Annotated in this window: 225 protein-coding genes, 2 rRNA genes, 3 pseudogenes and 1 riboswitch (2 of these 231 only partly in view); of the genes and pseudogenes, 143 read left to right on the forward strand and 87 right to left on the reverse strand. The window is 37.2% G+C overall.

Features of this window, described 5'->3' with window-relative positions:
• The 11 genes from LGB01_04300 to LGB01_04350 form a co-directional block, all read left to right on the forward strand.
• Positions 1–27 carry the final stretch of a DUF507 family protein gene (locus LGB01_04300; GenBank protein ID MCB4753418.1) on the forward strand. The gene continues 525 nt to the left of window position 1, outside the view, so only the last 27 of its 552 coding nucleotides appear in the window; its start codon lies off the left edge, out of view; its stop codon occupies positions 25–27.
• Between the two features lie 114 nt (positions 28–141).
• Positions 142–1,263, forward strand: a complete 1,122-nt coding sequence (carA, locus tag LGB01_04305; protein ID MCB4753419.1) for a glutamine-hydrolyzing carbamoyl-phosphate synthase small subunit — start codon at positions 142–144, stop codon at positions 1,261–1,263.
• 94 nt (positions 1,264–1,357) lie between these two features.
• Positions 1,358–2,398, forward strand: a complete 1,041-nt coding sequence (locus LGB01_04310; GenBank protein ID MCB4753420.1) for a D-alanine--D-alanine ligase — start codon at positions 1,358–1,360, stop codon at positions 2,396–2,398.
• Between the two features lie 225 nt (positions 2,399–2,623).
• The gene (ccoN, locus tag LGB01_04315) at positions 2,624–4,090 is read left to right on the forward strand and encodes a cytochrome-c oxidase, cbb3-type subunit I (GenBank protein MCB4753421.1); all 1,467 of its coding nucleotides are present in this window, start codon (positions 2,624–2,626) and stop codon (positions 4,088–4,090) included.
• 11 nt (positions 4,091–4,101) lie between these two features.
• Positions 4,102–4,791 carry a cytochrome-c oxidase, cbb3-type subunit II gene (gene ccoO / locus LGB01_04320; GenBank protein ID MCB4753422.1) on the forward strand — a complete coding sequence of 230 codons (690 nt, stop codon included), beginning with the start codon at positions 4,102–4,104 and terminating at the stop codon, positions 4,789–4,791.
• Positions 4,792–4,796: 5 nt separating this feature from the next.
• Positions 4,797–5,006: a cytochrome c oxidase, cbb3-type, CcoQ subunit gene (locus tag LGB01_04325; protein MCB4753423.1), complete on the forward strand. Its 210-nt coding sequence runs from the start codon at positions 4,797–4,799 to the stop codon at positions 5,004–5,006.
• Positions 5,007–5,011: 5 nt separating this feature from the next.
• Positions 5,012–5,899, forward strand: coding sequence for a c-type cytochrome (locus LGB01_04330; GenBank protein ID MCB4753424.1), 888 nt, complete (start codon positions 5,012–5,014; stop codon positions 5,897–5,899).
• Between the two features lie 10 nt (positions 5,900–5,909).
• Entirely contained in the window at positions 5,910–6,140 is a 231-nt protein-coding gene (locus LGB01_04335; protein MCB4753425.1) for a DUF4006 family protein, read from the forward strand.
• Between the two features lie 123 nt (positions 6,141–6,263).
• Complete coding sequence (locus tag LGB01_04340) at positions 6,264–6,893, forward strand: hypothetical protein (GenBank protein MCB4753426.1); 630 nt, start codon at positions 6,264–6,266, stop codon at positions 6,891–6,893.
• A complete protein-coding gene (locus LGB01_04345; protein ID MCB4753427.1) occupies positions 6,877–7,428 on the forward strand; it encodes a FixH family protein in 552 nt (183 codons plus the stop codon). Before LGB01_04340 ends, LGB01_04345 begins: the two co-directional genes overlap by 17 nt.
• A 133-nt stretch (positions 7,429–7,561) precedes the next feature.
• The gene (locus tag LGB01_04350) at positions 7,562–7,957 is read left to right on the forward strand and encodes a hypothetical protein (GenBank protein MCB4753428.1); all 396 of its coding nucleotides are present in this window, start codon (positions 7,562–7,564) and stop codon (positions 7,955–7,957) included.
• A 69-nt stretch (positions 7,958–8,026) separates the two neighbouring features.
• On the opposite strand, the gene LGB01_04355 is transcribed toward LGB01_04350, so the two are convergent.
• On the reverse strand, positions 8,027–8,470 hold the full coding sequence (locus tag LGB01_04355; protein ID MCB4753429.1) for a heme-binding domain-containing protein: 444 nt from the start codon (positions 8,468–8,470) through the stop codon (positions 8,027–8,029).
• Positions 8,471–8,572: 102 nt separating this feature from the next.
• Between LGB01_04355 and LGB01_04360 the strand changes: the two genes are divergently transcribed.
• The 7 genes from LGB01_04360 to LGB01_04390 all read left to right on the forward strand — a co-directional run bounded on the left by LGB01_04360 (position 8,573) and on the right by LGB01_04390 (position 17,459).
• Complete coding sequence (locus tag LGB01_04360; GenBank protein MCB4753430.1) at positions 8,573–10,594, forward strand: PD-(D/E)XK nuclease family protein; 2,022 nt, start codon at positions 8,573–8,575, stop codon at positions 10,592–10,594.
• A gap of 354 nt (positions 10,595–10,948) precedes the next feature.
• Positions 10,949–11,161 carry a hypothetical protein gene (locus LGB01_04365; protein ID MCB4753431.1) on the forward strand — a complete coding sequence of 71 codons (213 nt, stop codon included), beginning with the start codon at positions 10,949–10,951 and terminating at the stop codon, positions 11,159–11,161.
• Positions 11,162–12,911: 1,750 nt separating this feature from the next.
• Positions 12,912–13,148 (forward strand): hypothetical protein, encoded by a 237-nt coding sequence (locus tag LGB01_04370; protein MCB4753432.1) that lies wholly within the window; start codon positions 12,912–12,914, stop codon positions 13,146–13,148.
• Between the two features lie 719 nt (positions 13,149–13,867).
• Positions 13,868–15,616 (forward strand): RecB-like helicase, encoded by a 1,749-nt coding sequence (locus LGB01_04375; GenBank protein MCB4753433.1) that lies wholly within the window; start codon positions 13,868–13,870, stop codon positions 15,614–15,616.
• A 214-nt stretch (positions 15,617–15,830) separates the two neighbouring features.
• Positions 15,831–16,259, forward strand: coding sequence for a 50S ribosomal protein L13 (gene rplM, locus LGB01_04380; protein ID MCB4753434.1), 429 nt, complete (start codon positions 15,831–15,833; stop codon positions 16,257–16,259).
• Entirely contained in the window at positions 16,259–16,648 is a 390-nt protein-coding gene (rpsI, locus tag LGB01_04385) for a 30S ribosomal protein S9 (protein ID MCB4753435.1), read from the forward strand. The genes rplM and rpsI overlap by 1 nt, the downstream gene beginning before the upstream one ends.
• A gap of 166 nt (positions 16,649–16,814) precedes the next feature.
• The gene (locus tag LGB01_04390; protein ID MCB4753436.1) at positions 16,815–17,459 is read left to right on the forward strand and encodes an Hsp20/alpha crystallin family protein; all 645 of its coding nucleotides are present in this window, start codon (positions 16,815–16,817) and stop codon (positions 17,457–17,459) included.
• An 85-nt stretch (positions 17,460–17,544) separates the two neighbouring features.
• Here LGB01_04390 and LGB01_04395 read toward each other — a convergent pair whose 3' ends face one another.
• Positions 17,545–18,612, reverse strand: coding sequence for a YeiH family protein (locus tag LGB01_04395; GenBank protein MCB4753437.1), 1,068 nt, complete (start codon positions 18,610–18,612; stop codon positions 17,545–17,547).
• A 139-nt stretch (positions 18,613–18,751) separates the two neighbouring features.
• Here LGB01_04395 and LGB01_04400 point away from each other — a divergent pair, with 139 nt between their 5' ends.
• Positions 18,752–19,669, forward strand: a complete 918-nt coding sequence (locus LGB01_04400) for a LysR family transcriptional regulator (protein ID MCB4753438.1) — start codon at positions 18,752–18,754, stop codon at positions 19,667–19,669.
• Here the strand turns inward: LGB01_04400 and mobA are convergent.
• The 7 genes from mobA to gspG form a co-directional block, all read right to left on the reverse strand.
• On the reverse strand, positions 19,656–20,225 hold the full coding sequence (mobA, locus tag LGB01_04405; GenBank protein MCB4753439.1) for a molybdenum cofactor guanylyltransferase MobA: 570 nt from the start codon (positions 20,223–20,225) through the stop codon (positions 19,656–19,658). The genes LGB01_04400 and mobA overlap by 14 nt on opposite strands.
• Positions 20,222–21,340, reverse strand: coding sequence for an MFS transporter (locus tag LGB01_04410; GenBank protein ID MCB4753440.1), 1,119 nt, complete (start codon positions 21,338–21,340; stop codon positions 20,222–20,224). Before LGB01_04410 ends, mobA begins: the two co-directional genes overlap by 4 nt.
• Positions 21,337–21,825: an RDD family protein gene (locus tag LGB01_04415; GenBank protein ID MCB4753441.1), complete on the reverse strand. Its 489-nt coding sequence runs from the start codon at positions 21,823–21,825 to the stop codon at positions 21,337–21,339. The genes LGB01_04410 and LGB01_04415 overlap by 4 nt, the downstream gene beginning before the upstream one ends.
• Positions 21,825–23,039, reverse strand: a complete 1,215-nt coding sequence (locus LGB01_04420) for a type II secretion system F family protein (protein MCB4753442.1) — start codon at positions 23,037–23,039, stop codon at positions 21,825–21,827. Before LGB01_04420 ends, LGB01_04415 begins: the two co-directional genes overlap by 1 nt.
• 138 nt (positions 23,040–23,177) lie before the next feature.
• Positions 23,178–23,594, reverse strand: a complete 417-nt coding sequence (locus tag LGB01_04425) for a prepilin-type N-terminal cleavage/methylation domain-containing protein (GenBank protein ID MCB4753443.1) — start codon at positions 23,592–23,594, stop codon at positions 23,178–23,180.
• On the reverse strand, positions 23,591–24,139 hold the full coding sequence (locus LGB01_04430) for a prepilin-type N-terminal cleavage/methylation domain-containing protein (GenBank protein MCB4753444.1): 549 nt from the start codon (positions 24,137–24,139) through the stop codon (positions 23,591–23,593). Before LGB01_04430 ends, LGB01_04425 begins: the two co-directional genes overlap by 4 nt.
• A 6-nt stretch (positions 24,140–24,145) precedes the next feature.
• On the reverse strand, positions 24,146–24,592 hold the full coding sequence (gene gspG, locus LGB01_04435; protein MCB4753445.1) for a type II secretion system major pseudopilin GspG: 447 nt from the start codon (positions 24,590–24,592) through the stop codon (positions 24,146–24,148).
• Positions 24,593–24,665: 73 nt separating this feature from the next.
• Between gspG and LGB01_04440 the strand changes: the two genes are divergently transcribed.
• The 8 genes from LGB01_04440 to LGB01_04475 are packed head-to-tail and all read left to right on the forward strand — an operon-like array spanning position 24,666 to position 32,332.
• Positions 24,666–25,595: a hypothetical protein gene (locus LGB01_04440; protein ID MCB4753446.1), complete on the forward strand. Its 930-nt coding sequence runs from the start codon at positions 24,666–24,668 to the stop codon at positions 25,593–25,595.
• Positions 25,582–26,499 (forward strand): hypothetical protein, encoded by a 918-nt coding sequence (locus LGB01_04445; GenBank protein ID MCB4753447.1) that lies wholly within the window; start codon positions 25,582–25,584, stop codon positions 26,497–26,499. Before LGB01_04440 ends, LGB01_04445 begins: the two co-directional genes overlap by 14 nt.
• Complete coding sequence (locus tag LGB01_04450) at positions 26,499–26,897, forward strand: hypothetical protein (protein MCB4753448.1); 399 nt, start codon at positions 26,499–26,501, stop codon at positions 26,895–26,897. Before LGB01_04445 ends, LGB01_04450 begins: the two co-directional genes overlap by 1 nt.
• Entirely contained in the window at positions 26,885–27,400 is a 516-nt protein-coding gene (locus LGB01_04455; GenBank protein ID MCB4753449.1) for a hypothetical protein, read from the forward strand. Before LGB01_04450 ends, LGB01_04455 begins: the two co-directional genes overlap by 13 nt.
• Positions 27,384–28,217: a PDZ domain-containing protein gene (locus LGB01_04460; protein MCB4753450.1), complete on the forward strand. Its 834-nt coding sequence runs from the start codon at positions 27,384–27,386 to the stop codon at positions 28,215–28,217. Before LGB01_04455 ends, LGB01_04460 begins: the two co-directional genes overlap by 17 nt.
• On the forward strand, positions 28,204–30,237 hold the full coding sequence (gspD, locus tag LGB01_04465; GenBank protein ID MCB4753451.1) for a type II secretion system secretin GspD: 2,034 nt from the start codon (positions 28,204–28,206) through the stop codon (positions 30,235–30,237). Before LGB01_04460 ends, gspD begins: the two co-directional genes overlap by 14 nt.
• 2 nt (positions 30,238–30,239) lie before the next feature.
• Positions 30,240–31,751 (forward strand): GspE/PulE family protein, encoded by a 1,512-nt coding sequence (locus LGB01_04470; GenBank protein MCB4753452.1) that lies wholly within the window; start codon positions 30,240–30,242, stop codon positions 31,749–31,751.
• Complete coding sequence (locus LGB01_04475) at positions 31,751–32,332, forward strand: prepilin-type N-terminal cleavage/methylation domain-containing protein (GenBank protein MCB4753453.1); 582 nt, start codon at positions 31,751–31,753, stop codon at positions 32,330–32,332. Before LGB01_04470 ends, LGB01_04475 begins: the two co-directional genes overlap by 1 nt.
• 42 nt (positions 32,333–32,374) lie before the next feature.
• On the opposite strand, the gene pyrE is transcribed toward LGB01_04475, so the two are convergent.
• The 8 genes from pyrE to LGB01_04515 all read right to left on the reverse strand — a co-directional run bounded on the left by pyrE (position 32,375) and on the right by LGB01_04515 (position 37,803).
• Positions 32,375–32,980 (reverse strand): orotate phosphoribosyltransferase, encoded by a 606-nt coding sequence (pyrE, locus tag LGB01_04480; GenBank protein MCB4753454.1) that lies wholly within the window; start codon positions 32,978–32,980, stop codon positions 32,375–32,377.
• Position 32,981: 1 nt separating this feature from the next.
• Positions 32,982–33,539: a ribosome recycling factor gene (gene frr, locus LGB01_04485; protein ID MCB4753455.1), complete on the reverse strand. Its 558-nt coding sequence runs from the start codon at positions 33,537–33,539 to the stop codon at positions 32,982–32,984.
• Between the two features lie 134 nt (positions 33,540–33,673).
• Positions 33,674–34,018, reverse strand: a complete 345-nt coding sequence (gene secG, locus LGB01_04490; GenBank protein MCB4753456.1) for a preprotein translocase subunit SecG — start codon at positions 34,016–34,018, stop codon at positions 33,674–33,676.
• 109 nt (positions 34,019–34,127) lie between these two features.
• Complete coding sequence (locus LGB01_04495; GenBank protein MCB4753457.1) at positions 34,128–34,817, reverse strand: Bax inhibitor-1/YccA family protein; 690 nt, start codon at positions 34,815–34,817, stop codon at positions 34,128–34,130.
• 75 nt (positions 34,818–34,892) lie between these two features.
• A complete protein-coding gene (locus LGB01_04500) occupies positions 34,893–35,087 on the reverse strand; it encodes a hypothetical protein (protein ID MCB4753458.1) in 195 nt (64 codons plus the stop codon).
• A gap of 111 nt (positions 35,088–35,198) precedes the next feature.
• On the reverse strand, positions 35,199–36,020 hold the full coding sequence (locus tag LGB01_04505; protein MCB4753459.1) for a peptide deformylase: 822 nt from the start codon (positions 36,018–36,020) through the stop codon (positions 35,199–35,201).
• A 117-nt stretch (positions 36,021–36,137) separates the two neighbouring features.
• Positions 36,138–36,311, reverse strand: coding sequence for a hypothetical protein (locus LGB01_04510; GenBank protein MCB4753460.1), 174 nt, complete (start codon positions 36,309–36,311; stop codon positions 36,138–36,140).
• A gap of 22 nt (positions 36,312–36,333) precedes the next feature.
• Positions 36,334–37,803, reverse strand: coding sequence for an FAD-dependent oxidoreductase (locus tag LGB01_04515; GenBank protein MCB4753461.1), 1,470 nt, complete (start codon positions 37,801–37,803; stop codon positions 36,334–36,336).
• Between the two features lie 293 nt (positions 37,804–38,096).
• On the opposite strand from LGB01_04515, the gene LGB01_04520 reads away from it, so the two are divergent.
• From LGB01_04520 to LGB01_04530, 3 genes are read left to right on the forward strand one after another with little or no spacing between them, the layout of a single operon-like run.
• Positions 38,097–40,250 carry an ABC transporter substrate-binding protein gene (locus tag LGB01_04520; GenBank protein MCB4753462.1) on the forward strand — a complete coding sequence of 718 codons (2,154 nt, stop codon included), beginning with the start codon at positions 38,097–38,099 and terminating at the stop codon, positions 40,248–40,250.
• Positions 40,251–41,225: an ABC transporter permease gene (locus LGB01_04525; GenBank protein ID MCB4753463.1), complete on the forward strand. Its 975-nt coding sequence runs from the start codon at positions 40,251–40,253 to the stop codon at positions 41,223–41,225. It abuts the gene before it with no gap.
• The gene (locus LGB01_04530) at positions 41,222–42,577 is read left to right on the forward strand and encodes an ABC transporter permease (GenBank protein MCB4753464.1); all 1,356 of its coding nucleotides are present in this window, start codon (positions 41,222–41,224) and stop codon (positions 42,575–42,577) included. The genes LGB01_04525 and LGB01_04530 overlap by 4 nt, the downstream gene beginning before the upstream one ends.
• A gap of 4 nt (positions 42,578–42,581) precedes the next feature.
• Here LGB01_04530 and LGB01_04535 read toward each other — a convergent pair whose 3' ends face one another.
• The 4 genes from LGB01_04535 to LGB01_04550 all read right to left on the reverse strand — a co-directional run bounded on the left by LGB01_04535 (position 42,582) and on the right by LGB01_04550 (position 46,059).
• Positions 42,582–43,127 carry a hypothetical protein gene (locus LGB01_04535; GenBank protein ID MCB4753465.1) on the reverse strand — a complete coding sequence of 182 codons (546 nt, stop codon included), beginning with the start codon at positions 43,125–43,127 and terminating at the stop codon, positions 42,582–42,584.
• Between the two features lie 110 nt (positions 43,128–43,237).
• A complete protein-coding gene (locus LGB01_04540; GenBank protein MCB4753466.1) occupies positions 43,238–43,729 on the reverse strand; it encodes a hypothetical protein in 492 nt (163 codons plus the stop codon).
• A gap of 156 nt (positions 43,730–43,885) precedes the next feature.
• Complete coding sequence (locus LGB01_04545) at positions 43,886–44,434, reverse strand: hypothetical protein (GenBank protein MCB4753467.1); 549 nt, start codon at positions 44,432–44,434, stop codon at positions 43,886–43,888.
• Positions 44,435–44,448: 14 nt separating this feature from the next.
• Positions 44,449–46,059 carry a hypothetical protein gene (locus tag LGB01_04550; GenBank protein ID MCB4753468.1) on the reverse strand — a complete coding sequence of 537 codons (1,611 nt, stop codon included), beginning with the start codon at positions 46,057–46,059 and terminating at the stop codon, positions 44,449–44,451.
• A gap of 163 nt (positions 46,060–46,222) precedes the next feature.
• On the opposite strand from LGB01_04550, the gene LGB01_04555 reads away from it, so the two are divergent.
• The 9 genes from LGB01_04555 to LGB01_04595 all read left to right on the forward strand — a co-directional run bounded on the left by LGB01_04555 (position 46,223) and on the right by LGB01_04595 (position 53,602).
• Entirely contained in the window at positions 46,223–47,842 is a 1,620-nt protein-coding gene (locus tag LGB01_04555; protein MCB4753469.1) for an ABC transporter ATP-binding protein, read from the forward strand.
• On the forward strand, positions 47,826–48,458 hold the full coding sequence (locus tag LGB01_04560) for an HAD family hydrolase (GenBank protein MCB4753470.1): 633 nt from the start codon (positions 47,826–47,828) through the stop codon (positions 48,456–48,458). Before LGB01_04555 ends, LGB01_04560 begins: the two co-directional genes overlap by 17 nt.
• Before the next feature lie 118 nt (positions 48,459–48,576).
• On the forward strand, positions 48,577–49,140 hold the full coding sequence (locus tag LGB01_04565; GenBank protein ID MCB4753471.1) for a pyruvate flavodoxin oxidoreductase subunit gamma: 564 nt from the start codon (positions 48,577–48,579) through the stop codon (positions 49,138–49,140).
• Positions 49,141–49,151: 11 nt separating this feature from the next.
• A complete protein-coding gene (locus LGB01_04570; protein MCB4753472.1) occupies positions 49,152–49,610 on the forward strand; it encodes a 4Fe-4S dicluster domain-containing protein in 459 nt (152 codons plus the stop codon).
• 9 nt (positions 49,611–49,619) lie between these two features.
• Positions 49,620–50,852 (forward strand): 2-oxoacid:ferredoxin oxidoreductase subunit alpha, encoded by a 1,233-nt coding sequence (locus tag LGB01_04575; GenBank protein MCB4753473.1) that lies wholly within the window; start codon positions 49,620–49,622, stop codon positions 50,850–50,852.
• Positions 50,853–50,854: 2 nt separating this feature from the next.
• The gene (locus tag LGB01_04580) at positions 50,855–51,805 is read left to right on the forward strand and encodes a thiamine pyrophosphate-dependent enzyme (GenBank protein MCB4753474.1); all 951 of its coding nucleotides are present in this window, start codon (positions 50,855–50,857) and stop codon (positions 51,803–51,805) included.
• 155 nt (positions 51,806–51,960) lie between these two features.
• Positions 51,961–52,491 carry an S-ribosylhomocysteine lyase gene (gene luxS / locus LGB01_04585; GenBank protein ID MCB4753475.1) on the forward strand — a complete coding sequence of 177 codons (531 nt, stop codon included), beginning with the start codon at positions 51,961–51,963 and terminating at the stop codon, positions 52,489–52,491.
• Positions 52,485–52,790, forward strand: a complete 306-nt coding sequence (locus LGB01_04590) for a hypothetical protein (protein ID MCB4753476.1) — start codon at positions 52,485–52,487, stop codon at positions 52,788–52,790. Before luxS ends, LGB01_04590 begins: the two co-directional genes overlap by 7 nt.
• A gap of 26 nt (positions 52,791–52,816) precedes the next feature.
• Complete coding sequence (locus LGB01_04595) at positions 52,817–53,602, forward strand: hypothetical protein (protein MCB4753477.1); 786 nt, start codon at positions 52,817–52,819, stop codon at positions 53,600–53,602.
• Here the strand turns inward: LGB01_04595 and ribE are convergent.
• Positions 53,596–54,210 (reverse strand): riboflavin synthase, encoded by a 615-nt coding sequence (gene ribE, locus LGB01_04600; protein ID MCB4753478.1) that lies wholly within the window; start codon positions 54,208–54,210, stop codon positions 53,596–53,598. The genes LGB01_04595 and ribE overlap by 7 nt on opposite strands.
• Before the next feature lie 101 nt (positions 54,211–54,311).
• Between ribE and mnmG the strand changes: the two genes are divergently transcribed.
• From mnmG to LGB01_04625, 5 genes are all read left to right on the forward strand, one after another.
• Positions 54,312–56,180: a tRNA uridine-5-carboxymethylaminomethyl(34) synthesis enzyme MnmG gene (gene mnmG / locus LGB01_04605; protein MCB4753479.1), complete on the forward strand. Its 1,869-nt coding sequence runs from the start codon at positions 54,312–54,314 to the stop codon at positions 56,178–56,180.
• 57 nt (positions 56,181–56,237) lie between these two features.
• Positions 56,238–57,086, forward strand: coding sequence for a hypothetical protein (locus tag LGB01_04610; GenBank protein ID MCB4753480.1), 849 nt, complete (start codon positions 56,238–56,240; stop codon positions 57,084–57,086).
• 155 nt (positions 57,087–57,241) lie between these two features.
• A complete protein-coding gene (gene petA / locus LGB01_04615) occupies positions 57,242–57,787 on the forward strand; it encodes a ubiquinol-cytochrome c reductase iron-sulfur subunit (protein MCB4753481.1) in 546 nt (181 codons plus the stop codon).
• Between the two features lie 10 nt (positions 57,788–57,797).
• Positions 57,798–59,018: a cytochrome bc complex cytochrome b subunit gene (locus LGB01_04620; GenBank protein ID MCB4753482.1), complete on the forward strand. Its 1,221-nt coding sequence runs from the start codon at positions 57,798–57,800 to the stop codon at positions 59,016–59,018.
• A gap of 12 nt (positions 59,019–59,030) precedes the next feature.
• Positions 59,031–59,933 carry a c-type cytochrome gene (locus LGB01_04625; GenBank protein MCB4753483.1) on the forward strand — a complete coding sequence of 301 codons (903 nt, stop codon included), beginning with the start codon at positions 59,031–59,033 and terminating at the stop codon, positions 59,931–59,933.
• A gap of 279 nt (positions 59,934–60,212) precedes the next feature.
• Here the strand turns inward: LGB01_04625 and rpoD are convergent, their stop codons facing one another.
• On the reverse strand, positions 60,213–62,054 hold the full coding sequence (rpoD, locus tag LGB01_04630) for an RNA polymerase sigma factor RpoD (GenBank protein ID MCB4753484.1): 1,842 nt from the start codon (positions 62,052–62,054) through the stop codon (positions 60,213–60,215).
• 170 nt (positions 62,055–62,224) lie between these two features.
• Between rpoD and LGB01_04635 the strand changes: the two genes are divergently transcribed.
• The 7 genes from LGB01_04635 to LGB01_04665 all read left to right on the forward strand — a co-directional run bounded on the left by LGB01_04635 (position 62,225) and on the right by LGB01_04665 (position 68,709).
• Entirely contained in the window at positions 62,225–62,722 is a 498-nt protein-coding gene (locus LGB01_04635; protein MCB4753485.1) for a 3-isopropylmalate dehydratase small subunit, read from the forward strand.
• A complete protein-coding gene (gene leuB / locus LGB01_04640) occupies positions 62,719–63,786 on the forward strand; it encodes a 3-isopropylmalate dehydrogenase (GenBank protein ID MCB4753486.1) in 1,068 nt (355 codons plus the stop codon). Before LGB01_04635 ends, leuB begins: the two co-directional genes overlap by 4 nt.
• A gap of 63 nt (positions 63,787–63,849) precedes the next feature.
• Positions 63,850–64,686, forward strand: coding sequence for a formyltetrahydrofolate deformylase (gene purU / locus LGB01_04645; GenBank protein ID MCB4753487.1), 837 nt, complete (start codon positions 63,850–63,852; stop codon positions 64,684–64,686).
• An 84-nt stretch (positions 64,687–64,770) separates the two neighbouring features.
• Positions 64,771–65,265 carry a tRNA (cytidine(34)-2'-O)-methyltransferase gene (locus LGB01_04650; GenBank protein MCB4753488.1) on the forward strand — a complete coding sequence of 165 codons (495 nt, stop codon included), beginning with the start codon at positions 64,771–64,773 and terminating at the stop codon, positions 65,263–65,265.
• On the forward strand, positions 65,265–65,414 hold the full coding sequence (locus LGB01_04655) for a hypothetical protein (protein MCB4753489.1): 150 nt from the start codon (positions 65,265–65,267) through the stop codon (positions 65,412–65,414). Before LGB01_04650 ends, LGB01_04655 begins: the two co-directional genes overlap by 1 nt.
• A 61-nt stretch (positions 65,415–65,475) precedes the next feature.
• Entirely contained in the window at positions 65,476–67,524 is a 2,049-nt protein-coding gene (gene glyS / locus LGB01_04660) for a glycine--tRNA ligase subunit beta (protein MCB4753490.1), read from the forward strand.
• Between the two features lie 51 nt (positions 67,525–67,575).
• A complete protein-coding gene (locus LGB01_04665; GenBank protein MCB4753491.1) occupies positions 67,576–68,709 on the forward strand; it encodes an FAD-binding oxidoreductase in 1,134 nt (377 codons plus the stop codon).
• 15 nt (positions 68,710–68,724) lie between these two features.
• Here the strand turns inward: LGB01_04665 and LGB01_04670 are convergent, their stop codons facing one another.
• Positions 68,725–69,462, reverse strand: coding sequence for an arginyltransferase (locus LGB01_04670; protein MCB4753492.1), 738 nt, complete (start codon positions 69,460–69,462; stop codon positions 68,725–68,727).
• 85 nt (positions 69,463–69,547) lie between these two features.
• On the opposite strand from LGB01_04670, the gene LGB01_04675 reads away from it, so the two are divergent.
• Both LGB01_04675 and ppa read left to right on the forward strand, forming a co-directional pair.
• Positions 69,548–70,291, forward strand: coding sequence for a competence/damage-inducible protein A (locus tag LGB01_04675; protein MCB4753493.1), 744 nt, complete (start codon positions 69,548–69,550; stop codon positions 70,289–70,291).
• A 159-nt stretch (positions 70,292–70,450) separates the two neighbouring features.
• Positions 70,451–70,969: an inorganic diphosphatase gene (gene ppa, locus LGB01_04680; GenBank protein ID MCB4753494.1), complete on the forward strand. Its 519-nt coding sequence runs from the start codon at positions 70,451–70,453 to the stop codon at positions 70,967–70,969.
• 22 nt (positions 70,970–70,991) lie between these two features.
• Here ppa and LGB01_04685 read toward each other — a convergent pair whose 3' ends face one another.
• The 14 genes from LGB01_04685 to fabD form a co-directional block, all read right to left on the reverse strand.
• Positions 70,992–72,167: an N-acetylmuramoyl-L-alanine amidase gene (locus LGB01_04685; protein ID MCB4753495.1), complete on the reverse strand. Its 1,176-nt coding sequence runs from the start codon at positions 72,165–72,167 to the stop codon at positions 70,992–70,994.
• A 1-nt stretch (position 72,168) separates the two neighbouring features.
• Entirely contained in the window at positions 72,169–73,278 is a 1,110-nt protein-coding gene (locus LGB01_04690; protein ID MCB4753496.1) for a nitronate monooxygenase, read from the reverse strand.
• On the reverse strand, positions 73,275–74,480 hold the full coding sequence (tyrS, locus tag LGB01_04695) for a tyrosine--tRNA ligase (GenBank protein ID MCB4753497.1): 1,206 nt from the start codon (positions 74,478–74,480) through the stop codon (positions 73,275–73,277). The genes LGB01_04690 and tyrS overlap by 4 nt, the downstream gene beginning before the upstream one ends.
• 19 nt (positions 74,481–74,499) lie before the next feature.
• Complete coding sequence (locus LGB01_04700; protein ID MCB4753498.1) at positions 74,500–76,653, reverse strand: RelA/SpoT family protein; 2,154 nt, start codon at positions 76,651–76,653, stop codon at positions 74,500–74,502.
• Between the two features lie 6 nt (positions 76,654–76,659).
• Positions 76,660–76,866 (reverse strand): DNA-directed RNA polymerase subunit omega, encoded by a 207-nt coding sequence (locus LGB01_04705; GenBank protein ID MCB4753499.1) that lies wholly within the window; start codon positions 76,864–76,866, stop codon positions 76,660–76,662.
• Positions 76,867–76,915: 49 nt separating this feature from the next.
• Complete coding sequence (gene pyrH, locus LGB01_04710) at positions 76,916–77,623, reverse strand: UMP kinase (protein MCB4753500.1); 708 nt, start codon at positions 77,621–77,623, stop codon at positions 76,916–76,918.
• 55 nt (positions 77,624–77,678) lie between these two features.
• Positions 77,679–78,956, reverse strand: a complete 1,278-nt coding sequence (locus LGB01_04715) for a peptidoglycan DD-metalloendopeptidase family protein (protein ID MCB4753501.1) — start codon at positions 78,954–78,956, stop codon at positions 77,679–77,681.
• An 89-nt stretch (positions 78,957–79,045) separates the two neighbouring features.
• A complete protein-coding gene (locus LGB01_04720) occupies positions 79,046–79,861 on the reverse strand; it encodes a cell division protein FtsX (GenBank protein ID MCB4753502.1) in 816 nt (271 codons plus the stop codon).
• On the reverse strand, positions 79,848–80,522 hold the full coding sequence (locus LGB01_04725; protein MCB4753503.1) for an ABC transporter ATP-binding protein: 675 nt from the start codon (positions 80,520–80,522) through the stop codon (positions 79,848–79,850). Before LGB01_04725 ends, LGB01_04720 begins: the two co-directional genes overlap by 14 nt.
• Entirely contained in the window at positions 80,506–81,687 is a 1,182-nt protein-coding gene (gene trmB, locus LGB01_04730; protein ID MCB4753504.1) for a tRNA (guanosine(46)-N7)-methyltransferase TrmB, read from the reverse strand. The genes LGB01_04725 and trmB overlap by 17 nt, the downstream gene beginning before the upstream one ends.
• A 33-nt stretch (positions 81,688–81,720) precedes the next feature.
• Positions 81,721–82,674: an RluA family pseudouridine synthase gene (locus tag LGB01_04735; GenBank protein ID MCB4753505.1), complete on the reverse strand. Its 954-nt coding sequence runs from the start codon at positions 82,672–82,674 to the stop codon at positions 81,721–81,723.
• Complete coding sequence (locus LGB01_04740) at positions 82,671–83,498, reverse strand: tRNA 2-thiocytidine biosynthesis TtcA family protein (protein ID MCB4753506.1); 828 nt, start codon at positions 83,496–83,498, stop codon at positions 82,671–82,673. The genes LGB01_04735 and LGB01_04740 overlap by 4 nt, the downstream gene beginning before the upstream one ends.
• Before the next feature lie 65 nt (positions 83,499–83,563).
• On the reverse strand, positions 83,564–84,268 hold the full coding sequence (locus tag LGB01_04745; GenBank protein ID MCB4753507.1) for a 5'-methylthioadenosine/adenosylhomocysteine nucleosidase: 705 nt from the start codon (positions 84,266–84,268) through the stop codon (positions 83,564–83,566).
• Between the two features lies 1 nt (position 84,269).
• Positions 84,270–85,211, reverse strand: coding sequence for an ACP S-malonyltransferase (gene fabD / locus LGB01_04750; protein ID MCB4753508.1), 942 nt, complete (start codon positions 85,209–85,211; stop codon positions 84,270–84,272).
• A 283-nt stretch (positions 85,212–85,494) separates the two neighbouring features.
• Between fabD and LGB01_04755 the strand changes: the two genes are divergently transcribed.
• The 4 genes from LGB01_04755 (at position 85,495) to trpC (ending at position 88,697) form a co-directional block, all read left to right on the forward strand.
• Positions 85,495–86,202 carry a methyltransferase gene (locus LGB01_04755; GenBank protein MCB4753509.1) on the forward strand — a complete coding sequence of 236 codons (708 nt, stop codon included), beginning with the start codon at positions 85,495–85,497 and terminating at the stop codon, positions 86,200–86,202.
• Between the two features lie 9 nt (positions 86,203–86,211).
• The gene (locus tag LGB01_04760; protein ID MCB4753510.1) at positions 86,212–86,592 is read left to right on the forward strand and encodes a YkgJ family cysteine cluster protein; all 381 of its coding nucleotides are present in this window, start codon (positions 86,212–86,214) and stop codon (positions 86,590–86,592) included.
• Positions 86,589–87,830 carry a hypothetical protein gene (locus tag LGB01_04765; GenBank protein MCB4753511.1) on the forward strand — a complete coding sequence of 414 codons (1,242 nt, stop codon included), beginning with the start codon at positions 86,589–86,591 and terminating at the stop codon, positions 87,828–87,830. The genes LGB01_04760 and LGB01_04765 overlap by 4 nt, the downstream gene beginning before the upstream one ends.
• A gap of 66 nt (positions 87,831–87,896) precedes the next feature.
• The gene (trpC, locus tag LGB01_04770) at positions 87,897–88,697 is read left to right on the forward strand and encodes an indole-3-glycerol phosphate synthase TrpC (protein MCB4753512.1); all 801 of its coding nucleotides are present in this window, start codon (positions 87,897–87,899) and stop codon (positions 88,695–88,697) included.
• Positions 88,698–88,728: 31 nt separating this feature from the next.
• Here trpC and LGB01_04775 read toward each other — a convergent pair whose 3' ends face one another.
• Complete coding sequence (locus tag LGB01_04775) at positions 88,729–89,172, reverse strand: GatB/YqeY domain-containing protein (protein ID MCB4753513.1); 444 nt, start codon at positions 89,170–89,172, stop codon at positions 88,729–88,731.
• Between the two features lie 46 nt (positions 89,173–89,218).
• Between LGB01_04775 and LGB01_04780 the strand changes: the two genes are divergently transcribed.
• Genes LGB01_04780 through LGB01_04795 form a run of 4 tightly spaced genes read left to right on the forward strand, consistent with a single transcriptional unit; the run spans position 89,219 to position 91,230 of the window.
• Positions 89,219–89,500: a phosphomannomutase gene (locus tag LGB01_04780; protein ID MCB4753514.1), complete on the forward strand. Its 282-nt coding sequence runs from the start codon at positions 89,219–89,221 to the stop codon at positions 89,498–89,500.
• Complete coding sequence (locus LGB01_04785) at positions 89,497–90,300, forward strand: hypothetical protein (GenBank protein ID MCB4753515.1); 804 nt, start codon at positions 89,497–89,499, stop codon at positions 90,298–90,300. Before LGB01_04780 ends, LGB01_04785 begins: the two co-directional genes overlap by 4 nt.
• A 58-nt stretch (positions 90,301–90,358) precedes the next feature.
• On the forward strand, positions 90,359–91,003 hold the full coding sequence (locus LGB01_04790; protein ID MCB4753516.1) for a hypothetical protein: 645 nt from the start codon (positions 90,359–90,361) through the stop codon (positions 91,001–91,003).
• Entirely contained in the window at positions 91,000–91,230 is a 231-nt protein-coding gene (locus LGB01_04795) for a hypothetical protein (GenBank protein MCB4753517.1), read from the forward strand. Before LGB01_04790 ends, LGB01_04795 begins: the two co-directional genes overlap by 4 nt.
• Positions 91,231–91,249: 19 nt before the next feature.
• On the opposite strand, the gene pdxA is transcribed toward LGB01_04795, so the two are convergent.
• Entirely contained in the window at positions 91,250–92,206 is a 957-nt protein-coding gene (gene pdxA / locus LGB01_04800) for a 4-hydroxythreonine-4-phosphate dehydrogenase (GenBank protein ID MCB4753518.1), read from the reverse strand.
• Between the two features lie 3 nt (positions 92,207–92,209).
• A complete protein-coding gene (locus tag LGB01_04805) occupies positions 92,210–92,992 on the reverse strand; it encodes a pyridoxine 5'-phosphate synthase (GenBank protein ID MCB4753519.1) in 783 nt (260 codons plus the stop codon).
• A 248-nt stretch (positions 92,993–93,240) separates the two neighbouring features.
• Here LGB01_04805 and rpmH point away from each other — a divergent pair, with 248 nt between their 5' ends.
• The 6 genes from rpmH to LGB01_04835 all read left to right on the forward strand — a co-directional run bounded on the left by rpmH (position 93,241) and on the right by LGB01_04835 (position 98,335).
• Complete coding sequence (rpmH, locus tag LGB01_04810) at positions 93,241–93,375, forward strand: 50S ribosomal protein L34 (GenBank protein MCB4753520.1); 135 nt, start codon at positions 93,241–93,243, stop codon at positions 93,373–93,375.
• Positions 93,332–93,715 (forward strand): ribonuclease P protein component, encoded by a 384-nt coding sequence (gene rnpA / locus LGB01_04815; protein MCB4753521.1) that lies wholly within the window; start codon positions 93,332–93,334, stop codon positions 93,713–93,715. The genes rpmH and rnpA overlap by 44 nt, the downstream gene beginning before the upstream one ends.
• Positions 93,716–93,794: 79 nt before the next feature.
• Positions 93,795–95,420, forward strand: coding sequence for a membrane protein insertase YidC (yidC, locus tag LGB01_04820; protein ID MCB4753522.1), 1,626 nt, complete (start codon positions 93,795–93,797; stop codon positions 95,418–95,420).
• Complete coding sequence (locus LGB01_04825) at positions 95,417–96,202, forward strand: Jag N-terminal domain-containing protein (protein MCB4753523.1); 786 nt, start codon at positions 95,417–95,419, stop codon at positions 96,200–96,202. The genes yidC and LGB01_04825 overlap by 4 nt, the downstream gene beginning before the upstream one ends.
• Positions 96,195–97,535, forward strand: a complete 1,341-nt coding sequence (gene mnmE, locus LGB01_04830) for a tRNA uridine-5-carboxymethylaminomethyl(34) synthesis GTPase MnmE (GenBank protein MCB4753524.1) — start codon at positions 96,195–96,197, stop codon at positions 97,533–97,535. The genes LGB01_04825 and mnmE overlap by 8 nt, the downstream gene beginning before the upstream one ends.
• A gap of 143 nt (positions 97,536–97,678) precedes the next feature.
• Positions 97,679–98,335: a carboxypeptidase regulatory-like domain-containing protein gene (locus LGB01_04835; protein ID MCB4753525.1), complete on the forward strand. Its 657-nt coding sequence runs from the start codon at positions 97,679–97,681 to the stop codon at positions 98,333–98,335.
• A gap of 121 nt (positions 98,336–98,456) precedes the next feature.
• On the opposite strand, the gene LGB01_04840 is transcribed toward LGB01_04835, so the two are convergent.
• Positions 98,457–99,134 carry a dUTP diphosphatase gene (locus LGB01_04840; GenBank protein MCB4753526.1) on the reverse strand — a complete coding sequence of 226 codons (678 nt, stop codon included), beginning with the start codon at positions 99,132–99,134 and terminating at the stop codon, positions 98,457–98,459.
• A 104-nt stretch (positions 99,135–99,238) separates the two neighbouring features.
• Here LGB01_04840 and purL point away from each other — a divergent pair, with 104 nt between their 5' ends.
• Positions 99,239–101,464: a phosphoribosylformylglycinamidine synthase subunit PurL gene (gene purL, locus LGB01_04845; protein MCB4753527.1), complete on the forward strand. Its 2,226-nt coding sequence runs from the start codon at positions 99,239–99,241 to the stop codon at positions 101,462–101,464.
• An 89-nt stretch (positions 101,465–101,553) separates the two neighbouring features.
• On the forward strand, positions 101,554–103,086 hold the full coding sequence (gene purH / locus LGB01_04850) for a bifunctional phosphoribosylaminoimidazolecarboxamide formyltransferase/IMP cyclohydrolase (protein MCB4753528.1): 1,533 nt from the start codon (positions 101,554–101,556) through the stop codon (positions 103,084–103,086).
• 20 nt (positions 103,087–103,106) lie between these two features.
• Here purH and LGB01_04855 read toward each other — a convergent pair whose 3' ends face one another.
• Positions 103,107–103,889: an RNA methyltransferase gene (locus LGB01_04855; protein MCB4753529.1), complete on the reverse strand. Its 783-nt coding sequence runs from the start codon at positions 103,887–103,889 to the stop codon at positions 103,107–103,109.
• 144 nt (positions 103,890–104,033) lie between these two features.
• Here LGB01_04855 and LGB01_04860 point away from each other — a divergent pair, with 144 nt between their 5' ends.
• The 3 genes from LGB01_04860 to LGB01_04870 all read left to right on the forward strand — a co-directional run bounded on the left by LGB01_04860 (position 104,034) and on the right by LGB01_04870 (position 105,622).
• A complete protein-coding gene (locus LGB01_04860; protein ID MCB4753530.1) occupies positions 104,034–104,867 on the forward strand; it encodes a DnaJ domain-containing protein in 834 nt (277 codons plus the stop codon).
• Between the two features lie 15 nt (positions 104,868–104,882).
• The gene (locus LGB01_04865) at positions 104,883–105,254 is read left to right on the forward strand and encodes a helix-turn-helix transcriptional regulator (protein ID MCB4753531.1); all 372 of its coding nucleotides are present in this window, start codon (positions 104,883–104,885) and stop codon (positions 105,252–105,254) included.
• A gap of 83 nt (positions 105,255–105,337) precedes the next feature.
• The gene (locus LGB01_04870; protein ID MCB4753532.1) at positions 105,338–105,622 is read left to right on the forward strand and encodes a TetR/AcrR family transcriptional regulator; all 285 of its coding nucleotides are present in this window, start codon (positions 105,338–105,340) and stop codon (positions 105,620–105,622) included.
• A 53-nt stretch (positions 105,623–105,675) separates the two neighbouring features.
• Here LGB01_04870 and LGB01_04875 read toward each other — a convergent pair whose 3' ends face one another.
• Positions 105,676–106,065, reverse strand: a complete 390-nt coding sequence (locus LGB01_04875; protein ID MCB4753533.1) for a hypothetical protein — start codon at positions 106,063–106,065, stop codon at positions 105,676–105,678.
• 224 nt (positions 106,066–106,289) lie between these two features.
• Here LGB01_04875 and LGB01_04880 point away from each other — a divergent pair, with 224 nt between their 5' ends.
• Genes LGB01_04880 through LGB01_04895 form a run of 4 tightly spaced genes read left to right on the forward strand, consistent with a single transcriptional unit; the run spans position 106,290 to position 108,642 of the window.
• Complete coding sequence (locus LGB01_04880; GenBank protein ID MCB4753534.1) at positions 106,290–106,634, forward strand: hypothetical protein; 345 nt, start codon at positions 106,290–106,292, stop codon at positions 106,632–106,634.
• A 7-nt stretch (positions 106,635–106,641) separates the two neighbouring features.
• Positions 106,642–107,325, forward strand: coding sequence for a type III pantothenate kinase (locus LGB01_04885; protein MCB4753535.1), 684 nt, complete (start codon positions 106,642–106,644; stop codon positions 107,323–107,325).
• 2 nt (positions 107,326–107,327) lie between these two features.
• Positions 107,328–107,948 carry an ATP phosphoribosyltransferase gene (gene hisG / locus LGB01_04890; protein MCB4753536.1) on the forward strand — a complete coding sequence of 207 codons (621 nt, stop codon included), beginning with the start codon at positions 107,328–107,330 and terminating at the stop codon, positions 107,946–107,948.
• Complete coding sequence (locus LGB01_04895) at positions 107,941–108,642, forward strand: class I SAM-dependent methyltransferase (GenBank protein ID MCB4753537.1); 702 nt, start codon at positions 107,941–107,943, stop codon at positions 108,640–108,642. The genes hisG and LGB01_04895 overlap by 8 nt, the downstream gene beginning before the upstream one ends.
• Positions 108,643–108,657: 15 nt before the next feature.
• On the opposite strand, the gene LGB01_04900 is transcribed toward LGB01_04895, so the two are convergent.
• The 9 genes from LGB01_04900 to htpX form a co-directional block, all read right to left on the reverse strand.
• Positions 108,658–109,140: a hypothetical protein gene (locus LGB01_04900; protein MCB4753538.1), complete on the reverse strand. Its 483-nt coding sequence runs from the start codon at positions 109,138–109,140 to the stop codon at positions 108,658–108,660.
• A complete protein-coding gene (locus LGB01_04905; protein MCB4753539.1) occupies positions 109,137–110,966 on the reverse strand; it encodes a S8 family serine peptidase in 1,830 nt (609 codons plus the stop codon). The genes LGB01_04900 and LGB01_04905 overlap by 4 nt, the downstream gene beginning before the upstream one ends.
• A 184-nt stretch (positions 110,967–111,150) precedes the next feature.
• Entirely contained in the window at positions 111,151–111,414 is a 264-nt protein-coding gene (gene rpsR, locus LGB01_04910) for a 30S ribosomal protein S18 (GenBank protein MCB4753540.1), read from the reverse strand.
• 11 nt (positions 111,415–111,425) lie between these two features.
• A complete protein-coding gene (gene ssb / locus LGB01_04915; GenBank protein MCB4753541.1) occupies positions 111,426–111,899 on the reverse strand; it encodes a single-stranded DNA-binding protein in 474 nt (157 codons plus the stop codon).
• A gap of 25 nt (positions 111,900–111,924) precedes the next feature.
• Positions 111,925–112,302, reverse strand: a complete 378-nt coding sequence (gene rpsF / locus LGB01_04920) for a 30S ribosomal protein S6 (protein MCB4753542.1) — start codon at positions 112,300–112,302, stop codon at positions 111,925–111,927.
• A gap of 125 nt (positions 112,303–112,427) precedes the next feature.
• Positions 112,428–113,405, reverse strand: a complete 978-nt coding sequence (locus tag LGB01_04925) for a DNA polymerase III subunit delta (protein ID MCB4753543.1) — start codon at positions 113,403–113,405, stop codon at positions 112,428–112,430.
• Between the two features lie 150 nt (positions 113,406–113,555).
• Positions 113,556–113,732 carry a hypothetical protein gene (locus LGB01_04930; GenBank protein MCB4753544.1) on the reverse strand — a complete coding sequence of 59 codons (177 nt, stop codon included), beginning with the start codon at positions 113,730–113,732 and terminating at the stop codon, positions 113,556–113,558.
• A gap of 3,172 nt (positions 113,733–116,904) precedes the next feature.
• On the reverse strand, positions 116,905–117,225 hold the full coding sequence (locus LGB01_04935) for a hypothetical protein (GenBank protein MCB4753545.1): 321 nt from the start codon (positions 117,223–117,225) through the stop codon (positions 116,905–116,907).
• Between the two features lie 97 nt (positions 117,226–117,322).
• The gene (gene htpX, locus LGB01_04940; protein ID MCB4753546.1) at positions 117,323–118,159 is read right to left on the reverse strand and encodes a zinc metalloprotease HtpX; all 837 of its coding nucleotides are present in this window, start codon (positions 118,157–118,159) and stop codon (positions 117,323–117,325) included.
• Between the two features lie 156 nt (positions 118,160–118,315).
• On the opposite strand from htpX, the gene LGB01_04945 reads away from it, so the two are divergent.
• The 4 genes from LGB01_04945 (at position 118,316) to LGB01_04960 (ending at position 123,061) form a co-directional block, all read left to right on the forward strand.
• Complete coding sequence (locus LGB01_04945) at positions 118,316–119,662, forward strand: FAD-dependent oxidoreductase (GenBank protein MCB4753547.1); 1,347 nt, start codon at positions 118,316–118,318, stop codon at positions 119,660–119,662.
• Positions 119,663–119,824: 162 nt separating this feature from the next.
• The gene (ilvC, locus tag LGB01_04950; protein MCB4753548.1) at positions 119,825–120,850 is read left to right on the forward strand and encodes a ketol-acid reductoisomerase; all 1,026 of its coding nucleotides are present in this window, start codon (positions 119,825–119,827) and stop codon (positions 120,848–120,850) included.
• A 27-nt stretch (positions 120,851–120,877) separates the two neighbouring features.
• On the forward strand, positions 120,878–122,203 hold the full coding sequence (locus LGB01_04955) for a DASS family sodium-coupled anion symporter (GenBank protein MCB4753549.1): 1,326 nt from the start codon (positions 120,878–120,880) through the stop codon (positions 122,201–122,203).
• A gap of 81 nt (positions 122,204–122,284) precedes the next feature.
• On the forward strand, positions 122,285–123,061 hold the full coding sequence (locus LGB01_04960) for a DNA-protecting protein DprA (GenBank protein ID MCB4753550.1): 777 nt from the start codon (positions 122,285–122,287) through the stop codon (positions 123,059–123,061).
• Positions 123,062–123,063: 2 nt separating this feature from the next.
• On the opposite strand, the gene LGB01_04965 is transcribed toward LGB01_04960, so the two are convergent.
• Positions 123,064–123,621, reverse strand: a complete 558-nt coding sequence (locus tag LGB01_04965; protein ID MCB4753551.1) for a TlpA family protein disulfide reductase — start codon at positions 123,619–123,621, stop codon at positions 123,064–123,066.
• A gap of 311 nt (positions 123,622–123,932) precedes the next feature.
• Here LGB01_04965 and LGB01_04970 point away from each other — a divergent pair, with 311 nt between their 5' ends.
• The 4 genes from LGB01_04970 (at position 123,933) to LGB01_04985 (ending at position 129,949) form a co-directional block, all read left to right on the forward strand.
• A complete protein-coding gene (locus LGB01_04970) occupies positions 123,933–125,021 on the forward strand; it encodes a glycosyl hydrolase (protein ID MCB4753552.1) in 1,089 nt (362 codons plus the stop codon).
• 118 nt (positions 125,022–125,139) lie between these two features.
• On the forward strand, positions 125,140–127,569 hold the full coding sequence (locus LGB01_04975) for an MMPL family transporter (protein ID MCB4753553.1): 2,430 nt from the start codon (positions 125,140–125,142) through the stop codon (positions 127,567–127,569).
• An 88-nt stretch (positions 127,570–127,657) separates the two neighbouring features.
• Entirely contained in the window at positions 127,658–128,458 is an 801-nt protein-coding gene (locus LGB01_04980) for an outer membrane lipoprotein-sorting protein (protein MCB4753554.1), read from the forward strand.
• Positions 128,459–128,473: 15 nt separating this feature from the next.
• A complete protein-coding gene (locus tag LGB01_04985) occupies positions 128,474–129,949 on the forward strand; it encodes a DUF1302 domain-containing protein (protein ID MCB4753555.1) in 1,476 nt (491 codons plus the stop codon).
• On the opposite strand, the gene ruvX is transcribed toward LGB01_04985, so the two are convergent.
• From ruvX to LGB01_05025, 8 genes are all read right to left on the reverse strand, one after another.
• Positions 129,946–130,332: a Holliday junction resolvase RuvX gene (ruvX, locus tag LGB01_04990; protein ID MCB4753556.1), complete on the reverse strand. Its 387-nt coding sequence runs from the start codon at positions 130,330–130,332 to the stop codon at positions 129,946–129,948. The genes LGB01_04985 and ruvX overlap by 4 nt on opposite strands.
• 3,219 nt (positions 130,333–133,551) lie before the next feature.
• A complete protein-coding gene (locus LGB01_04995; protein MCB4753557.1) occupies positions 133,552–133,698 on the reverse strand; it encodes a hypothetical protein in 147 nt (48 codons plus the stop codon).
• Between the two features lie 21 nt (positions 133,699–133,719).
• Positions 133,720–134,844 (reverse strand): NAD-dependent DNA ligase LigA, encoded by a 1,125-nt coding sequence (gene ligA, locus LGB01_05000; protein MCB4753558.1) that lies wholly within the window; start codon positions 134,842–134,844, stop codon positions 133,720–133,722.
• Between the two features lie 36 nt (positions 134,845–134,880).
• A complete protein-coding gene (gene folP, locus LGB01_05005; protein ID MCB4753559.1) occupies positions 134,881–136,020 on the reverse strand; it encodes a dihydropteroate synthase in 1,140 nt (379 codons plus the stop codon).
• Between the two features lie 114 nt (positions 136,021–136,134).
• Positions 136,135–136,761 carry a DNA polymerase III subunit delta' gene (locus tag LGB01_05010; protein ID MCB4753560.1) on the reverse strand — a complete coding sequence of 209 codons (627 nt, stop codon included), beginning with the start codon at positions 136,759–136,761 and terminating at the stop codon, positions 136,135–136,137.
• A gap of 8 nt (positions 136,762–136,769) precedes the next feature.
• A complete protein-coding gene (locus tag LGB01_05015; protein MCB4753561.1) occupies positions 136,770–137,309 on the reverse strand; it encodes a HobA family DNA replication regulator in 540 nt (179 codons plus the stop codon).
• Between the two features lie 7 nt (positions 137,310–137,316).
• Complete coding sequence (locus LGB01_05020; GenBank protein ID MCB4753562.1) at positions 137,317–138,522, reverse strand: aspartate kinase; 1,206 nt, start codon at positions 138,520–138,522, stop codon at positions 137,317–137,319.
• Entirely contained in the window at positions 138,516–139,001 is a 486-nt protein-coding gene (locus tag LGB01_05025; protein ID MCB4753563.1) for an RNA pyrophosphohydrolase, read from the reverse strand. Before LGB01_05025 ends, LGB01_05020 begins: the two co-directional genes overlap by 7 nt.
• Positions 139,002–139,124: 123 nt before the next feature.
• Between LGB01_05025 and hemW the strand changes: the two genes are divergently transcribed.
• From hemW to LGB01_05065, 8 genes are all read left to right on the forward strand, one after another.
• A complete protein-coding gene (hemW, locus tag LGB01_05030; protein ID MCB4753564.1) occupies positions 139,125–140,195 on the forward strand; it encodes a radical SAM family heme chaperone HemW in 1,071 nt (356 codons plus the stop codon).
• A 40-nt stretch (positions 140,196–140,235) separates the two neighbouring features.
• Positions 140,236–140,712 (forward strand): Sec-independent protein translocase protein TatB, encoded by a 477-nt coding sequence (gene tatB / locus LGB01_05035; GenBank protein MCB4753565.1) that lies wholly within the window; start codon positions 140,236–140,238, stop codon positions 140,710–140,712.
• Entirely contained in the window at positions 140,712–141,713 is a 1,002-nt protein-coding gene (gene tatC / locus LGB01_05040; GenBank protein MCB4753566.1) for a twin-arginine translocase subunit TatC, read from the forward strand. Before tatB ends, tatC begins: the two co-directional genes overlap by 1 nt.
• Entirely contained in the window at positions 141,713–142,732 is a 1,020-nt protein-coding gene (gene queA, locus LGB01_05045) for a tRNA preQ1(34) S-adenosylmethionine ribosyltransferase-isomerase QueA (GenBank protein ID MCB4753567.1), read from the forward strand. Before tatC ends, queA begins: the two co-directional genes overlap by 1 nt.
• 161 nt (positions 142,733–142,893) lie before the next feature.
• Positions 142,894–143,625: a TlyA family RNA methyltransferase gene (locus LGB01_05050; protein MCB4753568.1), complete on the forward strand. Its 732-nt coding sequence runs from the start codon at positions 142,894–142,896 to the stop codon at positions 143,623–143,625.
• Entirely contained in the window at positions 143,622–144,431 is an 810-nt protein-coding gene (locus LGB01_05055; protein MCB4753569.1) for a bifunctional riboflavin kinase/FAD synthetase, read from the forward strand. Before LGB01_05050 ends, LGB01_05055 begins: the two co-directional genes overlap by 4 nt.
• Entirely contained in the window at positions 144,428–145,135 is a 708-nt protein-coding gene (gene cmoA / locus LGB01_05060) for a carboxy-S-adenosyl-L-methionine synthase CmoA (GenBank protein MCB4753570.1), read from the forward strand. The genes LGB01_05055 and cmoA overlap by 4 nt, the downstream gene beginning before the upstream one ends.
• 260 nt (positions 145,136–145,395) lie before the next feature.
• Complete coding sequence (locus LGB01_05065) at positions 145,396–146,757, forward strand: 3-deoxy-7-phosphoheptulonate synthase class II (GenBank protein MCB4753571.1); 1,362 nt, start codon at positions 145,396–145,398, stop codon at positions 146,755–146,757.
• 77 nt (positions 146,758–146,834) lie between these two features.
• Here the strand turns inward: LGB01_05065 and LGB01_05070 are convergent, their stop codons facing one another.
• From LGB01_05070 to LGB01_05080, 3 genes are all read right to left on the reverse strand, one after another.
• Positions 146,835–148,031, reverse strand: coding sequence for an ArsS family sensor histidine kinase (locus LGB01_05070; protein ID MCB4753572.1), 1,197 nt, complete (start codon positions 148,029–148,031; stop codon positions 146,835–146,837).
• Complete coding sequence (locus LGB01_05075) at positions 148,024–148,680, reverse strand: response regulator transcription factor (GenBank protein MCB4753573.1); 657 nt, start codon at positions 148,678–148,680, stop codon at positions 148,024–148,026. Before LGB01_05075 ends, LGB01_05070 begins: the two co-directional genes overlap by 8 nt.
• Positions 148,681–148,756: 76 nt before the next feature.
• Positions 148,757–149,605 (reverse strand): metallophosphoesterase, encoded by an 849-nt coding sequence (locus LGB01_05080; protein ID MCB4753574.1) that lies wholly within the window; start codon positions 149,603–149,605, stop codon positions 148,757–148,759.
• 184 nt (positions 149,606–149,789) lie between these two features.
• Here LGB01_05080 and LGB01_05085 point away from each other — a divergent pair, with 184 nt between their 5' ends.
• The 14 genes from LGB01_05085 (at position 149,790) to LGB01_05150 (ending at position 162,755) form a co-directional block, all read left to right on the forward strand.
• A complete protein-coding gene (locus LGB01_05085; GenBank protein ID MCB4753575.1) occupies positions 149,790–150,920 on the forward strand; it encodes a hypothetical protein in 1,131 nt (376 codons plus the stop codon).
• Between the two features lie 5 nt (positions 150,921–150,925).
• The gene (locus LGB01_05090) at positions 150,926–151,576 is read left to right on the forward strand and encodes a response regulator transcription factor (protein MCB4753576.1); all 651 of its coding nucleotides are present in this window, start codon (positions 150,926–150,928) and stop codon (positions 151,574–151,576) included.
• Positions 151,566–152,723 carry a HAMP domain-containing histidine kinase gene (locus LGB01_05095; protein ID MCB4753577.1) on the forward strand — a complete coding sequence of 386 codons (1,158 nt, stop codon included), beginning with the start codon at positions 151,566–151,568 and terminating at the stop codon, positions 152,721–152,723. The genes LGB01_05090 and LGB01_05095 overlap by 11 nt, the downstream gene beginning before the upstream one ends.
• 86 nt (positions 152,724–152,809) lie before the next feature.
• The gene (gene soxX, locus LGB01_05100; protein MCB4753578.1) at positions 152,810–153,430 is read left to right on the forward strand and encodes a sulfur oxidation c-type cytochrome SoxX; all 621 of its coding nucleotides are present in this window, start codon (positions 152,810–152,812) and stop codon (positions 153,428–153,430) included.
• A 28-nt stretch (positions 153,431–153,458) separates the two neighbouring features.
• Positions 153,459–153,935 (forward strand): thiosulfate oxidation carrier protein SoxY, encoded by a 477-nt coding sequence (gene soxY, locus LGB01_05105; GenBank protein MCB4753579.1) that lies wholly within the window; start codon positions 153,459–153,461, stop codon positions 153,933–153,935.
• A gap of 51 nt (positions 153,936–153,986) precedes the next feature.
• Complete coding sequence (gene soxZ, locus LGB01_05110; protein MCB4753580.1) at positions 153,987–154,328, forward strand: thiosulfate oxidation carrier complex protein SoxZ; 342 nt, start codon at positions 153,987–153,989, stop codon at positions 154,326–154,328.
• Between the two features lie 2 nt (positions 154,329–154,330).
• The gene (gene soxA / locus LGB01_05115; GenBank protein ID MCB4753581.1) at positions 154,331–155,092 is read left to right on the forward strand and encodes a sulfur oxidation c-type cytochrome SoxA; all 762 of its coding nucleotides are present in this window, start codon (positions 154,331–154,333) and stop codon (positions 155,090–155,092) included.
• Between the two features lie 5 nt (positions 155,093–155,097).
• Positions 155,098–156,876, forward strand: a complete 1,779-nt coding sequence (soxB, locus tag LGB01_05120; protein MCB4753582.1) for a thiosulfohydrolase SoxB — start codon at positions 155,098–155,100, stop codon at positions 156,874–156,876.
• A gap of 127 nt (positions 156,877–157,003) precedes the next feature.
• Positions 157,004–158,734, forward strand: coding sequence for a hypothetical protein (locus LGB01_05125; protein ID MCB4753583.1), 1,731 nt, complete (start codon positions 157,004–157,006; stop codon positions 158,732–158,734).
• Positions 158,735–158,749: 15 nt separating this feature from the next.
• The gene (locus tag LGB01_05130) at positions 158,750–159,685 is read left to right on the forward strand and encodes an MBL fold metallo-hydrolase (protein ID MCB4753584.1); all 936 of its coding nucleotides are present in this window, start codon (positions 158,750–158,752) and stop codon (positions 159,683–159,685) included.
• Positions 159,682–160,485, forward strand: a complete 804-nt coding sequence (locus LGB01_05135; protein ID MCB4753585.1) for a DUF255 domain-containing protein — start codon at positions 159,682–159,684, stop codon at positions 160,483–160,485. Before LGB01_05130 ends, LGB01_05135 begins: the two co-directional genes overlap by 4 nt.
• Positions 160,472–161,275, forward strand: coding sequence for a thioredoxin family protein (locus tag LGB01_05140; GenBank protein ID MCB4753586.1), 804 nt, complete (start codon positions 160,472–160,474; stop codon positions 161,273–161,275). The genes LGB01_05135 and LGB01_05140 overlap by 14 nt, the downstream gene beginning before the upstream one ends.
• A 55-nt stretch (positions 161,276–161,330) precedes the next feature.
• The gene (locus LGB01_05145; protein MCB4753587.1) at positions 161,331–161,738 is read left to right on the forward strand and encodes a DsrE family protein; all 408 of its coding nucleotides are present in this window, start codon (positions 161,331–161,333) and stop codon (positions 161,736–161,738) included.
• 90 nt (positions 161,739–161,828) lie between these two features.
• Positions 161,829–162,755 (forward strand): DUF302 domain-containing protein, encoded by a 927-nt coding sequence (locus tag LGB01_05150; protein MCB4753588.1) that lies wholly within the window; start codon positions 161,829–161,831, stop codon positions 162,753–162,755.
• 11 nt (positions 162,756–162,766) lie between these two features.
• On the opposite strand, the gene LGB01_05155 is transcribed toward LGB01_05150, so the two are convergent.
• From LGB01_05155 to gatC, 12 genes and pseudogenes are all read right to left on the reverse strand, one after another.
• A complete protein-coding gene (locus tag LGB01_05155) occupies positions 162,767–163,561 on the reverse strand; it encodes a shikimate dehydrogenase (protein MCB4753589.1) in 795 nt (264 codons plus the stop codon).
• Positions 163,562–163,564: 3 nt separating this feature from the next.
• On the reverse strand, positions 163,565–164,971 hold the full coding sequence (locus LGB01_05160; protein ID MCB4753590.1) for an anthranilate synthase component I family protein: 1,407 nt from the start codon (positions 164,969–164,971) through the stop codon (positions 163,565–163,567).
• 6 nt (positions 164,972–164,977) lie between these two features.
• Entirely contained in the window at positions 164,978–165,676 is a 699-nt protein-coding gene (locus tag LGB01_05165; GenBank protein MCB4753591.1) for an SPOR domain-containing protein, read from the reverse strand.
• A 124-nt stretch (positions 165,677–165,800) separates the two neighbouring features.
• Positions 165,801–166,010 (reverse strand): hypothetical protein, encoded by a 210-nt coding sequence (locus tag LGB01_05170; GenBank protein ID MCB4753592.1) that lies wholly within the window; start codon positions 166,008–166,010, stop codon positions 165,801–165,803.
• A gap of 96 nt (positions 166,011–166,106) precedes the next feature.
• Positions 166,107–166,289 (reverse strand): annotated as a pseudogene (locus tag LGB01_05175) (DUF1882 domain-containing protein).
• A gap of 23 nt (positions 166,290–166,312) precedes the next feature.
• Complete coding sequence (locus LGB01_05180; protein ID MCB4753593.1) at positions 166,313–167,563, reverse strand: serine hydroxymethyltransferase; 1,251 nt, start codon at positions 167,561–167,563, stop codon at positions 166,313–166,315.
• 42 nt (positions 167,564–167,605) lie between these two features.
• Positions 167,606–169,249 carry a lysine--tRNA ligase gene (gene lysS / locus LGB01_05185; GenBank protein ID MCB4753594.1) on the reverse strand — a complete coding sequence of 548 codons (1,644 nt, stop codon included), beginning with the start codon at positions 169,247–169,249 and terminating at the stop codon, positions 167,606–167,608.
• A 97-nt stretch (positions 169,250–169,346) separates the two neighbouring features.
• Positions 169,347–169,796, reverse strand: coding sequence for a transcriptional repressor (locus LGB01_05190; protein MCB4753595.1), 450 nt, complete (start codon positions 169,794–169,796; stop codon positions 169,347–169,349).
• Between the two features lie 29 nt (positions 169,797–169,825).
• Positions 169,826–170,383, reverse strand: coding sequence for a CvpA family protein (locus LGB01_05195; protein MCB4753596.1), 558 nt, complete (start codon positions 170,381–170,383; stop codon positions 169,826–169,828).
• 53 nt (positions 170,384–170,436) lie between these two features.
• Complete coding sequence (locus tag LGB01_05200; GenBank protein ID MCB4753597.1) at positions 170,437–171,501, reverse strand: type IV pilus twitching motility protein PilT; 1,065 nt, start codon at positions 171,499–171,501, stop codon at positions 170,437–170,439.
• Positions 171,502–171,503: 2 nt separating this feature from the next.
• Positions 171,504–171,857: an arsenate reductase family protein gene (locus LGB01_05205; protein ID MCB4753598.1), complete on the reverse strand. Its 354-nt coding sequence runs from the start codon at positions 171,855–171,857 to the stop codon at positions 171,504–171,506.
• 9 nt (positions 171,858–171,866) lie between these two features.
• Positions 171,867–172,157: an Asp-tRNA(Asn)/Glu-tRNA(Gln) amidotransferase subunit GatC gene (gene gatC / locus LGB01_05210; protein ID MCB4753599.1), complete on the reverse strand. Its 291-nt coding sequence runs from the start codon at positions 172,155–172,157 to the stop codon at positions 171,867–171,869.
• A gap of 118 nt (positions 172,158–172,275) precedes the next feature.
• Here gatC and LGB01_05215 point away from each other — a divergent pair, with 118 nt between their 5' ends.
• From LGB01_05215 to LGB01_05265, 11 genes are all read left to right on the forward strand, one after another.
• On the forward strand, positions 172,276–172,644 hold the full coding sequence (locus LGB01_05215; protein MCB4753600.1) for a ferredoxin-thioredoxin reductase: 369 nt from the start codon (positions 172,276–172,278) through the stop codon (positions 172,642–172,644).
• A gap of 90 nt (positions 172,645–172,734) precedes the next feature.
• Positions 172,735–173,079, forward strand: a complete 345-nt coding sequence (locus LGB01_05220) for a rhodanese-like domain-containing protein (protein MCB4753601.1) — start codon at positions 172,735–172,737, stop codon at positions 173,077–173,079.
• A gap of 86 nt (positions 173,080–173,165) precedes the next feature.
• The gene (gene dapE / locus LGB01_05225; GenBank protein MCB4753602.1) at positions 173,166–174,281 is read left to right on the forward strand and encodes a succinyl-diaminopimelate desuccinylase; all 1,116 of its coding nucleotides are present in this window, start codon (positions 173,166–173,168) and stop codon (positions 174,279–174,281) included.
• Positions 174,282–174,328: 47 nt separating this feature from the next.
• Positions 174,329–175,375, forward strand: coding sequence for a HAMP domain-containing histidine kinase (locus LGB01_05230; protein MCB4753603.1), 1,047 nt, complete (start codon positions 174,329–174,331; stop codon positions 175,373–175,375).
• A 281-nt stretch (positions 175,376–175,656) separates the two neighbouring features.
• Entirely contained in the window at positions 175,657–176,412 is a 756-nt protein-coding gene (locus LGB01_05235; protein MCB4753604.1) for a 4Fe-4S dicluster domain-containing protein, read from the forward strand.
• Positions 176,412–177,356: a polysulfide reductase NrfD gene (gene nrfD, locus LGB01_05240; protein ID MCB4753605.1), complete on the forward strand. Its 945-nt coding sequence runs from the start codon at positions 176,412–176,414 to the stop codon at positions 177,354–177,356. Before LGB01_05235 ends, nrfD begins: the two co-directional genes overlap by 1 nt.
• Before the next feature lie 12 nt (positions 177,357–177,368).
• A complete protein-coding gene (locus tag LGB01_05245) occupies positions 177,369–180,722 on the forward strand; it encodes a molybdopterin-dependent oxidoreductase (protein MCB4753606.1) in 3,354 nt (1,117 codons plus the stop codon).
• Positions 180,723–180,869: 147 nt separating this feature from the next.
• On the forward strand, positions 180,870–181,526 hold the full coding sequence (locus LGB01_05250) for a molecular chaperone TorD family protein (protein MCB4753607.1): 657 nt from the start codon (positions 180,870–180,872) through the stop codon (positions 181,524–181,526).
• On the forward strand, positions 181,526–182,650 hold the full coding sequence (locus LGB01_05255; GenBank protein ID MCB4753608.1) for a 4Fe-4S binding protein: 1,125 nt from the start codon (positions 181,526–181,528) through the stop codon (positions 182,648–182,650). The genes LGB01_05250 and LGB01_05255 overlap by 1 nt, the downstream gene beginning before the upstream one ends.
• A gap of 35 nt (positions 182,651–182,685) precedes the next feature.
• Positions 182,686–183,156, forward strand: a complete 471-nt coding sequence (locus tag LGB01_05260; protein ID MCB4753609.1) for a hypothetical protein — start codon at positions 182,686–182,688, stop codon at positions 183,154–183,156.
• 1 nt (position 183,157) lies between these two features.
• Positions 183,158–183,646, forward strand: a complete 489-nt coding sequence (locus LGB01_05265; GenBank protein ID MCB4753610.1) for a hypothetical protein — start codon at positions 183,158–183,160, stop codon at positions 183,644–183,646.
• 79 nt (positions 183,647–183,725) lie between these two features.
• Here the strand turns inward: LGB01_05265 and LGB01_05270 are convergent, their stop codons facing one another.
• The 4 genes from LGB01_05270 to LGB01_05285 are packed head-to-tail and all read right to left on the reverse strand — an operon-like array spanning position 183,726 to position 187,437.
• On the reverse strand, positions 183,726–184,217 hold the full coding sequence (locus LGB01_05270; GenBank protein MCB4753611.1) for a phosphatidylglycerophosphatase A: 492 nt from the start codon (positions 184,215–184,217) through the stop codon (positions 183,726–183,728).
• A gap of 7 nt (positions 184,218–184,224) precedes the next feature.
• On the reverse strand, positions 184,225–185,439 hold the full coding sequence (locus tag LGB01_05275; GenBank protein MCB4753612.1) for a sulfate adenylyltransferase: 1,215 nt from the start codon (positions 185,437–185,439) through the stop codon (positions 184,225–184,227).
• Positions 185,417–186,298, reverse strand: coding sequence for a response regulator (locus LGB01_05280; protein MCB4753613.1), 882 nt, complete (start codon positions 186,296–186,298; stop codon positions 185,417–185,419). The genes LGB01_05275 and LGB01_05280 overlap by 23 nt, the downstream gene beginning before the upstream one ends.
• A complete protein-coding gene (locus LGB01_05285) occupies positions 186,295–187,437 on the reverse strand; it encodes a bifunctional 2-C-methyl-D-erythritol 4-phosphate cytidylyltransferase/2-C-methyl-D-erythritol 2,4-cyclodiphosphate synthase (GenBank protein ID MCB4753614.1) in 1,143 nt (380 codons plus the stop codon). The genes LGB01_05280 and LGB01_05285 overlap by 4 nt, the downstream gene beginning before the upstream one ends.
• Before the next feature lie 197 nt (positions 187,438–187,634).
• On the opposite strand from LGB01_05285, the gene LGB01_05290 reads away from it, so the two are divergent.
• Together LGB01_05290 and LGB01_05295 are read left to right on the forward strand one after the other, a co-directional pair.
• A complete protein-coding gene (locus LGB01_05290) occupies positions 187,635–188,816 on the forward strand; it encodes an Mrp/NBP35 family ATP-binding protein (protein ID MCB4753615.1) in 1,182 nt (393 codons plus the stop codon).
• 165 nt (positions 188,817–188,981) lie between these two features.
• A complete protein-coding gene (locus LGB01_05295) occupies positions 188,982–189,239 on the forward strand; it encodes a hypothetical protein (GenBank protein MCB4753616.1) in 258 nt (85 codons plus the stop codon).
• 60 nt (positions 189,240–189,299) lie between these two features.
• On the opposite strand, the gene metE is transcribed toward LGB01_05295, so the two are convergent.
• The gene (metE, locus tag LGB01_05300; GenBank protein MCB4753617.1) at positions 189,300–191,573 is read right to left on the reverse strand and encodes a 5-methyltetrahydropteroyltriglutamate--homocysteine S-methyltransferase; all 2,274 of its coding nucleotides are present in this window, start codon (positions 191,571–191,573) and stop codon (positions 189,300–189,302) included.
• A 515-nt stretch (positions 191,574–192,088) separates the two neighbouring features.
• Positions 192,089–192,194: riboswitch (TPP riboswitch) on the forward strand.
• Positions 192,195–192,307: 113 nt separating this feature from the next.
• On the opposite strand from metE, the gene thiC reads away from it, so the two are divergent.
• From thiC to thiD, 6 genes are read left to right on the forward strand one after another with little or no spacing between them, the layout of a single operon-like run.
• Positions 192,308–194,215, forward strand: coding sequence for a phosphomethylpyrimidine synthase ThiC (thiC, locus tag LGB01_05305; protein MCB4753618.1), 1,908 nt, complete (start codon positions 192,308–192,310; stop codon positions 194,213–194,215).
• Entirely contained in the window at positions 194,212–195,309 is a 1,098-nt protein-coding gene (locus LGB01_05310) for an FAD-dependent oxidoreductase (GenBank protein ID MCB4753619.1), read from the forward strand. The genes thiC and LGB01_05310 overlap by 4 nt, the downstream gene beginning before the upstream one ends.
• A 17-nt stretch (positions 195,310–195,326) precedes the next feature.
• On the forward strand, positions 195,327–195,527 hold the full coding sequence (thiS, locus tag LGB01_05315; GenBank protein ID MCB4753620.1) for a sulfur carrier protein ThiS: 201 nt from the start codon (positions 195,327–195,329) through the stop codon (positions 195,525–195,527).
• 40 nt (positions 195,528–195,567) lie between these two features.
• Positions 195,568–196,380, forward strand: coding sequence for a thiazole synthase (locus LGB01_05320; GenBank protein MCB4753621.1), 813 nt, complete (start codon positions 195,568–195,570; stop codon positions 196,378–196,380).
• Between the two features lie 38 nt (positions 196,381–196,418).
• Positions 196,419–197,057 carry a thiamine phosphate synthase gene (locus LGB01_05325; protein ID MCB4753622.1) on the forward strand — a complete coding sequence of 213 codons (639 nt, stop codon included), beginning with the start codon at positions 196,419–196,421 and terminating at the stop codon, positions 197,055–197,057.
• A complete protein-coding gene (thiD, locus tag LGB01_05330) occupies positions 197,047–197,856 on the forward strand; it encodes a bifunctional hydroxymethylpyrimidine kinase/phosphomethylpyrimidine kinase (protein ID MCB4753623.1) in 810 nt (269 codons plus the stop codon). The genes LGB01_05325 and thiD overlap by 11 nt, the downstream gene beginning before the upstream one ends.
• An 18-nt stretch (positions 197,857–197,874) precedes the next feature.
• Here thiD and glmS read toward each other — a convergent pair whose 3' ends face one another.
• On the reverse strand, positions 197,875–199,683 hold the full coding sequence (gene glmS / locus LGB01_05335) for a glutamine--fructose-6-phosphate transaminase (isomerizing) (GenBank protein ID MCB4753624.1): 1,809 nt from the start codon (positions 199,681–199,683) through the stop codon (positions 197,875–197,877).
• On the reverse strand, positions 199,684–202,161 hold the full coding sequence (locus LGB01_05340) for an HD domain-containing protein (GenBank protein MCB4753625.1): 2,478 nt from the start codon (positions 202,159–202,161) through the stop codon (positions 199,684–199,686).
• 60 nt (positions 202,162–202,221) lie between these two features.
• On the opposite strand from LGB01_05340, the gene mqnE reads away from it, so the two are divergent.
• The 8 genes and pseudogenes from mqnE to argH all read left to right on the forward strand — a co-directional run bounded on the left by mqnE (position 202,222) and on the right by argH (position 214,241).
• Positions 202,222–203,283: an aminofutalosine synthase MqnE gene (gene mqnE, locus LGB01_05345; protein MCB4753626.1), complete on the forward strand. Its 1,062-nt coding sequence runs from the start codon at positions 202,222–202,224 to the stop codon at positions 203,281–203,283.
• Between the two features lie 53 nt (positions 203,284–203,336).
• On the forward strand, positions 203,337–203,906 hold the full coding sequence (locus tag LGB01_05350) for an aminodeoxychorismate/anthranilate synthase component II (GenBank protein MCB4753627.1): 570 nt from the start codon (positions 203,337–203,339) through the stop codon (positions 203,904–203,906).
• A gap of 17 nt (positions 203,907–203,923) precedes the next feature.
• On the forward strand, positions 203,924–205,009 hold the full coding sequence (locus LGB01_05355) for a hypothetical protein (protein ID MCB4753628.1): 1,086 nt from the start codon (positions 203,924–203,926) through the stop codon (positions 205,007–205,009).
• 123 nt (positions 205,010–205,132) lie between these two features.
• A complete protein-coding gene (locus LGB01_05360) occupies positions 205,133–206,443 on the forward strand; it encodes an ATPase (protein ID MCB4753629.1) in 1,311 nt (436 codons plus the stop codon).
• Positions 206,444–206,453: 10 nt separating this feature from the next.
• A complete protein-coding gene (locus LGB01_05365; GenBank protein MCB4753630.1) occupies positions 206,454–208,277 on the forward strand; it encodes an ATP citrate synthase in 1,824 nt (607 codons plus the stop codon).
• Positions 208,278–208,712: 435 nt separating this feature from the next.
• Positions 208,713–210,215: ribosomal RNA gene (locus LGB01_05370) — 16S ribosomal RNA — on the forward strand.
• A 524-nt stretch (positions 210,216–210,739) separates the two neighbouring features.
• A 23S ribosomal RNA gene (locus LGB01_05375) occupies positions 210,740–213,297 on the forward strand.
• Together the 16S and 23S rRNA genes form the textbook arrangement of a ribosomal RNA operon.
• A gap of 116 nt (positions 213,298–213,413) precedes the next feature.
• Positions 213,414–214,241 (forward strand): annotated as a pseudogene (argH, locus tag LGB01_05380) (argininosuccinate lyase).
• Positions 214,242–214,296: 55 nt separating this feature from the next.
• Here argH and LGB01_05385 read toward each other — a convergent pair.
• Positions 214,297–214,434 (reverse strand): annotated as a pseudogene (locus LGB01_05385) (argininosuccinate lyase).
• A gap of 350 nt (positions 214,435–214,784) precedes the next feature.
• On the opposite strand from LGB01_05385, the gene LGB01_05390 reads away from it, so the two are divergent.
• Complete coding sequence (locus LGB01_05390; GenBank protein ID MCB4753631.1) at positions 214,785–215,231, forward strand: transposase; 447 nt, start codon at positions 214,785–214,787, stop codon at positions 215,229–215,231.
• Between the two features lie 368 nt (positions 215,232–215,599).
• On the forward strand, positions 215,600–217,438 hold the full coding sequence (locus LGB01_05395) for an ATP-binding cassette domain-containing protein (GenBank protein ID MCB4753632.1): 1,839 nt from the start codon (positions 215,600–215,602) through the stop codon (positions 217,436–217,438).
• Positions 217,439–217,626: 188 nt separating this feature from the next.
• On the opposite strand, the gene LGB01_05400 is transcribed toward LGB01_05395, so the two are convergent.
• Positions 217,627–217,980 carry a histidine triad nucleotide-binding protein gene (locus tag LGB01_05400; GenBank protein MCB4753633.1) on the reverse strand — a complete coding sequence of 118 codons (354 nt, stop codon included), beginning with the start codon at positions 217,978–217,980 and terminating at the stop codon, positions 217,627–217,629.
• 122 nt (positions 217,981–218,102) lie between these two features.
• Between LGB01_05400 and pheS the strand changes: the two genes are divergently transcribed.
• The 8 genes from pheS (at position 218,103) to LGB01_05440 (ending at position 230,179) form a co-directional block, all read left to right on the forward strand.
• Positions 218,103–219,095, forward strand: coding sequence for a phenylalanine--tRNA ligase subunit alpha (gene pheS, locus LGB01_05405; protein MCB4753634.1), 993 nt, complete (start codon positions 218,103–218,105; stop codon positions 219,093–219,095).
• A complete protein-coding gene (pheT, locus tag LGB01_05410) occupies positions 219,092–221,428 on the forward strand; it encodes a phenylalanine--tRNA ligase subunit beta (GenBank protein MCB4753635.1) in 2,337 nt (778 codons plus the stop codon). The genes pheS and pheT overlap by 4 nt, the downstream gene beginning before the upstream one ends.
• Positions 221,429–222,289, forward strand: coding sequence for a 4-hydroxy-3-methylbut-2-enyl diphosphate reductase (locus tag LGB01_05415; GenBank protein MCB4753636.1), 861 nt, complete (start codon positions 221,429–221,431; stop codon positions 222,287–222,289). It begins immediately after the preceding gene.
• The gene (gene aroA / locus LGB01_05420; GenBank protein MCB4753637.1) at positions 222,282–223,565 is read left to right on the forward strand and encodes a 3-phosphoshikimate 1-carboxyvinyltransferase; all 1,284 of its coding nucleotides are present in this window, start codon (positions 222,282–222,284) and stop codon (positions 223,563–223,565) included. Before LGB01_05415 ends, aroA begins: the two co-directional genes overlap by 8 nt.
• Before the next feature lie 134 nt (positions 223,566–223,699).
• Positions 223,700–228,118: a glutamate synthase large subunit gene (gltB, locus tag LGB01_05425; protein ID MCB4753638.1), complete on the forward strand. Its 4,419-nt coding sequence runs from the start codon at positions 223,700–223,702 to the stop codon at positions 228,116–228,118.
• Positions 228,119–228,157: 39 nt separating this feature from the next.
• Positions 228,158–228,904 carry an inositol monophosphatase gene (locus LGB01_05430; GenBank protein MCB4753639.1) on the forward strand — a complete coding sequence of 249 codons (747 nt, stop codon included), beginning with the start codon at positions 228,158–228,160 and terminating at the stop codon, positions 228,902–228,904.
• Positions 228,905–228,906: 2 nt separating this feature from the next.
• Positions 228,907–229,755 carry an acetyl-CoA carboxylase, carboxyltransferase subunit beta gene (gene accD / locus LGB01_05435; GenBank protein MCB4753640.1) on the forward strand — a complete coding sequence of 283 codons (849 nt, stop codon included), beginning with the start codon at positions 228,907–228,909 and terminating at the stop codon, positions 229,753–229,755.
• A 25-nt stretch (positions 229,756–229,780) separates the two neighbouring features.
• Complete coding sequence (locus tag LGB01_05440; GenBank protein MCB4753641.1) at positions 229,781–230,179, forward strand: rhodanese-like domain-containing protein; 399 nt, start codon at positions 229,781–229,783, stop codon at positions 230,177–230,179.
• Between the two features lie 12 nt (positions 230,180–230,191).
• Here the strand turns inward: LGB01_05440 and LGB01_05445 are convergent, their stop codons facing one another.
• Positions 230,192–230,686: the 3' portion of a DUF4395 domain-containing protein gene (locus tag LGB01_05445; GenBank protein ID MCB4753642.1), read on the reverse strand. Its footprint extends 231 nt past the window's final position; 495 of the gene's 726 nt are visible here — the last part of the coding sequence; its start codon lies off the right edge, out of view — the gene reads right to left on this strand; its stop codon occupies positions 230,192–230,194.

Consider the following 230,686-nt stretch of genomic DNA (forward strand, 5'->3'; position numbering starts at 1 on the left):
GAGCTTACAAAGAGAGGAATGTTGTAGCAATAAAGTTATGATGTTAATTAAGCCAATAGGGGGTGTAATGAGTTGTGGTATGCTTTTTAATGAAAAGCATTGTATGTGTAGAGTGAATGTATCCACTATGAAGGAATATCTATGAATAAAGTGAGCTTATATTTTGAAAATGGTCTTTTTATGGAGGCAAAGGGTTTTGGGGCAGAGGGAACAGCAGTTGGTGAGATTGTATTTAACACCTCTTTAACTGGATATCAAGAGATTGTGACTGACCCTAGCTATGCGGGACAGTTTATTACCTTTACAATGCCTGAAATTGGTAATGTTGGATGTAATATGCAGGATATGGAGAGCAAGGGAGCACACTGTAAAGGAATTATTGTGCGTTCCTATCAGTCACGCCCCTCCAACTTCCGTTCCGAGGAGACACTTGCAACACTACTTAAGAGAGAGAATGTATTGGGCATTACCGATATAGACACACGTTTTTTAACCAAGGTTCTTCGTAGTGAAGGGGCAATGATGATGGTTGCCTCTACCGAAGTACACGATGAGGCAATACTTAAGAAGATTCTTGAGACCTCACCACGTATTGAGGAGATTAACTACATTGAGCAGGTGAGCACCAAAGAGCCGTATATACATATGGAAGCACGTTACAATATAGGAACTTTTGAGTACGGTAAACCAGAGACAAGTAAAAAAATTATTGCACTCGATTTTGGTATTAAGCGAAATATACTCAATGAACTGACCCATGCAGGCATGGAAGTATTAGTTGTTCCTAATGATATATCGGTTCAAGAGATTATTGAAAAGTTTGAAGCAAAAGAGATAGATGGTGTATTTCTCTCCAATGGACCAGGTGATCCTCTAATCCTTAAAGCAGAGCAAGAGAAGATTAAGCAGCTTATTGTAGCCAAAATACCAATGTTTGGTATTTGTCTTGGACATCAACTACTCTCTATCTCTCATGGCTACAATACATATAAGCTCAAATTTGGACACCATGGTGGAAACCATCCAGTTAAGAATCAAGTAAGTGGTATGGTTGAGATTACAGCACAAAATCATAACTATAATGTACCTGATAACATCACTGAAGTAGCAGAGGTAACTCACATCAACCTTTTTGATAATACAATTGAGGGACTAAGGTACAAAAAGGTACCAGCTATGTCTGTGCAGCACCACCCCGAAGCAAGCCCTGGTCCCCATGAGAGTGCCTACATTTTCTCTGAATTTAGAAAGATGCTAGATTGACCTACAGGAAGATTTATTTGCCAAATACTTAAGGTAGATTATTTAACTTTATATAGAAAATACCCATATTCAGGGATTGAAAAAAGGAAACCTTATGAACATAGCCATTTTATTCGGTGGATCTAGTTTTGAACATGAGATTAGTATTGTCTCTGCCATTACAATGAAAAAGGTACTTAAAAAGAGTAAGATTACCTACATCTTTATTGACTCCAATCGAGAGTTTTGGTTAGTGGATACAGAAAAGCTTAATGCTAAACTCTTCTCTTCAGGTGAGTATAAAAAAGGCAAACAACTCACACTAAAAAAGAGTGGTTTTTTTACTGAAGGCATATTTGGCAATAAGAAAGTATCTTTTGATGTGGTACTTAATCTCATACACGGGCGTGATGGAGAAGATGGTAAGATTGCTTCATTAATGACCTTTTTTGATATACCGTTCGTCTCTCCAGGGCTTGAAGCTTCCTTGCTCTCTTACAATAAGCTCTACACCAAGTTCCTTGCAGAGAGCTTGGGGGTTAAAACAGTTACTTACGAACATATCTCTAAGCATGATGTACGTAAGGTTAGCATGAAATACCCTGTGATTGTCAAACCGGTACGTCTTGGATCAAGTATTGGTGTAAGCATTGTTAAAAATGAGACAGAACTTGATTATGCGCTTGATGTTGCTTTTGAATTTGATACAGATGTCATTATTGAACCATTTATAGAAGGGGTTAAAGAATATAATCAAGCAGGCTGTCTGACTAATGATTGGGAGCTTTCTATTGTTGAAGAACCACACAAAGAAGAGTTTCTTGATTTTGAAAAGAAATATATGGACTTTTCTCGTGATTCACAGGTTTTAGAAGCCAATATTCCTGATGACCTAAAAGAGAGGATTCGCAATATATTTAAAAAAGTCTATGATCCACTTTTTAGAGGAAGTATTATTCGTTGTGATTTTTTTGTTGTTGATAATGAAGTATTACTTAATGAGATAAACCCAATCCCAGGATCGATGGCAAACTATCTATTTGAAGATTTTGAAGGGATGCTAGAACGTCTGCTAAGGTATCTTCCCAAAGAGCAGAAGGTTAAAATAGATTACCAGTATATCCACTCCATACAGCAAGCAAAAGGGAAGGCATAAAAGGTTTGGTTTTTTATGTAAAATAGGAGTATTTTACTCCTATTAAAATTCCTTCAAATGCCTATAAAACAATACATTGACACATTTCTGTCTCTTTTGTTAAAACTTATTTAACAAATTGCTTTTTTCCCTTTCATTTTAAGCTTTACATAGGAAAAGTTAACTTATAATTAATGTTGAATGTTGTTATAAGATACAGCATAAAATTTTTACAAGGGGGTATGTATGCAGTCAAACGCAGCATTAGAATACGATTATTCCATAGCAAAATTGTTTACATTTACAACAATTTTGTTTGGATTCTTAGGTATGGTGATTGGTACGCTTATTGCGTCACAACTAGCCTTTCCAGAATTGAACTACTTACTTGGTGAGTATGGAACATTCTCAAGGCTAAGACCACTTCACACAAATATTGTGATTTATGGGTTTACTTTGAGTGGTGTTTGGGCAACCTTTTACTACTCTGCACAGAGAGTCCTTAAGGTATCTATGGCAGAGTCAAAGTTTGTGATGTTTATTGGAAAATTTCACTTCTATCTCTATTTTGTAGGTGCACTTATTGCCGTGATCACACTTCTTATGGGTATTACACAAGCAAAAGAGTACGCACAGTTTGAGTGGCCAATTGATATCGTTATTGTATTGATTTGGGTACTTTGGGGTGTTGCAATGTTTGGTCTTATCGGAATCAGAAGAGAGAAAGCACTTTATATCTCTATGTGGTATTACATCGCATGTTTCCTTGGTATTGCTATGCTTTACCTTTTTAATAATATGGCTGTACCTACATACTTCGCTTCTGGTGGTGTTGGTAGCATTATGCACTCTGTTTCTATGTACTCAGGTACAAATGATGCACTTGTACAGTGGTGGTTTGGTCACAATGCAGTCGCATTTGGTTTCACTGTGCCTATCGTTGCAATGATCTACTACTTCCTTCCAAAAGAGTCTGGGCAGGCAGTTTATTCCTATAAACTCTCTCTTCTCTCTTTCTGGGGTCTTATGTTTGTTTACCTCTGGGCTGGTTCGCACCATCTTCTATGGTCAACTGTTCCAGACTGGATGCAGACAATGGGTTCTATTTTCTCTGTTGTTCTCATTCTTCCGTCATGGGGTTCAGCAATTAACATGCTTCTTACGATGAAAGGTGAGTGGAACCAGCTGACTGAGAACCCGCTGATTAAATTCATGGTTCTTGCATCTACGTTCTATATGCTTTCTACACTAGAGGGTCCAATTCAGGCAATCAAATCTGTTAATGCTATTGCGCACTTTACAGATTGGATTCCTGGACATGTTCATGATGGTGTACTTGGTTGGGTTGTATTTATGATTATGGCAGCACTCTTCCATATGGCACCAAGAATGTTCAAAAGAGAGATATACTCTAGGAAGTTAATGGAAGCACAGTTCTGGCTTCAAACTACAGCAGTTGTTCTCTACTTTACCTCTATGTGGATTGCAGGTATCACACAGGGTATGATGTGGAGAGCGGTGGATGAATATGGTAACTTAATGTATTCATTCATTGATACTGTTACAGTGCTTCATCCATACTATGCGATAAGAGCCCTTTCAGGTGTAATGTACCTAATTGGATTCGTTATGTTCGCTTACAATATGATTAAGACTATGACTTCTTCTAGAGAGCTCTCTGAAGAACCACAGTTCAGATCACCTATGGCATAAGGAGGTAGGTTATGTTTCATTGGTTAGAGAAAAATCCATTCTTCTTTGCAGTAGGAGTATTTTTAACTATCGCGTTCGCAGGTATCATTGAGATTCTGCCTAACTTTGCGGAAGCATCGCGTCCGGTAGCAGGTCTTAGACCATATACTGTACTTGAACTTGCGGGAAAAGAAATTTACAAAAAAGACAACTGTATTGCATGCCATTCGCAGCTGATTCGTCCATTTAAAGCGGAAACAGACAGATATGGTCAATATTCTCTCTCTGGAGAGTACGCATACGACAGACCTTTCCAATGGGGGTCTAAAAGAACAGGTCCGGACCTTCACCGTGTAGGCAACTACAGAACCACCGACTGGCACGAGAACCACATGTGGGAGCCAACATCTGTTGTACCAGGTTCCATTATGCCTGCTTATAAGCATATGTTTACAAACAAAGCGGACATAGAGACAGCCTATGCTGAAGCAGTTACGGTTAAAAATGTCTTCAATACACCATATGGTGATGATATTCAACCAGGTCAAAAAGCATTTGAAGCCTATAAGTCGAAAGTACTTAATGAGGCAAAGAAGATTGCAGCTGATATGAAGAACAAGGATGTTAAAGATGCGGTTTCCAAAGGAAAGATTCCTGAAATTGTAGCACTTATTGCATATTTGAATAGTCTGGGAGAAAGCCGTTACGCGGCAGCTAAATAAGTGATATGGGACTTAGAGAATTACAAGGCTATGCCAGTTTCTTTATGACCATATTCTTGGTGGTGATGTTGTATGGGTACATTGTTTACTTGTACAGGAGTGAAAAAAAAGGGAAGAAGGATTACGAGAAGCTAGGGAAGATCGCTCTTGATGACGAGATCGATTCTACTCCTATCAATACAAGTGATCCTCTACCTGAAGAACAAAAGGAGTAGAATAAATGAATGCATTAATAGCAAAAGCATTGGCATTTGCAGCGGTACTGATTATTGTAACGATCGTAGTCGTCAAGCAGATGAACATTGACCTAAGTGACCCGATCAACCTGCTTACAATGATCGGTGCGATCGCGATCGCAGTACTGTCAGCAGGTGTCTCGGCAAAATATATTGCCCAGATGAAGACAGATAAAGCTGAAGGTGAACTTGCTGAAGAAAATTGGGATGGTATTGGTGAATACAAGAATGAACTGCCTGCAGGTTGGGCTTACTCATTTCTTGGCACACTGATTTGGGCACTTTGGTATTGGCAGTGGGGGTATCCTGTCAATGCCTATAGTCAGATTGGTGAGTGGAATAAAGAGGTGAAGACTTACAATAAGAAGTTTGAAGAGGTTCATAAAAATCCAGATAAAGCCACACTTAAAGAGATGGGTGAGTCTATCTTTCTTGTAAAGTGTGCGCCATGTCATGGAACTACAGGTGATGGTCTTTCAGGTAAAGCACAAGATTTTGGTGCAAGAATGAGTAAAGAACAGATTCTTCATGTGATTAATAATGGACAGAATCAACTTGGTTATCCAATGGGTGCAATGCCTGCAGGTATGGCAACTGGAAAAGATGCGGAAGAGATTGCAACATATATTGCTGGTGGCATGAAAGGTAGCCAGCCTGCATCATTTGCGGCATGTGCCTCTTGTCACGGTGCAGATGGTAAAGGAAATAATGGTATGGCACCAAACCTTGCTGGATATGATCTGACATTGGTGCAGCATGTACTTGAACATGGTAAAAAAGGAATGCTTGGTAAAATGCCATCATTTAAGACAACCACTACGCCAGTTCAAGAGAAAGCATTGGCTGAATTTCTTCAGTCTTTGAATAATTAAGGAGTAGATGATGGCAGAAAATACTAACAGATCCGTTTTTGGACTCAATGGCGTAACAGGTATGCTTATCGCAACTGTTCTGTTGCTTTCCATTCTGGTATTCCTTACAGTATGGGGACTTGGTGTTCAGCAAAAGTCTGCAAAGAATGCTTATAATCCAGCACCTATTACAGGTAGTCTAGATAACGTAAAAATGATTAGCAAAGACAATGCACAGTTTGCATTTAAAAATGTAAAATAAATCATAAAGGATTGAACTATGATTACAATTATGGATAAAATACTTGGTTGGATGATGGCTGTTACAGCAATCTATACCGCATGGGCAGTTTTAACACCAAACCATCTTTTTATAGGATAAACAATGATAAAAGTAAAAGCAGGGCTTGCCTTGCTTACTTTACTACTTCCACTTCTTCTGAACGCTACCACACTTTTAAAGAATGACATTTTAAATGATACAGCTGCAAAATATATAGAGCAGATGGGCAAAGAACTTGTCGAGAAGACAGGTATTCATGGGTATGTAATAGCAACAAATGAGCATTTCCCAGAAAGATTCAATTTGGTAGCTTATAGTAAGAGATATGAAGAGAAAGTAAGCAAACCGTATGTGATATTTATTTTTGCACCATTTGCACTAATTACAAAACAGTCACAACAAAGAGGACGGGTGGCAGTGATTTCCTCCTCGACAGCAATTGCATCAATGTATGACAAGGGCGAAATTATGGATGCAACTATTGATATAGTTGCATCAATCGATAAAAACAAAATTGAAGACAAGTATGCCATTGGTGTTGTTCAGGGATTTTCTGAACTCGCAGATGAGATAGCACACACCAAAGGTATTGAGTTGAAAAATACCATCAAAGAGACCCGTCAGGGTATTTGGGTGATTCAGGCAATCGTATTTTTTGGAGCATCAATCATATTTTGGTTGTTCATTTTCAGACCACTATACAGAAGGATAAAATATGGCAAAGAAAACTAAAGATATCTCTTATTGGCCTCATATGATTCTTGGATTTCTGATTGTTGGAATTACTTTAAGTTATTGGACAGTTAAATCTGCCTCCTCTATACCTGTGCAGGAGCCTAATGAGTATATGATGGAGTACCAACAAGCAGATATACATATCAATGACATCCTAAGATGTAAAGCCAATTTTGACAGACAGTTCACGATTGAAATTATAGATGCTCCTAAGACTATTCTTGAATTAGAAAATGCCAAGCGTGCGAAAGAAGAAGAGGTTATTGTACTTAAAAATGGTATAAATCATTTCTCCTATCGCGTGAGCACCAAGTCGGGCACACCATTGACAGATGCCAATATCACTTTTTTATTGACACGTCCCCATACAAACAGAGATAATGTCATGATTGAGAATGTATCGAATTCAAACGGTGTCTACGCAGTTGATGGTGTTAGCGTGAACAAGACAGGACGTTATATTTTGCAACTAAAGGCCATAGTTAACAAGGATACCATAGGGTATCTGGAGATACCAGCCTACTTGAAGTAAGAGATTAAAAAATAAATTTCTCTATAGTAATATAGTTTCATATTATTTATCATTTTTGAATTATTTTATATTTTTATTTTATTTATATTTTATTTATACTATAATTATATATCTTAACATAAAGGATATATTGATGAAAAAGTTATTACTGTTATCGTTGCTTATGATGGGGATTGCTTCAGCAAGTGTAGGAGAGCATACCAAGCGTATGAATACAATGAAAAAACTTGAAAATGGTATGGAAACAATCTTAAAAGGATTGATGTACAATAACAAAAAGATTCTTCTTAAGGGTGTTGATATTGTCAAGGAAAATACAAAGGATATTAAATCCTTCAATATAAAAAACGAAGAAGGAAAGGGCTTTAAGCGTAAAAAATATGCTGAAACTGAGGCAAAAGCAATTGCTGTTGAAGCAGAAAGAATTTTTAAAGCCTTTAAGAAAGCAAATCGTAATCGTATGCTTGATAGTTTTAGAAAGTTGCAAAATCGATGTATGAGTTGCCATGCTTTAATACGTGAATGGTAATTAAAGAATTCCCCGAAGAGTTTCGCAGTTTAGAGAAACCCCTAATGATTGATATAGGGGTTGTCAGAATCAGTGATTCTCTTTGAGTATATGATCTTTTGCCCATATTTTTATAGCATCACGTTGAGATTTAGTCAACCTTGCATCTTCATGTATGATTAGATACATTGGTATCGGCATACGAAAATTGATTGTCTTAACAATTCCCTTATAAACTTTCTGTTTTTTATTTTCATCATACCTATTCCACTCTTGAAAATTAACCGCTTTTCGTCCCTCTTTAACATGGCTCTTTACTTCAAGTGAGATAGGAGAGATATACCCATACCACGGCATCTTTGTCTTATAGGAGTGGCAATTGTAACAGGAGGTTTTGAGCATATGCATAATCTCTTTGGGTGCCCTAATCTCATCTTTAGGATCAATCTCCTTGGGAGGCTCTGGAATGTCTATCTGTATCGTTTGAAGTAGCAAATGTACCTCCAGCCCATAAAAGAAGTATTTTTTCCACATCGTAACCTTTTTAGGTGCATTATAGCCTTAGTAAATAAATTACTGGCTACTTGAAAGGCTAGGGCAATACACAATGTATGGTTTCTGTGGTATACTTTTTGCATGAATATACTACAGGTTTACCCCACATCAAGAGCCTTGCGCACTGTTATGCAGCAACAGGGAAACCAAGAAGGTTTTCTTCCAACACTCATGTGCATGGATGAGTTTGAGAATCGTACTGTACTTTTAGATGATGCCACAATGGTTGACCCATTGCAGCGAACCATACTACTTAAAAAATCAACAGAATTTGAATCATTTAAGAAGCTTAAGATTGACCGTGATTTAGTACGTTTTTTTACCAAAAGTGACGCACTGTTTAAGTTTTTTGAAGAGCTCTCTTTTGAGCAAGTTACACTGGAAGTACTTGCTAAGGCAGATCCTTATGCGGAGTTTGGTGATCACCTGCGGGTACTGGGTGAATTGAAGTTGCGTTATGAAGAGATACTTGCTTCAAAAGGGATGATAGACAGAATGTTTATTCCTAAGAATTATAGACTAAATGAAGGATTCTTGAAGAGCTATGATTGTATTGAGATCTACCTTGAGGGGTATTTGAGTCATTTTGAACTGACACTTTTACAGCAAGTAGCAAACCATACCCAAGTTGTTCTCTCCTACTATACCAGTCGGTTTACTAAGAAGATGCAGGAGCGTTTTGAGAGCTGTGGTATTGTGCTTAAAGAAGATTGTCATATCACATTTGACCTTGGTGCTAAAAATATACTAAAGAGTACACCTATCAAAGAAGAGATAAATACTTTAGTATATTGTGTAGAGGAACGTGATGAACAGGTGGCACTGGCATTGATGAAGATAGAGGAGATGGTAGGTGAGGGTGTTGACCCCTCTGAAATTGTCTTGGTACTTCCTGATGAGTCTTTCAAGGAGCACTTTATGCTCTTTGATCATCTCAATAACCTTAATTTTGCCATGGGGTATGACTATTGCCATGGGCGTATTGTACGTTCTCTTGAGGCACTTTACAATTACTGGGAAAAGCATGACAAAAAGAGTCAAAAGCTCTTGGAGCGTTATGGTTTGGGAATAGAGAAGATTGATGCTATTGCTTGGGTTGAACATATTGGTGTACAGGCTTTTTTTACTTTTTTAAAACTACTCGGATTAGAAGAGAAGCAAAAGAATGAAGATGTAGAATTAGTAAAGTATCACTTTGAAACACTTTTTAATCAAGAGACGTTTACTTACAAGGTGTGGCTATATCTCTGGCTTCAAGCACTCTCTAAGGTGACTCTTGATGATGTGCGAGGAGGAAAGGTAACTGTAATGGGTGCACTAGAGACCCGAGGAGTCTCCTTTAGGGGTGTCGTGATTGTTGACTTTAATGATGGTGTGATACCAGCAACGCCTAGAAAAGATATGTTTCTTAGCTCAACCGTACGTGCCTTTTCTGGTCTACCAACACGTCAGGACAGAGAGGCACTACAAAAGCAGATATATAACCGCCTACTGCAGCAAGCGGAGCGTTCAGTCATCATCTATGCAACATCAGAAAATAGGTTGCCTTCAAAGTTTCTCTATGAATTGGGTTTATCTGAAGTAGTACAAACAAAAGCACCGGTGCATCTGCTCTACAGTCCGTCTTCACAGCTCGTATCAAAAGTAGATCCAATAGTTAAAAACTTCGATGCCACAACACAGACATGGTCTGCTTCACGGCTAAAAACCTTTTTGGAGTGTAAACGTAAATACTACTACCGCTACCTTGCCAACATAAAACCCAAAGAGGATGAAGAGTTAAATGAGGGTGCTTTTTTGCACAGACTCCTAGAAGAGCTTTATCAAGAGCATGATTATTATGTTTCAGAAGTAGAGATGACACAGGTACTGCATGCCAAAATGGAACAGTTGCTACCTAATACAGATAGTAAAAGCTGTTATCAAAAAGCACTTTGGCGTGAGAGGCTCAAAGGGTTTGTGCAGCATGAAATCGCACATTTTAGTGCTAACTGGCGTGTAATTTCCCGTGAAATGGAAGTACACGGCAAGATAGGTGGGCTGAAGTTTAAGGGTCGCATCGATCGCATTGACCAAAATACTACCGATACGATTGGTACTTGACTACAGTGGAAACATAAAGAGGCACAAAGACCAAGAATCTAGGACATTAAATGACCTACAAGTGGTATCTATTATCCCAGCTATTACAAGACCAAGTACCAAAATATAAGACTTGCCTTTGTCAAGCCCTCTTGAGGGTGGGAGAGTAGAAGAAATCAGCCCTAGAGAAGAATGAACATCCTTGAGGTCATCATAGGTTGAAACAAACTAAGAACTTTGTAGCAGAGAAGTGTGAGGACTTACAGGAAATTGTAAGTGGTGTGAGTTTACCTTTGTTGTGTGGGGAGGGAGTATTTAGAATTTTTTAAAGTTTATTTTCATATAATAAATAAATATATATGAAAAAGGATAAATATGAATACTATATCCATCTCAGGATACAGCGAAACCTACCATAAACTTGATAGTTTTGATGTTGTAGAAGTAGTAGATAAAACGCCATCAAGTAAAGGGATGTTTTTAGATAAAAAATATCATGACTGTAGAAGAACTTTCAAGCCAAAGGGAGATAAAAAAATAAGGCTATTGAAGAGTTTCGTAAAATTAGTCAAAATATACCTGTTTTGAAAGATAAAACAATAGACTTTACCAAATTGGATGAGGATATGAATAGTGATATATTTTGAGATACAATGTACTGATTTATTATTCAATTAATCAAGATGAAAATAAGCAAAATTATCTGCAGGAGAGCTTATAGAAAAGGCTATTGGGGCTAAAGAGGTTTATATATCTCAATTGGTATTTAGTGAATATATTGTCCTCACTAGCAAGAGTTAAAATGATTGACCAGAGCCAACTCCCGTATTGACTTTTAAAAGAGTGTATGAGTGATATTCAATATAAAATGTCTGTAGTGATGGGTATGCATTCTGTAGAGATAAACTTTACAAAAATATAAATGATGGCATATCTAAAGAATTGTGAAGAGCATTGTGAAAAACTGGTGACTTTTGATAGTGACTTTAAAATTTCAGAAATACAGAACTGAGATAAATCATAATCATCTAGGAGAATAATATGTCAACACTAAAGGCATTAAAAAGAGTGGTAGGTGATGGTGGATATCTGCTGAATGATGATAACAATGGCAAGACAGTGATGCTCTCTGGTGCTTAGGGTTCAGGAAAACATTTTGCAGAATGAGTTGTTAAAGAAAACGAAAATCTAAAATCATTGTAAATAAAAGAAGAGAGAAATAAATATTCTCCTAAAGAACTTAAAGAAGGTTTATTTCTTTATTGAAGAAAAAGAAAAATCTTGTGTATATGTTGTAGCCTATATGGTAAAGACGTATAGAAGATATTAAAGTAGGTATTTACAAAGCATATTCTCAAATACCAACAAAGGAAATAAAGATAAAAATATTGATACTGCAGTAACATGGTTTAGGATATGGTTCTAAAATTGTATCAGTATCTGTTTTTTAGTGTAAATAGATACAACACAAGCTACCGATAAAGCTAAAGATTATATAGATAATGAAAAATTAAATAAAGCACAAGAAGCTATACGTGATGGTGGCGTAATATGTTTGATGATTTTGAGAGAATCTAAAAATGATTATTATTAATGGTCTTTTCTGATATACTAGCCCCTCTCAAATATCAAGTAATCAATCTTTAACACAGTGCAAAATAGTTTGGGTGATGAAACGAGTCAATGTTTTATTTATTTACAGTGAAGTTCTTTAATTCTATTTATGAGAGTAATGAAAAGTATAAAAATTAGATGCATATAGAGCTGAAATCTTAAAGCCATAGAAGAGACAGAAGAGTTAAATGCTCATGTTATATTCAGGTTTTGGATAATTGTTTGGAGTGGATTGGGAAGGGTATGATAAAATACAATAAGATCTTTGAGTGTTTATAAGTGTGAATTTTATATAATGATTTAATTCTTACTAAACCAATAAGAATAAAAGTGGTTATTCTCAATTTGAAAATATAGTGTATTCAGAAGTGTTATCAGATAATCGCCTTTTTGTACATTTACAACAAGAAAAATATCACAGAAAATAATATTAAATTTGAAGATATGACAGGGTCCCGAATGGAGTGGTAAGAATATAATCAAAAAACTTCTTTAATTGAAAATTTTGAAATGTATCAGAAAATAAAACAGGACATGAATTTTTTCAGAAACAGAACAAGTAGCTATTCGAAGTTGGATTAACAAAAATAAACGAAAGTTAGATGCAATTTGGAAATACGGGATACAACTATATTGCATGGATACTATAGATGACAGCACTTCTTATAATAAGCAAGCTAATTTGTAAAATCAGGAATAACTAAAAAATCACAAAAGAGTCATCATGACCTTCCAGCCACCTAGCCCTCTCTCTATTAAATGCAATTCAGGTGAACCTTTGCACTCTCTGTACGTTACATTAGCCTACTTTTTTATGGGAATCACCGGCCAGCATACTGCGACCACCTTTACCAACAAAGCGGTACAGGATGCGACAGCGTGTGGTGGATTCAACAGGGAACTGGGGGATAATGAAGCATTTTTGGGTGCGATGTTGGAGCAGACGGGACTTACTCCGTGAGGCTTTTGCTAAACAGCCAGAGAGTGTTGGCTCGGTTTTGTCATAGCTCTTACATGTGACGCTTGACAGTTTTTCAAGAGTATCTTGCGTTCTGCATCTTTGGAGATGGGCTTAGGCCTGACTTTGTGATGAAGGCAGGGCACAGATGAACTAAGAGATACTTTTTAGATGAGTGCAAACCAGGGTTTACTCTCTAACCTTGTGAAGTTAGTTGGACACTTAGAGACAAACGTTTTGGAAAGATCTTTGATCCTGATGCAGGACTGTAGAGTGGATCCTCTCTTACCTGAGGTCAAGAAGAGTACTCTTTGGCGAAGTCGGAAGAGAACTGTGAAGTACGTGTAGGAAGCTTATCAGGGCGCGAAAATGTAGGGGCAACACCAAGGGCACTGAAACAGTTTGAGACAAAGAGTATTAAAGAACTTCTCTAAGATTATTTGAAAATGATTCTTTAGTGGAACACTCGTGGTATAAAAGGTAGCCAACGATGAGATAGAAGGACTCTATGCCCTACCTCAAAATAGAACTAGCCAAATAGGCGAGACTAAAGAGGCAATAGTCTTGCAAAAATCTCTTTGGTATTTATGGCTACTATCAATAATGCCAATATCACAGCTGCCAAGAGTTCACAGGGTACTTTAAGCTTTGATGACCTGACATACTTTACCTATGAGCTACTGCGAGTAGCATCAGCCGTGAGTTTTTGTATTTTAAGATAGATGCGAAGTTCAAACATATATTTGCTAGATGAGTTTCAGGACACCTCTGCCTTACAATTTCTGCTACTTAAGCCACTTATAGATGAGATATTCGCTGGTTTTGGGCAGAGTGAGTTCAAGTCATTTTTTTATGTGGGAGATACCAAGCAATCGCTGTACCGTTTTCGTGGTGGGGCAGAAGAGCTGTTCGACAAGGTAGCACAAAGGTATGGTGTAAAGATAGAGCAGATGGATACCAACTACCGTAGCTCTAAAGCAGTCGTAGAACAGGTGAACCACTGGTTTAAAGATACCATGAAAGACTATGTCCCTCAAAAAAATAGAGAGGATGCAAGTGAGGGCTATGTAGAGGTATTGGAGTCTGAAGAGCTCATAGATGAGGCAGTGAAGCAGGCTAAGAGACTACTGGAACTTGGGATCAATGTAGACGATATTGCCTTTTTAGTAAGCACCAATAAAGATGGACAGACTTTACAAGAGGCATGTCAGCATGAGGAGATAAAGACACTGCTAAAAACCTCCAGCTCACTCAAAAATATGCCAAAAATCGCAGCACTTGTAGCTATGACAGAGTACCTCTTCTTTGGAGAGAAGATAGATGCTCAGGCGATGTTGTTCAGAGTAGGCAAAAAGCTAGAAGATATAGATACCTCTTGGTTCTCTGCGTTTATGTCTCCTTTGCAGGTGATAGACAGGCTGGTACGTGAGTTTGGGTATTTTGATGATGATTTGAATATCTTGAAGCTTTTGGAGTTTGCCTCAAGTTTCTCTGATATCCCTAGCTTTGTAGAGGAGTTTAGGGGCTCTAGTATCGCAGTAGCATCCAATACTGTACATGGTGCGAAGATTATGACCATTCATGGCTCAAAAGGGCTGGAGTTTAAGCATGTAATCTTGTTAGATAAACTCACACGAAAGAATGCTGACAAATCGACACTGCTCTATGATTATGATGAGAATCTCTACATAGACAAGATACTTTACCGTATCAAAGGTAGAGAGAATTTTGATGATGATTATACACAAATCATAGAAGAGCGTAAGGCATCATCAGCCAAAGACAGCATGAATGTACTCTATGTGGCACTCACCAGAGCAGTAGAGGGGATGATAATCATACGCAAGCCTAAAGATTCTATTTTTGATGAGATTGGGATTGTCCCCATGAAGGTAGGAGAGTGCAAGACACAAGGCACAAAGGGTAAGACCCAGGTAGAAAAAAAGAGAGCACCAGTGGTATTGAGCTATTATGGCAAGCAAGAGGTACCTGAGGTGTCAGAAGAGGATGAAGAGAGAGATATGACAGCCATTCTTTTTGGAACAGCACTGCATTACGGGCTAGAGATGTTGGGTAATTTTGAGAAGAGATATGTTAGCACTGCAATGACCTCTGTGCGTAACCGTTATGGGAAACTTCTTGGTAAGGAGGCGTTGGTGCAGATAGAGCATCGCATCATGCTTCTAGTAGAAGATATCTTTTTTAGAAACTTACTTGAGGGTGCAACCTTTAGAAAAGAGCAACCACTTCTCTTTGAAGCAAAAATGAAACAGATAGACCTACTATTGGAGTATGATGATCATAATTTGGTCATAGATTACAAGAGCTCCCGCAAGTATCACTTAGAGCATCAAAATCAGGTGAGATACTACTGCAAAGCGGTAGAGAAGATTACAGAGAAACATACAGAGGGGATGATTGTCTATCTATTGGAAGATCAAGTTGATTTAATTAACTTAAGTATCACTTAGAGCATCAAAATCAGGTGAGATACTACTGCAAAGCGGTAGAGAAGATTACAGAGAAACATACAGAGGGGATGATTGTCTATCTATTGGAAGATCAAGTTGATTTAATTAACTTAAACTAAACTGAATTTAAAATTATTTTAAGTATAACTGGATACAATCCGTCCACAAAAGTATTTGCCTAGGTAGATACGTATTTAAAATAAGGAAAATCATCATGAAAATGACAAAAGTCGTAAAGCCTCATGAAGTACAGAGAGACTGGGTTCTCATAGATGCTGAAGGGAAAACATTTGGTCGTATTTTGACTGAAGTTGCTTCTATTCTTAGAGGAAAACATAAGCCATCATTTACACCAAATGTTGACTGTGGTGACTACGTAGTAATTATTAATGCACAAAAAGCAAAATTTACTGGTATGAAAGTAGATGAGAAGGAGTACTTTACGCACTCCGGATATTTTGGCTCTACTAAGAGTAAAAAGCTTGGTGATATGCTTGAAAACCATACTGAAAAACTCTACAAGTTAGCGGTTAGAGGTATGCTTCCAAAGACAAAACTTGGTAAGCAGATGCTTAAGAAACTTAAAGTGTATGCTGGAAGTGAGCATCCACACACAGCACAGATTAAAAAAGGGGCTAAATAATGGCAACTATCTACGCAACAGGTAAAAGAAAATCAGCAATTGCAAAAGTATGGATTACTCCGGGTAAAGGTGAGATGCTTATTAATGGCAAGACACTTGACCAGTGGCTTGGTGGACATGAAACACTTAAAATGAAAGTAAGACTACCACTTGAGGCAACTAAGCAGCTTGACTCCATGAGTATCAGGGCAACAACACTTGGTGGTGGGTATGCTGCACAAGCAGATGCAGTGAAGCATGGCATCTCTAAAGCATTGATTGCCTATGAGCCTTCTTTTAGAGCTATTCTTAAGCCTATGGGTCTTCTGACCCGTGACTCAAGAGTTGTTGAGCGTAAAAAACCAGGTAAGAAAAAAGCAAGAAGATCTCCACAGTTCTCCAAAAGATAATCGGTACTTTTCGACTCTCTTTTATTTCGAAGCCATTTGGCTTTGGAACCCCCTCTATTGTGATAAAATTTAATATTTAGACTCAACTTAGTTATATAATGATTTAATTTCCGTTAAACCTCCTTTTTTATAATCCTTAGCAGAAAAATGTATAAAAGGAGTAACGATGTTAAATAAAAAACTCTCACTATTTGTACTTTCAGCGGCAACAGCGGCATCGATGCAAGCACAGAGTCTATTGAGTGGTTCACTCAATGACTCATTTTTCCAAGATCCTTTTGGTGATGATATGTTCAAAGAGATAGCCCAGATACAACAACAGGTGGATAAAATGTTTAGCCACATGCAGCAACGGATTGACCCATATGCCAGTAGCATGGCAAACCCATCCATGGGCATGTATCAACTCTCTGCACAGAATCATTTTGTAGATAAGGGTGATCACTACGAGATGGTGACCAATATCCCAAAGAGTAAAGAAAATTATATTGATATCCGTACACAAAATGGGATGATGACTATCAGTGCAAAGATTGTGCATGAGGAGAAACAACAGGCTAATGGCATAGCAAGAACCTCCAAATCCATTCAGTCCTTCCAGCAGAATATTCCACTTGCTTCTGATGCAGACGAAGGAAAGATTGAAAGCAAATTTAGCAATGGAAGACTTGTTATTATTGTTCCTAAAAAGCAGGATACAAAAGCAATTACACCAACACCTTTGAGAAAATTGGCAACGACAGCCACACCAAAAAAAGCAGTTGAGACAGGGAAAACTCTTTCTCCCCAGAAAGCAGAGCAGAAAAAATAGGAGAAAACACTGTCAAATACCAATGGGGCTTTAAAGAAAAATAGCCAATAGCTACCTAACTTAAACCCTATGTTTTCTCCTGAGCTTAGAGTATCTCTACAATCACCTTGGTTACGGCAAAGCCACCAACAACAAGCCATACAAACATACCAAGTGCAGTGTAGAGAGGAGCCAGCCCTAGTCCTTTAAACTTTGAGAAGATGGTTCCCATACCCAAAGCAGTCATTGCCATTGTGAGCAGAAAAGTATCAATTGTATTGATAAGACCAACAAGATCTCTAGGCAAGAGATGTAATGAGTTAAATCCAGCAACCATAATGAAGTAGACAGCAAACCATGGAATTACCAGTTTTGTCTTACCGCCATGATTCCCCCCCGATCTTTTGGCATTCCATGCAAGGTAGAGCCCAAGGATAATTAACATGGGTGCAATCATAATCACGCGAGTCATTTTGACAATGACAGCAGCATCGGCCATCTCTTTTGGTGAACCCAGAACAGAAGCAGGAACAGCAACAACTTGTGCCACCTCATGAATGGTGCCGCCTGTATAGATGCCAAACTCTCTTGCTGTCATATGTAAAAAGCCAGTTGCGTGTTCAATAATCCCGCTATAGAGTAGAGGGTAGAGGAACATAGAAATAGTACCAAACAGTACAACCATGGAGACGGCAATAGCTGTTTTATGCTCTTCGGCTTTGAGTACTGGTTCGGTGGCTAAAACGGCAGCAGCACCACAGACAGCAGCACCAGATGCAGTTAGAATAGAAGTGTCTTTCTCCATACCGAATACCTTATAGCCCAACCATGAACCAAATATAAGGGTTGAAGTAAGCATGATAAGTGAGACAAGAAAGCCATCCATGCCTACAGCAATAATCTCTTGAAACGTTAAGCGGAATCCGTAAAATACGATAGCAAAACGAAGTATTTTTTTACCAGAGAATGTAATACCCATCTGCCATCCTGTGGGGGTATGATGGTGTAGGGTATTGGCATAGAGAATACCCATGACAATACCGATAACCAAAGGAGAAAGCCCCAATGATTTAATTGAACCAAGCCCTGCAATCCAAGTTGCAATAGCAGCAAAAATAGCAACAAAAAAGATACCACTTATGGTACCTTTACGGTTTTGGGATGAAAAAGGCATATATTTTCCTTCATAAGTTAAAGTGATTTCAAAAAAATTGATCAGTTTTTTGAAATTCTACCATATTTCTGATATAATTGTAAAATAAATCAAATTATAAATTATAATAAATTTTTTAGAAATTAAAGTGAGTCTAATTATGAAACTAACGCTAAGACAGATGGAAATATTTCTTAATGTGGTTGCTTCAGGGCACTTAACCAATGTTGCCAGAGAGATGAAGCTTAGCCAGTCGGCCATCTCTATGTCCATTAAAGAGTTAGAGAATATTTTAGGGAGACCAGTATTTGATCGTATTAATAAAAAGTTGGTACTCAATGAAGTAGGGCGTGCATTCCATAAAGAGATAGACCCAATTTTTAAAAAACTCTCCGATATTGAATATGAGTTCCAAAACTCAGAGAATAAGGGGGTGATTCGTGTTGGAGCCAGTACAACCATTGTTGATTACCTGATCCCCCCTATTATCTGTAGTTATATGAGCTCTTATCCTGATGTAAAAATTACACTTAAAGAAGGAAATACCAAGGAGATCACTGAGATGATCAGAAATGGAGAGATTGATATTGGTTTTGTCGAAGGTTTTGTTTCAGGTTCTGATATTATCAAAGAGAAGATTGGTATAGATGAGCTAATTGTAGTTGCTTCTCAAAAGGATTTTTGTAAACCATGCTACATCGATGAATTGGCACAAAGTCGATGGGTACTCCGTGAGGAAGGCTCAGGAACACGTGAAGTTTTTCTTGATTACATTAAAGAGAAGGTAGATAATCTTAATATCTTTTTTGAACTAGGGCATACTGAATCGATTAAAAGTATTTTAATGAACCGTGAGTGTTTAACATGTATTTCAAAAATATCAGTAGAGAGTGAACTGAACGAAGAGAAGCTCTACCATGTCCCAGTTAAAAACTTCAAGTGTAAGCGTGATTTCTTGATGATCTACCATAAGGACAAATATCACAGTACACTTTTTGAGAAGTTCCTCTATTTTTCAAAGACATTGATGATGCAGATGCTAGAGAAAAATTCATTACTTCAGATTAAGAAGAAATAAGCTTTTTTGCTGCTTTGTATTCGAAAGGATGATTAAGGTTTAAAAACAGTTTTTCATCCTCAAAATCTACATATTTTGTATTGATCTCCTCTAGAAAACGTGTTAGTCTATGTTTTCTTTGCGTAAGTGCCTCTTGAGCCAAGGGTAGCATGCTGCGCACATAAAGTCCACATAAGGGTTGGATTTTGTTATTGGTTCGAGCGATTATTGCATCCTCTTTCTGCCTTGTAGTAATAATATTTTGTATGACTGTATTGTCAACAAAAGGGGTGTCGACTGAAAGAATAAAAATTGCTTCCTCATCTAGCACTTCAAATGCAGAGACAAGGGCAGTAAGCGGGGAGTATACCTTATAGCGATCCATAATCAAGGGTGCATCAAACCCAAATTTATCTGTTTTGGTAGAGAGATAGACTGAATTAAAAAATACATTGAGTCTATGATATTGATAGGCTGCTAAACTTTCGTATGCTCCAAATGGTAGCAATGCTTTATCTTTGCCCATACGAGAACTTTTGCCTCCAGCAAAAATAACAGCAGGGATGATGTGTTTCATGTAAGTACTGCTCTCTTGCGTCTTTGATGTATCAAAAGTATCATAAATGCCATAAAAGTAATCCCAGATTCAACAAGAAAAAGGTACTTGCCATATACTTGTCCAGAGAGCACGGCACCCACTGATCCGCCCAGCCCGAAAGCGATACCTAGGAAGAATTGTTGTGCTAGTTTTTTTTGGCTGTAAAGTGAAAAAACATAGGTAATTGCTACAGTATGGTAAAGTGCAAAACTGACCGCATGTAATGATTGTGAGGCAAAAGTGAGCATGATAGAACCAGGAAAAAGGTAGAGCATAAGCCAGCGTCCTACTGTTATGAGTGTGGCAAATTGTAAAATGTTTAGTAGATTGCGTTGCAACAATGGTCCTTGAAAGTAGAGCATAATAATTTCGCAGATTACTCCAAAGCTCCACATCCAGCTAGTCATCTCCAAAGAGATACCGTGAGAGGTTTCGTAAATGGTAAAAAAGTTATAAAATCCGCCAAAGCCTACCTGCATCAAAAAGATTGAAATCCAAAAAGCCCAATATTTAGAAAGAGAGAAGTAAGCATCCTCTGCTGTAGAGGTATATGTTGTTTTGTCATATTTAATTAGAAGTATACCAAAGAGCATACTTAAAAAAGCCATAGCTGAAAGATAATAGAGTGTCTCAAAAGGAGTTTCAAGTACCTTTCCTAGCCAGAGTGCAATACCCATAAACCCCAAAGAACCCCAAAGTCGAACCTTTCCATAATGGCTTTTTGAGAGAATGGCTAATGCAATGGTTTCGACATAGGGTAAAGAGATTCCCATTGCGCCACCAAAGATAAGACTGGCACCAAGGTAGAGCCAGAAGGTATTAATTGTGATCCAAAAGAGTAGAGTGGCAAGAAAACTAATAAGTAGTGCACCACGGTAGACCTTTGAGGTAAGTGTAATAAAGTATTTAAAAATAAATGGTAACAAAAAGCGCATAAAGGGTGCAGCAGCATAGATGATACCAACCTCTGCTTCGCTATAGCCCAAATCGATAAGGACTTTTGGCATAAAGACAATATAGACACCCACCATTGCAAAGTAAAAGAGATAAAAAGCACTTAGAAACAGTGCAAGCGGGGTTAGTAATGGCTTCATGATTTTTTGATGACAGCTGTATTGCTTAGAAGATCATGCAAGTTCTTTTTATCTTTCCTGAAGAACATTAGTATCCATCCAAAAAGTATTGCCATGGAGAGAATGGCAGTAAGATTTCTAAAAAGGGCTATAAAAAAAGAAGGATATTTTCTCGTACTCTCATCAATTACTTCAATATCGTAAGCACGATAACCTGGAGTCTGTCCACTTTTGTACATAAAGATAGTTTGTATAATGACCAGTGGAATCAAAATATAGAGCCAGCCTACTGCCTTATGTGCCCCAAACTCTTCTCGTCCTCCCATAACCAAATAAAAAACTATATACATAATGGGCATAAGTAGCATAAAACTATCAGTAAGGAATGCCTTGAGCTTCTCTCTAGATGTAGCATAATTTTGGTTGTGATGACATGGAGGCACTTGCGTTTGTTTTGTATTTTGTGCCCCTCCATGTTTAATGTCTCTGAAGCGTTGTTTTGCCATTACTGCAACCCTTGTGTCATGGTAAAGATTGGAAGTAGCATTGCAGAGACAATGATGCCGACAATTGCACCAATAAAGAGCATCATAAAAGGCTCAAGCATACTAAGCAGAATCTTAAGTCGCTCTTCATTCTCTTCAGCATAAAGCTTAGAGAGATTTTCTAGTATTTCTTCTACTTCACTTGACTCTTCTCCTAATGCTAATGACTGCATGAAGTTACGCTTGAGCTTAATTCCTTTGCTTAGTTGCAATGCATTGGAAAGTTTGTTTCCCTCCATCACTTTTTCTGAAGCCATTCCAAATAAATCTTTGAGTCGATAGTTTCCAAATGAGGCAATTGCAAGACTAACAGCCTGTGCATAAGCCACACCGCTACTTAGAAGCAGGGAGAGAATATAAGAGAATCGTCCCAATTCATGATTTTGGATAAGGGAACCCATCATTGGTACTTTGAATAACCATCCATCAATAAGTCTATGAAAATAGTCCAATTTAGCATATGCCATCTTGAAGAGTGTTATAAGAAGAATAATCCCAACAAGCAGATGCACCCAGTAGGCAGTTAGAAAATCACTAAGATTTAATATAAACTGTGTGATAGGGGGTAGTTCTCGATTGGTATCTTCAAAAATTCCAGTGATTTGAGGTACAACAAAGACAATAAGAAAAGAGGTCATTGCGATAGCAATAGTAAAGATGACAGTAGGATACACCATGGCACCTTTGACCTGCTTTCGTACCTTATCTTGTGCAGAAAAAAAGTCCCCCATTTGTATGAGAACTTCAGCCATTTTTCCGCTTTGCCCTGCAATATTAAGACTCTGTATATAAAACTCTGGCAGTGTATATATCTTCTGTGCATTGAGTGCATGATAGAGAGATTTTCCTTCATCAATCATGGTTTTTAAAGAGTTAAGGAAGGAGACATACCGTTTTTCTCCCTCATGTTGGTTTTCCAATAGTCTTATGGCAGTGAGAATCATCATCCCTGAACCAAGATAGGAAGAGAGTTCTTTAGAAAAAGAGGCAAGTAGACTTCCTGGCATTTGCTTGATACCAAAATTCTCTAAAGAGAACTCTTGCACAGGCTTCAACGATTCATATAGAATACCAAGAGAACGTAATTTTTGTTTGGCATCTTCTATGGAGGTTGCTGAGACTGTACCTTTTGTACGTTTACCTATTTTGTCAAAACCTTTATATTTGTATAGCATCTCTGCACCATCCTTTTTTTGAGTAACAAATTATAACTTTTTAGCTTTTAGTGTTCACTAAAGATTGCCAACCCCATAACAAATTCTATTGTATTAGAGAAACATTCAAGTGCTATCAAATAGTAATAAGAGATTCCCCTAAAAATGCATGTTGAACCTAAAAAAGTAAGAGGAGTAATTTCCTTTGAGCTTAATCTCTTCTGCTGCGGCAGACAAGTTCTGTGTCTCTTCTTCTTCTTTTGAAAGCAGGTTAATTGGTTCTGGAATATAGATATTTCGCTCAAGCTTTTTGAGAATATCTCTACTTTGAAAATGACGTGGTTTTAAGGATTTTGGTAACAGATCATAAGCACTTTTTTTACTTTTATGATAGCGAAATATATTTTTTGAGAGAAATAGTGAATCTTCAAGCGTATGCTTATTGTGCTGCGATACATAAATAATTTGCTCTCTACTTTGAGAGTGAAGTTTCAAAACGTAAACAATTGCTCCTGAGAGTATCATGACAGAGATAAGTATTTCAACGAGTGTAAATGCTGAACGAAGTGTTTTCAATAAAAATCCCCCCGTCTGCTAAGATCATGAGCATGGGCAAGCCAAAGTGATTTTGCTTGCTGTAGTGATGTAACCTCTGTGGGTTCACCAAAATAGGCAGGAAGAAAGTAGATACCTTTTTTTGTATGTACAATAAGTTGCGACGTGCTTCCATTGCGGTAAATATTAAACTTAAAGCATATCTTTTTATCTTGGTAGCGCCCATAATCCATCTTTTGTAGATTATTATTGTTGTTCAGTGTATATACCTTTGCATCTGCAAGGTTTACCTTCCCATTGTAGGGTTTAAATGGAGTAGAGATATCTTCTCTAAAGTAGCATGAATGACAGTTGTTAATACAAATCAAGGTACCTTTTCTGGCAAATAATGGATTTTGGGTAAGTATTTTTTTTAGTGTAAGAGGAGTGAGTATCTCTGAAATCTTTTCTCTTTTTTCCATACCCCCAAAGCCGAGAAAATAGATAAGAGAGATGATGAAGATAACGATTAGAAGCTCCATCAAGGAGAAGCCTTTTCTTCCTTTTTTAGTCACAAGAAAGGACATATCAGATTACTTGTTACACTGAGAAAAGAGAATATCTTTGTTGTTTTCTTCCCCCCCCTCTTTTCTGTCTGCTGCAAAGGAGATGAGTTCGACATCATCTCCTTTGTTGATGTAGACAAATGGGCTTCTCCATGAATCTTTTGGTAGTTTTTTTAGGTAGGGTTTGACACGATAGTTAGGGTATTTTTCTGGGTCAGGATTACTCAGTAGTGCCTCAAATCCTTCTTCTGTATCAGGGTAGACCCCATTATCAAGTTTAAACATATCTAAACGTTTCTTGAGATCATTCATTTTTAGGCAAACTGTATCTCTTTTTGCCTGATCTGCTGAGTCCATAAGACCAGGGGCAACAACAGCAATTAGTCCACCAAGAATAACAATAACAATAAGAAGTTCAATCAGCGAGAAACCATTTCTAAGTGTATCATCCTGTGCAGTAAAATTTCTATTCATAACAATCCTTTGGGTTTACTTTGGTATAATATTTGCCATATTTTAACGACTTTATATTAACAGAGCTTTGAGAATGGATAAATCTTTTATTGTTGCTACTACCCTTCATGTAAGAAGAAGAGCATTTGCACTATTTCTTACATTGTCTATTTTGGCAGTTATTATTGCATTGACTGGGGTACTTGTGGGCTATCTTGATACAGCACGAAAAGATGCCTCTTCAACCAAAGCTCTCATACAAGCTAATCTCTATTTTGCTAACATTAAAAAGACATTTTCCCGCCTTAAAAAGCGAGAAATCCTCTATAATACACTTTATCTTGGTCCAATACCACTTCAGTCTGAAGATGGACGTTTCTCACTTCTATTTTCTTGCCATCCTATGGATAATGGAATCAATATTAATTGGTTAGGGATGGAAAGCAAATCATTAATGCAAAAACAGTATAATGCGGCGCAACAAGTTCTTGAGGTACTAGCTTTGGAGTATGAACTTTCAAATCCTGAAAGACTAGAAGAGATGATTGATGAATCGGTACATCCAAAGGAGACTTTTTCATATCAGACACAAAGCAGGATGGAACAAAAAAATGGTATCGTATCGTATCAACAGTTTGAAGCAATTTTGAATCGCTATCAGTTTGAAACAGATGATCCCAATGTAGGAAAAGTGCCATGGAAGAAATATTTTGTATTTCATCCTACTTCGAAAGCTCCTGAAGAGAATAGAATAGCAGGAGACTATCTTTCTGCAAAACTACTCTCAATACTTTTCAATATTGACAGCGCAATACTCTCGGAGGATTGGGTTAAAACTGAAGGAGCTTTTAGAATACTGCTGGGACGATATGGTATTACTTACGATAAAATACTTTTTGCGGATACGTTCATAGACCGCTCTTTTTGTAAAGTAAGCTATACGTACCAGAAAGAGAACTATGTATTTTCATTTGTTGACATTCAAGGAGAGGTGAAAGATTTTGTATTTTATGGGAAACAATAAGAGTTTGGTATTGGCACATTACCATATGGAGGAGATATCCCCTGAGGATATGGTAGATATAATGCTAACACCTCAGTTCTATACTATAAAAAAAGAGACATTACCTTTCCGTTTTACTTATCAGGCAAAAAAAGTTGCTCCATCACTTTTTGATGGATTGCTCAAGGAGAATGGGGAGTATGACTATTTTGTCTACAAGGAAGAGGATTTATGGGTTTTTATTGCATATGATACTAAGGAGATTATGGATTTTCTTGCCTCAAAAGGGATTACCTCAGAGAAGATTGGAAAACTTTTTTTTACTCAGCAAGCAGTAGAGTATCTCTCTTTACCAGTACCCCTTGATGAAAAAAAAGCATTGAGTGTTATTGATCAGGTTGTTGTTGTTGTGCCACTTCAGGTTCTTTCCGAAACAAGATTTGTTACCTTTGGAGAACGTTTTAGACCACAAAGAGGGGTTTTGATAGAGACTGGTGATGCTTCATCATTGACACATAAGCAGACGGCAGCATTAGCAACCATTTTATTTCTTTTTGGAATTATATGGCTGATTGAAGGACAGCGTTATGGAGGAAAAGATATCCATTTACAGACAAAACTTGACACACTTCGTCGTAAATATCCAGCACTTCAGAATGCCTATGCGAGAGAAAGTATTATCACAAGATACCGTACAATTGATAAACAGGAGAGAAAAAAACGTCAGATTGTAAGTAAAGTGACTGGTCTAACCTTTAGAGGAGTTATATTGACCCATTTTGAGATCAATAGTAAAACTTTTAAGGCAACTTTTAAGGTTAAAGATAAAAAGGTTATCAAAAAACTAGAAACACGTATTTCACGTGCTGGATTTATAAAAAGAAAAAGTACTGGTAGCAAGATTAGTATTGGGGGAAATATATAATGTGGAAACGTTACCAGAATGAACTTATTGTATCTGTAGCATTTGTTTTTGCCCTGAGTATGTTCATCTATAAACTTTCTCATCATGCAATAAAGGCAGAAGCAAGTCAAAAGGTAGCAAAAGAGTTTATATCACTTCAAGAGACAGTTAGTTTGAAGAAGATATGGGTAGATAAGCGTATTGATAATAGGCTTAAACGTATTCAAGGAATGCTACCTCGCAATAAAGTATTGTGGTCACAAAAAGGAAAGCGATTGACAGCAACCTTTAATACCCTGACTGGAAAAGAAGTTAATCGTGTGATGACAAAACTCTTAAATATTGCTGTTCAACTTGAATCACTTAATATTACAAAGAATGGAGAATACTACAAAATGGAGATACGGTGCAAATGGTAAAACGGTTTTTTGTAGGTCTATTATTTGTATGGGGAGTGTTGCTCCTTTTTATGCCAAAAGAGGAGATGTACTTCAGGCTTGAGCAAGAACTTGCGAAAGAGGGTATTGAGATTAATGAAGCATCCACTGAAGAGAGTATATTTCATTTTAATTTACATGATGTCTCTATATATACTAAGGGAATAAAGGTTGCGCACATTGATGAAGTAGAGTTTTTGACTCTTTTGGCATATACCCGTATAACAGTGCATGGACTTGATGTAGATGAAGGGCTTAAATCAATGTTACCTGAACGTATTGAAAATTTATTTTTAACATACTCTATGATAGCTCCTTTAACAGTTTATATTGAATCTAAAGGTAGTTTCGGAATAGCCAAAGGAGTATTGTCACTTAAGGAAAGAGTACTTCATATGGATTTTGAGAAGACTAAACATATGGGAGCAATACAGCGTTATTTGAAGCAAGGCAAGAAAGGATGGTACTATGAAACCACTTTTTAGTTCTTTTTTGATCAAGAAACTTCTTATAATACTTTTTTCTTTGTTGCTGGCTAAATTGCTGTGGTTTGTAATAGGACTTTCTTTTTTCTCTACCCAAGGAGTAGACCATGCAGTACAGAAGCAAATAAAACCACTCTATTATAGGGTCAGATTAACCTCTGATAGCCTTCCTAAGTTTCGACCAAAATTACCAAAAAAATCGATAGGAAGTATCCGTGATATTGTGTTACTGGGGATATACCATGCATCTGACACAACAGTGGTAACTGTTAAATATAGAGGAAAAAGTAAGGTTTTAGGTAGAGGAGAAGCGGTGAATGGATTTGTACTTGATCGTGCAGCTAATACCTACGCCATTTTTACCAAAGGGAGCAAAGAGTACAAGGTAACCCTATTTCATGCAAAAGAATCAGTAGCCAATAGTCGTAGTATATTTGTACATAAGGCATACAAAAAGCAGGCAGAACCTCTTGGAGAGATTACTGATGTAAAAGATGATATGAAAATTATTGACCGTTCCTTACTAGAGCACTATACGCAGAATATGGATGATATTTTTAAGAATATTGGCATTATGGAGATAAGGAAGCATGACGGCACAATAAAGGGCTTTCGTGTTACTTTTGTTAAGAAAGGTACTCCTTTTGCAAAGTTGGGGCTTAAGCGACATGATGTGCTTAAGTCAATCAATGGTAGATCACTTGATAGCTATAAGGCGGCCTTTGATGCTTATAAAGATGCTAAAAATGCCACAGACCTGACATTAACAATACAAAGAGGAAATATAGAGATGGAGTTAGAATATGAAATTAATTAAGAGTTTACTGGTAGTTATGCTGATTGTGACCACAGTATGGTCATCAGAGGAAGATACAGTTGATCTCAATCTTCGAAATATGAGTGTTAGAGACTTTATCGAAATGGTTTCTAAGGTTACCCACAAGAATATCTTGATTGATACGAAGCTTAAGGGAAAAATTAATTTTATCTCCCAAAAGCCAATCAAAAAGTCATCACTAATCCCTTTTGCAAACTCTATTCTTGGCAACATAGGGTTGACACTCATAGATCAGGGTGATTTCTATAAGGTTGTTAAGGGTTCCATAGCAGCGGGTGAAGGACTTGACGTGAGTAGTTCTATTAAGGGGGATACTATGAAAACAGTGATATTTCCCCTAAAGAACTCCAATGCTGCTGTGATACGTGCTAAAATCAAACCATTATTGAATAGGAATGATAAAGTGATCTCTTTTAAGGAAAATAATGTACTTGCTATTACTGCTACACCACGTACACTCAAGTCGCTTTCCAAATTTATCAATGTTCTTGAGAGGCGTGGTGTAAAACATTCGAGAGTAATTCATCTTGAGCATTCTAGTGTCAAGGATCTTTTCTCAAATGCACAGAATATGGCAAAAAGACTTTTTCCTCAAACTATTGAAAGTGAAAAGGTAGATATTTTTAAGGATGCTGCAACAAATTCTATTATTCTTGTGGGAAAAGAGGAGAATATCCAGCGAATGATTGGCTATATTGATCAACTTGATATTGAGGGAGAAGATCAGACTCAGAAGATGTATGTCATTCGTCTAGAGAATTCTAATGTTGAAGAGATGGAAAAAATACTTTCAAAGTTGATTATGCAGATGAACAATATAAGAATTAAGCAAACCAAGAGAGGAGCCAAGATACCGAGTAAGGCAATGGTAGTCTCTGATGTGGAGCGTAATGCACTTATTGTGCTTGCAACAGGAGAGCAGATTAAAAATATTCGCGAGACAGTACGTAAGATTGATATTCCCAAGACACAAGTTTATGTGAAGGCACGTATTGTGGAGATTGATAAAAATCTTGCTGAACAGGTAGGAGCGAAGTACAATATTAATGGGGGTTCTATTACATCAAATGGTCTCTACACATTGACAGGAAATATGGGAGCAGCTTCAGCGCTACAAATATCACCTGCACTATTGGCATTCTTAAATACAAACAGCAAATCAGCCTATACAGATTCAAACGGTAATGTCGTTGAAGAGAGTAATCCTACTTTTAAGTTTAGTGATACCAATGAAGTTTTTGCCCTTGGTGCACAACTTGATTTTCTTCGTAAAAATGGGGCAGCACATATTTTAAGTGAACCCTCTATTCTTTGTACCAATAACAAAGAGGCTGAGATCTATGTAGGGCAGACCCGTTCCATTTTGACACAGGCACGACAATCAACACAAGGAAGTTCTCCAGTAGTTAACAGCTATAATCGAGAAGATATTGGTTTAACCCTCAAGGTTAAGCCAAGACTTTCGAGTAATGATAAGGTTACACTTGAAGTGGAGACCACTATTGAAGATGTTCTTGATACGGAATCACCTAATACTGACCGTCCTACTACTACTAAACGTAATGTTAAGACTACTGCTATTGTTAATAATGGGGAGATGATTATCCTTGGTGGACTTATTAAGAATACTGGAGGAAGGGGTACGGCAAGATTACCAATTCTTGGCGACATTCCTGTGCTAGGAGAAATATTTAATCATACTTCAGATGTTACCCGTGTGACTAATGTGGTAATCTATCTTACACCTTATATTGTTAGGCGAAGTGATGAGCTTAAGGAGCTTAAGCGTCATCTTGATAAACTCGATCAAATCCAAGCAGAGTATAGTAAATTGGTAGGCAAGGCATTAGAAAAAAGAGCAGAAGAAGGATTGGCAGGTGATATAAAGATAGATGTACCTTTGCCACCATCTGCAGCAAGTCGACGTATTAGATATAAGCCACAAGCAGTATCTCATAAAAACTCTTCTACATCTAATAAAGTATTGGAGGCATTTTAGCCATGTTGTTTACACGACTGCAAGATGTCAACCTTGAGCCACTTTTTGAAGATGAAATTAATCACAAGGTTGCACTCAGGTATTTTTTACTTTTTTCAGAAATAGAGGGTGAAAAGAGTGCAGTTATCAGGGAAGAAAATATAAGTGATGCACTAAATCATCTAGCAAGGCTAGAGATAGATTATCCTGTAGTTATGGTTGACGCAGAGAGTTTTGAACGTTTAAACAATAAGTTTCTTGAGATACAGACTGGGTCAGACTTCGAAGAGATGTCTACAGCAACAGAGGAGCTTATCGAGGTTGAGACGGATCTGTTAGAGTTTATTCGAAATTCACAAGATCTTCTTTCCAATGAAGAGTCTGCTCCCATTATTAAGCTAGTGAACTCACTATTTTTTCAGGCAATTAAAAAAGGAGCGAGTGATATTCATATTGAGAGTGGGGAGTATAAGGGTGAGGTACGTCTACGTATTGACGGTGCTCTAACAAAACATCTTGATCTTGATAAAATGATTATTGGACTCGTCATCAATCGTATCAAGGTTATTTCAAACTTAGATATTTCAGAAAAGCGCATTCCGCAAGATGGACGTACACAGATCACTATTTCAGGAAAAACACTTGATGTGAGGGTTTCTGTTCTTCCTACCTATCATGGTGAACGGGTAGTTATGCGTATTTTGGCACAAAGTGACCATATTCCTACATTAGAATCTTTAGGGTTTCATAAAGATATTACTCAAAGCCTACATCGCTTACTAGCCCACTCCCATGGAATGATATTGGTTACTGGACCTACAGGGTCTGGTAAATCGACTACACTTCATGCATGTTTGCAACATATTGCCACACCAGATAAGAATATTATTACAGTTGAAGACCCAGTAGAGTACAATGCCGAAAATATCTCTCAAATACAAGTTAATGATAAGGCAGGACTTACGTTTTCATCTGGGTTACGTTCTATCCTTAGACAAGATCCAGATATTATTATGGTTGGGGAGATACGAGACTCAGAGACTGCTGATATTGCCTTGCGCTCAGCACTAACGGGGCACCTTCTTCTCTCTACACTACATACCAATGACTCAACTTCATCCTTGAGTCGCTTGATGGATATGGGTATTGAAAATTTTCTTATCTCTTCAACACTACTTGGTGTACTAGCACAGCGCTTGGCACGAAAACTTTGTGTAGAGTGTAAGCGAAAGACACAGTTACCAGCAGTAGTTTTAAAAGAGGTAGACCTGCCAAAGGATGCAACTTACTTTGAAGCAGTAGGTTGTAAAGTGTGTGATTTTACTGGATATAAAGGACGCCAGGCAATTGGAGAAATTTTTATTATTGATGATGAGGTGAAGACTATGATGAAAGATGGCTTCAATGATCATCAGGTACGAGAAGAAATGAAGAAAAAAGGAATGATTACAATAGCCAACAAACTTAAGCAGATGGTACTTTTTGGTGAAACAAGTTATGAAGAGGCAATTCGTGTTGGATTAATGGATAACTAATGAACAGACGTGAAGGTTTCACACTGATAGAGGTGCTTATCTCTATTGCTCTAATGGGACTCATTCTCCCTGCACTCTATAAAACAGTCGATCTACTCCAAGACTCCAATACACAGATTTATAATTATTTAAATACAGAAAAAAAAGAGACAGTATCCATGCAAACTTTTTTTCTTGATATTGCTAGTTCAGATGGTAATTTGACTCTTGTGAATGGTGAGTACGATAGGCTCTGTATGGAAAAAACAAAGAATTCTCTCTATGGTCTTTCTGAGGTTAAAGTTTGTTGGATCGTTTTAAAGCATAAGCATACACTTGTGCGAGCAGAAGGTACAATATTTCATCTACCAATCAAAGATGATGAGCGAGTTGAAGTTGATGAAATTATGCAGTCTGTGACACTTTTTGATGTAAACTGGGCAGAAGACAAGGTACTTGTGGTTTTGCAGCAAAAAAGACAGAAGCCAATAGTATTTATGGTTCGCGGAATAACAAAACCTAAAATACATAAAAAAAAGGCTTTAAAAAAGAAAAAAAGAGTAAAAAACCCTAGTGGTGGCTCCCGTATTCTTCCTGAATAATCAGTTACTCTTTAAAAGAGTGTAGGTTATCCTAAGAAAAATCTAACTACTACTTCCTGGTTTAATTGCAACACTTCCCTCTTTACACATAGGACATATTTTTGGGCTATACATTTCAAAGGTAAAGTCTTCAAGTGAGAAAAGTGGTACATCTTTAGGAAGTTTGCATTCTGGTTTTGGCTTATTTGTTCCTCCAATGCGTCTACAAAAGCCACGATTTGCAAGAGATGCGAACGCAACCACTTTCCCCCCAAGTGCCTCAACTGTTTGTGCTGCTTTTAGAGCAGAACCACCTGTTGTAATAATATCTTCACAAATGATAATTTTTTCGCCATGGCTTATTGTAAATCCTCTACGAAGTTCCATGTTTCCATCTCTCTTTTCAACAAAAATAGAGCGCACATCAAGGGAGCGAGCAAGCTCATAACCTGCTAATACACCACCAAGTGCCGGAGCACAGACAGTATCCACTGCCACTTTTGAATCATGGATCATTTTGGCAAGTACATCTGTTAGTTCAGCTACTTTTTTTGGATACTCTAACACTTTAGCACTTTGTAGATAGCGTGAAGAGTGGTTACCACTTGCAAGAAGAAAATGTCCTTCTAAAAGTGCATCTGTGTCTTTGTAAATCTGTTCTATATTCACCTTAAACCTTTAGAATATCTACTTCTTTTGTTTTGAATAGTTCATCAATTTTTCCAATATATTCATCGGTAACCTTCTGTATTTTTTCTTGTGCATTTTTGGATTCATCTTCACTAATCTCTTTCTCTTTTTCAAATTTTTTAATTTTATTGTTGGCATCTTTTCGGATATTTCTGATAGCTACTTTAGCATCTTCAGTCATTATTTTAGCTTGTTTAACAATCTCCTGTCTCTGTTCACTTGTCATCGGTGGGAAGAAAAGCTTAATAAAGTCACCATCGTTATTTGGATTGACACCAATATTTGCTTCTTGAATTGCTTTTTCAATATCGCCAAGAAGCTGTTTTTCCCACGGTGTAATACTAATTGTTGTTGCATCCATAGCAATAACACTTCCAATCTGATTGAGCGGAGTAGGGGTGCCATAATAGTCCACTTTGATATTATCAACAATGCTAGTTGTAACCTTTCCTGTACGTAGAGATACAAAGTTTCGCTTCAATGCCTCAATACTTTTATTCATGTGTTCTGTGATGTGTTCATAAATCTCTTCTATCATAAGTCCTCTCCTAGGGTGATAAGTTTGAGTGAATTTTACCCTTTTTTAGCTTTTTGTGTACTTCGAGAAACAGAAGAGAAAAGGGAGGAGGTGAAGCATAATTATATAAAAATTTAAAAGCTTCTTTAACGGTTTTATTTGGTAGCTGCTGGTACAACAGGAGCAGATGGGGCGTCTGGTGCCTTAGGGGAAAGTGCAGGGGGTACAATTTGGTTGTTTTTAGGAATAATTTTATCTGCTACTGAGCTTTGACTCTCTTTGGTATAAGAGTAGCCAAGTGAAAGTGTATTAACAATGAATGCCAATGCAAGTATAAATGTTGTTTTGGCAAGAAAACCCATGGGACCCTTTGCACCAAAAACAGACTCATTGCTTCCACTGTATGCACCAAGACCAATACTTGAACTTTTTTGAAGTAGTACAGAAATAGTAATAGCAATAGCCAGTATTATTTGAATAATTAGTAATGTTGATGTCATGATTTCCTCTTTAGGTGCTACTGTAATAGAAGCAATAATTTGGGCGATTATATCTAAAGATTATTAAAAGAGTGATAAAGCCCTGCATATAGGGCTTTAGTGGAGGGATTTAGTCGTCACTTCCAAAGATTCCAAGTAACTGAAGCATCGCAGTAAACATATTCAGAAAATCAATATAGAGTGATACGGCTGCGTCAACCGGAGAGTCATAGGCTCCATTTGCGATATTCTGTGTATCATAGATGGTAAATAGACTAAAAAGAAGTAGTATTCCCGCAGTGATGATGATGTGCATTAGAGGGCTTTGAAGCAGAAAGTAGTTTACCAATGAAGCAATGATGACTACAATCATTGTAATAAAAAGTGGTTTCCCCCAGCTAGAGTAATCACTTTTAGAGTTGATTGCAAAGAGGCTCAGTGCTCCAAAAAGTACAGAGGTCATCAAGAATGCATTTCCAATAACACTACCCATTCCAGCACCAATAAAAGATGCCAAAAGTGGTACAAGTGAAACACCAGTAAGAAATGTAAAAATGAAAAGCATTGCAAGATTAAGCCCAGGTTTCCCTTTGGTCAAGCTAAGCCCAAAAAAGAGTACAAGCAATTCTGCTCCAAAGATGAGCCATTTGTATTGCATGATTTCCATCACATACGGCATAGTTACATAAGCGCCTGCTGCTGCAGCAATCATACTAGCAGCCAATAGTTGATATGTCTTTTTTATAAAGTCAACCGAAGCAATTTCTTGTGTATAGCCTGCCTGTTGAGCAGAGGCATAGTCTCTATCATATAAAGCCATTAATAATCCTTTTAATATGGGTTTTTCTATACTATTGGAAGTATAATCGAGTGAGATTAATCTAAGGTTAATTCATTACTTAAACTCAGATGGCGCCTCTTTTTGACGTCTCTTTTGCAGTACAATATATTCAGCACGCGCTTTTTCAGCTTCAAGCTTATTTTCCCTAATAACAGTTTTTGCTATGATGCTTTGTTCAGATTGAGAGACAGGGGTATCAACGCAACCATTTAAAAATAAGAGAAAAATAAAAAAAGATATTCGCTTCATTGTATCTTGTCTCCAAGTTTGTATAAAATTGCATCAAATAAAACAGTAGAATTATATCGTATGGTTCTATCTATATAACTAATATAAGGTATTAGGTCAGGTGTTGTTTGGTTAATTAGGATTGACCAAAAAGTATGCCCCTACAGCAAATACTAAGGCTATTACTCCACGTTTTATGATGACACCAATATTGTTTCCTATCTGACAGGAAGAGCATTGTTTGTACTGTTTTGCTTCATACTGAGCGTAGAAGAAAAACCCAATCATAAGTAGGATTATGGCTGGAAAGGTAATCTTGTCAAAAATGTAGATATTTTCTATGGTACTTTGATTCAAATTAAAAATTGGGGTTAGTAGCGAAAGACCCATAAAGAAGAGTAGTTTATCTGCAAAGCTAACAAAGTAATCTTTTTTGGAGAATGTAGGACAAACCTCATTGGTCTTGGGTGTAGATTCTTTATTTTCAATTGTATCAAGAATATGTTGTCGTTGATCTGTATCTATACGGTCTAGCATGGTGCCACCTAGGGAGAAGTCCATCATTTGTTGAAACATAGTGGCAAAGTGCCTGTCGCTATCTACATTCATGTAGCAGGTCTTTCCATTTCGATCTTCATAAATAATTTTCATCTTTTCATAGCGTGGGACAATGGCTGTGATATTAGGGTAGTAGCTACTTTGCTCCTCTGCTTCAAAAAGTTTCTCTTTGGAAAGAATACTTGGGTTGGCAAACTCAATATACTCCCCCTCTTTTTTAACAATGAACATATTAAATGGGTGAGAGACCTGTATGGCGCTTAGTGCATCAAGTCCATAATGCTCCATAGTCTCTTTCATATCATTAAAGAGCCTACCGACACTTTCATCGAAGCCACGTACATCACCACAAGCAAGAATGCGGTTATCAGGATAGACAATTACTTCTTTTATCATTGGGTTTATCCTTTGTTGGGGTAAATGGTCAACCTTTTCCAAAGTATTTTAAGCTAAAAATTTTAGAAAGGGCTGATAGTAAAAAGAGGGTGTGGGCAAACGTGCCCACAAGAAAAGTTAGTGGCTTTTTTGAACCACAAGAATCATCTTCACATTGATGATAATAAATCGGATACCCTGCCAAATAAGGCATGTTCTCATAAATTTAACAAATGGTGTTGGCACCATCGCTCCAAAGCTTGCCTCGTAAGGCTTGATATTTTCTTTAATTGAATGGTCTACGCTACCCATGGTAATTCTCCTTTTTCTTTTTTTATTCAGGGATCAAAGTCCAGCCTGGCTTAAGTTTTGCTTTATAGATGAACATGTGGTGGAGGATATGTTTAATCCAGTGCCCTGCAAGTCCAATCTCACCAAATGTATAATCAAGATCACGTCCAATGCCTGGATACTTCTCAAAGTCTGGCACAATAGGGTAAACAGTCAATGCTGCAGCGGTACCGTTAGTTAAGCCCTTACCTGCAGAAGCAACACATGCTGCACCCATTTCTCCCATAGAAGCTTCATGTAGATGTGCACCAGAACCATTTTTAATAAGGTCACAGATAGAGTGTGCGACTGCTTTACCGATGATACCTGAAGGCATACCCGTTCTTGGTGGTGTTGGGTTAATTGGTGTACCATTTGGTGAGCTCATTGGCTTAGAGATGAGGTGTGGTGGTGCAAACGCAATACCACAAGCAAAGATATTACTATACTCAGGGTTCTGATAGGTTTTTGGCCAATCGCTTGCTTTCCACTCTTCGTATGGTTTTGGCGTATAGTCTGCATCAACCTTAAGGAATCCATTTGGTGCGAAAATTTTATCTGTCATATCTTCGTCATCTTTATTATATGCTTTGAGTCCAACACCGGCAAACGGAGGAATAAGCATTGCAAAGTCAAAGGTTTCTTCACCGGTTGTTCCATCAAGTAATTCATACTCAATCTTACCTTTCTTAACCTTACTGACATGTGCACCAATCATCCACTTGACACCACGCTCAACAAAGAGAGACTCTGCAAAAAGCTTGGAGCTTGCTGCGTACATACCACGTTTGATGTGTAGTCCACCGATTCCAAAGTCACCAAGAAAGGATTCGTTAGATATCCATTGAATTTCAAGATTATCTCTAACACCCGCTCTTCTTGCTTCATGTTCGATATTAAAGATGTACTCGAATGCTGCACCCTGACAAGTACACATACCATGACCTGTACCTATGAGTACTTTTTGTTTCTCTGTTTTTGCCTTATTGAAAATTTTCTGTAGTTCAAGGTTTGCGTGAAGTGCATGGTCTGCAGTACATACAGAAACCGTATGATTCCCAATACCACCTTTGCCATCACCTAGTCCTGGTGTTGCATCAAAGTTTAGTTTTGGACCAGTTGCATTGATAAGATAATCATAAGTAACTTCCTCGGTTTGTCCTTCTTTACCTTGACCTGTGTATTCAATAGTGATATAAGGTGTATTACTATCTGTTTTTCCTTCAGGATGAATAGAGACTGCTTTTGCCTGTCTATAATCAATACCCGCTTTTTTATATACTGGTGCAAGAGGGAATGTAACATCCTCTTTATTCATCTGGCCGACCCCTACCCAAATATTAGATGGGATCCAGTTCCACTGTGAGTTTGGTGTAACGACTACTACTTCATGTTCATTACCCAGCCATTTTTTTGCAAATGTTGCGGCAGTGTGTCCAGAGACACCACCACCCATTACTACTAATCGTGCCATAGCCTTCCTTTTTGTTGAAATTTTTACAAGTTCATTTTAGAGTAACCTTTTTTAAAAACAAATTAAATTCTATTTTTTTTTCTTTAATTATTCTTTTTTGTTATAAAAACCCCATTTAAAAAGAAACTCTCAAGTATTTATGTTCAAATAATTTGATGAAATAGAGTAATTTTCTATAGAATATCCTTTGAGCTACTCAATAGATAAGTTATGGTAAAATCAATTTAAATTAATATCTTAATAGTATTAAAGGCAGGGTTTAATTGTTGTTCTATTTTTCTCGAAGCATACTTTTGTTTCTGCTGATGACACTATTGCTTCATGCATCAATTTGGAATATGCCTTATGCCAAAGAAGAGGTTAAAAACAATACACTTTTTACTCTCTTTACCTCACCACCAAAACACTTTGACCCAGTACGTTCCTATAGTGCCAATGAATGGATATTTTTGGGGCAAATCTATGAGCCACCACTGCAGTATAATTACTTAAAACGTCCTTACACACTAGAGCCTTTGACATTAACATCTCTGCCAGAAGTACTGTATTTAGATAAAAATATGTCTGTAGTTAATACGCAAGAGAAGAGGGTAGCCTATACTCGCTATCGCTTTTCTCTTAGAGATGACATAAGGTACTATCCGCATGCAGCTTTTGTGAAAGACCATAAGGGAAGACTACTTTATGGTAGGCTAAATGAAGTACAGCTTTCAAGTGTTAAATCAGTCAAAGACTTCCCAAAGCAAAAGAGTCGATTACTATTGGCAGAAGATTATGTGTATGCCATTAAACGTATGGCAGTCAGGCAGTATCATTCTCCTATTCTTGATACAATGGCACAGTATATTGTTGGGTTGAAACAGTTTTCTCAAAAGATCACAAAAATTGCTAAGCAGATGTATCAAGCAAAGAAGAGACTTGATCTTCGAAACTATGATGTCGAAGGTATCAGGGTGATAGATGGACACACTTTTGAAATTACTATTAAGGGAAAATACCCACAGTTTCTCTACTGGATGAGCATGAACTTTTTTGCCCCTATTCCTTGGGAGGTTGACCTCTTCTATCAGCAGGATGGTTTGAGGAAAAAAAATATCTCCTTAGATACTGCGCCGGTAGGAACAGGAGCATATTGCTTGGTAGAGAATAATCCCAATCAGAAGATAGTGCTTGGAAAAAACCCACTCTTTCATAAGGAATACTATCCATCATTGACTCCTGAAGAGATTAATTCGTCAGGAGTTTCTGTATCATTTTTGGATGATGCAGGAAAACTGTTACCCTTTATTGATAAAGCAGTCTATACACTAGAGAAAGAGAGTATTCCCTTATGGAATAAGTTTTTGCAGGGCTACTATGATGCTTCAAGTATTAGTTCTGAAGTATTTGATCAGGCAGTACAGATAGGTTCTTCTGGCAATATGGGGTTAAGCAAGGAGATGAAAGCCAAGGGTATACAGATGCAAGGAACGGTACAGCCCTCTGTTTTCTATATGGCATTTAACATGGTTGATTCTGTAGTAGGCGGATACAGTGAAGCAGCAAAGAAACTACGCCAAGCGATCAGTATTGCCCAAGATCAAGAGGAGTATATCTCTATCTTTATGAATGAGCGTGGTGTTCCAGCACAAGGCCCTATTCCTCCAGGAATATTTGGATATGAAAAAGATATAAAGGGAACCAATTTTGTAGTGTATGATTGGGTAGATGGTAAACGAGTAAGAAAAAGTATTACAATAGCCAAAAAGCTACTTGCTGAAGCAGGCTATCCTAATGGTATTAGCACAGAAACAGGTAAGCGCCTCAAGCTCTATTATGATACGACTGCAATAGGTCCAGATGATAGAGCACTTATGGATTGGCGACGAAAGCAGTTTGAAAAATTGGGGATTGAACTGGTGATACGTGCAACGGATTATAATCGTTTTCAGGAGAAGGTACGTGAAGGTAGGGTGCAGATATTTAGTTGGGGCTGGAATGCAGACTATCCGGACCCTGAGAATTTTCTCTTTTTGCTTTATGGTCCCAATGCAACTGTCGATACAGGTGGCGTAGGAATCAATAGTGCAAACTACAAAAACCCATCTTTTGACCACCTTTTTGATGAGATAAAGACTATGGAAAACACCACAAAACGCTTAGAAAAGATAGAACAGATGTTACAGATTGTACGAGAAGATGCACCATGGGTTTGGGGTTTCTATCCCAAGTCACTTACACTGATGCATGAATGGTATAAGAATGTCTTTCCTCATGCCATGGCAAACAATACACTCAAATATAAGCGTATTGACCCTAAGAATCGGGTAGAAAAACAACAGCAGTGGAATCAGCCAATTACAGCACCACTCTACGGGTTTATTGTAATATTGCTACTTTTTTTTATTGGACTTTATAGGGCTTATCGAAAACAGCAGCATATAGTAATCAAAAAGGAGAAGATGTAAATGTTTGCATATATCATACGGCGTATCTTCTATGCCATCCCCATTCTTATTGGAGTAAACCTTATTACTTTTATACTCTTTTTTATGGTCAATACTCCTGATGATATGGCTCGTACACAGTTGAATGCCAAGCAGGTAACTCCACAGATGATAAAATCGTGGAAAGAGGAGCGAGGATATGATAAGCCACTCTTTTATAATAGAAAACTAGAAGGAGTAGAGAGGTTTACTGACACACTCTTCTTCCATGAGTCGTTGAAGCTTTTTACTTTTGATTTTGGACGATCTGATGCTAATCGTGATATTGGTGAAGATATTAAGATGCGTATGGGTCCTTCGCTATACATTGCTGTTCCAACATTTCTGATTGCGCTCATTACCAATATCTCACTTGCACTATTGCTTGTTTTATTTCGTGGATCGGTATTTGATGCATCTATGATGGTAATTGCGGTGATGATTATGTCGGTTTCTGGACTTTTCTATATTATTGCTGGTCAGGTACTCTTTTCTAAAATCTGGCATTGGGTACCCATTTCGGGTTACGAAGATGATTGGGGCGGCATAAAATTTATTATTCTGCCAGTCATGATTGGTATTTTTGCTGGATTGGGAGCAGGAGTGCGCTGGTATCGTTCAATTTTTCTTGAACAGATAAATCAGGACTATGTGCGTACCGCTAGGGCTAAGGGGCTTTCTGAGTTGCACGTACTTTTTGGACATGTATTGCGAAATGGAATGCTTCCCATTTTGACAGGTGTGGTAGTGATAATTCCTTCTTTATTTATGGGTAGTCTCATTATGGAGTCTTTCTTTGGCATACCAGGTCTTGGTTCTTACACTATTGACGCAATCAATGCACAGGATTTTTCCATTGTAAAAGCAATGGTCTTTTTGGGCTCAGTACTTTATATTACAGGGCTCATTTTGACCGATATCTCTTACACACTTTTTGACCCAAGGGTGAAACTATGAGACTTGCTTTATTGTGGACTGATATGTTGGTGTGGCTACTTGTTGTTATGGTTGGTGTATGGGGATGGAAGCTTTCACGTTTGGTAGAGGTAAGGCAAAAATGGTATGCTATTTTCCATTCCAAGATTGCTATGGCATCAGCAATCACACTTATTTTCTATATATTTTTTACACTGCTTGATTCTGTGCACTTTAAAGTGACAAAGGTGGAGCAACATAAGGGGATATATACAGGAGAGATTATTTCACTTCTTGATATAGCGATGATACATCAAAAATCTTACAGTGAGCGTACATACTCTGCACCCTTTGCAACCACAGAGTATGCCAAATCAATTATTGTAGGAAAGGATGGAGTAAGCAGACAGGAGAATTTACCACTTAGATATGTTTCCATGGAAGATCCATGGAAAAAGACTATTCCTGTATTGGAGATGGGTGTATTGTTTTCTATAATAGTCATATTATTGCATCTTCTTTGGACAAAAGAGGGTAGTCTCAAAGAGCATATCAGGGTTGTATGGCAGGGAGAGACAGTATTGCCATGGCGAACTGGGTATGGTATTTTTTCACTTTTTGTTATTGTCTTAACGTGGCTCTATATCATGAGTTTCTCCTACCATGTTCTAGGTACAGACAAGGTAGGTGGTGATGTGCTGTACGCTTCATTGAAAAGTATACGTACAGGGGTTCTTATTGGCATCTTGACTACACTGGTAATGCTACCACTTGCTATTTTTCTTGGAGTAAGTGCTGGGTACTTTAGGGGATGGGTAGATGACCTTATTCAGTACCTTTATACTACACTTAGTTCCATTCCTGGGGTATTGCTTATTGCTGCTGGGGTATTGATGATGCAGGTGATGATGGAAAATCATACCGACTGGTTTGCCTCGACCGTAGAGCGTTCTGACTTACGACTACTCTTTCTTATTTTTATTCTTGGTATGACTAGCTGGACAGGACTCTGTCGTCTTTTGCGTGCAGAGACACTGCGCATCTCGCAAATGGACTATGTTACTGCTGCTAAAGCTTTTGGGGTAAGTAGATGGTATATTATGGTGCGGCATATTGTGCCTAACCTTATGCATATTGTTCTTATATCAGTAGTATTGGATTTTTCAGGCTTAGTACTTTCTGAGGCGGTACTCTCTTATGTGGGGATTGGGGTTGATCCGACAATGTACAGTTGGGGAAATATGATTAACCAAGCAAGGTTAGAGATGGCAAGAGAACCGATGGTTTGGTGGTCGCTCTTCTCCTCTTTTATATTTATGTTCATCTTGGTGCTTGCAGCCAATCTATTATCGGATAGAGTACAACATGTACTTGACCCAAGAAATAGATTATAAGATTTTAGCGATCAATGATTGTTTCATCTGCATCAGAACCAGAGATGGGATTATCACGATAATCTCTTTCAGACGATATTTTGTCTGATGGACCATTCCCTATGATGATTGGTATGGCAAAGTTTTTAATATCTGGGCTAGGTCGATTGGTTTGTACTTCAATATAGAGTCGAATATAGTACAAAGCATCCTTGTTGCTTGAAGCATCAACAGTAATAGGGAAATGTAACCCATAGGTATCATTTTGTTTTAATGTAAATTGCTTCCTCCGTTCAAATGTTTTTGGAGGAGATAAAGCTTCATCAAACGAGATATTAACTACTATATTTTCTTCTTCTACAGTATTGTCGACAAAGAACTGTATATCAATATCACCTTGCGCACCTGGTTCCATAGAGACTGGTATTGTGTAGCGAATACCAATAGACGCACTCATAGGACTTGAGGTGTCAACAATGGTCTTTGAGACAGTATTAGAACCTCCACATGCAATTAAAAAGAGTACAATTAAAAAGAGTGTTATACGTACAATATATTTGATTAAGAACAATATGGACCCCCTTAAAATTTACTTCATAAATTAAATATACTAAACATCATACTTTATTATATCTTAATCTCTAGTTTTTTAATGGTAGAGAATAAATTATAAGATCTTTTTTAGGGATTAGCAGTCTCCTCTTCAACTTCATTGGAAATACAGACATGCTTACCATTTTTACTAATAACTTTACACCATCCTGTATCTCCTGTATCATATCTTCCTACGCCAAATGGCACAACAAAACTATAAAAAAATCCAGAAGAATTTTTAATATCAAGACGTATATAATATAGACCGTCCGTATCAGATGTGGCAGTAAAATGTAATTGATGGGTACCATTTTGTTTTAGCGTAAACTGCTGTTTGGTGAGACTAAGTTGAAGTGTTCCTGTAGTAGATAGGTCTTCATCAATCTGAAGTTCAACCGTCATGTTTTCTTCTGTATTTTTTTCTATATAAAAATTGGGAAAAATTTGAATATCAATATTGCCATACATACCTGGTTTTGTAGAAGCTGGTACTGTATAGTTAATATAGATAGGCGTATTCATTTTTGTATTGGTGCTCATGGCAATCATGCCATTTCTATTATTCGAGGAATTATCCATATTTCCACATGCAGATGAAAATAGTATAAACAACAAGAATAGTGTGCGTATGATATATGTGGTTGAAAGTAACATAAAGTAATCCTTTATTATAAATTGTTAAGTTACTATACTGTGTTCAATTTTCTTGACATTGACTAGTAACCTTTTTAAAAATCAAAATGTAGTACCCGCTTGGTCGATAATCTTCTCTTCGGCATTAGAGCTTGAGATGGGATTATCACGATAGTCTCTTTCAAGCGGTGCTTTATTTGATGGACCATCTCCTGAAATGATTGGTACGGCAAAGGACATAAAACCTTGATTTTTAATTTTAGCAAGAAGGTGAATATGATGTAAAGCATTTCTGTCACTCGAAGGATCAACAATAATATTAAAATGTAGCTTATAAACACGATTTGGATTCAATGTAAAATATTGTTTAGGTTGAAATGTTCCTGAAATAAATAGACCTTCATCAAGTGAGATATCAACTACCATATTCCCATCTGTAATCTCGGTAAAAAGTTGAATATCAACATCGACTCGCATACCTGGTTCTATGGGATTTGATAGTGCATAGGTGATATCAATAGGTGTACCAGTTTTATGGTAGGTGCCTATGGTGGTACCTGTTATTGTTTTGGGTGTATATATTTTTTCTAGAAATGCCACAAGCATGAAAGTGCCTACAATCATCCCTAATGCAATTAGTTTTTGTTTCATAATTTCTCCATTTTTTATCGTATAGTAATATTATATGTTCCGCTTGAAGGATTGTAATAGTGTCCTAGGTCTATAAGATAACTACCTCGTTTAAAAAAGTGTTCAATACGTACTTGACTTGAAGAGCTTGTTTTTCCGACTATATATTTGAGCGAAGGTGTTATTTGGTAAAGGGTAATACCTAGACTATCACGATTTGAACCGTTGACCGTAATAGTATAATTACCATTTGTATTAATTTTGAATCGTATATAGCGACGGTTACCAAGTTTATTAGGGGTGCCATAACTTATACTAGTAGATACCCCCCTTGCACTTTGGTTATGCGATGATCCAGTAGTTTTGGTATAAGGATAACTGTTTTTATGATTGGTACGCTTGGCACCATCAAGACCACCAAAAATATCAGTAATGCGTGCAATACTTTCATGTCTAACAATAGTATCAATGGCAGTTGCATCATCAGGTCTGGCTTTCTTGAGCAAGGTAATAAAAGAGAAGATACTAGTGAATGCGCCAACATTTTTTTCTGCCCCTGTCATCACTTGATGAATTGGACCAAACCCTAAAGAAAGTGTATCAAACGATTCGTCGGTGCCACTGTCATATAAGTCATAAAGAATACCTTGTATTGAACTTTCGTTGAACCATCCAGGGTTTCTTATTGAGCTACGATCAATATTTACACTAAAGCCTCTTGATTGTTGTGATCCTGATGTATCATAGTAAACTGGGTCATTTAGAGCCATAGCAGAAAAGGCATTGCCCCATCCTTCACCAAAAGCAAGACGAATATCTAACATCTGTCCAAAACCATGACTACCCCCAATACTATCAGAACGAGAGAATTGATCTTCATAATAGTGTCCCCACTCATGGGCAATGACATGATCATCGTATTCATCTGTATCGTGATCGGCATCTCCAAGAATATATAGTTGACCACCATAATAAGAAGAAGTACCAATCTGACCAAGACTAATGGATCCCGAAGCTGCAACATTATTTACAGACCAATTTACTTTCAAAAAAGGGAATGATATTGTTGGGTCGGCAGAAAGTACAAGTTGCATACAAGTATAAATAGTATCAAGCATAGCAAAAGGTGCTGCAGCTCTTTTTGAACTGTAGCTGTCTCCATCCCACCCTGAAGGGATATTTAGATTTCTTATTTGAGATGATGTTCCAATATGAGCCAATGAACCATCTGAGACATAAAGTGCATCACCTCTGGTGTTATCCACAACCTGAACATGCCAATTTTGTTGGTAATTTTTGTATAGTTTTGCCAATACACGCACCTTAATATCAGTATTTTCAGGCACTGTCGCACTATATCTTCCATTATTATCAGTTATGGTTGTTGCAACAGGTCGACCTTCTTTATTAAGGAGCTGTACAACAGTACCACGCACTGGTTTTCGGGATATATTGTCATAATCAAGCCCTCTGGCTGACCCTGGTACAAAATCATAGGTAACTGTACCACTGATTTCTACTACAGGACCTTTATTATCTTGGTTTTGAGGAGTCTTGGTTTCATTAATCCCTTCTCCACATGCAGATAAAAAGAATATAAGTAATGAGAAAACTATATATATGTTATATTTTACGTTAAATGGCATATAAATATCCTTGTTATTACAATTAAATATAAAAACTATACTAGCTTTATCATAAAAATTTAATTAAAAAAGTGTAATATGATTATTCAATTATAAAATATAAATAGATAGCACGGGATATAGATTTATCAAAAAACTATTGATAATATATTATAATTTGGTTATGAAAACAGTAATTTTAGAGATACAAGATTTGTCTCTTGGTACCAAAAATAGAAGTATAGTCTCCCATGTTTCTTTACAGGCTAGACAAGGAGAGGTTTTTGCACTTATTGGAGAAAGTGGTAGTGGAAAATCACTTACCTCTTTGGCAATCATGCGGCTACTGCCACAAGCAATAAAAGTTTTAGGTGGAGATGTGTTACTTGGAGGTAAATCACTTTTTGCATTGCCCGAATATGCGATGCAAAAAATACGTGGAAAACATATTGCAATGATTTTTCAAGAACCAATGTCAGCACTCAATCCAGTGATAACCATTGGAGAGCAGGTGGCGGAAGTACTCAAATTACATTTAAGGCTCAGTAGCAAGGAGGCAAAAGAGCGGGTAATCTCACTTTTTGAAGAGGTAGCATTGCCTGACGCTACAAAACGATATGACTGGTATCCTCATCAGCTTTCTGGTGGACAGAAACAGCGGGTAATGATTGCTATGGCACTAGCATGTGAGCCAGAGTTGCTTATTGCCGATGAACCAACCACTGCACTTGATGTGACTACACAAGCACAAATACTTTCTCTTTTGAACAAGATTAAAAAAGAGCGTCAACTTTCTATGATTTTTATTACCCACGATATGGCAGTGGTTGCACAAGTAGCAGATAGGATTGCAGTAATGCATGGTGGAGAGATTGTTGAAGAGGCAGACCGTGAGCACTTTTTTTCCTCCCCAGTGCACCCTTATACAAAAAAGCTACTACAAGATACAATAGGAGAAAAAGAAAGCAGGGAGTATGGAGTAGGAGAGAGGCTGCTTAAAATCAATAATCTTAAGGTCTATTTTCCTATTAAAAAAGGATTTTTTCAGCGTACAACTAGGTATATTAAGGCGGTAGATAGAGTGACACTTGCTATTTCTAAAGGTAAAACTCTTGCACTTGTGGGAGAGTCTGGTAGTGGAAAGAGTACTTTGGGACAGGCAATTCTTTCTCTGGTACCAATTACTGCAGGCTGTATCCATTACAAGGGTATAGATTTAACTATGCTTTCAGATAGAAAGAAGCAACATTACAGACAGAAGATACAGGTAATTTTTCAAGATCCTTTTTCTGCGCTTAACCCACGTATGAACATTGCGGAGATACTTAGAGAAGGTATGGAAAGTTTACAAGTTGGTCCTAAAAAGAGAGAAACACAAGATATCTACATGAAGCAACTTTTAAAATCGGTAGAGATGGATCCCGAGATGATCTATCGTTATCCACATGAATTTTCTGGTGGACAACGACAACGTATTGGTATTGCGAGAGCATTGGCAGTTGAGCCCGAACTAATTATTTGTGATGAGCCAACCTCTGCACTTGATGTTTCGATACGATTAGAGATACTTTCATTACTAAGAAAGCTTCAGGCTGAAAGGGGAGTATCGTATCTGTTTATTACTCATGATCTCTCTATTGTCTCCTCTATTGCCGATGAAGTAGCGGTGATGAAGGAGGGGAAGATTGTTGAACAAGGAACAGTAGATCAGGTGATGCAGAAGCCAAAACATGCTTATACACAGACCTTACTTTCGTCAGTACCGACATTGATACAAAAGAGAAGATATGACCATACTATTTGATTTAGATGGTACATTAATTGATTCAACCGAAGCAATATTGGAGAGTTTTGAGGTGGCACTAAGTGCATTTGGTGAAGTGTTACCTGATGAAGCATCTATTAAGGCGGAGATAGGGCATCCTCTTGATATAATGTTTCGAACATTGGGTGTCTCAGAAGAAAAGGTATGGGAGCATGTATCTGTTTATAAAGAACACTATCAAATGGTTGCCAATACAAAAACAGTGTTGTTGCCTAGTGCACATGAAGCAATTGTGTTGGCAAAATTGCATGCAACACTTGGCATTGTGACAACAAAGACAGCAGCATATTCTAAAGAGATGCTAGAGCATATGGGAATCATGCAATACTTTGATTTACTTATTGGTAGAGAGGATGTAACTCACCCCAAACCCCATCCTGAACCAATTTTAAAAGCTATATCAAAGTTAAATGCTGATAAAAAGAGGTGTTGGATGATTGGTGATACATCCATGGATATTCTTGCAGCAGAGGCAGCACAGATACAGAGTATTGCAGTTACATGTGGATATGTTTCGTATAGAGAGTTATCACAATATACATCAAATCTTTCACCAAATGCACTTGAAGCTGTGAAGATTATCATCGTATCATAATATGAAGTTAAAAAAAATGTAATTTCAAGCACAATTTAAGAGTGTCATCATTACAATGGGATACATTTAGTATTTTGGGTATATATTCAAACTACTTAACCACGATAGAGGAGAAATCATGATAGAGATCAGATGGCACAGCCGTGCAGGTCAAGGTGCTGTTACCGGTGCAAAGAGTTTGGGTGATATTGTTGCTACTACAGGCAAAGAGGTTCAGGCTTTTGCACTTTACGGTTCAGCAAAAAGAGGAGCAGCACTGAGAGCATATAATAGGATTGATGATAGCCCTATTATTACACACGAGAAGTTTATGTACCCAGACTATGTTTTGATTATAGATCCAGCACTGGCAATGACAGATGATATTACTATGAATGATAAAGAGACGACAAAATACATTATTACGACACACATGAGTAAAGAAGATGTCATAAAAGAGATTCCTGCACTTCAGGGCAAGGAGGCGAGAGTATTTGTTGTAGATTGTATTCAGATTTCTCTTGATACAATTGGAAGATCTATTCCAAATGCCCCAATGCTTGGTGCATTTGTTAAGATTTCTGGAATGTTTGAATTGGACTATTTTCTTGAGAATATGAAGAGGGTTCTTTCAAAATTTCCACAGAAGATTATTGATGGAAATATGCAAGCAATCACTAGAGCGTATAACGAAGTTAAGTAGGAGAAGCAATAATGCAAGATTTAAATTTATGTGCAACAGAAAAAAGAGGTCTTCACAAGCTGGAAGCTGGTAAAAACTTAATAGGATGGGATGAGGTAGTACAGGGAAGCGTTCTTACTTCGTTTGAGGGAGATGCTTCTAGCGTTGCCCATCTAAAACAAGAAGAGAGAGACTATTCACACTTTAACTCTTACACAGCGACAGTTGCTTCGTGGAGAGTGAAAAAGCCAGTATTTAATATTGATGTTTGTATTGATTGTCAGAACTGTTGGGTTTGGTGTCCAGACTCTTCAATTATCTCTAGAGATAAGCAGATGCTTGGAATTGATTATGACCACTGCAAAGGATGCGAAGTATGCGTAGAGGTATGTCCAACTAACCCAAAATCGCTTTTAATGTTTAGTGAGCAAGAAGACCTTGAGAACGCGCTATCTCAGTGGCCAGAAAAAAAGAAAAAAGAAAAGAAATAAGGGACTGTTATGGCAGAAAAATTTGATTTACAAGAGAGAGAAGTTTGGGATGGGAACTATGCTGCTTCTCAAGCAATGAGACAAGCAAAGGTTGACGTAATGGCTGCCTATCCCATTACACCATCTACACCGATTGTTGAAAACTATGGAGCCTATGTAGCTAATGGTTATATTGATGGCGAATTTGTTATGGTAGAGTCTGAGCATGCGGCAATGTCTGCATGTGTTGGTGCGTCTGCAGCAGGCGGTCGTGTGGCAACTGCAACCTCTTCACAAGGATTTGCATTGATGGTAGAGGTATTGTATCAAGCATCAGGCATGAGATTACCTATTGTACTGAATGTTGTTAACCGAGCATTGGCCTCTCCGCTAAATGTACGAGGTGATCATGCTGATATGTATTTGGGATTGGATGCAGGGTGGATACAGTTTGGTGCCTTTAATGCTCAAGAGGCCTATGACCTCGCACTTTGTGCATTCAAGATTGGAGAGAATCACGATGTAAGACTTCCTGTTATGGTACATCAAGATGGGTTTATTACTTCTCATACAGCACAAAATGTTTATCCACTTACAGACAAAGTTGCTTACAGTTTTGTAGGTGATATTGATCCAGTAGATGATATGTTGGATTTTTCCAGACCAGTTACATATGGTGCACAGACAGAAGAAGATTGGCACTTTGAACACAAGGCAAAACAACATAAAGCAATTATAGACTCCGTTCCTGTTATTGAAGAGGTATTTTCTGAATTTGAAAAAATAAGTGGTAGAAAATATAAACGTGTAGAGAGTTACATGATGGAAGATGCTGAGGTAGCAATTGTAGCACTTGGTACGACAGTAGAAACTTCTCGAGTGGCTGCAATGAAAATGAGAGAGCAAGGGATAAAGGCAGGTGTTGTTGCACCAAGGGTCTTTAGACCATTTCCATTTAATCTCATTAGGGAGGCACTTGAAAATGTAAAATCAGTTGCAGTACTGGACCGCTCAAGTCCAGGTGGTGCGATGGGCGCACTCTTTAACGAAATATCTGCAGCACTTTATACAACACCAAAAAGACCACTTGTAACTAACTATATTTATGGTCTTGGTGGACGTGACTTTGCTGTTCAGGATGCGATTGACATCTATCACGATCAGAAAGCAAATGCCGATGTGGGTCATATTACAACAGATATTCAGCAGTTCTCGGGTCTTAGGGGTCCGAAGCTTGGATTTTTTCAGACTAAAAGGAGTTAATGATGGCAATTACATCAGTTAAAAACCTAAAAGAATTTTCAACAGCAAATGATCGTTTTGAGGGAGCACATACACTCTGCCCTGGGTGTGCACACTCCATGATTGTAAGAGAGCTTATGAATTGTACCGATGATAATTTAGTTGTAACAGCCAATACAGGATGCCTTGAAGTTTCAACTGCGGTCTATCCGTTTACTTCATGGGATACTTCATGGATACATATTGGATTTGAAAATGCTGCATCTGCTGCTAGTGGTGCAGAAGCAATGTATAAAGCACGTAAGAAAAGAGGTACCCTTAAAGATGATAAGCCAGTTAAGTTTGTATCTTTTGGTGGCGATGGTTCAACCTATGATATTGGTTTTCAGTGGATGTCTGGTGCATTTGAAAGAGGACATGACTTCACCTATATCTGTCTTGACAACGAGAACTATGCAAATACTGGAGGACAACGATCTTCTGCAACACCGATTGGTGCAACTACTTCTACTGCACAAGCAGGTTCACACTCTTATGGTAAGAAAGAAAAGAAGAAAGATATTGTAGCAATCATGGCAGCACATGGTGCACCATATGTTGCACAGCTTGCTCCAAATAAGTGGAAGTCTATGGCAAAAGGGTTTCAGAAAGCACTTGAAACTGAAGGACCATGTTTTATTAATACAGTTTCCCCATGTTGTACTGAGTGGCGTTTTGATCCAAAAGATACTATCAATATCACTGATTTAGCAACAGATTCTTTAATGTTCCCAATCTATGAGATTGTTGATGGTCATGAATTAAATATTCTCTATAGACCAAAAAATATTCTCAAAGTTGAGGATTACCTTGCAGCTCAGGGGCGCTACAAACATCTCTTTAAGCCTGAGTATAGACATGTTATTGATGAGATTCAGAAAAATATTGATGAGTATTGGGAGATGCTACAGCGAAGAGAAGAGGCACGCATATAAAAGTTAGTTTCAAATAACCTCTCTTTGCATCGATCGACTTTGTACTATTTTTGGTCATATACCAATAGGTTACTCTTGTATTTATGTCGATCGAATCAATCTTCATTCTCCATTTTTCTATCATTCATTTAAAAAATTATCAAAAAGGAAATATTATGCCATTATTAGACAGTTTTACTGTTAATCACGTTAAGATGATTGCACCGGCAGTAAGAGTTGCAAAAATAATGTATTCTCCTAGTGGGGATCTTGTAACCGTATATGATTTACGATTTTGTGTACCCAACCAAGAACAATTATCTGCTAAAGGAATTCATACGTTAGAACATCTTTTTGCAGGATTCATGAGAGATCACCTAAATGATGAAATAACAGAAATTATTGATCTTTCTCCTATGGGATGCCGAACGGGATTTTATATGTCAGTACTAGGAAAACCAAAAGCAAAAAAAGTTGCAAAGGCATGGAAAAGAGCAATGAAAGATGTATTGAGCGTAAAGAGAGAGTCGGATATACCTGAACTTAATCTTTACCAATGTGGTAGCTATAAAATGCACTCTCTTGATGAGGCAAAACATATTGCAAATAATGTACTGCAAAAGAAAATAGGAAAGATAAGTAATAAGAAAATTATATTAAGTCAAGCAGAGCTGAAAAAAATTTCTAAAGAGGGAAATATATGCTGATTTGGGTACCAGTATCGAGTGATAATGGCTTAAATTCAAAGATTACACCACAAATAAAAGTAAGAAAATGGGCACTTATTGATTTTGATGCTGGAGAGATACGCTCAATACACTTTTATAATAGGAGAGAAGAAGCCAATGAGGTATGGATTGATTTTGTCATTCTTGTTAATAAGTATGAAAACTATCTCGATTTTATGGATGAAGGGATGATGGTACTTGTGGTTCGTAAAGAGGAGACACTTGAAGATATCATCAATGCGTTCAAGTTCAAAGAGCTTGATGAAATAGGGTTGTAGTGTGGGTGCTTTTCTTCATTAAAATAATGATATATAATGAAACTTTACGCAAAGAGAAAGAGACTATTATCACAAAAGACGGTAGTATAACGCTCTATTCTAAAGAATTTAATGAATCCTACCATTCTCCTAAAGATGGAGCACTTCATGAGAGCCTCCAAAAGCATGTTTTGCCTGCTTTTGATTTTCACCAAGATACAGTTGCTACCCAACTAACTATTCTTGATATATGTTACGGACTTGGTTACAACACACTTGCAACCCTTTATTATGTCAAAAAGAATAACCTTGATATCAAATTGCACATCATCTCTCCAGAGTTTGATGCAGCACTAGTACATTCACTTAAAGATTTTGATTACCCAAGTGAGTTTGATGACTTCAGGTCTATTATCGAAGCCATCAGTGAAAATTTTTATTATGAAGATGAGCAGTTCAAGATTGAAGTTTTGATTGGTGATGCACGTCAAATTGTCCCCTCTCTTCATGAAGATGATATTCAATTTAATATTATATACCAAGATGCATTTTCCCCTAAGGTAAACCCTCTACTTTGGACTTATGAATGGTTTGCTGATATTAAGAGACTCTGCGGGAATGCTATTGTGCTGACAACCTATTCAACAGCAACAGTAACCCGTATGGGATTACATGAGAATAATTTTGTACTTCACTATTTTGAAGCACCTCATACTCGCCGATCACTTATTGCTTCTTTACAACGGATTGAAAGCCTAGAGTGGATTGATATGATGTTGAAGATTGAGCGAAATCCAAATGGAAGGAGCCTAAGAGATGATGAAATTCAGTAACTCATCTGTATGGCATCAATCTCTTTCCATTCCGTTTGTTCTTTATTTTTGTGTGTCAGTATATGGTTAATATATCGTGCAAATAGGTCAGTTTCAATATTGACATTTGTACCTATTTTATAGGTTTTTATTAGAGTTTTTTCTAATGTATGAGGTATGATAGTTAATCTAAAACTATCGGTATAGACATCATTGATCGTTAAAGAGATACCATCAATGGTGATAGACCCTTTGGGGACAATATAGACAATATATTTTGGGTTAACTTTGATAATGAAATCTGTACCATTTTCTCTTTTTGTGATGTACTTTACTGTACCAATAGCATCAATATGTCCTTGCACAATATGCCCTTCAAATCGGTTGTTTATCTGCATGGCAGGTTCAATATGTACTTTTCCACTGAACTTTTCAGAAGGTACAATATTGCGTGTTTCATCTGCTACTTCCAAATCAAACCCATCAAAGTTAACCTTGATTACTGTTAGACAAACCCCGTTGATAGCAATGGAGTCACCAAGTTTTGCTTTGTGTTTTGACTGTATGGTGAGGATGTTGTTTTGATAGTGCTTGACAGTAGCAATTTCGCGGATAAGTCCAGTGAACATAATGCCTCAATTTATTTGGATATAATTCACTTAATTATAGCAGAAAAGCGTTGAGTAGAGCTTGTTTCACGACCCATCGCTTTTTTAAAACGGAATTAAAAATGAAATATGATGTTATTGTTATTGGTGGTGGACATGCAGGTATAGAGGCAGCACTTGCTTCTGCACGTATGGGCACAAAGACACTAATGATTACTATACTAGTAGAGCAAATAGGAGCAAGTTCATGCAATCCTGCTATTGGTGGACTTGCTAAAGGGCATTTAGTGCGTGAGATCGATGCATTAGGTGGAGAAATGGGTCTTTGTACTGATAAGACAGGCATACAGTTTCGTACACTCAATGCTTCTAAAGGACCAGCAGTTCGTGGAACTCGTGCACAGATTGATATGGATAATTATCGCGAGTATATGCGTACGGTTGTGCTCAATACAGATAATCTTGACATAAAGCAAGAGATTGCCGATGGTTTAATTATTGAAGGAGGAACGATAAAAGGGGTTACTACGCAACTTGGAAACCGCTATTTTTCTTCTAAGGTTATTATTACAGCAGGTACTTTTCTTAATGGTTTGATTCATATTGGAGAAAAGCAACAGAAAGCTGGAAGACAAGGAGAGTTTTCTTCAGTTGAATTGGCGGAGTACTTGCGAGATCTGGGACTTAATATTGGCCGTCTTAAAACGGGTACTTGTGCACGTATTGATGCAAAGAGCATAGATATTTCAGTCATGGAGGTACAGCCAGGGGACACACCTGCTCCACCATTTTCTTTTAGAACAGATAGGAAAACATTTAACCCTAAACAGCTACCATGCTATGTAACCTATACCAATGAAAAGACTCATGAAATTATTGAGAGTAATTTTTATAGAGCACCCATGTTCAGTGGACAGATAGAAGGAGTGGGGCCACGCTACTGTCCAAGCATAGAAGATAAGATTAATCGTTTTAGAGACAGACCACGCCATCAAATATTTGTTGAGCCACAAACAATGGACGAAACAGAGTATTATATTAATGGTATGAGCACCTCTTTGCCCACCGACGTACAGCTAGAGATGGTACGTTCTGTTAAGGGAATGGAGAATGCTAAGATTGTCCGTTATGGTTATGCAATTGAGTATGATTATATTGATCCGCTGGAACTAAGGCATACGCTAGAGGTTAAAAAAATAGATGGACTCTATGCTGCTGGACAGATAAATGGCACAACGGGCTATGAAGAGGCTGCTGCTCAGGGGTTTATTGCTGGGGTAAATGCTGCCCTCTCTGTTAAAGGCGAAGAGCCATTTGTTTTGAGACATGATGAGGCCTATATTGGTGTTTTAATTAATGATTTGGTTACCAAGGGAACCAAAGAGCCTTACCGTATGTTTACCAGCCGCGCAGAGTATAGACTATTGTTGCGTGAAGACAATGCCGATAGACGACTGCTACCACATGCTAAACGTTTGGGGCTTCTTGATACGGCATATTTAACGAAAGTTGAGGTAAGAGATATAGCAATTAACGAGGCAATGCAATTTCTTGAAGAGAATTATGCTACTCCAACCAAGGAATTTCTTACTAAACTTGACCAGATTGGTGCACAAAAGATTAATGACAAGACACTTTGGGTCGATGTCATTGCACGTGGGGATTTTGATAGAGAAAAATTGGTCACTCTTTTACCAGAGTTTGATAAATATGATAATGAAGTAATGGAGCAAATCCTCATTGAGGCAAAGTATTACCGTTACATCGAGAAACAGGCTCAACAGATTGCACAGATGAAAGATATGCTCAAGATCAAGATTCCAAAAGAGTTTGATTTTACTAAAGTACAAGGGTTAAGCAATGAGGTTGTCGAGAAGCTTCAGCGGGTGACACCAAATACACTTTTTGCAGCATCTCAGATAAGTGGGGTAACACCAGCAGCACTAGAGATTATCCATATCTATATTAAAATGGCACAGAAAGGAAAATAATACCTTTCCCATTATCTATCCTGCGAATAAAAGAAATATATAATATAAGGAAAAAAGATGTTGTACTACTATGCAAATACTGGACATAAGGTAGGACTGGAAAGAGTTAGACGTTGTATGGCAGTAATGAAAAAATTTTCAAAGCAAGATATTGAAATGCAGATACTTGTCAATGATTTTCGTGCAGGTGTAGCGATGAAAGAAGAGCAAGGACTTAAAGAATATGTCACAATTGAAACCATACAGGATATTGATGCAATTGCCACAATGGGGGATAGTATTATTATTGACTCTAATGAAGATGATCACGGTAGATTGGTAAAATATATGAGTGATTTTAAACAGGTATGGCGTTTTGCACATGACTATAAAGATAGGAGTGTACATGGTGAAACACTTTTGTGTTCAGAATGTGGAGAGAATGCTGCTATTGTTGATGAATACTATTTTAAGCATCACCCTAAAAAGGAGAGGGTACTCCTTTTTTTAAGAGACCATGATCATCAAAAAATCCTATTGAGTCACGATACCTTTTTTCAGTCTCTTAATATGGAGTTATTGTTGGGACACTATTTTTTTGTCAAATATGAGGATGAATTAGCAAAACGATTTTCAGTACTACATGAACCTGAGACATATATGGAGTTGATTTCTCAAAGCAGTACGCTGGTAACTGCTTCGTCTCAAGCTGCACTTGAAGCAAGAGTAGCTGGTGCAAAGGTAGTCTTTTTAAAGCTAAAGGAAGAGATACCGCTCTATCCGGTAGAATTATTATATAGGTATGGTGTGGAGATTGTGACAGAATTAAATACTAACACACTTCAGACAGCTTTAAAGAATGCAACATCAGAAAGATTGACTAAACTTACACCTTTTGATGAATCAGAATTACTGAAATATTTCTAATATCTTAAGATAAGGATAATCAAGATTATACTTATCTTCGTTTACCTAGGATAATATTCGCCTAGAATGTCTTAATTTCTAATATAAATAATATTTTCTTAATATTTTTTTCCTATAATAAATAGTTTAAATTACTAATAAGAAAGGAAATTGTTATGGCTAACAACAATAAAGATCGTAGAGACTTTATGGGGATGGCATTAGGTGGCTTTACGGCACTTGGTGGTGTTGGTGCGCTATATGCCATGAAATGTACATGGGATGTGCTACCAAGTGTTAAGACAGCAGGATTTACGACATTAAATATGAAAGACTATAAAGAGAATGAGTTGGTAGTAGAAAAATGGAGAGGAAAACCTATTTTTGTACTCAAGCAGTCTCCAGAGATGGTTGAAAAATTAAAAAAAGAGAAGCCAGACGACCTAAAAAGACTCATTAAGGTGGGCAATGGATACTATACTGTATGTATAGGACTCTGTACACATCTTGGTTGTATTCCTGGTTTTCGTCCTGAAACAAGTGACTTTCTTTGTGCATGTCATGGAGGACAGTACGATGTTACAGCCCAGGTGACCAAAGCACCACCACCCAGAGGACTAGATGTTCCTCCTTTTAAAATAGAAGGTGAGAAGTTGGTGCTTGGCGAAGAGGGACCAGAATACAAAAAGATGCTTGAAGATGGCATCACGATTCAGGCATAAGGAGAAATAAATGGCACATTTTGATGAAAATGTAAGACCATTCAGTAATGAATGGCTCAATGAAAGACTCGCGATTGATAAACTTAAGTGTGTACTCTCTACAGAATATTGGATTCCAAAGAATATCAATTTTCTTTGGGCAATGGGTATGGTATTGGCTGCAACATTTGCTCTTTTACTGATTTCTGGAATTTTTTTGCTGATGTATTATCAGCCAACTACAGAGTTGGCATTTGATTCAGTCAACTATACAATTATGTCTGAAGTGCAGTATGGATGGCTCTGGAGGCATATTCATGGTGTAGGTGCATCGGTTGTTTTTCTGATTATCTATATTCATATGTTTACTGGTATCTACTATGGCTCCTACAAAAGAGGAAGAGAGATTATTTGGCTTTCAGGAATGCTTCTTTTTGTACTTTTCTCCGCAGAAGCCTTTTCAGGTTATATGCTTCCATGGGGACAGATGAGTTACTGGGCAGGTATGGTTATTACTAACCTCTTCTCTGGTGGATCATTGCATGCAAATGCTTTGGTAGAATGGATTAGAGGAGACTATGTTCCTGGACAAGCATTCTTGAGTAGGTTTTTTATGTTACATGTGTTATTGGTGCCATTGGCAATTATAGGTGTGATTGTATTGCATTTTGGTGCACTGAGAATCCCTCATGTAAATAATCAAGATGGTGAAATATTTGATTTCGATGAGTCGGCTGAGCTTTACAAGGCAGGTAAAATCAAAGAGTCCAAAGTTATTCCATTCAAACCAGTATTTTTAAGTAAAGATATTTTTGTAATAGGTGTCTATTTTATACTCTTCTTCTATTTGGTATTTTATCATTTTGAGTTTGCAATGGATCCAGTTAACTTTGATCCAGCAGATTCACTAAAGACACCGACACACATTTACCCTGAGTGGTATTTCCTGTGGAGCTATGAAGTGCTTAGACCATTTTCAACAGATACAGGCCTTGTTGCATTTGGATTTGCGCAGGTGATTTTCTTTCTTCTTCCATTCCTTGATAGAAGTCCCAATGTGGCACCTGCAAGTAGACGGGGACTTTTTAAGTACTGGTTTTGGGCACTTTTAATTGATATGATTATGTTGACCTTTATGGGAAAATTGCCTCCAGAAGGCATATGGAGCACAATTGGTTTTGTTGCGGCATCAATTTTCATTGCCTTATGGGTTGCATTTCCTATCATTACGGCAACAGAAAAGAAATTATAAGGAGTAAAAGTCATGAAAGAATTAAAAATACTAGGAGTTGTAATTGTCTTTACTCTTACCCTTTATTGGGGTGTGGAACCATTTGCGCACTCTCAAATGCATAAGCATGTAGAGGGGAATGGATTTACATATAGTGACTTCAAGCCAGTACCAAAAGGTAACGTACAAAAAGGCGAAACACTTGCTGCTTCTTGTGCAGGGTGTCATTCAATCAAAGTGAAGAATATACCTGCACCAATGGATCCAGTGATGTCTGCACAGGCATATGGTGTCAATCCTCCTGACTTGAGTCTTGCAGGAAAAGTGTTAGATGAGAAATTCTTTACACATTTTCTTCTTAATCCTGAAAAAGTAACAAAAGATAGACACTTTACAATGCCTCCAAGTGCTGATAATATTCAGGATGCGGCTGATATTGTAGCCTATTTTAAGTCTATTGCGCCCAAAGAGTCAACACCTAAAGAGGTATATGAGTTTGCTTGTGGAAGATGTCATGCTAACCGTTATGGTAAGTGGACACAGATTGGTGATGTTCCCAAGACTAAGTCTAATATTAAAACAGGTGTAGACCTTGCCGCACTTGACTTTGAAAAGAAATTAGGTGAGTATCAGAATAAACTGGCTGATCATATGGGTAAATTGCCACCAGATCTCTCTATTATCATTAGAGCAAGAAGTAAGCATTTCCTTGAGACATTTATTGAAGATCCTCAATTACAGCTTCCAGGTACGATAATGCCAAAACTCGGACTCAAAAAAGAGGCAGTTGAAGAGGTGTTTGCATACCTTGAAGAGACAGGTGACCCAAGTAAGCCCAAAAGAGAAGCATTAGGATCTTGGGTACTACTTTTCTTCTTTGCCTTTACTGTGTTAGCATATTTATGGAAAAAATCTATGTGGAGAGATTGTCACTAATTCTTTTGTGATATCTTTTCCACCTTTAGATAATGTGAGTATAGAGAGGATTGGCTTAACTAACCCAAGCAAGTCTCTCTTGCTCTGGATACTTAAATCTCTACAGTAAACTACTGCAAAGTTTATATTCTTCGGTTCTACAAAGATTGATATATGCCATTTTTTTCAATAGATTTTTTATAAAGAAGAAAGTTTTTTTAGGGAAGTTTAGGCAGAAAGTGTTTTTAACACCCAGCTTTCCATAGTAGAAAGTGGTTATTGTGAGGGTAGGGAGAAAACTTATTCTTCAATATAATTTTTCAGTTTTCGTCCTACTTTTGGGTGTTTTAGTTTTTTGATTGCGGAGCTTTCAATCTGTCGAACACGTTCACGTGTAACATTGAGTTCTTTACCAATTTCTTCAAGTGTTCTATCACTTTCATCTTCAAGTAAACCAAAACGCATACGAACGACTGCCTTTTCTCTTTCATTGAGTTGGTCAAGTATCTCGTCAATTTGATTATTAAGGTCATCTTTGAGAATAGCATCGGTTGGGCTGAGCGTATTCTTGTCTTCAATAAAATCACCAAATCTTCCATCATCTTCATCACCTACAGGAGTTTCAAGCGAGACAGGTTCTTTGGTAATCTTGATAACGTTCTTAACCTTATCTATGGAGAGTCCCACCTCTTTAGCAATGGTGTCAAGGTCTGGTTCTCTCCCAGTCTCTTGAAGATATTTACGGATGATTTTATTGATACGGTTAATCGTTTCAATCATATGAATTGGGATACGGATGGTACGTGCTTGGTCAGCAATAGCTCTCGAAATTGCCTGACGTATCCACCATGTGGCATAGGTGGAAAACTTATATCCTTTTTCATACTCAAACTTATCAACCGCTTTCATGAGTCCAATGTTTCCTTCTTGAATGAGGTCAAGGAATGGTAAACCACGGTTGGTATAACGTTTAGCAATGGATACAACAAGTCTCAAGTTTGACTTCGCCATACGGGTCTTAGCTTTTTCAGACTTTGCTTTACCAATATGAATTTGATTGAGAATCTCTTGTAGTTTTTCTTCACTTAAGTCAAAGCCACCCTTGCTTGCTTCACGGGTTTCAAAAAGTTTTTTAATTTCAACATAGGTAGAAACCATGGTGGTCTCTGGTACAGCATCGATAATATCATCTTTTTCCATATGGATAATATTATCAAGAATCTTTTGGTGGTTAGCTTTGAGTATATCATTAAAAAGTGGAAGTTTATACTCTAAACGCTTAAGTTCTCTGTCGAAGCTGTCATCACTCTTGAGTGCTGTTTCCATTGCCTTGACCAACTCGTTGATAAGCTTTGAAGTTGGCCCAAGGTCAAGTAGAGCAGTTTTAAGCTGCCCCTTTTTGAAGGCAATCTTGAGACGCTCATGAATAATTTTGACTGAATCAGTCTCATTTACTAAAAGCTTGTCAAGTCCTTCACGCGCTTTCATCCATCCCTTTTTAGATTTTTCTAAGTGTTTAAAGCTCTCTACAACTTGTTCAATACGTTTATCATCCTTGGGAGTTTCAATTGTATCCTCTTCAGTTTCTGTTTTATCATTGTCTTCACTTTTATCGTCCTCAAAGCTTTTAAAAAGCTCTTTGACGCGCCTTTCTCGGTTAAGTAATGGTTTTTTATAATTGTGAATATAGTCAATAAGATAAGGTACTGAACAGATTGCATCGATAATAATCTCTTCTCCCTCTTCAATTTGCTTGGAGAGCTCTACCTCCTCCTCTTTAGTTAGTAATGGGATTTTCCCCATCTCACGTAAATACATACGTACTGGAGAATCTGAACGACTCCATTCAAGTAACTCTTTTTCTTTATTTAAATCAAATTCATCTTCAATTCCACTATCTAGGGCACGTTTCCGTGCATTTTCTCGGCGCTTAGCCTCTTTTTCTGTGAGATACTTGGCATACTCTGAGGCAGAAATAATCTCTATTTTGGCATCTTCTGCAAGTTTAGCAATTTTTTTTGCTTGTATAGCAGTGGGAGCCTTATTAAACTCTTTAGCAATATTCTCAAAGGTAATTACATCACCTTTCTTTTTAGATTTGAATAACACTTCTATACTTTTCATACTATCTTTAGCAGCCATTAAAATCCTTTTATTATGATGCACGGGGAGAGGTTCTATTTTAAGTTTTATTGAAGGTGGATTATACCGAAATTTTCTTCATTCTGCATATCAAAATTTGTTAATTTCCATTTTTTTGGCTATAATCGCGAATATTTTTAACCGGCTGATTTCAGAATAAAGGATATAGTTTGCAAGGAAAAGTTTGGAAATTTGGCAATAATATTGATACCGATCTAATTATTGCTGCACGTTATCTCAATACATCAGAGCCAAGTGAACTGGCAAAACATGTTATGGAAGATGCAGATCCAAAGTTTGTCTCTAATATGAATGAAGGTGATATTATTGTTGCTGGCGAGAACTTTGGTTGTGGTTCAAGTCGTGAGCATGCCCCTATTGCACTTAAGGCAGCTGGAATTAATGCAATTATTGCACCAACTTTTGCACGTATCTTTTATAGAAATGCATTCAATATGGGGCTACCAATCTTTGAACTTAAAGAGGCTGATGAGATCAATGAAGGCGACACGGTACGTATTGAGATGAATGTAGGCGAGATTATTAATATTACACAAGCAAAGATTTATAAATTTACACCCATTCCAGCATTTATGCAAGAGCTTGTTGATGCAGGTGGTTTGATTCATTTTGCTAAACAAGAGATTGCCAAAGGAGTAATAATATGAAGAGTTATAGAATAGGTGTTATCAAAGGAGATGGTATTGGTCCTGAGATTATTGATGAAGCATTGAAGGTACTTGATGCAGTATCAGTTTCACAGGCTTTTAATCTCAAGTATGAAGAGATGCTACTTGGTGGTGCTGCTATTGATGAGACTGGTATACCGCTTCCCGAAGAAACTATCCAAGGAGTTAAGAAGTGTGATGCTGTACTTTTTGGAGCAATTGGTGGTTCCAAGTGGGACAATCTCGAGCGGCATCTAAGACCTGAAACAGGGCTATTGGGACTTCGTAAAGAGATGGGGACTTTTGCTAATCTTAGACCAGCAATAGTTTATGATGAACTAATCAATGCTTCTAGCCTTAAGCCAGGTGTGATTCGGGGTGTAGATATTATGGTTGTTCGCGAACTGACAGGCGGTATCTACTTTGGTCAGCCCAGAGAACTATATGAAGATAAAGCTTTTAATACAATGGTTTATACCAAGGAAGAGGTTAGACGTATTGCTATGATTGCCTTTGATATCGCAATGAAGCGCAAAAAACGTATTTGTTCTGTAGATAAAGCCAATGTTCTCGAGGTCAGTCAATTCTGGAGAGAGACAGTTGAAGAGGTTGCCAAGGACTATCCAGAAGTAGAGCTGAGCCATATGTATGTTGACAATGCTTCGATGCAACTTATTCGTGATCCCAAACAGTTTGATGTGATTTTAACTGGTAATATTTTTGGCGATATTCTCTCGGATGCTGCTTCGATGCTTTCTGGCTCTATTGGGCTGTTGCCAAGTGCAAGTATAGGAAAAGGTATAGGGCTTTTTGAGCCTATTCATGGTTCTGCACCAGATATTGCAGGGCAAGGTATTGCTAATCCGCTAGCAACTATCTCAAGTGCAAGTATGCTGCTTCGCTATGCACTTGATGAGCAAGAAGCAGCGGACTGTATCGATGAGGCAATTAAAAAAACACTAGCAGAAGGATATAGAACTGGAGATATTGGTGACTATGATGCCAAAGAGATTGTTACCTGCTCAGAGATGGGAGATATCGTTGCCAACTATGCATCGAAATAGAGACTAGCTCTATCAATATATTGATAGAAAGCAGTATAAGAGTTTTGAAAAGAAAGAGGAAGAATGGAAACCAGAGTACGTGTACTCATTGACTGTCATGATGCCAAAGGGTTGGTTTATAAGATATCCAAGGTTTTTTATGACCGTAATTTAAATATTGATTCTAACCGTGAATTTGTTGACCAAGAAAAAAAGAAATTTTTCATGCGTACTGTGGTAAGTGGAATATTTGAGATAGATGAACTCGATGCGGCACTGCGTAAAGTTTCTCCTCATGATGCCCATATACGTGTTATTGCACCTTATGATAAGAAGATTGTATTATTGGCAACTAAGGAGTCCCATGCGCTTGGAGATATCCTTATTCGGCATGCAGCAGGAGAACTAGGAGCGACGATTGAGTGCGTTATTGCTAATCATGAAACCCTGCGTGATCTTGTAGAACGTTTCTGTATTCCTTTTTATCATATTTCTACTGAGGGGCTTGAACGTGAAGCACATGAAGCCAAAGTGATGGAAAAAATAGATGAACATAATTTTGACTACATTGTTCTTGCAAAATATATGCGTATATTGACCCCATCATTTGTTTCTGCCTATCCTGAGCGCATTATTAATATCCACCACTCTTTCCTTCCAGCATTTATTGGTGCAAATCCCTATAAGCAGGCATATGAGAGAGGGGTAAAGATTATTGGTGCGACAGCACATTTTGTTACCAATGATCTTGATGAGGGTCCAATCATTGCACAAGATGTCATCCCTGTTAACCATCGTTTTGGCTGGCATGACATGCAACGTGCAGGGCGTGATGTAGAAAAAATAGTATTGTCACGTGCACTCAATCTTGTATTGCATGATCGTATCTTTATTAATGGTAATAAAACAATCATTTTTTAGTGAGATATGAAAAAATGAGAAATCAAAGAGAAGCTACATACTATTTTATAGAGTTTGTTTATTATTCTTTAGTTGGAAGTATCAATGTTTAATGTAGTATTGGTTAAACCACAGATTCCTCAAAATACTGGCACGATTGGTCGCATTTGCGTTAATCTTGGTGCAACACTACATTTGATTGAGCCACTTGGTTTCGATATAGATGATAAGGCTGTCAAGAGAGCTGGTTTAGACTACTGGAAAGAACTTGATTTAATTGTATGGGAGAGTTTTGATATGTTTCTTAAATCTCATCCTATTGGAAAGAATAGCTATATGGCAACAACCAAGACAGACAACCTCTACTTTTCTACCCCATTTCAAAAAGGAGATTTCATTCTTTTTGGTTCAGAGACTAAAGGAATTGATGAACACATACTTTTGAAGCATCCTCAACAATGCATCACTATTCCTATGGGTTCTAAGGGTCGAAGTCTAAACCTTGGCGTAAGCGTAGGTGTAGTACTTTACGATGCAGTGCGCCAGAACTATAAGGGGTTTGAGAAAATCACTATTCCCAATACCCTAAAGGAGACTTGATGTCATTTGGAGACTATGTCTATATTGTTGTGGCACTACTCTTTTCTTACATGACCCTCACAATTGTACGAAATAATTTTTTATCTAAATTTGACAAAGAGGGAAACCGTAAAGACCTTGAAGAGAATAGGGTGAACAAAGAGAGCTAACCCCCTATTTACCAACATTTCGATAAAATAATCCCCATTATCTCCCAAGAGGATTATCAAAATGACACAACCATTATTGATTGAGGTTGGGGTAGAGGAACTGCCTGCGATCCCATTGCTTAAGATTGTCAAGAATATCGAAGTTTCATGGAAAAAAATACTCGATGAGTATAAGCTTAGTAGCGACTTTAGCTTTGTTTATACTCCAAGAAGATTAGTACTTCAACACAAAGCTATACCCAAAAAACAAAAAGATAGCACTATTGAACTTATGGGACCCCCCATTACTACAGCATTTAGAGATGGAGAGCCAACGCAAGCAGCATTAGGATTTGCAAGAAAATGTGGAGTAGACCTTTCTGTGTTAGGGTATAAAAAAAAAGGAGAAACTGAAGTACTCTATTTCAAAAAAGAGGAAAGAGGTGTAATAACTGAGAATCTGTTGGGCGAAATGGTAACTAAGTGGATTGCTTCAATGTCATTTGGAAAGATGATGCGCTGGGGAGAGAGAAGTGATGAATTTATTCGTCCTATACGTTGGCTTCAGGTACGTCTAGGGGAAACTTCTGTACCTGTAGAACTTTTTGGCATACAGAGTGATACTAAGACATATGTGCACCGCATGATCAACTGTAATGCAGTAGAAATACCAACGATAGATATGTATGGGAGTGTACTTGAAGAAGGTGCAGTAATACTTGAGCCGGAAGTCCGTAAAAAGTTGATACTTGAGCAATTTGGTGTGCTTGAGGAGAAGTATAATATTGTTATTGAAAGAGACAATGCATTACTTGCTGAAATAGTTGCTATTACTGAAAACCCAAAGGCACTTATAGGAAATTTTGATGTTATGTTTCTCGAGCTTCCTCCTGAAGTAATCATCACTTCTATGAAGGAGCATCAGCGTTATTTCCCAGTTTTTGAGAATGGTAATATTTCTAATAAATTTGTCGTGGTTTCCAATGCTTGCACCGATGATTACAGTAAAGTGATTTCGGGAAACGAAAGAGTACTAAGACCACGTCTGGCCGATGGACTCTTTTTCTATCATAATGATCTCAAAAAAGGACTTTCCGTAGAGGGGCTTGAGAAGGTACAGTTTATTGATGGACTAGGAATGCTTACAGACAAAATTAAACGTGAGAAGCATATTGCACTTAGGCTATTGGCACTCTATACGGATAGACTAGAAGCACTTACAGGCAAAGGTGCTATTGAGTTGGAAAAACTTATGGTCAGAGCAGTTGAACTTGCTAAAGCTGATTTGATGAGTGAAATGGTTTATGAGTTTACTGAACTTCAAGGGCTTATGGGTTACTACTATGCCAAAGCCCTTGGTGAAGACCCATTAATCTATAATGCTATCAAAGAACAATATATGCCAGTAGGTGAAGGTGCAGAACTTCCAAGCTCTCTTTTCTCTGCCATTGTGGCGATGAGTATTAAACTTGATACACTACTAGGACTTTTTAGTGTAGGCAAGATTCCTACTGGCTCTAAAGACCCTTTTGCTCTCCGTCGTGCAGTTAATGGGATTATACGTATTGTAATCAATAATGATATCTCCTTTCATATTGACGATATGATTGAGTTACTCAAAGGAGAGTATGCTGAATTTGATACTAAATTGCTCAAAGCTTTTATGATAGAGCGTATCAATAAGTTCCTTGATGTCAATCCTTCCGTTATTGCCGCAGTATTGGCAAGTGGTGAGTGTGATATTAATGAGATTGCCAAGAAGGTTGTTGTGCTCAATGAGATTGTAACAGATGATGCATTTAAAGAGCAATTTAGTACCTTTAAACGTATAGCAAATATCTCCAAAGATGTGAATCTAGAGAGCAACCTTATTGTTGACCCCTCTCTCTTTAAAGAAGATGCGGAGATACGTTTGTATAATGCCTACAATAGAGTGATTGATAGCAACTATTTAGACTACAAAACAAGCCTTGAAGCACTCTTTGGACTCAAAGAAGAGCTTGAGAGCTACTTTAGCAACGTACTTGTTAATACAGAAGAGGAAGAGCTTAAGCAGAATAGATTATATATGATTGCTTTAATTTATAAGTCATTTAGGGATATTGCAGATATTAAGGAGATTGCGGTTTAGTTGTACAAAAAGGGGAGTGTATGCTAAGCTTGAATACACAGCTTAAAAATAATGTCTAAACTATACGATACTATTATTATTGGTGCAGGCATTACAGGGTGTTGTGCAGCATATGCTTTGCAACAAAAAGGACAAAAAGTATTACTAGTAGACCGTAGCAGTATGGCAGCAACAGGTGGTAGTGGAGCAGCAGGAGCATTTGTCTCTCCTAAAATTGGTAAAGGTGGGTCACTACAACAGTTGACCAATGAATCTTTTATCTATGCCAAAGAGTTCTATCAAAAGTATTTTCCAAACTACTTTCATCAAAGTGGTGTGATACGTATCCCTAAAGATGCAGAAGATGCTAAAAAGTTCAAAACCTATGAATATTACAATAATACTAGCTATCGATGGGTAAATTCTTCTAAACTTCATATGCTAGGCATAAAAGAGAAGCATGATGCTTTTTTGTTCGAAGATGCAGGTGTATGTGATGCTCCTGAGCTTTGTAATGCCATTCTTCAGAAAGTACCCTTTAAACAGTTTAAAGTAGAGTATCTTACACACGATAAAATACGATGGCACCTTTTTGATACCAAACATCAAGTACTCAGCGCTACATATATTGTACTCTCCACTGGCTATGAAAATACTCTTTTAGATATGCGTTATATGGATGTACGTGGTACGTGGGGAAGTCGGGGTGATTACTTTTCTAAATTATCACTTAATGTGAGTATGCACAAAAAGATCTCCATTTCTGCCAATATTAATGGAATTATTAAATTGGGGGCAACACATGTTAAAGTTAAAGAACCTTGCATGGTATGTGATGGCAAGCCATTGTATATACTAGAAGAGCAAGCCATGCAAATAGTTGATATATCTGATTTTGTACTTAAGGAGACCTTTTGCGGTATGCGTGCGGGAAGTAGGGATTATTTTCCACTGGTTGGTAAAGTGATTGATGTGCCTCATATGCTTAAACACTATCCTAATATTACTTATGGTGCCAAGCCTCTACTGAAATATTTTAAAAATCTATTTATTCTTAATGGAGTGGGAGGTCGTGGTTTTGTTTTTGCCCCATTGATGGCAAAATGGCTTTCTGAGTTAATTATAGAAGATAAAGAGATAGATAAACGGGTTAATCCAGATAGATTATTTTTAAAATGGGCAAGAAAACTTAAGGGTACTCTCTAGAAATATTTTAAAAATCTATTTCCATAGTTCCCACTCTGGTATTTCTGAAATATGAGGAAAACCATCAAGTATCTCTTGTGGTTGAAATTTGGACTTATAGGAAAAGGCTTTGCAGCCATCTACCCAGTAACCAAGATAGATATAAGGTAGTTCAAGAATTTGTGCCAGTTTGATTTGGTAGAGTAAGGAATAGGTACCAAGCGATAAATGCCCATAGTCAGGGTTATAGTAGAAGTAGATGGCACTAATACCATCATCAAGAATATCGATAAGATCAACACCAATTAGCTTTTCATCAACGATATAAAGTATCTCTTTGCCAAAATCATGTGCGCCATCTACAAAGTTCTCATGGTATTCGCGATGTGAGATATTACGGTGGCTCCAGCCATCTTTTTGATGTTTGTAAGCATGGTATTTGTTGTAGAGGTCAAGGTGCGCTTGTGTTAAAGTTGGTTTTTGAATGATGATTTGTGTCTCTTTATTTTTTCGAATTACTTTGCGCTGTGATTTACTAAATATATAATTAGGTACATCAATTCGGATACTTTTACATGCATCACAACCATTACAGATAGGATGAAAGAAGTATTTTCCAAAACGTCTCCATCCTCTGGCAATGATAGCAGTAGTAAAAGTTTTGGAGGCGTTTTGAATATATTTATAATACATACGTACCAATTGGTTTGGAAGATAGGCACACTCATAGTCAAGCATAGAGAAATCTGTTGATGGTGGGTTGAGTAAGTCCATATGTCGTTCTTCATTCATAATGGCGATTATACTCAAACTATTGTAAAATTTATAGACTTTTTCTTTAAAAAAGGAGAGAAACAATATGACATTTTTTATCCTCATTATTGGTAGTGAGATACTCAACAGACGACGCGCTGATGCACACTTCAATTTTGTGACCAAAACACTTGAATCCAAAGGCCATACTCTCTCTGGTTCCTTTGTTATTGCAGATAATCCAGCATTGATTGTTAATACCATCAAATTCATTGCTTCACATGCCAACCCTATACTCTTTAGTTTTGGTGGCATTGGCTCTACACCCGATGATTATACCAGACGATGTGTTGCTATTGCACTACGAAATGGAAAGATGAGAGTACACAAAGAGGCAAGACGGATTATTAAAGAGACACTAGGAGAGCGTGCCTATCCATATTCCATTAAAATGGCAGAGCTTCCGCAGGGTGCAAAGCTACTTGGCAATCCAGTTAATAATATGCCAGCATTTTATCTTGATGACCGGTACTTCTTTATGCCAGGATTTCCTGAGATGAGCCATCCAATGGTTAACTACATTTTAGAGAATATTTTGCCAGAAGATACACCCACTTATCGCTACACCCTTACTGCACAGTGTAGAGAGAATGAATTTATTGAATTAATGAAGAAGACGCCAGAGGAAGTTGAAGTTTCTTCTCTTCCAAAACTACATGACGGTAAAGGGTGGCAGGTAAGTCTCTCGGTTGCCTCCAAAGACGATATGCTTACTGCAAAAGTCTTCAGCGACTATGTTAATCTTCTTGAAAATAAAAAAATACCTTTTGTTCTCGAAGATGAAGCCTAATGTGTCATACTGTTGTATTGATAAAAACCCTGCCTATCTTTTTTCCCTTTATTTTATGGATCCAAAGTAAAATTTGATGAACTATTTATGGTTTTTATGCTACTATCTCCACACTAAAAATTTTTGAAGATTAATAATCTTCGTCCAAGGAGATACCCTATGGATATTGCTAAAATTGGATCAGGAGAATGTCCAAATGCAGTTAAAGCTATTATAGAAGTGCCGCTTAATTCAAATATCAAATACGAAATAGATAAAGACTCAGGTGCCGTCGAGGTGGATCGGGTGCTTTATTCTGCTATGCACTATCCTGCAAACTATGGATTTGTTGCCAACACACTTTCGGATGATGGTGACCCAGCAGATGTATTGATTCTGTGCGATTATTCACTTCAGGCGGGTAGCTATATTAAATGTAGATTAGTTGGTGTTCTTATGACAGAAGATGAATCAGGTGGAGATGAGAAATTACTTGCTGTTCCAACAGAGAAGATTGATCCAACCTATGCAAAAATACAGGATCTTAACGATGTACCTGAGCATACACTTAACCGTATCAAGAACTTCTTTGAAACTTACAAGATTCTTGAGCCCAATAAGTGGGTGAAGGTTAGTGGATTTAAAGACAAAGCTGCTGCAACTGAAATCTTAGAAAAAGCAATCAAGAATTATAAATAATAGTTTGTTACCAATTATTTTTTTAGAGTTCTATCTCTCGTTTACGATTATTGAGATACCGCTGTATTCCTTCAGAAATTCCTTTGGCAATGAGTTCCTGATATTCAGATGTAAAAAGTCTTGCACGTTCTCTTGGATGAGAGAGGTATCCTACTTCTACAAGAATAGAAGGGCGGCTGGCACCTACTAGTACCCAAAAAGGTGCATGTCTCACACCGCCATCATTGATACCTTTATAGTGTGCCCTAAGATTGGCGAGTATGCGTTGCTGTACATCGATGGCAAGCTTATTACTCTCAATAATTTTTGGACCATTGAGTACCGAATCTATAATTACTCTTTTGCTCAAAGAGGTGCCTGCACCCTTGAGTACTGCTCTGTTTTCACGTGCAGCAATACGTTGAGACTTGGCATCTCTGGTTTTTTGTAAATAAAATGTCTCTATACCGTGTATCTTGTTTCGTTTATTTCTAGGTACAGAGTTGGCATGAATGGAAACAAAAATACGTGCATTCTTTTTATCTGCAATATGTGTACGTTGTCTTAGCTTAAGAAATTTATCTATTCTTCTTGTCATATAAACTCTATAGCCATGCTTCTTAAGCTGTCTCTCTACACGTCTAGCAATTTGAAGTACAAGATCTTTTTCGCGTTTTCCACCACTTACAGCTCCTACATCATGTCCACCATGTCCTGCATCTATGACAATGAGCTCTTTTTTTCCCTTAGTATAAATATATTTGGGTGTATGAATCGTATAGGTCTTTGAAATGGAAGTTCTTTTTTTCTTTTTTTCTTTTTTTCTTTTATGTGTTTTATGTTTCACCCTGAAGGAAGGAAGTGGGATATGGTAGACATTGTATGCAAAAAATGAACGGTATGGCTTGCAGTTATACTTTTTTCCTGTTTCTAATGTGATTCGTACTGTATTTTTCTTATATTGGGAAATACGTATAGAGTAACAGTGTGGACTAATTAGGTTTTTTCCAATATGACTATGTTTAAGTCTTGCATTGGGGATATCAAAGACTTCTCGATATGGATGTTTGAGTGTAAAGTGTCGTATCTTTCCCTTATCATAAGAGCCATTAAAATGGAGCTGAAGCTCCCTTTTTTTTAGCTCTGCTTTTTCCAATATGGCTATAGATGCAAAAGCCCATACTGTACCAAGAAACAAAAAAAATAAGAGGCGTTTCACGCTATTGTTCTTCTCCATTCATTAGTTTTTCCATTAGCGCTTTGACAGTAATAATCTCTTTAAGACGATAGCCATTAGCACCAGTGAAAAAGAGTCCTGTTTCTGCAATACCATCATAGGCATCAGAGAGACGATCAGCAATACAATACCCTACAATTTTTGCTTCTTCTCCACGGTTACAGGGTGAGACACAGTTAGAGATACAGGCAACTTTAGGTGCTGTCCCTTTTTCAATACGGTGATGTAGCTCTGTTTTAACACCTCTTGCAGGATATCCAACAGGAGATTTAAAGAGTTTAATATCCTCTTCCTTTGCATTGATAATAATCTGTTTCATTGTATCAGATGCATCGCACTCTACGGTTCCAATGAAACGAGTACCAAGCTGTACTCCACTTGCACCGAGTTCCATCATGCGTATAATATCATTATGATCCCAAATACCACCCGCTGCAATAATGGGCATATTGCCCCAATTTTTTGCCTCCTCCACTACAGGAGGAAGAATCACCTCAAGTTGGTTCTCAGGCAAAAAGCACTCCTCATACTTAAATCCTTGATGTCCACCACTAAGTGGACCTTCTACAATCACAGCATCAGGAAGTTTGTTGTGGGTTTTTTTCCAACGACGACAGAGAATACGCAATGCCTTTGCAGTGGAAACAATGGGTACCAATGCTACATCAGGGTAGTCTTTGGCTGCATCAGGCATCGTTAACGGTAATCCTGCACCAGTGATAATAATGTTTGCACCTGCCTCACAAGCATCCTTTACCACTCTATCATATTCGCTTTGTACATAGAGTATATTAGCTGCAAGAGGCTTATCGTTACAAATTTTCCGTGCATTTTCAAAGATCTTTTTGAGTGCTTTGAAAGCATAGAAGTTAATTGGATTGAGTGGACGATACTCTTTGCCCACCATCTCTTTGTCATCAAGGTAGCTTCTATTCTTGTATATACCTGTACCTACGGCAGAAATGACTCCCAAGCCACCTTCTTTAGAAACGGTACCCGCAAGTTGATCCCAACTGATACCAACCCCCATACCTCCCTGTATAATTGGGTTTTCAATTATATATTTTCCTATTTTAAATGGCTTGAATGTCATAACCCCACCTTTATTTTTATGAATTTACGTTTTCCTACCTGTAAGATATACTCCCCTTTAGAGAGTTTCATCTGCTGATCATGTATTTTCTGCTGATCAATGCGCACTGCACCCTGTTGGATATCGCGACGTGCCTGAGAGGTTGAAGGTTCAATGCCTGCATCAACCATTGCTTTGCATATCCAAATATCTGCTTCTACAGTTACCTCAGGTATATTATCGGGGAGCTTATTGGCTTTAAATATCTGTTCGAACGCTACTTTAGCAGTCTGTGCTACTTCTTTATTGTAAAACCTTTCTACTAGCTCCAATGCAAGATTTTCTTTAACTGTTTTAGGATGTAGCATATTTGTAGAAACATCTTCTTTTATCTGTATAATTTCCTTGAGAGGTTTTTCACTAAGTAGCTCATAGTAGCGCCACATTAATTCGTCAGAAATAGAGAGTATCTTAGCATAAATATCATTGGGTGTCTCAGTAATGCCAATATAATTGTTTAAAGACTTACTCATTTTCTGTACTCCATCAAGTCCTTCAAGAATTGGCATCATTAAGACTGCTTGCTCTTTACCTACATTATAAGTACGTTGTAGATGTCTGCCCATGAGTAGATTGAATTTTTGATCAGTTCCACCTATTTCAATATCAGACTTAAGTTCTACTGAGTCATACCCTTGAAGTAGAGGATAGATAAATTCAGAGATAGAGATACTCTGTCCTGACTTGTATCGTTTTTCAAAATCATCACGCTCAAGCATGCGTGCAACATTAAATGTTGTAGTCAATGTCACCATACCTGAAGCACCAAGTGCTTCAAGCCATTTTGAATTAAAAACAATATCAGTCTTACTTTTATCAACAATATTGAATACCTGATTAGTATAGGTTTTAGCATTTTTAAGGATAGTCTCCCTATCAAGCACATTGCGTGTCATACTTTTGCCTGTTGGGTCGCCAATAGTTGCAGTAAAGTCACCAATAAGAAGTTGTATGTGTCCACCATGGTTTTGAAAAATACGTAATTTTTGAAGTAGTACAGTATGCCCTAGATGCAAATCAGTACCTGTAGGATCAAACCCTGCTTTCACGGTATAGGTTTCTCCTGTTTCATAAAATCTCTTTATTAGTACTTCAATGCGTTCCATGTCGATAATCTCGGCAGTTCCTCTGCATATCTCTTCTAGCGCTTGTTTGACTAGCATGCTTTTTTATCCTTTATTTCTATTTATTATAGGCATCATCTAGGCTAATCATCTCAATTAGTTTAAACCTTTGTGCAATTTTTTCTTCAAGCACAACCTTACGAGACTCTGAACTTTCAACTTCTATTTGACAATATTCAGCACTCTCAGAACTTTTAATACCAAGTTCAATGCTAATGACATTCATATTTAATACTGAAAGTTTTGCTAGCAAGTCAGCCAATACACCTTTTTGATTTTGTAAGCTAATAATAAGCCTATAGCGGGAAAGTTTGGTACCTCTCCAGCTCACAAAGAGCATTGGTTTTCCTTCTAATATTTTTGTATAGGCTTTTTTGCACAATTTGTGGTGTATAATAGCCTTACTGTCCTTATAAAATGCAATGATTTGATCACCTACTTTGGGGTGACAGCAGTAATCGAATGTTACGCTATCCAATGGTTTGTTGATAAAGAATTGGAAATACTCTATCTTTTTGACCTGAGGTTTTTTGTAACCCTTTTTTAAAAGTTCCCAAAAACGAACCTCCTTGGTACCCATATAGGCAGCAAGTTTATGAATAATTTTTTTGGAATAATCTAACTGAGTTGGTAACCTATAGATAGTCTCTGACATCCCCATATCTTCTATGCGTCTCTTGATACGTTCTGTAGTTTGGTTAAAAAATGTAGCAAGAATATTATAGGAAGAGAAGGTGTTTATCTCTTTAATACGAGCACGACAATGACTGCGTATACCCTCTTTAGCTTTGGATGTTTTGACTGTATCCTGCCATGAACAGTGCAGGTGTGGTTTTTCGTCTTTAATAATTTTGACAATATCCCCATTCTTGAGTACAGTAAGCAATGAGGATTTTTGTTTATTGATAAAGGCAGTGACTGCATGGGTTCCTACTTCAGAATGGATTGCATAGGCAAAATCAAGGACTATAGAGCCTTTAGGTAGTGTATAGTAGTCTCCTTTGGGAGAGAAGACAGTAATATCTTCTGAGAAAAGATCACCTTTTGCTAGCTCATAAAACTCCTCGATAGATTCATTTTGATAAGAGAGACTCTCAAGCCACTGGAGGTTGACGCTACTGTTACCCTCTTTATATTTCCAGTGTGCGGCAACTCCATACTCGGCTAGTTGATGCATTTGGTGTGTGCGTATTTGTGTTTCAATAATTCCCTCTTCATTAAAAAGTGTTGTATGAATGGTTTTGTACCCATTCTCTTTAGGAATAGCAATATAATCTTTAAAGCGAGAGATAAGTGGCCGGAAGTTTAGATGCATTAATCCTAGCACAGTATAGCACTCTAGAGGATTTTTAAGAATGATACGTATAGCAAGTAGATCAAGTATCTCCTCTATGCCCACTCCTTTGCGGTGCATCTTCAAATAGATGGAGTAGTAATGTTTTACACGTCCAATAATGTTGAAGTGTTTATCTTCAAATCCATGTTGTTCCATCAGCTTGCGTACTTTCTGTATAAAAGCATTCAGTTTAAACTGAAGATTTTGAGCATTTTTTTTAATATAGTTATCTATTTTAGTATAATCTTCGGGGTAAATGTGATAGAAGCTAAGGTCTTCAAGATAATTTTTTAATCGGGAGATACCTAGTTTATGTGCAATGGGCGCATAAACAACCAATGTCTCTTCAGCAATACGTTTACGTTTGTGTGGGAGTAGTGCATCAAGAGTCAACATGTTATGCATACGGTCACAGAGTTTAATGATTAGTACACGAATATCTTTAATGGAGGCAACGAGCATTTTGCGGAAGGTTAGTGCAGACGAGGCAAGTCTATTGTCTGAATCCAAAGAGACCATCTTTTCATCTTGAATCTCAACTATTTTGGTTAGTCCCTCAACTATATGGGTTACATCTTCTCCAAATTCATGGGAGAGATCTTTGAGATCAAAATCAGTATCTTCAATTACATCATGTAGTAGTGCTGCTTGTACCATGGTTTCATCATTGGAGATGGAGGCAGTAATGGCGGCAACAAGAATAGGATGTACAATATAAGGTTCTCCACTCTTGCGTTTTTGCCCATCATGAGCGGTCATGGCAAGATCAAGTGCCTTTTGTACTTGTGAGGAGTGCTTGGGGAGTTGTTCCCACAGAAGGGCTGTCGCTTTTTCTATCGTATGTATACCTTTGACTCTAAAAAGGAATGTATCCAAAAGGAATTATCCTTTGAGGTCTACAATAAGCTTGCCTTCCGCAATTTCCTGTAGGGCAATATCTGTATGTTTTGTTATCTTTTGATCTATATCGACAAAAGGTTCTGCACCATTAGCAATCTCTTTGGCTCTTTTTCCTACCGCGTTTGCCAAAAGGTACTTATCGAAATTTACCCGCTCAAGTGCTTTTGCTGTTAGTTGTTCTGTTCTCAATCTTAATTCCTTTATTTTTTGATCGCGTATTGCATATTAGGGGTATTTGTTATTTTACAATCGAGCAAAGACTCATATCTCCGCTGATAATTCTCATTAGATTACCCTTTTCAAACATATTACAAACTACAATTGGTAAACTATTCTCTTTTGCCAAAGCGATAGAGGTATCATCCATGACTTTAATATGATCATTTAAGGCTTTGTCATATGTTAATTCTGAAAGTTTCACTGCATCATAAAATTTCTTAGGATCTTTGTCATAAACACCGTCCACCTTTGTAGCCTTGATAAGTAGATCTGCTTCAATTTCAGAGGCCCTAAGTGTTGCTGCTGTATCAGTTGTAAAATAGGGATTTCCTGTACCTCCAGCAAAAATCACTACACGCTCTTTTTCAAGGTGCCTACGTGCACGGCGAACAATGAAGGATTCACCAATTTCTTGCATGTTAATCGCAGACTGAAGACGTGCCTGAAGCCCTGCGTGCTCTAGTGCCTCTTGGATGGCAACACCATTAATAACAGTTGCAAGCATCCCCATATAATCACCAGAAGTCCGTTTAATAATTCCATCTGCTGCTGCGGTTACACCACGTATAATATTTCCACCTCCAACAACAATACCTACTTCGATACCATTTTCGACAAGTTCTTTGATTTCACCTGCGATATAATTAAGGATTTTTGTATCAATCCCGTAGCCTTCTTTGCCGGCTAATGCTTCACCAGAAAACTTTATTAATACACGTTTTGTCACAAATGCACCTCTTTTAAGATTTTGCGATTATATCGAAAAAGTAGTTAGGAAGGGTTTAAACACGAATTAATTTAAGTGGATTAATATGCTTCGAATTCTTTGTTGCTTGAAACAGCAATTTATGTTTAACTTTACCAATTACATACCCTTTTTTAATTTTTTTACCAACACGAATAGTGGGCGCAATTTTAGAGAGCCCTGCGTAGACAGTATGTATTTTTCCTCTATGTCTAACAACCACAACTTTTCCTAGCATACTCGATTCTCCAGCAAAAACAATTTTTCCATTCAGTACATTTTTGACTTTTCCAGGAGAAGAAGGTGCCTTTAGAGTAATTGATTCATTAAATATCTTTATTTTATAGATAGGGTCAATATAGGTACCAAATTTCTTAATCAATTTTGCTCCTGTAATAGGAGAGATTGTCTTTTTGCCATGATAATGATATATGATCTCTTTTTTGTAAGAAGAGTTGATGTTGCGTACTTTTTGGCTCTCTTGAATAATATTCATTTTTGCTGTTGCTGCCGCCTCGGCCATTAGTTTTACTCTTTTACGATCTATTTTTGTTTTAGCGTGCTTAAGTGCTTCTTGGAATTTACGCTCTTTTTCTACAATCTTCATTTTTGCTAGTCGAAGCTTACGTTTACGCTCTTTTTCTTTACGTAGCACCTCTTTGCGTATTGCTGCCCGCCTACGAGCCTCTTGAACCTCTTGTTTACGGAGAATATTAAGTTTGGCAAGTGTTGTTCGAAGTGCATTCTGCTTATCTGCAATCTTCTGTAGTCTAGCAGTATATTTTTCCTCATCCAGTATAAGTTTTTTATGTAATTTCTCTTTCTTCTTCTTTTTTGTTGTATAAGATTCTCGTTTTTTTATAATTTTTTCTAACTGGTTTTTTATATGGTTTCTATGAGATTTTGCATTATCTTTTTTATATTTCAATTTATCAAGCTCTTTTTTAAGTTGTGCAAGTATCTGTGTATTGCGTCTTTTATAGATCTGATAAATCTCTTGATGTATAATTGAACTACGTGTTAATTCATATGCTTTTTCCATAGCAAAATTAACTGAAAACTGTTCAGAGAGAAGTTTGGTAAACTGTTTTTGTTTGTGTTCAAACTCTTTGTTTATTCTCTCTAGTTTGCTTTGAGACCCCCGAAGAGTTTTTCTTAAATGTGTATATGCCTTCTCTATTTTGTATTGATCTTTTTCAAGCTCAACAATCTTTTTATCAAGATAGACAATTTCTTCCTCTGCTGCCTTGATATCCTTGGCAATCTTGTCTAATTTTCGTGTAGTTTTCTGCTGCTGTCTTTGTATCAGACTCAAACTTTTTTTATTTGTCGATATTTTTTTTATGGTTGAGTTTGCACTATAAGTAAGTGATAGAGATATAAAGAGGTGGAGAATCAGTAGTCTCACTCTTGTGCTCCCCGTGAACTCGTAACTACAGAATAGACTGCCATAACCACAAGGAGTAGTGCTATACCAAGCAAAATTATCATATCTGCTACCTGAAAAAGTTCGTTTTGTTTATGAACAATCAGATTAATCCCACTCTGTGTTGCCCAAATAAATTTTACATAAAAGAAGATTCCAGAGACAAAAAATGTAGCAATGAATGCATCAGAAATTGCTACTTTAAATAATATACCTGAACGCAATATTAGTGGCGCACCAAAAATTTCCATTATTTCCATACGTTCTCTGTGAGTATATTTCCACACCTCTATCTGCTTGACAATAAGAAAAAGACTGACCATCCCCATAAAACCAATAAACACCTTTAAAAGAAATTTAATAAAAGAAAATAATCTATAAGCAGAGCTATAGCTACTTCCAAAGGTCTCAACACGTTTAATGTTAGGGTCTTTTTCTAGACCATATTGAATCTGTTTGATTTGTAATGTACCAAGATAGCTGTCAAGTCCCACATTATAAAAGTAGGGTAATGCAGCAAGAATTTCTTTTTTGTTTTCCTTGCTTACCCCTTGAATTACCTCAGAGATAATTTGTTCACGTTCAATTGCTTTAATATTGGCAATATGCTTGTTGAGTACTTTGAGTTTTTGAAGTGTTACTGGTTTTTTAGTAACAACTAGCATAGTATAGCCCTCTTTTAGTGTTTTTTCATAGCTATCTGTTGTTCGATCAAAAACTAAATAAAATTCAACTCCAAGCAGTATTGCCATGAGTGGCAATATAAACATTAGATGATTTTTAACAAACTTCATAGATACCCTTATTTTCAATGATAAAATGACGATATGGTAGTGAAAAAATAGTTGGTATCTTGTGTGTAACAACTAGTACTGTGGTTTCAAGTTGCTGACAAGCATTCTCCATAAGATCCCAAATGACATTAGAAGAGTAATCATCAAGATTTCCTGTAGGCTCATCTGCTAAAATGACTACAGGATTTTTGGCTAAAGCCCGTGCAACTCCTACACGTTGCTGTTCTCCACCGCTAAGTTCCAATGGATACTTTTCGGCATATTCATTTAATTTAACATGCTTTAGTAGTCTTTTTGCTTGTGCATTTTGTACATCAGCAGGATAGCCAGAAATCATTAGCGGCAGTATGACATTCTTGGCAACAGTCCACTCATTGATTAACTTGTAATCTTGGAAAATAATTCCCATATGTGTACGAAGTTCCTGTAATTTGTATGGTTTGACGTTGAGAAGATTTACACCACCGACAGCAAGGTTTCCTCCTTTGGGTTTAAGTTCTCCATAAAGTGCTTTAAGTAGTGTTGATTTTCCAGAACCACTTGGTCCAGTAATAAAAATAAAGTCCCCTTTATGTATGTTAAAGCTGGCATTCTTAATAATTTCCTTACGTCCACCATCATACGCTAACGTAAGTTTCTTTGCGCTAATTACATTTGACATTGCTGAGCAACTCCATTAGTTTGAGGTGGGCTTTATGATTGGTATGACTCTTTACTGGAGAAGAAGCAACATAACGGCATTCCTCTTTAGTTAGAAGGATATATTTGTGTTCCGGTCTATTAAAGCTACCGAAAGAACACTTCACTAGAAGCATCTTATCATTGCCCTTATAGACCCGTTCAATATGTACAAAATAATCCTCTTTTACCAATGTCTTTTTGGGAAGCCCCTCCCCTAAATATTTTCCATATTTTACAATATTAAAATTAAAGTCAGGTAATGCTTGTTGTGCTTGAGACTCTTCATTGCATACCACATAGATATCATAGATATCTTTTTCCATTTTCAGCCATCGTGCCTCATATTTGCTGGTCACCTCCAATACTTTGTTTTTGTGTACCTCTATATGGGTCTTGGGTATAGCAAAGAAAACTTCCAGTGCGTACCAAAAGTAGTTTTTGCTGTCTGTTCTTAACTCAAGCCTACCCTCTTTTTTTAGTACACGCATCGATTCAGAAAGAAAGTTTAAACTGATAATGCGACGATGGGGCTTTTTATCCCATGGTACAGGGAAGTGAATAAAGATTTGTTCTAGTAAGTTGGAGGGTAGCATTTCTAAAAAAAGTCGTGCATCATAATTGACTATCCAGATATTTTTCAAATCTTGTAGTTCAATCTGTTTAAGTACCTGCTGAGCAGAAGGAGTGTGTATTTCCAATCCAATAAAGAGTGTATTTGGGTGCTTTTTTGCCTGATAGAGCAGATGCCTTCCAGATCCAAACCCTATCTCTACAGAGACCTTTTTAAAAGAGAAACTAGCTGTATAGAAGTCTTCAATGGATTTTTCATACTTTGAAGCATAGTACGTATCTTTGTGTTGGGAAATATTGGAAGAAATTACTTCCAGTTTAAGCTCGTTTACAACATATTTGAGTGCCTTTTTAAGCAAGTTAACCTTGAGAGGACGGGTAATCTTATCATATTTGATAAGTACGCTGTCATCATAGTGCTTTACTTGAAGCAAGAACTCTTTATTTTCAAGCACTATACCCCACAGTTCATCGCCTTGATTGATAGCCGTAACCCTAAATTTTAATAATGTACTCTGTGAGATTTTTGTCTCAATCAGTGAAGTATCAAATGGTTTGACTTTAATATGTGGCATGGATTCCCTTCCGTAGAACTTTGCATGCCTTAGTTATTCAAATTCCTTTTTCAGCATTTTTGGTTCAAGTTTTTTATGAACTGATACACGATCAAGATATTTCAATAAATAGTTATTCATATCATGAAAAAGTGGAGCAATAAACTCCATAATCTTCCCAGTTACAGGATGGGTTAGATAGAGTAGATAGGCATGTAAGTAAACTCTTGGGATTTTATCTCTTTTGCTCTTAAATCCATATAAATGATCGCCTAAAATATGTCGTCCTAATGTATTGAGATGTACTCGTATTTGATGAGTGCGTCCAGTAAAGAGTTTTGCAACAATGAGCTCAGTGCCATACTCAGTTTCAAGCAGTTTTACAAAAGCAGTTTTTGCTTCCTTCCCATTGGGGACAACATCCATTTTAAGCCTATTTTTTGGATTACGTCCAATAGGTTTATTTACCACTGTATCCTCTTTGAGTGGATGATCAATAAGTGCAAGATAATACCTTCCCATACTTTTATTCTGTAATTGTGCAGAAAGTTTTTCATGTACCTTATTATTCTTGGCAATTACCAATGCCCCAGTGGTCTCTTTGTCAATACGGTGTACAATGCCGTGTCGCTCCTCTCCACTGATAGTTGAGAGTGATATCCCACGTTGCACCAACCAGTCAACCAATGTTGCTTCTTTAACCGAAGGTGCAGGGTGTACCACCAGTCCACTTGGCTTGTTGATAATCATGAGATATTTATCTTCATAGAGTACCTCTATATTAAAATTTACTTTGATTGGTTCACGTTTTTGAGCCTCTTTAAACTTGTAGGTAATCTTATCGCCTTCTTTGACCTTGAAGCTTGGCTTTGTTATCACTTTATTATTAACCAATACAAGCCTCTCTTTGATGAGCTTTTCAGTCTGATTGCGACTGACATTAAGGTGCAGGGCTAACACCTTATCAATACGACCAAATATATTGACCAAAAATTGTTCATTTCTCATTGCTTGCCGTATACTCCAATATCATTCCTATTCCATCTATCAGGGGCAAGAAATGTATCATCATGAATATGTTTAAAAGAAGCCTTAATCATCTTAAAAAGTTCTTTATTCTCTTTCTCCATCCCTTGAAGCCATAACTTAGTAGAAGCCCGTGCATGAGGCATTTTAACATCCTTAAGCATAGCAGGACATGCCTCATCTCCAATAACCTCTAGTTTGTTTTCTTTAGCAAAAGCATGTAGTTGTTTCTCACGTACCTGAATAAGTGGACGTATAAGATGAAAGCCTTTGTCAGTCTTATAGATAGGTGCCATGGAGCGCATGGTACCATTATAGAACATGTTCATAAAAAAACTTTCAACTGCATCATCAAAGTGGTGTCCCAGTGCTACTTTGGTAAATTTTCCCTCTTGTGCAAAGGTGTAAAGTGCACCACGTCGCATACGAGAAAAATAAGAGCAGAATGAAGAGTTTTTACGTATAGCCTCTTGTGAAATATCAAAAATACGTGTCTCATAAACAGTGTGTTTAATGCCATATTCCTTACAGTGTTCATTCAAATAATCATAACGTTCACTGGGCATCCCATATTTGATTGTGCATGCCTCAAATTCAAAGTTGAAAGGTGCGTGTTTCTGAATATGCTTAAGTGCATGAATCAGTGCCAGTGAATCTTTGCCACCGCTCAGTCCTACAAGTACTTTATCATTCTCTTTAATGAGACGGAAGTCAGCATTGGTTTTGCCAATAATTTTAAGGAGTTTTCGACTTATAGGGATAGATTTCATTCCATCCTTATAGTATTTTTTTAAATTGTTACCCATACTACCCCCTATTTATTGACCAAGTGTACCCAATCTACATCTATGCTATATTTTATGGTTATAGTCTACTGATTATATTGGTCGGTAATTTCTTTCATCATAGATAGAATAAAATCTGCACTAATCTTTGCTGAGTTTTCAAGAAAGGTATCAAAGTCAAAACCCGCATCCATGTCGGCACTATCAGAAATAGCACGTAGAATAAAAAAAGGTACATTGAGTGCGTTGCAGACTACGGCAACACTTGCTCCTTCCATTTCTAATGCATCTGCACTAAAGGTTTTTCCTATCCATACTTTTTGCTCAGGATTGGCTATAAACTGATCACCAGTAGCGATGATACCCTCTTTGAGTGCAATACCTTTGCGTGAGGCCACTCTTTTGGCTATTTGCCGTAGGTAATTATCTGGAGTAATATATATTTCTCCTTCAGGAACATACCCATGTGGATGCCCAAATGCTGTAATGTCTAGGTCATGCTGACATAAACCATTCGCAATGACAAGATCACCAATCTTTAAATGGTTTGAGATTGCCCCAGCTACACCAGAAAAGAGAAGCTGTTTGCATTTAAACCTCTCAATAAGAACTGTTACAGTCAATGATGCAAAGATCTTTCCTATTTTTGAGTAGGCAACCACCACTTCTTGACCATTGTAAAGACCTTCATAATATTTATTTTTTGCATAAATTGTTATGGTAACATTGTTAAGTTTTTCAATGATCGGTTTAATCTCTTCGGGCATAGCACCCATAATACCTATTTTCATTCTATTTTAATTTTGTTATCTCTTCGATAGTGTTTGCCAATGATTGCATATCAGAAACCACAAAGTGTGGTTTCTGAGTTGTTTTTCTATTGAGACCTTTGAGTACACCACCATGTCCAAATTCAACATAACAGTCAATTTGATTGTCAAATTTAGTAATAGACTGCTTGTAGAGTACAGGGGAGACAAGTTGTTTAGGCAGTAGCTTAAGTGCTTCAGCTTTTGTATTGTATGTTTCAGCAGTTACATTGGAGACTACAGGCGCTATAAACTCATCTTTAAGTACTTCTTTGAGTTTTTCAACCAAAGGAGTCGTTGCACTTTCAAGTAGTGGACAGTGGCTTGCGATAGACATATTTAGTAGCATAGCACGTCTTGCTTTTGCTTTTTTAAGGATTGGCTCAAGCTTCTGAAGGTCAGGTTTTGCACCAGCAATAACAATCTGTCCTTGTGCATTATAGTTAACCGGCCATACTTTCATACCAAGTTCTCTTTGTTCGGTACAAATTTTCTCTACCGTTTCATCATCTAAGCCTAAAGAGACAAGCATTCCTACATCCTGTCCTTCGCATGCTTGTGTCATTAGTTTGCCACGAAGATTAACCAATTTGATAGCATCAATGGTATTAAGCGCACCTACGGCCATTAGTGCAGAAAACTCTCCCAAAGAGTGCCCAAGCGTAAATAGTGGTCTAATAGACATCTCATTCTCGAATAGTTTATGGGCAATAGCAGAGACTAATAAAATAGCTGGTTGTGTAAATTCTGTCTTTTCAAGATTGCTATTCTCTGTAAAAAGTAGTGTTTCAAAATCAATTCCTGTATGTTCACTTGCATCAGCAATCATCTGTTTGGCAATATTGGAATTATGAGAGAAATCCTCTCCCATACCAACAGTCTGAGAACCCTGTCCAGGAAAGAGGAATGCACATTTGACTGACATAGTAATCCTTTTGTTAGAAAAATTATAGATGTGATATTTTACCATTTAAACCCAAAATCTATATAACTTTTACAGCAATACCAAGGAGATACTTTAAAGTTTAGATATTTTTTGATTTTCTATAAATTACCAAAAAGGTTTAAGGGAGGAAGATAATCAAACCTATGCTACACTACTCTTTAAAAGACATGAATTTTCCTATATTTGTATGCTTGACAAAAATTTTAATGCTTTGATAAGATGGAAATCATGTAGTTTTTTCGATTATTTTTTTGGAGCATATGTGTTTTTGTATCAACCTATATCTGGTTACTGCTACAACAGTGATTCAATTTTTCTTTATGATTTTATTACACAGTTTAAACCCAAAGGAAAACTACTCGATATTGGATGTGGGGTAGGAATCATCTCTTTGTTGTTGACACGTGATTTTGAGACTCAAACATATATTATTGATAAACAGAAGAGAATGCTTGATTATGCAGTACACAACTTTCTAATAAATGGATTGAAGGTAACACCTTATTTTGATGACTTTACTCAATTTCAGACAAAAGATCGGTTTGATTTCATTGTTTCCAATCCGCCCTTTTATGATCCCATGGTGACGCAGAGCAAAGATACGTATATAAATATTGCACGCTACACACATCATCTTCCCATAGGGAAATTGATAAAACAGGTCAAAACTTTTTTGAAGCCAAGGGGATGGTTTGTCTTCTGTTATGATGCCAAACAGATAGATCTACTAATGCAGTATTTAAGAGAGTATGGCATTAATCCTGAAAAGATACGTTTTGTCCATTCCAAAATTGACAGAGAATCAAAATTAGTGATGATCGCAGCACGCAATAACTCCAAGTCAATGACGCAAGTACTACCTCCATTGGTGATATTTGATGAACAAAGTAATTATTTATTTGAGGCAATACAGGCATTTGGGAAAGCAAGAACGCATAGCATCAAAGGAGATTTTGGGAATGAAGAATGAGGATATTTTATGAAAAATCAGTTAATAGAAAAAGAGAGCTATAGTTTTAAGTTTAATCCTTCTTCTTGTGAAGCATGTGGAGGGTGTTGTTGCACAGGAGAGAGTGGTTACATTTGGGTAAAGTATGATGAAATTGTTAATATGGCAACATTTATTAATCTTTCAATGGAAGAATTTGTTACAATGTATTTAAAGAAAGTAAAACATCGCTATTCATTGGTTGAGAAGCAACTGGCACCTGATAATTTTGCCTGTATTTTTTTTGATGATATAAAACAACATTGTACTATCTATCCAGTACGACCTTCGCAATGTCGTACCTTTCCTTTTTGGGAACAGTTTAAACATAATGAAGATGAGGTAAGAAAAGAGTGTCCTGGTATCGTATGATTTTAGTAGTATTGGTTACCTTTGTATTGACTAGCAACAGTATTGTAGCAAAGGAGCCACCAGTAATCAATGAAGATGAAATGATTGTTCGTGGATTATTCTGTATAGAATATAGGGCTTATGAAGATAGCTGGAGGATATTTAAAAACCTCTATGATACGACTGGTGAAGGGGAGTATCTTTTTCAAGAGATAATTTCTTCTTTGCTTGGTAAAATACATATTACCGAGAGTATTGAGCGTCTAGAACTCTTTGACAGGAAGCACCCTAATATGCTAAGAGTTAAGCGACTTCTTGTTTCGCTTTATTTAACAAATCAGCAAATTAACAAAGCAAAAAATGAAGCATCTTTTTTAATTGCACACTCCAATGAAGCTTCAGACATGGATCTTGTTTCTAGGTCCTATCTTTATGCGGGGGAGCCCAAGAAGGCAGTTGCGTTATTGCAGCATGCCTACGAAAAGTCCAATAACAAAGATATACTTTTACGCCTAGTATCCGTTATGGATGCATACACAAATCAACGTAAACGTGCTATTCAATTGCTAGAGACATATCAACGAACAAATACTGCTCCTAGTCGAGATATCTATTTTAAGCTTTTGACGCTATATGTTAAAGAGAATGATACAAATGGTATTTTAAATGTTTATCTATCGTTCTATAAAAATGATAAAAATGATAAGCATTTTGAGAATATTGTTAATGCATATATTGTTCAAAAAGATATTGACGGGGCTATTATTTTTTTAGAAAAAAATCATGCTAGATTAAAAATGCTCTACCAACTCTATGTTTATAAGAGATTTTTTTCCAAAGCATTGAAACTGGCACATAAGTTTTACAAAGAGAATCATAATCCACGTTGGTTGGCAGAAATTGCCATTTTAACCTACGAACAGGTAAAGGATAAAAATGATCAAAAAATAATTGGAAATATAGTTAAGATATTTGATAAGGCAATGATGCAAGGGGTGAATGATAGTGTCTATCTTAATTACTATGGCTATATGCTTATTAACAACAATATAAATATAGAAAAAGGGATACGTATTCTTAGAGATGCCTTGAGTCAGCAACCAGACAACACCTACTATCTTGACTCTCTTGCTTGGGGTTATTACAAGGAGGGTAAGTGCAAAAAAGCATATGATTTGATGAGAAAAGTGGTAAAACGAGAGGGACTAAAAGAGCCTGAAATAGCTCAACACTGGGATGCCATACAGAAATGTAAATAGCGTTCAGCGTTCAATATTGAGCCTTCGGGTATAATTCGATAAAATTTTTAAATATAAAGAAGTATCATGGCACAGATATTAGATGAGATCATTAAGAAGACTAAAGAGGATCTTGAAAAGAGAAAAGTAGACTATCCGGTAGAATGGTTAGGGAGATCTTTGGCATTCAATCCTTTTGTTCCAAAAGATGTTCAAAAAGCATTACGTTCCACACCAGAAAATCCTTACCGTATTATTGCTGAAGTGAAAAAAGCAAGTCCAAGTAAGGGAATAATTTGTAAAAATTTTGATCCCATTGCTATTGCACAGGCATATGAAAAAGGTGGTGCCGACTCCCTTTCTATTTTAACTGAACCTCACTTCTTTCAGGGAGATAAAGAGTATCTTGGTATGGTGCGTCGCTATGTAAGTATTCCATTGTTGCGTAAAGACTTTATTGTTGACAAGTATCAAATTGTTGAGGCATTGGCATTTGGGGCAGATTATATTTTACTCATTGCCAAAGCACTTTCTCGTAAAGAACTCAAAGAACTTTATGATTATGCTTTGCATCTTGGATTAGAGGTTTTGGTAGAGATACATGATAAGACAGATCTTGTTAAAGCAATGTTTGCTGGAGCAACGATTGTCGGCATTAATCACCGAAACTTAGAGACTTTTGAGATGGATATGCATCTAACGGAAAAGCTCATACCACTTATTCCTAACAATAAAATTATTGTCGCAGAATCGGGTATTGATGATCATGAAACAGTTGTAGAGATTGCTAAGATGGGGGCAGATTCTTTTCTTGTCGGCGAGTACTTCATGAGACAGGATGATATTACTGCAGCAATTAGAGAAGTGAAATATGGAGATAATAGATAAAGACAAGAATGACCTAGGGGGTTTCTATCGTTTATGAGAGTAAGCTCTTTGCAATCTGATTGATTCTTCTGCCATCTGCACGACTACCAACTTTTATTTTTGCTATACTCATTACTTTTCCCATATCTTTTATTCCCAAAGCATCTATCTCACCAATAATTTCCTTAAGGATACTACTAAGTTCTTCATCACTTAAAGGTTCAGGTAGATAGTTTTTTACAATGGAAAGTTCGGTCTCTTCTTTGATGACAAGGTCATTGCGTCCTGCATTAGAAAACTGTGTCTTTGCATCTTCGCGCTGTTTAGCATACCTCATGAGTACTGCTTCAATATCAGTATCATTTAGCTCTTTTTGTTCGTCAATTTCTATTTGCTTGATAGCAGCTTGAAGGTTTCGAAGAGTATCTCTCTTTTGTGTCTCCTTGGCACGCATGGCTTCCTTGACGTCATTTTTGATACGCTCTTTTAGTGTCATTATCCTATCCTCTTATAGTTTAATGGAATTATACTATAATTAATGTATGATAGTTATCATACAAGATAAACAATTTGACACAAAAGATATTACACGGCTATACCCAGCAGCAGTGATTAAGACGGGCCATAAAAATGAGACTACACAGGCAAGCTTGGAGTGGCTCGATATGGAGTCTAAGGGAAAAGTTGAAGTGGTTGGCTATGGTATTTTTGTTCATCTGGGTGAAAAAAAGATGGAGAGTTTTATCTTTGAGACACGAGAAGAGATGGATACAGAGGTTGGGTGCATTGCAGCCCAAGTGCAGAAGCAGAAAGGAAGAGAATGAAATGGACAATAGGTGTAGTACTGGGGATATTTTTGCTGGAAAGTACGGGATTCGCTAAAAGCCCAAAATATGACGTTTCACGCTACAAGTATATAGGAGTATTTAGTAAAGTTAAAGCTTCTCAGCAAATGGTTGCAACTATGGAGCTGAGGCAGATACGCAAACAGATCAAACAGGCGTGGCAGAAGGGTAATGATATTAAAGAGCTCAAATATGGAAATGGTCATTGGGTTGGTGTGTTTGAAAAAGGAGATGCAAGAAGCCATCAGACCTATTTAGTCGCTTCACGCTGGAGTGCCATAGATCACATTGTAGAAGATTACTGGAAACAGGGCTATTTCATTACTAACATAGAGCATGGTCTTGCTGAGTGGGTAGTAGTATTCGAAAAGAATACAGGGTTTCTTAATCAGGCATATGAAAGAAGAGCCAAGCGTGATGCGTTCATCGAAGTGGTGAATCAACGATGGAAGCAGGGGTATGATTTGATAGACTTTGAGTATGGAGAGGGGCATTATACTGGTATTTTTACCGAAAGAAAAACAAAAGAGTCACAGGCATTGGTAGTACGTTCCACTTGGTTTAATTCCTCAAAAGCAATTACTGAATATTGGCATAAAGGTTACCGTATTAAGAATATTGAGTACACCCTTGGTAGATGGATGATTCTTTTTGGTAGAAACAGTAAAGATAGCAAGCAGGGATTTGAAACAGCACATGATATTGAAACATTTAAAACTATTTTTGAAAAGCGCCAGAAAGAGGGATATGTATTGATTGACCTTGCCGAAGGGTGGTAAATTTCTTTAGCTTTAAGGTGTATTATCCTATTATTTCTCATAAACTTTTGGAGGTTGTATGACAACATTTCAACTTTTTCTACTTATTGTTGCAGGTGGTATTTTCTACCTCTTTTTTAAACAGCTTTTTTTAGGGAATTACCCAAAAAGAGGTGTTGATTTTGAAGCAAAAATACCTGATGAGCACATAGGTAGTATCAATCGTCCAGATAAGATATTTTCCGAATCTTCTTTACCAATATCACGTATAGAACAGTTGATAGAAATGACAGATGAAGCAATTACAAAAGGTGATTTACTTGAAGCACGTAAGGCGGTGCAGAGTGCATTAGTAATTGATAAAAATAATATTGAAGTATTACGAAGAGAAGGATATCTTCTTCTTGAAGATGGAGAGTACAAAGAGGCTAAAAATATTTATAAGAAGATTCTATCTCTTGATTCCAATGATGACATTGCTCATAATTCGCTTGCTAATATATTGCACAAGCTTGGAGAAAATGATTTAGCACAGAGTCATCACCATAAGGCAATTGAACTTGATTCTAAATATGCACCACACTATTTCAATTATGCGAACACACTGTATGATATGAACTTAAAAAAAGATGCATTGGCGAACTACAAAAAAGCCTATGAGCTTGATTGTAGTATTAAGGAGGCAAAGAAAATGATAGAAGAAATAGAGGAGAAAAGTCTATGAGCCATAGTGCCTGTTTTGTCACCCAAATTGCTACAAAAGATATTTTGTTACGTGTTACTAATGTTTGTGGCGAGTGCTATGACGATCTCAATGAAGGTGATATTATCCATTACGATATGCAAAATTACCGTTTTTTATGTGATTGTTGCCAACAGAAGCTCTGTTCTAAAATGAATGAAGAGTGTGAGATTATTTATGATGAAGCAGATCCAACACTTTTCTGTTAAAGAGAGATGCGAATATCCATTATCTGTTATCTACTATATATCTGATTGCATTTAAGTAACTTAATCTATTTAATTCTATGCCTTTCTTATAGGCGATATCAAATGCTGTTCCATGGTCGACTGATGTTCGTAGTATTGGTAAGTTTAAACTTACATTGATTCCTTCGTCAAAATAGAGAGCCTTAAGTGGTGCAAGCCCTTGATCGTGATATATCGCTACATAGTGAGTATAGTGCTTACGTACATTTGGGGTAAAAGCAACATCTGGTACCATGGGTTTAGTAAAAAGTAAAGAGTGATGAGTAGAGAGTGAAGGATTAGATCTTTTGATAATGAATGTGGCATTGTCAATAGCTTTTGATATAATTTTTTCTTCATTTCCTAGTACACCATTGTCACCTGCATGAGGATTAAGTCCAAGTACAGCAATAGTTGATTTGGGTTTGGCAGTTTTATAAAAATTAACCAAGAAGCATGTTAGCTTTTTTTCCTCAATGCTACCTGCTACTTCTCCAAGTGGGATATGTTCAGTAAAGAGTCCTACATACATTTTTGGACATCCTAACATCATGATTGCTTCAGTGTTGAAAAAGTGACGCAGGGCATCGGTATGCCCTTTGTATTTTATGCCTGAAAGCTCCCATGACTTTTTGTGGATTGGAAGAGTGGTAAGGGCACCAATTTCATCATTTTTTGCCATTTTGACAGCTTTAACAAATGAGGCATAGGCGTAAGTACCACTCTCTTTTGTAATTTTTCCTGGTTTAATCTCAAAGTGGGGAGCAACATCTTCAATAGTTTGAAAATTATTTGGTATAGAGAGATTTAATTTATCTGCTGCTTGTTTAAGCATGCTTTGATCAATACAGTAAATCGGTGTAACTATTTTTTTCACATACTGGTGGTTCTCAAGGGCGAGTTGGATACCAATACCGTTAAGGTCACCAATAGATATGGCAACTTTTTTCTTTTTCATTTTTTACCTAATCATTTTTGCTTTCATATCTAAAATTGCTTTTTCTAGCCCAGTAAAGATTGAACGAGCAATAATACTCTGCCCTATATTGAGTTCTTCAATGGTATTTATTTTTGCAATAGCATCAACATTTTGGTAGTTAAGTCCATGTCCTGCTGCGACCCTGAGCCCTAATTTGATTGCATCACGACTAAGCGATCTGAGGTTATGCAGTTCATCTTCGTACATCTGCTTGAGTACTTTGCGTGGTAGATTGAGTTTGGAGATAGTATGGTGGGTCTTGGAGAGGTTTCCATAGAGCATAGCATCAATATTGGCATACTTTCCAGTGTGGAACTCTACCCACTCTACATTTAAATCAATTGAAGCTTTGACTGCTTCGAGAGTAGGGTCGATAAAAAGAGAGACCTCTATCTCCTTCTCTTGAAGGTATTGGATTGCTTCTTTGAGTCTATTTTGATCTTCTGTGACTATTAGCCCACCTTCTGTTGTAACCTCTTCACGTTTTTCTGGTACAAGAGTAACGCGATGAGGACGCATCTTGCAAGCAATATTGATCATACTTGGCTCAATAGCACATTCGAGATTGACTGGTAGTGCCGAGAGACGAATAATATGTGTGACATCAGTATCTTGAATATGTCGTCTATCTTCACGCAGATGAATGGTGATCTGATCGGCTCCAGCACGTTTGCATATACTGAGTGCATCAAGTGGATCAGGATCTGCGATGCGTCTTGCCTCTCTTAATATGGCAATATGGTCAATATTAACGCCCAGTAGCATATATTAAACTCCTCATGCGACATGATTAAATTCAATTATAGCAAAAGCTATGTATGGTTTTCCCAAGGAAATCCTATTTAATTATGAATACCTATATGAAAGGAAGTAAATACTATATAATATTAATTTTTCAAGTAGAGGTTTTTTATGATCTTTTTAACACATATTAAGTCTCCTTTAGATATAATCGCGTCCACAATTATAGTAATAATATAGTAAAAAAATAATAGACAAAAGGTCCTTTTAAAATGAAAAGAACATATCAACCACATAATACACCAAGAAAAAGAACACATGGTTTTAGAGTAAGAATGAAAACAAAAAATGGAAGAAAAGTAATTGCTGCAAGAAGAGCAAAAGGAAGAAAAAGATTGGCAGCATAATATTATCGCTAAAATTAAACATTTTATTCGGATTAAGACCAGTAAAGAGTTTGATGGAGTTTATGGTCACTCCACAAAGGTTTGGCACACCCCTTACTTTGTACTTTTCTATCAACGGTTAAATAGTTTTAAGGTGGGTTTTGTTGCCAGCAAGAAAATGGGAAATGCGGTACACAGAAATAGGGCAAAACGTTTACTTAGGGCGCATTTTATTGAAAATATTGATTGCCTTAAAAGTGGTTCTTATGTGCTTGTTGCTAAATCGGCACTTTTGAATGAATCATACTTGGTAATCCGTAAAGCCTATTTGCATACGCTTAAAAAATGTACTGCGCTGTAATACATCCCGATTAAAACAGAATTTAACACAGTTAAGACTATACTGTGAGCATCACAATTAATTGACTAAAGGTACAATTTTGGAACAACAAGATTTAAATAAACGATTACTTTTGGCCCTCGCTCTCTCCTTCCTTGTATTTACAGGCTACAGTTATCTCTTTGTGCCACAAAAATCACTATCTTCTTCCAAGCAGACACAGGTGGTATCAAAAGTGGTACCATCACCGGTACTTTCTTCTACAAAAAAAGTACCTAGTACTGTACAATCTACCTCAGATAAAACAATTAAGAATATACCTGTGATTACATCAAATATATTGTTAACAATTGTTTCCAATACATTCAAAATGGATATTGATAAGCTTGGACGTATTGTACAGTTTGAGCTTTTGGAGAAAAAATATCAAAATACAGAGGGACATAACCTTCAAATATTAGGTAAAGATAAGGCAAAACCACTTGAAATCCGTTTTACTGACACAGCATTAAATGAAGAAGCATTTAAAACACCCTATATCCCATCTGTAGATGGTGTACAGGATGCTAGAAATAAAGCAGTGACAGTGACATTGACACAGACACTTTCCAAGGTTACTGTGACCAAAAAACTAACAGTACAACCTAGCGGTGCCTATAGATTAGAGGTTAAGCTGAGCAATCCAGTATCTTATTTTGTTACACCAGGACACAGACCTATGGCAGATACATCTATGTATATGCTCGTGCGTGGTGCGTTGGTCAAGACGCCCGATGGTGTTGTTAAGACTATAGAGGATGGTGATGCCAAGGGAGATGAAGTATTTAGAAATGCTCTCATTGCTTCGGCATTTGATCGCTATGTGACAACAATGTTTTATAGCTTTGAGAAGAAGATGAATGTTTCTATTTTAAAAGAGGGAGAGGGAGAACCATTAATTTTTATAGCAGGAAAACCAGAATTGATATTGGGTGGATATATTGGTCCCAAAGAGTATAAAACCCTTGAAGCAATTAATCCTGAGTTGACAGACGCAATTGAGTTTGGATGGTTTACTTTCCTTTCAAAACCGTTTTTTAAAGTACTCTTGTGGATTCATAACCATATTGGTAACTGGGGATGGGCAATCATTCTTTTTACATTGCTGGTTAAACTGATACTTTTTCCTCTTTCTTATAAAGGGATGATGTCAATGCAGAAGCTTAAAGATTTGGCACCAAAGATGAAAGAGATTAGAGAGAAGTATAAAGATGATTCAGCAAAACTTAATATGAAGATGATGGAGATGTACAAGAAGCATGGCGCTAATCCAATGGGTGGATGTCTACCAATGTTATTACAAATTCCAGTCTTTTTTGCCCTCTATCGTGTACTTCTTAATGCCAATGAACTTCAAGGTGCTGTATGGATTCCAGCATGGATAGAAAATCTTGCTACAGCTGATCCTTATTATATTCTTCCTATTTTAATGGGTTTTTCAATGTGGTTTCAGCAAAAGATTACACCAAATAACTTTACAGATCCACTACAGGAGAAGATTTTCCAATTCTTTCCTGTATTAATGGCGTTAATGTTTATCATCATGCCTTTTCCTTCAGGGTTAGTGCTCTATTGGGTGGTTAATAATATCTTTACTATCGGACAACAGTATGTGATTAATAATGCATATCAGAAGCAGAAAGTATCTGTGGTTGTAGCAGACAAGAAAAGAGGAGAACTCAAATGACAAAGGTTGAAGCATCAACCCTTGAGGAGGCATATAGGCTTGTGGCCACAAAGCTCTCCTGTTCTGTGACAGAACTTCAATATGAGGTGATACAGTATCCCTCTAAAGGTCTCTTTGGGCTTTTCAAAAAGCAAGCAATTGTTGTTGCTACAAGAAAGAAGATATTAGATGATACAAATATTACTTCAGTAGCAACAGAGAAACTTTCTAGTAGAAGCACCAACAGGAAAAAGAGTGCTCAGGAAGATATAATACCTATAGTAAAAAGTAATACTATTGTGGAAAATTTTTTTAATACAGATAATGCTGCTACTGATGTTGGGTTGGCACAGAGTATTGAAAAGAGCCTAAAGTATCTTATGAAGATATCTTGCTTTGATATAGATGTGGTGGAAGTAGATGTGGTGGATAGTACAGCACTCATTTTTATTGATGGTGAGGATGCAGCACTGCTTATAGGCAAAGAAGGGTATCGTTATAATGCACTATCCTATATGCTCTCTAATTGGCTTCATACAAAATATCAGTTTTATGTTAAGTTAGAGATTGCAGAATTTTTAACCTCTCAACAGGAAATGATTCGTAATTATATTCAACCAGTCATTGAGAATGTGCGGAAGTATGGCAAAGGAAAGACTCGTTTTTTCGATGGTATTTTAGTACAGATTGCACTTGAACAACTACGTGAAGCATTTCCAGACAAATATGTGGCAATTAAAATTGGCAAATCAGGAAAACGTTTTGTTGTTGTCAATGAGTTCCACACAAAGTCTTATGACTGATACTATTGCAGCTATTGCAACAGCCAATGGCATCTCCTCTATCTCTATCATACGTCTCAGTGGTGAGTATGCACTTGAAATTGCACAAAAGATTTCATCTTGTAAGAAGATTGTTCCAAGAAATGCACATTTGACTTCACTTTATAATCAGCACAATAAGTTGATTGACCAAGCTATTTTAATCTATTTTGTTGCACCTCATAGTTTTACTGGAGAAGATATTGTTGAGTTTCAGTGTCATGGCGGCATGATTGTTGCACAAGAGATACTTGATACAGCTTGTTCTTTTGGTGCGCGACTTGCTAGACCTGGAGAATTTTCTAAACGAGCATTTCTTAACGGCAAGATAGACCTTACTGAAGCAGAAGCAATCTCTAAACTGATTGAAGCCAAGAGCGTTAATGCTGCAAAGATATTGGTAAAGCAGATGAAGGGAGAGCTAAAGCAATTTGTAGAAGAGAGCAGAGAAGCATTGTTTCGCCTACTTGCTTACTCTGAAGTGATGATTGATTATGCTGAAGAGGATATTCCTGATGATACTACACTTAGTATTGCTTCTCAACTTGAAAATCTTATTGATAAAATAGAATATGTTGTTGACACTAGCCATCGAAGAAGAGGGCTTATCGAGGGTTTTAAGGTAGCAATTATTGGTAAGCCTAATGTAGGAAAGAGTTCTTTGCTTAATGCACTACTCTCTTATGAGCGTGCCATTGTTAGTGATATTGCAGGAACAACACGTGATACCATTGAGGAGCAAATACGCATTGGATCACATATTGTTCGCTTTGTTGATACAGCGGGAATACGTGAATCAAAGGATACTATTGAAAAAATTGGTATTGAGCGTTCAATGAATTCAGTTGAAGATGCTGACATTATCATTGCACTTTTTGATGGTTCAAGGTCTTTTGATATAGAAGATGAAAAAATTCTTTCTATCGTAGCAAATAGGAAAGAGAAGCACGCTATAATAGCAATTAACAAGTCTGATCTTAAACAGAAACTTCAAAAGGATATATTTAAAGATTTTGTCCCAATTGAGATAAGCACAAAGAGAGGTTTTAAAAAGCTTACAGAAGCATTAGAGCACTTTTTTGATTCCGTTGGAGAAGATGAGGAGTTGATGCTTATCTCTGCACGACAGATAGAGGCAGTAAAGAGAGCCAAAGATGCTATTCTTAAAGCGAAACAGCCATTAATAATGGGTGAATTAGAGTTTTTCTCTTATTATCTTCAAGAAGCCGTTAGAGCGATCTCATCAATTTCAAAACCCTATGATAATGAAGAAATACTAGATAAAATGTTTGGAGAATTCTGTCTTGGGAAGTAGAATTTTTAAAGGTAATACTCGCAGACAACAAAGAGGAAAAATTTTGTATAGAGGTTTTTTCAGTATTATGAAAAGATACCTAAAAGGAACTTGATTAAAGCTACTATTGTATAATATGATACAATTTAGGAAGGATATAAGCAATGAAAGCAATCTATAGGCTATTGATGATTTCTCTTGTTTTGTTTTGGTTCATGGCTGGGTGTACGCAACAAAAGACGCCACAGCTTTCGGGAGATCAGAATAGGTATGGACAGGACAGGTGGGGCAATAGCAGTAAAGAGGATGAGGAGAATATTGATATCTCTGATATTGACCAGATTCTAATTGAAAGTGGTACAGCAATAAATGATGAGACAGAAAAGGTTGCCCGTATTTCATTTCCTATGGATGAGTATAGCCTTCTAGAACACATAGGAAAAGGAACGATTCGTGGAAAAATCTATATAATAAATGGCTATGGTAAAAAGATTTACGGAAGAACGACGCGTCTTTATCTTAACCCAAAAACAAGCTACTCTGACCAGTGGTACAATGAGAGCTATATTGATGGACGTAAAATGGAGAAAGCTGATGATAGACTTTTTAATTATCTGCGTTTTACTTCTTCTGATATCAATGGAAATTTTGCCTTCTATGGTGTTCCATCAGGAAGTTACTATCTAATTGGTATAGTTAAATGCAGTAGGGAGTGTGGGTATAAAAACCTAAAAAATATTCGTATTACGACAGAAGTTAGTGTATGGGATGAACAGATTGTAGAGAAGGATCTTGCAGGAAGATTACTCTTTGATAATTGATAGTTATGTTATCGAAATATTTAGAATATCATTTTGTACACATTTGATATATAATCGTTAAAGCAAAGTCAAGATTTTCTATCTATGATTTTCGATCCTCATAAATTGTATTCTGTAGAAGTTATACCGGATATGTCTCTTCCAACTTTTCATACAATGCTTCTGGTGTAATTTCTGGTTCATTGTCTAAAATACGTTGCATGGTTACGTTGTCCTCTTCATTGTTCCATATTTTGATATAACTTCCCTCTTTGTATCCATGATCCTGTCTGAACTGATTAAGAATATTTTTACCAATATAGAGTTTATAGAGATTGTCAAGATTAAGTCCTGACTGTATGGAAATATTAAAGAATTGCATAATAAGTTTCTCTATCGATTCGCCACAAAAGAGAGCATGTATCAGCAATTCAATAGCTTCAATTTGTACATAGTAGTCTTTTTTTATGGGTATATATTTTACTTTAAAGTCTTCAAAATTTTGCAGGTTTGTAATATCTTTTGCCAGTGTTTCAATATTGCCTAGCCCGCCGACTTTGTAATCAGTTAATGCTTGCGACATAATAAAGTGCCAGATATCCACCACTTCAATTTTAATATTTTCATAGTCGGGTTTAGCATCAATATTCTTCCAGTGCTTCCATGGATAACTTTCTATTAATTCGGCACATTCGAGATAACTACACCGTTTCCAGTTAATTGGTTTACCATTCTTTGTGACACCACTCTCCCACCCCTTGCCATTTGTAGCATCGTTTAGTTGTTGTTGAAGCTTTAGCATTTGGAGAATTTTATTCATTCGTCCACCTTGTATAATTGTTTATGAAATCATACCAAAAAGCCCCTCTTTAGCACCTTTTGACTATAATTGCCCCTTATTTATCCTTGTAAAGGACACCCTTCATGTCACAACCAGTTGAAAATTTAGATAAAGTATTAAAAAACCACAAGCTTTCCAAGGAGGAGTATGAAGATATTCTACGTATTCTTGATGGTCGCCATCCTAATATTGTTGAAATTGGTATATTCTCTGCAATGTGGTCGGAGCACTGTTCATATAAGTCGAGTAAAAAATATCTCAATGGTTTTCCTACTAAAGCACCGTGGGTTATTCAGGGACCTGGCGAAAATGCTGGAGTTATTGATATTGGTGATGGAATGGCAGCAGTTTTTAAGATGGAGAGCCACAATCACCCCTCATTTATTGAGCCTTTTCAGGGGGCAGCAACAGGTGTAGGTGGTATCTTGCGTGATATTTTTACCATGGGTGCACGTCCGGTAGCCAACCTTAATGCATTGCGCTTTGGTAGTGTCAGGGGTGATGATGAAGCAGCCAAGTATCAAAGACATCTTGTACGTGGTGTTGTCGATGGTATTGGAAGCTATGGAAACTGTATGGGAGTACCTACGATAGGTGGAGAAGTAAGTTTTGATGAAAGCTATAATGGCAATATTCTTGTAAATGCTTTTTCTATAGGATTGGTAAGAACTGATGAGATATTCCTTGGTGTGGCATCAGGTATAGATAATCCTGTTATGTATGTTGGTTCTAAAACAGGTCGTGATGGATTAGGTGGAGCCGTAATGAGCTCCGATTCTTTTACTGAGGAATCTAAGGTATTACGTCCAACAGTACAGGTGGGTGACCCGTTTACTGAGAAGTTGCTGCTTGAAGCATGCTTGGAGCTTTTTAAAACTGATGCGATTGTGGGTATCCAAGATATGGGTGCAGCAGGATTAACCTCAAGCTCTTTTGAAATGGCAGGAAAAACAGGAGCAGGACTTAGACTTAACCTTGATAAAGTGCCTGCACGTGAAGAGGGTATGACTCCATACGATTTTATGCTGTCTGAGTCCCAAGAACGTATGCTTATCTGTGCCAAAAAGGGTAGAGAGCAAGAGATTATTGATATTTTTGAGAAGTGGGGTCTTGATGTAGCTGTTATTGGAAGGGTAACTGATACGGCACGCATGGAGTTATTTTGGTATGAAGAAAAGGTATGTGATATGCCGATTGCTCCTGTGAGTGAAGAAGCACCTATGCTTGATCGTCCTGTAGCACGACCTGCCTATTTGGATGAAGTCAATATGAAAAATATAGATGATTTTTCACCAGTAGCTGACCAAGAGGCGTACGAAAAACTGTTATCCTCTCTTGAGGTAGTAGATAAGGCATGGGTTTATAATCAGTATGATTCTATGGTGCAGACCAATACAACCAAGCATCCTGGAAGCCTTGATGCTTCAAGTATCCGTGTTAAAGAGAATGGAAAAGCATTGGCAATGAGTTCTGATTGTAACCCACGCTATTGCTATATTGACCCCAAAGGTGGTGCAGCATTGGCAGTAATAGAATCTGGACGTAACGTTGCGATGAGTGGAGCAAAACCGCTCTCTATTACCGATTGTTTGAACTATGGAAATCCTGAAAATCCTACAGTGATGTGGCAGTTTGCACAAGGATGCGAAGGAATTAAAGAGGCATGTGAAAAACTGAATACACCAGTTGTTTCTGGTAATGTCTCTCTTTATAATGAAACTAATGGTATCTCTGTCTTTCCAACACCCACTATTGTAATGGTAGGGCTCAACGATGACCAAAATAAAGTATTACCATCATATTTCCAAAAAACCAATTCATATATTGTGCTTGTAGGTGAGACTAAAAGTGAATTTGGTGGATCACTTTACATTAAAGAGCTTTATGGCGAAACAGTAGGAAAATTACCCTCTTTTGACTATGCAACTGAATTGAAACTATGGGATCTTGTGATTGAGGCAAACAAGGCAAACTTGCTTATCTCTGCTAAAGATATTAATGTCGGTGGAGTTGCTATAGCACTCTCTAAAATGGCTGCGATAGGAAACATTGGTATTTGTGTTAATATGGAAGTGACAGATAGTCGTGATATTTTTAGTGAATCCCAAAGTCGTGCACTTCTTGAGGTAGCGAGTACCAAAGAGCTTGATATGCTTATGGAAATGATACAAAAACTTGGACTCAAAGCAGAGGTAATCGGTACAGTCGGTGGTAATCTTGTGTGTATCAATCATGTAGAGCTTCCACTTGAGAAGGTAAAAAATATCTATTTCAATACATTTTCTCAAACAATTGAACAGGATTTATAAGCAGGAGAGAATACAAATGATTTTAATGGATTTTAATTACTTTTTTAAGTTTGAAGTAGCAAGTTCAATGATTAATTTTGGAGAATAAAATGAGAGCATTATTGAGTGTAAGTGACAAGTCTGGCATTGTTGAGTTTGCAAAAGGTTTAGAAAAACTTGGTTGGGAAATTATCTCTACAGGTGGCACCTATAGTAAATTGGATGAATCAGGGATAAGAGTTATTGAGATTGATGAAATCACTAAATTTCCTGAGTGCTTTGAGGGAAGAGTGAAAACACTTAATCCATATGTACATGGCGGTATTCTCTATAAGCGTGAAGATGAAATGCATGTGAAGCAGGCGCAAGATTTGGATATAGATGGTATTGATCTTGTTTGCGTTAACCTCTATCCTTTTAAAGCAACTATTGATCGAACCAATGACTTTGATGAAATTATTGAAAATATTGATATTGGCGGACCAACTATGGTGCGTTCGGCAGCAAAGAATTTTAATGATGTGCTTATTGTCACCGATATAAGTGACTACGATATGGTACTTAAGGTCCTCAAGAGCAAAGAAGACACTTTGGAGTTCAGACGTAGTCTTATGATTAAGGCTTTTGAGCATACTGCAGCCTATGATAGTATGATTGCTAACTATATGAATAGGCGTTTCAATGAAGGCTTTGGGGAGTACCAGTTTATCACAGGAAAGAAGGTTTTTCAGACTCGCTATGGAGAGAATCCACATCAAGATGGTGCACTTTATGAGTTTGAAAGTCATTTTACTGATTGCTTTAAGCAGGTCAAGGGTGAGGCAAGCTTTAACAATATTAATGATGTTAATGGCGCGCTCAAGATTGCTAGTAGGTTTGGTAATGAGAATGCTGTTTGTATTGTTAAACATGGAAACCCTTGTGGTTTTGCTATTAAAAATACATTACTTGAAAGTTATACCGAAGCACTTAAATGTGATCCCGTTTCTGCTTTTGGTGGCGTTGTTGCGGTAAACGGTGTCATTGATGGTGAACTTGCCAAGAAGATGAACGAGATATTTCTTGAGGTAGTTATGGCAGCAGATTTTACCCCTGAAGCATTGGAAGTATTTGAAAAAAAGAAGCGTCTCAAGCTCTTTTCACAAGGTGGTAAAAAACTGGTGATGAGCAAAGATAAATATGATTTTAAGCATGTTGATGGAGGTTTCGTCTTCCAAAATTCTGATTGTATTTGTGATAATGAAGTACACAATGCTAAGCGCAAGTCTAAGAAGCAGGCAACAGTACAAGAGATGAAAGATCTTGAGATTGCATGGAAGGTTGCAGGGCTGACCAAATCAAATTGTGTAGTCTATGTCAAAGACTCTACCATGATTGCAGTAGGTATGGGAATGACTTCCCGTGTTGATGCAACGCAATGTGCACTTAAAAAAGCCAAAGAGATGGGACTTGATGTCTCTGGTGCAGTAATGGCAAGTGAAGCCTTTTTCCCATTCCGAGACTCTATTGATACAGCAGCCAAAGCAGGCATAAGTGCCATCATCGAACCAGGTGGATCCATCCGCGATGATGAAGTTATCGAAGCAGCAAATGAATATGGTATTTCACTCTATTTTACAACTGTCAGACACTTTCTGCACTAAAAAATAGAATATATAAAATATTATCTAGCTATCCTTTTCATTTGATACATCATAATAGAAGCAGCAATAGCGACATTGAAGCTCTTGATTCCTTCTTCCATTTCTATGGTTACTACTTCATTGCATAACTTTAAAATATCATCATTGATTCCAAGTTGTTCATGCCCCATCAAAAGTACCCATTTTTTAGGTACTTTAACCTCCATGAGTGGTGTTGAGTCCTTAGTTACTTCAGCAGCAAAAATATGATAACCTTTTGCTTTAAGTATTGCGAGTGTCTCTTTGATATTATCGTAACGGTGATAGTGTAGTTTTCCAATGTGACCCATGCTGACACGTACGGCACGGCGACTATAGGGATGTGGTCCCTGCTGTGGAACCAGATAGCTTTTGACTCCTAATGCAGCCGCACTTCTGGCGATAGCACCAATATTATCGGCATTACTGATTTCAGTGAGCATAATAATATGTTCACTGAGTACTTCAAGCGGCGTCTCTTTAGGGCGAAGAGCATGCATCATGACGTTGTGATGAAGGCGGTGTCCGACAACCTGTTCAAGTATGGACTTTTTAGCAATATAAATAATAGGAATATTATAGTTTGTAAAAAAATGAGTATATTTTTCAAGATATTCTGGTGTGGTGAAGATACTCTTGGCTTTAATTCCTGCGGCTAACAGCAACTTGATCACATTGGGACTGTCAGCAATGAAGGAGCCATCTGTTCCAAATGCATTTTCTCTAAGTTTGCGATAGACTTGTATATTTGAATGGTCTATAGTATTGACAGATACTTTTTTCATAGGTATATTGTACTGTAAATTTTATAGGAGAAAAAGTACAAAAAAGCATTAAGGTTGATTGACATCGACTAAAGATTTTTGATATAATGTTTCTAAAATTAAATCAAGATTAAGTATAATTGAGATCAGGCAAGAGGATGGGATATGTCAAAAAGTTTATATGAAACATTAGGGGTTAGCGAAAATGCAAGCGCTGATGAGATTAAAAAATCCTATAGAAAACTTGCGAGAAAATACCATCCAGATATCAATAAAGACCCAGAAGCACAAGAGAAATTTAAAGAGATTAATGCTGCTTACGAAGTATTAAGTGATTCCGAGAAGAAGGCACAGTATGATCAGTTTGGTGATCAGATGTTTGGTGGTCAGAACTTCCATGACTTTGCAAGAGGTCAGGGAACTGGTGTAGATCTTGATGAAATTCTACGTCAAATGTTTGGTGGTGGTGGAGGAGGATTTGGAGGATTTGGAGGATTTCAAACCCCAGATTTAGATATACATACTCGTATTACTGTACCGTTTATGGTCTCTATTAATGGAGGTAAGCACCATATCAATATTAATAATCAAAGTTTTGATATTAAAATTCCTGCAGGAATTAAGCATGGTGAGACACTGAGAGTACGTGGAAAGGGAAAAGAGCACAATGGTCACCGTGGTGACTTGCTCATTAAAATAGAGATAGTAAACTCATCTGAGTATGAAAGAAAAGGTAATGATCTCCATAAGACTTTTGATGTACCACTCAAAGAGGCATTGTTTGGTGGAAAGGTAGAGGTGGAGACACCAAGCAAAGAAGTATCGTTAAAGGTACCTAAAAATACCAAAAATGGTCAGAAGTTCAGACTAAAGAGTCAAGGAGTATTAGATAGGAAAACGGCACTTAGGGGAGACCTTTATCTTGTAGCCAACATTATTCTTCCAGATGTAGATTTATTTGACCCTGAGCTAAAAAAGATGTGTGAAGAAAAACTCTAAAAAAGGAGCAGGCAGATGCATGGTTATGATGAACCGGTATATCTTATTTCGGTAGTAGCATCAATGTTGGATATTCATCCACAAACACTGAGGCAGTATGAGCGTGAAGGATTAGTCGAACCATCACGTACAGAGGGACGCATGCGTCTTTATTCACAGTGCGATATTGATCGCATGAAGCTTATTTTGCGTCTGACACGACAAATGGGGGTCAATCTTGCTGGTGTGGATATCGTGTTGCAACTTAAGGAGCAGATAGATCAAATGCAACAAGAGATTGATATGCTTCGAGATGAATTAAGCAAGGTCAATCGTAATGGATCGGTACACTCTAGCAAGGCACTAGTAACCAAGAACAGTTATGACATTATTATTTTTGAAGAGTAATTTTGTCTTCAAGCTAGAAGTATGCTAGAATAATTTTTTATGAAATATTATTTTATAATTTTGATATATTGAAGAGGATTTTCTTGAAAGCCATAGATAAAAAAGCACTTAAGCGTGAGTCGATTATTCAAATTGCATTGCAACTCTTCTCTCTAAACGGTTTTCATAAAACTACCATCCCTGATATTGCACAAAAGCTTAATATGAGTGTAGGAAATCTCTATAATTACTTTTCCTCTAAAAATATTCTTGCGCAGGAGATTATTAAGTATACTTCTGAAGTACTCGGTGAAAAGATACGCGAGATCAATATGCTTGACGTAAGTGCCAAAGAGAAGATATACCCCAAAACCATCATCTTTTTGTAATACATTTCCTATGCCAAGTATATTTATCAATATTTTTTCCAATACCTAATTTACTACATACGACAGTTGTTACCCTTTGATCTCCATCTGACAATAATCCCTTTTTTATTTACTTCAAGAAAAAGTTTGCAAGTTGTTTTATAACTGATGCCAGTACCGTATCCTATACCGATATTGTTATGATGACCCCATGAATTGTAGCCAAATATGGGAGTAAGTGTTGGTGAAGCATAAATCTGTGTTTTCTTATAGACATAAACTTTATTTCCATTTGCTAGCTTGTATGTGTTGTCAGGGTAGCCTACTTGGTCGGTGAATGTATGAATCTTCTGTCCAACCCAGCTGTTATAGGTTTTTGCAAAGTTTTCATAGCTTGTAGCAGCACAACCACCTAGAAGTAAAAGCGTAATAGTAATGGTGCCTATTTGCAGTATTTTTAGCATAGTATTCTCTCCATTCGGTTTAGAAATGTAATCTAATTATATAATTGTTATTGTGAATCTATTATAAAATAGATTGTATATATAGATTTTATCTACTACTGATCAATAAATTTATATACAGGAGTATTAAGAAGATCAAAATAAAGTATACTTAATATTTGGATGGAAGAGTAAAATGTATGATATAATGGACTTAGAATGTATAAAAGAAGACAGAAGGGTATATGAAAAATATTGTAGAGTATTTGCAACAAAAGAATATTATTTTTAAGTCACTTAAACCCATTTTTCCAAAAGAACTTGGCACACGTAAAAAGATTGAAATCTATTTGGGGATCAATCTCAAAGGGTATTATGGACTGGTAATGTGTTTATCAAAAAAAAGTCGCGTATTACGCAAAGAGACTGAAGAGATTATAGTGTTACATCAAAAAATCCAAAATTATATTGATGCAATGATTCCATATTGCTATATCTTGATAGATGCACCACTTTGCTCCAAAGCTAAAACGATGCTTAATGAGCATGGGTGGAAAGTATTTCATCGAGAAATAGGTAGCAGAGAATAAGCCAACAATGAATATGCAGATATATTTGGCAGATATTGGAAATACCCATTTTCATATCTATGATGGGAGCAAGGTAGTGCATTTAAATCATCATGATGCTATAAAGCAATACCAAAATAAGCCATTAAGGTATATCTCTGTCAATAGTCATATTGAAGAGCAAATTAGTTGTATAAAAGGATGGGAAAATGTTTCATCCTTGATACAATTACCTGGAGAATACGCAACAATGGGTGTAGACAGAAAAGCATTATGTTTAAGCCATAATGATGGTTTATTTGTTGATGCTGGATCTGCCATCACTATCGATGTAGTAGAACAGGGCTTTTACAAAGGAGGCTGTATCTTTCCCGGCATTAAGGCAATATTGCAGTGCTATGGTAATATATCGCCTATGCTGGATGTCTCTTTTGAAGAGAAACTAGACTTGACCCGTCTACCACTTACAACCAAAGAGCAGATAAACTATGGTATAATTGCACCCATTAAAATACTCATAGAGAAGTACCAACAGAATAAACAAATTTATATTATTGGTGGAGATAGAAAGCTACTCTCCCACTTTATTAAAGATGCAGTATACGATGAAGCACTTGTTTTTAAGGGCATAATGTATGCTCTATTAGGTACAAGGGTGAAGAATAGTGGTGTCTCTCTCATGGATAAATGTTTTATTAAACCAAAGGCATAAATATGTTAACAGTAGCACTTCCAAAAGGAAGGATTGCAGAGCAGACACTAGAGATTTTTGGAGAGATTTTTGGTGGTGATTTTAAGTTTAAGGGTCGTGAACTCATTATGGAAAAAGAAGGGTTTCGTTTTCTTAATGTACGAAATCAGGATGTGCCGACCTATGTAGAGCATGGTTCTGCAGATATTGGTATAGTAGGATTTGATGTTATTACAGAAAAGAAACTTGATATTATTCAACTGCTCGATATGCAACTTGGAAAGTGTAAAGTTGCTATTGGTATTAAAAATGAAGATGAGCTTGATTGGAGTCGTCCCAATATCAAGGTAGCAACCAAGATGGTTAATATCACTAAGAATTATTTTGCCCAAAAAGCAGTTGGGGTTGAAGTGGTTAAGCTTTATGGTTCTATTGAACTGGCACCACTTGTTGGACTTGCTGATGCCATTGTGGATATTGTTGAAACAGGCAATACGATGCGTGAGAATGGTCTAAGGGTTGCAGAAAATATCATGGATTCCTCTGCACATCTCATTGCAAATAAAAATAGCTTCTATGCCAAAAAAAGAGAAATACTCTCTCTTTATGAAAAAATTAAAAATATTATAAAGAATCGTGGCTAATACAATAGATTCACTTGATCTCTATGCTAAAGTAGAGGATCTTTTGGAAAATAGTGAAGCCATAGAGAAGCTTTATGGTTACTACTACGATATACTCTCCCAACTTTCTTTTAGTTCGTTACTTGATATTGGTTGTGGTAGTGGTACTTATCTTGCCAAACTACAAAAAAAGTTCTCTCATGTCAAAGCCAAAGGCATAGATCTTAGCCCAGTCATGGTTGAGCGTGCAAAAGCTAAAGGGGTTGATGCAGAAGCAACTGATCTTTGTATGGTTGAGGGAAAATATGATGTCATTACGGCAGTTTTTGATATGATAAACTATCTTCCTGCCGAAGCACTTGAGAGTTTTTTCTTCTATGTTGGAGAGCATTTGAATAAGGGTGGATTTTTTATTTTTGATATCAATACGCTATATGGATTTGAAAATGTTGCCGTAGGTGCTTTGATTACAGAGGATAAAGAGCGATTTCTTGCCATAGACAGTAATTTTGAAGCAGGAGAGTATAGGGCAGATTTTACACTTTTTGAACAAAAGGGTAACTGTTTTGTTAAAGAAAAAAATCAAATTAAACAATATTTTCATTCAAAAGACTCTTTAGGAGCATATAGTAATATGAAACTAATTTCTGTACATCAAATTACACTCTATATTGATGAACCTGATAAACTACTATTGGTTTTTCAAAAGGTATAAAAACCAGCACATACCCTAAAGTGGTTTCATATTGAAGCTAATATTTGGAGAGATACGTTCTATTTTGTCACTCTCCTCTTTAAGAATAGCATTGATAGCTTGAAGCGTATCTCCTCTTATAATTTTAAATAGAAAATCTCCACTTGTCATTTTTCTAATTAATTTTAGGTGATAATTTTGCTCTAATTCTTTAATGTTAGCTTCCTTACCCTTATTAAATTTGATCATAATATGACTTTTCGAATTAAATTTTGTTCCATCAGAAAAAAGATATTCTGTGGGTTTTTCTATTGATGTAGATTGGGTATGCTGCAACAAGTCTACTTTTTTTGCAGGATAAACCATTTTTTCTGCAATAATACCATTACGTATGGTGCTTATTTTAATACCTCTTGATTTGACAATATCTGCATTATCTATAAGTAAGACCTTCTTTTTATTGGCATAAAGTATATTACCAAAAATAGCCACTATTGTAATTAGTATGATTATTTTCATTGTCTCTCCCTATGGTGTCCAAATGCACCAAATTTGACATGTTGTAGTGAACCCTCATCTCCATTGAAAATGTCAGCAATTCTAAGTGTCCATGTGCCAGCTGTTGATTCTCCCATAAATGCTACTGACCCATATCTAAATCCACGCTTAAGTGAGTAATTGCGAGCACTATTTTTCCCTAGCATTAATCGTGTAGTAGTTCCTGCAGGTGAAGTAAGATAGATTTCTAAGTCACTACCATAAGAGTGATCAGAAGTGATGGTAACATCCATCCATTCAATGATTAGCTCTTTTGTTACATCAAAGCTGTAACTAATACCGCTAAGATTATTATCTGGAATAGAAATATTAGAATCAATATTAAAGTTTTCTTCTATTGTATCGCTTTGTGGTAGGGGAGTATATTTCTTTTCACAATCAGCAACCATGCCCTCACCATTAATTAGACCAAAACCATAATCAACACTGTGATGTAGTCCAGCACTGTTGGTAACCCAGCTTGGATTATCTGGATCTACCTTAATGGCATGTTTGGCAATGAGATATTTTACATCTCTCCAGTTGAGTTTGGGGCAGGCTTCAAGCACTAAAGCCAATACTCCTGCAACAGTTGGTGTAGCTGCACTGGTTCCATTCATACCGTATGTATAGTTGAGCTCGTCATCATTTTCCCATGTCGGCATGGTGCATTGATTGTCTGACTGTCTCACTAGCAGACATCCTCCATCTCTATTAATGGCAATATTATCTGGTTTAGCAGATCCACCTGTATGATAGGTTGTCGCAATAGCAGCAAGTTGCAAGATGTTTCCAGCTCCACCATAGCCCGATACAAGGATACAACTTCCTGGAGAAGAGTAAGATGCATAGGTATTATCACTCTTAAGAGATGCAACTGTAATAACATATCGATTGGAAGATTCATAGACAAGACAGGCATCATGCTTGTTTTTTCGACCATTCCCCGCAGCCTTAAGAAAGAGTTTTCCTCTTGCAATCCCATCAATCTTTCTTAAATACTTTGCTCCATACTCCATAAGATCTTCAAAATATGTATTTGGAGAAGCTACGCTAGGTGTTCCCCAGCTGTTACTGACTAAGATAATTTTTCCATCTGGGTCACCTCTTGTCCAAGCTTCCTCAAGTTCTGTTGTAGTTTGATTGCTATCTATCCAGTTACTACCTGCCAATTTGACAAATGGAGCAATTCCACGAACACCCTTTCCATTAAAGGCTCTTGCTGCAATAATGCCTGCACACATAGTACCATGATAAGAACCATTTTGCCTTTCTTCGGGTGAACCTATAGAACGATAATGCTGTTTTGCATTTCGTGAGAGGTCTAAGTCCAGATTGTCTTTAAGGTCCTCGTGGGTATAGTCTATGCCTGTATCAATAAGCTGTACAACTCCTGCATGAAGACCCATATAACGATGATAAAGATTAAGAAGATGTAAATCATTCCCTTCTACTGTTGTTGAGCTTGGTGCTGATCCACTCTTTACGCCAGTACTCCGAATATACCATTGTTTATCAAAGAATGTATCTCCATAATCTCCACTTGTCTGTAAGCCATCAATGGTACCGTCATCATCTTCATCTGGATTGTGTGGATCCATTCCAAGAATAAGTTCAATATTATCTGGAATATAGTCATTATCACTATCGCCTCTACGTAAAAAATTAATAATAGTGCTATTGCCTTCAGGGGATTTTTGTATATTTGATGTAGTAGCAGAGACACTGGTATCACTTTTTGATCGACAACCAGTTATCAATATTAAAGTTATTGATAACCCTATAATTATAATGAGGTACTTTTTCATTTTTGACTCTATTCTATTTGTTTGATTTGTTACAGTTTGTATTAGAGATTATAGAGTAATATAGTTATAGCTTGACTTAAAATGTATCAACCAGTACTTATGTAGAGTGTATTGCATGGGGATTCATATAATCTCTTCTAAATATTTATCTAGAAGAGATTATGGTTTGTTTTTTTAGAAAATACTATTTAATAATCTCAAATGGGCTCTCTATGACATTTTTTCTATCAACAATATAAGGAATGAGTGCAGTTTGTCTCGCTCTTTTAATTGCCACTGTAACCATCTCTTGGTGATGTTTGCAGTTGCCAGTTAATCTTCTTGGCATAATTTTGAATCTCTCACTTAGGCTAAACTTGAGTGTGTTGAGATCTTTATAGTCAATAAAATCAACTTTCTGTTCACAGTATTTGCAATATCTTTTTTTAAATTTTCTTCTTTCTGCCATGAATATTTCTCCTAAAATGGTATTTCGTCTTCGTTAATATCTATTTCTGGAATACTAGATGTTGATTCTTGTTGTGGTGTTGCCTGTGGTGTTGGTTGAGTAGGTGCATCATATGTCTGCTGTTGAGCAGGAGAATCATAGCCGCCTTGTTCATTATCATTTTTACTACCTAGCATTGTCATGTTCTCAACGGTTACTGAGTGTTTTGAACGTTTGCTACCATCTTGTGCTGTCCACTGATCAAGTTTTAGTCTACCATCCACTAGAATCTTGCTACCCTTACGTAAATATTGGTTTGCTATTTCAGCAGTTCTTCCAAAGAAAGTAATATCTACAAATAAAACCTCTTCTTTTTGCTCGCCTGTTTGAGATTTGAATTTTCTTGTAGTTGCTATAGCAGTACTGCCAATAGCGGCACCACCTTGGGTGTATCTCACTTCAATGTCTCTAGTAAGGTTTCCTGCTAAAATAATTTTGTTATACATAGGGTTGCTCCTGTAAAGTCGCCTACTAAGCTTCTATAGCTTCTTTGTTTTTACTCTTCTCTTTTTTCTTATCATTGGTAGCGGCAATAAGTTTATCAAATTGTACAATCTCTTTGCCCTTGACATATTTTACTGTCAAAAACTTAATGACCTCTTCATTAATTTTGAGGTTTCTTTCGATTTCTGCAATTGCTTCACCTGGTGCTTTGTAGTAAAGTACTGTGTAATACCCTCTGTTGTTTTTCTCTATAGGGTAGGCAAGTTTTCTCATACCCATGTCGTTGGTAGCAAGAAGTTCTGCATCTACTTTTGCAAGAACATCCTTGATTTTAGTAATCTGTGTCGCTATTTCTTCTTCTGTTAGTGTTGGTTTGACAACAAACAGTGTTTCATAACAAGTCATGTGTTTCCTTTTGGTTTAGTAGCCCGTCTTGAAATGCGAAAAAGTCCGTCCAAAAAAAACGAGCAGGAATTTTTGGAAACAATATATTAGCAGAAATTATCTTGTTTTTTACTGAAAGAAGAGAGTTACAGGTATTGCTGTATCTTAATGAGCATACTGTAAAGCAATACTTCCCTTTGTGCGATAGGTGCTTGCTTCATGACTATTTCGCTTTCAAGTAAGTGTTCATAGATTTTCAGTAGAGAAATAGATTTAACACGTAAGGCAAGCTGTTGTTTTTGGTCACGAACAAATTGGGGTGGTAGAAAACCAAATATTTCCTTAAAATCAGGTTGTCCATGTATTTTGATATAGGCATTAATGAGGAAAATCTCATTGATAAAATACTGTGCTACGCGTAGTATAGAGAATTCATCTTCACCTAATTCAAGTAACTTGGAGATTGTAGTCGTAATAGGTTTTTTGTTAAATATCTCCATAAGAAGTGTTTCAACAGCAAGTGGAGCAGTTGAGTAGACAAGCCGATCAATGTCTTTACTGGTAATGCGAGTGTTAAGTATGGCAAGCTTATCTAGTTCATTTATGCAGAGTGTAAGGTTATTGTTGAGCAGAAGCATAAGGTGTTGTAGGGCATAGTGGTCGATATCAAGCCCTATCTTTGTTGCTTTTTGCTGAAGTATGGGAATACTGTCACGGATATTGGGCTCAAAAAAGCGTACCCATACACCACCTTTTTTGTCAGTAAAGCTACTTTGGAGTGTTTTGGCATTGCTTGCTGTACCACTATAGCTATAGATGAAGTAGTTATCACTATTTTTATTGGCTAGCTCTATAAGAATGTCGAGTTCTTTTTTGGGTATCTTTTTTTCATGCTTTATCACCACAAGATTGGTTCCGCCAAACAAAGAGGTCTGAGATAAAAAGTTCTTGGTCTGTTCAAAGTTCCATTCATCATGGTAAAGTGACAACATAGATTCTTTAGCATTAAGATTATCTATATATAGCTTTATGTAATGGTCAATTAAATAATCATTTTCACCATAAAGTAGTACAGCTTTGGGTAGGGCTTGTTTGAGGCGTTGGTCAAATTCTCTTTGGTACATAGCTTAAGTTCATGAAACATTCAAAATATGCAAGCTCTGGTGCACATCCCTGCTTTTGTCAGTAAGCCAAACCAGGTCAGGCCAAGTGAAAGCTCACACCACCACAGTACCGCCTCAGCTCACACCAAAAGGTCTGTTTCAGTTTCATCTTTAAATGTTATACTTCAATGATACCGTTCTACCACCACCAATTGCAGACGCATAAGAGAGTGCAAGCTCTTTGTCGTACCACTTCTGATTTGCCTCTACTGCAATCAAATCAGAATACTGCCACCCTGGTGAATTCAGAACGCACCAGCGTCCAGGGTGCTTTGGTGCTACCATCATAACATTAATATCTGCTCTGATTTACGTGTCCAGGTGATATTAAAACCTGTGACCAAAGGCAATTATTGCACCCTTTTTGAGGTTTCACAATCTCTTCAGTATAAATACGCCCATCTTCATCTGGCAAAAGAATCACATAACATCTGCTTTGGCAGTTAAGCTTCAGTAACAGTAAATACTGTGCTTTATTTCAGGGCTTTTTCCATGAACTTCCCTTTCACCAATAACAACATTCACATCTGAATCTCTAAGATTTTCCTGTACGTGCATGTCCTGAGAACCAAACCAATCATCGCAACAGTCTTCTGATCGATAATGTTCAAGGTCACACCCTTGTCATAATACATTTAATGTAGATCTATTATCCTTAATTTAATAAAGTTCGTGATTACATCCAAATAATACGACATCTTGTTCCTTTAGTCTAGTACCTTCCTATATTTCAGTACTAAAGTTGGATATTCATAGCTCAAACAGAGATACCCATCAACTATACTGCAACTCTCATTTAGACTGTCTTCTTTAAGCTACTGGTCTCATATCTCATTTTATATTTTTCTTCATCAAATTAACTCCCAAGTGTTTACATACTACTCGTGAGTCCTTCAGCAATAGGCCAAAGAGGTAGTCGCTCCTACTGGTTTAATACACCATCCTCTTTCATTTTTGCTCAGTCTAAAAGTAGCTCTTTTATTTTATCTATAATTTAGTCGCATACTCCACACCCTTCTGCAAATGTTATATATCACCTATACAAGAGAAGGATGATTGCATCTTTATAAAAACAGTTTTTTCCATCATTAGAATCTCTTCTCAGAAAATTCTCCTTAATATATACCATGTATTGTTTTGTCTTTAAAAGATTTTAATATAGACTTTACTACTGCTCTTACCTAAATGCAAAAGCAGACACAACAAACTTTTACATGCAAACTATATAAACTTAGCTTGGCAATGTAAATGCATTAGGTCCAAAGCGGGTATTCCACTTTGGTAGTACGCCAATCATAATTCGTATTGAATTATATAAGGTAGCTTAGACTTAATTATACACTTTAACTAAAAGTTTTCTTGGTAAAAGAGACCCTCCTATGGTAAGATATAATTCTTCCATGTTCCATAGCTTGTGCAAAGCAAAGAGGAAAGCACCTGCATTTACTACAACCACCCTTTGCTTAAAATTACTATTTTTAGTATATATCCTTAAAAGTACCATCATTATTTTTTATGTTGATGTGGTTACTCTTCATTATAATGTAACTGAACATTTTTATCTGTATCTAAGGCATGTTGGGCAAAACTCACTTAATTTCTTGTAATCTACCGTTAGATTTGACCTCAGCACCTATAGCCATAATGGGCTTCATGCTCTTCAAGTACTAGGTTCATGCATAGCCAAAAATGCTTCATCCCATAATTCGGGCCAGGGGTAAAGAGGCAGAAACTTCATATCGTTTTAATTTCATTCTTTTCACTTCATTATTAAAACCATTTTATTCTAACAAACCAGCTCTACGCCATTACAATGATGAATATAATTAGAATGAGTGAGGCATCTCTTCACTTTACAGCTTTATCAAACGTATAGTTTGTCTCAATATTCTACATGCAGTGTCTGGAGTTTGCTTTAGATTAGAGTTTAGCTAGTTAGTTCATCATACTTTCAAATAAAATAATATTTTTTATGTCTGTATATCTAGCAAGTAAAAGTAAATGAAGAACCAGCTACTCCTCTACCCACAATAATTGCTGTGTCGGTGAAGTTTATTTATATTCATTAATACAGTTTTTGAGTAATATTTTATTTAAAAAACTTTAATATACTCTTACATAAATAAACACTATTGCTGGAAGAAAATTCCATACATTTACCTTCACTCTACTCTTTTTCTATGATTAAGCAATATTATATTTGCATAAATTAGGAAATTATGGAACAACTCAAAACCTACATGCTGATGACTGGATTGACTCTGCTCTTCATCTGACAGGGACACTGCTGGACAAAGTGGAATGGTTATTGCATTTTAATAGCAGCAGGCATGAATTTATGCTACTACCATAAAGCGATCAAGCAGTACTTAGTCACCATAATGCCATCCTTGTCGACCGTGCATGTTATGGTTTATATGGGATTGTTGAACGGTTAACACAGCGTGCAGGATTGCTAATGCCAACACTTTATATCATTCCAGAACAAACCAAATGCTTAAGTTACAGGTCGTGACTATGAGACAAAGTTGCAGTAGCTGTAATAGAAGCGACTGTTGCAGCTACTACCGAAGAGGAGGTCTGAGGGGTCATTGCTCATGAACCAATACATTGGGCATTATGATACGTCATTGCATGGTTATCATACTATTGCTGAAAGCCGTTGCTGTTAGCACAGTTTATATGTTTTATGGCGGGACCGCGGGACAGACCCAACTTATTGTAAATGATTGTACGATGGTTGTTATGCCTTTGTAGCAACCATTATTCAAAATGACTGTTAGTCGTAACCGTGGAATATATGGCAGACGAGTTACACGCATATCAGGACACCCCATCGTATTTCAAAGTGCACCATTAAACTCACAATTATGCACATGAAATGACTATACCTGGAAGCTGACCCACAGACAGCACATATGTTTACTGTTAATCCTTTACTGGCAAGTGACTTATCCATGAGAGAACTCTTTAGTACTCACCTAGCATAGAATCAAGAGTACAACGACTGGGAAGAACTGGAACATCTATAAGCTTTATAATGCTTTTATGATGTATGCTATCAACACAAAAATACATTTTACAATACATACCAGCACCTCTACGTATGGAGTCAGTTAGTTTCATGCAATGGAGTGCTTTTTGTCGCCAACTCATCAACGGTTGTTTCTCTCCGATATTGAACTCTGGAAGATCAAAATGCCTAAAGAATTACAGAATACTGTGCACGAGCAAAAGATGGTTTGTGGAAACTCCAATTTCTACCGCAGTTGGGCTCTATCTCAGTAAGGATGGACGAGGCTACATAGAGGCAGAATTCCCATGAGCAAAGAGACCTGCTTGCAGAACCAGACTATCTCGGTGATGCCAAACATGGTGACGAAGTCGTAAACGCATTACATAGACGCGGAAGAGCCAAAGTGGCAAGGCTATAACTGCAAGCACACCTCTTTACGATAGCCTACACTACAACCTTACCGCTGGCTCTTCCGCGTCTAGCAATAATGCGTTTTACCACGACTTCGTCACCATGTTTGGCATCACCGAGATGGTCTGGTTCTACAAGCAGGTCTCTTTGCTCCTTAAATTCTGCCTCTATGTAGCCTCGTCCATCCTTACTGAGATAGAGCCTTCCTGCACGGTAGAGAGAATTGAGTTTCCATAAACCATCTTTTTGCTCTAATGCACCAATATTCTGTAATTCTTTGAAAGCATTTTGATCTTCAAGTTCAATATCGGAGGGAAAACAACCGTTGATGAGTTGGCGACAAAAAGCACTCATTGCATGAAGCCTTTGACTCCATACATTGAGAGTGCTGGTATGTATTGTAAAATAATATTTTTTGTGTTGATAGCATACATCATAAAAGCATTATAGCTTATAGATGTTTCAGTTCTTCTAGTCGTTGTACTCTTGATTCTATGCTAGGGTGAGTACTAAAGAGTTCTCTCATGGATAAGTCCTTGCCAGTAAAAGGATTAACGATAAACATATGTGCTGTCTGTGGGTCAGCTTCAGGTATAGTCATTTCATGTGCATAATTATTGAGTTTAATGAGTGCACTTTGAAGCCATTCGGGGTGTCCTGTTATGCGTGCGGCACCTTCATCTGCCATATATTCACGGTTACGACTAACAGTCATTTGAATAATGGTTGCTACCAAAGGCATAACAACCATCAGCACAATCATTACAATAGGGTTGGGTCTGTCGCGGTCCCCACCACCAAAAAACATACCAAACTGTGCTAACATAGCAACGGCACCAGCAATAGTAGCGGTAACCGTACCAATGAGCATATCATAATGCTTAATATGACTAAGTTCATGAGCAATGACCCCCTCGACTTCCTCTTCGGTAAGTAGCTGCAACAGCCCTTCTGTTACAGCTACTGCAGCATGCTCATAGTTACGACCTGTAGCAAAAGCATTTGGTTGTTGTTCTGGAATGATATAAAGTGTTGGCATTGGCAATCCTGCACGCTGTGTTAACCGTTCAACAATCCCATATAAACCACCAGCATACGCACGGTCGACAAGGATGGCATTATAGTGACTAAGTACCGCTTGATCACTATGGTAGTAGGCGTAGAAGTTCATGCCTGCTGCTATTAAAAATGCAATAACCATTCCACTTTGTCCAGCAATCATTCCACCAAACCAGATGAAGAGCAGAGTCAATCCAGTCATCAGCATGTAGGTTTTGAGTTGTTCCATAATTTTCCTAATTTATGCAAATATAACTATTGCTTAATCATAGAAAAAAAGAGTAAATTGAAGGTAAATATAGATTTTCTTCCAGCAATAAGTGTTTATTTATATAAAAATTATAGTAAAGTTTTTAAAATAAATATTACTCAAAAGCTATCATTAATGAATATAAATAAACTTTTCGACACAGCAATTATTGGTGGAGGAGTAGCTGGTTCTTCATTGCTTTTTACACTTGCTAGATATACAGACATAAAAAATATTATTTTATTTGAAAAGTATGATGAACTAGCACAGCTAAACTCTAATCCTAAAGCAAACTCCCAGACACTGCATGTAGGAGATATTGAGACAAATTATACGTTTGATAAAGCTATAAAAGTGAAGAGAGATGCCTCACTCATTTCTAATTATATTCATCATTGTAATGGCGTAGGAGAGCTAGGTTTTGTTAGAGATAAAATGGTTTTAGCCGTAGGTGAAAAAGAGATAGAGAAATTAAAAGAGCGATATGAAGAGTTTCTGCCTCTTTACCCCTATTTGGAATTATGGGATGAAGCATTTTTGGCTATGCATGAACCTAAATTACTTGAAGGGCGCAAAGAGCCCATTATGGCTATAGGTGCTAGAGGTCAAATCACAACGGTAGATTACAAGAAATTAAGTGAAAGTTTTGCCCAACATGCCTTAGATACAGATAAAAATATTCAGTTACATTATAATGAAGAAGTAACCATGCTTGTAAAAAATAATGATGGTACTTTTAGGATATATACTAAAAATAGTAATTTTAAAGCAAAGACAGTTGTAGTAAATGCGGGTGCCTACTCTTTGCTTTTTGCACAAGCTATGGAATATGGAAAAGAGTATGCTATCTTACCCATAGGAGGGTCTTTCTTTTTTACCAAAGAGAAACTTTTGGATTCAAAAGTGTATACAATGCAAAATCCTAAGCTACCCTTTGCTGCAATTCATGCAGATCCTGATTGTACGCAAAAGTGGAATACCCGCTTTGGACCTAATGCGTTTGCATTGCCAAAGCTAGAACGTTATCATAGTTTGCATGTAAAGGATTTGTTGTCTGCTTTGCATTTGGGTAAGGCAGTGAGTAAAGTCTATATTAATCTTTTTAAAGACAAAACAATACGTAGGTATATATTTAAAAATTTTCTAGAAGAGATCCCAATGATGGGAAAAAATATTTTTATAAAAGATGCACGAAAAATCATCCCTTCTCTTCATATAGATGATATAGCATTTGCAGAAGGGTATGGAGGTATGCGACCCCAAATTATAGATAAAATAAAAAAAGAGCTACTTTTGGGCGAGGCAAAAATAGAAGAGGATGGTATCATTTTTAACATGACTCCAAGTCCAGGAGCGACTACCTCTTTGGCTATTGCTTTGAAGGATGCACGAGTAGTATGTAAACACTTGGGAGTTAATTTTGATGAAGAAAAATATAAAAATGAGATAGCAGAACCAGTAACCCCAAAAGAGACAGTCTGAATGAGAGTTGCAGTATAGTTGATGGGTATCTCTGTTTGGGCTATAGATATCAACTTTAGGCATTACTGAAATATAGGAGAAAGGGTACTAGACAAAAAGACAAGATAATAAGTATTATTTGGATATAATCGCGAACTTTATTAAATTACTTAAGGATAATAGATGTCTACATTAAATGTATATTATGACAAAGATTGTGACTTGAACATTATCAAATCAAAGACTGTTGCGATGATTGGTTTTGGTTCTCAAGGACATGCACATGCGGAAAATCTTAGAGATTCAGATGTGAATGTTGTTATTGGTGCAAGAAAAGAGGGAAGTTCATGGAAAAAAGCTGAAGCAAAAAACTTTGAAGTATTTACTGTTGCCGAAGCAACTGCCAAAGCGGATGTTGTAATGATTCTTTTGCCAGATGAAGATCAGGCACGTATTTATACTGAAGAGATTGAGCCAAGCCTCAAAAAGGGTGCAACAATTGCCTTTGGTCACGGGTTTAATATTCACTACGGACGCATTCATCCAAGAGCAGATATTAATGTTATGATGGTAGCACCAAAAGCACCTGGACATACGGTGCGTTCTGAATTTGTAAGAGGTGGCGGTATTCCTGATTTGATTGCAGTAGGGCAAAATCCAAGTGGTACGACAAAAGAGCTTGCACTCTCTTATGCATCTGCAATTGGTGGTGGTAGAACGGCCATCATTGAAACAACATTTAAAGATGAAACTGAAACAGACCTTTTTGGTGAGCAGGCGGTACTTTGTGGTGGTGTGACTTCACTTGTACAAGCTGGTTTTGAAACACTGACAGAAGCAGGATATGCACCAGAGCTTGCATATTTTGAATGTTTGCATGAACTTAAGCTGATTGTTGATTTGATGTTTGAGGGTGGAATTGCAGATATGAGATACTCCATCTCCAATACTGCTGAGTATGGTGACTATGTCAGTGGACCGCGTGTCATAAACGAAGAGTCCAAGAAGGCGATGAGGCAGATTCTCAAAGAGATTCAAAATGGTCAATTTGCTAAAGATTTTATTCTTGAAGGTCAATCTGGCTACCCAAGAATGAATGCAGAAAGGGCAAATTCTAGAGCATCACTCATTGAACAGACAGGCGAAAAACTTAGAACTATGATGCCTTGGATTGCAAAAAATAAAATTGTCAATCAGGATAAAAACTAACTTCTTTTTGAAGAGGTAAAATAGTCTATGAAAAAGATTTTGACTGGAATTGTAGCCGGCGGAATTTTTTTTCTATTGACACTGCCTTTTTTTGAAATGCAGCATGCAGTGACTATTGGTGTAATGGCACTGCTTGTGACCATGTGGACCAATGAGGCACTTCCTTTAGGTGTTGTCTCAATGCTTCCTATTCTACTTTTTCCCATCTTTGGTATATTAAGTACGGCAGAAGTGACTGCCAACTATTCCAAGTCGATTATTTTTCTATTCCTTGGTGGATTTATGTTGGCTCTTGCTATCGAGAAGACTGAATTACACCAATACTTTTCTGCTAAATTGTTGAGCTTCTTTCCTCAAACAGCACGGGGGATTATTTATGCACTGGCAATTACTTCTGCACTGTTAAGTTCTATCCTCTCCAATACAACTATCACATTGATGCTTATGCCAATAGCACTTTTTTTGACAGAGAACATGAAACTCAAAGTACGTTTTCTACTTTCAACTGCTTATGGTGCGAGTATTGGGGGTATTTTAACTCCCATTGGGACAGCACCAAATATGATACTGATGGGATTTCTTGAAGATCATGCCTTGCCGGTTATGACCTTTGGTGGATGGATGTTAATGATGCTTCCTGTAGTGGGGTTAATGTTATTGATCATGCCTTACCTACTCTCCATGGGAGTGAAGTATGAGTGTGTTGCAGATGTGGTACATAAGGTGCCCATATTGACGTCTAGTCAGAAACGACTTTATGGTTTTATTGGACTACTTGCTGGTATACTTGTTGTCAATACATTCCTTAAGCAGATTTTTGGTTTTTCAATGGATGAGAAGTTGATACTACTTGGGTTTGGACTGTTGATGTTTATGCCTGGTCTTAATTTTTTGACATGGAAAGATACTCAAAAGATTCCTTATGAGATTATTTTTTTATTTGGAGCAGGGTTTAGCATTGCCACAGCTTTTTCGCAGACTGGACTGGCTTCTGAGATTGCAAATAGGCTTAATTTTATTACCCATATGCCGTTATGGGGAATGTTTTTTATTGTAGCAATATTTGTGACCTTCTCTACAGAGATGACGAGCAATACAGCACTTACTTCTATTGCCATTCCTATCTTCTATGAGTTTGCTAGGCAAATGCCACAAAATGAGGGCATTATACTTCTGATGATAGCAACTGTTGCTGCTTCTTATGCTTTTATGTTGCCTATTGCCACACCACCCAATGCAATTGTGATGAGTTCACGCATTATCTCTATTGGGGAGATGGCAATGATAGGATTGAAGTTAAATTTTATCGGTGTAGTCGTATTGAGCTTTGTTGCCTATTTTCTTTGGGGATAAGTTGTTTAAATTGTGACAATATGACATATTTTCTCTCTCTGTGGTAATCAAAATGATATGATATGCCAAAAAAGAGAGTACATGAGCCCTAAAGTTCCCTATCATATCAGTGCATTAAAAGTGATGCGAAAATATCCCTCTGAACTTTTTTTCCGAGGTAATCTTTCTTTACTTGATCGTCCCATGGTCTCTATTGTTGGGACACGCACACCATCACTCTATACGCAAGAGTTTACCAGAAGACTATCTGGTGCACTTGCAAAACGTGGCATTTGTGTGGTTAGTGGTGCAGCTATGGGTGTAGATGCGCTAGCACATGAGGCAGCAGGATTGGACAATACTATTGCGGTATTGGGGTGTGGTTTAGACATCCGATATCCTGCAATCAATAAAGAACTTATCTCTGGTATCGAAAAAGAGGGATTACTTCTTGGACCGTTTGTTGATGGATTTCGTGCAACAAACTGGAGTTTTGTAGTACGTAATGAACTGGTTGTTTCGTTGGGAGAACTACTTATTGTAACAGAGGCAGATATAAGAAGTGGCTCTTTGCGCTCTGTCGAATATGCAGTTGAAATGGGAAAAGAGATTTATGTACTTCCTCACCGCCTAACAGACAGTATGGGAACAAATAAGCTACTTGCCGAAAAAAAAGCAAAACCAATTTATGATGTAGAGCATTTTGTGTCACGTTTTGGAAAAGCAGTTGAGCAGACTGTAGTAAAGGATGACTTTTTCTATTTCTGCCAAAGAATGCCATCGCTAGATGAAACAGTAAAAAAATTTGGTGATAGAGTGTATGAGGCAGAACTTGAGGGAACCATTACGATACAACATGGTATCGTACGGTTAACTTAAATCTATTTTTTCTTTATTTTTTCTTTAATTAGACTTTGAATCATATTGTCAAGGGTTTCTTCAGGAAGAAATCCCTCATGAATCATTCTTACTTCCCCTTTTGTATCAACCACTACCAAAAAAGGGATAGCACCTCCCCACTGGGATCTAGTTTGAATATAGTGAACAAAAACTCGGTTCTGTTTTATAGAAAAGACTGAATAGTTAATGCCTGCTCTTTTGATAAATATTTTGAGTTGCTCAAGGCTCATTGGGAATCTTGGATCGTCTCCTTGTACTTCGATTGCTATAATTTTTAATTTATCTTTATACTTTTTTTTCAAACTAATTAAATGAGGAATGCTTGCTAAGCAAGGGGGACAATGGTTCCCAAAAAACTCAAGAAAGATAACTTTACCTTCCATACCAGAAATCTTAAGTCCTTCTGGTGTTCCTGTGACCTTGTATGTTTTCCCATTAAGATCTGTAATCTTGATATTAAGTTCCTTGGTAGTATTTTGAGCGTTAAGATGACCCATAAATCCAAGAGTGAACAGTATTGCAAGAAATAGTTTTTTCATCTGTGTGAACCTTCATATAGTATTGTTATGACACATTATAGACATTATATACTAATGATTATATAATTATTGTGAAATATACGATAAAAAAGTTTTAAGTTTTGTATTTCAAAAGACACAAAGAGCACCAAAAGATTCTATCTAAAGGGAGGAAGAAAATATATAATTAAGGAGACCAAATAAAATCTTAGGGGAGGATTCTTTTGGTTCACTTTTGATGCTCTTGCAATGCAAGTATAAATAATAAAGCTTAACCGAATGCTAATAATGAAAAGATACAATAGTAGGTAATTGAGTAGTGAAGGATTGTAATGTTTAAAAAAGTTTTAGTTGGCTTAAGTATGTGTAGTGTGGTTTTGTTGGCTAATATTTCATTGGAGCATAAGGTTGGGCAGATGCTGATGGTAGGGTTTCATGGAATAAGCGCAAAGCCAGAGTCACAGATTTGTAAAGATATTAAGAAATATGATCTTGGAGCAGTTATCTTATTTGACTTTAATCCAGTGGATAAAACAAAGCCCAAAAATATTGCCAATAAAGCACAAATGACACGTTTAACAAAAGAGCTACAAGCGTGTAGCCCAAAACACAATTTGCTCATTGCTGTTGATCAGGAGGGTGGGCGGGTACAGCGTCTTAAAAGTCAGTATGGTTTTTATGGAAAATTTCCAAAAGCAGCCAATGTGGTAAAGTTTGGTATGCCAAAGATGAGGCAGACCTATGAGAAGATGGCAAGAGAGCTTAAAAGTGTAGGCATTAACTATAATCTCGCACCAGTGGTTGATTTAGATATCAACCAGAAAAATCATGTCATTCATGGACTAGGACGCTCTTTTGGTAAAGATCCTCAAATGGTAACAAAATATGCTTCTCTCTTCATGGATGCAATGCATCACTATGGAGTCCTAACCTCGCTTAAGCACTTTCCAGGACATGGTTCGTCAGTGGGTGATACACACAAAGGATTTGTTGATGTAACAAACCTTTGGAGATCGATAGAGCTAGAACCCTATAGATTGCTTAGTCATCAAGCCGATACTGTCATGGTGGCACATGTATTTAATAAGAAACTTGATATAAAATATCCCGCAACACTCTCTCGTAAAACCGTAGAAGGATTATTACGAAAAAAGCTTGATTTTAATGGTGTGGTTATTACCGATGATCTTCAAATGGGCGCTATTAGTAAAACGTACGGACTTAAAACAACTTTACAGCTTGCCATTAATGCAGGAGATGATATGTTACTTTTCGGTAACCAGATTGACCCTAAAAAAGTAGTATCGATCCAAAGGCTTGTCAAATTAGTCATACAACTTGTCAAAGAGGGAAAGGTAAGTAAAAAACGTATTAATCAGTCATATAGACGCATACGGATACTAAAAAAGAGGATACGGTAGCCCGCCATTACTATAAAGATATAATGCATAACTTTTATTTATAGTAACTATTTTAGCAAAATTACTCTATAATGCATTATCTGACTCATTATTTTGTCAATATACTCAAGGAAACACTATGATACATCAAAATCTTGAAATAAAATTTTCACGCTATGGTCGATGGATTACTTCTATTCCAATTAAAATAGTTTTATTTTCTATTGCAATACTGATACCCTTTATTGTGCATGTACCAAAAATAAAAATAGATACCTCTACTGAAGGATTTATGCATCCAAATGATCCTGTATTGCAAACCTATAACCATTTTCGTGAACAATTTGGGCGCGAAGAGCGTGTTATTGTTGCAATTAAGAGCGACAAGATATTTACACTCCCATTTTTACAGACACTGCGTCAATTACATCAAGCACTTGCAAGTAGTGTGCCTCACATAGATGATATAACATCGCTTTATAATGTACGCAATACACTTGGAGAAGAAGACAAACTCTATACTGATGATTTGCTTGAACCTTTTCCAAAAACACAAGCAGATGTAGAGCGTATTAAGCATCGTGCAATGAAATCACATTTTTACAAAGATCTTTTTGTTTCAAGCAATGGAAATATGACAGCCATTATTTTGGAGAGTGATGCCTATTCTCAAGCAGGTACTTCTTCTGAAAGTATTGATGATGATATTGGTGGTTTCGATGAAGCAACACAAGAATCAGATGTTCGATCAGATGATGAATCAGGAAGTGATTCGCAAGGTAGACATTTTTTGACTGATCAAGAAAATAGTGAATTTGTTCAGGCAATTCATTCAATTGTCAGACAATATCGTGATAAAGGATTAGATATCTATGTTGCGGGAAGTGCATCAGTAGTTGATGCACTTAAAGTGCAGATGCGAAATGATATGCAAAAGTTTACACGCACAACTTTTTTGATTATTGTCATATTTTTTCTTGTAATGTTTCGACGTATTAGTGCAACAATCTATCCAGTGATTGTAGTAATTTTGGCATTACTGACAACGGTAGGTGCGATGGCTTGGACAGGTGTGGCATTTAAGCTTCCTACTCAAATTGTACCTTCATTATTGCTCGCAGTAAGTGTGGGGGCAACAGTACATGTGCTTTCAATCTTTTTTGATAAATTTAATGAAAAAGGAGATAAAGCCGAAGCAATAGAATATACACTCGGACACTCTGGGTTAGCAATAGCTATGACATCGATCACAACTGCAATTGGTGTAGGGTCATTTGCAGGTAGTGAAGTGGCACCAATTTCAGACTTAGGTATTTTTGCTGCATTTGGGGTGCTGGTATCACTCTTTTTAACACTTACGCTCTTGCCCGCACTTTTAATGATTACACGCTTAAAGCCACGCAAGAAAAGTGAACCAGGTAGGCTAGATCGTATCATGGAAAAGTTGGCAATACTGCCTATATACTACTATAAGCAAATTTTGATTGTAGGGGGTATATTAGTGATGCTTTCATTGGCAATGGCAACTAAAATTGAACCTTCACACAATCCACTTTTTTGGTTTCAGCCTGATAATATCAATCGTGTTTCAACTCTTGCGATTGATCGTGAAATGAATGGATCGCTTACTATTGAAGCAGTGGTCGATACGGGCAAAGAAAATGGCTGGAATGATCCTGTGCGTCTGAAAAAACTTGATACATTGGCTAAAGAGTTTGAACACTATCGTGACCCCTATACACATATTGGTAAGGTTGTTTCACTTCATACAATTGTTAAAGAGACCAACAAAGCTTTGCATGCTAACGATGAACACTTTTATACAATCCCAAATAGTGTTAACTTGGTGGCCCAAGAGTTACTCCTGTTTGAAAATAGTGGTAGTGATGATTTGGAAGATGTGGTCGATTCGCAATTTTCTAAAGTACGTATCACGGTTAAGATTCCATGGACCGATTCAGTTAAAGCTGTTGGTGTGCGTAACTACCTTCAAAGACGCTTACAGGAAACTTTTCCAAATGATAAGGTAGAAGTAACAGGAATGGTTTCATTGCTAATTAACACTTTTTCTCAAGCAGTACATTCAGCAATACAAAGTTATTTTATTGCTTTTACACTTATCTCATTGATGATGATATTGATACTTGGCTCAGTACGTTTGGGGCTCTTTAGTATGATTCCTAACCTTGTCCCAATTATTTTGGGACTTTTTATTATGGTTCTTAAGCCCATATCACTAGATATGTTTACGCTCTTAATAGGTTCTATTGCTATTGGTTTGGCAGTGGATGATACAATTCACTTTATGCATAATTTCAAACGCTACTATCGTCAAACTGGCGATAGTGCTGAGGCAATACGTCTTACTTTCTTTACAACAGGTAAAGCACTGGTGATTACTTCTATGGTACTCTCATTGGGGTTTTTCTCTTTCATGATGGGAACAATGATTTCGGTACAAAACTTTGGTTTACTTACCGGAAGTGTTATTATTTTTGCATTACTTTCAGATCTACTGATTGCTCCTGCAATGATGATTGTAATAGCTAAAAGAGGGTGGGTAAAATAGAAATAAATGTGATTAGAGTGAAAAAAATATTTTAAAATATGAAAAAAATGGTAATCTCATAGTAGTTTACTATAATAAAGGAGCATAAATGAAACAACCAATGTGGATAAAGGTAGCGATAGTAGGAATACTGTTTTCCTGTACATACATACATGCAGATGATGCTAGGGCACGTATGATTATGAAAAAAGTTGATGCGCGTGATGATGGTCAAACAATTCAAGAGGATATGCAAATGATTCTCATCGATAAAAGTAGTAAAAAGCGTATACGTTATCTTAAATCGTATAGCAAAGATTTTGGTAAAGATGAATATCGCATTCTCTTTTTCAAATCTCCTGCTGATGTTAAAAATACTGGTTTTTTAACTTATGATTACGATGATTCGAGTAAAGATGATGACCAGTGGCTCTATTTGCCTGCACTTAAAAAAGTTAAACGTATTCCCACTGCAGATAAAAGTGGTAGTTTTATGGGATCAGACTTTAGCTATTTTGACATGACTGACCGTGACCTGGAAGATTATGATTTTAAATTGCTCAAAGAGACCAAAGTGCGCGGAAAACCTGCTTGGGTGATTGAGGCATTGCCACGTAATCAAAGAGTGGTTAAAGAATCAGGTTATATGAAAACAATTGGTATTGTACGCAAGGACAATTATGTTGTTGTTCGTAGTATCAGTTTCCTAAAAAATGGTAAAAAGAAATATATGGATATTGCCAAGCTTCACAAACAAAATGGTGTGTGGGTATCTGACGAGATGACAATGATTACCAAAAAAGGAAAACGAATACTTCATAAAACAATATTGAAGTTTAAAAATATTAAAGTGAATAAGCCTTTGCCTGACTCAATCTTTACGACTCGAAGATTAGAAAAAGGTATCTAAAAAAGGAATAATGAATTGAAGCAGATAGCATGGATATATAGATTAAAAGTATCGATATTATTTGCAATATTATTTTGTATCATACCGCTTATTGCAGGTGGTGATATTGTGAAGGTAAAACTTAAAGAGATAGGAGTTCAGCCACAAGCTATCAATAATGAGACACAAGAAGCTTTAGGTGGTTTTGAAGAAGAAGATACTGCTGACAGTGATATAGGTGGTTTTGAAGAGAATACAGGTGATATGGGTACTAATACGGATGAAAAAGACCCAAGTGATTATGGATTGAGTGGAGAGATTAAACAACAAGTTGCATATCTTACTTCAAGTAAAAATTCTAATCGTAAAGACTTTTCATCATTACGAAAAACCTTTTTTTTGGACTACGAGTATAAATTTTCTAATGATTTGAAGCTAAAAATAAATGAGCGATATTTTTATGATTGGGTGTATGATATTTCACATATTTATTTTACTCCAGAAGAAAAATATTTTTTATATTCAGAAGCAGAGTTGTTTGATGCCTATTTGGAGGGAAGTGTCAGTAATAGCCTAGATTTCAAAATTGGTCGTCAGGTGGTGGTATGGGGGCGCAGTGATACGATTCGTATTACCGATGTGTTAAATCCCATCGACAATCGTCAGCCTGGTATGGTTGATATTAAAGATTTGCGATTACCTACAGTAATGGTGAAGTTGGACTACTATGTTGGCAATTGGCGAATTACACCAATTGTACTTTTAGAACAACGCTTCACCAAAGACCCTCCCTATGGTTCAACTTTTTATCCAGCAAATTTCCCTTTTCCCAATGCCAAAGAGTACAATAAGCCTACTTATGCACTAAGTGTTGGCAGGGAATTTCATGGATGGGATATGAATTTGTATGCCACACATATCTATAATGATACCAAGTTCATTCAAGACCCATTTAGCCAGGATGCTGTAGTGATACATGACAAAATAAATATGTTTGGTGCAGCATTTAATATCTTAAAAGGCTCATGGCTCATAAAGAGTGAAATTGCCTATTTTGATGCGTTACGCTATATGATGGCACCAGATACAAACCTTAATCGACTAGATACACTTATAGGCATAGAATATAACGGAATTGCCAATACAATGATTAGTTTTGATGCGTCACTTCGTCACTTTATGCGATATGATATGCGTTTAGAACGTCAATATATTATTGCAGAAAATAAACGTATCGACCTTATTCCTACTTATCAAAACACCTATCAGTATGCCTTTCGTATGAATTCTGATTTTATCAATGATACATTGCATGCCAATTATTTGATCACACTTTTTGGTAAAAAAGGAAATGAGGGTGGTTTTCAGCGCTTGTGGGCTACTTATGATATTGATGACCATTTTAAAATAGATGTAGGTGTTTTAGATTTTATTGGTGGAGATATACTTTTTGATCACTTTAAGCAAGAGCGTATTGTATTTGGTAATATAATTTACAATTTTAATATTTAGTTTGACAAGTAGCGTTCCAAGATAATCTTGGCAGCAATGGAGTCTATTTTGCCATCTTTTTTATGTCGAAACTGTCCAGCAGTTAGTTCTTGTGCTTCAAAACTACTGCCTTGTTCATCAATATAAACAATAGGAATATTGAGTTTTAGTAGCGAGACAAAGTGTTTGATGCGTCGTTCCATCTCCTCTTCGCTTGCTCCACCCTTTGGTAGACCCACAATGAGTTTCTCTGTCTCCCACTCCTTGAGAAAGCTATTGATGTCTCGTGCTGCTTGATTACGGTTTTTTCGCAACACAGCATTTTGCGGTAGAACAACCTTTCCATCAAGACAGATAGCTACTCCAATACGCTTAAGTCCTACATCTAGGCTAGCAAGTTTCATGTATTACTCTCTTATATATAATTTTCATAGAAAATACTATTGATGACATAGGGTGAATTTCTATGGTAAATAAATATATTCTCCTATTTATGTATTTGTATATTTATTGTTTTTGGAGGACTTAGTTTTACCATCTTATTTTGAATTGTATGCCTTCAATAATAGCATTTCTAATGATTGCACCTTTCGAAACAATCCTCATCTGCCTAGGTATTTGTCTAGTTTAATTTATTTTTCCTTTAATATGTCATATACATTTATCTGGTGCGATATATGTGACCAATCTACCATCCTTGGCACCGACCAAAATTTTTATGCTTGAACTAGTTCATTCAAATTATTTACGTGCTGTATTTGCTGAAATATCATAGTCTACTAATATCTCATTAGCGGTAAATGTCTTCTGGGCTTTTAATAGCTTTTTTAATAATATCTTTTTGTGAAATTTAGTTTTCCTGCCAAAATGAATCTTTTAACATAAATGTCAATTCTTCAAATTCTTGAATTTTTTTTTTCTCTGAAAAATACGTAAATCATCTATTATCTTAAAATAATCTCAACTTGATAATAAATAAGAATAATTTAAAGTCATTATCGTCATATTCTGTATATAAGTAAGACTTTGCTATATTTTGCAGTGCATCTTTGTAATTTACTAATAGAAATATAATTTCAAAATAAATCAAGACACTTTTCAAGCACATGAAAACCAATAAAAACAATGCTCTTGCTGTTCTTTACATTCCCATCAAAATGGGTGTATACTAATCATAAAATGTAATATAATTGCTTTAATGATAGGATTTATAAAGTTAGTTTCTGTATGGTTTTCGATAACAAATTACATAACTCTTTCTAGTCTATCTAATACCTCTTCATATTTGGGTGGTTGATAGATATTGTTTACCATCAATGTCCACAATACAAATATTTCATTATCTGTTCTGGTTTGCCCACCAATATCCCATTTTTCACTTAACCCTTGTGTTGCTATTTCCTTGAAACCTTAAAATTATATCAACAGTTAATCGTTCACGTTTAAGTTTTTTACCTCTTTCATCAGAAAATAATTATTAACTATGTGCGTTCATCAGGACTTTTTAGGTTCCTCTTTTTGACACAATCATATCTTTTGCAATTCTTCTTGTTGTCGAAGCCCTTCAAGTTAGAACTGTGTAAGCTTCTTCAATAACAAGGGATGAAAAGATAGAGGTATTCCCAAAGTGAATTTGTGGGCATAAGACCATCTTTTGAAAATTCAGATATTTTAGATAGAGACTAGCCTGTAATGAATCATGTACTGAGTACATAAAAACTTGTTTTGATTAGCCTGTAAAGAAACAAGTATTTTTTTTTCCTGAAACCCTATGTAGTTTAATAGAGATACCAAACAGTTAATGGATCATCCTTATTTAGCTTTGCATGATATTTTTACTTTATCCCAATAAACATATTTACCTTTATTGTCTACTTCTTTTGTATTTATGATAATAACTTGCATATCCATCTTAAAGATATCAACAAGCCCAGCTTAAATTCAAACGGTACTTTTCAATAATATTTTTTTGCCATACTTCTTTTTTTAAACTCAGATTTTAAATTTGAGGTTATTATATCTTTTTTTTTCTCATTTATGTCCAGCACACTGTACTTGTAATTACCTAGCATTTGAGTTAGAGAGCTAAAACCTGGCTTATTTCCCTCAGTTCATCGCTCCCTGCATTGGGAATGCATATTATAAATTGATTGGGTATATAACATTGATTACATCATTCACCTTGAGTATGAATTCCCACCGAGGATGGATGGGAATTATAGCACATTAAACACCTTTTTAGTATTTATTTTTTTAACCATTTTAGTTGTTTTTAGTTTTTCTTCACATATAAACCTGCACCCAAAAATAGTAACATATATATCCATTCAATACATCATCAATAGTTATTTTACTATCACTGTGACTGCTTCATTTCTAACCATTTATCTAGCTTCACATGTTTTCCGTATTTTTCATATTTATCAGAGTAAGTCTATCCTATTTGATGTAAAGTTATTTTTTTGTCTTTTTGTCTTTTTATTAATATTAAGAGCGTTTTACTTACAATGAGTGGTAATAATGACTCTAAAAGCTACACAGATATAATTTGCAGCTGATGGAGGATTTGAAAAAAAACAAAGAAAAGATGCTAATATTTCTTCTACTTCCTTTGGTACACCTTTGGGTATATTAAAATATTTATTGCGGGATAAAAAAACAATGGATTATAATATGTTTGATATAAATCTTCAAGCATTTCCTTCTGAATCGTTTACGATCGTGAAGTTCCATGGTAATTTCTTGAACAAATAACTTTTCTTTACATTCTTCATTTACTACCAGGCAGAGTGTTGTGCTAGACAAAGTTGAATTCCATTTGCCAAATGAATCAGATGCATTGAGCCAGCCACAACATTCAATGGTCACTCACCATCTACTTCTTTTATTACTTTCTCTTCCTTGAGTACCGTATACAGCATTACATCTAGGACAACGCCAATTATTGTTCATTTGATTTTTTATCAAAGGCTTGCAGCTGTATAAAGAATTTCTATCAATCCCTTGTCCCCTCATCTCACCTCAGTAAGCGCAAGCTAGCACAACTTCTCGGCCACCAGCTTGGGCCAGCATCCTCACCCATAGATGACATAATCCGTCTTTTTAGACACCGACCTCACCTTTGTCCAGCCTGCAGCCTCGCCGGCTTACGGACATCATTGCCGTAAGCACTACCGTTTACCTTTAAATGGATTACTGGCTTCTGCTTTCTCTGCTACTGTAGGTTCGATAACATCGAACAGATTTATTTCAGAAGTCATGATTCACGTACGCTCCGGCAAAGGAGTTTGCCAAATGCTCTTCGCCTATACCATCTATGAAGCTGCTACCTGCTCTAAGTAGCATCGACAATACCTGGGCCAAACTCCCAATGCCAGTGACTTTCCGCCTTGCCTCTCCTATGTGTGTTTCTTGCCCATAGCGAGGCGGAGTCTATGCAAAGGGACACCCTTGGTAGCATGTATGGCATCTAGGAGGTTTGCAGATACGCTTCTGCTTGAAGCCCTCCATGCCTTCTAGATCATTATGTTAGATGATAGAGTCCTAGATATCTTGCATTTACCCTCAATTGCAATTATCTCTACTATCTTTTGATCCCTGGCCGATATATTCATACAACTTTTTTAACAAAGTGTATGATGGAGTTCTACTCTATCAGGACAGTCTAGGTTTGACATGATGAGCGTACCCTCATCTAGTACTTCAGAACCACAGGGTAGGTTCTTTTTGGGACGACTGATGGGTTTTGAACCATCACGCCTATCAGTCAACTACCTTGGTAATTTTAGGTATTACACATCCACCCAGGCGGCGTATAAGCATAATACTATCACCACCATTAACTCTTTACGTTCTATCTCATCGAAGTTATGTAGTGTAGCACGAGAGATAATGGCACCATCTAGGTTGATAGGTTCTATTTCTGCTACAGGCGTGAGCACTCCTGTACGTCCTACTTGTACGGTGATGGCATTAACTTTGGTGACTTTCTCTACAGCAGGAAACTTATAGGCACACATCCATTTTGGTACTTTGACGGTATAGCCTAACTCCTCTTGCAAGCTTACATCATCTACTTTGATAACCAGTCCATCCATCATTACAGGTATCTCATCTCTTCTAGATAAAATAAAGTGGTAAAACTCCTCTATCTCGTCGATACTGTTACACGCTTTAGAGTATGGGGGTCTCAAAAAGCCTTGATTGTATACAAAATCCATTTTTTCAGAGAGCTTGATATAAGAGAGATTATTTTCTCCTAGCCCCCAAGGGTAAAACACTAGTCTTCGCTTTGCTGTAACAGATGAGTCTAGTTGACGCAAACTGCCTGCTGCAGCATTTCGAGGATTGGCAAACAGAGACTCTCCTTTATTTGCACGCTCCTTGTTGATCTTTTCAAAATCATCTTTTCGTATGACCACTTCACCCCGTATCTCTATAAGGTCCTTATGGTCAATTAGAAGTGGTACAGAACGGATGGTGCGAACATTATCTGTTACCTCTTCACCTATCATACCATCCCCACGTGTAATAGCTTTTACCAGCTTTCCATCTTCGTAGAGTAGGTTCATGCTTGCTCCATCAAATTTGGGTTCACAAAAGAAGTTACACTTACCTATATTCTTCTCTACTCTTGCTATCCATTCTGTAACTTCATCCTTGGTAAAAACATCCTCCATGCTCCACATACGCTTAATATGTTTTGATTTACTAAACTCCTCACGTACTACACCACCAACACGCTGAGTTGGAGAATCAGGTCGCATATGTTCTGGGTGTGACTGTTCATAATTTTTTACCTCATGATAAAGCCTATCATACTCTTCATCTGTAGCTATAGGATTGTCTTCTACATAGTATGCATGTGCCCACTTTTTGAGTATATCTACGTTTTTATTATATTGTTTTTGCATCATTAACTCTTTTTTATCTATCTAAGTTATGTCATATTATTAGGTAAATGCTTTTTGTACCATTAGGGCTTGCATATGTTCTTTGATATCATGGCAACGGACGATATTTGCCCCATTTTCTACCGCTTTAAGATGAATAGCAAGGGTACCTGGAAGTCGATCTATGGTTGGTGTGGGAATAATCTTGTCTATCATTGATTTTCGACTAGCACCAATAAGTACTTCGCAACCAAATGAAGTAAAATGACGCATATTATTAATAAGCACAAGGTTGTGTTCAAGGGTTTTGCCAAAACCAATACCTACATCAAGCATTATTTGCTCTCTTTTTAGCCCTAACGCTTCACACTTGGCAATGCGTTCTTGGAAAAAATTACTCACCTCTGCAGTGACATCTTCGTAGTGTGGGTTTTGCTGCATTGTTTGTGGGGTACCTTGCATATGCATGATACAAAGTTTTGTATTGTATTGTACTGCCAATGCGATTACTGCATCATTATTTGCTCCTGTAATATCATTGATTACACTAAATCCATGCTCTAACGCATAACCAATAATGGATGGACTGTAGCTATCTATGGAGAAAATTGCCTTTTCATAAAGTTTTTGTGAAGCGATAGCATCACAGATGGGCTTTATGCGTGCTAGTTCAATTGCTTCATTCACTGTCTCAGCCCCTGGTCGTGAAGAGACAGCACCAATATCAATAATGTCCGCTCCCTCTTCAATCATCTGTTCAATACGTAAAATTGCACTAGACTCTTGAAAACGGCTTCCTGCATAAAAACTATCCTCATTAGCATTAATAACACCCATAATCTGTAATGGATAATATTTTGTGGACAAAAAATATTTTAACTCCTCTGCGAGCTTTTTGAGTCCAAATGGCTGTGCCATCTCCTTACTGGAGAGTATCTCCATATGTTTTCTTGTGCCAATAAGAATACAGTCATAATGCTCCTTCTTGCAAGTAATCACTCCTCCTGGAACCGCAAGTTCTGCTCCAATACTAAGGGCATCCTGCTTGAGAATATTTGCAGCAGGTGTACGGAGGTTTTTGATATAAAAGGTCATCAATTCCATCTTTTTTGCCATAATGGCAATACCACCACTTTCAACACCAAGTTGTTTTAATGCCAGTTTTTTATCAGAAATATTTTCCAATTTATAAATCTGCATGGTTAGCCACCTACTCTTTTTTGGATGAATACATTTTCCCATCCCTTAAAATATACAGTCTGTATTTTATATGCCTTTTCAAATACTATTGCAAAATTATAGTATAGCAAATAATTAGCGTTTTTTCTTCGCCAATAATTTCAATAGTAGTGTGGTAAGTACAAATTGTGGTGGAGAGCCAACGTCAAGTGCAATAAAAGTATTTTTGAAGAGATCAAGTACTTTTTCATCAAGATTAAATTTATTGGAGTGTATCGCCTCCTTACTGATGCATTCTACAATATGTTTCATGCGCTTGGTATCGGTACGCTTGTTCTCTTGTATGAAAGCATAAACACTCGAGAGTGTCAATTGTGATACATCTAATCCTAAACGCTCTTTTTCTCTCTTTTCAGAGAGAACTTTAATAGGCAAACGTGAGCGAATGGTTGGAAGAATAGTTGCCTTGCTAGAAGCAATAAGGATAAACTCTTTTTTGGGTGGGGGCTCTTCGAGAATCTTGAGAAGTTTATTTTGAACGATAGAAGAAAAACTCTTGGCAGCAAGAATGATTACAGTGGTCTCCTCACTTGCCATATAGGCTTTTTCAATGGCAAGTTTTGCATCTTCTATCTTGAAAGTGTCATCTTTGGGGTCAAGTTTAATAATTTCAACAAACCTTTCGTTTACTCTGAGTAAGTGTAATCTCTCTATAGTGCTTTGGATATTACTGCTAATGAGAACTTGGCTATTGAGTGTCATGGTCAGGACTAAAAGTCAAGCTCCCCAAAGAGTGCTTGAGAAAGGGTTAGGTCAAAGAGTTTGTAGAGTTGTAATAGTTTGATATCGAGCATCTCATCACTGCTTCGTAAGCTAAAACTGTTTTCTACCTCTTCATCCATAATCCAAAGAAAACTATTATCGCAACGGTAGGCAAGTTTTGTAAAAGGATGGTCTCCTTTGCCAATATACCAAATCAAATATCCATTAGGAAAGGAGAGTTCAAGCATATCTTCAAAAATCTCCATATCCTGCGTGGAAGAGAAGGAATCAATAGATGGAAATATTTCTGCTATAGGAAAAACCGGTAACAAGGGACGGCTTTTTTGTGGGTTATTGATATTGTCTAGAATATACTTTTCAAACCATTGTCGTGATGTATCTGTTAGTAGTAAAATGGTTTTACCTTCAAGTATTTGATTAATGGTATTTTTGACAAACGGTGTCCACTCGTATCGACACTCTTCCATCCATGAGAAGCAGTCTTCTTCGCGAATTGCTTCAAGTGTCCATTTCAACAGCTTCTGCATCAAAAATCTACTTATCTAATCTGTAGGCTTCATGAAGAATGCGGATAGCAAGTTCTCCATATTTCTCATCAATAACCATAGAGACCTTAATCTCTGAGGTTGATATCATCTGAATATTAATATTGTTGGTTGCTAACGCACTAAATGCAGCTGCGGCAACACCAGAGTGAGATTTCATTCCTACGCCAACTACAGAGACTTTACAAATATGTTCGTCATAGTCTACACCTTCGATATCATGATTAAATGATGCGACCACACATTTAGCATTTTCAAGCTCACTTTGCGGTATAGTAAAACCAAGATTAGTCTTACCGTCAGTCCCAACATTTTGAATAATCATATCGACATTAATATTCTCTTCAGCCAGCTTGGTAAAGATTTCTGCAGCAATACCAGGTCTATCAGAAACACCTCTTAGCGTTACTCTTGCTTGGTTTTTGTCTAGAACCACACCACTTACTAGTACCTCTTCCATATTCTCCGTCTCCTCTGTGATTAGTGTGCCTTCGTTATTACTGAAACTACTTTTAGCATAGAGCTTTACCTTGAGTTTTTTTGCCAACTCGACTGAACGGTTTTGAAGAACCTTTGCACCAAGCGATGCCAACTCAAGCATCTCATCGTAACTAATGACATCAAGTTTTTTTGCATTAGGTTCAATGCGTGGGTCGGTGGTGTAAATGCCATCCACATCTGAGTAGATCTCACACTGGTCTGCATTGAGTGCACCAGCAAGTGCCACGGCAGAGAGGTCAGAACCACCACGTCCAAGTGTTGTGACTGAACCATCTTTATTGATCCCCTGAAAGCCAGCAACAATAATAATCTTCCCTTTTTGAAGAGCATTTTGTATTGCAATGGGCTTGATCTCCTTAATGCGTGCATAGGTATGCAAATTATCTGTAACAATTCCTGCTTGACGCCCTGTCATGGCAACTGCATCGTACCCTTTGGCCTGAAGCGCAATAGAGAGTAGTGCTGCAGTAACACGTTCACCCGAGCTTAGAAGCATATCCATCTCTTTTTTTGCTGGACTCTTTGTAAAATGTTCTGCATAACCAATTAATTTATTGGTCTCTCCGCTCATTGCTGAAACAACAATAACAAGATCTTGACCGTCGTCTCTGGCTTTAGTAACACGGTTTACAACATTCTCAATACGATCAAGACTGCCAACACTTGTTCCACCATATTTTTGTACTACTAGCATTTATGTATCAACCCCTCTTGTATAAAATAGTTGATAACTTTTTGATAGGCTTTACGTTTGAAGTGAACGACTCTCTTGAATAGTTCGCTATATGTGACAAACTCATACTCTTTGAACTCCGGCACCTCAAATGCTTCCAAATTAATTTTAGTGTTCTCTTTGAGGCGAACCAAAAAATATTTTTGTGTCTGTCCGTCATAAGCATAACATTTTCCCCTTGCCACTTTAGGAAAATTATAAGTGATCCACGAAGGGAATTCTCCCAGTATCTCAATATCATTACAGCCAATCTCCTCAAGAAGCTCCCTTTTTAGAGCCTCCTTTGGTGTTTCTCCTTCGTCAATACCCCCTTGTGGAAACTGCCAAGCATCTTTGATATCGTTTCTATGGGCAATGAAAAACTCACATTTATTTGGATATTTTGGGGAGAGTATGATTGCTGAAACATTCCGGCGATAACGCTTCTTTGTCTGTATCATTTGTACTCATCTTCAATCAAATTTTAAAAATAAAATCCCTCTTCATGAGATTTCAGTAATCTAGAGTAAACTCTAAAATTTTCTGATATGATTTTATCTAAAATACCATTACAAGCCAATAAAATGTTAACCTATATTCATATTCCCTACTGTGACTCCAAGTGTCACTACTGCAGCTTCAACTCATATGTTGATAAGTTCGATACCAGACATGCCTATATGCAGGCACTTCATAGACAGCTTGTCTATGAACTGGAATATTTTGAAGCAACAAAAGGATGCATTGAGACTCTTTTTATCGGGGGAGGAACACCCTCGACAGTTGATCCATCTCTTTATGAACCAATATTTGAACTACTCTCTGATTACCTTCAAAATGGGGCAGAAATTACCACTGAAGCTAATCCTAATTCAGCAACCAAAGCATGGCTTTCTGGAATGAAGGCGCTTGGGGTAAATCGTATTAGTTTTGGTGCACAAAGTTTCCATGCAGATAAGCTCAAAGCACTCAACCGTGCACACTCTCCAATACAGACAAAAGAGGCTATTTTTACTGCTAAAGCATTGGGTTTTGAGCATCTTTCTCTTGATCTTATCTACAACTACTACGGTGACACCAAAATACTTTTAGGCAAGGATATAAATGAGGCTTTTGGTTTGCCTATTGACCATATTTCTGCCTATGAGCTCACCATCGAAAATAATACAAAGTTTAAAGCCACCCCAGAAGTACGCCAAGAGGATGATAGCCTTGCTTTTTTTATTGCAGAAGAGATTACAAGACATGGTTTTGAGCACTATGAGATCTCTAATTTTGGTACATATCAGAGCAAGCACAATAGAGGCTATTGGGAACTTAAGGACTATATTGGAGCAGGAGCAGGAGCAGTAGGTTTTAAGTATTTAACTTCAGATGATGCTATACGTTTTTACCCACAAACAGACATTGAAGCCTATATTGCAAACCCGTTAAAGATAACAAAGGAGTCTCTTAAGTTAAAAGAACTGCTTACTGAAAAAATATTTCTTGGATTACGTAGTAATGTGGGAATTCAAAAGTCCATATTGCCTGAAAAAATCAAAGAGAAGGTCAATATGCTTGTCAAAGAAAGAAAACTTACTGAGACTACAACACACTACTACAACACAAACTTCTTTATTGCTGATACTCTCACACTCTACCTTTTAGAATAAGTTTGATAAAATACGACACTTTAATCGAAGAAGGCAGGGCATGTTTGGCATTGGATTTACCGAAATACTTCTTATTGCAATCATCGCTATTCTCTTTTTGGGACCGGATAAGCTTCCTGAAGCGATGGTGCAGATTGCCAAATTTTTTAAAAGTATCAAAAAAACTATCAATGAAGCAAAAAGTTCTCTTGAAGAAGAGATGAGAATTGCTGATCTTAAAGAAGAAGCACTTAGCTATAAACAGAAACTTGATAGTGCTGCTAGTGAACTACAAGGTTTTAAGAATATCTCCATAGACGATATTATTGATGAGCCTACTGTAGCAAAAGAGAAACCGTCTTCCGATGCACTTAAAAGTACTTATGCGGATGAAGCAAAGCCGACAACACAGGTAGAACCTAAAATGGAGACAGTTGTGCTTAAGAAGAAAGAGAAACACTCTATTGCTAAAACCAAAAAGGCCAAAAAGGACAATATGTCTACTGCTAAAAAATCTAAAGAGGGAGACAATGTTTAATGTTTGAAGAGTTACGTCCTCATCTTGCAGAGTTACGTAAACGTATAGGGCTCTCTGTGCTTTCTGTATTTATTGCATTTGGTATTGCATTTACATTCCATGAGACAATTCTTGCATGGATCACTGCACCACTTGACCATGCTCTTGCAGAAGTCAAACAAAATGTTACAAAAAAAAGTATGACCCAGTGGCATATTGATCTCAATGCGAGTCGAAAGATAACCTCAGAAATAGAGGAGATTTCCCCAAAAGATAACTCAGGTGTTAAGGCAGCACAAAATCTCTCCAAATCACTCACACAAGCAGCACAGGCCACAGAAGGTGAACTTAAAAAAGGTTTAGAAAATGCAGCAAAGTCTGCCTATGAACTGGCAGCTTCATTGCGTGCCTCTAAAATCTTTAACCCACAAGTAACTACCCATCAAGTCGCAGGAACTTTCTTTGTTGCACTAAAGGTCTCATTTTTTGTGGGGCTCCTGCTAGCAATGCCATTTATTCTCTACCAACTTTGGCTTTTTGTGGCACCAGGACTCTATAGTCATGAAAAGAAAATGGTATTCCCCTTTGTAGCAGGAGGTTCTGTTATGTTTCTTTCAGGCGTACTGTTTGCCTATTATATTGTGACACCATTTGGGTTTCAATTTCTTATTACCTTTGGATCATTTCTCTATACACCTCTTATTAATATTGAGGACTATGTGGGTTTTTTTACAAAGATTATGATGGGGTTTGGAATTGCTTTTGAGTTGCCAGTATTCGCCTACTTCCTTGCTTTGCTTGGGTTAGTGACAGATCGCACACTCAAAGACTTTTTTAAATATGCTGTAGTAATTATTTTTGTTCTTGCAGCACTGCTTACACCACCTGATATCCTTACTCAGCTTTTAATGGCAGCACCACTGGTTATCCTTTATGGTATTTCTATTCTTATTGTCGCAGTAGTTAATCCTGACAAGAATGAAGATGGAGAAGATGGAGAAAAAGAGACGGAAAAAATGTAATGTCTACTACGCGATTAACAAAGAGCTATGACTACATACTCCCCAAAGAGTACATTGCAACTGAACCCGTATACCCTAGAGATCATGCAAAATTACTAGTTTATAATAGAAAAACCAACGAGATAACCCATGCTACCTTCGGTTACCTGCTCAACTTTCTACCCAAATGTGATATTTTTCTTAATGATACCCGTGTTATCAAGGCACGCATCTTTGGATATAAGTCTAGTGGTGGAAAAGTAGAACTTCTTTTAAACAAACCACTTGATGCCCACCATTACCTTGTTATGATACGAGGAAAGATCCATATTGGCACACAACTTTTCTTTGACAAAGGGTTAGTTGCAACTGTCATAGCGTTAAACAAGGATGGATCAAGAGTCGTTACTTTTGCCAAAAATAATACAGAAATATATTTTGAAACATTAGTGCCATTACTTGATGAGATAGGACACATTCCCTTACCTCCTTATATGCAACGCGAAGACAGGAAAGAAGATGAGTCTGACTATCAGTCCCTCTTTGCTAAGAATGCAGGAGCAGTTGCCGCACCTACTGCTTCTTTACATTTTACGTCAGATCTTTTTGAAAAACTCCAAAAAACCTACTCTACCCATACCCTGACATTGCATGTTGGGGCAGGAACTTTTAAGCCTGTTGAGGCAGAGAATATTCTTGATCACCCTATGCACTCAGAATATTTTCATATTCCTGATACTTCAGTAAAGATAATAGAGAGCCAAAAACCCATTCTTGCCATTGGTACAACTGTCACGCGTACCATTGAATATTATACTAGAACAAAACAGAAGGAGGGAGTATGTGACCTCTTTCTTAATCCACTTAATCCTCCTCAACGTGTCACTCATCTGCTTACAAACTTTCACCTACCCAAAAGTACACTTATTATGTTGGTAAGCGCTTTTATTGGAAGAGAAAAGACGTTACAGCTATACCAAGAGGCAATCGAAAAACAGTATCGGTTCTTCTCTTATGGAGATGCTATGCTTATACTCTAATTGTTTTTATTTTTCATGGTTATATTGGCAGGATATTTTATTTATGGTATAGTTTTGGACTACAGATAAATGGTTATGCCTTAAACAAACAAGAGATTATAAGGATGTCAATATGCTATCATCAATAATAAAAAATCTATAAATTATGAAAGATTTTTAAAATGAGATTAGACAGATACCTAGTAGATGAGGGTTATTACGAGAGTCGTAACCGTGCGAATGATGCCATAAAAGCAGGATTAGTACTAGTAGATGGAAAGAGAGGGAAGCCTTCAACAAAGATAGATAACAATATACTCGTAGAGGTAGAGGATTCTAAATTTTATGTGAGTCGTGCAGCTCGTAAGCTAGAGGATTTTCTAGAAAATTATCCTATGAATTTTAAAGGTAAATCAGCCTTAGATATAGGCTCTTCTACAGGAGGTTTTGCTCAGATAGTGCTGGAAAATGGGATAGAGCGTTTGAGCTGTGTTGATGTAGGTTCTGACCAACTGCATATATCATTACGTAAGAATAAAAAAGTGACGCTTCATGAAGAAACTGATATTAGAGAATATGAAGATGAACTGAGATATGATTTAATCACTTGTGATGTATCGTTTATCTCTATTCGAAAAATTATGGATGATATAGACAGACTATCAATAAATGGTACAGACATCATCATACTTTATAAACCACAATTTGAAGTGGGTAAAGATGTAAAGCGTGACTCTAAGGGTGTAGTGAAAGACCTTGATGCTATTGCTAGACGTAAAGAAGAGTTTGAGGCTGAGGCGAAGAAACTTGGCTGGGATAAAAAGTATCAAGCAGAGTCAAAAGTACAAGGAAAAGAGGGTAGTCAGGAGTATTTTTATCACTTTGTAAAATTGAAAACAAGAAATAAAAATTGATATATAAAAATAATATAAAATCTATTACAATAGGTTCGTTTGATGGTATACATATTGCCCATCAGGCACTCATTGGTCGTGTGGAAGCAGTGGTGGTTATTGAGCGTAATGGTGGGTACTTAACGCCAGGCTATAAAAGAACACTCTATACAAGCAAGCCATGTTACTTTTACCATTTTAATAAAATACATACACTTTCACCTGAAGCATTTATCTCTAAAATAGAAGAGGATTTTCCCGCACTTGAGAAGATTGTAGTAGGATATGACTTCTCTTTTGGCAAAAAGAGGGTAGGCGACAGTATGCTATTAAGTAAGCTCTTTTGTAAAGAAGTAGAAGTTGTACCTGAAGTTATGTGGCAGGGGGTGTCTGTACACTCAAGAACAATCAAGCAATATCTTTGTGAAGGGAATATAGAAATGGTTAGTCATCTATTGGGTAGAAATTACTGTATTGATGGCAATATTATTCATGGGCAGGGGATTGGGCAAAAAAAACTTGTACCTACTCTCAATTTAAAAGTTAAAAACTACCAGCTTCCCCGAGAAGGTGTTTATGCGACAAAAACATTGATTGGGGAAGAGTGGTTTGAAAGTGTGACATTTATAGGAAATCGAATGACCACGGATGGATCATTTGCTGTGGAGACTCATGTACTAGAAAAGAAACTTCCTGTGCTATCTTATGGATCGATCTTTATTTTATTCCATGCATTTATTCGTTCAAACCGAAAGTTTGATACATTGAATGCGCTTAAAATACAGATTAAAAAAGACATAATACAAACTAAAAAGATATTGGTATGAAAGATAAAGTATTTACCAAACCTATAGAGAAAAAGTTTGAGTTTGATGAAGCCGTGGCTTCTGTGTTTGATGATATGTTATCTCGTTCTGTGCCTTTTTATGATGAGGTACGAAAACTGATTATCTCCTTAATATTGGCTCAAGAGAAAGAAGGAATGAAGGTATTAGATCTTGGTTCTTCTACTGCAAAGTTTTTGCTTGATTTGCATTCAAAAATGAAAGTACCTATGAAACTTAAAGGATTAGATAATTCTCAAGCTATGCTAGACAGAGCCGAGCAAAAATGTCAAGCTTTTGGAGCAGATATAGAGCTAGAATTTGCTGATATGTTGGCGTATCACTATGATAATGAAGATATTATAGTAGCCAACTATACTCTACAATTTATACGACCCATACAGCGTTTGGAGCTAGTCAAGAAGCTTTATGATGGATTAAGTAAGGATGGGATTTTTATTTTTTCTGAAAAAGTAGTTTTTGAAAATAAGGTATTAGATAAGCAGATAATAGATATTTATTATGCCTATAAAAAAGAGCAGGGTTATAGTGAATATGAAATAGCACGAAAAAGAGAAGCATTAGAAAATGTACTTATTCCTTTTACACTTAAAGAAAATATTCAAATGTGTAAAGAGGCTGGATTTTCTAAAATTGAAACTATTTTTCAGTGGGCAAATTTTGTAACTTTTGTTGTCAAAAAGTAGTAATATATTTCCATAGTACGTAAGTACGGGCCCCATTAAAAAATATGAGTTATTCACCAATTATTCACCATGTGAAAAGGAAAAACTTTCAGATAACTGTGTGGTGGGAATTTACTAAAAAATATGAGTATTTTATGTATTATTCATCATGTAAAATTTAAAATATTTTTATTATAAATTTAGATTTCTATACTAAGGCATACGACTATTTCAAATTTTTTCAGCTATAATCTTGTAATTTATTATGTAAGGATAGATTCATGAGTTGGACACCAGAGAGCTGGAGGGCATTTCCTATAAAGCAACAGCCAACATACCTAGATAGAGAAGCACTTGATATGACAGAGAAGATGTTGAGTTCCTATCCACCATTAATATTTGCCGAAGAGGCACGAAGACTTAAAGAGAAGTTAGCGGCGGCAGGTCGTGGTGAAGCATTTTTGCTTCAAGGAGGGGACTGTGCAGAAAGTTTTGCAGATTTTAATGCACAGAATATTAAAAATCTTTTCAAGCTAATGTTGCAAATGAATATGGTATTAATGTACTCTACAGGAAAACCGGTTATTAAAGTAGGACGTATTGCTGGGCAGTTTGCCAAGCCAAGAAGTTCCGACTTTGAAGAGAAGAATGGTACCAAATTAGCAAGTTATCGTGGTGACATTATCAACTCTATCGAATTTACCGAAGAAGCAAGGATACCAAATCCTAAGAATATGCTAAAAGCATATAGTCAGTCTGCAGCCACACTTAATTTGTTACGTGCTTTTGCACGTGGTGGTTTAGCAAACCTCAATAAGGTACATAAATGGAATCTTGATTTTATTAAGGATAACTCACTTGGTAAACGATATGATGAACTTAGTGATAAGATAGATCATGCTATGAAATTTATGGCAGCTTGTGGGCTAACAAGCAAAACATTACCACAGTTACATCAGACAACACTCTATACTTCACATGAAGCACTACTACTCAATTATGAGCAGGCATTAACACGTAAAGACACAGAAACAGGCGAGTGGTATGATTGCTCTGCACATATGTTATGGATTGGTGACAGAACCCGTGACTTAAATGAAGCACATATTGAGTACTTTAGGGGTATCAAAAACCCTATTGGATGTAAAGTTGGACCAAGTATAGATGAAGATGAACTTATTGCACTCATTGATGCACTTAACCCAGAGAATGAAGAGGGAAGACTCAATCTGATTGTTCGTATGGGTGCAGATAAAATTGATACCCTTTACCCCCCATTACTCAAAAAAGTACGTGACGCAGGAAAAAATGTTGTTTGGACAATTGACCCAATGCATGGGAATATTGAGAAGTCTTCGACTGGTTTCAAAACACGTGATTTTGCTAATATTCTTTCAGAAGTAGAACAGTTTTTCAAGATACACAAAGAGCATGGAACGGTTGCGGCAGGTATCCATCTTGAAATGACAGGAAATAATGTAACTGAGTGTACCGGAAGTACTTCTTGTGCCATTACAGAAGAGGGATTAGCAAGTCGTTATCATACGCAATGTGATCCAAGACTTAATGCTTCTCAGGCACTTGAACTAGCATTTATGATTTCTGATACAATTTGTGACTATGGCCCAGAAAATAAAGAATAGATATATCTAGAAAAATATCAAGAAGCAACAGAGTAGAGATATTACTGAAGGTAGGTTGTATAAAATTTATTACTTTTCTATCTAATAGAAAAGATATTTTTCCCCCCTTCGTGCCAATAGGATAGATCCATTTGATGGATACTAAGAATGCTTTTGACAATATAAAGACCAAGTCCTAACCCACCTTCAGAAGCATGGAATGGCTTAAAATACTCTTCCAGTGGGCAGGAGAGTTGTTTGCCTTTGTTGAGGATCTTTGTATGATTATCATCAATGCAGACAATAGCATGTTTATCAGTTGAGTACTTGATGGCATTGTCTAGTAAATTTTTGAGTACGAGTGCAAGGAGTTCAAAATCAGCTGTAACAATATAATCTTTTTTAACTTCAATACTTACCAATCGTTCAGGATTCTCAATCATTAATAAATCAATGCTCCCCTCAACAAGATCGCTCATCTTATAGGGTTTAAGATTGAGATCAAAATTTTTAGAGGTTATCTTCTCTATTTTGGCAAATTCATCTATGAGGAGATTGAGTCGTTCAAAAATACCATGAAGACGTTGTTTACTTTTTTTATCGGGTAGCATTTCACTTATGAGGCGCCCTTTGGCAATGGGAGTCTTTAGCTCATGCATAATGGCACGTAAAAAGAGTTGACGAGACTGCAATAGTTCTCGTATCATGGTTACGGCATGATCAAACTCATTAGCAACTTCTGCAATTTCATCATGCTTATCGCTACCGTATCGTATATTTAAATCACCTTCAGAGAATTTTTTGATCTTCTCTTTGAGTTCAGTAATGGGGCGTAAGGATCGGATGATCCAGAGATAAAGCATAATGATCAATAAAAAGACAATAATAAAGACTGCAATACGTTTGATGGGGTACTTGGGCTTATTCTCATTTTTCAAGAAGAGTTTGAAGCGGTCATTATTAATAAGGATAACCCGCTGTAGACAGTAGTTGTCTGCGGCATACTTTTTGTACTTTCCTTTTTCTTTGAAATAGCGTTCTACTTGAACTATTTTTGCCTTATCTTTAAAGAGAGAGAAGTTTTGTGATTCAAGATAGGCTTCATCTATCTTTCCATTGTATAAATAACAATTATAAAGATAATGTGCAATTGTACGCTCCTTCAGTTCATTGAGTTCATCATATTTGGCATGGTCGTATTTGATAGAACCAATAAAGAGAATAGCAAGAAGCAAAAGAGCTACAGAAAAGACTACCTTGATTTTATTCCGTAGTGATGAGAAATGATTAAACAAGTTTGTAACCTACGCCTCTAACAGCCTGAATACACTTGTTCTCACCAAGTTTGGAGCGAATTTTGGAGATAATAACATCGAGGCTTTTCCCTTGTGAGTCAATACTCATTGTGGCAGAAGAGTTGATAATTTGCTCACGTGACTGAGTCATACCTTGGTTTTTGGTCAATAGAGAAAGTACTTCGAATTCAGCAGGGGTAAGGTGAAGTGCTTTGCCTTTATAGTAGATGGTGTCACCCTTAATTTCAAAGTCACTTTTGGATACACTGGCAGAGGTTTCTCTCTCCCCCTTGCTGACACGATTTAAAATTGACATGATGCGTGCATACATCTCTTTGGGATCATAAGGTTTTGGCAAATAGTCATATGCCCCTAGTTCAAAGCTTTGAACCTTATCGTTAATATCATTGCGTGCAGAGGAGATGATGACAGGGATATTATATTTACGTACTAACTCTTCACACACTTCTAATCCATCCATTCCTGGAAGTGTTAGATCGAGAATGACCATATCGAACTTTTTTACCCCCGCACTGAGCCCAAGAAATGGATCTTCGTAATTGATTACCTTGATATCAAACTGTGCAAGATACTCACTAAGAAGCTCTGCAAACTCTGGATCATCTTCTATCATTAAAACATTAATCATCTATACTCTCCTTAATTTATTCTAATTTTATTATATCATCATAAAATTAATTGAGCACAAATAGATCTATATAAAATCAACCTTCATGTGTATAGATTAATTTTTCACTCAATTGATTACCATTGAGCTCAATGTATCGCATTGGATATTCATCAAGATCAAGTGGACGTATGAAGCCACGGGTTGTAATGACTCTTACATGATTGATAAGTTTGAGGTTATCAATATGTTTATGTCCAGAGAGCGTGGCAATGAGATTGGGATATTCAAAAAGTGTCTTAATCACCTCCTCAGTATTGCCAAGTACATATTTGTGGATATCCTTCTTGTCTGTTCCGCACCAATAATTGGTATAGGGGTGGTGATTAAGTATAAGTGTTGGTTTGCCCTGTTCAAGCATTTTTTTAGCAAAAGTAATTGTCTCTTTGCCGTAACGCCCATTATTAGCATTTTCGATAGTACTATCAAGACCCAGTATAAGATAGCCATTTTTTTCGACAGCCCAATCTCTGCCTTCTACTCGTAGTTCTTTTTGTGACATGAAGAGTTTTTTAAACTCTTTTAGGTGAATACGGTTATCATTAACTGGTGATGACTCTTTATTTCCACGTACATGATAGACTGGGCAGTGAAGTTTTTCAGTAATTTCTTTATAAATAAGAGCATCTTTGTCTCCCGCCATATTGTTATTAAAATTATCGCCACCAAAAAGTACACAATCAAGATATGGATAGTGCTTATTGAGATATTTTACTGCCATTTTGAGTGCTTCTACACTATCGGGCGCACCTAAATCCATATGCGCATCTGTAATATGCACCAGCTTGAGTGTTTTGGATTGTATATTTGTTTCTGACGCTACCAGTGGCATAGCGGCAAGTGCTGCAGCACCTTTAAAAAAGTTTCTTCTTGATTGGTTAGGCATGACTTCTCCTTGTTTTTATTGTAGTGGGAATGCAGTAGCATTTTTATTTTCTAAACTATATTATATAGTAGAGTCGAGTATATATTTTTAATCTAAATATCATTTTATAACAATAAATCTTAACACATTAAAATAAAAAAACTGTAAAATAGAGGTGAGATTATTTTAAAGAGAGTAAAGTATAATGAAAAAATATCGTACATCAACACTTCATAGGTATGAGCGATGGATGCGTGTAGGTACATTTTTAATACTTTTTATACTCTTTATTTCTCTCTCTTTTTGGGTAAAATATGTTAACGAAGGACGTCTTATTAGATTAAGTGACAAAGTTGTAAAAAATTTTAGAGTGGCACTTGATTATGAGATGGTGAATCTTCTCTCTTTTTCTATGGCATTTTCTGAAGATGGGGAGCTTAAAAATGCTCTTTTGCAAGATGATGAAGCCACAGGTCATAAAATACTAAGCAGTATTACGGAACGATTTAAAAAGTATACACATCTAAAGTCACTTCGTATTCAGATTATTACACCCAATTTTTTTATATTTGCTCGAAGTTGGGATGAAGGATTTGAAGGAATGCCAATTTGGTGGTTTCGTGATGACTTAGGTGTATTAAAGAAAAAAAGAGAGCCAAAAGTTGGTGTAGAGACAGGAAGACTTTTAACATTTAAAGCAACAGTACCTATTCATAGTAGGGTAAAACTTTTGGGGTATTTGGAAGTTATTACTCTTTTGGATGAGTTTGTACAAAAATTGCATCAAAAAGGGATTGAACTTTTTGTTATGATGGATGAAAAGTATCTTGAAAAGGCAGAGCTGATGTATGATTTTCCAAGAATTGAAAAGTATGTTATCTCTAACCGAAATTATAATCAGTTATATTTAAATCACTTAAAAAGAGTTGACTGGGAAGCACTTATATCAGAAGATTATATTTATGACGAGAAAACACTTTTTCTTTCAGAACCCATGTATAATGGTGAAGGAAGACAGATAGGATATTATATTTTTGCAATTGCAGAAGACATGATAGAGCAGTATGAAAAAGAAAAAAGTAGTTTTTCTCTATTGAGCCAATTTTCTAATGAAGATATTGAGAAGGTAGTTGAAACATGGAGAAGTCCAGCAGATAGTTTTAAAAGCATAAAAGATAAAGAATTGGTTGACCTGCTTCCAAAACTACACAAGGAAGATAAAAAAGAACTTGAATTAAGGGCAAAAAGTATTTTAAGAACATATACCAAAGGAGAACTGATCGATATTATTCTCTCTAAAAAATATAGAGAAAAGAAGGTTGGAATTATAAAATGAGAATTATGATATTAGAAGATGAAGCCGTATTGGCAATGAGTATGAAAGAGTTCTTGGAAGATTCTGGTTTTGAAGTAGAAAGTTTTGGTAATTCGGATGATGCATACGATGCTATATTTTCAAGAAGCTATGATTTATTTTTACTTGACGTAAAGGTTCCAGGTGAGAAGAATGGTTTTGATATGCTTGATGAGTTACGCAAGGAGGGAAATAGAACGCCAACAATTTTTGTTACTTCTTTGGCAGATATTGATGATTTGAGCAGGGGATATAAGTGCGGTGCTTGTGATTATATCCGTAAACCATTTGATCTTGCAGAGCTAAAGCTTAGGATCGATCAGGCAGTTAAAATACACTGTTTTGCATCACAAGATGAATTAATAGAACTGCCAAATAATTACAAGTATGATGTTAAGCGAATGAAGCTTTTATATAAAGATGAAATTGTTAAACTAACAAAAATGGAAACAAAGATACTTGAACTTCTCATTAAACAGAGAGGAAGTGCTGTAACATGCGAACTTTTTTGGGAAGAAATTTGGGGCGAATGGGTCGATTCTGCAAATATACGGGTGCAAGTAGGAAATTTGCGAAAGAAACTTAAACAAGATTTTATTAAAAATATACGGGGAGTAGGGTATAGTATTGATATTTGATTCAGAAAGATTTGCAAGACGCTATGCACTCATCTACACAAGTGTTTTGGCAGTATTGTTGATTGCACCACTGGTTACATATATTTTTTTATTATTGCAGATTGATGAGGCAAAAATAAAGATAGCACTCAAACATCAGATGGTCAACATTATTAATATCATGCAACAATATGACAACAAAGAGAAGATATTTCACTTTCCACACTATAAGGAGTATGATACGGCACTTTATGACAAGAATTTTAAGGTAATTTTTTCAACACTTCATTTTCAGCCCACCTCTTTTACGGAAGGGTTTCATCAGAAAGATAGATACTACTATCACATCTATACTTTGCCCCATGGTCACTATTTTGGTGCAGACTATCTTCTTGTTTCAACTGTACATACTGCCTATGATATATATCTGTTCGCAACACTAGTATTAATGGGTATTGTTTTGACACTTTATATTTTTTCACTATTACTATTACGGAATTTTTCAGCACCCTTTGAGAAACTTAATATACAGCTGGATAGTTTTATCAAAGACTCTATGCATGAGATTAATACGCCATTGAGCATCATTAATCTTAATGCAGATCTTTTTGCCACCAAATATGGAGAGAATAAATATCTCCATCGAATAAAAGCAGCCTCTAAAACATTAGCAACAATCTACAATGATATGGATTATCTAATTAAAAGAGGACGAGTGCAGCACAGAATTGAGAAGATTGCTATGGGAGATTTTATTCAGCAGAGGATTGATTATTTTCAAGAGATTGCAAACTTGAAGAATATTACTCTGGTTTCTAATATTGAGTTTGGTGTAACCTATCGATTTTCCCGAACAAAACTGCAACGTATCATTGACAATACAATCTCAAATGCCATCAAGTATAGTCATGACAATACGAATGTTGAGATATCGCTCCACTGTGCTCAGGAAGATATTGTATTTAGTGTTAAAGATTTTGGAGTTGGCATAGAAAATATAGAGAAGATATTTTCTCGCTATTATCGTGAAAATGAGACCAAGGGAGGGTTTGGTATAGGTCTAAATATTGTTAAACAGATTATTGATGAAGAGAGTATTCTTTTGAAAGTAATATCGACACCGCAGAGTGGTGCTATATTTACTTATTATTTTAATATTATAAAATAATATTATAAAATAATATTTATTTTTTACATTTTTTTTACACTTCTACGTTATCATACTCCCTGAAACCACTTTTGAAAGGAGTATGGATGCATATAACAATCAAGCATATCGGATTGATCACCTTGTTTGTTTCAGGTACTTCGTCACTGATAGGAGCCGATCTTCCCGACATTAGTCATAAAGATATTGCTACAGTTTCGAATACTTCATCTGATTTAACAAAATCTTACGATATGCCAAATGCAAGCAGAATGATTGAGAAAGATCTTCTTAAGGATCCCCAGAGATATGCAATGCCAAAATCATGCAATCTCAGTGATCCTGAATCAATTGCACGCGGGGCATATATTTTTCACAATCTAAATGGTAGAAAAGCAAAAAAGGTACCACCAAAAGGCTTGTCAAAGTTTATTGAGGTTAAAGGTAAAGATGGCAAAATGAAAAAGAAGCCCAAGCAGTATGGGAACTGTGTAGCATGCCACAATATCGAAGGTGCCAAAGGAGCAGGAAATATTGGTCCAGATCTTAGTAATTATAAGACAATATTTCTTGATACAAAAACGAGAGATTATCAATTTGTTTATCAGAAGATTGCTGATCCAAGAATTGACAATCCAGATAGTGACATGATAGTCAACTTGACGACAGGGCTCTTCAATGAGCAAGAGATATGTGATCTAGTTGCTTATGTAACTTCAGATAAATAAGAAAAAATAATTAAAAAAGGATAAATTGATGGAAAGAAGAAATTTTTTAAAGAACCTATGTGCTGTTTCAGCATTGACAACTGTAGCTACTTCAAGTTTGCTTATAGCAGAAGAAGCCAAAAAGGTACCAAAGGGAAAAAATGCAATCAGTTATGAAGCAGCATTAGCAGCTATTACTGGAGGAAAACCAGTAGCCGATAGCAATAAAATATCACTTACTGTGCCAGAAATTGCAGAGAATGGTGCAGTTGTTCCTGTCAAAGTTAGTGTAGATCATCCTATGGAAGCAAATAACTATGTTAAGGCAATTCATATTCTTGTAAGCAAGAATGGTAACACAAGAGCAGTAGATGTCATGCTTACGCCACTTAATGCAAAAGCATACTTTGCTACAAGGGTTAAGCTTGGTGGTACACAGGATGTGGTTGCGGTTGTAGAACTGAGTAATGGTACTTTTATTAAAGCCTCCAAGCCTGTGAAGGTAACCATTGGTGGATGTGGTTGATATAGCACAAGAGTTAAAGAAAAAAATTAATAATTAAAAAAAGGATAAAACATGCCAGCAAACGCAAGAAAATCAATGATTAAAATTAAGCCAAAAAAATACAAAACAGGTGATATTGTTAAGGTGGACTTTATTGTAATTCACCCAATGGATACAGGTCTGAAAAAAAATAAGAAAACAGGAAAGATTATTCCTGAGAAATATATTGACTCGATTACATTTAAACTAGATGGAAAACCGTTCACTACAATGACAGTATGGGAAACAGTTTCAGCAAATCCATATTTCTCAGTAAACCTAAAAGTGCCAGGAAAAGGAAAAATTACAGTTGATTATACGGACAATACAGGAGAGAAAAACTCTAAGAGTAAGAAACTTAAGCCAAAGGATTAAACATGAAAAAGCTACTACTTCCTGTAGCGCTTATGATTGCTATGGCAAGTGCCGCAGATCAGTTTGCTATGAGTGATGCAGATAGGGCGATGTACAAAGAGATGCTGGAGAATAATCCAGCAGATATTTTTGTTGAAGAAGGGGGAGAAATTCTTGAAGAGGAGCTAGGCGGAGATGAAGCACTTGCAAAATTTCTTGGAGTCTCCGAAAAAGAGCTTCCCAAAGAGATTGCCTCTTTTCCAAAATATGTTACAAAACTTGGTAATGTTGTTGGGCTTGATCAGGTGATACAGGCAATGCAGACTGAACAGGGAAAAAAGAAAACAAAACTCAAAAGTGGAAAGATGTTTTCTGTGCTTGCATATGTCAAATCACTAGCAAATGACGAAATACCTAATATTGACCTGAGTGAACCGCATGAAAAAGCAGCATATAATTTAGGAAAAAAGACATTTATGACCAAAAGGGGAGGACGTGGACTTTCGTGTAATTCTTGCCATAGTAAAAATATTGTAGGGATGATATTAAGAACGCAGCCTCTTCCAGATCTTGGTGCAGCTGGTGCTGGTTCCACATGGCCTGCATACCGTATGACAAAGTCAAGTTTGAGAACATTGCAAAGAAGATTTCAAGGATGTATGAAAAATGCATTACTAAAAGTAATTCCTATTGGCTCTAAAGAGATGGTGGGACTAGAGGTATATATAACAAAATTAGCACAGGAAAAAAAGCAACCAATTGCTATTCCTGGTTTAAAAAGGTAGAAATTATGGATATTAATAGACGAGACTTTCTCCAGATTGCCGCGGCACTTGGTATTTTAGGTGCTACTGGAGGAAACAATCTTTTTGCAGGAGGTCATATAGAAAAAGAACGTATTAAAAACTTCTCTTTTTCGGATTTGATGGATTTTGACTCCAAAGGAAAAGCAACACTATTGCATATTTGTGATATGCATGCTCATATTAAGCCACTTTACTGGAGAGAACCATCAACTTTGATCTCTGCAAAGAATCTTGTAGGGACACCAGGATTTATTTGTGGCGATAGTTTTGAGAAATATTATGGTATCGAACCAGGATCACTTGATCAGTATTTTGATACTTATAGTAACTTTGAAACATTGGCAAAGAAGTTTGGAAAGATGGGTGGTATTGCTCACATCAAACCCATTGTAGACCATGTTAAAAAAGAGAGAGGTGAGAAGAATGTACTTCTGCTAGATAGTGGTGACACATGGCAAGGAACAGCAGTTGCACTTAAAACACGAGGAGAAGCGATCGTTGATGCACAGAACTATTTAGGTGTTGATGTAATGGTTGGGCACTGGGAATTTACCTATGGAAAAGAGCGGGTACAAGAACTCATTAAGATGTTTAAAGGAGAGTTTATCTCTCAAAACGTAATTGATAATGACCCGTTCTCAGATAATTTTGAAGAGCTAATTTTTCCACCATATACCATTAAAGAAGTTGGTGGTGCAAAAATAGGAATTATTGGACAATCTTTTCCTTTTACTTCTACGGCAAATCCTAAAAAATTTACTCAAGGATGGAGTTTTGCATTACGTCATGAATCATTACAAAAGTTTGTTGATGAACTACGTCAAAAGAAGAAGGTTGACTGTGTCGTAGTGCTTAGTCATGATGGTTTTTCTGTTGACCAAGAGCTTGCTAAAAAGGTTAAGGGTGTAGATTTTATTTTAAGTGGACATACACATGATCCAAGTCCTAAGCCAATTATTGTCAATGATACTGTTATTCTTATTGCAGGAAGTCATGGAAAGTATGTGGGGAGACTTGATCTTGATATCAAAGATAAAAAAGTTGTTGATTATAGTTTCAAGTTGATTCCTGTAGCTTCTAATCTTATTCCTGCAGATAAAGTGGGAGAAAAACTAGTTAGAAAATGGTATGAACCTTACAATAAGGAGCTTAATGAGGTACTGGGTACAACAAAGGGAATATTGTATAAAAGAGATACATTCTACTCAACTTTCGATGCATTAATAGGTCAGGCGATTCAAGATGAGATGGGCAGTGATATTGTCTTTACTCCAGGATACAGATGGGGTACGACCCTTCTGCCAGGAGATAAGATTCTTAAGGATAATGTCTACGAAATGACAGCAATCACATATCCTGAGGTCTATACATTTGAACTGAAAGGTTCCATTATTGCAAATCTAATGGAAGATATTGCTGACAATGTATTTAATGCCAATCCACTATTGCAACAGGGTGGCGATATGAGTCGTTTGACGGGGGCAAGCTATAGCATTAAGATTGATGCCCCATCAGGCAAACGTATTTCAGATTTCAAAATAGGAGGGAAGCCATTAGATCCGAAAAAAACATACAGGGTTTCTTCTTGGGGAGGGAATCTGCAAAATGCAGGTGAAAACTTAGACAAGAAGAAAATACGCGAAGTGTATGAGATAGTCAGTGACTATATTCGTAAGAAAAAAGTAATTGATATTAGCAATAAATCAAATGTTACGGTACTTGATTTTAATTGTGGTTGTCCTAAAAAAGGGGCTAAGTGTTAAACTCAATGTGTGCCTAATTCTTCTAGTTGCGACAGAAATGATTTCAAGTCTTATTTTGGGCAAATATATGATACAAAATTACATATAGAGTATAACAAAATTATTTTTACTATATAAAGGAAAGACAATGAAAACAATAATAAAAATAGGTCTAATAGCTTCTTTTCTGTCAATAGGGAATATGCTTTTTGCAGGTGGTCATATTTTGCTGGAAAGATCAGTTAGGCAACATATGCCAGAAGGATCAGTCAGGCAACATATGCCAACAAGATCAGTCAGGCAACATATGCCAGAAAGATCAGTCAGGCAATATATGCCAACAAGATCAGTCAGGCAACATATGCCAGAAGGATCAGTCAGGCAATATATGCCAACAAGATCAATTAGGCAACATATGCCAGAAGGATCAGTTGCACATGTATCGAAAGTAACCACATCATCTGCTAAATCATCATCTGCCAAGCCAAAGCGTCAGATGCGAGGCAATATGACCCTAAAGTATAATATTTTACCAGGCAGTGTTGATACGGTTGGCGATATGTTCTTAAAGGGTATAGTTTACAAACGACTCAGATCCAATACTTTTTTGTGGGATTGGACTAATGAGAATGAAGCCAAAAAGCGTAAGACGAATAAAGCTTGGGGTTTAGGTGGAAGCCTTGTCTACAAAACTGCGGTATTTAATGGTTGGAGTACTACTTTCGCATATTATGGATCCCTAAACCCTGATTTTTTTAGAATGGATTCAGCAGATGTAGGGTTTACAAAAGCAGGAAAGGATACATTTAGTAGATACAAGGTTAAAATGGGTAATGGATTTGGTATTCAAGCTATTGCGCAGGGGTTCTTGGAGTACAATAATGGCACAATAGATATACGCGCAGGGCGCCAGCTTTTTGAGTCTGTATTCACCAAATCAAATGATACAAAAATGATACCAAATAGTTTTGATGGGATAACCATGTCTATCAAAATGTCTCCAAAGGTAAAAACTAGACTTGCTTACTTTGTAAAACAAAAACTAAGAGACCATCAGAATGCACATGATTTAGTTACCTTTAAAGATGAAAAGGGTGAGAGTTGGGCAAATAATGATGATTCGGCTATTCACAAGGGCTTGAATTATGATGCATTTTTCATGGCTGGAGAAAATTTAAATCATAAAATGTATTTGATTGATTTTAATACAAAGGATATCAAAAATCTTAATTTAACATTGAGTGCGTTGAGTGTACCTGGTATTGTACAAGATTTTACAATAGAAGCACACTATAAAATACCTTTGGAAAAAAGTGGATGGATTGCAAGACCAGGCATAAGATATTTTGTACAACAAGATGATGGTGGAGGTGCCATAGCAGGCGATAAAAATCTTAAAGGTAAACCATTAACAGGTTATGCACCAGGTGTAATTGGATCTCTGGATTCAAGTCTTATAAATGCCAGAATTGATCTAAAAATGCCGGATAAAAAAGGTTTCTTTAGAGTGGGATATTCTTTCGTTGATGATAAAGCAGATATTTTTGCACCATGGAGAGGCTTTCCAACAGGAGGATTTACAAGAGCAATGGCGCAATATAACTGGTATGCAAATACAAAAACCTATATGTTTAGAGCAGTCTATAAGTTTACACCAAAACTTAAGGCGAGTGTAAGATATGCCATACAAGATTTTGATGACAATAAACCAGGAGTACAGGCTGATAGTGATGTGATTCATTTGGATATATGGTATAATTTCAATAAAAATTTACAAATGAAAACACGTGTTGGTATTGCTAAGGCTAATATAGATAATGTATCAAAACAAGATGTATCGTATAATGAGTATCGTCTTGAATTCAATTATCTCTTCTAATAATTATAGTCTTAGATGTTGAAAAACCTCATTTTATATGGTATTGCAACCATTTCTTTGAGTGCTTTTGATTATAATCTACATCCCAAAAAAGTAGCAGAAGATATCTACTGCTTTTTTGGAAAACTTGAAAATATTTCCATGCAAAATGGTGGAAACATGGTTAATACATGCTATGTTCAAACCAAAGAAGGGTATGTTGTTATCGATAGTGGTCCTACCTACTCCTACGCTTTACAAGCATATTCAAGTATGCAACAAATATCTAAGCTTCCAGTCAAATATGTTATCAATACGCATGATCATGATGACCATTGGTTAGGCAATAGCTTCTATAAAAAACAAAATGCTTTCCTGATAGGACCAGAGACTTATGCAAAAAATATCTTTTTTGGAATGAAGACAAGGATGCAAAGGATGGTAGGTAGCGAGATATTTTCAGGTACCACCATAGTGAAACTTGATAAGATTGTTAAGCAATATCACAAAATACAGGTAGGAAAGACTTTGTTTGAGATTAAACAGCTTGTATCTCAGGCACATACTAAGGGCGATTTAATTGTATATCTGCCTCAGAAAAAAGTACTTTTTGCAGGTGATTTAGTTTTTAATGATCGGATTACCTCTTTGCGTGACGGTTCTTTGATTGGATCTTTGCGGGCATTGGATTTAATAGACGAATTGCGGCCTAATGTGATTGTAGGAGGACATGGTTATCGTACAGATGCCAATGCAACACAAGCATTTAAAGGTTATCTCTTGGATATGAAAACAGAGATATTGGATGCACTTGACAATAATATACCAATAGAAGAGATTACAAAGAAGATACAAATGCCAGCATATAAAAATTTAAAACTTTACAATGTGCTACATCGTCGTAATGTATTTGATGCCTATCGAGAACTCGAAATGTATGATGAAGATGAAATTAGAGGAGAGAAGCAATGAAGATAGGTTTGATAAGATGTGTGGTGCTATTGGTTGGAACAATACTCTCTTTACATGCTTTTAGCGGAGAAGATGTCTATCAAAAAAAATGTGCATCTTGCCATGAGTCCTATATTCCCATGAAGAAACTAATGAAGAATTTTGTTAAACATAAAAACAGGCTTTTAAAACTTAAAGCACCGACATTAAATCAACTCTCCTATCGACTCAAGCAACAAATAGGAGATTCTAGTGGTGATGAAGATATGCATCGTATGGAAGTTGAAGCATTTATTTTTGACTATTTAAATCATCCCAATAAGCAAAAAACAGTCTGTTTGCATGATGTGATACAGTACTTTCCTGTTATGCCAAGCATGAAAGGAAAAATCAGTGAGGAGGAGGTTGAGGCAGTGAGCAACTATATTTATGATTTTGATAAAAATATGGTTGAACAAAAAAGTGTAAAGTACGAATCCTTTTCTGTCGCATTAAAAAAAGTAATAAAAAGTAATAAAATCATTATGATAGAGGCTGTATCGAAACATTGCCATTTTTGTAAAAAAATGGAGAGAGAAGTAATGATAGATGAAGGTGTGGTGTCTGTGCTGAAAAAAGATTTTGTTGCCGTCACTGTGGATATTAGCAAAAATCCTTTGCCGATGGGACTTACTGCTGAATTGACCCCAACTTTCTTTTTTATCAATAAAGATAAAAATATACTACGACATATAGTTGGTGCACGAAACACTGAAGACTTTCTTCAAATTTTAAAAGAGGTAAAAATGAGCCAAAAAGGAGAAAATTATGGCAAACATTAGACGTATTATTATGCTATTAATCACAGGAACACTTTTAGTTTTAGCAAGAACAGGAGAAGAAGTTTATCAGGAGATATGCTCAAAATGTCATATTGCATATATTCCTGAAGATAAATTAAAAAAGAATTTCGATGAATACAACAATACCCTTCTTAAGCTTAAGGCACCACCTGTAAACCAGATTGCAATGGCAATGAAAAAAAAGCTAGGTAGCCCAAATACAAGTGAAAAAATGCGACGCCTTGAAGTGAGTGCATTTATAGCAGATTATATCCTCTACCCTGATAAGAAAAAAAGTGTTCTAAGTGACAAGGTAAGAAAGCATTTTGGCATAATGCCGAGTTTAAAAGGAAAAATATCTCCAGAAGATATTGAGATTATTAGTAATTTTGCGTATGATTTTGATCCCAAAAAATATATTAAATCAAGACACAATGATGTACCTTTTAAAAAGATATTACACCGTGCAAGAAAAGAGAATAAGATCATTGTTGTTGAGGCAATGACTTCTCGATGTCATTTTTGCAAGAAGATGAGAAAAGGGGCACTTTCCGATCCACGGGTTATGGCAATACTTCAAAAAGAGTTCATTATGGTTTCTATTGATCTTAGTAAAGAGAACCTTCCTTTGAATATGGATGTATCTATGACACCAACATTCTTTTTTATTTTTGTAAATAAAAGAGAAGATATAGCCAAGATAAAGCGTATTCCTGGTGCTTGGAGTACACAAGATTTTTTAGATATCTTGAAAGAGTCTATTAAAGCAAAAAAGCAATATATTAAATAAAGAAGAAGGTATTTTCATGTGTATATCAAAGAAAATTTTTCTACTTTGGTGTTGTTTGAGTACTTTTTTATTTAGTGAAACAGAATTTGCAAAACCAAAACCATCTATTGACAATCCTCGTAAAATTGTATTTTCTATTGATACAAATAATGATAAAATAGTTAATCATGTTATTAGTACAGTCAATAATGTTATCAAATACTATAGACCAGAAAATACAGAAGTAGTAGTTGTTGTTTATAGTCAGGGGGTTAAAGTATTGCTTAAAAATAGTAATGACCATACCCGTAAACGCATTGAGGCACTAATGACCTATGATATAGAATTTGTTGCTTGTGAAAATAGCCTACGTACATTAGGAATTAAAAAAAATGAACTAATAGATGATTTAAGTTTTGGTAAGGCAGGTATTGTGGAGATTATTGAGCATCAGCTACGGGGTTTTGTGTATATCAAACTATAATTTACACTTTTTTTACACTCATTTACTATACTCTTTTGTGAGAATTGGCAATAAGGTCAGTATCAAAAACTATATAAAAAGGAAATTGTAATGGATAGAATACTTAAGGGAATAATAGGACTCTCTTTTATGGTTGTGTGTACAGTTGCTTCACAAGATATAGAGCTTTTTAGTTCACCCAATCCAAATGGAAAGATTACTCCTGCAACCATACAAGCAGCATTTGAAAAGGCAGGTTTTACTGTCTCAGCAAATCGTAATATGAACGGTCCTTTTAAAAAGCAGTTTAAAGCATCTGGATTTGATGTCTACAATCTATTTACATTTTATAAAAAAGAGACTGTGTTGGCATTGGTAAAGAAATACCCCAATGTTGGGCTTTTTGCTCCGATGAGTATGTCTATCTATACAAAAAAGGGGGAGAAAAAGATTTCCGTAGCAGGCTTGAGTGCAGAAACAATGGCAAGGATTATGAAAATTCCATCCTCTGATACTACATTGAAAAAACTTAAAAATGAAATAAAAAAAGTACTTAAAACTGCTATGCCTAGAGGCACATTTGAAACTCTTCCATATCAATCAAAACCTTCCAAGGGTAATTTGGTAACTCACTTTACGATGAATATTGACCCAAAAGATTGGGAAGATGAGCTTGAAGAGTTCAAGATGGGGCTTGAGGGAGAACTCGCTCCTAATGGCTTTGTGATTGCAGGGTTTAATAATCTTGGAGATAATTTTGATGATGTTAATTATAATGGGTATGATTTTTATGAAGTCTATTCTATTTGTAAATTACCTGTTATCTACACTATCGCAAAGACTCACCCTGAAGCAGGTGCTTTTGCACCATGTTCACTATATCTAGAAAAGAAAAAAGGAAATAATAAGATGGAAGTAGCATTTCCATCAGTTTATAATTGGATGAGTACTATGTCTATAGAAGATTCAAAAGATATTAAAATACTTAAGGGTGCCCAAGCAGGCATGGAAAAGATTCTTAAAGGTCTTATGGAATAAGAAGAGAGGATCTAGTAGATAAAAGCTTTTTGCATATGGAGTTTGATTTCATCAAAGCTAAATTGGTGATTGGTAAAGTACTCAAAAGCAATAATTCCTTGATAGAGCAACATATCTGAACCGTCCTTGGTCGGTTTATTATAGTGTTTTGCAAGTTTCAAGAAGGGTGTCTCTTTGCCATAGATAATATCAATACATGCTTTAGCAGATGGAATGACTGCATTGAGTATTGCTTCAGGGCATGGGAGACTCTCATCTTCCAGTCCTGCTGAGGTCATATTTACTACAAGATCATATGGGCGATACAAAAAGGTATCAAAAGTAAAGGTTTCAAATCCCTTTTCTTGAAAACGTATTAATCTCTCTTTGCTACGATTAAGGATACTTACCTTATAGCCTGCCTCCTCAAGAATAATTGAAGTTGATTGTGCTGTGCCGCCTGCACCAAGGAAGAGTACATTTTTGCTATCATTAAACTCAGAAATTGCCTTAAGAAAACCAAGTGCATCAGTGTTGTACCCATGCAACTTCCCATTTTTTTCAATGATAGTATTGACAGCACCAACCTTTTGAGCAAAAGGATCAAGCACATCACATGCTTTATATGCTGCCTCTTTGTGCGGTACGGTAACATTAACTCCTTTGAGTTTTAGTGCAAAAAAGGTTTTCTTGAGTTTGTTACCATCTTCAAGCTTGTAGCGACTATAGCAACCATTGAATGCTAGTCCCCTAAAGGCACAGTTGTGCATCAGAGGAGATTTGGAGTGAGAGACAGGGTTACCGAAAATGGCATACATGGGACTCATATTTTAGAGAGACTCCATTTCTTTAAGTGTTTCCAAAAGTGCTCCTAGCTTATTTTTTACCTCTAAATACTCTAATTCTGGTACAGAATCTGCTACCAATCCAGCACCTGCATGCAGGGTGATTCCTTCATTATTGATGAGAGAGGTTCTGATGGCAATGGCAGAGTCCATGTTGCCATTAAAAGAGAAATAGCCGACTGAGCCAGAGTAGAATCCGCGCTTAAGCCTTTCAAAATTAGCAATGAGTTCCATTGCTTTAATTTTGGGTGCACCAGTCATTGTGCCGGCAGTAAAGGTGGCTGCAAAAAGGTCAAACATATCTTTGTCTTCTAAGATTTCTGCTTCAATATCACTGACCATATGCATGACATGACTGTAGCGTTCCACCCTCATCATCTCAGTCATTTTAATCGTACCAGTCTTTGCCACACGTCCTACATCATTACGTCCAAGGTCGATAAGCATAAGATGTTCGGCACACTCTTTGGGGTCATTGAGCATCTCTTCCTCTAGCTCTTTATCTCGCTTGATATTTTTACTGCGTTTTCTTGTCCCTGCAATAGGTCGCAGAAGTATTTCATTTTCAGTGAGACGTACCATTACTTCAGGGCTTGAGCCACAGATGGAAAAATCTTCATAGTCAAGCAAAAAAAGATAGGGTGATGGATTTTTTGAGCGCAATACACGATAGAAGCTGAGTGGGTCAATTTTTCCTTTCTGGGTGTAGCGGTTAGAGAGAAGAATCTGAAAAATATCACCAGAGCGGATATGCTCTTTAGACTTTATTACTAACTGCTTGAAATACTCTTCATCAATACTAAATTCACCTTCGTCTTCTAGCTCTGCTGCCTTAAGTGGGAGTGGAGTGAAAGTACTTTTGATAATTGCTTCAATACGAGAAAGATCATCTGCCATACTTTCATCGTTGAGAATAAAAGTAAGTTTAGCATTCTTATGGGAGTAGGCAATGATAATTTTAGGACGTACAAGATCAAGGTCAGGTGTATTGAGTGGATCGAAAAGCCCATCCATACTCTCTTCGAGTATTGGTTCGAAAACTTTGACCATATCATAGGCAATAAATCCAATAAAACCATCAATAAAAGAGAAGCCAAGTTCCTGAGTTTTGACTTTATAAGCCTCTTGATCAATAGCGGCATAATAGTTTTTCATAAAAGAGAAAGGATCTTCTTTGAGTGTATGTTTGTGCCCATCTTCAGATTGGTATGTTGTAATCTTATTCTTGTAAGTAATACGCTCCTTGGTACCAATAGTAATGAAGGAGAAGTTTCCATCGTCTGTGTTGACGGCACTCTCAAAAAGCATGGTAATCTCATTAGGGAATAGTCTCTTAATTTCCCCATAAAGTGCCACCGGAGTAAGCTGATCAAACAGAATAGTTTTATGCATAATTTACTATCTTTTAACTATAAAGGCATTTTTGCTGATAAGATTCTTAATTTTGGTAATAGCTCTGTCTGCATCACTTCTGCTCTCGTAAGGACCAATCATTACCTTGTGTGTATTGTTGATATGTATAATTTGATAACGGTATCCTCGTTTTTTCACGATACGAAGAAGGTGTGAATTTGTACTTGGTACCTTGGAGAAAGAGCCTGTTTGAATATAGAACTTTTCTTGTATAGTTTGTGATGATGTAGGTAATTTAGATTTATTTTTTACCATTGGTTTGGCTTCAGGTATTGCAATAATCTCTTTAGATTTTACAGGTTTTTCTATAGTTTTTACTATAGACTTACTCTTCTGTTCGTTAATCGAGACAGTCTCTTCACTGACTTGTTGAATGGGTGTATTCTCTTCTTTTTCTTCCTGTGTTACTGCTTCATTGTTGGTCATATTGGAGATCTCTTTATTGTTTTTGAGACTCTCTTGAGGTGTATTTTTTAATGTTAACTCTGGACTAACTATCTCGCTTGCAATCTCTGTTGGTGAAACCATATCTTCATTGGGTTTTTTGAGAATAATCTTTGTTAGAATGATGGCAATTATCATTACAATAATAAAAATAGCAACAATAGTTAAAAAGCCTTTAGCCTTTCCATTTTGTTTCTTATGGGTATCGATAATGAGGTCATCTAGGTTGTGATCGTTCATGATAGGGAAAATCCTCCAAATAATTTTTTGAATCAATTATATCCAATCATATGTTATAGGAAAGTTTATGGAAAAACGAAGTAAAGTTGAGAGCAAAGACAAGAGAATCAGATAGCTAGGTATCCTATAGTATTGCATAAGGAAGTGTTACAATATTGTACATTTCAGGTAGTTGTGCAGATGGTAGTGTTTTCCAGTGCTTTGTCAGTCGTTGCTTGAGTTTATTTGAAATATTCTGAAGTTGTGCATCAGCCTTTTTAATAGAAAGGTGATTGACACCTATGAAGATTTGGATTTTTGTTTTATCCCTTCCTTGGTAGATATGGTAATTCACAATACCAAGTATATGGAAAAGATGTTTAACAAGAGAAATAAAACGTTGATATTCCTCTCCTTCGTACTCAATAACAAGATAGTTGGTATACCCTGCTTTTAGAAGGGGAATAGCGATGGTGTATTGTTTATTAAGATGTTGTTGCCAAAGAAGAGGGGTTAGTGGTTCTTCTATGCGTTCAAATTTACTATAGAAGATACGGTTGTTAAACTGTATCTTTTTGACAATGAAGGAGCGTTTGATATAGTAGTGGTCGACCGTAAAGTTAAGATCAAAGATTTTTATACACCCCTCCTTTTACTTTAGTATATCGATTTATTGTAGATTACAAAATTGGAAGCAAGTTCTTTCATCTCCTCTTTAATCTTTGCATGTAGCGCACCATTATTAATGTTGTCGAGCACATCAGCAATTTTGTTAGCAATAACTTCAAATTCTGCCTCTTTCATGCCCCGACTAGTGAGTGCAGGAGAACCAATACGGATACCTGATGTAACAAATGGACTTCTTGTTTCGCCTGGAACTGTGTTTTTGTTGACAGTTATCCCTGCAGCACCAAGTGCTGCATCTGCATCTTTGCCACTAAACTCTTTGTTTAGGAAGCTAACAAGTACGAGATGGTTGTCTGTACCACCTGAGACTACGCTATACCCACGTGAAACAAGCACTTCGGCAAGTTTGGCAGCATTGATTTTGACTTGTTTCGCATAGATTTTCCACTTATTAGAGAGGTTATGCTTGAAGCCAACTGCTTTGGCTGCAACTACATGCACTAGTGGTCCACCTTGGAGTCCTGGGAAAATTGCAGAATTAATTTTTTTAGCAATATCTTCATTATTGGTCATAATTATACCACCACGAGGTCCTGCAAGTGTTTTGTGTGTAGTTGTTGTAACTACATCTGCATAAGGAAATGGACTAGAATGTTCGCCTGCACATACTAGTCCAGCAATGTGGGCAATATCTGCAAATAAAATAGCACCTACTTCATCTGCAATATCACGGAATTTTTTAAAGTCAATTTCTCTTGCATAAGCAGATGCACCACAAACAATAATTTTAGGTTGGACAATTTTGGCAATATTCATGACTTCATCATAGTTGATATACCCATTAAGCTCTACACCATAGGTAAAACTTTGATAGTTTTTTCCTGAGAAACTTGGTTTACTTCCGTGAGTAAGGTGTCCACCATGACTGAGGTCCATTCCTAAAATTTTATCATAGGGTTTAAGTAGGGATGCATAGACTGCACCATTTGCTTGAGATCCGGAGTGTGGCTGCACATTTGTAAATTTACAGTTAAAAAGTTTACAAGCTCTGTCGATGGCAAGTTGTTCTACATTGTCAGCAAATTCACATCCACCATAATAGCGTTTTCCAGGATATCCTTCAGCATATTTATTGGTAAAGACTGAACCCATTGCTTCCATTACTGCAGGGATAGTAAAATTTTCAGAGGCAATCATTTCAAGGTGATTTGTCTGCCTTTTGTGTTCATTTTCAATTGCCTCAAAGATTTCAGGGTCAAATTTTTCAATTGCATAACTCATTAAGTATCCTTTTTAAATAATTGTCGGATTTATATCCAATTTTTACTTTTTATTTTCTTGTTCTCTCTTCTTGCATGTGGCTGCATCGATACAGAAGTACCCTTTGCCATTCTTTGCTGGTTTGAGTTCCTTTGTGATAGCATAACCACATTTTCTACAAGCAGTTTCAGATTTTGTCTCTTCAAGTTTAACCTCAGGTTTCATAGCAGGAAAAAGAATAACATCACGAATAGTATGATTGTTGGTTAACATCATTACTAAACGATCAATACCAATTCCCTCTCCTGCGGTAGGAGTCATGCCATGACCCAGTGCACGGACAAAGTCAAGATCCATATGCATAGCCTCTTCGTCGCCTGTAGATTCTTTGGTGTTTGCTTGTGCTTTAAAGCGTTCAAGCTGATCAATAGGATCATTAAGCTCATTAAAGCCGTTGGCAATCTCTTTGCCTGCCATAAAGAGCTCAAAACGTTCAGCAATTTTAGGATTTTTATCACTTCTTCTAGAAAGTGGAGAGATATCGATTGGATAGTCAGTGATAAAGGTTGGGTTAATTAGTTTTTTTTCAACAAATTCATCAAAAAGTTCTGCCTGTAGATAGCCAAGTGTCAGGTTGGGGTTTACCTCTATGGCATGTTGCTTAAGATAGGAAAGAATCTTTTCTCTATCGGTTACCACATCAATGGGTACTCCACCAATAGAAGCAAGCGATTCAATAAAAGATATTTTAACAAATGGTGCAGTGAAGTCGATTTCCATGTTGTCGTAGGTGAGTATTTTGGGTAGTTGAAGCTGTGCAAAAATATAGTCAAAAAGGTCTTCGGTTAGTTTCATTAGGTCATGATAGTTATGGTATGCCCAGTAAAATTCAATAGAGGTGAACTCTGGATTGTGGGTAGCATCCATTCCTTCGTTGCGAAAGTTTCGATTAATCTCAAAAACTGCTTCCATTCCTCCTACAATTAGACGTTTAAGATAAAGCTCTGGTGCGATACGTAGATATCGGTCAACACTCAGGGCATTATGGTGGGTAATAAAGGGTTTTGCATTGGCACCACCAGGAATAGGGTGCATCATTGGTGTCTCTACTTCAAGAAATCCACGGTTTTCGAAGAAGTGGCGGATGAGAGATACGATCTTTGAACGCATAATAAAGATCTCTTTGACCTCTACGTTCATAATCATGTCCAGATAACGCTGGCGGTAGCGAATTTCATGGTCGGTTAGACCATGAAACTTCTCAGGTAATGGTATGATTGCTTTACTGATAATTTTGAGATGTTTGCAGTGTAACGTTAGCTCACCTGTTTGTGTTACAAATGGAAAACCTGTTGCTTCAATGATGTCACCTACTTCAAAGAGTTTTTTGGCAATGTTATTATAGTAATTTTTAGGTAAGTCATCACGGTTGTAATAAATCTGTACAAGTCCATCACTATCTTCTATCTTGGCAAAAGCAGCCTTTCCCATAATTCGAATGAATTTGATTCGCCCAGTAAGAGTTACAGTTTTGGTTTCGTCTTTCTTCTCTTCTGCGTTTAGTTTTTGTATATAATTAAAGTATTCAAAGAATTCCGAAGAAGGCATTCCTTTGGCAATATTGGTGGGGTAGGGGTTAATTCCTTCTTCTCTAAGCTTGTTAGCTTTTTTAATACGTTCTTGAATATATTGATTGTCAAATATCAAGGTTTCTCCTAAAATTAATTGTCTCATGGACTTGAGTCAAAATCTCATTTGGCTATAAAAGAGATACTGAATCAAATTCGGGGTGACATGATGTTAGTTAGGATGTTCTGTTCCAACACTTTTCACATAGACCAATAATTTTCATGGCATGATCCTGCATTTTGAAGTTGAACTTTTTGGCAATCTCTTCCTGTCTCTCTTCGATGGTTTCATCAAGAAATTCAATAATCTCTCCACAGTCTGTACAAATAAGGTGGTCATGATGTTTACGCATACCAAACTCATATTTTTTTCCTTGTACACCAAAGGAGATTGAACCGGCAATACCTTCATTTTCTAAGAGTGCCAATGTTCGGTAAACTGTGGCAATACCAATATTGATATTTGGATGAGACTTCTTGATGAGGATATAAATATCTTCAGGAGTAAAGTGTCCTTCATTTTCATAGAGGAACTTTAATATCAGTTCTCGTTGTTTGGTAAACTTGAGTGCATTGCTTTTGAGTAGATGCTTGAACTGTTCTAGTAATGTGGAATAGATGATCATGGCATCTCCTTGCATCTCATTACTACTTTTCATGTTGATGGGTTTTCAATACTTTTTGGGGCTATTTTCATTGGATCAAATGAGGCTGGGTTCATGTAAATCATATTAGTACCAGCTTTGCGAAGCAGAGGGTAAAGTATAGAATCTTTAATATATTGTTGGGTATTTTCTCTGATTAGGGCAACATTAGAAAGTGTTGTTACGATGAATGCAAAAATCATAAAATACTTTCCACCTCCTACAATAAAACCAAGTAGATGATTTATAAAACCAAGTTTGTTGACAGATACAAGTTTAGAGAAGATAACACCAAGAATCATGGCAATGAGCCAAACAATAATTAAAACAGACATAAACCCAATTAGTTTTTTAAGTACAATATTTTCAATCTGCATAAAGTGATTGCCTATAAATATTGCTGCATCATCTGCCATACGAGAAGCAAAATAGAATCCACCAATAAATCCTACTAAACTGAAAATCTCTTTGATGACACCATTCATGAAGCCTTTAATTGCCAATAGAATGATGATGGCACCAATAGTGACATCAAAATAATTAAAATCAACCATAGTAAAGTTTTCCATTTGTATTCGCTTCAAATTTTTTATTATTGTATCAAAATCGTACTGAAATTGTTTTAGTATGAGATAGCTTTTGCTATCTCCTCAGGCTTATTGGCATACTGTAGTGCTACATTACGTTCAATCTTGCCACTCTTGATGCATTTGAGTAGTGCCTGTGTTTGTGTCTGCATACCTGTGTCTTCTTGCCCCAGTTGCATTTGTGAGTAAAGTTGGTGTATTTTGTCTTCACGGATTAGGTTAGAGATAGCATGATTGGTAACCATAATCTCATGTGCGGCAATTCGTCCACCACCAAGCTTCGGTAGGAGCGACTGAGCAATAACGGCAACGAGTGACGATGAGATCATTGCACGAATTTGAGGTTGTTCATCGCCAGAAAATACATCAATAATACGATTGATTGTGCCAGGTGCAGAAGAGGTGTGAAGGGTACCAAAAACGAGGTGACCTGTTTCTGCAGCAGTAAGTGCGGCCTCAATGGTCTCTTTGTCACGCATTTCCCCAATAAGAATAATATCAGGATCTTGACGCATGGCATACTTGAGTGCTGTAGCAAAACTGCTTGTATCTTCCCCGACTTCCCTATGGGAAAAGACTGCTTTTTTATTTTCATGGATAAACTCCACAGGGTCTTCCACTGTAATAATATGCTTTTGTTCATAGAGGTTAATCTCATTGAGTAGCGCTGCAAGTGTGGTAGATTTACCTGATCCTGTGGGACCAGTAACCAATATAAGTCCTTTCTCTCTCTTAATGAGTTGTTTAAATACAGTAGGTGCCCCAAGGTCATCCAAAGAAGGGACTTCAATGGGAATAATACGGAATGCAGCGGCAATATCATTAAGTGTCCGATAATAGTTAGCCCTAAAGCGTCCGATACCTGGAAGTAGAAGCGCAAAGTCAAGTTCATTGTACTCTTCAAAGTATCGCTTCTGTTTTTCGGTGATCAATGAATAGCACATCTCTTCAATATCTTCCCCTGTCAGTTTAGGAAGATTAACTGGCTTGAGTTTTCCATCAAGTCTAATCTGTGGTTCAGAGCGACTAACAAGATGAAGATCTGAAGCACCGTGTGTAATGACGCTTTGAAGTAGCTTTTTGATATCAAAAGTTGCCACGGTTATCCTTTGAAGTGGAGTAGTTTTTCTAAATATGTGGATTCATTATAGCCAACGATAACTTGATTATCAAAGACGATTACTGGTCGCTTGATAAGCATATTTTCTCTAGCAAGCCACACTATCTTTTCCTCATCATTAAGGTTAAGTGCTTTGAGCTTTAATGTGCGATAGGTAGTTCCTTTGGTATTTAAAATAGTTTCAAGATTACTCTTTTCTAGCCATGACCGGATGTCCTTTTCATCAACAGGAGTCTGCCTAAAGTCGATAAATATATGAGGTATATTGTAGGATTTAAAAAATTTTAGTGCCTTTTGAACACTATTGCAATTTTTGATACCATAAATATTGATCATGGATAGAATCTACTCAATGATTGCAGGAACAATAAAGAGGTCATCTTCTGCATGAGGCGCATGGGTGAAAATTTCTTTAGATATATCGTTGGATTCTCTTGGAGTATCTTCTCTGAGTGGCGTTCCTCCCTCTAATGTAGAAAAGGATGGATTAAGGGTATCTGTATCAAGTTCATTTAGATTATCAATATATTTGAGGATTTCTGTCAGTTGCCCCATGGTCTCTTCTTTTTTTTCTTCTGCAATATGCAAATGCGAAAGCTTCTCAAGTTTAGTTAAAAGTGTATTGTCAATCTGCATCGTTAAGTGCCTATGTTGATAATTTGTATAGTTATCTTATTATATATTAATTTAGTTTAAGATATAACAACATACAATCTTTCAGAATAGTTATTTTAGTAACCTAAAGGATATATAAATGATAATGCAACTTGATATGAACTCACCAGAATTTAAGGCAGAACTAGAAAAGACAAAAAAATTTACAGATAAAGTATGTGAAAGTCGAGGATGGGTTTATGGTGTAAACGAGGATGTCAATGAGGGAGTTACCCTTGGACTAGCACGACACAAGGCACTTTATGGTAAACGTTTTTGTCCCTGCTTTATGGTAGAAGAGGATCTTGAGAAGCCTGGAAAGTTTAAAAGTACAGATAACCGTATTTGTCCCTGTAAGCCAGCAATAGAAAAAGAGATTCCTCAAGATGGTATTTGCCATTGTCAAATATTTTGTACACCTGAATACAAAGAGAAGCAGATAAAAAAGATAGAAGAAAATCAAAACTAATTTGAAGCATAAACTAAAAAATATACAAAATAATTTATTGTGGTAGATTACAAATAATTTTTTATGTAATTGTGTAATAAAAGGATAGCAATGAGTAAATTACAATTAGAAGAGAATATTACTTCAGAAGAACTTGAGAGTCTCCTGAAGGCTAGAGAGGAGGGTGAGATAGATTTTTTACTTATAGACGTGCGTGAACAGATGGAATATGATATGGGGTACATTAAAGGGGTTGATTTTCTAAAGCCTACTTCAATATTTGAACAATGGGCAGAAGCATTTTTAAATGAAAATCAGGATAAAATAATTATTTTTACTTGCAGAACAGGGAGCAGAAGTGCTCAAGTGCAACATATCTTTAAGTCCAACGGAATGAAAAATGCGGTGAATCACTATGGCGGCATTGTAACTTATCATGGAGATATCAAACGATAGATGAGAAACATATTTGACATCTGTATTTTTGAAGATGCTAGTATGAAGTGCGAGCAACTGCTTCAATACAACTAGGATATTTAGTAATGCAGAAAAATATACTTAATTTAAATGTAATTGATCTATTTTTAAAATTACTCAGCTTTGAATCTATTACCCCAAATGATGCGGGATCGTTAGATTTTATTGCTGAATATCTGTCAGATTATGAGGTGGTTTGGATCAATAAAGAAGGTGTGAAAAACCTCTTTCTTTATAAGAGGTTTGGAGAGGGGGAGCATCTTTGTTTTGCTGGACATGTTGATGTGGTACCCCCAGGAAAAAATTGGCAAAATGATCCATTTGTGCCTCTTGTGAAGAATGGTATGGTCTATGCCCGTGGCACACAAGATATGAAGAGTGGTGTAGCAGCTTTTGTGCAGGTACTTAAAGAAGCAAAAGATTTTAATGGCACACTTTCATTGTTGTTAACCTCAGATGAAGAAGGCGATGCTAAATATGGTACAGTTATTATGCTTGAGTACCTTAAGGAGATAGGTATGCTTCCTAACCACTGTATTGTGGCGGAGCCTACCTGTGAAACAGACTTTGGTGATATTGTCAAGATAGGACGTCGTGGTTCGATTAATGGTTATTTAACAATCCATGGAAGGCAGGGACATGCAGCATATCCTGAAAAAGCAATCAATCCAGTACATCAAATTGCTCCAATACTTAATATGCTTGCTGGAGTGAGCCTTGATAAAGGAGATGAAGATTTTGCGCCAAGTCAAATAGTTATTACCGATATTCGTGGTGGTATGGAAGTGACAAATGTTACTCCAAGTGAACTAAAAATTATGTTCAATGTAAGAAACTCCACAAAAACTACAAAGAAAGATATTAGAGTACATATTGATAACGTATTAAAAGGTCTGAACTATACTCTTGATTTGACACAGGGCTCTTTCCCTTTTGTAACCAATCGTACTTCTAAAGTGGTTGAGGTAACCAAACAGAGCATTAAAAAGGTTACAGGAATACAAGCAAAACTCTCAACAGCAGGAGGTACTAGTGATGCTCGATTTATGGGAAATTTCGGGATAAATGTGGTAGAGTTTGGCGTCATTAATGATACAATACATGCACCCAACGAAAGAACATCTATAGATGAAGTAATGTCACTTTATCGTATTTTTGATGATATTGTATCCTCTTTTTGAGTAAAAAAATATGACAACTACTATAGTTCTCAAACGGGAGTTTTTGCGTGTTTAAACGCCCTTATTTTACTGAATATATTATAGCACGCCTTGTGACAATATCTACAACAATCTTTATGTTATTTGTTATTATTTTAGTCTGGGTTAGTGATGATACTATGATGACTCTCATTGCTATAACCTTTGTTGCCCTTGCTTTTATATTTTTTATTTATGCAGTTTACCATGGATCTAGGCAGATACAAAAAGAACTTATTGCACTCAATGTTTACCTTGGAAGCCTTGAAACATTTGACAAAATAGAGTATAAGACCTGTTTTTTTACTAAAGAATTTGAAGAGATAAACCAGAATCTCATTAAAGCATTAAAAAAGGTAAAAAAAAGAGAAGATATCAAGCAACGTTACAATGCAAAACTTAAACTCAAGAATCGTCAACGTGCCGATATGCTCTCTGCAATTGCTCATGAATTTAGAAATCCCATTGCTTCTATTATGGGGTATTCGCAGACGCTTCAAGAGGATTCAACTATTTCTCTTGAGCTTCAAAAGAAGTTTCTTGAGAAGATTTACAACAATGGCAATAAGATTGAGTCACTATTGGGGCGACTGATGCTCTGGAATAAGTTTGAAAGTGGTGAAGCAACTTTGCATAAGAGTTGTTTTGATCTTTATGCTTTGGTATTTGAGGTAAAATACTCTCTTGAGGAAAAGTATAAGAATAGGGAAGTATATATAGAAGGTAATAGCTGTATGGTTGAGGCAGATCGTACACTGATAGATATTGTACTAAAAAATCTTATAGAGAATGCACTCAAATATTCTAAAGAGGATGTGCAGGTTATAATTACTTCCGATAGTATGGTTTCGGTAAAAGATCATGGTATTGGAATTGGTGCAAAAGATATTGAAAAGGTAACAAAGAAATTTTATCGCTCAAATACGCATAACTGGGATAACTCTATGGGGTTAGGACTTTCTATTGTTAAAACAATCTTAGAACTTCATGATAGTGAGTTAAAAATTCAAAGTAGCCTTAATAAAGGTTCTATCTTTTCTTTTAAACTTTTTAACAGCACCCCACACTCCTCTTAGTAATCAAAATGATTGCATATTAAAATATTAATCATTTATTCAGTTGATAGGAGCTATGAGATAGATTGAATATATGTTTTAAAATTCTCATAAAATATACTTTTTACACACAATATGGATAAAAATTTCTATTTTTCTTGAAAATTATTTAAAGTTAACAATTTGTGTAATATAATTAAATCGTATTATGTAATCTTATTTTTAGAGTAGTGGCAATCATTGTGGATTCCTCTTCTTCTAAAGAGAACTGATTTTCAGATTATTAAACTTAAGGAGGAAGTATGAAATTAGGTTTCTTGGTTGACCTCAACCTGTGTATGGGTTGCAAGGGTTGTGAAGTCGCCTGTAAAGTGGAAAATGAAGTTCCACTTAGTTCTTGGCGTCTACGTGTTAAATATATCGATATTGGAACTTTTCCTGATACCAAGCGTTCATTTACACCACTGCGTTGTAATCATTGTGAGAATGCACCATGCGAGCGTATCTGTCCAGTCTCTGCGCTACACTATCTTGACAATGGAATTGTCAATATTGATTCTAATAGATGTATTGGATGTGCTGGCTGCATGATGGCATGTCCTTATGGAGCCATCTATATGGATCCTGAGACAAATACAGCAGATAAATGTACCTATTGTGCGCATCGTATTGAGAGTGGTATGATGCCTGCATGTGTAGTCATCTGTCCGGTTCAGGCAAATATCTTTGGTGATGTCGAGGATGATACTAGTAATATTTCTCAGTACATCATGGCACATCAAGGAAGTGTTCAAGTGCGTAAACCTGAAAAGCATACTGAACCAAAACACTATTATGTTGGAGGAGGGCAACAGACACTAGATCCTCTTGCGCAACAACGTATTGAAGGCTATAGTCTCTTTAATGATATTACGCATCTTGAGCATGTTGGAGACCCTCATCATGGTGTACTTGACAGATTCCTTGCACCGTTTATAAATCACGGGACGCATGATAATAGCAGTATGATGGACTGGGCAGAGAATGGCGATCAAACACATGAAAAAGGAGGTCACTAATGGACAGTGCAATTCACGCAACACAGGCAGTCGTCACACTTGATGTGGCTCTTCCTGGTATTATTTGGGGATGGATGATTACTTTAAATATGTGGGCAAAATCAGTTGGTACAGGGGTAATCCTTGTGGGGGCATTTTTACTTTATAGACATAAAAAAGAGGAGATGCCTAACCTTAGATGGCTTATGCCACTGATTTCATTTGTCTTTCTGAATATCTTTTTGCTATTTACTTTGACTGACTTGCATCAGCCATATAGAATGATCAATATCTTCCTTCATCCGCATTGGACATCTGCAATTACGGTAGGGGCATGGATGGCATCACTCTTTACTGCTTTGATTACTGTGATGATGGTGATTGGATTTTTTGATGCACACCCTGATGTGAGAAAAAATTGTATATTGGCAAAAACGGCAAGAGCAAACAGTCAATTTTATGAAAAGATTTTTCCATTTGTTGTATTTCTTGCAATTCCTGTTACACTCTATACGGCAATCATTATGGCAGAATCAAGTGCTCGTGAGCTATGGCAAGCACCTGCTGAAGTAATGCAGATGATGTGGGCAGCACTTCTTGCAGGTTCTGCCGCACTTATCCTTACCTCTAAAAATTGGAGTAAAGAGACCAGGAAAGACCTTGCGTTAGTACTTGCTATTGCGACTTTCTTTAGTTTTCTGATGTATATGGGTGAGTATTTCTTTTCATTTAAGTCCTCTGAAGCAGAAGCAACACTAGCGTATGTTCATTTAGGTGGGAAATATAATGTTGAGTTTTGGTTTGGTATGGTGCTTGGATTTATTGTACCTTTCTTGCTCTCTGTAAGCAATATGAAGAGTGACAATAAAACACTATTAAGATTTTCAGCGGTTTTAGCACTAATTGGTCTATATATGGCAAAAGATGTATGGCTCAAGATTCCACAGATGCTACCGTTGAGTTAAGGAGAATAGGATATGACAAAAATGAACAATAAACAGTCTACCTTTGTAGAGAGTAGAAGAACATTTCTGAAAGGAACAGCTTATAGCGTTGCAGGTGCGTCATTGGCAACAGGTGTTTTTAAAGCAATTGTTGAGACACCGGCTGAAGCAGAAGAGATAAAGTTCACAGCAACACCATCCACACTCTCTTTCTATCCGCCACTTAAGGATTGGGATAGTTTTAAAGAACTTGATGGTAATGATTGGAAACGTGGGGGCATAGGGAGAAATGGTATTGCGAGTGAGAGCAACAAAGATGGCATTAAGGTCAATGAATTTATGCTTGTTCCCACTGTTTGTAGTAACTGTGAAGCACAGTGTGGTTTGACTGCATGGGTTGAGATTGGTGAATACAAAAAAACCAAAGATCCAAGAAGCCTTCGTGTCAAGAAATATATGGGTAACCCATTACATGCTGGTTCGCGTGGTCGCAACTGTGCTAAAGGGTATGCATCTCAATCACAGATGTATGACCCTGATCGTATTCCTTTTCCTCTAAAGAGAGCACCAGGGTCTAAAAGAGGGGAAGGGAAGTGGGTTAGAACTACTTGGGATGAAGCAATGGCAACCATTGGGAAGAAGATGCATGATACCCTCAAGAAGGGTGACGAGATGTCAAAAAAGCTTATTATGTACCACGTTGGTCGTCCAAATGAGAACGGATTTGGTCATAGAATCCCTCACTCTATGGGGTGTGACGGGTATGATTCTCATACCAATATCTGTTCTGCAGGGGCACGTGAAGGTACAATTCATTGGGCGAATGATGATCGTAACTCTCCAGATTGGGCAAATGCAAAGCTAATTTTCCTTCAATCTTCACATGCGGCAGATGCGGGTCACTACTTTCAGCAATCAGCAGGCTACATTGCAGATGCACGTAGAAAAGGTGCAAAGATGATTGTGCTTGATCCAAGACTCTCTAATTCTGCAGGTATTGCAGATTTATGGATTCCTATTTGGCCAGGTACAGAAGCAGCACTCTATCTCTATTTGGCCAATAGGGTTCTTAATGAGAAAGATATTAATGGAAATGATCTTGTCAACCATGATTTTGTGAAAAACTGGCTTAACTGGGATCAGTTAATGAAAGACAGAGAGCAGCTTGCATTTATGGTTAAAGAAGGTATCATCAAGACAATACCTCAAGATGAAAGCTATGAAAGCTATATTAAAATGATGCAAGAACTGTATGCACCATATACCAAAGAATTTGTTACTAAAGAGTGTAAATTGGAAGGTTATGAGCATAAGCTAGATGAGCTTTATGATATGTTTATTGATGCGGGTGACAGGGTTGCAAGTTTCTTGTGGAGAGCTGGAACGATTGGTCATAGGGGTGGATGGATGAATACTAGAGCTGGCTTCCTGCCGTTAGCACTTAGGGGTGCAATGCGTGGTGATGTTGGAGGAGTCGGTATGCATCATTGGCACGTTATTTCCGTTAATGGTAAGGGTGACGCAGCAACAGTGGCAGGAGAAGCACCAGCAAGAGTTGACGTATGGAATGAGATTGCATGGCCACCTGAGTATCCTCTCAGCACATATGAAATGTCCCATATTATGCCACACCTGCTCCTTGATGATGAGTGGAGAGCAAAATGGAAGCAAAAAGGCTTAACGCAGATTCCAGATAAGTTAGCGGTATGGATTCCACGTATGTATAACCCTGTTTGGATTAATCCAGATGGATTTAGGTGGATTGAGGCACTTAAGCGTGAAGATAAGATTGAATTGAGTTTCAATCTTTCACCAATATGGTCAGAGACCAATTGGTTCTGTGATTATATTCTGCCTGTCGGTTTGGTAGGAGAGAGGCATGATCAGTCATCTGAGCCTACAAAGCCAGCAAGATGGCTCTCATTTAAAAATCCTGCACTGAGAGTAGCGCTTGAGAAAAATGGATGGAAGCCAAAAGATCCTGCACGTGCTACACTTGAAGCGCATATGGCAGCAGGTCTTGGTGAAATCTGGGAAGAGGTTGAATTTTGGGCAAATATCATGGTACACCATGTTGATCCTGATGGAAGTCTTGGTATCAGAAAATACTGGGCATCAAAAGAAGATCCGAGTAGAGCAGTAACCATTCCTGAATGGTATCAGGCAGCACTTGGAAAACTGCCAAACCTCAGAAAAGTAGCAAAGATGAAATACCCTGATTCTAAGTATCCTAACTATGAGATGATGAGAGATATGGGTACATGGCTTGAGGAAGATCATGTCTATAAGCCACAAGAGAGACCACTTAAGAAAGTTGGTAGAAATTTCATTGCACATGGGCATGAATATGATGAAAATGAAGTAGAGATTAATGAGTTTGGCACAATTCTTGTGAAGGATCATGTCTTTGGTGGCAAAAAGAAGATTGGTGTTGTTGTAGAGGGTGAAGAGAAGCAGGGATTCCATACACTCAGTGGAAAACTGGAATTCTATTCCAAGTGGTTTGCGCAGTGGAAATGGCCTGAGTATGCGGTACCATTCTATCCAAGAAACAAAGCAGAGCGTAAAAAGTATGTTCACCTTGTTACACAAGTACACCATGATTTTATTAAGAAGGATAATGAGTTCGCACTTAATACAGTATTTAGACTACCATACAATATTCATACCCGTTCAGTGAACTCCAAGCATTTAATGGAGATTAGCCAGAACCATAATCCAGTTTGGATTAATACAGAAGATGCAAAACGTATGGGAATTAAGCGTGGTGAAGCAATTAAGGTAACCATTGAAGATACAGTTTCTGGTCTTGAATCAGGTTACTTTATTGCGATGGCAATTCCAACAGAGGCGACTATGCCTGGTGTTCTTGCCTGTTCGCATCATGCGGGAAGATGGAAGCTGAAGAATGCAGTTGAGATTCCTGGCTTTAAGCACAAACTTGGTGTATTGGGATTGGGTGCACCACTATATAATATGACTATGGATGGTAAGATTGGTACGCTTAATCCAAAAGAAGATCTAAAAGAAGGTATGTTGGCACGCAGAGATACTTGGCAGTTTAAAGAATACAACAAAGATCTTGATAATATTTGGTGGGATGGTCTTAGTGGTGCATGGCAGAATGCTGTCGCACCATCACACCCAGATCCAATTGCAGGTAACCATGCTTGGCATCAGAAAGTACGCATAGAAAAAGCTGGTTCTGGTGATAAGATTGGTGATATTTATGTTAACTATGAAAATAATTATAAAGTCTATCAGGCATGGAGAGATAAACTGACACGCCCTCTTGCCAAAGGTGATACACTTAGAAGACCAGTACATATGAAGCGTCCAGCAGTACCTCTGTCTCTTAAGGCATACTCGGTGGATATTAAAGCATAATTTTTTATTGTTTAGGAACGGTCTCTCCCGTTCCTGTTATGTATCATTTCCTAGATAACTTATTTTTGTTAAGCATGATTTATTTTGAAAGTGATATAGTTTGCTATAATATTATATACTGAAGAAAACAATAATTGAAAGTAAAATATGAATCAAATGTTAAAAGATATTGATAACCGTATTGCTCTTTATGGTCTTACCTCTAGGTTAATGATGATGGAGACTGATGAAGTATTCTTGGATCAGCTTGAGGAGGATGAAGATTTTCTTTCATTGTTACCAAACTATAGAGATTGGGACAAGCGCACTAAACTGAGCAAAAAAGAGCTAGTAAATCAATATTATAATGTTGACTTTGCCAATCTCTTTATTATGCACCTGGTTCCCTATGAGAGCTTTTATGTGCGTGATGATCAGATGATTGAAAGTGGTGGAGATAACCCAGTACTTTCGCTTTATAATGCACTTGATTTCCGTGTAGAGTTAGAGAAGGCAAGGGTAGTTAGTCCTGACCATATTGGTGTGGAGCTTGAGTTTATGTATATGCTCTGCAATGCACAGAAGAAAGCATTGAAAGAGAATGATACAGAAGCAGTTTATGAACTACTTAGTGTTCAAAGAGGTTTTCTTAAAGATCACCTCCTTGAGTGGGCACCAATGTTTCTTATTAATGCTAAAAGAGAGTCACGTACACCACTTTATCATGATGGCACAGAATTGACATTGGAGTTTTTGCTTAGTGACTATGAGTATGTAGTTTCTCAATGGAAAGAGCAGTATTTGCAAGAGAAAGAATGGGTCTAATGAGACTCCATTTTGATGTGACACACTGTGTCCGAGCAACAAGTAAATTTTCTGAGTGTGCCAAATGCGTAGAGTCGACTGGTGGGCTTGTTCTAATAAAAGAGCAGTTACCAATTTTTTCTAAAAGTATGGGTGTAGAGGCTGCTGCTTGTGTGGGAGCATGTCCAACAGAGGCTTTCTCTCTTTCAGATTTCTCTGTAACAGAATTTTTCTTTACATTTCTTGATACTAAAGCCAAAGTAATCTCACGTAAACTTAATATTCCTTGTCTTTCTGTATTGAGTGTAGAGCATCTGATATCTCTTGCATTAGGAAGTGATGAGACGATTACACTTGATCTTAATGACTATGAGAGAGAAAGCCATCTTTTTGAATGTATTGTTACACGCATAGAGGAAGCAAATTTTGTACTCTCATCTTTTTCAAACAAGAGACTGGCTGTCAATATAGAAGAGACTATTATTGGAAGCAAATATGATAAAGATGTGGATGATGCAGTTTCTGATAGAAGAGTATTTTTACGCGATACAATTTCCCTGAAGGGAGTGATTAGGCAAAAAAAATCATTTGAAGATGCCATTGAGTCGGATGAACTTCATCATTTTGAGATTGATGCCTCTATGACACAGAAGATTAAAGACAAACACCTACCCGATAAACGGAAAATACTCTTTACAATGCTTAAATATATCAAAAAACCCAAAGTATATGAAGTATTGGTAGAAAAAGATATTGGCTTTACCTCCCAAAAATTTATTGATGAGAGTTGTACAAACTGTCAGGTATGCTACCGTATTTGTCCAACAGGGGCACTTGGTTCGAACAAAAAATTTTCACTAATTCATTTTGATGCAATGCTCTGTATCAAATGTCATCTCTGTCATGATGTCTGTGAACCTGATGCTATTCAATTGCAACCTGGTTTTGAGGTTAAGGAGTTCTTTGAGCCTACTCAAAAGACACTGGCAACCTTTAGTATCAAACGATGTAATGAATGTGGCAATCCTTTTACTTATCTTGGAGGAGAACAAACTTGCCCTCGATGCCTGATTGAAGAGGGAGAGGCAATATTTTTGCATGAGAATGCATTGAAATTAGAGAAAAAAAATGAAGAGAAAAGATAGATTTCTCTTTGAAAATTTCCAAAGGAATTTTTACAATGCAGCCTCATGAAATAAGACCCGATACCCATTTGTGTACTATTCTTGGCTATAATGCTCAGACAGGCTATATGCGAAAGTATTTTAATAAGATACTTAAAGACAACAGCATTAATGCTACAGCAATTGCATTAAATATTACTGATGATCACTTTAATTTTACTATGCAGAATATTGTACAGTCAAAGGTAGACAAGATGATGCTTGAAAAGGAGTTTCAATCTAAAAGTATCCAGTATTGCACTGTGCTCAACGAAACAGCACATCGGGAACAACGTGTAGACTTTATTGAAATAAAACTAGGAAAAATATATGGATATTGCCTAGACGATAAAGTGAAATTACTCTTTAAGAGATTAGAGTTCCTTGATGATCAGATTCTTTTTGTGGCAAAGATGATGCTGATTGCTAACCGGTGGTTTGATTCAAAAATTGATATGGATAAGATTCCACTACTAATAGGAGAATAATATGGGTGAAAGAGATATGAATGATATACGAAAAGAGTTTGATGATTTAAATCTGGAAAATTTTGCTGGTGGAAATCCTGCATTTTGTCCAGATGGACAGTGTGATACAGAAGAAGTAGACTTGCAGGACTATCCTTCCTATACAGAGGCACTCTATGCTAAATTAATTTCTCCATATGTAAGTGGTATCTATATCTCACGTTGGGACATTAAAGAGATTGCGCTTGCAGCAGGTGACTCCATGGCAATTCATCCACGTAAACGTATGTTTGAGTTATTGATGAAATATGCGACAAGTCGTGAAAATATGCAGGCAGTACTTGATGCACTTGAAAATCATATGGAGGAGAAGATTAGCATCTACGAAGAGTTTATGGCAAGCTTTCCTGCAAGCAAAGAGATTTTTAAGCCCAAGATAGATAAGGCACGCAAAACCATAAAGATTTTTCCTCAGATTATTGAAGAGTATTTTTTAGAAGATATAGTATAGAAAAGAGATTTATACTCTCATCCTATTAAGATATATTGTGGGCATATGGTTTTCTCATTAAATCAATAGTAAGTTTATATTAAAAAAACTTTTCAACTCCCATTAAGATAGCAACACAGAGTAATCCCCCTGCAATACCAGAGAGCATGCTGCTAAGTACAATACCGAGTCCCCCTTTCTTAAAGGTATATGCTATCCAACCGATAGTTGAAGGTTTCCATACCTGAAAGAGAGTAAATGAGGCAAAAGAAAGTACTATGCTTAACCATATAGTATGGGGAAAGAGGAGTGTCACAGTAGTCGAAAGTGTAATTATTAAACTTATCCATACACCTACAACATTATCTATTGTTATCTCCTTGTAGTCAGACTCAGGGTGACTTCTGACATATTTATTGACCTCAAAAATACTAATAATTCCCATAGTAAATGTTAGCATAAAAAAGGTTTTCATGCCTGCTATCTGTAGTAAAGGAAGGGCAATAAGTACAGCAAGGAGTGTTGCCATTCTTCTTGGTTTGGGTAGCATGCCTGTGCCTAAAAAGGTAATGAAGAGTTTGTGTGCATTCATGATTTTCCTATGTGAGTGATGAAGTCTGATAGAGCTCTATGAGCTTGAGATAGAACTGCTCTTCACTCTGCTGTTCAAGTAGACCAGAACCAGGCATGAGTGAGTAGTGCATCTCTTGAAGATTTTCAAAACGTTCAGGAAAGAGTGAGGCAAGAATATTGGCAGAAACCTCTTTTCGTACTAAAATTGATGGTGGAATGAGACCACTTTGAATTAGTCTCATAATTGATTCGCTATGATAGTGAACATGATGATGTTGTCCATGTGGGCAGGTTTGAGTACTGACAAGAGTTTTGCAGGTATCGCAATAGACATACTCATCAACAGTTTTGATATGGATTCCAATATTCTTGCAGTGATCAAAAACAGAATTAAGACGATTTTGATCATAGTAAAGTCCAAGTCCACCATGATTTTTTCCAATCACCAACTGATGACAACCATAGTTTTTTGCAAGTAATGCATCAAGAATAAGTTCATTATAGCCTGCGAAAATATAAGTATTCTCAAAAGGTAAAATAAGTACTTTATTTCGTGGAATAAAATTATCAACAAATCGTGCAAGTGCCTGATAGCGGATATCATAACGCAATCCTTCATTGGTAAAAGGTTTTCTTAGAAAGATTACAAGTAAATCAGAATCGCTAATGGCTTGTCGTATCATACGCTCATGAGCACGGTTAAGAGGATTGGCAGCAATCATCATAGAGGAGATAAATTTTGCACCAGTGCGAGTAATCATTTGCTTGATACGCTTGATGTTGCCTTCAACGAGAGGGTACTCCACATGATATGGACCACATACAGCAATTTCTCCTAGCCTAGAAGTAGTATTTTTGACACCTGGATGGGAGGGATCTGATGTACCATATATATTGTAAAGACGCTGTTTAGGATTGATAGAAAATATTTCATCTACAGTCAGTTCACCAACTTTTTTTCCTTCATTGATAAGATCTACCACTTCATCTTTTTGTAACATTTTGAGTACTTTTCTGTTCTTTTCTCCTTTGGGTGCGAGCACAAAAGCAAAAGGAAAAGGTACTCCTTTGTAGAACTGTGTATGGTCTACTTCATTTGCCTCAGACTGGTTCATAAGTTTATCAACAGGAAAGATAAGTCCTGCCTGAACAAGTGCAAGTGTGGAGAGGGCTTCAGTATCGATATAGAGTGATCTGTTTTTCATAGACATTCCTTGCTTATTTTTTCTTAAATAGACCATATTTTTTACGTTTTTCCCAAAGGCTTTTACGTGAGATTCCAAGTTTTTTGGAGAGTTCAGTATCAGGAAATTTATATTGAAAAGAGTTGATAATAAATTTGACATAGTCGTCAATGGTAAGAATCTCATTTTGATCATAGAGTTTTGACTCAGTATTGAGAATAATTGTACTATAGTCACATTCAAGATCGATTGTACTAGAAAGAATAAAGTCTCTTCCCTTTAAAGCATTAAGTAGAAAGTCTCTGTCTGCTTTTTTTAGTGTATGTATTTCGGTAATATAAAGTAGAGAGTTTATATCGATACTCTCAAGTTTTTCTTTCCATACTTTCTTTTCAAGAGGAATAAATGTTAGCAATCTATTGTTTTTATGGGTATATTCAAAAACAATTTTATCCACTAGGCGCTGATAGTTGGTTCGAATTACCAGTGGTGTGCTAAGTGTATTAACATCAAAATCAGTTTCAATATCTTGCAGTAAATTTTCCATATATTCTTGGTAGAGATGTGTATATTTTTTGAGTTCTTGATATTCTTGGTAATGTTCTATCTTTCGCAATAACTCTTCAATCATGAATGGTTTCACAATGTAGTCTTTAGCACCTAATTTTAGTGGTTCGCCAACTGTATCGTTGTTAATGTAAGAAACCATTAGAATAATGATTTTTTCCTTGAACTGTGTAATTAATGGTGTAGTACTTTGTCCAGGAAGATTCGTCGAGAGTAGATATACATCACCACTACTTTGCATTGCTTCCTTGGTGGAGCTATATATTTCTGTTTCAAATCCATTTTCTCCAAGTTTTGAAGCAATGCTTTGTGCCAAATAGAGTTCATTTTCTACAATGATAATTTTCATAATTTTTTTCCACTATTGAGATATTTCTTCCAATTAAAGTAGGTTAAATTTGCCACAGCATACACAGTGATGCCTTCCTTGCGTCCAACAAAACCAAGTTTTTCAGCAGTAGTTGCTTTGATATTTACTCGATTAGGAGTAATACCAAGCAGAGAGGCAAGAGTGGTACGCATTTTTGTTTTATAGGGTAGCAGTCTAGGAACCTGTGCCATGATAGTTATATCAACATTGTTTATCTTTAGTCCGTAGGAGTTAATGCGTTTTACAATATCTTCAAGCATTTCCGTTGAATCTATATCAGCATAGGTTGGATCTGTATCAGGGTAGAACTCGCCAATATCTCCCATACCTGAAGCCCCCATAAGTGCATCAATAAGTGCATGAATGGCAACATCACCATCACTATGTGCCTTGAATCCATAGTTAACATCAATGGTGACACCACAGAGTTTCATGATTTTACCATTTTCAAATGGGTGGATATCGATACCAAATCCCACAATATTTGTTGCAGTAGGTGCATGAAGACAGCTAAGTTTTTCAAGATCATTTTGTGTGGTTAGCTTGTGTGCGAGTGGTGATCCATCGACAAAGTGTACTTTTTCTCCCAATGCCATAATGGCAGAGCTCTCATCCGTAAAAATCTGTTCCGTAGAGAGTGCCTTTTTGAGTATTTTGGTGACACTTAATTGTGGGGTTTGAATGATGCGTACTTTTTCACGATTAATAGGGGTATCATCCATATAGAGTGTATCGGCTATAGGCAGTACTGGCACAATGCAAGATGCCTTCTCTTTGGCATCAAGAATACGCATTATCATCTCACAAGGTACGCAACATCGAGCAATATCGCTAACCATGACATATTCTGTTTCCACCCTAGAAAGTGCATTGATAAGTGAAGCTTGTCTACTATTGCTACCCGCAATGAATGTGTAATCTGCAAAGTACTTCATATAGTGTATCTCATCTGTAGATGAGACAATGATAATATTTGCAAAGATCCCTGTGGCTTCAAACTGTTGTGCTACTTGAAGCCACAAAGGAGTCTCTCCACTATAGAGCCACTGTTTCTTAACACTACTTTTAAAACGAGATGAATTGCCTGCACCAAGAAGTATGAGTGTTATTTTTGACAATTTTTACCCCTCTTATGTATCAAATTGTAACGGATTATACAGAGTAAAACCTTGATAATATCTTTAGTGTATATCCTAAAGAGAGTAGATTCAATTTTAAATAGGACTTGAATTATCTTATTTTAATAAAAATTAAAGACTATTTAAGATTTGGGTGGTATAACTCAAATATCAAATTTTTATATAGGAGTCACCATATGACACAAGAGAATGTATTAGAAGCATTAAAAAATGTAACCTATCCGGGATTTACGAAAGACATTGTAACTTTTGGATTTGTAAAAGATATTGTAATTGATGAAAAATGTATCTCTTTGACTATCGATATCACATCATCTGCCAATGAAGTGAAAGAACAGCTTATAAATGAAGCAACTATAGAGCTAAAAAAAGCTGGTTTTGAGGAGATTGATATTGCTATCAAGGCACCACAGCCACCTAAACAGATGAGTAACTCTATTAGTGGAAAGAATATTGCACCACATGTTAAAAGTTTTGTAATGGTTTCATCAGGAAAGGGTGGGGTTGGAAAATCAACTACTGCTGTAAACCTTGCAATTGCTATGGCAATGCAAGGTAAAAAGGTTGGATTGCTTGATGCAGATATTTATGGACCAAATATTCCTCGTATGATGGGGCTTGAAGATCAAAAACCAGAGATTCAAGGAAACAAGGTACTTCCTTTAAAAGCATATGGTGTTGAAGTTATGTCCATGGGTTCACTTATGGAGCCAGGACAGTCTCTTATTTGGAGAGGCTCCATGATTATGAAAGCCATTGAACAGTTTCTTCGAGATATCCTTTGGTCAGAGCTCGATGTGCTTGTAATTGATATGCCTCCAGGAACGGGTGATGCACAGCTAACACTGGCACAGTCTGTACCGGTAACTGCAGGCATTACGGTTACAACACCACAGGAAGTATCTTTGGATGACTCAAGGAGATCACTTGATATGTTCCAAAAATTACATATTCCGACAGCAGGTATTATTGAGAATATGTCAGGATTTATCTGTCCAAGTTGTGAAACTGAATCTGATATCTTTGGCATAGGTACGACCGAGCCAGTTGCCAAAGAGTATGATACAGATGTTGTTGCACGTATTCCAATAGAGCCTGCCATTAGAGTAGGGGGGGATACAGGTATGCCAGTTACTTACCATAAACCAGCCTCTGAAACAGCTAAGCGTTATCAAGAGGCAGCAAGAAACCTACTTGCATTTATTGACAAAGTGCAAACAGAGGGAGGTGCAGACAATACAGCTATTCAGCCAACTACACCTCCAGGCGTAAGCGCATGTAGTACTGGAGCGGGTGCTACAAATACACATTCTAATGGTGGGCACTCTCACGGTAATGGTGGATGTGGCTGCCATTAAATGACTCCTTTTTAGGAAGTAGTTTATGTTTTAAAAATTGGTAAGGATATCTTAAGACCATAGTTTTGACTATGGTTTGATATTTTTCTATCAATGTTTTTTATTTCTTCTGCTAAGATATTTTGCTACAATACCAAATATAAAGCAAGATACAGGAACTACCCCATGACAAATACTGAAAAATTGAAGAACCTTCTTGAGAATGAGATACTCCCTGATCTTGAAGTGGCAATAGATGAACTTTTTGCTAAGATTGATAAAACTAAAAATGCTTCAAAAGAGGATAAGGTCAATCTTGAAGAGATGCGTGACATGCGTACGGAGTGCTTTGCGATGGTCGAAGAGATTAAGCGTGATGAGATGGATGAAGAAGAAGCCACAGCACTTCTCGAAGAACTTATCGAAGTTAAAACAGAAGGATAATCTTAAATTTATAATAAGACATAAGGTAGGCTAGTTGCCTACCAATTTAAATGAAATAGTTTATATATTGAGCTTCTCTCTCACAATTTCTACCGCTTTCACCATATTTTCTAAACTTGGTTTCACCTCTTCCCATTTTCGGGTTTTTAGTCCACAGTCAGGATTGATCCAAAGTTGCTCTTTGGGGAGTACTTCTAGTAACTTCTCTATTTGTATCACAATCTCTTCGGTACTTGGGATTCGTGGAGAGTGGATATCATAAACACCTGGTCCTACTTCTTGCTTATAGCCTACTTCAGCAAAAATTTTGAGTAGTTCGTTACCGCTTCTTGCAGTCTCTATGGAGATAACATCGGCATCCATTGCTTCAATAGTTCGGATAATATCGTTAAACTCCGAGTAGCACATATGAGTGTGGATTTGTGTCTCTTCTCTTGCGGTACTAACAGCAAGTCTAAAATCACGTACTGCCCAGCTTTCATACTCTGGAATATTTTCATTTCGTAAAGGATATCCCTCTTTGAATGCTGCTTCATCTACCTGAATAATTTTAATACCTGCTTGCTGTAAATCATCTACTTCATCACAAATAGCGAGTGCAATCTGCTTACTCACTTCGCTTCGAGGTAGATCATCGCGCACAAAAGACCAATTTAAAATAGTTACAGGTCCTGTAAGCATACCTTTCATTATCTTCTCTGTTTTACTTTGTGCATAAGTAATCCAGTCAACTGTCATTGGTTTGGGGCGACTAATGTCACCATATATAAATGGTGGCTTAACACAACGACTACCATAACTCTGTACCCATCCATTCTGGCTAAATCCATATCCTTTGAGCTGTTCGCCAAAATACTCAACCATGTCGTTACGCTCTGGTTCACCGTGTACAAGTATTTCCAAACCACAGGATTCTTGAAATTTAACACACTCATTGATATATGCTTGCATTGCTTTAATATAGGTCTCTTCATCAATGGCACCCTGCTTGAAGTCACGTCTTGCTTGTCGTACCTCTGGTGTCTGTGGGAAAGATCCAATGGTTGTGGTTGCCAATGGTTTGTAGTTGAGCGTATTGTGTTGGGTGTCAATGCGATCCTCGTAAGCACCATCACGAACCCATTTGCTAATTGCTTCGGTACGCCCCTGTACTGATTTGTCATGGATACGTACAGAATTTCGACGACTTTCGTTGGCAACACGATTGGCTTCAAGTGTTACATTCTCGCCTTCAGTCAATACTTCATCAAAGAAGCATTTAGTAATAAGATTAATCTCACCTAGTTTTTCTACTGCATAAGAAAGCCAGTTCTTCACCTCAGTATCCATCTTCTCTTCATATTTTAGAGTGAATGGTGTATGCAATAGTGAGCTAGAGCTAGAGATAATAATATTACACTTCTCAATTTTTTCAGCAATTTTCTCTAGTAGTCCAACGGTTGTATCGATATCATTTTTCCAGATATTGCGTCCATCTACTACGCCAGCAATAAGCTTTTTATTGCTTTGAGAAAGTGCATCAAGGCATTCAAAATTCTTTTTGCCATAAAGAAAATCTAGTCCAATACCCCAGACTGGAGTGTGTACTAGCACCTTGGTTGCTTCGGTAGCATGTTCAAAGTAGGTAGAAACAATGATATTGACATTATCAGATACCTTGCAGAGTGTATCGTAACAAGGTTTAATGAGACTTAAGTGTTTTTGTTCAATATCTTTAACAAAAATTGGTTCGTCAATTTGTATATAAACTTCGTTGTCAAGTGTGCTAATCTCCTTAATCAATTTCTCGTAAAGTGGGAGTATCTTACTAAAAAGCTCATATGTATCACCTCTATCGGTACGCTTAGAGAGTCCAAGGAAGGTTAGTGGACCAATTAGATTTATTTTAGTGGTAATGCCTTGTGATTTTGCCTCTTTGTACTCTTTTATGAGTTTAGTTGCATTGAGTTGATAATTATCATTTGGGTGGAGTTCTGGAACAATATAGTGGTAGTTAGTGTTGAACCATTTGGTCATCTCCATAGCGACAGCATCTTTATTTCCTCTTGCCATAGCAAAGTAGAGTGTTTCTTTTTCAAGCCCTTTAAACCGTGCTGGAATTGCACCAAGCATAATAGCTGTATCAAGCATATTATCGTAAAGTGAGAAGTCGTTACTAGAGATAAAATCAATACCAGCATTTTTTTGGTAGTTCCAGTGTCGTGCCTTGAGTTCTGAGGCAACTTTTTCAACTTCAGCAAAATCTATCTCTTTTGCCCAGAATTTTTCTAATACTTTTTTAAGTTCCCTCTGCTCCCCAATACGTGGGAAGCCTATAATGTAATTATGTGACATATATATCCTTTTCATTTAATATATAAAATTGATGTGTAGAGTGGGTTTATCCACCAAGCAGGTATGCAAAATTTGTAATTAAAACTATGTATTAATTATCAAACGGGAGGATGTATGCCCGTACGTCTAAAAGCATAGAATGTCGTATAATAAGGACATCGTGGAATAAAGTGGTTTAACAGTAATACAAGACGTGCTTTGTATTTATAATAACAGTTACAACGGTAGGAATTAATTGTCTGAAGAGTTGTATCTAGCGTTTTAAGTGAGTTTTTATGATCATTTAATCGAAAAAGTGTTTGAGTAGAGATGGCATGAGTTCGGAGTTTATAGATGGCAGGATAAACAAGTGTGGGCAATAGCATGAAATATCTCTTGTCAAATCCACGAAGCATGACGACACTTCTCCTTTGTTAATAGGTTTTTAATGTGCAATTATAACCTGAAAAGATTTAGGAAAAATAAAAGTAGCTTCACTTAAGAGAAATTTTATCTTTTATTGACTATAGTGGAAGTTCAAACTCTCGGGGTGTTGACACAGGCAACTGAGAAGGACACAAAATCCTACCCGCTGAACTTGAACCGGACAATACCGGCGTAAGGAAGAGTCTTGTAATACCGCAATATTTTGAGAATCAAACATCTTTTTAAATAGACTTCTCTTTATCTTCGATTACAATATTCTCCTTTAATCAATTTTATATTTTCTAATTTTATGTAAAGGAAAAAAGATTATGACAACCACTGTGACCAATGAAACTAAGTCAACTTTTGGTACAAACGAGGAGATTATTACACGTGATCCATTGCCTGGTTCAGAAAAAGTTTATATTTCAGGTAAAATTCACCCCCATATCAAAGTACCTATGCGAAAAATTACACTTACCAACGAGGAAGAACTTCTTGTTTATGATACTTCCGGTGTCTATACTGATCCCAATATTGAGATTGATGTTACCAAGGGAATTGACCCTATCCGCAAGGAGTGGATCAAGGTGCGAGGTGATGTGGAGTCTTATGAAGGGCGTATCGTTAAGCCCGTTGACAATGGATACAATACTGATGAACAGCTTGAATTTGTCACTGCTGGCTCCAAAGGACTATACCGCACACCGCTATGTGCAAAAAAAGGCAAGAATGTTACTCAACTACATTATGCACGTCAGGGGATTATTACACCGGAGATGGAGTTTATTGCCATTCGTGAGAACCAAAAACTAGAGTGGACTAAATCTTATTTAGAAGACAGGGAGCGCAATGGTAGGCTCAATGGTGAACATTTTGGTGCTAATTTACCAGAAGTAATTACACCAGAATTTGTTCGCAAAGAGGTTGCTGAAGGACGTGCGGTAATTCCTTTAAATATCAACCATCCTGAAGTAGAGCCAATGATTATTGGGCGTAATTTTCTTGTGAAAGTTAATTCTAATATTGGGAATTCTGCTACTACATCGAGTATTTCAGAAGAGGTAGAGAAGATGGTTTGGGCAACCAGATGGGGGTCTGACACGGTAATGGATCTCTCTACAGGAAAAAATATTCATACCACCCGTGATTGGATACTGCGTAATTCCCCAGTACCCATCGGTACAGTACCAATCTATCAGGCGTTAGAGAAGGTAGGTGGAGTTGCTGAAGATTTAACATGGGAGATTTTCCGCGATACACTGATAGAGCAGGCAGAGCAGGGAGTAGACTATTTTACTATTCATGCTGGTTTACTGTTGCACCATGTCCCAATGACTGCTAAACGGGTTACGGGTATTGTTAGTCGCGGTGGATCGATTATGGCAAAGTGGATGATTCACCACCACAAAGAGAATTTTCTCTACACTCATTTTGAAAAGATTTGTGAAATCATGAAAGCCTATGACATTACCTTTTCGCTTGGTGATGGATTGCGTCCTGGTTCCGTAGCAGATGCCAATGATGAGGCACAGTTTGCAGAACTAAAAACATTAGGTGAGCTGACTAGTATTGCATGGAAACATGATGTTCAGGTGCTCATTGAAGGTCCCGGACATGTTCCGATGCACATGGTTAAGGAGAATATGGAAAAACAGCTTGAGTATTGCCATGAGGCACCATTTTATACACTTGGTCCGTTAACAACAGATATTGCTCCAGGGTATGATCATATTACTTCAGGTATTGGTGCAGCAATGATAGGATGGTATGGTACAGCAATGCTCTGCTATGTTACTCCCAAAGAGCATCTTGGACTGCCTGATAGGGACGATGTGAAAGAGGGGCTCATTACCTACAAGCTTGCTGCACATGCAGCAGATATTGCCAAAGGACACCCTGGTGCTATTGCTCGCGACCATGCAATGAGCAAAGCACGGTTTGAGTTTAGATGGGTTGATCAGTTTAATATTGGACTTGATCCTGAACGTGCACGTGAGTACCATGACGAGACTATGCCGATGGAGGCAGCAAAAACTGCCCATTTCTGTTCTATGTGTGGACCAAAGTTTTGTTCCATGAAGATTTCTGCTGAGGTACGTGACTATGCTGCTACACAAGAGGGAAAACTCAGTCCTGAAGAGATACAAGAAGGGATGGATGAGATGAGTATAAAGTTTCAGGATCTTGGTGGGGAAGTATATATCTCAAGTGAACAGATAAAAGATAATCAATGAATATTGCCATTGTAGGTGCTGGTTTAGCAGGGCGTATTGTTGCACTTAATTTGCTACGAACCAATCAAGATATTACCATTACCTTTTTTGACAAAGGCTCCAAAGAGGGGGTAGGTGCTGCAGGTTTTACCGCTGCTGGGATGCTTGCTCCTTATGCAGAATTAGAGACAGCAGAATCGGTCATTTTTGATTTAGGGCACCGATCTATCGAGCTTTGGCCTGATCTTCTAAAAGAGATAGGGCTTTTTGATGGGTATCAGCAAAAGGGTACTATCATCACTGCACACTCTCAAGATATGGGAGAGTTGGAGCACTTTATTGGGATATTGCAACGTAAAGTTGAAACGGCAGAAAAGATAAAAATATTAGACAGTATACAGATAAAAGATATGGAGCCTGATCTTTATATCCACCAAAAAGGATTTTATATTCCAGATGAAGGTCTCATTGATGCACAACGCTTTATAGCATTTAGTGTAAATTATTTTAACCGTTATGAAAATATTTATTTCCGTGAATATACACCAGTAAAGAAGATAGAAACGGGAAAGGTTTATACTAAAGAGGGTGTTGAGGTATTTGACTGGGTTTTTGATACACGTGGACTGGGTGCCAAGGAATATTTTCATGATCTTCGTGGTGTACGTGGAGAAGTGATGTGGGTGGAAGCAAATGATATTAATATTAGTCGTCCAACTCGTTTAATGCACCCACGTTACAAGATTTATATTGTCCCTAGGGGAAATGGCTGTGAGGGGATTGATTTAGAGTACTGTTCTGACTGTAAGCTTTCGCAGACTATAGGTTACAAGCGTTATATTATAGGGGCAACAGAAATAGAAAGTGAAGATATGTCGCCTATTTCAGTGCGCTCTTCAATGGAATTACTTTCAGCACTCTATACAGTGCATCCAAATTTTGGTGAGGCACGTGTGGTTCATTCAGAAACAAACTGCCGTCCAGCATTCAAAGATAATCTCCCACGTGTTGAGAATGAAAAAGGATTAACACGCATCAATGGGCTTTATAGGCATGGATACTTGCTTGCACCAGCAATTGTTGAAAAAGCCCTTGAAGAAGGTTTTTTCAAGTAAGAAGACAAAGGAGTAAAATGTATATTATATTGAATGGCGAATCTAAAGTAATTGAGCCACAAACAACCATTACTCATTTAATGAAACAGTTTAATTATGAAATAGGTATTGGTGCAGTGGCTGTTAATATGGTTTTTATTGCTTCTGGTAACTATGATAAGACTATACTAAAAGAGGGAGATAAAGTGGAGGTACTTGCGCCAGTGTGTGGTGGATAGATATGTTTATTAAAAAGAAAAAAAGAACAAGGAGAATGCAATGACCAAACATATGGGAAGCAGTGAAAATATATGGAAGATAGGCGGAAAACAGTTGACATCACGAATGTTTATCGGCTCAGCACTCTATCCATCGCCAGCAATTATGGAGGCTTCTATTAGGGTTTCTGGTGCAAAGGTGGTTACTGTATCGTTGCGTCGTCAAGGAGTCAATAAGGATACCGGAAAGAGTTTTTGGCATATCATTAAAACACTTGGTGTGGAAGTGTTACCCAATACTGCAGGGTGTCACTCTGCTAGGGAAGCAATAACGGTTGCACAGATGGCACGTGAAGTGTTTAAGACCAATTGGATAAAACTAGAAGTTATAGGCGACCAGTATAATCTTCAGCCTGATCCATACGAGACGGTTGAAGCAGCAAAAGTATTGACAAAAGAGGGTTTTGAAGTCTTTCCTTACACAACAGATGATCTTGTTGTTGCCAAAAAGCTAGTTGATGCGGGATGTAAGATTCTGATGCCATGGGGGTCTCCTATTGGTTCAGGAAAGGGGCTGATGAATCCTTACAATCTTAAAGTAATACGCAAAACTTTTCCTCATATGCCACTCATTATTGATGCGGGTATTGGTAAGCCTTCACATGCAACCATGGCAATGGAGTTAGGGTATGATGGTATCTTGATTAACTCTGCTGTAGCATTGGCACAGGATCCTAAGGTAATGGCAAAAGCATTTGCATTGGCAGTTCAATCTGGACGCATGGGATATGAAGCAGGAGTAATGCAGGAGCGGGATCTGGCATCACCATCAACACCAACGGTTGGTACACCATTTTGGCATCAAAATATATAGCAAACAACTGTATCACGCTTATGGGTAAAGGACAATGAATGAAATTTCCAAAATGTGATGAAACTCCACTAGGTATCTATCCTGTTGTAGATAGGGCAGATAAACTAACACCACTTTATGAATGTGGTATTACTACAGCACAGTTGAGAGTAAAAGATATGGAGGGAGAAGCACTCGAAGCAGAAATTATAAAAGGGGTAAATATTTCTAAAAGATACCAAGCCAGATTTTTTATTAATGACTATTGGCAACTTGCTATCAAGCATAATGCCTATGGAGTACATCTAGGGCAGGAAGATATACAGGGAGCCAGTATGGAGATAGAGGCGATTTATGCTGCTGGCTTACGTCTAGGAATTAGCTCTCATACTCCCGAAGAGATTGAAATTGCACTTTTGTTTAAGCCTTCTTATTTAGCGATTGGACCCATTTATGAGCCTATCTCGAAGAAGATGTCATACAAAGATGTGGGTCCAGAGAAACTCAAACAGTGGGCAAAACATGTGGAGTGTCCCATTGTTGCCATTGGAGGAATTACAGAAAAAAATATTATTGACGTAGTAGCAATTGGAGTAACAAGTGGTATTGCAATGATTTCAGCCGTATTAGAGAATGGCAGTATATCCAGAAAAAAGACTGAAATACTTATGAAGATATTTGAATATTATGATAAATGAACATACTCCAACTGTATTGACTATCGCCGGTTTTGACCCTTACGGGGGAGCAGGTATTCAGGCAGATATTAAAACCATTCATGCACTCCATGGCTATGCTTTTAGTGTCACAACGGCTCTGACTGCTCAGAATTCACAGGGGGTTTCATTGGTAGAAGCAGTAGATGCCTCAACATTTCAGATACAGCTTGAAACATTGTTGAGTGATGTGCAGGTTGATGCAGTTAAAATAGGAATGCTTGCCAATATAGAGATTATTGCTGTAATAGTTGAGATGATTAAAAAGTATAAACTCAAGAATATAGTGCTTGATACGGTATTGGTTAGTTCTAGTGGAAAACAGCTACTTGAATTAGATGCAATAGAGGCAATGGTGCAGTATCTTTTCCCACTTTGCAAGATTATCACTCCCAATATTCCCGAAATGAATAGTTTGCTCAATACAAAATTTACTAGCACTAAAACAGAGAGCTCTAAAATAGTAAATGCACTTTTTAGACTGGGAGTAGATACCATACTTCTTAAGGGTGGACATTCGATTGATACTGAAGCGACTGACTGTCTAGTAACCTCTTCTGGTATTGACTATTTCTCTTCACCAAGAGTGGAGACTACTCATACTCATGGGACAGGTTGCATTCTCTCTTCCGCCATTGCCATCTATCTTGCCAACAAGCTTCCACTCAATGAGAGTGTAAAAAGGGCAAAGCTTTTTCTTTATAAAAAGCTACTACATGCCCAACAGTTAAAGTTTCGATACAAAACAATCAATCAAATCAAGCAAGAATCAATTTTCTAAAAGTATATAGTATTTGGTTTATTCTACTGTTACACTTTTGGCTAAATTCCTTGGCATATCTACGTCATTTCCAAGTCTTACAGAAATTTCTAGTGCCAATAGTTGCATGACAACCATCATCTCAAAAAATTCAACCATTGGATGAGAACTATATTGTGTTTGTATGAAATCATCTGCAAGATCAAAAAATTCTGGAGAAATAACACAGATAGTTGCATCTCTTGCACTAAGCTCTTCAACATTAGACTTAATCTTTTCATAGTGCATTGTTTTGGGCATTAAGGCAATAGTAAAAAGTTCTGCATCAGCAAGTGCAATGGGTCCATGTTTCATCTCTCCAGCAGGGTAACCTTCAGCATGTAAATAGCTAATCTCTTTGAGTTTGAGTGCGCCTTCAAGTGCAAGAGGGTAGAAGATATCGCGCCCTATAAAGAAGAAACCGTGTCCATGTAGATAACGTTTACTTAGACGATGTAGTTTAGTATGGAGCGTATCGGTTACTGTGAGTGCTTTTGGAGTGTGACGCATTGCATTTATTTCATCATTCAATATTTTTTTGTCAATAGTCTTCTTGTGTTGACCTATATAAAGTGAGAGCATCCAAAGTACCATAGTTTGTGTCGCAAAAGCTTTGGTGCTAGCCACACCTTTTTCAATACCTGCACGAGTCAAAATGGTAGCATCGCTGTCTCTAACAATAGAGGAGTTATTAACGTTACAAATACTTAAACTTTTAAGCCCAGCCTGTTTTGCCATTTTGAGTGCTTCGAGGGTATCGGCAGTCTCACCACTTTGTGAGATGGTAATAAATAGTGTATCTTTTGTTAAAAGTGGTTCCTTATAGCGAAATTCCGAAGCAATCTCTACATCACAACGTATCTTTGCTAGACGCTCAAAAAGGTAGGTGGCAATTAGGGCAGAGTGATAGGAGGTACCGCAGGCACAGATTTTAATGGTATTGATATCATCAAAAAAGTTATTTTTAAGCTCATCGAATACAATTTTATCATCAAGTACTCGACCCATCATTGTCTCAGTCATAATATAACTTTGTTCATAAATCTCTTTTTCCATAAAGAAGCGATAACCATCCTTTTGGGCAGAGACCTTATCGGCACTGAGTGGCTGTTTGATGAAATCTTTCTCTCCTTTTAAATCATAGAGGCGTACTTCTCCCTCTTTGACATAGCCGTACTCACCATCCTGGAGATAGTAAACTTCATTAGCCTTACCAATAATGGGGGTATCTGAAGAAGCGAAGTAAACCTCATCTTTGTAAAAACCAATTAGCATCGGAGAACCATTTTTGGCAAAAAAGATTGTATCTGGCGCAGCTTCGGTAATCAACAGTGTGGCATAGGCACCCTCCAAGCATTTAACTGTTTTTGTAAATGCTTCAAAAGGATTGTTAATATCGTTATTATATTTTTCAAAAAGATGCACAATGGTTTCTGTATCAGTTTGACTAAGAAAGGCTATATTGTGATCTTGTAGCTCCTTTTTGAGATTCTGGTAGTTTTCAATAATCCCATTGTGTACAACATAGGAGTATTGTCCAAGATGTGGATGGGCATTAAGCTCGGTTGGTTTACCATGTGTTGCCCATCGGGTATGTCCTATAGAGATACCAAATCCATCACTGTAATAGTTCTTTGTCTTTTTTTTGAGGTTAATCAGTTTTCCAACTGACTTAAAATTGTCAAGCTTCTCTCCCTTGATGATAGCAATGCCTGCTGAATCATAACCCCTGTATTCAAGTTCTTGCAGGCCTTCAAGTAAGATTTCCTTCTTCTCTTTGGAGCCAATGTATCCTACGATTCCACACATCTATTTTTCCTTGACTTTATCTATTGTTAATTTTTCAATAATTGTTTCCATATTATGGCAAAAGTTTCCATTCTTTTCAATAAGGAACATATCGCGTACCCGATTTTTGAGTGTATGTACTTTCGCAGTCACAATATCAACACCCATTTCATCAAACATATCTATAACATAAGCAAGAAGACCTCGTTGATTTTTGCTACGAAGATGCATGATTGCATAGGTTTTTGAATGTTCACAGTTGATATCAATATCTTCTTTTTTAATTAAAGGGATCTTGTGAATACTTTTTGTTGTTAAGCTGAAAGCATTGATAATAATCTGTTCAATAGTATGTATTTCATCTTCATCTACTCTTGAGGCAAAATCAATTTTAAAATACTTTAATTCATTGAAGAGTTTACTAATATCCATATTGACTATCTCAAGGGTACTAAGTTTTCCAAGCAGATAACTAAGGTTAATTGAATCTGCTCGAATGATCTCAATGGTAAGGTACTCATTATTGCTAATATGATAGGTAAAATCTGTGGTTTCAAAAGCTTTTTGGCATATCTTAATGATTCGTTCAGGACGATATCGTAAAAAGAGGAGATTAGATGGCATTTGTAATATCTTTTTTTGTTCAGTACGTTTGAGTGTACGGAACTTCGGATGTCGCTTGAGTGATACTTCTTTTTTGGTACGTTTGGCTGCCTCGCTGAGCATGACGGTCTTCCCTAGTATTTCCAATGAGTGATTATAGAGTGTTCGAATCAGTTTTGCATTAAAAGAGTTGTAAATGCCATCACCAACGCCATTCATATCGGCATAGGTGAGAATATAGATCATATCGAGTAGTTTTTGTGTTGGAAAGTGGGATGCAAAACCAAAAATAACTTTTTCATTGTAGAGATCCTCACGTTGAGCTATATTGCTCATTAAGGTATGATACTGAATGAGCTGTTCCCCCATTCTAATTAGTGTATTGTCCATACCAAGTTTTTGTGCAAATATTTTAAATAAAGATGCACCTACATAGTGATGATCTCGTTTTCGACCTTTTCCTGAATCATGCAAAAATGTAACCACCTTAAGCATCGCTTTTTCATCTTTATTTAGTTTCTCATAACATTTTCTAATTAAAGGTTCTTCTATATGCTCTAAATGATAGATACAGCGCAAAGAGTGGATATCGACTGCATATTGATGATAGCCATCAAATTGTGGCAAGTCAATTACCTTTTTAATAGGAGGAATAGTATAGTGCAATAGGCGTGCATAAGAGAGAGTGCCTAGGATGGAATAGGCATGTGGCTGATAAAAAATAGTAGCAATAGTTTTGTAAAGCATATTGTTAGGACGTTCAGGACGTTTAGCATTGATGAGTATATGCAAAAAGGTTGGATGAGCCCTAAAAGGCTCTTTTCCTTCCTTGCAGATATATTTAAGTATTCTGTTAAAATCTTTACTTTTTGTATAGATAAAACGTTTTTCAGACGGTAGATCCATATACTCACACGTAAGACGTTCCAGCCAAATGGTACTATATAGACGAATGATTTTAAGCGACTCTGTTACTTTTTTGGCAAACCTAAGATGTCCTTGTTTGCTTTTCTCATAGCCAAGAAGACTCGCAATGGTAGGAATGAGGTCAAGTTGAAGTTTATCCTCTTTTTTGTGTGTCGCCAAATGCAGTGCAGAGCGTACCCGAAAAAGAAATTCTAGCGCAATTCGAAAAGTACGATACTCTTTTTCTTCAATAATAATTTTAGGTAAATCTTTAATTGTATCAACATTATATTGTACTTTACCAATCCAAAAAATGAGATTAGCATCTCGAAATCCTCCAACCCCCTCCTTGAGATTGGGCTCCATTGTCAGTGGAAATTTTTTATGCTTAACTGCCTGCTCCTCAAGTTTGGCTTTAATGAAACCTTCAATATCGTCATGTCGGATAAGATTGATAGCATTTTGTGTCTCTGTCCAAATAAAGTGTGACCCTTCGATAAAACGGGATTCTATTAGTGCAGTTTTGATAGTAATATCAGTTTTAGATATACGATAAAGCTCTTCGGTTGCGTGAACCCGATGCCCTAACTTGAGACCAGCATCCCATAGAATGTAAAGAATTTTCTCAATCAATTCTTTGGTATTGTAGCCTGAGATATTCTTGTAGACAATCATAAGATCAATATCAGAGTAGACACAGAGCTGTTCTCTGCCATAGCTTCCAAGGGCAACAAGTGCTATGGGTATAGAATTCTTCATGGGCATATAGTCTGAAAACATTGAACGTAGTACAACTTGGTAGATAATCTTCAGGTATGTATCGATTTGTTTAGTATGCTTAACGAGGAAATCTTTGCCACCTGTATTAGCAAAAGTTTCCTCAAGTGTTTCAAAGTACTCTTTGATACTTTTTTTCATAATCTTAGCAATCTCGAAATCAGTAGCATTTTCATATAGCAATACTTCGATTTCACGTTTTAGTCTATCCACTTATACACTCCTAAACAATTAGTGATATAATACCAAAATTTACTATAGGGATACGGATATATGCAACTTATAGAAAAAGTACGAAATCACCAGCGTCTTACCCAAGAAGAGGGCGAAGCACTTTATGAGCTTGATCTCTATGTACTTGGCGATCTAGCAGACAAAATTCGTCGAGAAAAGTATGGAAATAAGAGTTTTTTCAATATTAATCGCCATATTAATCCCACCAATATTTGCGCAGACATCTGTAAATTCTGTGCTTATTCTGCTAGTCGGAAGAACCCTAACCAGTATACGATGACCCATGATGAAATTCTCAATATCGTTGAGAACTCTATTAAAAATGGTGCCAAAGAGATGCATATTGTTTCGGCACACAATCCTAATGACGGAGTAGAGTGGTATATGGATACTTTCCGAAAGATTAAAGAGAAGTTTCCTGATATTCACATTAAGGCAATGACTGCAGCAGAAATTGATTTTTTACACCGTGAGTATGGTTTAAGCTATGACACAGTACTCGATATGATGATAGAAAATGGTGTAGACTCTATGCCTGGAGGTGGTGCTGAGATTTTTGATGAACAGGTGCGTGAGTATCTTTGTAAAGGAAAAGTGAGTTCTGATGAATGGTTAGAAATCCATCACAAGTGGCATAAGCGCGGCAAGGAGTCTAATGCTACAATGCTCTTTGGTCATGTAGAGAAAAGGGCACACCGTATTGACCATATGTTACGTCTACGTAACCTACAAGACGAAACAAATGGTTTTAATGCTTTTATCCCTTTGGTTTATCAAAAAGATAATAATTTTCTTAAAGTTAAAGAGTTCCCTTCAGGGCAAGAGATACTTAAAACCTATGCAATCAGCCGTATTTTACTTGATAATATTCCCCATATTAAAGCTTATTGGGCAACATCAACGATTAACCTTGCACTTGTTGCACAGGAGTTTGGTGCAGATGATTTGGATGGTACTATAGAAAGAGAGTCCATTCAGTCTGCTGCAGGAGCAGAAAGTGCTTCAGGTATGAATTTGAGTGACTTCATAGCAATGATCAAAAATTCTGGTTTTGTACCAATAGAGAGAGACAGTCTCTATAATGAACTTAAAGTATATTGATAGTCAAAGCATGATAAAATAACCCTTATCCAAGAAAGCACGAGGAAGAAAATATGGTTCTTATGATAGATAACTATGATAGCTTTACCTACAATGTCGTTCAGTACTGTCGTGAACTTGGAGCAAACCTAAAAGTGATTCGTAATGATGAGCTAACCATTGATGAGATTAGGGCACTTGATCCCAAAAAAATAATTCTTTCTCCCGGACCTGCTACACCAGATGAAGCAGGCGTAACACTTGATGTTATTAAGGAGTTTGCTGATACCTTGCCAATATTTGGTATTTGCTTGGGGCATCAAAGTATTGCACAAGCATTTGGTGGAGAGGTGATTCGTGCCAAGCGCATGATGCATGGAAAGACCTCGCAAGTGGAAGTAGATATGGAAACCTTAATTTTTAAGGGGATTCCAAGAGAGTTTTGTGCAACACGTTACCACTCATTGGCAGTCAATAAAGAAAATCTTCCTGAACATATTATTGTAACATCCCACAGTAAAGATGATAAGGAGATCATGTCATTGCAGATTAGAGATAAGCCTATTTATGGTGTGCAGTTTCACCCTGAATCGATTATGAGTGAGTATGGACATGAGATGCTTGATAATTTTTTAAAACTTTAAACCTGAAGGAAATTTAGATGAAGAAAGCACACTTTTTTGGGCTCCTTCTTCTTTATGTTGTATCATCATTTTACCTTGCTTTAACCACACCTATTACGCCCCATGAAGCCAATAATCTGTACACTAATAGCAATATCGTTTCGCTCCTAATGCAGTGGGGGGAAAGTATTATTTCTGGGTTTCTTGGATTACGTATATTTTTTCTTTTGTTTGCATTTTTAAGCCTATATATTTTTTATAAATTAAATCAACAGTATTTTAAAAAGAAGGAAGATGCATATCTTTCAACTGCACTATTTATGTTCTTGCCAGGAATTATGACTGCGACAGTGCTAGCAAATATAGGGATTATTGTATTAACACTAGTCCTTTTTTTTGTCTTACTTTATGAACAAAAACATTTTGTTGCATTGCCACCTATTATGCTATCACTCTTTTTTATTCATGAAGCCTCTATTGTCTTTTTTATTGCACTACTCTTCTATGCAGTAGAGTATAAAAATAAATTCCTATTTATTTTTTCTTCAGCGTTTATTTTGGCATTTCTCTATTTAACAAAAGGCATAGATATAGGCGGTCACCCATTTGGTCATTTTCTAGAGATATTTGGTCTCTATGCTACGGTATTCTCTCCGTTGCTCTTTCTCTATTTTTTCTATACGATGTATTACATATTCCTTTGTGAAGAGAAAACATTGATGTGGTATATCTCTTTTGTTGCATTAACGGCTTCTTTATTGCTATCTTTACGTCAAAAGGTTTACATTACTGATTTTGCTCCATATGTAATGATCTCTACTATTGCCATGGTAGATATATTTCGTAAAAGTCTCTATATTCGTCTTCCTCAGTTTCAAAAGTACTATCTGAAATTTTTTTATGTTGTAATTACAATACTTGCAATTTCAGCAGGAATAATCATATTTAATAAGCCACTTTACTATCTCCTCAAGCAGACAGAAAAACATTTTGCCTTACATGTTTATCGGCCTTATGAACTTGCTAAAGAATTAAAAGAAAAACATATCTCATGTTACAATGCAAAGGGAAGAACAATTTTACAACTTCGATATTATGGCATCCCTTCTTGTAGAGATAATTAAAGTCTCTTAAACTGTTTCTAAAATACACAATACTTAGAGTTTTTCTTATCGTTTTGATTAGCGAAACAAAACTTAAAACAACTGCATGCTAAACTTTAAAGAACAAAATTAAAGGAGAACTTGATGGCTCAAAAGGCGATTAGAGAGTACGATGGCAAAGCAATTTTTGCAAAACATTGGAATGAATATTTTGATGGTTTTCATTATGGATTTAAGTCTGTTTTGATTACCAGTGGAGATGAACTAAGAGACAAAGCAAAAGAACATGGTTTTGAGTGGTTAAAACAAGAGCCATTGGTTGCCAAGCCAGATATGCTCTTTGGTAAAAGAGGTAAAAATGACCTTGTATTGTTTCGTGTTGAAAAGCCAGGTGACGTCACTCTTGAGAATGCCGCAAAATGGATTGATGAAAAGCAGTCACGCGAGGTGACGCTACTTTCAGGTGAAAAAGGGCATTTGACACATTTTGTTGTAGAGCCATTTACTCCACATACACAAAAACAGGAGTATTATATTTCTGCAACAACTGTTGGAGAAGATGATGTACTGTATATGTCTGCAGAGGGTGGAATGGAAGTTGAAGAAGGATGGGATGAAAAAGTAAATGAAGTTCATATCCCTATCAATATGTCAGATATGGAGATGGAAAAAGCAATTAAAGCATATATTCCAAAAGATATTCCAGATGAAAATAAAGCAACATTCACATCATTTGCAATCCAGTTCTTTAAATTTTACAGAGATATGAATTTTGCTTATCTTGAGATTAACCCTATTGTTATGCTTGAAAATGGTGAAATGGCTATTCTTGATCTTGTAGCTAGGCTAGATGATACAGCTGGCTTTATGATGAAAGATGCATGGGGAGATATTGAGTTTCCTACAGCATTTGGCATGGAAGATATGTCTCCTGAAGAAAAAGCAATTGCAGAAGCAGATAGTAAGTCCGGTGCATCGCTGAAGCTAACTATTCTTAACCCTAAAGGTCGTATCTGGACTATGGTTGCAGGTGGTGGTGCTTCTGTTGTGTATGCAGACACAATTGCAGATTTTGCAGGCGTTGAAGACCTTGCAAACTATGGTGAATATTCTGGTGGACCGACAACGGGTGAGACAAAATTTTATGCTGAAACTATTTTTGATCTTATGACAAGACATGAAGATCCAAGAGGGAAAGTACTTATCATTGGTGGTGCAATTGCAAACTTTACGGATGTCGCAAAGACATTCACGGGTATTATTCAGGCATTTGAAGATTATGCAGACAAATTAAAAGCACATAAGACAAAAATTTATGTCAGACGTGGTGGACCAAACTATGAAAAGGGTCTTAAAGATATTAAAGAGGCGGCTGACAGACTTGGATTGGATATCGATGTTTATGGTCCTGAAACACATGTAACAGATATTGTTAGAATGGCACTAGAGAAGTAGGGAGAAGATAATGGAAAATAAACTTTTTACAAAAGATACACAGGCAATTTTTTGGAATAATAATAAAACAGCTATTCAGAGAATGTTGGACTATGACTATACGATAGGAAGAGAGAAACCTTCTGTAGCCGCTATTGTTGCACCAACAAGTGGAAACAAATTTGAAAAATTCTTTTATGGTTCTGATGAAATTATGATACCGTTATATAAATCAACAGCAGATGCAACAAAAGAACATCCTCAAGTAGATGTCTTGTTGAATTTTGCTTCTTTTAGAACAGCATATGATGTTACCATGGAAGCTATCGAACTTGGTAGCCAGTTCAGGGTTATTATGATTACTGCAGAAGGAATTCCCGAAAGACTGGCACGAAAAATGAATCAAGCAGCAAGAGATGCTAGTGTTACAGTAATTGGACCAGCAACAGTAGGTGCAATCACCCCTGGTGCCTTCAAAATTGCTAATATTGGTGGTACAATTGAAAATATTGTTAATTCAAAACTTCATAGAGAAGGTTCTTGTGGTCTTGTGACACGTTCCGGCGGTCTCTTTAATGAGCTTTCAAATATTATTGCAATCAATGCAGATGGTATTGCTGAAGGTGTTGCAATTGGTGGTGATAGATTTGTTGGTTCCGTATTTATAGATAATCTTCTTAGAATGGAAGAAAATCCAGATGTAAAATATATGATTTTACTTGGTGAAGTAGGTGGAACCGAAGAGTATAAAATTATTGAAGCAGTCAAATCGGGCAAGATCAAGAAGCCAATTATTGCATGGTGTATTGGTACAATCGCAAAACATTTCTCTTCAGGTGTTCAGTTTGGACACGCAGGTGCTTCTGCTAATGCTGATGCAGAGACTGCGGCAGCAAAAAATATAGCTATGGCTGAGGCTGGTATTTATGTACCAGCCTCATTTAATGATCTTCCTAAAACAATTGCCAAAGTGTATAATGACCTTAGAGAGCAAGGTGTAGTTAAGGAAGTTGAAGAGCCTGAGATTAAACTAATTCCTAAAGCAAGACGACCTAAGCAGTTTATCTGTACGATATCTGATGACAGAGGCGAAGAAGCTACATATGCAGGTTTCCCAATCTCTTCTGTGGCACTTCCAAGTACAGGAAAAGGGATTGGCGATGTTATTTCTCTTCTTTGGTTCAAAAAACAGTATCCAAAATGGGCAGTGGATTTTATTGAAACGGTTATCAAGACAGTTGCAGACCACGGACCCGCAGTTTCTGGAGCACATAATGCAAAAGTGACAGCTAGGGCAGGAAAATCAGTTGTTGAGTCTTTGGTTACAGGTCTTTTAACTATTGGACCAAGGTTTGGTGGTGCCATTGATGGTGCAGCAAAATACTTTAAGTATGCAGATGATAATAATCTTTCGCCTAAAGAATTCCTCGGCTACATGAAAAAAGAAGGTATACCTATTCCAGGCATTGGTCATAGAATTAAATCTTTGAAAAACCCTGATCTTCGTGTCAAAGGTCTCATGGACTACGCAGCAGAAAGTTTCCCTGCAACCCCACTTCTTGATTATGCAAGAACGGTAGAGGCACTAACAACATCTAAAAAAGAGAATTTAATTCTAAATGTGGATGGTACAATTGGTATTCTTATGGTAGACATGTGGAGAGCACTTGGATACTCTGAAAATGAGATTGATGAATTTATCGAATCTGGTACACTTAATGCCTTCTTTATTGTTGGTCGTTCTATTGGCTTTATTGGTCATGTACTTGATGAGAAGAGATTAGCAATGCCAATGTATCGTCATCCAATGGATGATATTCTTTATGATGTTCAAGAAGCAGAACCAATTGAATAATTCTCTAATGCAATGATAGAGGTATAAAAATATACCTCTGCTTTAATCACTACATAGTCCGGATATTTTTTAAAAACTTGATGATAGTTTTATCAAAAGATAAAATCAATAATATTTTTTTGAGTATCTAAAAGCATATATTCCACGTAAGAACTAAAAAATTTCCATAAATTTCTATATTTTTTTAGAATACCCTTGACAACAAGAAAGTTCGGTGCTATAATACGCGTCCACAAACACAGAGACCTCTTCAGAGTTTGAAGCAGAGAGTGAATGTGAGTGATCTTTGACAACCAAATATAAGTAAACAAATCAACGTCTATTTGAGATTTAATTTATTTGAATTAATTTTTTTTAACTAAAAGGAATTGTAGAAATTGCCCAGATAGCATATTATTTAAGTGATTCCTGACAATGGTTCAAGCCATTCATTTACCAATGGAGAGTTTGATCCTGGCTCAAGTGAACGCTGGCAGCGTGCTTAACACATGCTGAAGTCGGGTAAAGAACATTACAACACTTTAAATTGTCAGCTAAGTGGCCGGACAGGTGAAGTAATATAGCTAACAATGCCTTTGGAGGGGATAACGATTGGAAACGACTGCTCAAGTACCCGCCACCTTCTGTAGTAATTACAGTTGAAATGTTTTCATAAAGATCGGGCTATATGGTATCAGTGGTTGGTAGGTAGGCTCACCAAGCCAGCTGACGCCCTAGCTGGGTCTAGAAGAGGATGATCAGCCACACTGGAACTGAACACGGTCCAGACCTACGGGGAGGGCATGGTAGAATATTGCTGTAATGGAAATACGATGCAACAACGCCGCGTGGAGGATGACGCATTTCGGTGTGTGACTCCTTTTATATGGGAAGATAATGACGGTACCAGTGAATAAGCACCGTAACTCCGTGCCAGCGGCCGCGACCAATACCGGAGGTACAAGCGTTGCACCTCAGAATCACTGGGCGTAAAGCGCGCGCAGGCAGCCTCGATGGTTGGATCTTGAAGCCTGCACGGCTCAGCCGTGAACTGCGTCCAAAACTGTCGGGCTAGAGTCTGGGAGGGAAGATGGAATTAGTTGTGTAGGGTAAAATCGTAGAGATAACAGGAATGCAAAAGCAGAAGAAGGCGATCTTCTGGAACAGTACTGACGCTGAAGGCGCGGCGTGGGGAGCAAGCAAGTTAGATACCCTGGTGATCCGCTACAAATTGGATATTAGTCGTCAAGGTCCGTGACACCGGTGATGCAGCTAACGCATTAAACGATCATATAGGGAGTACCGGTCATAAAGATTAAAACTCAAAGGAATGGGCGGGGACCCCGCTGAAGTGGTGGAGCATGTGGTTTAATTCGAAATGCGAAAAGACCGCCACCTGGCAGCAACATTGATGGAACCTGGTAGAGATACTGGGGTGCCTTTTAGAGCCTAGAAACAAATTACTGCGCATTTGGCTCGTCAGCTCGTGTCGTGAATGTTGGTTCAGTCCGCAACGAGCGCAACCCTCGTCACTAGTTACTAACGGTTCGGTAGGGACTCTGGTAGACTGCCTTCAACAGGAGGAGGAAGTAGAGGACGACGTCAAGTCATCATGGTACTTACAGTAAGAACTAACCTGTGCTACAATGGGTAGGACAATGGAACGCAATACCGCGAGAGTGGAGCAAATCTATAAACCTACTACTCTCGGTTCAGTTGTAGTCTGCAGCTCGACTACATGAAGGCTGGAATCCTTTAGTAATGTGAATCATGCTACAGTGAAAGATACGTTCCAGGTCTTGCTGCTACTGCCGCCCAGAAATCACTACATGGGAGGTTAGTTTCTGAAATGAGGAATGAGCTAAGCTACCTCCACGGTGGGATCAACGACTGAATTGAGAAGTCAATAATAAAGTAACAAAGCCGGAGAGAACCCTGCACGGTTGGATCACCTCCTTTCAAGGGTACATATACTCCATATGTCTCACAATATCCAATGGAGCAACATCAAAGGCTTGGTTGTTTGACATTGTGGCTTACCTCTTGGTTGATAAAGATCATTAGGATGCTGTTGTACATAACAGGCGTATCAGCTCTTCGGTTGAAGTGCACCTGATAAGGAGTGAGGTCCCAGGTTCAGAATCCTGGTGCCACCATTTAGCATTTTGTCTTGAAAAACTTAGCAAATACTTTATAAGATATTTGAGATTAGGTTTAAAACCTAAAGCTATTAACACTATTGTTGAAGTCTAACATGTGTACCAAACATTGATGAAAATTATTATCAAATCCAAATCAAGTTTAAACAAGTTACAGTTAACAAGAAAATATTATCTGCGTATGTTATACAAGACGATAATAATCTTTCATGTCTAAAAACTCAATAAACGTCTTTAACAAGACACTTATTAGTAACATTAACAGACCAACATTATTGTACACGTAAAGTTCATTTTGCATTATGCGGGGCGTACCTTAAAATTAAGTAGAGATGATAAGGCAGATGGTGGATGCCTGAACCAGGAGAACGATGAAGGACGTACCTAGGCTGTCAAATACGAGGAGCGCAGAAGCTTTGATCGTGGGTTCCAGATGGGGCAGCCCGGCGAGTCATGTCATCTTTGGGAAACGAACACAGGGAAGTAAAACATCTCAGTACCTGAAAAATCAGCAGAGATTCCCAAGTAACTGGCAGGCAAGAATGGTTAGCCCTAAACTCCAGCAGAATTGTTAGTAGACAAGCTGGAAAACTTGACCGTAGAGGTGATAGTCCCACGTATGCGAAGCAACCAAGGACAGCTAGTGATGGGACACGTGTAACCTGACTGAATATGGGAGGACCACCTTCCAAGGCTAAATACTACTCCAGGATCGATGGTGAACCAGTACCGTGAGAAGGTGAAAAGAACCGCGACAAGCGGGTGAAATGAACCTGAAAGCCATCTGCCTGCAATCATTCAGGGCCCCATGCTATGTAGATGGACTGCTTTGCCTTAATGAGCCTGCACGAGGTTATGGTGACTAACAGGTTAAGCGCACGCGAAGCCCGTAGAACGAGTCTGAATGGGCGTCAAGTTGGTTGCTGTGGGCCGAAACTGGTGAAGTCTATCCATGGAACTGGGTTAGGCTGGGTGTAAGAGCCGGTGGAGGACCGAACGGGTGGAGGTTTAAAACTCCATCAATGACCTGTGGATAAAGTAGAAAAGTAAAATCAAACTTGGTGATAGCTGGTTCATAAGAATATATTAGGTATATTGCTGTTTTGAAGCTATGGGAGGTAGAAACTAGATGGGCTGGTATACACCAAAGGTATAACCCAGTCAAACTCGAATACTGGTGAATTTCAGAGTCAGGTGGTGGGTGATAAAATCCATCATCAGAAACAGCCCCAGACTACCAGCTAAGATTCCCAAGTTCTGTTTACAAGTGGAAAGGATGTGGAGTTGCTTGGAGCAGCAGGAGGGTTGCAGAAGCATGTCCTTCAAGCGTAACAACTCTCGGTCTAGATTCTGCGTAGAAAATATAACTGAGGCTAAAATAGACGCCAGCTGTATGGAATTCACGATAGTGGCGAGTGGTGACGTTCAGTCAGTGTTGAAGCCATACCGGTAAGAGTGGTGGAGCGGCTGGAAGTGAGCATGCCTGGCATGAAGTAGCGATAAAACAGGTGAGAATCACTGTTCGCCGTAAACCCAAGGTTTCCTACGTGCTCGTCAATGTAGGTTAGTCAGGTCCTGGCTGAGTCAGGGTAAGCGATGGCAAATCAGTTAATATTCCGATACCAACTACTAGTTTAGTACGATGGGGGGACGCATGGGTTCAAGCGGTCACTGATGGATAGTGGCTCGAGGGTGTGAGTAGGATTGAAAATCCGCCTTCTGTTTCCAGACCTTACAGGCTGGTTTGCGCTCTTCAGGTAAGCCAGAATCGTTGACGTCGTGCCAAGAAAAGCCTCTAAGTGTATTAGTAGTTTGCCATTCACCGTAAACCGACTTTGGGTAGGTGAGATGAGTATTCTAAGGCGCGTGGAAGAACCCTGGTAAGAACTCTACTATTCTTTTCAATAACTGGAATGGTGTGCCTCTCGCTTGGTGTCGGTCTTGCACCGAAAGCTTAGAAGGGTTGCATATGGAGTCCCTCTACGACTATTTATCAAAACGCACTTTGCTAACTCGTAAGGATGTATAAAGGTGTGACCCTTACCGGGTGCTTGAGTTGGTGATGGGGTTGGCCGCTGGGGCGAAGCGCTCTTGATCAGGCCAAGTAAACAATAGTATGCTCTCTTGGTCCTAAGGTGGCAAAATTCCTTGTCGGTTAAATACCGACCTGCATGAATGGCGTAACGAGATAGGAGCTGTCTCGACAGGATCGAGTAAAGGAGGTATGGTGGAGGTGAAAATTCTATCTACCGCGGCTTGAGACGGAAGACCCCGTGCTGTACTATAACGGCCTGAATTCAGGATATATTGTACGGATAGGTGAGAGGCTTTGATGCTATGCTTGCTTCTTAGACTAATATCCAGATACCACCCTTATATATTCCCAAGTTGCTAACTTGCGCCAGTTGTATCTGGCGGAGGACAATGTCACAGTGGGTAGTTTGACTGGGGCGGTCGCCTCCTAAAAAGTAACGGAGCTTACAAGGTTAGCTCAGATGGAGTTGGAAATCCAATATGATATAATGGTACAAGCCAGCTTAACTGCAGGACTTTAAGTCGGCAGGGCAGAATCGGTCATGATGATCGGTAGTTCTGTGGAAGAAGTAAATCGCTCAAAGGATAAAGTACGCCAGGGGATAACAGGCTGATCTCCCAAGAGCTCACATCGACGGGGAGGTTTGGCACCTCGTGTCGGCTCATCGCATCCTGCGAGGCTGAAGCAGGTCCCAGAGTATGGCTGTTCTTTCATTTAAGCGGTACGCGAGCTAGGTTCAAAACGTTGGAAGTCAAGCCTCCCATCGCCGATAATACTGCTGGCTACGCTAGTGGGAATGTAGGTCGCTGCCACTTTGAGATTTATCTTCTATAATACTTCTTTTTATAATCATGGTTTTTTTGTTTTTGTTATGTTTTTTATGAGAATTAAGGCTAGAATTAAACGCTGATACTCAGTGTCATTACGCTAAAATATGTTAATTTATTATTAATAGGATTATTAATGTCTAAAAAGATTGCTTCTGCAAGAATCATAACCGAAAGTTCAAAATTATTACAAGAATTAAATAACTCCTTATCCTTTGATAAAATACTTTATAGAGAGGATATAGAAGGATCTCGTGCACATGCCTATATGCTCAAAGAGCAAAAAGTTATTTCCAAAGAAGACTATGAGAAGATTGAAGCAGGCTTATGTGAAATATTGAAAGATATTGAAGAGGGTAAATTGAGTCTAGATGGCAATGATGAAGATATTCATATGGCAATAGAAGGAGAGCTGACACGTCGTATTGGTGATGCAGGAAAACGTCTACATACGGCACGTTCTCGTAATGATCAAGTAGCTCTTGATTTTAGACTCTATGTACAAAATAGTACCAAAGCTATTGCAGGCTTACTCTTGAAGAATATTGGTACACTTGTAAAAGTAGCAGAAGCTAATGTAGAGACAATATTACCTGGAATGACTCATCTTCAACATGCTCAACCAATTAACTTTGGATACCATATGATGGCATATGCGAGTATGTTTAAGCGTGATTATGAGCGTTTTATGAGCTCTTATGAACGCAATAACTATTCTCCTATAGGCTGTGCAGCATTGGCTGGTACACCACATCCCATAGATAGACAGATGACTTCCGATAAGTTAGGCTTTAACGCACCTACACTGAACTGTCTGGACACAGTTAGTGACCGTGACTTTGCCTTAGAGATACTTTTTAACATCAGTACGATGATGATGCATATGAGTCGCCTGAGTGAAGAGCTCATTTTGTGGTCTGCGGCTGAGTTTAAGTGGGTAACACTAAGTGACAGACATGCTACGGTGTGGGTTGCGTTGCGGCTGGCAGCTTCGAAGTCATCTGTCTGTCACGTAGGCTATTTCGGCGTTCATAAGAGCTCATAAAACGCTCATAATCACGCTTAAACATACTCGCATATGCCATCATATGGTATCCAAAGTTAATTGGTTGAGCATGTTGAAGATGAGTCATTCCAGGTAATATTGTCTCTACATTAGCTTCTGCGGATGTTTTGATATTTGGGTATTATTTTGGTTTAAATTTAAGGTGCTGTGGCAACAGCACCCTACGGTTGGTTATTGAAATATAATTTTCTATTTGTGAAAGTTTTGTAGGGTGCGGTTGCTACCGCACCTTTGGGAATGTGGATTGATGTCACGGTTTATTTTGTTTGAAATATATGGCGGGGAATGTTCTTATTTTGACCATTGAATCAATCGTTTATTTTTGCTTATAGTGAAGGTGCTGTGGCAACAGCACCCTACGGGTAATTTGTATTCAAAATAAAAAACATGTCAATATGCCATATTTTTAACCATAATCTCATATCTTCGTTACACTTCAACATGGCAAAATATAAACGACTCTTTTTGGCTGGACATAGCTACTACATTACTATGGTGACACATAAACGTAATCCATTGTTGGTAGACAATATTGGACTATTGCGTGAGAGCTTTCGTGAAAGTAAAAGGTATTTCGCTTATAGCATAGATGCTATTGTCATTATGCCTGACCATATACATATGATAATCACACCTGAATATGTGATGGATTATCCTAAAATCATCAAAGCTATTAAATATAATTTTTCAAGACACTTTAATGTGGAAGAAGAACAATCATATAGTAGATATAAACGGAAACTCAAACCGATATGGCAGAAACGGTATTATGAACATACGATACGAGATGAAAAAGATTATCTACGTTGTTTGGAATATATGGAGAATAATCCATTGAAACATGGGTATGTGGATAATGGTGAGGTATGGGAATATATGTCTCTGTAGGGTGCTGTTGCTACAGCACCTTCACTCCAATATGCAATAGAACTTTTTTCTTTATGTCAATTTATGAAGGTGCTGTGGCAACAGCACCCTACGGGATTTTTATATCTTCAAAATCTCCTCTAAACTCCTATACCCACTCAGACATACCATATGCCCATCTTCATCTATCTTGACTGTGGAGGGGAAGGCATTGGCTCCCATGGAACGGGCTTTACTGAAGTTGTGTTGCATGAGGAGTTCTGCTCGGTCTGATTGGTAGAAGTCAAGGAATGTATTTTTATCTTCTTTGACATAAGCACAAAGTACATCTATACTACAGTATATTTCGATATAATCCCAAAAAATTATTACTATGACAGAGTACCAATATGATACAACTTACCAATCTCTGTAAAAGCTTCGGTGGACAAATACTCTTTAATGATGTAAACTTTAAGATGCAAAGCCAACAAAAAATAGGTTTTGTTGGACGTAACGGTTCTGGGAAATCTACACTCTTTAAGATGATACTTGGAGAAGAGAGTCATGACAGTGGGTCTATCAGCATTCCTAAAAACTACCGCATAGGGACACTTAAACAACACCTTGTGTTTACAGAGACTACGGTACGTGAAGAGTGTGCATTGGTATTGCCAGAAGATGAGCAGTGGAACTTTTATAAGATAGAAAAGCTTTTGTTTGGTCTTGGGTTTTCTGAGGCAGACTTGAACAAAAACCCTTTGAGCTTTTCTGGTGGGTATCAGATACGTATTAACCTTGTGAAATTACTAGCAACAGAACCAAACATGTTACTACTCGATGAGCCTACTAACTACTTAGATATTATCTCTCTTAGATGGCTTAGAGGGTTCATAAAAGAGTTTGATGGTGAAGTGATACTCATTACCCACGATAGAGACTTTATGGACTCTGTGACGACGCATACAATGGGTGTACAGCGTAAAGGACTACACATTGTGCGTGGTGACAGCTACAAGTACTACGGTACACTAGAGCTAGCAGATGAAACGTACGAAAAAACCAAAGCCAACCAAGACAAAAAGCGTAAAGAGCTTGAAGAGTTCGTGGCACGCAATAAGGCTAGAGCCTCAACTGCAGCTCTGGCACAGTCTAAACAAAAAGAGTTAGACAAGATGGAAGAGATGGAAGACTTGGCAACGGATGCAAACCTCTCTTTTAACTTTAACTATAAAGATACCCCTGCAAAGATACTCTTCCGTGCGAATGAGCTGAGTTTTGGGTATAACCCTGATGAGCCATTGTTTCATCATATTACTTTTGCGATGGAGAAGGGTAAACGTCTTGCTATCATTGGTAAAAATGGTAAGGGTAAATCTACTTTGCTTAACTATATTGCAGGTGAATTTGGTGAGCAACAAAGGAGCCTAGAATTTCACCCCTCTACCGTCTTTGCACACTTTGGGCAGACAAATATAGAAAGACTCAATACCAAAGTGACTATTGTTGAAGAGATAGCATCTATGTCTAAAGAGGTGGGGATACCTCAGGCGCGTAACATAGCTGGGCGTATGATGTTCAGTGGAGAGTTGGGTGACAAGAAGATAGAGGTGCTCTCTGGTGGAGAGCGAAGTAGAGTGATGTTAGGGAAGATTATTGCAACACCTGCGAACCTACTCCTTTTGGATGAGCCTACCAACCACCTAGATATGCAGTCGATAGATGCCCTTGCAGATGCCATCGATGCTTTCGAGGGTTCACTTATTATGGTAACACACTCGGAGATGTTATTGCATAGACTTGCCGATGCACTCATCATTTTTCATAAGGGTGGGGCAGAGTATTTTGATGGTACGTATGCGGATTTCTTGGAGAAGATAGGCTGGGAAGAGGAAGAGGGAAACATAAAACCTAAAAAGAAAAAGCCTAAAATAGACTATAAAGAACGCAAAAAACTTCGTAAAGCAGCAACAAAAGAGCGCAACGAAGAGCGTAAGCCTTACTCCAAAGAGATAAAAGAGTGTGAAGAGAAGATAGAGAAGCTTGAAGTTGAGATGGCTAAGAAAAATGAGATTTTAATGGAAGCTTCAAAGAAAGGTGATAATGGTGCCATTATGGAGATGTCTAAAGAGGTAGGGCTTGTGCAACAAGAGATAGATGCCTTGTTTGAGAGACTTGAGATTGCTTCTGAGTTGGATGAGGAGATAGTGGCAAAGTATGAGTTGAAGTTACAAGAGATAGATGCTTAATCTTTTTTGACTTATTTCAATTTCCTTATTGTAGAACTTGTGGCGTTGTTGCTCTCTTTATTTTTTAGAAAAAATGAAATAAGAAATTGTCGTGGCTCTCAAATTGCATAGCTTTCAAGGGTGTTCGCCACGACAGGTTTTTTGAATTAATGGATGGGCTATCACCAAGTTTAAACATTGATTGTGTTTTATAAAGATTTATGATTATCTTCATGGGAGTGATCCCACACTAATTTTCCTCCACCTAGCATATGAAAGTGTAAGTGTCCTACTTCTTGTCCTCCATCTTCTCCGTTGTTGGTGATGAGTCTGTAACCTGTTTGATCTACACCAATTTTAGTGGCTACTTCTTGGATGAATGATGTCATACCTGCCATCGTTTCTGGGCTTACATCTTGAAAACAATCTACATGTTGTTTTGGAATGATGAGTATATGAATAGGTGCTTTAGGATAGAGGTCATGAAATGCCAAAAAATTTTCATTTTCATGCACGGTATTATTGGGAAGACTCCCGTCAACAATTTTACAAAATATACACATAGCTATCTCCTTGTTGGTAGTATTGTTTGGGCAATTATAGCACACCAAATCCCACTATTAGCTACTTTTAGATAGAATCACATCAATTTAATCATTGGATAATATGTGATAAACGGAGTATTATGAAGAACCTAGAAGCAAAAATACTTAAAGCAAACTCGCTTGAAGTACTTGAAAAAGTACGTATTGAACTTTTTGGAAAAAAAGGAATATTGGCAACAGAATTTGCCAAAATGAAGGATATTCCTAGTTCTGAGAAGAAAGCTTTTGCAGAAGGGCTGAACAAGCAAAAAATGACATTACAAAAAGTATTTGATACACGCTATGAAGCACTCAAAACCAAAGAGATAGAAGCAATACTCAAAAGTGAAACAATTGATGTCTCTCTTTATGGTACATTGACACAAAAAGGAGCGCTTCATCCCGTTATGGAAACCATGGATAAAATTATTGATTATTTTATGGCACTTAACTTTTCAGTTGAAAGTGGCAATATGGTAGAGGATGATTTTCATAATTTTGAAGCACTCAATCTTCCAAAGTACCACCCTGCAAGGGATATGCAGGATACTTTTTATTTCAAAGATGGTGGACTGTTACGTACACATACCTCTCCAGTACAGATACGTACCATGCTTAAAGAGAAGCCACCCATTCGTATGATTGCACCTGGATCTGTGTTTAGGCGTGATTATGATTTAACCCATACACCAATGTTTCACCAAGTTGAAGGGCTGGTTGTAGATGCAAAAGAGAGGATCTCTTTTGCTAACCTCAAAGCAATTTTGACAGATTTCCTACACTATATGTTTGGAGATGTTGATATACGTTTTCGTCCAAGCTTTTTTCCATTCACTGAGCCTTCAGCTGAAGTAGATATTAGTTGTATCTTTTGTGATGGAGAGGGGTGCCGTGTTTGTTCGCATACAGGATGGATAGAGATTCTTGGATGCGGCATTGTTGATCCAAATGTATTTAAAGCTGTTAAATATAAAGATGTCAGTGGTTATGCTTTTGGATTAGGGGTTGAGCGTATTGCAATGCTGGTACATCGTATACCAGACTTAAGAAGCCTTTTTGAGGGCGATATTCGTTTGTTGGAGCAATTTGTATGATAGTCACAAGAACATGGCTGAATGAATTTATAGATATTAGCAAAATTAGTGATGAGGATTTGTGTGAAACTTTTAATGCTATTGGTCTCGAAGTAGATAGCATAAAGAAGATTGTCGTTCCATCAAAAGTAGTTGTAGGAGAGATTATCTCTTGCCAAAAACACCCCAATGCAGACAAACTGAATGTCTGTCAGGTTGATATTGGTTCTGGTGTACGTCAAATTGTTTGCGGAGCAGCCAATGTGGTTGATGCCAAGTATGTGGCAGTAGCAACTATTGGTGCAGTACTTCCAGGGAACTTCAAGATTAAACATGCTGAATTACGTGGAATTGAAAGTGAAGGGATGATTTGTGCTGCTTCAGAATTAGGGCTACCTGATATGGGTGAAGGGATTATGGTCCTTGACGAAAGTATTGGTGAACTAAAACTAGGACAAAACCTGAACAGTTACAAAAAAATAGTTGATACGATTATTGAACTGGAATTAACGGCCAATCGTGGAGATTGTTTAGGGATTTATGGTGTTGCACGCGATCTCTCTGCAGCACTCAATATTGAAATGATACCGTTTGAACATACGAAAGTAACACATATAAAGGTTGGAATTGCCCGAAAAGCAGAACTACGTACCAAGGGGAAGATAGATACCGATTTGTGCTACAAGCTGGCAAACATTAAAAAAAATAAAAGTAATTTTTTAATTAAGCTACGTCTATCTATAATCAATATTGAAGCACAAACCCCTCTCATTGAACTTTTGATGTATACAATTCATGCAACAGGTGTTGCTTTGCGTATGTATGACTGTGCTAGTTTTTGTACTTCGAACAATAAGAAGATTATTGTTCAGGTCGAAAAGGAAAAGAGAGGAATTACCTATGTGCATGCAAATGAAAAGCATATCAGTATAGTAGGAACCCATCAGGTTAAAGAGACAGAGCCATCGATACATAGTACAGGAGTATTAATCGAAGCAAGCTATATCGATCCAGATCTACTTTCTGAAGCGATAACAAGCACAAAGTTACCGAGAGACGACCTTTATTATAGGACATCAAGGGGTTCCAATCCAGATCTTGCTTTTGGTCTCTCCTATTTAATGTCTCTCATGGAAAGGTATGCTGATGCAGGTTGCTATGCGGGATCTCTTGATACTGAAGTAAAAAGAAAAAATAAAAAGATTGCAGTTAATATCAATGAAATTTCTACAATTATAGGTACGGAAATTGAGTTACACAAGATTGTAGTTATCTTGAAGAGGCTTGGGTTTGAAATTGCAATGATGGGTAATCATAAATTTGCAGCAACGGTACCATTTTTTAGGCATGATATTAAAAATATACAAGATATTGCAGAAGAGATTTTGCGAATTGTCGGTATCAATAATATTCCCACAAGAGCACTTTCTTTTGTGGAAAAAATGCACCTAAATGAAACAAGCTATAGATATAAAATAAGAAAATCACTTAGAAACAGGGCGGTCAGTGTAGGCTTTTATGAAAATATCTCTTATGTGTTTAGTGAAAAAGCAGTACTTCAAAAATATGGTTTTGAAACAATTCAGGATACCATGGCACTTGCCAACCCTATTGCTGAAGATCTCAATACACTCAGAAGTACACTATTGGTGAATCTTCTTATGGCAGTTAAGCGTAACGTTGGTTACTCTAAAAAATTAATTTCTCTTTTTGAGATAGGTGCAGTTTTTAATACACACCGTAAACAGTCTGAGAAAATGGCATTTGTCTTTACCGGTCAGATGGAGACAGAAAATGTAGAGAATGCAGGTAAGCCCCCAATGATTGATTTTGCAACTTTTGCACAGAAGCTTGGAGTGGTGATTGGACATTTCGATCTGGTACCCTGTAGTAGCAAGAATGGCCTTATTCATCCTTATCAGTCGGCTGATATTATTGTAAATGGACATGTAAGTGGTTTTATAAGCAAGCTTCATCCCACAGTACAGGAAGCGTATGATATTCCAACAACATTTATTGCCGAAGTAGATTTTGAAATGTTGCTACCAAAGCATATTAATGCTGAGCCGATCTCTAAATTTCAAGGAGTCTATAAAGATATTAGTATTGTGATTGATAAGTCATTAAACTACTTTGAAGTAGCTAAGGTCTTAAACAAACTGAATCTGCCTATGCTTAAAGAGAGTTATCCTATTGATATCTATACCGATAAAAAACTGGGTGATAAAAAGTCTTTAACCATTCGTTTTTTTATTCAGTCTATGGATAAAACACTTGAAGAGAACGATATTGAGAGTATGATGAACCAAATCATGGAAACACTTCAAAAACAATGTGGTGCGGAGCTTAGATAGATGAAGATACAACTTGCATCAAACTATGGTTTTTGTTTTGGTGTCAAACGTGCCATCAAAATTGCTGAAGAGCATCAAGGAAGCAAAACCTATGGTCCACTTATTCATAATAAAGATGAAATTAATCGCCTCAAAGAAGGGTTCCAGATAGGGCTTGCAGAAAACCTTGATGAGATTACACCAGAAGATTCAGTGGTTATTCGTACACACGGTATTCCCAAAGATGAGTTAGCAAAACTTAATATACAGAACAATCAGATTATTGATGCAACCTGTCCTTATGTAACCACACCACAAAATATTGTAGCAGAGATGAGCAAGAAAGGCTATAGTATTGTAGTCTTTGGTGATAAAAATCATCCTGAAATTAAAGGGGTGGTTTCTTATGCTAAAGATCCACGAAATGCCTTTGTGGTAATTGATGAAAATGAACTTGAAGGGTTACCTATCCTCTCTAAAGTAGCAGTTGTGGCACAAACAACCCGTAAGCCAAAAGATTATCTAAAGGTAGTTAATAAACTCATTCTTGAGCATAAAGAAGTACGTGTTTTTAATACTATTTGCAATGCAACCTTTGAGAATCAAGATGCAGCAGCTGTGTTGGCCAAGGATGCGGATGTAATGATTGTAATTGGTGGCAAACACTCCTCCAATACTAAGCAGCTACACTCCATCTGTAAGACCTATTGCGGGGACAGTTATCTTATTGAAAATCAAGATGAATTAAGATTAGTGTGGTTTAAAAATAAGGAACTGTGTGGCATCTCAGCAGGTGCCTCTACACCAGACTGGATTGTACAGAATGTGATAGAAAAGATTCAAGAATTAGTTCAAAAGGCTGAGGTTTTAAAGAGTGAATAGTATTACACTTGAGCCAATTAAGCGGGTAGAAGGCATAGTAAATCTTCCTGGCTCTAAAAGTCTTTCTAACCGTGCACTATTACTTGCAGCACTAGCAGAGGGAACGACCACGCTAACCAATCTGCTAAAGAGTGACGATACACAACATATGTTAAATGCTCTTAAGATACTTGGGGTAAAGTATATACTCTCTGAGGATGGGACTGAATGTACCATTACTGGAAACGGAGGATCCTTTCAGTGCAGTGAACCCATTGAACTATTTCTTGGTAATGCTGGAACAGCGATGCGACCACTTTGTGCGGCACTCACTTTGGGTAGTGGTGAATTTGTTCTAACTGGTGAACCACGCATGAAGGAGCGTCCTATTGGACACCTTGTCAATGCCTTAAGGGAAGCAGGATCTGATGTTATCTATTTAGAAAATGAGGGATATCCTTCTCTAAAAATAAGAGCCAATGGTCTTCATGGAGGAGAGGTTAGTATTGATGGCAGTATCTCTAGTCAATTTTTAACAGCATTACTCATGGCAGCACCTTTAGCACAGAATGATATGCATATTCATATTGTTGGGGATTTGGTTTCTAAACCTTACATCGATATTACACTTAATATTATGAAGCACTTTGGAGTTGAGGTTGAGAATAGAAATTATAAGACCTTTGTCGTAAGAGCAGGGCAATGCTATAGGGCGGTGAAACGCTATATGGTAGAAGGTGATGCCTCTTCTGCCTCTTACTTTTTAGCCGCTGCGGCAATTAAAGGCGGAACAGTCAAGGTTGTAGGTATTGGCAAAAATAGTATCCAAGGAGATATTGCTTTTGTTGATGTACTAGAAAATATGGGATCCAAGGTAGAGTGGGAAGATGATTGCATTTCCGTCAGTTGTGATGAACTGCATGCTGTAGATATGGATTTCAATCATATACCCGATGCGGCAATGACCATTGCGACTACTGCACTTTTTGCTAATGGCACCACCACGCTACGCAATATTTATAATTGGCGCGTTAAAGAAACCGATAGGCTTTCAGCTATGGCAACAGAACTTCGTAAAGTAGGAGCTGATGTGGAAGAGGGAAAAGATTATCTGACTGTTACACCACCCAAGAGGCTCAAGCATGCCACTATTGATACCTATGATGATCATCGTATGGCAATGTGTTTTTCTTTATTGTCACTTGATCCAGTCTCTGTAACCATTAATGATCCAGAATGTACCGCAAAAACGTTTCCAACTTATTTTGAAGTACTGGAGAGTATTGTTGTGAAATAGTAAGAATGATTACTGCATGCCAGTAGGCTTTCTAAGGGCGGCATATAATGTAATTCTAACATATTTTTAAGTATAATCATCCCCCATTTAATACTTACTATAGTGCTATCATTTTATTTTTTTAAGGTTGAATTATGAGAGATCTTTTTACATCATTCAAGGATAATTGTGGATTTGGATTATTGTGTTCTATTGATAATACGCCCACACACCAAAACTTGGAAGATGCCATTACATCACTGTCACGCATGATGCATAGGGGAGCGATTGCAGCAGACGGAAAGACAGGCGATGGATCTGGGCTGCTTCTCTCTTTTCCAAAAACATTCTTTGAATATGTTGCTACCAAAGATGGGGTAAGCCTTCCTGAACAGTATGCGGTTGCGATGGTTTTTTCTCGTAATGAGGATGATTTTGATATCATGGACAAAGTATGTGGTAGCAATGATCTTGAAATAATCTATACTCGTACTGTGCCAGTCGATACCAATGCACTGGGAAAACAGGCACTTGAGACTCTTCCAACTATCAAGCAGGTCTTTGTTGCGCCAAAAGGTGTGGTAGCACTTGAGCGTTTTGATGCACTTGTATATCTTTCACGCAAAGAGATTGAATATGAGCTTAAGCATGATAAAGATTTTTACATCTCTTCTTTCTCTACCAAAGTAATTTCCTATAAAGGTTTGGTTATGCCAACCCATATTAAGGAATTTTATCAAGATCTTGCAGATAAGAATTTTAAGATCTCTTTTTGTCTTTTTCATCAGCGATTCTCTACAAACACACTACCTGAGTGGAGACTGGCACAACCATTCCGTATGATCGCACACAATGGTGAGATTAACTCTGTTACTGCCAACCGTTTCAATGTCAAGGCAAAAATGGCAGCGATTAAATCAGAAATTTTTACCGATAAAGAGATCAAACGTTTAACCAACGTCATTCAGGATGGTATGTCTGATTCTGCAAGTCTTGATAACTTTATGGAGTTTCTCCGTGTTAATGGCGTAGACTTTTTTAAGGCAGCACGTTCTCTCATTCCTGCACCATGGCACAATGCACCTCAGATGGATAGTGATCTTAAAGCTTTCTATGAGTACACCTCAACTTGCTTCGAACCATGGGATGGTCCTGCAGCAGTAAGTATGACGGATGGGCGCTATATTGGTTGTGTTCTCGACCGAAATGGACTAAGACCCTCTAAATATATCATTACTACCGATAATAGACTCTTGATTAGTTCTGAATATGGAGTACTTCAGGTCCCAGAAGAGCAGATTGCCGAACGTGGACGTCTGCAATCTGGCGAAATGATGGGAGTTGACCTTAAGTTTGGAAAAATACTTAAGTCCAAGGATATTGATGACTATCTTAAATCGATGCACCCTTATAATCAATGGATTAGTAAAAACATGAGCTACCTGCAGGAACATGTTCCTTCAATTAAAGCAGAAAGTTCCCCAGTTGACCACAAAGAGATGGAAGCCAAACAACGCTATTTTAATTTTACGCTTGAGGTTATGAGAGAGGTTATCAAGCCAATGATTTCAGAAGGAAAAGAGACCACTGGTGCAATGGGCGATGATACACCAATTGCAGCTTTTTCAACTGAGCAACGCAACTTTACTGACTTTTTTAAACAAAAGTTTGCTCAAGTCACAAACCCACCAATTGATCCAATCCGTGAGAAGATTGTTACCAGCCTCAATACCGGTTTTGGTGAAGTAAGAAATATCTTATCTGATGATGCAGAGTATGCAAAACGTCTCAAAACTGTATTGCCTATAATGTCAACAGAAAAATTTACTATTTTGAAAGAGTTTGGTGATGAGGGGAACGAAAAGTATGATCCTGCATATAAGTTTGCAAGTTACAATACTGCCTATACCCATAATCTCAGAGAAAGCCTCAACAAGCTGGTAGAGCATATCATTTCTGATGTACGTGATAATGGTATTAGAACAATCATTCTTGATGATCGTGATCTCTCTAGAGAGAAAAAGGTTATTCCTATGCTAATGGTCATTGGTCGTCTTTCTCAGGTACTTGTTGATGCAGAGCTCAGACACTTAACAAGTATTGTTGCTGTGACTGGTGAGGTCTTCGATCCACACTCGGTTGCATGCCTGATAGGCTACGGTGCTGCTGCGATCTATCCGTATCTATTCTATTATACGGTGGAACAACTTACAGCAGATAAAGCAGATGATATAAAACTGATACTTAGGCGTACTAGACGTGCCATGGGAACAGGGTTGCTTAAAATTATGTCCAAAATGGGTATTTCGACTATCTCCTCTTACCGAAACTCAAAACTCTTTGATGTGATTGGATTGAGTGATGATATTATTGGTGAGTGTTTTGATGGCTCCAGAGGGCTACTTAAAGGACTTGGCTATAATGATATCGATCAACGCCTTAACACCTATCATCAACGTGCCTATGCTGGTGAATTTGAAGATAAAAAAAATGTACTCTACAAAGGTGGATTTTATAAATATAAAAAAGGTGAGGAGTATCACGACTTCTCTAGACCAGTCATTAGTGCTATTCAGAAGGTTGCCGAAACAGGAAGCAAAGAGGATTATAAAAACCTCTCCGAGATGATTGATAAACGTGATAAAAAGTTTATTCGTGATTTCTTTGAACTTCACTCTTCAAGGAAGCCTATCTGTATAGATGAAGTAGAACCAATTGAAACAATTTTCAAACATTTTTCTACTGCAGCAATGTCTATGGGGTCCATCTCTCAAGAAGCCCATGAAGTACTTGCTGAGGCCATGAATACCATTGGAGGAAAGTCTAACTCTGGGGAGGGAGGAGAAGATCCTGCGCGTTATGGCACAATCAAAAATTCCAAAATTAAACAGGTTGCCTCAGGGCGTTTTGGTGTAACACCAGAATATTTACGTTCAGCCGAAGAGATACAAATTAAAGTGGCACAAGGAGCCAAGCCTGGTGAAGGTGGACAGCTTCCTGGAAGTAAGGTCTCTCCACTTATTGCATCACTGCGTTACACTAAGCCAGGGGTAACGCTTATCTCTCCACCACCACACCATGATATCTACTCCATTGAAGATCTTGCTCAACTAATCTTTGACCTCAAGCAGATCAACCCTAAAGCCAAAATTGCTGTCAAGCTGGTATCTACAGCAGGTGTCGGTACTATTGCCGCAGGTGTAGCAAAAGCCTACGCAGATAAAATTATTATCTCAGGTGGAGATGGTGGTACGGGTGCCGCACCTATTGGCTCTATTCGTTTTGCAGGGAATCCATGGGAACTTGGTTTAATAGAAGCACACAATGCGCTCAAAGCCAATAACCTGAGAAGTCTTGTAACCGTTGAAACAGATGGTGGACTTAAAACTGCACTTGATGTTATTAAGGCAGCAATCTTTGGTGCAGAAGAGTATGCGTTTGGTACGGGAGCATTGGTGATTGTTGGATGCATGATGTTGCGCGTCTGTCACCTCAATACCTGTGGTGTAGGTGTTGCAACACAAGATCCACATCTTCGAGCCCGATTTAAAGGAAATGTTCAAAAGGTAATTAACTACTTTACACTACTTGCCAAAGAAATTAGGGAAATCCTTGCACAACTTGGATACAGGAGTCTTGAAGAGATTATTGGAAAGACTGAATTGCTTAAGGTAATTGATGATGAATTTGCCAATAAGTTTGACTTTCAACAGCTTCTTGAAAAAATAGAAGGAGTTGATATTTGTCAAGTACCATACAATGAACCATTCGATAAAAATGAATTTGAAAAAGAGATTGTTAAAGAACTTATGCCAACCATCAAAGATCCAAGTAAGCCAGTAATTATTACAAGGAAGATTACCAATCTTAACCGAAGTTTTGGTACGCGTATCTCTGGTGAAATTGCGGAGATACATGGAAACAAAGGGCTTCCCGATGATACTATTACCATCAATCTTGAAGGAGTTACCGGACAGTCTTTGGGTGCTTTTCTCTCTAAAGGGGTAACTATCAATGTCAATGGTGCTGGAAATGACTATATTGGTAAAGGAATGAACGGTGGACATATCGTTATTACCTCTCTAAAATCCGGATCTAACTTTGCATTAGGAGGAAATACTTGTCTTTATGGTGCGACTGGCGGCACACTCTATATTAGTGGAAAAGTAGGTGAGCGTTTTGCAGTACGTAACTCTGGTGCAACAACTGTCGTTGAAGGTACAGGAGATCACCCTTGTGAGTATATGACTGGCGGTACAGTAGTGATTCTTGGTGATACTGGTGTAAACTTTGGTGCAGGGATGACTGGAGGCAAGGCATTTGTGTATGATAAAGAAGGAACCTTCTATGAGAAACTTAATCTTGAGCTTGTGGAGGCAATCCGTATTGATACCGATGAATGGGATTTTGAAATGTTTGAACTTAAGCACCTTCTTAAAGATTATGTCACCAAGACTGGAAGCAAGAAGGCTCAAAACATTCTTAACAATATCAGAACAGCTTTACGAAAGTTTTGGATGGTTGTGCCGCGTGGTGCCAAACCTACACTTGAGACAAACAAGAAAGGAGAGTAGCCAAATCCTCCCTCTTGTGATTACCAGAAGGAATTTTTTTTGAATGAATTTATCCAAGCTTGTATTGTTGCCAATGAAGAGATCGCAACAGCGCTTGAGAAAGGTATAGATACTGTTTTATTTGAAAAGACCAAGATTGGTGTGGGTGGAGATGTAAGTTCTCGTCTTGATATTTTTGCCGAATCAATTTTTGTTAAACATCTTGCTCTCTTTGGACAGATAGAGTCAGAAGAGTCTGGACTCATTGGTGAAGGAGAAGCACAAATCATTATTGACCCTATCGATGGCTCCTCTAATGCACTCTCTCTTTTTCCTTATTTTGGGACTTCTGTTGCTCGTGTTAATGCCGATGGTATTCTTGATGCAGCAGTGGTTTGCAATCTTGCCAATAGAGATATTTTTTACAAGACTCCAGGTAAAGATTTGCTGCATGGAAAACTATTTAAAAATGATTTTACCTCTCCCCAAAATGCACCCGCATCGGAAATTGGACTTTTTGAGAAAGCTTATGCCAATCCAAAACTGGTAGCAATGATGGATGCTTCTGGATTAAAATTTCGCTCTCCTGGTGCCATTGCCCTCTCTCTTGCCTATGCCCATACAGTTCGATTTGTACTTTTTGTCGGTACATTTCGTATTTATGATTTTGCCGCAGGTTTAGCACTTTGTGAAGGGCTTGAAGTAATCGTTGAGCAAGATTATGTTATAGTTTCGAAAGATAAAAATGTGGTTTCTATGCTTGAAATACTTATTGGTAAGCAAAAAACTATCAAAGAGGAAAAGTAATTATGGAATTTAATAATATGTTTGGTAGCCTGTTTGGAAAAGAGGAAAAGAAAGAGGAGCAGCAGAATCAGTGGATAAAATGTCCCAAGTGTACCTCGCTTATGTATTATAAAGAGGTGGAAGCAAAGCAGAATGTCTGCCCCAAGTGTAACCACCATTTTCGCATTAGTGCAGATAGGCGTATTGCATCGATTGTTGATGAAGGGAGTTTTAAGGAGTATGATGCCTCACTTGCACCGGTTGACCCTTTAAAGTTTACTGACAAAAAGTCTTACAAAAAACGTATTGAAGAGGCAAAAGCCAAAACGGGAAAGACCTCTTCTGTAGTAAGTGGAAGCTGTACTATTGGTGGTCAGCCTGCAGAATTGGTTGTTTTTGACTTTGCCTTTATGGGTGGAAGTCTTGGTTCTGTTGAGGGTGAAAAAATTGTTCGTGCCGTAAATCGTGCTATGGAGAAGGAGTGTGGCGTTATTATTGTCTCTGCTTCTGGTGGAGCAAGAATGCAGGAAAGTACATACTCACTGTTGCAGATGAGTAAAACTTCTGCTGCATTAAAACGTCTAAGCAACAGGGGATTACCTTATATTTCAGTATTGACAGACCCAACCATGGGTGGTGTTTCTGCATCTTTTGCAATGTTGGCAGATATTATTATGGCAGAGCCAGGCGCACTTATTGGCTTTGCTGGTCAACGTGTTATCAAGCAGACAGTGGGTGTAGATCTTCCGGAAGGTTTCCAACGCTCTGAGTTTTTACTTGAGCATGGACTTATTGATATGATTACCAATCGAATTGATATGCATCAAACACTAGCAGATTTACTTAAACTAATGGATAAAAAAGCAAGTTAAGCTATATGGATTCCAAGGATATACTATGAAAAAACATTTATTACTAGCAACACTCTTAAGTACAATACTTTTTGCTGAGTTTAAAACCATTGATACAGTAAAACTTGAAATATTACAGGCTAAGGGAGTACCGGTAATTGATATCCGTACACCAATGGAGTGGAAAGAGACGGGTGTTATCAAAGGGGCACATAAAATGATGTTCTTTGGACCCAATGGACAACCAGACCTTGCTGAATGGTTCTTTGATCTTGGTCATATTGTAAAAGATAAAAAACAACCCTTTATTATTTATTGTGCACACGCCAACCGTACAAAAGCACTTGGAAAAGGGCTTGAAGATATGGGATTTGAGCATGTCTATGAACTTAAAGGTGGCATTGAAAATGGCTGGATCAAAGCAGGTAAGCCAACAGTCAAATAGATTTAATAATACCTAAAAATCATCCTCTTCCGCATTGAGCTCTGCTTCTATTTTTGCTTCTATTTCTGCTTCAAGTTGCTCTTCTGTTAGTACTAGTTCATGGAGAAACTCACCAAAAAAAGTCCTTGAATCAGTTTTAGCAATAAAGAGATAGGTTCCTATAAGAATTCCGATAAACATAGTGGTTGCAATAATCTTTTGAGAGAAACTAAAGGTCTGAATAGGATCTTTGGTACGTATTTCACATACACCACCAGGGCAATATTGTGCCTCTTTTCGACTAAAAAGTGCGTATAGTTTGCATCCTACGCAAATACCAAAAGCACTCTCAAAAAAGATAATACCTAAACAAAATTTACACAGCAATACTCTATAGAAAGTAACTTCCCAGTGAAGTACAAACCAGTTCATCATTGGAAGAAAAATTATCCATCCTAGTATCCATGCAAAACGTTTCTGTACTGCTCCAACATATTCAGGCTTCTGGTTCTGCACAAAAAACCTTCC

Source organism: Sulfurovum sp. (assembly GCA_020525365.1).
GTDB lineage: Bacteria > Campylobacterota > Campylobacteria > Campylobacterales > Sulfurovaceae > Sulfurovum.

Excerpts from the sequence above, each read along its gene's own strand:
- carA (MCB4753419.1), top strand. The coding sequence starts at position 142 with ATGAATAAAGTGAGCTTATATTTTGAAAATGGTCTTTTTATGGAGGCA.
- LGB01_04310 (MCB4753420.1), top strand. The coding sequence starts at position 1,358 with ATGAACATAGCCATTTTATTCGGTGGATCTAGTTTTGAACATGAGATT.
- ccoN (MCB4753421.1), top strand. The coding sequence starts at position 2,624 with ATGCAGTCAAACGCAGCATTAGAATACGATTATTCCATAGCAAAATTG.
- ccoO (MCB4753422.1), top strand. The coding sequence starts at position 4,102 with ATGTTTCATTGGTTAGAGAAAAATCCATTCTTCTTTGCAGTAGGAGTA.
- LGB01_04325 (MCB4753423.1), top strand. The coding sequence starts at position 4,797 with ATGGGACTTAGAGAATTACAAGGCTATGCCAGTTTCTTTATGACCATA.
- LGB01_04330 (MCB4753424.1), top strand. The coding sequence starts at position 5,012 with ATGAATGCATTAATAGCAAAAGCATTGGCATTTGCAGCGGTACTGATT.
- LGB01_04335 (MCB4753425.1), top strand. The coding sequence starts at position 5,910 with ATGGCAGAAAATACTAACAGATCCGTTTTTGGACTCAATGGCGTAACA.
- LGB01_04340 (MCB4753426.1), top strand. The coding sequence starts at position 6,264 with ATGATAAAAGTAAAAGCAGGGCTTGCCTTGCTTACTTTACTACTTCCA.
- LGB01_04345 (MCB4753427.1), top strand. The coding sequence starts at position 6,877 with ATGGCAAAGAAAACTAAAGATATCTCTTATTGGCCTCATATGATTCTT.
- LGB01_04350 (MCB4753428.1), top strand. The coding sequence starts at position 7,562 with ATGAAAAAGTTATTACTGTTATCGTTGCTTATGATGGGGATTGCTTCA.
- LGB01_04355 (MCB4753429.1), bottom strand. The coding sequence starts at position 8,470 with ATGTGGAAAAAATACTTCTTTTATGGGCTGGAGGTACATTTGCTACTT.
- LGB01_04360 (MCB4753430.1), top strand. The coding sequence starts at position 8,573 with ATGAATATACTACAGGTTTACCCCACATCAAGAGCCTTGCGCACTGTT.
- LGB01_04365 (MCB4753431.1), top strand. The coding sequence starts at position 10,949 with ATGAATACTATATCCATCTCAGGATACAGCGAAACCTACCATAAACTT.
- LGB01_04370 (MCB4753432.1), top strand. The coding sequence starts at position 12,912 with ATGACCTTCCAGCCACCTAGCCCTCTCTCTATTAAATGCAATTCAGGT.
- LGB01_04375 (MCB4753433.1), top strand. The coding sequence starts at position 13,868 with ATGCGAAGTTCAAACATATATTTGCTAGATGAGTTTCAGGACACCTCT.
- rplM (MCB4753434.1), top strand. The coding sequence starts at position 15,831 with ATGAAAATGACAAAAGTCGTAAAGCCTCATGAAGTACAGAGAGACTGG.
- rpsI (MCB4753435.1), top strand. The coding sequence starts at position 16,259 with ATGGCAACTATCTACGCAACAGGTAAAAGAAAATCAGCAATTGCAAAA.
- LGB01_04390 (MCB4753436.1), top strand. The coding sequence starts at position 16,815 with ATGTTAAATAAAAAACTCTCACTATTTGTACTTTCAGCGGCAACAGCG.
- LGB01_04395 (MCB4753437.1), bottom strand. The coding sequence starts at position 18,612 with ATGCCTTTTTCATCCCAAAACCGTAAAGGTACCATAAGTGGTATCTTT.
- LGB01_04400 (MCB4753438.1), top strand. The coding sequence starts at position 18,752 with ATGAAACTAACGCTAAGACAGATGGAAATATTTCTTAATGTGGTTGCT.
- mobA (MCB4753439.1), bottom strand. The coding sequence starts at position 20,225 with ATGAAACACATCATCCCTGCTGTTATTTTTGCTGGAGGCAAAAGTTCT.
- LGB01_04410 (MCB4753440.1), bottom strand. The coding sequence starts at position 21,340 with ATGAAGCCATTACTAACCCCGCTTGCACTGTTTCTAAGTGCTTTTTAT.
- LGB01_04415 (MCB4753441.1), bottom strand. The coding sequence starts at position 21,825 with ATGGCAAAACAACGCTTCAGAGACATTAAACATGGAGGGGCACAAAAT.
- LGB01_04420 (MCB4753442.1), bottom strand. The coding sequence starts at position 23,039 with ATGCTATACAAATATAAAGGTTTTGACAAAATAGGTAAACGTACAAAA.
- LGB01_04430 (MCB4753444.1), bottom strand. The coding sequence starts at position 24,139 with ATGTCCTTTCTTGTGACTAAAAAAGGAAGAAAAGGCTTCTCCTTGATG.
- gspG (MCB4753445.1), bottom strand. The coding sequence starts at position 24,592 with ATGAATAGAAATTTTACTGCACAGGATGATACACTTAGAAATGGTTTC.
- LGB01_04440 (MCB4753446.1), top strand. The coding sequence starts at position 24,666 with ATGGATAAATCTTTTATTGTTGCTACTACCCTTCATGTAAGAAGAAGA.
- LGB01_04445 (MCB4753447.1), top strand. The coding sequence starts at position 25,582 with ATGGGAAACAATAAGAGTTTGGTATTGGCACATTACCATATGGAGGAG.
- LGB01_04450 (MCB4753448.1), top strand. The coding sequence starts at position 26,499 with ATGTGGAAACGTTACCAGAATGAACTTATTGTATCTGTAGCATTTGTT.
- LGB01_04460 (MCB4753450.1), top strand. The coding sequence starts at position 27,384 with ATGAAACCACTTTTTAGTTCTTTTTTGATCAAGAAACTTCTTATAATA.
- gspD (MCB4753451.1), top strand. The coding sequence starts at position 28,204 with ATGAAATTAATTAAGAGTTTACTGGTAGTTATGCTGATTGTGACCACA.
- LGB01_04470 (MCB4753452.1), top strand. The coding sequence starts at position 30,240 with ATGTTGTTTACACGACTGCAAGATGTCAACCTTGAGCCACTTTTTGAA.
- LGB01_04475 (MCB4753453.1), top strand. The coding sequence starts at position 31,751 with ATGAACAGACGTGAAGGTTTCACACTGATAGAGGTGCTTATCTCTATT.
- frr (MCB4753455.1), bottom strand. The coding sequence starts at position 33,539 with ATGATAGAAGAGATTTATGAACACATCACAGAACACATGAATAAAAGT.
- secG (MCB4753456.1), bottom strand. The coding sequence starts at position 34,018 with ATGACATCAACATTACTAATTATTCAAATAATACTGGCTATTGCTATT.
- LGB01_04495 (MCB4753457.1), bottom strand. The coding sequence starts at position 34,817 with ATGGCTTTATATGATAGAGACTATGCCTCTGCTCAACAGGCAGGCTAT.
- LGB01_04500 (MCB4753458.1), bottom strand. The coding sequence starts at position 35,087 with ATGAAGCGAATATCTTTTTTTATTTTTCTCTTATTTTTAAATGGTTGC.
- LGB01_04505 (MCB4753459.1), bottom strand. The coding sequence starts at position 36,020 with ATGATAAAAGAAGTAATTGTCTATCCTGATAACCGCATTCTTGCTTGT.
- LGB01_04510 (MCB4753460.1), bottom strand. The coding sequence starts at position 36,311 with ATGGGTAGCGTAGACCATTCAATTAAAGAAAATATCAAGCCTTACGAG.
- LGB01_04515 (MCB4753461.1), bottom strand. The coding sequence starts at position 37,803 with ATGGCACGATTAGTAGTAATGGGTGGTGGTGTCTCTGGACACACTGCC.
- LGB01_04525 (MCB4753463.1), top strand. The coding sequence starts at position 40,251 with ATGTTTGCATATATCATACGGCGTATCTTCTATGCCATCCCCATTCTT.
- LGB01_04530 (MCB4753464.1), top strand. The coding sequence starts at position 41,222 with ATGAGACTTGCTTTATTGTGGACTGATATGTTGGTGTGGCTACTTGTT.
- LGB01_04540 (MCB4753466.1), bottom strand. The coding sequence starts at position 43,729 with ATGGATAATTCCTCGAATAATAGAAATGGCATGATTGCCATGAGCACC.
- LGB01_04545 (MCB4753467.1), bottom strand. The coding sequence starts at position 44,434 with ATGAAACAAAAACTAATTGCATTAGGGATGATTGTAGGCACTTTCATG.
- LGB01_04550 (MCB4753468.1), bottom strand. The coding sequence starts at position 46,059 with ATGCCATTTAACGTAAAATATAACATATATATAGTTTTCTCATTACTT.
- LGB01_04555 (MCB4753469.1), top strand. The coding sequence starts at position 46,223 with ATGAAAACAGTAATTTTAGAGATACAAGATTTGTCTCTTGGTACCAAA.
- LGB01_04560 (MCB4753470.1), top strand. The coding sequence starts at position 47,826 with ATGACCATACTATTTGATTTAGATGGTACATTAATTGATTCAACCGAA.
- LGB01_04565 (MCB4753471.1), top strand. The coding sequence starts at position 48,577 with ATGATAGAGATCAGATGGCACAGCCGTGCAGGTCAAGGTGCTGTTACC.
- LGB01_04570 (MCB4753472.1), top strand. The coding sequence starts at position 49,152 with ATGCAAGATTTAAATTTATGTGCAACAGAAAAAAGAGGTCTTCACAAG.
- LGB01_04575 (MCB4753473.1), top strand. The coding sequence starts at position 49,620 with ATGGCAGAAAAATTTGATTTACAAGAGAGAGAAGTTTGGGATGGGAAC.
- LGB01_04580 (MCB4753474.1), top strand. The coding sequence starts at position 50,855 with ATGGCAATTACATCAGTTAAAAACCTAAAAGAATTTTCAACAGCAAAT.
- luxS (MCB4753475.1), top strand. The coding sequence starts at position 51,961 with ATGCCATTATTAGACAGTTTTACTGTTAATCACGTTAAGATGATTGCA.
- LGB01_04590 (MCB4753476.1), top strand. The coding sequence starts at position 52,485 with ATGCTGATTTGGGTACCAGTATCGAGTGATAATGGCTTAAATTCAAAG.
- LGB01_04595 (MCB4753477.1), top strand. The coding sequence starts at position 52,817 with ATGATATATAATGAAACTTTACGCAAAGAGAAAGAGACTATTATCACA.
- ribE (MCB4753478.1), bottom strand. The coding sequence starts at position 54,210 with ATGTTCACTGGACTTATCCGCGAAATTGCTACTGTCAAGCACTATCAA.
- mnmG (MCB4753479.1), top strand. The coding sequence starts at position 54,312 with ATGAAATATGATGTTATTGTTATTGGTGGTGGACATGCAGGTATAGAG.
- LGB01_04610 (MCB4753480.1), top strand. The coding sequence starts at position 56,238 with ATGTTGTACTACTATGCAAATACTGGACATAAGGTAGGACTGGAAAGA.
- petA (MCB4753481.1), top strand. The coding sequence starts at position 57,242 with ATGGCTAACAACAATAAAGATCGTAGAGACTTTATGGGGATGGCATTA.
- LGB01_04620 (MCB4753482.1), top strand. The coding sequence starts at position 57,798 with ATGGCACATTTTGATGAAAATGTAAGACCATTCAGTAATGAATGGCTC.
- LGB01_04625 (MCB4753483.1), top strand. The coding sequence starts at position 59,031 with ATGAAAGAATTAAAAATACTAGGAGTTGTAATTGTCTTTACTCTTACC.
- rpoD (MCB4753484.1), bottom strand. The coding sequence starts at position 62,054 with ATGGCTGCTAAAGATAGTATGAAAAGTATAGAAGTGTTATTCAAATCT.
- leuB (MCB4753486.1), top strand. The coding sequence starts at position 62,719 with ATGAAGAGTTATAGAATAGGTGTTATCAAAGGAGATGGTATTGGTCCT.
- purU (MCB4753487.1), top strand. The coding sequence starts at position 63,850 with ATGGAAACCAGAGTACGTGTACTCATTGACTGTCATGATGCCAAAGGG.
- LGB01_04650 (MCB4753488.1), top strand. The coding sequence starts at position 64,771 with ATGTTTAATGTAGTATTGGTTAAACCACAGATTCCTCAAAATACTGGC.
- LGB01_04655 (MCB4753489.1), top strand. The coding sequence starts at position 65,265 with ATGTCATTTGGAGACTATGTCTATATTGTTGTGGCACTACTCTTTTCT.
- glyS (MCB4753490.1), top strand. The coding sequence starts at position 65,476 with ATGACACAACCATTATTGATTGAGGTTGGGGTAGAGGAACTGCCTGCG.
- LGB01_04665 (MCB4753491.1), top strand. The coding sequence starts at position 67,576 with ATGTCTAAACTATACGATACTATTATTATTGGTGCAGGCATTACAGGG.
- LGB01_04670 (MCB4753492.1), bottom strand. The coding sequence starts at position 69,462 with ATGGACTTACTCAACCCACCATCAACAGATTTCTCTATGCTTGACTAT.
- LGB01_04675 (MCB4753493.1), top strand. The coding sequence starts at position 69,548 with ATGACATTTTTTATCCTCATTATTGGTAGTGAGATACTCAACAGACGA.
- ppa (MCB4753494.1), top strand. The coding sequence starts at position 70,451 with ATGGATATTGCTAAAATTGGATCAGGAGAATGTCCAAATGCAGTTAAA.
- LGB01_04690 (MCB4753496.1), bottom strand. The coding sequence starts at position 73,278 with ATGACATTCAAGCCATTTAAAATAGGAAAATATATAATTGAAAACCCA.
- tyrS (MCB4753497.1), bottom strand. The coding sequence starts at position 74,480 with ATGCTAGTCAAACAAGCGCTAGAAGAGATATGCAGAGGAACTGCCGAG.
- LGB01_04720 (MCB4753502.1), bottom strand. The coding sequence starts at position 79,861 with ATGAAGTTTGTTAAAAATCATCTAATGTTTATATTGCCACTCATGGCA.
- LGB01_04725 (MCB4753503.1), bottom strand. The coding sequence starts at position 80,522 with ATGTCAAATGTAATTAGCGCAAAGAAACTTACGTTAGCGTATGATGGT.
- trmB (MCB4753504.1), bottom strand. The coding sequence starts at position 81,687 with ATGCCACATATTAAAGTCAAACCATTTGATACTTCACTGATTGAGACA.
- LGB01_04735 (MCB4753505.1), bottom strand. The coding sequence starts at position 82,674 with ATGAGAAATGAACAATTTTTGGTCAATATATTTGGTCGTATTGATAAG.
- LGB01_04740 (MCB4753506.1), bottom strand. The coding sequence starts at position 83,498 with ATGGGTAACAATTTAAAAAAATACTATAAGGATGGAATGAAATCTATC.
- LGB01_04745 (MCB4753507.1), bottom strand. The coding sequence starts at position 84,268 with ATGAAAATAGGTATTATGGGTGCTATGCCCGAAGAGATTAAACCGATC.
- fabD (MCB4753508.1), bottom strand. The coding sequence starts at position 85,211 with ATGTCAGTCAAATGTGCATTCCTCTTTCCTGGACAGGGTTCTCAGACT.
- LGB01_04760 (MCB4753510.1), top strand. The coding sequence starts at position 86,212 with ATGAAAAATCAGTTAATAGAAAAAGAGAGCTATAGTTTTAAGTTTAAT.
- LGB01_04765 (MCB4753511.1), top strand. The coding sequence starts at position 86,589 with ATGATTTTAGTAGTATTGGTTACCTTTGTATTGACTAGCAACAGTATT.
- trpC (MCB4753512.1), top strand. The coding sequence starts at position 87,897 with ATGGCACAGATATTAGATGAGATCATTAAGAAGACTAAAGAGGATCTT.
- LGB01_04775 (MCB4753513.1), bottom strand. The coding sequence starts at position 89,172 with ATGACACTAAAAGAGCGTATCAAAAATGACGTCAAGGAAGCCATGCGT.
- LGB01_04780 (MCB4753514.1), top strand. The coding sequence starts at position 89,219 with ATGATAGTTATCATACAAGATAAACAATTTGACACAAAAGATATTACA.
- LGB01_04785 (MCB4753515.1), top strand. The coding sequence starts at position 89,497 with ATGAAATGGACAATAGGTGTAGTACTGGGGATATTTTTGCTGGAAAGT.
- LGB01_04790 (MCB4753516.1), top strand. The coding sequence starts at position 90,359 with ATGACAACATTTCAACTTTTTCTACTTATTGTTGCAGGTGGTATTTTC.
- LGB01_04795 (MCB4753517.1), top strand. The coding sequence starts at position 91,000 with ATGAGCCATAGTGCCTGTTTTGTCACCCAAATTGCTACAAAAGATATT.
- pdxA (MCB4753518.1), bottom strand. The coding sequence starts at position 92,206 with ATGAAAAAGAAAAAAGTTGCCATATCTATTGGTGACCTTAACGGTATT.
- LGB01_04805 (MCB4753519.1), bottom strand. The coding sequence starts at position 92,992 with ATGCTACTGGGCGTTAATATTGACCATATTGCCATATTAAGAGAGGCA.
- rpmH (MCB4753520.1), top strand. The coding sequence starts at position 93,241 with ATGAAAAGAACATATCAACCACATAATACACCAAGAAAAAGAACACAT.
- LGB01_04825 (MCB4753523.1), top strand. The coding sequence starts at position 95,417 with ATGACAAAGGTTGAAGCATCAACCCTTGAGGAGGCATATAGGCTTGTG.
- mnmE (MCB4753524.1), top strand. The coding sequence starts at position 96,195 with ATGACTGATACTATTGCAGCTATTGCAACAGCCAATGGCATCTCCTCT.
- LGB01_04835 (MCB4753525.1), top strand. The coding sequence starts at position 97,679 with ATGAAAGCAATCTATAGGCTATTGATGATTTCTCTTGTTTTGTTTTGG.
- LGB01_04840 (MCB4753526.1), bottom strand. The coding sequence starts at position 99,134 with ATGAATAAAATTCTCCAAATGCTAAAGCTTCAACAACAACTAAACGAT.
- purL (MCB4753527.1), top strand. The coding sequence starts at position 99,239 with ATGTCACAACCAGTTGAAAATTTAGATAAAGTATTAAAAAACCACAAG.
- purH (MCB4753528.1), top strand. The coding sequence starts at position 101,554 with ATGAGAGCATTATTGAGTGTAAGTGACAAGTCTGGCATTGTTGAGTTT.
- LGB01_04855 (MCB4753529.1), bottom strand. The coding sequence starts at position 103,889 with ATGAAAAAAGTATCTGTCAATACTATAGACCATTCAAATATACAAGTC.
- LGB01_04860 (MCB4753530.1), top strand. The coding sequence starts at position 104,034 with ATGTCAAAAAGTTTATATGAAACATTAGGGGTTAGCGAAAATGCAAGC.
- LGB01_04865 (MCB4753531.1), top strand. The coding sequence starts at position 104,883 with ATGCATGGTTATGATGAACCGGTATATCTTATTTCGGTAGTAGCATCA.
- LGB01_04875 (MCB4753533.1), bottom strand. The coding sequence starts at position 106,065 with ATGCTAAAAATACTGCAAATAGGCACCATTACTATTACGCTTTTACTT.
- LGB01_04880 (MCB4753534.1), top strand. The coding sequence starts at position 106,290 with ATGAAAAATATTGTAGAGTATTTGCAACAAAAGAATATTATTTTTAAG.
- LGB01_04885 (MCB4753535.1), top strand. The coding sequence starts at position 106,642 with ATGAATATGCAGATATATTTGGCAGATATTGGAAATACCCATTTTCAT.
- hisG (MCB4753536.1), top strand. The coding sequence starts at position 107,328 with ATGTTAACAGTAGCACTTCCAAAAGGAAGGATTGCAGAGCAGACACTA.
- LGB01_04900 (MCB4753538.1), bottom strand. The coding sequence starts at position 109,140 with ATGAAAATAATCATACTAATTACAATAGTGGCTATTTTTGGTAATATA.
- LGB01_04905 (MCB4753539.1), bottom strand. The coding sequence starts at position 110,966 with ATGAAAAAGTACCTCATTATAATTATAGGGTTATCAATAACTTTAATA.
- rpsR (MCB4753540.1), bottom strand. The coding sequence starts at position 111,414 with ATGGCAGAAAGAAGAAAATTTAAAAAAAGATATTGCAAATACTGTGAA.
- ssb (MCB4753541.1), bottom strand. The coding sequence starts at position 111,899 with ATGTATAACAAAATTATTTTAGCAGGAAACCTTACTAGAGACATTGAA.
- rpsF (MCB4753542.1), bottom strand. The coding sequence starts at position 112,302 with ATGACTTGTTATGAAACACTGTTTGTTGTCAAACCAACACTAACAGAA.
- LGB01_04925 (MCB4753543.1), bottom strand. The coding sequence starts at position 113,405 with ATGTACCAAAGAGAATTTGACCAACGCCTCAAACAAGCCCTACCCAAA.
- LGB01_04930 (MCB4753544.1), bottom strand. The coding sequence starts at position 113,732 with ATGATGGTAGCACCAAAGCACCCTGGACGCTGGTGCGTTCTGAATTCA.
- LGB01_04935 (MCB4753545.1), bottom strand. The coding sequence starts at position 117,225 with ATGAGTGCTTTTTGTCGCCAACTCATCAACGGTTGTTTTCCCTCCGAT.
- htpX (MCB4753546.1), bottom strand. The coding sequence starts at position 118,159 with ATGGAACAACTCAAAACCTACATGCTGATGACTGGATTGACTCTGCTC.
- LGB01_04945 (MCB4753547.1), top strand. The coding sequence starts at position 118,316 with ATGAATATAAATAAACTTTTCGACACAGCAATTATTGGTGGAGGAGTA.
- ilvC (MCB4753548.1), top strand. The coding sequence starts at position 119,825 with ATGTCTACATTAAATGTATATTATGACAAAGATTGTGACTTGAACATT.
- LGB01_04955 (MCB4753549.1), top strand. The coding sequence starts at position 120,878 with ATGAAAAAGATTTTGACTGGAATTGTAGCCGGCGGAATTTTTTTTCTA.
- LGB01_04960 (MCB4753550.1), top strand. The coding sequence starts at position 122,285 with ATGAGCCCTAAAGTTCCCTATCATATCAGTGCATTAAAAGTGATGCGA.
- LGB01_04965 (MCB4753551.1), bottom strand. The coding sequence starts at position 123,621 with ATGAAAAAACTATTTCTTGCAATACTGTTCACTCTTGGATTTATGGGT.
- LGB01_04970 (MCB4753552.1), top strand. The coding sequence starts at position 123,933 with ATGTTTAAAAAAGTTTTAGTTGGCTTAAGTATGTGTAGTGTGGTTTTG.
- LGB01_04975 (MCB4753553.1), top strand. The coding sequence starts at position 125,140 with ATGATACATCAAAATCTTGAAATAAAATTTTCACGCTATGGTCGATGG.
- LGB01_04980 (MCB4753554.1), top strand. The coding sequence starts at position 127,658 with ATGAAACAACCAATGTGGATAAAGGTAGCGATAGTAGGAATACTGTTT.
- ruvX (MCB4753556.1), bottom strand. The coding sequence starts at position 130,332 with ATGAAACTTGCTAGCCTAGATGTAGGACTTAAGCGTATTGGAGTAGCT.
- ligA (MCB4753558.1), bottom strand. The coding sequence starts at position 134,844 with ATGATGCAAAAACAATATAATAAAAACGTAGATATACTCAAAAAGTGG.
- folP (MCB4753559.1), bottom strand. The coding sequence starts at position 136,020 with ATGCAGATTTATAAATTGGAAAATATTTCTGATAAAAAACTGGCATTA.
- LGB01_05010 (MCB4753560.1), bottom strand. The coding sequence starts at position 136,761 with ATGACACTCAATAGCCAAGTTCTCATTAGCAGTAATATCCAAAGCACT.
- LGB01_05015 (MCB4753561.1), bottom strand. The coding sequence starts at position 137,309 with ATGCAGAAGCTGTTGAAATGGACACTTGAAGCAATTCGCGAAGAAGAC.
- LGB01_05020 (MCB4753562.1), bottom strand. The coding sequence starts at position 138,522 with ATGCTAGTAGTACAAAAATATGGTGGAACAAGTGTTGGCAGTCTTGAT.
- LGB01_05025 (MCB4753563.1), bottom strand. The coding sequence starts at position 139,001 with ATGATACAGACAAAGAAGCGTTATCGCCGGAATGTTTCAGCAATCATA.
- hemW (MCB4753564.1), top strand. The coding sequence starts at position 139,125 with ATGTTAACCTATATTCATATTCCCTACTGTGACTCCAAGTGTCACTAC.
- tatB (MCB4753565.1), top strand. The coding sequence starts at position 140,236 with ATGTTTGGCATTGGATTTACCGAAATACTTCTTATTGCAATCATCGCT.
- tatC (MCB4753566.1), top strand. The coding sequence starts at position 140,712 with ATGTTTGAAGAGTTACGTCCTCATCTTGCAGAGTTACGTAAACGTATA.
- queA (MCB4753567.1), top strand. The coding sequence starts at position 141,713 with ATGTCTACTACGCGATTAACAAAGAGCTATGACTACATACTCCCCAAA.
- LGB01_05050 (MCB4753568.1), top strand. The coding sequence starts at position 142,894 with ATGAGATTAGACAGATACCTAGTAGATGAGGGTTATTACGAGAGTCGT.
- cmoA (MCB4753570.1), top strand. The coding sequence starts at position 144,428 with ATGAAAGATAAAGTATTTACCAAACCTATAGAGAAAAAGTTTGAGTTT.
- LGB01_05065 (MCB4753571.1), top strand. The coding sequence starts at position 145,396 with ATGAGTTGGACACCAGAGAGCTGGAGGGCATTTCCTATAAAGCAACAG.
- LGB01_05075 (MCB4753573.1), bottom strand. The coding sequence starts at position 148,680 with ATGATTAATGTTTTAATGATAGAAGATGATCCAGAGTTTGCAGAGCTT.
- LGB01_05080 (MCB4753574.1), bottom strand. The coding sequence starts at position 149,605 with ATGCCTAACCAATCAAGAAGAAACTTTTTTAAAGGTGCTGCAGCACTT.
- LGB01_05085 (MCB4753575.1), top strand. The coding sequence starts at position 149,790 with ATGAAAAAATATCGTACATCAACACTTCATAGGTATGAGCGATGGATG.
- LGB01_05090 (MCB4753576.1), top strand. The coding sequence starts at position 150,926 with ATGATATTAGAAGATGAAGCCGTATTGGCAATGAGTATGAAAGAGTTC.
- soxX (MCB4753578.1), top strand. The coding sequence starts at position 152,810 with ATGCATATAACAATCAAGCATATCGGATTGATCACCTTGTTTGTTTCA.
- soxY (MCB4753579.1), top strand. The coding sequence starts at position 153,459 with ATGGAAAGAAGAAATTTTTTAAAGAACCTATGTGCTGTTTCAGCATTG.
- soxZ (MCB4753580.1), top strand. The coding sequence starts at position 153,987 with ATGCCAGCAAACGCAAGAAAATCAATGATTAAAATTAAGCCAAAAAAA.
- soxA (MCB4753581.1), top strand. The coding sequence starts at position 154,331 with ATGAAAAAGCTACTACTTCCTGTAGCGCTTATGATTGCTATGGCAAGT.
- soxB (MCB4753582.1), top strand. The coding sequence starts at position 155,098 with ATGGATATTAATAGACGAGACTTTCTCCAGATTGCCGCGGCACTTGGT.
- LGB01_05125 (MCB4753583.1), top strand. The coding sequence starts at position 157,004 with ATGAAAACAATAATAAAAATAGGTCTAATAGCTTCTTTTCTGTCAATA.
- LGB01_05130 (MCB4753584.1), top strand. The coding sequence starts at position 158,750 with ATGTTGAAAAACCTCATTTTATATGGTATTGCAACCATTTCTTTGAGT.
- LGB01_05135 (MCB4753585.1), top strand. The coding sequence starts at position 159,682 with ATGAAGATAGGTTTGATAAGATGTGTGGTGCTATTGGTTGGAACAATA.
- LGB01_05140 (MCB4753586.1), top strand. The coding sequence starts at position 160,472 with ATGGCAAACATTAGACGTATTATTATGCTATTAATCACAGGAACACTT.
- LGB01_05150 (MCB4753588.1), top strand. The coding sequence starts at position 161,829 with ATGGATAGAATACTTAAGGGAATAATAGGACTCTCTTTTATGGTTGTG.
- LGB01_05155 (MCB4753589.1), bottom strand. The coding sequence starts at position 163,561 with ATGAGTCCCATGTATGCCATTTTCGGTAACCCTGTCTCTCACTCCAAA.
- LGB01_05160 (MCB4753590.1), bottom strand. The coding sequence starts at position 164,971 with ATGCATAAAACTATTCTGTTTGATCAGCTTACTCCGGTGGCACTTTAT.
- LGB01_05165 (MCB4753591.1), bottom strand. The coding sequence starts at position 165,676 with ATGAACGATCACAACCTAGATGACCTCATTATCGATACCCATAAGAAA.
- LGB01_05180 (MCB4753593.1), bottom strand. The coding sequence starts at position 167,563 with ATGAGTTATGCAATTGAAAAATTTGACCCTGAAATCTTTGAGGCAATT.
- LGB01_05190 (MCB4753595.1), bottom strand. The coding sequence starts at position 169,796 with ATGATCATCTATTCCACATTACTAGAACAGTTCAAGCATCTACTCAAA.
- LGB01_05195 (MCB4753596.1), bottom strand. The coding sequence starts at position 170,383 with ATGGAAAACTTTACTATGGTTGATTTTAATTATTTTGATGTCACTATT.
- LGB01_05205 (MCB4753598.1), bottom strand. The coding sequence starts at position 171,857 with ATGATCAATATTTATGGTATCAAAAATTGCAATAGTGTTCAAAAGGCA.
- gatC (MCB4753599.1), bottom strand. The coding sequence starts at position 172,157 with ATGCAGATTGACAATACACTTTTAACTAAACTTGAGAAGCTTTCGCAT.
- LGB01_05215 (MCB4753600.1), top strand. The coding sequence starts at position 172,276 with ATGATAATGCAACTTGATATGAACTCACCAGAATTTAAGGCAGAACTA.
- LGB01_05220 (MCB4753601.1), top strand. The coding sequence starts at position 172,735 with ATGAGTAAATTACAATTAGAAGAGAATATTACTTCAGAAGAACTTGAG.
- dapE (MCB4753602.1), top strand. The coding sequence starts at position 173,166 with ATGCAGAAAAATATACTTAATTTAAATGTAATTGATCTATTTTTAAAA.
- LGB01_05235 (MCB4753604.1), top strand. The coding sequence starts at position 175,657 with ATGAAATTAGGTTTCTTGGTTGACCTCAACCTGTGTATGGGTTGCAAG.
- nrfD (MCB4753605.1), top strand. The coding sequence starts at position 176,412 with ATGGACAGTGCAATTCACGCAACACAGGCAGTCGTCACACTTGATGTG.
- LGB01_05245 (MCB4753606.1), top strand. The coding sequence starts at position 177,369 with ATGACAAAAATGAACAATAAACAGTCTACCTTTGTAGAGAGTAGAAGA.
- LGB01_05250 (MCB4753607.1), top strand. The coding sequence starts at position 180,870 with ATGAATCAAATGTTAAAAGATATTGATAACCGTATTGCTCTTTATGGT.
- LGB01_05255 (MCB4753608.1), top strand. The coding sequence starts at position 181,526 with ATGAGACTCCATTTTGATGTGACACACTGTGTCCGAGCAACAAGTAAA.
- LGB01_05260 (MCB4753609.1), top strand. The coding sequence starts at position 182,686 with ATGCAGCCTCATGAAATAAGACCCGATACCCATTTGTGTACTATTCTT.
- LGB01_05265 (MCB4753610.1), top strand. The coding sequence starts at position 183,158 with ATGGGTGAAAGAGATATGAATGATATACGAAAAGAGTTTGATGATTTA.
- LGB01_05270 (MCB4753611.1), bottom strand. The coding sequence starts at position 184,217 with ATGAATGCACACAAACTCTTCATTACCTTTTTAGGCACAGGCATGCTA.
- LGB01_05275 (MCB4753612.1), bottom strand. The coding sequence starts at position 185,439 with ATGGTCTATTTAAGAAAAAATAAGCAAGGAATGTCTATGAAAAACAGA.
- LGB01_05280 (MCB4753613.1), bottom strand. The coding sequence starts at position 186,298 with ATGAAAATTATCATTGTAGAAAATGAACTCTATTTGGCACAAAGCATT.
- LGB01_05290 (MCB4753615.1), top strand. The coding sequence starts at position 187,635 with ATGACACAAGAGAATGTATTAGAAGCATTAAAAAATGTAACCTATCCG.
- LGB01_05295 (MCB4753616.1), top strand. The coding sequence starts at position 188,982 with ATGACAAATACTGAAAAATTGAAGAACCTTCTTGAGAATGAGATACTC.
- metE (MCB4753617.1), bottom strand. The coding sequence starts at position 191,573 with ATGTCACATAATTACATTATAGGCTTCCCACGTATTGGGGAGCAGAGG.
- thiC (MCB4753618.1), top strand. The coding sequence starts at position 192,308 with ATGACAACCACTGTGACCAATGAAACTAAGTCAACTTTTGGTACAAAC.
- LGB01_05310 (MCB4753619.1), top strand. The coding sequence starts at position 194,212 with ATGAATATTGCCATTGTAGGTGCTGGTTTAGCAGGGCGTATTGTTGCA.
- thiS (MCB4753620.1), top strand. The coding sequence starts at position 195,327 with ATGTATATTATATTGAATGGCGAATCTAAAGTAATTGAGCCACAAACA.
- LGB01_05320 (MCB4753621.1), top strand. The coding sequence starts at position 195,568 with ATGACCAAACATATGGGAAGCAGTGAAAATATATGGAAGATAGGCGGA.
- LGB01_05325 (MCB4753622.1), top strand. The coding sequence starts at position 196,419 with ATGAAATTTCCAAAATGTGATGAAACTCCACTAGGTATCTATCCTGTT.
- thiD (MCB4753623.1), top strand. The coding sequence starts at position 197,047 with ATGATAAATGAACATACTCCAACTGTATTGACTATCGCCGGTTTTGAC.
- glmS (MCB4753624.1), bottom strand. The coding sequence starts at position 199,683 with ATGTGTGGAATCGTAGGATACATTGGCTCCAAAGAGAAGAAGGAAATC.
- mqnE (MCB4753626.1), top strand. The coding sequence starts at position 202,222 with ATGCAACTTATAGAAAAAGTACGAAATCACCAGCGTCTTACCCAAGAA.
- LGB01_05350 (MCB4753627.1), top strand. The coding sequence starts at position 203,337 with ATGGTTCTTATGATAGATAACTATGATAGCTTTACCTACAATGTCGTT.
- LGB01_05355 (MCB4753628.1), top strand. The coding sequence starts at position 203,924 with ATGAAGAAAGCACACTTTTTTGGGCTCCTTCTTCTTTATGTTGTATCA.
- LGB01_05360 (MCB4753629.1), top strand. The coding sequence starts at position 205,133 with ATGGCTCAAAAGGCGATTAGAGAGTACGATGGCAAAGCAATTTTTGCA.
- LGB01_05365 (MCB4753630.1), top strand. The coding sequence starts at position 206,454 with ATGGAAAATAAACTTTTTACAAAAGATACACAGGCAATTTTTTGGAAT.
- LGB01_05390 (MCB4753631.1), top strand. The coding sequence starts at position 214,785 with ATGGCAAAATATAAACGACTCTTTTTGGCTGGACATAGCTACTACATT.
- LGB01_05395 (MCB4753632.1), top strand. The coding sequence starts at position 215,600 with ATGATACAACTTACCAATCTCTGTAAAAGCTTCGGTGGACAAATACTC.
- LGB01_05400 (MCB4753633.1), bottom strand. The coding sequence starts at position 217,980 with ATGTGTATATTTTGTAAAATTGTTGACGGGAGTCTTCCCAATAATACC.
- pheS (MCB4753634.1), top strand. The coding sequence starts at position 218,103 with ATGAAGAACCTAGAAGCAAAAATACTTAAAGCAAACTCGCTTGAAGTA.
- pheT (MCB4753635.1), top strand. The coding sequence starts at position 219,092 with ATGATAGTCACAAGAACATGGCTGAATGAATTTATAGATATTAGCAAA.
- LGB01_05415 (MCB4753636.1), top strand. The coding sequence starts at position 221,429 with ATGAAGATACAACTTGCATCAAACTATGGTTTTTGTTTTGGTGTCAAA.
- gltB (MCB4753638.1), top strand. The coding sequence starts at position 223,700 with ATGAGAGATCTTTTTACATCATTCAAGGATAATTGTGGATTTGGATTA.
- accD (MCB4753640.1), top strand. The coding sequence starts at position 228,907 with ATGGAATTTAATAATATGTTTGGTAGCCTGTTTGGAAAAGAGGAAAAG.
- LGB01_05440 (MCB4753641.1), top strand. The coding sequence starts at position 229,781 with ATGAAAAAACATTTATTACTAGCAACACTCTTAAGTACAATACTTTTT.